The organism is Janthinobacterium sp. GMG1, from assembly GCF_034427795.1.
In the GTDB taxonomy this organism is placed as follows: domain Bacteria; phylum Pseudomonadota; class Gammaproteobacteria; order Burkholderiales; family Burkholderiaceae_D; genus Janthinobacterium.
In genome coordinates this window covers 515115-744019 of the sequence record NZ_JAXQNT010000001.1, presented here as the reverse complement: position 1 = coordinate 744019, position 228905 = coordinate 515115, and the positions used below count along the sequence as shown (strand labels likewise).

At 61.8% G+C, this 228905-nt stretch carries 213 protein-coding genes, 3 tRNA genes and 3 pseudogenes (2 of these 219 cut by a window edge); 98 read left to right on the top strand and 121 right to left on the bottom strand.

The features are described from left to right. The 9 genes from hemF to SJI03_RS03415 form a co-directional block, all read left to right on the top strand. On the top strand, positions 1–756 hold the 3' portion of the coding sequence (gene hemF, locus SJI03_RS03455) for an oxygen-dependent coproporphyrinogen oxidase (protein ID WP_099378125.1). 159 nt of this gene lie to the left of the window's left edge; only the last 756 of its 915 coding nucleotides appear in the window; the start codon falls outside the window, past its left edge; it ends in the stop codon at positions 754–756. A 20-nt stretch (positions 757–776) separates the two neighbouring features. Then, positions 777–1424 carry a nicotinate (nicotinamide) nucleotide adenylyltransferase gene (gene nadD / locus SJI03_RS03450; protein ID WP_322426260.1) on the top strand — a complete coding sequence of 216 codons (648 nt, stop codon included), beginning with the start codon at positions 777–779 and terminating at the stop codon, positions 1422–1424. Then, entirely contained in the window at positions 1425–2114 is a 690-nt protein-coding gene (rsfS, locus tag SJI03_RS03445; protein WP_322426259.1) for a ribosome silencing factor, read from the top strand. Positions 2115–2120: 6 nt separating this feature from the next. Next, the gene (gene rlmH, locus SJI03_RS03440; RefSeq protein WP_035821794.1) at positions 2121–2591 is read left to right on the top strand and encodes a 23S rRNA (pseudouridine(1915)-N(3))-methyltransferase RlmH; all 471 of its coding nucleotides are present in this window, start codon (positions 2121–2123) and stop codon (positions 2589–2591) included. 8 nt (positions 2592–2599) lie between these two features. Then, entirely contained in the window at positions 2600–3220 is a 621-nt protein-coding gene (locus tag SJI03_RS03435; protein ID WP_322426258.1) for a Maf family protein, read from the top strand. A gap of 43 nt (positions 3221–3263) precedes the next feature. Continuing rightward, entirely contained in the window at positions 3264–4727 is a 1464-nt protein-coding gene (gene rng / locus SJI03_RS03430) for a ribonuclease G (protein WP_034747098.1), read from the top strand. A gap of 19 nt (positions 4728–4746) precedes the next feature. Next, a complete protein-coding gene (locus tag SJI03_RS03425; protein ID WP_322426257.1) occupies positions 4747–5598 on the top strand; it encodes a retropepsin-like aspartic protease in 852 nt (283 codons plus the stop codon). 5 nt (positions 5599–5603) lie between these two features. After that, positions 5604–6389 (top strand): AraC family transcriptional regulator, encoded by a 786-nt coding sequence (locus SJI03_RS03420; RefSeq protein WP_322426256.1) that lies wholly within the window; start codon positions 5604–5606, stop codon positions 6387–6389. Between the two features lie 73 nt (positions 6390–6462). Continuing rightward, on the top strand, positions 6463–7089 hold the full coding sequence (locus SJI03_RS03415; RefSeq protein ID WP_322426255.1) for a LysE family translocator: 627 nt from the start codon (positions 6463–6465) through the stop codon (positions 7087–7089). On the opposite strand, the gene SJI03_RS03410 is transcribed toward SJI03_RS03415, so the two are convergent. Then, positions 7065–7604, bottom strand: a complete 540-nt coding sequence (locus SJI03_RS03410) for a hypothetical protein (protein ID WP_077408222.1) — start codon at positions 7602–7604, stop codon at positions 7065–7067. The genes SJI03_RS03415 and SJI03_RS03410 overlap by 25 nt on opposite strands. Positions 7605–7677: 73 nt before the next feature. Further along, entirely contained in the window at positions 7678–8703 is a 1026-nt protein-coding gene (locus tag SJI03_RS03405) for a LacI family DNA-binding transcriptional regulator (RefSeq protein ID WP_322426254.1), read from the bottom strand. A 206-nt stretch (positions 8704–8909) separates the two neighbouring features. Here SJI03_RS03405 and SJI03_RS03400 point away from each other — a divergent pair. The 4 genes and pseudogenes from SJI03_RS03400 to SJI03_RS03385 form a co-directional block, all read left to right on the top strand. Beyond that, positions 8910–10148 (top strand): annotated as a pseudogene (locus tag SJI03_RS03400) (malic enzyme-like NAD(P)-binding protein); the annotation flags it as partial. A gap of 251 nt (positions 10149–10399) precedes the next feature. Beyond that, positions 10400–11614: an O-antigen ligase family protein gene (locus tag SJI03_RS03395; protein ID WP_322426253.1), complete on the top strand. Its 1215-nt coding sequence runs from the start codon at positions 10400–10402 to the stop codon at positions 11612–11614. A gap of 50 nt (positions 11615–11664) precedes the next feature. After that, positions 11665–13398, top strand: a complete 1734-nt coding sequence (msbA, locus tag SJI03_RS03390; RefSeq protein ID WP_322426252.1) for a lipid A export permease/ATP-binding protein MsbA — start codon at positions 11665–11667, stop codon at positions 13396–13398. A 35-nt stretch (positions 13399–13433) separates the two neighbouring features. Beyond that, positions 13434–14534, top strand: coding sequence for a glycosyltransferase family 9 protein (locus SJI03_RS03385; RefSeq protein WP_322426251.1), 1101 nt, complete (start codon positions 13434–13436; stop codon positions 14532–14534). Positions 14535–14549: 15 nt separating this feature from the next. On the opposite strand, the gene SJI03_RS03380 is transcribed toward SJI03_RS03385, so the two are convergent. The 4 genes from SJI03_RS03380 to SJI03_RS03365 all read right to left on the bottom strand — a co-directional run bounded on the left by SJI03_RS03380 (position 14550) and on the right by SJI03_RS03365 (position 18933). Further along, positions 14550–15161 carry a response regulator transcription factor gene (locus SJI03_RS03380; protein ID WP_322426250.1) on the bottom strand — a complete coding sequence of 204 codons (612 nt, stop codon included), beginning with the start codon at positions 15159–15161 and terminating at the stop codon, positions 14550–14552. Continuing rightward, positions 15148–16743, bottom strand: coding sequence for an ATP-binding protein (locus SJI03_RS03375; RefSeq protein WP_099378198.1), 1596 nt, complete (start codon positions 16741–16743; stop codon positions 15148–15150). The genes SJI03_RS03380 and SJI03_RS03375 overlap by 14 nt, the downstream gene beginning before the upstream one ends. Positions 16744–16861: 118 nt before the next feature. Then, on the bottom strand, positions 16862–18250 hold the full coding sequence (locus SJI03_RS03370; RefSeq protein WP_099378141.1) for an ATP-binding protein: 1389 nt from the start codon (positions 18248–18250) through the stop codon (positions 16862–16864). Then, positions 18247–18933, bottom strand: a complete 687-nt coding sequence (locus SJI03_RS03365) for a response regulator (RefSeq protein ID WP_099378199.1) — start codon at positions 18931–18933, stop codon at positions 18247–18249. The genes SJI03_RS03370 and SJI03_RS03365 overlap by 4 nt, the downstream gene beginning before the upstream one ends. A gap of 157 nt (positions 18934–19090) precedes the next feature. Here SJI03_RS03365 and SJI03_RS03360 point away from each other — a divergent pair, with 157 nt between their 5' ends. The 4 genes from SJI03_RS03360 (at position 19091) to SJI03_RS03345 (ending at position 21972) form a co-directional block, all read left to right on the top strand. Further along, complete coding sequence (locus SJI03_RS03360) at positions 19091–19912, top strand: MipA/OmpV family protein (protein WP_322426249.1); 822 nt, start codon at positions 19091–19093, stop codon at positions 19910–19912. A gap of 103 nt (positions 19913–20015) precedes the next feature. Then, the gene (locus SJI03_RS03355; RefSeq protein WP_099378143.1) at positions 20016–20555 is read left to right on the top strand and encodes a universal stress protein; all 540 of its coding nucleotides are present in this window, start codon (positions 20016–20018) and stop codon (positions 20553–20555) included. A 54-nt stretch (positions 20556–20609) separates the two neighbouring features. Further along, positions 20610–21608, top strand: a complete 999-nt coding sequence (locus SJI03_RS03350) for a VirK/YbjX family protein (protein ID WP_322426248.1) — start codon at positions 20610–20612, stop codon at positions 21606–21608. Positions 21609–21741: 133 nt separating this feature from the next. Next, complete coding sequence (locus SJI03_RS03345) at positions 21742–21972, top strand: DUF6139 family protein (protein ID WP_099378145.1); 231 nt, start codon at positions 21742–21744, stop codon at positions 21970–21972. 63 nt (positions 21973–22035) lie between these two features. Here the strand turns inward: SJI03_RS03345 and dnaE are convergent, their stop codons facing one another. Further along, positions 22036–25575, bottom strand: a complete 3540-nt coding sequence (dnaE, locus tag SJI03_RS03340) for a DNA polymerase III subunit alpha (protein WP_322426432.1) — start codon at positions 25573–25575, stop codon at positions 22036–22038. A gap of 137 nt (positions 25576–25712) precedes the next feature. Here dnaE and SJI03_RS03335 point away from each other — a divergent pair, with 137 nt between their 5' ends. Further along, positions 25713–26612, top strand: a complete 900-nt coding sequence (locus tag SJI03_RS03335; RefSeq protein WP_322426247.1) for a sulfurtransferase — start codon at positions 25713–25715, stop codon at positions 26610–26612. A 40-nt stretch (positions 26613–26652) separates the two neighbouring features. Here the strand turns inward: SJI03_RS03335 and SJI03_RS03330 are convergent, their stop codons facing one another. The 21 genes from SJI03_RS03330 to rfbB form a co-directional block, all read right to left on the bottom strand. Beyond that, complete coding sequence (locus SJI03_RS03330; RefSeq protein WP_322426246.1) at positions 26653–28590, bottom strand: nucleoside-diphosphate sugar epimerase/dehydratase; 1938 nt, start codon at positions 28588–28590, stop codon at positions 26653–26655. Between the two features lie 104 nt (positions 28591–28694). Then, positions 28695–29255: a sugar transferase gene (locus tag SJI03_RS03325; RefSeq protein WP_322426245.1), complete on the bottom strand. Its 561-nt coding sequence runs from the start codon at positions 29253–29255 to the stop codon at positions 28695–28697. Beyond that, positions 29256–30212: an SDR family oxidoreductase gene (locus SJI03_RS03320; protein WP_322426244.1), complete on the bottom strand. Its 957-nt coding sequence runs from the start codon at positions 30210–30212 to the stop codon at positions 29256–29258. It abuts the gene before it with no gap. A gap of 23 nt (positions 30213–30235) precedes the next feature. Next, on the bottom strand, positions 30236–31312 hold the full coding sequence (locus SJI03_RS03315) for a DUF1972 domain-containing protein (protein WP_322426243.1): 1077 nt from the start codon (positions 31310–31312) through the stop codon (positions 30236–30238). 93 nt (positions 31313–31405) lie between these two features. Then, positions 31406–32512 carry a glycosyltransferase family 4 protein gene (locus tag SJI03_RS03310; protein ID WP_322426242.1) on the bottom strand — a complete coding sequence of 369 codons (1107 nt, stop codon included), beginning with the start codon at positions 32510–32512 and terminating at the stop codon, positions 31406–31408. Positions 32513–32514: 2 nt separating this feature from the next. Beyond that, complete coding sequence (locus SJI03_RS03305; protein WP_322426241.1) at positions 32515–33717, bottom strand: hypothetical protein; 1203 nt, start codon at positions 33715–33717, stop codon at positions 32515–32517. 3 nt (positions 33718–33720) lie between these two features. Then, positions 33721–35205 carry a hypothetical protein gene (locus tag SJI03_RS03300; protein ID WP_322426240.1) on the bottom strand — a complete coding sequence of 495 codons (1485 nt, stop codon included), beginning with the start codon at positions 35203–35205 and terminating at the stop codon, positions 33721–33723. Further along, complete coding sequence (locus tag SJI03_RS03295) at positions 35198–36079, bottom strand: phytanoyl-CoA dioxygenase family protein (RefSeq protein WP_322426239.1); 882 nt, start codon at positions 36077–36079, stop codon at positions 35198–35200. The genes SJI03_RS03300 and SJI03_RS03295 overlap by 8 nt, the downstream gene beginning before the upstream one ends. Next, positions 36067–36612, bottom strand: coding sequence for an acyltransferase (locus tag SJI03_RS03290; protein WP_322426238.1), 546 nt, complete (start codon positions 36610–36612; stop codon positions 36067–36069). The genes SJI03_RS03295 and SJI03_RS03290 overlap by 13 nt, the downstream gene beginning before the upstream one ends. Beyond that, positions 36609–37844, bottom strand: coding sequence for a hypothetical protein (locus tag SJI03_RS03285; RefSeq protein WP_322426237.1), 1236 nt, complete (start codon positions 37842–37844; stop codon positions 36609–36611). Before SJI03_RS03285 ends, SJI03_RS03290 begins: the two co-directional genes overlap by 4 nt. 177 nt (positions 37845–38021) lie before the next feature. Then, positions 38022–39080, bottom strand: a complete 1059-nt coding sequence (gene pseI, locus SJI03_RS03280; RefSeq protein WP_322426236.1) for a pseudaminic acid synthase — start codon at positions 39078–39080, stop codon at positions 38022–38024. After that, positions 39073–40617, bottom strand: coding sequence for a UDP-2,4-diacetamido-2,4,6-trideoxy-beta-L-altropyranose hydrolase (pseG, locus tag SJI03_RS03275; RefSeq protein ID WP_322426235.1), 1545 nt, complete (start codon positions 40615–40617; stop codon positions 39073–39075). The genes pseI and pseG overlap by 8 nt, the downstream gene beginning before the upstream one ends. After that, on the bottom strand, positions 40614–41903 hold the full coding sequence (locus SJI03_RS03270; RefSeq protein ID WP_322426234.1) for an aminotransferase class III-fold pyridoxal phosphate-dependent enzyme: 1290 nt from the start codon (positions 41901–41903) through the stop codon (positions 40614–40616). Before SJI03_RS03270 ends, pseG begins: the two co-directional genes overlap by 4 nt. A 1-nt stretch (position 41904) precedes the next feature. Continuing rightward, entirely contained in the window at positions 41905–42684 is a 780-nt protein-coding gene (locus tag SJI03_RS03265; protein ID WP_322426233.1) for a glycosyltransferase family protein, read from the bottom strand. Then, the gene (locus SJI03_RS03260; RefSeq protein WP_322426232.1) at positions 42684–43583 is read right to left on the bottom strand and encodes an aldo/keto reductase; all 900 of its coding nucleotides are present in this window, start codon (positions 43581–43583) and stop codon (positions 42684–42686) included. Before SJI03_RS03260 ends, SJI03_RS03265 begins: the two co-directional genes overlap by 1 nt. After that, positions 43580–44737, bottom strand: a complete 1158-nt coding sequence (gene pseC / locus SJI03_RS03255; RefSeq protein WP_322426431.1) for a UDP-4-amino-4,6-dideoxy-N-acetyl-beta-L-altrosamine transaminase — start codon at positions 44735–44737, stop codon at positions 43580–43582. Before pseC ends, SJI03_RS03260 begins: the two co-directional genes overlap by 4 nt. A gap of 9 nt (positions 44738–44746) precedes the next feature. Beyond that, positions 44747–45757 carry a UDP-N-acetylglucosamine 4,6-dehydratase (inverting) gene (pseB, locus tag SJI03_RS03250; protein ID WP_322426231.1) on the bottom strand — a complete coding sequence of 337 codons (1011 nt, stop codon included), beginning with the start codon at positions 45755–45757 and terminating at the stop codon, positions 44747–44749. Between the two features lie 520 nt (positions 45758–46277). Beyond that, positions 46278–47144, bottom strand: coding sequence for a dTDP-4-dehydrorhamnose reductase (gene rfbD / locus SJI03_RS03245; RefSeq protein ID WP_322426230.1), 867 nt, complete (start codon positions 47142–47144; stop codon positions 46278–46280). Continuing rightward, complete coding sequence (gene rfbC, locus SJI03_RS03240) at positions 47141–47686, bottom strand: dTDP-4-dehydrorhamnose 3,5-epimerase (RefSeq protein WP_322426229.1); 546 nt, start codon at positions 47684–47686, stop codon at positions 47141–47143. Before rfbC ends, rfbD begins: the two co-directional genes overlap by 4 nt. An 8-nt stretch (positions 47687–47694) precedes the next feature. Beyond that, positions 47695–48582 (bottom strand): glucose-1-phosphate thymidylyltransferase RfbA, encoded by an 888-nt coding sequence (gene rfbA / locus SJI03_RS03235; RefSeq protein ID WP_322426228.1) that lies wholly within the window; start codon positions 48580–48582, stop codon positions 47695–47697. Beyond that, on the bottom strand, positions 48579–49661 hold the full coding sequence (gene rfbB, locus SJI03_RS03230) for a dTDP-glucose 4,6-dehydratase (RefSeq protein ID WP_322426227.1): 1083 nt from the start codon (positions 49659–49661) through the stop codon (positions 48579–48581). Before rfbB ends, rfbA begins: the two co-directional genes overlap by 4 nt. 954 nt (positions 49662–50615) lie before the next feature. Here rfbB and SJI03_RS03225 point away from each other — a divergent pair. Both SJI03_RS03225 and SJI03_RS03220 read left to right on the top strand, forming a co-directional pair. Continuing rightward, positions 50616–51881 carry a lipopolysaccharide biosynthesis protein gene (locus SJI03_RS03225; protein ID WP_322426226.1) on the top strand — a complete coding sequence of 422 codons (1266 nt, stop codon included), beginning with the start codon at positions 50616–50618 and terminating at the stop codon, positions 51879–51881. A 321-nt stretch (positions 51882–52202) separates the two neighbouring features. Beyond that, positions 52203–53149, top strand: a pseudogene (locus tag SJI03_RS03220) (IS1595 family transposase). Between the two features lie 125 nt (positions 53150–53274). On the opposite strand, the gene SJI03_RS03215 reads toward SJI03_RS03220, so the two are convergent. Beyond that, positions 53275–54825, bottom strand: a complete 1551-nt coding sequence (locus SJI03_RS03215; RefSeq protein WP_322426225.1) for a DEAD/DEAH box helicase — start codon at positions 54823–54825, stop codon at positions 53275–53277. 321 nt (positions 54826–55146) lie between these two features. On the opposite strand from SJI03_RS03215, the gene SJI03_RS03210 reads away from it, so the two are divergent. Next, positions 55147–55407: an oxidoreductase-like domain-containing protein gene (locus tag SJI03_RS03210; protein ID WP_322426224.1), complete on the top strand. Its 261-nt coding sequence runs from the start codon at positions 55147–55149 to the stop codon at positions 55405–55407. Here SJI03_RS03210 and SJI03_RS03205 read toward each other — a convergent pair whose 3' ends face one another. Beyond that, positions 55408–57090, bottom strand: a complete 1683-nt coding sequence (locus tag SJI03_RS03205; protein WP_322426223.1) for a methyl-accepting chemotaxis protein — start codon at positions 57088–57090, stop codon at positions 55408–55410. A gap of 565 nt (positions 57091–57655) precedes the next feature. On the opposite strand from SJI03_RS03205, the gene SJI03_RS03200 reads away from it, so the two are divergent. After that, positions 57656–58375, top strand: coding sequence for a Crp/Fnr family transcriptional regulator (locus tag SJI03_RS03200; protein ID WP_322426430.1), 720 nt, complete (start codon positions 57656–57658; stop codon positions 58373–58375). A 175-nt stretch (positions 58376–58550) separates the two neighbouring features. After that, on the top strand, positions 58551–59213 hold the full coding sequence (locus tag SJI03_RS03195) for a hypothetical protein (protein WP_322426222.1): 663 nt from the start codon (positions 58551–58553) through the stop codon (positions 59211–59213). A 134-nt stretch (positions 59214–59347) separates the two neighbouring features. Here SJI03_RS03195 and SJI03_RS03190 read toward each other — a convergent pair whose 3' ends face one another. Beyond that, positions 59348–59728 carry a GFA family protein gene (locus SJI03_RS03190; RefSeq protein ID WP_322426221.1) on the bottom strand — a complete coding sequence of 127 codons (381 nt, stop codon included), beginning with the start codon at positions 59726–59728 and terminating at the stop codon, positions 59348–59350. Positions 59729–59861: 133 nt separating this feature from the next. Between SJI03_RS03190 and SJI03_RS03185 the strand changes: the two genes are divergently transcribed. Continuing rightward, complete coding sequence (locus SJI03_RS03185) at positions 59862–60353, top strand: DUF4265 domain-containing protein (RefSeq protein WP_322426220.1); 492 nt, start codon at positions 59862–59864, stop codon at positions 60351–60353. Positions 60354–60368: 15 nt separating this feature from the next. Here the strand turns inward: SJI03_RS03185 and SJI03_RS03180 are convergent. Together SJI03_RS03180 and SJI03_RS03175 are read right to left on the bottom strand one after the other, a co-directional pair. Continuing rightward, a pseudogene (locus SJI03_RS03180) lies at positions 60369–60833 on the bottom strand (DUF2947 family protein); the annotation flags it as partial. 56 nt (positions 60834–60889) lie between these two features. Then, positions 60890–61615, bottom strand: coding sequence for a pyridoxine 5'-phosphate synthase (locus tag SJI03_RS03175; RefSeq protein ID WP_322426219.1), 726 nt, complete (start codon positions 61613–61615; stop codon positions 60890–60892). A 123-nt stretch (positions 61616–61738) separates the two neighbouring features. Here SJI03_RS03175 and SJI03_RS03170 point away from each other — a divergent pair, with 123 nt between their 5' ends. Beyond that, entirely contained in the window at positions 61739–62452 is a 714-nt protein-coding gene (locus SJI03_RS03170; protein ID WP_322426218.1) for a YjjG family noncanonical pyrimidine nucleotidase, read from the top strand. Positions 62453–62548: 96 nt separating this feature from the next. Continuing rightward, entirely contained in the window at positions 62549–63025 is a 477-nt protein-coding gene (locus SJI03_RS03165; RefSeq protein ID WP_322426217.1) for a DUF2726 domain-containing protein, read from the top strand. A 15-nt stretch (positions 63026–63040) separates the two neighbouring features. On the opposite strand, the gene SJI03_RS03160 is transcribed toward SJI03_RS03165, so the two are convergent. Beyond that, entirely contained in the window at positions 63041–63376 is a 336-nt protein-coding gene (locus SJI03_RS03160) for an FKBP-type peptidyl-prolyl cis-trans isomerase (RefSeq protein ID WP_322426216.1), read from the bottom strand. Positions 63377–63710: 334 nt separating this feature from the next. On the opposite strand from SJI03_RS03160, the gene SJI03_RS03155 reads away from it, so the two are divergent. The 4 genes from SJI03_RS03155 (at position 63711) to SJI03_RS03140 (ending at position 66593) form a co-directional block, all read left to right on the top strand. Beyond that, positions 63711–65012 (top strand): MBL fold metallo-hydrolase, encoded by a 1302-nt coding sequence (locus SJI03_RS03155; protein WP_322426215.1) that lies wholly within the window; start codon positions 63711–63713, stop codon positions 65010–65012. Between the two features lie 357 nt (positions 65013–65369). Further along, positions 65370–65729, top strand: a complete 360-nt coding sequence (locus SJI03_RS03150) for a transposase (protein WP_322426214.1) — start codon at positions 65370–65372, stop codon at positions 65727–65729. Next, entirely contained in the window at positions 65726–66382 is a 657-nt protein-coding gene (locus tag SJI03_RS03145) for an IS3 family transposase (RefSeq protein WP_322426213.1), read from the top strand. The genes SJI03_RS03150 and SJI03_RS03145 overlap by 4 nt, the downstream gene beginning before the upstream one ends. Further along, positions 66372–66593: an integrase core domain-containing protein gene (locus SJI03_RS03140; RefSeq protein WP_322426212.1), complete on the top strand. Its 222-nt coding sequence runs from the start codon at positions 66372–66374 to the stop codon at positions 66591–66593. Before SJI03_RS03145 ends, SJI03_RS03140 begins: the two co-directional genes overlap by 11 nt. A gap of 283 nt (positions 66594–66876) precedes the next feature. Here the strand turns inward: SJI03_RS03140 and SJI03_RS03135 are convergent. The 7 genes from SJI03_RS03135 to ybiB all read right to left on the bottom strand — a co-directional run bounded on the left by SJI03_RS03135 (position 66877) and on the right by ybiB (position 75001). Beyond that, positions 66877–66955 (bottom strand) — tRNA-Ile (locus SJI03_RS03135). Positions 66956–67066: 111 nt separating this feature from the next. Further along, entirely contained in the window at positions 67067–69307 is a 2241-nt protein-coding gene (gene rpoD / locus SJI03_RS03130) for an RNA polymerase sigma factor RpoD (RefSeq protein ID WP_034779848.1), read from the bottom strand. A gap of 464 nt (positions 69308–69771) precedes the next feature. Beyond that, a complete protein-coding gene (gene dnaG, locus SJI03_RS03125; RefSeq protein ID WP_099376654.1) occupies positions 69772–71568 on the bottom strand; it encodes a DNA primase in 1797 nt (598 codons plus the stop codon). 130 nt (positions 71569–71698) lie between these two features. After that, positions 71699–72151 (bottom strand): GatB/YqeY domain-containing protein, encoded by a 453-nt coding sequence (locus tag SJI03_RS03120; RefSeq protein WP_058049818.1) that lies wholly within the window; start codon positions 72149–72151, stop codon positions 71699–71701. Between the two features lie 190 nt (positions 72152–72341). Next, on the bottom strand, positions 72342–72554 hold the full coding sequence (gene rpsU, locus SJI03_RS03115; protein WP_008451879.1) for a 30S ribosomal protein S21: 213 nt from the start codon (positions 72552–72554) through the stop codon (positions 72342–72344). Between the two features lie 183 nt (positions 72555–72737). Further along, positions 72738–73952: an NAD(P)/FAD-dependent oxidoreductase gene (locus SJI03_RS03110; RefSeq protein ID WP_322426211.1), complete on the bottom strand. Its 1215-nt coding sequence runs from the start codon at positions 73950–73952 to the stop codon at positions 72738–72740. A 56-nt stretch (positions 73953–74008) separates the two neighbouring features. After that, complete coding sequence (gene ybiB / locus SJI03_RS03105) at positions 74009–75001, bottom strand: DNA-binding protein YbiB (protein WP_322426210.1); 993 nt, start codon at positions 74999–75001, stop codon at positions 74009–74011. A 156-nt stretch (positions 75002–75157) separates the two neighbouring features. Here ybiB and SJI03_RS03100 point away from each other — a divergent pair, with 156 nt between their 5' ends. Further along, entirely contained in the window at positions 75158–75835 is a 678-nt protein-coding gene (locus tag SJI03_RS03100; RefSeq protein ID WP_322426209.1) for a hypothetical protein, read from the top strand. Positions 75836–75985: 150 nt separating this feature from the next. Continuing rightward, entirely contained in the window at positions 75986–77047 is a 1062-nt protein-coding gene (locus tag SJI03_RS03095) for a 3-deoxy-7-phosphoheptulonate synthase (RefSeq protein ID WP_099376650.1), read from the top strand. 76 nt (positions 77048–77123) lie between these two features. On the opposite strand, the gene SJI03_RS03090 is transcribed toward SJI03_RS03095, so the two are convergent. After that, on the bottom strand, positions 77124–77531 hold the full coding sequence (locus SJI03_RS03090) for a nitrite reductase (NAD(P)H) small subunit (RefSeq protein ID WP_158301084.1): 408 nt from the start codon (positions 77529–77531) through the stop codon (positions 77124–77126). Between the two features lie 209 nt (positions 77532–77740). Between SJI03_RS03090 and tsaD the strand changes: the two genes are divergently transcribed. Further along, positions 77741–78781: a tRNA (adenosine(37)-N6)-threonylcarbamoyltransferase complex transferase subunit TsaD gene (gene tsaD, locus SJI03_RS03085; protein ID WP_035821911.1), complete on the top strand. Its 1041-nt coding sequence runs from the start codon at positions 77741–77743 to the stop codon at positions 78779–78781. On the opposite strand, the gene eutC is transcribed toward tsaD, so the two are convergent. From eutC to ybaK, 21 genes are all read right to left on the bottom strand, one after another. After that, positions 78782–79555, bottom strand: coding sequence for an ethanolamine ammonia-lyase subunit EutC (gene eutC, locus SJI03_RS03080; RefSeq protein ID WP_322426208.1), 774 nt, complete (start codon positions 79553–79555; stop codon positions 78782–78784). It lies immediately after the preceding gene. Positions 79556–79563: 8 nt separating this feature from the next. Further along, positions 79564–80952, bottom strand: a complete 1389-nt coding sequence (locus tag SJI03_RS03075) for an ethanolamine ammonia-lyase subunit EutB (RefSeq protein ID WP_322426207.1) — start codon at positions 80950–80952, stop codon at positions 79564–79566. Positions 80953–80995: 43 nt separating this feature from the next. Further along, entirely contained in the window at positions 80996–82459 is a 1464-nt protein-coding gene (locus tag SJI03_RS03070) for a TIGR01777 family oxidoreductase (protein ID WP_322426206.1), read from the bottom strand. Next, entirely contained in the window at positions 82456–83097 is a 642-nt protein-coding gene (locus SJI03_RS03065; protein WP_199534221.1) for a DUF4166 domain-containing protein, read from the bottom strand. The genes SJI03_RS03070 and SJI03_RS03065 overlap by 4 nt, the downstream gene beginning before the upstream one ends. Then, on the bottom strand, positions 83094–83648 hold the full coding sequence (locus SJI03_RS03060) for a GbsR/MarR family transcriptional regulator (protein ID WP_046686150.1): 555 nt from the start codon (positions 83646–83648) through the stop codon (positions 83094–83096). The genes SJI03_RS03065 and SJI03_RS03060 overlap by 4 nt, the downstream gene beginning before the upstream one ends. Positions 83649–83715: 67 nt before the next feature. Further along, the gene (locus SJI03_RS03055) at positions 83716–84834 is read right to left on the bottom strand and encodes a fatty acid desaturase family protein (protein WP_233516009.1); all 1119 of its coding nucleotides are present in this window, start codon (positions 84832–84834) and stop codon (positions 83716–83718) included. Beyond that, entirely contained in the window at positions 84831–85946 is a 1116-nt protein-coding gene (locus SJI03_RS03050) for a sterol desaturase family protein (RefSeq protein WP_099376642.1), read from the bottom strand. The genes SJI03_RS03055 and SJI03_RS03050 overlap by 4 nt, the downstream gene beginning before the upstream one ends. Continuing rightward, positions 85943–86581, bottom strand: coding sequence for a phosphatase PAP2 family protein (locus SJI03_RS03045; protein WP_099376641.1), 639 nt, complete (start codon positions 86579–86581; stop codon positions 85943–85945). The genes SJI03_RS03050 and SJI03_RS03045 overlap by 4 nt, the downstream gene beginning before the upstream one ends. After that, a complete protein-coding gene (locus SJI03_RS03040; RefSeq protein WP_322426205.1) occupies positions 86578–87873 on the bottom strand; it encodes a F390 synthetase-related protein in 1296 nt (431 codons plus the stop codon). Before SJI03_RS03040 ends, SJI03_RS03045 begins: the two co-directional genes overlap by 4 nt. Continuing rightward, positions 87870–88700, bottom strand: a complete 831-nt coding sequence (locus tag SJI03_RS03035) for an MBL fold metallo-hydrolase (protein ID WP_322426204.1) — start codon at positions 88698–88700, stop codon at positions 87870–87872. Before SJI03_RS03035 ends, SJI03_RS03040 begins: the two co-directional genes overlap by 4 nt. Beyond that, entirely contained in the window at positions 88693–89730 is a 1038-nt protein-coding gene (locus SJI03_RS03030; protein WP_322426203.1) for an NAD-dependent epimerase/dehydratase family protein, read from the bottom strand. The genes SJI03_RS03035 and SJI03_RS03030 overlap by 8 nt, the downstream gene beginning before the upstream one ends. A gap of 10 nt (positions 89731–89740) precedes the next feature. Beyond that, a complete protein-coding gene (locus tag SJI03_RS03025; RefSeq protein ID WP_322426202.1) occupies positions 89741–90721 on the bottom strand; it encodes a 3-oxoacyl-[acyl-carrier-protein] synthase III C-terminal domain-containing protein in 981 nt (326 codons plus the stop codon). Between the two features lie 49 nt (positions 90722–90770). Then, positions 90771–91679 carry an ion transporter gene (locus SJI03_RS03020; RefSeq protein ID WP_322426201.1) on the bottom strand — a complete coding sequence of 303 codons (909 nt, stop codon included), beginning with the start codon at positions 91677–91679 and terminating at the stop codon, positions 90771–90773. 69 nt (positions 91680–91748) lie between these two features. Next, entirely contained in the window at positions 91749–93500 is a 1752-nt protein-coding gene (locus SJI03_RS03015) for a cation:proton antiporter (RefSeq protein WP_322426200.1), read from the bottom strand. A gap of 105 nt (positions 93501–93605) precedes the next feature. Next, positions 93606–94850, bottom strand: a complete 1245-nt coding sequence (locus tag SJI03_RS03010) for a metal-dependent hydrolase (protein ID WP_322426199.1) — start codon at positions 94848–94850, stop codon at positions 93606–93608. A gap of 53 nt (positions 94851–94903) precedes the next feature. Continuing rightward, a complete protein-coding gene (locus tag SJI03_RS03005) occupies positions 94904–96565 on the bottom strand; it encodes a GDYXXLXY domain-containing protein (protein ID WP_099376633.1) in 1662 nt (553 codons plus the stop codon). Further along, a complete protein-coding gene (locus SJI03_RS03000) occupies positions 96562–97521 on the bottom strand; it encodes a DUF2157 domain-containing protein (protein ID WP_322426198.1) in 960 nt (319 codons plus the stop codon). The genes SJI03_RS03005 and SJI03_RS03000 overlap by 4 nt, the downstream gene beginning before the upstream one ends. Before the next feature lie 37 nt (positions 97522–97558). Beyond that, positions 97559–97849 carry a DUF427 domain-containing protein gene (locus SJI03_RS02995; protein ID WP_322426197.1) on the bottom strand — a complete coding sequence of 97 codons (291 nt, stop codon included), beginning with the start codon at positions 97847–97849 and terminating at the stop codon, positions 97559–97561. A gap of 70 nt (positions 97850–97919) precedes the next feature. Further along, positions 97920–98591 (bottom strand): DsbA family oxidoreductase, encoded by a 672-nt coding sequence (locus tag SJI03_RS02990; RefSeq protein ID WP_099376630.1) that lies wholly within the window; start codon positions 98589–98591, stop codon positions 97920–97922. A gap of 90 nt (positions 98592–98681) precedes the next feature. Further along, positions 98682–99326: a glycerol-3-phosphate 1-O-acyltransferase PlsY gene (plsY, locus tag SJI03_RS02985; protein ID WP_233516007.1), complete on the bottom strand. Its 645-nt coding sequence runs from the start codon at positions 99324–99326 to the stop codon at positions 98682–98684. Positions 99327–99423: 97 nt separating this feature from the next. Further along, the gene (gene ybaK, locus SJI03_RS02980) at positions 99424–99915 is read right to left on the bottom strand and encodes a Cys-tRNA(Pro) deacylase (protein ID WP_322426196.1); all 492 of its coding nucleotides are present in this window, start codon (positions 99913–99915) and stop codon (positions 99424–99426) included. A gap of 37 nt (positions 99916–99952) precedes the next feature. Between ybaK and SJI03_RS02975 the strand changes: the two genes are divergently transcribed. Then, entirely contained in the window at positions 99953–100915 is a 963-nt protein-coding gene (locus SJI03_RS02975) for an endonuclease/exonuclease/phosphatase family protein (RefSeq protein WP_322426195.1), read from the top strand. An 8-nt stretch (positions 100916–100923) separates the two neighbouring features. On the opposite strand, the gene SJI03_RS02970 is transcribed toward SJI03_RS02975, so the two are convergent. Further along, positions 100924–103458, bottom strand: a complete 2535-nt coding sequence (locus SJI03_RS02970; protein ID WP_322426194.1) for an EAL and GGDEF domain-containing protein — start codon at positions 103456–103458, stop codon at positions 100924–100926. Positions 103459–103851: 393 nt separating this feature from the next. Here SJI03_RS02970 and SJI03_RS02965 point away from each other — a divergent pair, with 393 nt between their 5' ends. From SJI03_RS02965 to SJI03_RS02950, 4 genes are all read left to right on the top strand, one after another. Continuing rightward, positions 103852–105084, top strand: a complete 1233-nt coding sequence (locus tag SJI03_RS02965) for an efflux RND transporter periplasmic adaptor subunit (RefSeq protein WP_322426193.1) — start codon at positions 103852–103854, stop codon at positions 105082–105084. 3 nt (positions 105085–105087) lie between these two features. Further along, on the top strand, positions 105088–108207 hold the full coding sequence (locus tag SJI03_RS02960) for an efflux RND transporter permease subunit (RefSeq protein WP_322426192.1): 3120 nt from the start codon (positions 105088–105090) through the stop codon (positions 108205–108207). 361 nt (positions 108208–108568) lie between these two features. After that, positions 108569–109291, top strand: a complete 723-nt coding sequence (locus SJI03_RS02955; protein WP_416208699.1) for an MgtC/SapB family protein — start codon at positions 108569–108571, stop codon at positions 109289–109291. Then, on the top strand, positions 109291–109602 hold the full coding sequence (locus tag SJI03_RS02950) for a hypothetical protein (RefSeq protein ID WP_158301083.1): 312 nt from the start codon (positions 109291–109293) through the stop codon (positions 109600–109602). The genes SJI03_RS02955 and SJI03_RS02950 overlap by 1 nt, the downstream gene beginning before the upstream one ends. Here SJI03_RS02950 and SJI03_RS02945 read toward each other — a convergent pair. After that, positions 109594–110991: a sensor histidine kinase gene (locus SJI03_RS02945; RefSeq protein ID WP_322426191.1), complete on the bottom strand. Its 1398-nt coding sequence runs from the start codon at positions 110989–110991 to the stop codon at positions 109594–109596. The two genes, SJI03_RS02950 and SJI03_RS02945, sit on opposite strands and share 9 nt — an antisense overlap. Beyond that, a complete protein-coding gene (locus SJI03_RS02940) occupies positions 110984–111664 on the bottom strand; it encodes a response regulator transcription factor (RefSeq protein WP_322426190.1) in 681 nt (226 codons plus the stop codon). The genes SJI03_RS02945 and SJI03_RS02940 overlap by 8 nt, the downstream gene beginning before the upstream one ends. Positions 111665–111898: 234 nt before the next feature. Here SJI03_RS02940 and SJI03_RS02935 point away from each other — a divergent pair, with 234 nt between their 5' ends. From SJI03_RS02935 to SJI03_RS02925, 3 genes are read left to right on the top strand one after another with little or no spacing between them, the layout of a single operon-like run. Next, positions 111899–113032, top strand: coding sequence for an efflux RND transporter periplasmic adaptor subunit (locus SJI03_RS02935; RefSeq protein ID WP_322426189.1), 1134 nt, complete (start codon positions 111899–111901; stop codon positions 113030–113032). Next, complete coding sequence (locus tag SJI03_RS02930; RefSeq protein WP_322426188.1) at positions 113025–116129, top strand: CusA/CzcA family heavy metal efflux RND transporter; 3105 nt, start codon at positions 113025–113027, stop codon at positions 116127–116129. Before SJI03_RS02935 ends, SJI03_RS02930 begins: the two co-directional genes overlap by 8 nt. Next, a complete protein-coding gene (locus SJI03_RS02925) occupies positions 116116–117393 on the top strand; it encodes a TolC family protein (protein WP_322426187.1) in 1278 nt (425 codons plus the stop codon). The genes SJI03_RS02930 and SJI03_RS02925 overlap by 14 nt, the downstream gene beginning before the upstream one ends. A 76-nt stretch (positions 117394–117469) precedes the next feature. On the opposite strand, the gene SJI03_RS02920 is transcribed toward SJI03_RS02925, so the two are convergent. From SJI03_RS02920 to SJI03_RS02895, 6 genes are all read right to left on the bottom strand, one after another. Further along, the gene (locus SJI03_RS02920) at positions 117470–117682 is read right to left on the bottom strand and encodes a hypothetical protein (protein ID WP_099376618.1); all 213 of its coding nucleotides are present in this window, start codon (positions 117680–117682) and stop codon (positions 117470–117472) included. A gap of 80 nt (positions 117683–117762) precedes the next feature. Beyond that, positions 117763–118680, bottom strand: coding sequence for a site-specific tyrosine recombinase XerD (gene xerD, locus SJI03_RS02915; protein WP_416208698.1), 918 nt, complete (start codon positions 118678–118680; stop codon positions 117763–117765). Continuing rightward, positions 118677–119177 carry a methylated-DNA--[protein]-cysteine S-methyltransferase gene (locus tag SJI03_RS02910; RefSeq protein WP_322426186.1) on the bottom strand — a complete coding sequence of 167 codons (501 nt, stop codon included), beginning with the start codon at positions 119175–119177 and terminating at the stop codon, positions 118677–118679. Before SJI03_RS02910 ends, xerD begins: the two co-directional genes overlap by 4 nt. A gap of 425 nt (positions 119178–119602) precedes the next feature. Next, positions 119603–120883 carry a TRAP transporter large permease gene (locus SJI03_RS02905; protein ID WP_034746868.1) on the bottom strand — a complete coding sequence of 427 codons (1281 nt, stop codon included), beginning with the start codon at positions 120881–120883 and terminating at the stop codon, positions 119603–119605. Next, positions 120880–121452 (bottom strand): TRAP transporter small permease, encoded by a 573-nt coding sequence (locus SJI03_RS02900; protein WP_251351765.1) that lies wholly within the window; start codon positions 121450–121452, stop codon positions 120880–120882. Before SJI03_RS02900 ends, SJI03_RS02905 begins: the two co-directional genes overlap by 4 nt. Positions 121453–121568: 116 nt before the next feature. Next, a complete protein-coding gene (locus tag SJI03_RS02895) occupies positions 121569–122561 on the bottom strand; it encodes a TRAP transporter substrate-binding protein (protein WP_374106368.1) in 993 nt (330 codons plus the stop codon). Between the two features lie 135 nt (positions 122562–122696). Here SJI03_RS02895 and SJI03_RS02890 point away from each other — a divergent pair, with 135 nt between their 5' ends. Continuing rightward, positions 122697–124721 carry a PAS domain S-box protein gene (locus SJI03_RS02890; protein WP_322426185.1) on the top strand — a complete coding sequence of 675 codons (2025 nt, stop codon included), beginning with the start codon at positions 122697–122699 and terminating at the stop codon, positions 124719–124721. Between the two features lie 25 nt (positions 124722–124746). Then, entirely contained in the window at positions 124747–125331 is a 585-nt protein-coding gene (locus SJI03_RS02885; protein ID WP_034780029.1) for a response regulator transcription factor, read from the top strand. Positions 125332–125380: 49 nt separating this feature from the next. Here SJI03_RS02885 and SJI03_RS02880 read toward each other — a convergent pair whose 3' ends face one another. Then, positions 125381–126208, bottom strand: a complete 828-nt coding sequence (locus tag SJI03_RS02880; RefSeq protein ID WP_099376613.1) for a siderophore-interacting protein — start codon at positions 126206–126208, stop codon at positions 125381–125383. 22 nt (positions 126209–126230) lie between these two features. Then, positions 126231–126788, bottom strand: a complete 558-nt coding sequence (locus SJI03_RS02875) for a PadR family transcriptional regulator (protein WP_244517467.1) — start codon at positions 126786–126788, stop codon at positions 126231–126233. Between the two features lie 254 nt (positions 126789–127042). Between SJI03_RS02875 and SJI03_RS02870 the strand changes: the two genes are divergently transcribed. Further along, complete coding sequence (locus SJI03_RS02870; RefSeq protein ID WP_322426184.1) at positions 127043–127387, top strand: DUF3052 family protein; 345 nt, start codon at positions 127043–127045, stop codon at positions 127385–127387. Between the two features lie 7 nt (positions 127388–127394). Here the strand turns inward: SJI03_RS02870 and queG are convergent, their stop codons facing one another. After that, positions 127395–128486: a tRNA epoxyqueuosine(34) reductase QueG gene (gene queG, locus SJI03_RS02865; RefSeq protein WP_099376610.1), complete on the bottom strand. Its 1092-nt coding sequence runs from the start codon at positions 128484–128486 to the stop codon at positions 127395–127397. Between the two features lie 78 nt (positions 128487–128564). On the opposite strand from queG, the gene tsaE reads away from it, so the two are divergent. From tsaE to SJI03_RS02850, 3 genes are read left to right on the top strand one after another with little or no spacing between them, the layout of a single operon-like run. Continuing rightward, the gene (gene tsaE, locus SJI03_RS02860) at positions 128565–129053 is read left to right on the top strand and encodes a tRNA (adenosine(37)-N6)-threonylcarbamoyltransferase complex ATPase subunit type 1 TsaE (protein WP_034746843.1); all 489 of its coding nucleotides are present in this window, start codon (positions 128565–128567) and stop codon (positions 129051–129053) included. Beyond that, positions 129017–130417 (top strand): N-acetylmuramoyl-L-alanine amidase, encoded by a 1401-nt coding sequence (locus tag SJI03_RS02855; protein WP_099401537.1) that lies wholly within the window; start codon positions 129017–129019, stop codon positions 130415–130417. The genes tsaE and SJI03_RS02855 overlap by 37 nt, the downstream gene beginning before the upstream one ends. Positions 130418–130431: 14 nt before the next feature. Continuing rightward, positions 130432–131268, top strand: coding sequence for a D-hexose-6-phosphate mutarotase (locus SJI03_RS02850; RefSeq protein ID WP_322426183.1), 837 nt, complete (start codon positions 130432–130434; stop codon positions 131266–131268). Here SJI03_RS02850 and SJI03_RS02845 read toward each other — a convergent pair. Further along, positions 131265–132164, bottom strand: a complete 900-nt coding sequence (locus SJI03_RS02845) for a carbonic anhydrase (RefSeq protein WP_416208697.1) — start codon at positions 132162–132164, stop codon at positions 131265–131267. The two genes, SJI03_RS02850 and SJI03_RS02845, sit on opposite strands and share 4 nt — an antisense overlap. Between SJI03_RS02845 and SJI03_RS02840 the strand changes: the two genes are divergently transcribed. Further along, positions 132163–132354: a hypothetical protein gene (locus SJI03_RS02840; RefSeq protein WP_322426438.1), complete on the top strand. Its 192-nt coding sequence runs from the start codon at positions 132163–132165 to the stop codon at positions 132352–132354. The two genes, SJI03_RS02845 and SJI03_RS02840, sit on opposite strands and share 2 nt — an antisense overlap. Before the next feature lie 99 nt (positions 132355–132453). On the opposite strand, the gene SJI03_RS02835 is transcribed toward SJI03_RS02840, so the two are convergent. Next, on the bottom strand, positions 132454–133104 hold the full coding sequence (locus tag SJI03_RS02835) for a VTT domain-containing protein (RefSeq protein ID WP_071075583.1): 651 nt from the start codon (positions 133102–133104) through the stop codon (positions 132454–132456). 248 nt (positions 133105–133352) lie between these two features. Between SJI03_RS02835 and SJI03_RS02830 the strand changes: the two genes are divergently transcribed. From SJI03_RS02830 to SJI03_RS02790, 9 genes are all read left to right on the top strand, one after another. Next, complete coding sequence (locus tag SJI03_RS02830; RefSeq protein ID WP_322426182.1) at positions 133353–134291, top strand: peptidylprolyl isomerase; 939 nt, start codon at positions 133353–133355, stop codon at positions 134289–134291. 38 nt (positions 134292–134329) lie between these two features. Continuing rightward, positions 134330–136237 (top strand): DNA mismatch repair endonuclease MutL, encoded by a 1908-nt coding sequence (gene mutL / locus SJI03_RS02825; RefSeq protein ID WP_322426181.1) that lies wholly within the window; start codon positions 134330–134332, stop codon positions 136235–136237. Between the two features lie 118 nt (positions 136238–136355). Next, positions 136356–137315, top strand: coding sequence for a tRNA (adenosine(37)-N6)-dimethylallyltransferase MiaA (gene miaA / locus SJI03_RS02820; protein ID WP_322426180.1), 960 nt, complete (start codon positions 136356–136358; stop codon positions 137313–137315). Between the two features lie 91 nt (positions 137316–137406). Beyond that, positions 137407–137483, top strand: a tRNA-Met gene (locus SJI03_RS02815). 60 nt (positions 137484–137543) lie between these two features. Continuing rightward, positions 137544–137620: transfer RNA gene (locus tag SJI03_RS02810), tRNA-Met, on the top strand. Positions 137621–137802: 182 nt separating this feature from the next. Further along, positions 137803–138330, top strand: coding sequence for a sigma-70 family RNA polymerase sigma factor (locus SJI03_RS02805; protein ID WP_322426179.1), 528 nt, complete (start codon positions 137803–137805; stop codon positions 138328–138330). Further along, positions 138327–139331 (top strand): FecR family protein, encoded by a 1005-nt coding sequence (locus SJI03_RS02800; protein ID WP_322426178.1) that lies wholly within the window; start codon positions 138327–138329, stop codon positions 139329–139331. The genes SJI03_RS02805 and SJI03_RS02800 overlap by 4 nt, the downstream gene beginning before the upstream one ends. Before the next feature lie 73 nt (positions 139332–139404). Continuing rightward, entirely contained in the window at positions 139405–141888 is a 2484-nt protein-coding gene (locus SJI03_RS02795) for a TonB-dependent siderophore receptor (protein ID WP_322426177.1), read from the top strand. Positions 141889–141994: 106 nt separating this feature from the next. Next, on the top strand, positions 141995–143500 hold the full coding sequence (locus SJI03_RS02790) for a histidine-type phosphatase (RefSeq protein WP_322426176.1): 1506 nt from the start codon (positions 141995–141997) through the stop codon (positions 143498–143500). 59 nt (positions 143501–143559) lie between these two features. On the opposite strand, the gene SJI03_RS02785 is transcribed toward SJI03_RS02790, so the two are convergent. The 7 genes from SJI03_RS02785 to SJI03_RS02755 all read right to left on the bottom strand — a co-directional run bounded on the left by SJI03_RS02785 (position 143560) and on the right by SJI03_RS02755 (position 150506). Continuing rightward, the gene (locus SJI03_RS02785) at positions 143560–144846 is read right to left on the bottom strand and encodes an MFS transporter (protein WP_099376599.1); all 1287 of its coding nucleotides are present in this window, start codon (positions 144844–144846) and stop codon (positions 143560–143562) included. 518 nt (positions 144847–145364) lie between these two features. After that, positions 145365–145688: a thioredoxin family protein gene (locus tag SJI03_RS02780; protein ID WP_322426175.1), complete on the bottom strand. Its 324-nt coding sequence runs from the start codon at positions 145686–145688 to the stop codon at positions 145365–145367. Positions 145689–145706: 18 nt separating this feature from the next. Then, the gene (locus SJI03_RS02775) at positions 145707–146402 is read right to left on the bottom strand and encodes a fumarylacetoacetate hydrolase family protein (RefSeq protein WP_322426174.1); all 696 of its coding nucleotides are present in this window, start codon (positions 146400–146402) and stop codon (positions 145707–145709) included. Positions 146403–146477: 75 nt separating this feature from the next. After that, positions 146478–147773 carry an MFS family transporter gene (locus tag SJI03_RS02770; protein WP_035828173.1) on the bottom strand — a complete coding sequence of 432 codons (1296 nt, stop codon included), beginning with the start codon at positions 147771–147773 and terminating at the stop codon, positions 146478–146480. A gap of 153 nt (positions 147774–147926) precedes the next feature. Further along, entirely contained in the window at positions 147927–149129 is a 1203-nt protein-coding gene (gene pcaF, locus SJI03_RS02765; RefSeq protein ID WP_322426173.1) for a 3-oxoadipyl-CoA thiolase, read from the bottom strand. 26 nt (positions 149130–149155) lie between these two features. Continuing rightward, complete coding sequence (locus tag SJI03_RS02760) at positions 149156–149797, bottom strand: 3-oxoacid CoA-transferase subunit B (RefSeq protein ID WP_322426172.1); 642 nt, start codon at positions 149795–149797, stop codon at positions 149156–149158. A 10-nt stretch (positions 149798–149807) separates the two neighbouring features. After that, entirely contained in the window at positions 149808–150506 is a 699-nt protein-coding gene (locus SJI03_RS02755) for a 3-oxoacid CoA-transferase subunit A (protein ID WP_077408447.1), read from the bottom strand. A gap of 165 nt (positions 150507–150671) precedes the next feature. On the opposite strand from SJI03_RS02755, the gene SJI03_RS02750 reads away from it, so the two are divergent. Further along, a complete protein-coding gene (locus SJI03_RS02750) occupies positions 150672–151499 on the top strand; it encodes an IclR family transcriptional regulator domain-containing protein (RefSeq protein ID WP_322426171.1) in 828 nt (275 codons plus the stop codon). A gap of 17 nt (positions 151500–151516) precedes the next feature. Here the strand turns inward: SJI03_RS02750 and SJI03_RS02745 are convergent, their stop codons facing one another. The 4 genes from SJI03_RS02745 to SJI03_RS02730 are packed head-to-tail and all read right to left on the bottom strand — an operon-like array spanning position 151517 to position 153631. After that, positions 151517–152374, bottom strand: a complete 858-nt coding sequence (locus tag SJI03_RS02745; RefSeq protein WP_322426170.1) for a ChaN family lipoprotein — start codon at positions 152372–152374, stop codon at positions 151517–151519. A gap of 42 nt (positions 152375–152416) precedes the next feature. Further along, positions 152417–152848, bottom strand: a complete 432-nt coding sequence (locus SJI03_RS02740; protein WP_099376592.1) for a DUF6691 family protein — start codon at positions 152846–152848, stop codon at positions 152417–152419. Then, positions 152845–153270 (bottom strand): YeeE/YedE family protein, encoded by a 426-nt coding sequence (locus tag SJI03_RS02735; protein ID WP_099376591.1) that lies wholly within the window; start codon positions 153268–153270, stop codon positions 152845–152847. Before SJI03_RS02735 ends, SJI03_RS02740 begins: the two co-directional genes overlap by 4 nt. A 7-nt stretch (positions 153271–153277) precedes the next feature. After that, entirely contained in the window at positions 153278–153631 is a 354-nt protein-coding gene (locus tag SJI03_RS02730) for an ArsR/SmtB family transcription factor (RefSeq protein ID WP_099376590.1), read from the bottom strand. 331 nt (positions 153632–153962) lie between these two features. Between SJI03_RS02730 and SJI03_RS02725 the strand changes: the two genes are divergently transcribed. After that, complete coding sequence (locus SJI03_RS02725) at positions 153963–154367, top strand: hypothetical protein (protein ID WP_158301082.1); 405 nt, start codon at positions 153963–153965, stop codon at positions 154365–154367. An 82-nt stretch (positions 154368–154449) separates the two neighbouring features. Here the strand turns inward: SJI03_RS02725 and SJI03_RS02720 are convergent, their stop codons facing one another. Genes SJI03_RS02720 through SJI03_RS02705 form a run of 4 tightly spaced genes read right to left on the bottom strand, consistent with a single transcriptional unit; the run spans position 154450 to position 157207 of the window. Then, on the bottom strand, positions 154450–154629 hold the full coding sequence (locus tag SJI03_RS02720) for a hypothetical protein (RefSeq protein WP_099376588.1): 180 nt from the start codon (positions 154627–154629) through the stop codon (positions 154450–154452). Beyond that, on the bottom strand, positions 154626–155027 hold the full coding sequence (locus SJI03_RS02715; RefSeq protein WP_099376587.1) for a DUF3224 domain-containing protein: 402 nt from the start codon (positions 155025–155027) through the stop codon (positions 154626–154628). The genes SJI03_RS02720 and SJI03_RS02715 overlap by 4 nt, the downstream gene beginning before the upstream one ends. After that, positions 155027–155614, bottom strand: coding sequence for a DUF1697 domain-containing protein (locus tag SJI03_RS02710; RefSeq protein ID WP_322426169.1), 588 nt, complete (start codon positions 155612–155614; stop codon positions 155027–155029). Before SJI03_RS02710 ends, SJI03_RS02715 begins: the two co-directional genes overlap by 1 nt. A 15-nt stretch (positions 155615–155629) precedes the next feature. After that, positions 155630–157207, bottom strand: a complete 1578-nt coding sequence (locus SJI03_RS02705; protein WP_099376585.1) for a sensor histidine kinase — start codon at positions 157205–157207, stop codon at positions 155630–155632. A gap of 201 nt (positions 157208–157408) precedes the next feature. Here SJI03_RS02705 and SJI03_RS02700 point away from each other — a divergent pair, with 201 nt between their 5' ends. Then, positions 157409–157747, top strand: coding sequence for a hypothetical protein (locus SJI03_RS02700; protein ID WP_322426168.1), 339 nt, complete (start codon positions 157409–157411; stop codon positions 157745–157747). After that, positions 157744–158589, top strand: a complete 846-nt coding sequence (locus SJI03_RS02695; RefSeq protein WP_225242557.1) for an HDOD domain-containing protein — start codon at positions 157744–157746, stop codon at positions 158587–158589. Before SJI03_RS02700 ends, SJI03_RS02695 begins: the two co-directional genes overlap by 4 nt. A 155-nt stretch (positions 158590–158744) precedes the next feature. Here the strand turns inward: SJI03_RS02695 and SJI03_RS02690 are convergent, their stop codons facing one another. After that, complete coding sequence (locus SJI03_RS02690; RefSeq protein ID WP_034746769.1) at positions 158745–159071, bottom strand: hypothetical protein; 327 nt, start codon at positions 159069–159071, stop codon at positions 158745–158747. A gap of 640 nt (positions 159072–159711) precedes the next feature. Here SJI03_RS02690 and miaB point away from each other — a divergent pair. The 11 genes from miaB to SJI03_RS02635 all read left to right on the top strand — a co-directional run bounded on the left by miaB (position 159712) and on the right by SJI03_RS02635 (position 171134). Next, entirely contained in the window at positions 159712–161079 is a 1368-nt protein-coding gene (gene miaB / locus SJI03_RS02685) for a tRNA (N6-isopentenyl adenosine(37)-C2)-methylthiotransferase MiaB (RefSeq protein ID WP_322426167.1), read from the top strand. Continuing rightward, the gene (locus SJI03_RS02680) at positions 161076–162140 is read left to right on the top strand and encodes a PhoH family protein (protein WP_322426166.1); all 1065 of its coding nucleotides are present in this window, start codon (positions 161076–161078) and stop codon (positions 162138–162140) included. The genes miaB and SJI03_RS02680 overlap by 4 nt, the downstream gene beginning before the upstream one ends. Beyond that, the gene (gene ybeY, locus SJI03_RS02675; protein WP_322426165.1) at positions 162124–162588 is read left to right on the top strand and encodes an rRNA maturation RNase YbeY; all 465 of its coding nucleotides are present in this window, start codon (positions 162124–162126) and stop codon (positions 162586–162588) included. Before SJI03_RS02680 ends, ybeY begins: the two co-directional genes overlap by 17 nt. A 4-nt stretch (positions 162589–162592) precedes the next feature. Beyond that, positions 162593–163012, top strand: a complete 420-nt coding sequence (locus SJI03_RS02670) for a DUF4259 domain-containing protein (RefSeq protein WP_322426164.1) — start codon at positions 162593–162595, stop codon at positions 163010–163012. 117 nt (positions 163013–163129) lie between these two features. Beyond that, positions 163130–164008 carry an HlyC/CorC family transporter gene (locus SJI03_RS02665; protein WP_034746750.1) on the top strand — a complete coding sequence of 293 codons (879 nt, stop codon included), beginning with the start codon at positions 163130–163132 and terminating at the stop codon, positions 164006–164008. A 16-nt stretch (positions 164009–164024) separates the two neighbouring features. After that, on the top strand, positions 164025–165605 hold the full coding sequence (lnt, locus tag SJI03_RS02660) for an apolipoprotein N-acyltransferase (protein ID WP_322426163.1): 1581 nt from the start codon (positions 164025–164027) through the stop codon (positions 165603–165605). 145 nt (positions 165606–165750) lie between these two features. Then, positions 165751–166668, top strand: a complete 918-nt coding sequence (gene glyQ, locus SJI03_RS02655; protein ID WP_096237792.1) for a glycine--tRNA ligase subunit alpha — start codon at positions 165751–165753, stop codon at positions 166666–166668. 39 nt (positions 166669–166707) lie between these two features. Continuing rightward, positions 166708–168810, top strand: a complete 2103-nt coding sequence (gene glyS, locus SJI03_RS02650) for a glycine--tRNA ligase subunit beta (RefSeq protein ID WP_322426162.1) — start codon at positions 166708–166710, stop codon at positions 168808–168810. Continuing rightward, a complete protein-coding gene (gene gmhB / locus SJI03_RS02645) occupies positions 168810–169397 on the top strand; it encodes a D-glycero-beta-D-manno-heptose 1,7-bisphosphate 7-phosphatase (RefSeq protein ID WP_322426161.1) in 588 nt (195 codons plus the stop codon). The genes glyS and gmhB overlap by 1 nt, the downstream gene beginning before the upstream one ends. A 16-nt stretch (positions 169398–169413) precedes the next feature. Continuing rightward, positions 169414–170154 (top strand): lysophospholipid acyltransferase family protein, encoded by a 741-nt coding sequence (locus tag SJI03_RS02640; protein WP_034746739.1) that lies wholly within the window; start codon positions 169414–169416, stop codon positions 170152–170154. 44 nt (positions 170155–170198) lie between these two features. Further along, positions 170199–171134, top strand: a complete 936-nt coding sequence (locus SJI03_RS02635) for a M48 family metallopeptidase (protein WP_099376575.1) — start codon at positions 170199–170201, stop codon at positions 171132–171134. Here SJI03_RS02635 and waaA read toward each other — a convergent pair. The 4 genes from waaA to SJI03_RS02615 all read right to left on the bottom strand — a co-directional run bounded on the left by waaA (position 171131) and on the right by SJI03_RS02615 (position 175234). Further along, positions 171131–172408, bottom strand: a complete 1278-nt coding sequence (gene waaA, locus SJI03_RS02630) for a lipid IV(A) 3-deoxy-D-manno-octulosonic acid transferase (RefSeq protein WP_322426160.1) — start codon at positions 172406–172408, stop codon at positions 171131–171133. The genes SJI03_RS02635 and waaA overlap by 4 nt on opposite strands. 18 nt (positions 172409–172426) lie before the next feature. Next, positions 172427–173449: a lipopolysaccharide heptosyltransferase I gene (waaC, locus tag SJI03_RS02625; protein ID WP_322426159.1), complete on the bottom strand. Its 1023-nt coding sequence runs from the start codon at positions 173447–173449 to the stop codon at positions 172427–172429. Between the two features lie 4 nt (positions 173450–173453). Next, positions 173454–174836, bottom strand: a complete 1383-nt coding sequence (locus SJI03_RS02620; RefSeq protein ID WP_322426158.1) for a phosphomannomutase/phosphoglucomutase — start codon at positions 174834–174836, stop codon at positions 173454–173456. 89 nt (positions 174837–174925) lie between these two features. Then, entirely contained in the window at positions 174926–175234 is a 309-nt protein-coding gene (locus tag SJI03_RS02615) for an H-NS histone family protein (protein ID WP_322426157.1), read from the bottom strand. Positions 175235–175643: 409 nt separating this feature from the next. On the opposite strand from SJI03_RS02615, the gene SJI03_RS02610 reads away from it, so the two are divergent. From SJI03_RS02610 to SJI03_RS02580, 7 genes are all read left to right on the top strand, one after another. Continuing rightward, a complete protein-coding gene (locus SJI03_RS02610) occupies positions 175644–176483 on the top strand; it encodes a symmetrical bis(5'-nucleosyl)-tetraphosphatase (RefSeq protein ID WP_322426156.1) in 840 nt (279 codons plus the stop codon). Between the two features lie 93 nt (positions 176484–176576). Continuing rightward, positions 176577–177497, top strand: a complete 921-nt coding sequence (locus SJI03_RS02605; RefSeq protein ID WP_322426155.1) for an AraC family transcriptional regulator — start codon at positions 176577–176579, stop codon at positions 177495–177497. Positions 177498–177615: 118 nt separating this feature from the next. Then, positions 177616–178170 carry a carboxymuconolactone decarboxylase family protein gene (locus SJI03_RS02600; RefSeq protein ID WP_099376568.1) on the top strand — a complete coding sequence of 185 codons (555 nt, stop codon included), beginning with the start codon at positions 177616–177618 and terminating at the stop codon, positions 178168–178170. Between the two features lies 1 nt (position 178171). After that, positions 178172–179254: an acyl-CoA dehydrogenase family protein gene (locus SJI03_RS02595; RefSeq protein WP_322426154.1), complete on the top strand. Its 1083-nt coding sequence runs from the start codon at positions 178172–178174 to the stop codon at positions 179252–179254. Then, positions 179251–180045, top strand: a complete 795-nt coding sequence (locus SJI03_RS02590; protein ID WP_099376566.1) for an ABC transporter ATP-binding protein — start codon at positions 179251–179253, stop codon at positions 180043–180045. The genes SJI03_RS02595 and SJI03_RS02590 overlap by 4 nt, the downstream gene beginning before the upstream one ends. A 16-nt stretch (positions 180046–180061) precedes the next feature. After that, complete coding sequence (locus SJI03_RS02585) at positions 180062–181306, top strand: ABC transporter substrate-binding protein (protein WP_099376565.1); 1245 nt, start codon at positions 180062–180064, stop codon at positions 181304–181306. A 2-nt stretch (positions 181307–181308) separates the two neighbouring features. After that, positions 181309–182073, top strand: a complete 765-nt coding sequence (locus SJI03_RS02580) for an ABC transporter permease (RefSeq protein ID WP_034780216.1) — start codon at positions 181309–181311, stop codon at positions 182071–182073. Here SJI03_RS02580 and SJI03_RS02575 read toward each other — a convergent pair. The 6 genes from SJI03_RS02575 to SJI03_RS02550 all read right to left on the bottom strand — a co-directional run bounded on the left by SJI03_RS02575 (position 182070) and on the right by SJI03_RS02550 (position 186748). Further along, positions 182070–182816: a lysophospholipid acyltransferase family protein gene (locus tag SJI03_RS02575; RefSeq protein WP_322426153.1), complete on the bottom strand. Its 747-nt coding sequence runs from the start codon at positions 182814–182816 to the stop codon at positions 182070–182072. The two genes, SJI03_RS02580 and SJI03_RS02575, sit on opposite strands and share 4 nt — an antisense overlap. An 87-nt stretch (positions 182817–182903) precedes the next feature. Beyond that, on the bottom strand, positions 182904–184205 hold the full coding sequence (locus tag SJI03_RS02570; protein WP_322426152.1) for a dihydroorotase: 1302 nt from the start codon (positions 184203–184205) through the stop codon (positions 182904–182906). Positions 184206–184229: 24 nt separating this feature from the next. Further along, positions 184230–185195, bottom strand: a complete 966-nt coding sequence (locus SJI03_RS02565; RefSeq protein WP_034746695.1) for an aspartate carbamoyltransferase catalytic subunit — start codon at positions 185193–185195, stop codon at positions 184230–184232. After that, positions 185188–185712 carry a bifunctional pyr operon transcriptional regulator/uracil phosphoribosyltransferase PyrR gene (gene pyrR / locus SJI03_RS02560; protein ID WP_322426151.1) on the bottom strand — a complete coding sequence of 175 codons (525 nt, stop codon included), beginning with the start codon at positions 185710–185712 and terminating at the stop codon, positions 185188–185190. Before pyrR ends, SJI03_RS02565 begins: the two co-directional genes overlap by 8 nt. Before the next feature lie 38 nt (positions 185713–185750). Next, positions 185751–186149 (bottom strand): Holliday junction resolvase RuvX, encoded by a 399-nt coding sequence (gene ruvX, locus SJI03_RS02555; RefSeq protein WP_223278885.1) that lies wholly within the window; start codon positions 186147–186149, stop codon positions 185751–185753. Continuing rightward, positions 186146–186748: a YqgE/AlgH family protein gene (locus tag SJI03_RS02550; RefSeq protein ID WP_034746689.1), complete on the bottom strand. Its 603-nt coding sequence runs from the start codon at positions 186746–186748 to the stop codon at positions 186146–186148. The genes ruvX and SJI03_RS02550 overlap by 4 nt, the downstream gene beginning before the upstream one ends. Positions 186749–187134: 386 nt before the next feature. Here SJI03_RS02550 and SJI03_RS02545 point away from each other — a divergent pair, with 386 nt between their 5' ends. After that, complete coding sequence (locus SJI03_RS02545) at positions 187135–188598, top strand: deoxyribodipyrimidine photo-lyase (protein ID WP_322426150.1); 1464 nt, start codon at positions 187135–187137, stop codon at positions 188596–188598. Here SJI03_RS02545 and SJI03_RS02540 read toward each other — a convergent pair. From SJI03_RS02540 to SJI03_RS02510, 7 genes are all read right to left on the bottom strand, one after another. Further along, entirely contained in the window at positions 188591–189220 is a 630-nt protein-coding gene (locus tag SJI03_RS02540; protein ID WP_322426149.1) for a hypothetical protein, read from the bottom strand. The genes SJI03_RS02545 and SJI03_RS02540 overlap by 8 nt on opposite strands. Positions 189221–189249: 29 nt before the next feature. Continuing rightward, positions 189250–194571, bottom strand: a complete 5322-nt coding sequence (locus SJI03_RS02535) for an Hpt domain-containing protein (RefSeq protein WP_322426148.1) — start codon at positions 194569–194571, stop codon at positions 189250–189252. A 40-nt stretch (positions 194572–194611) separates the two neighbouring features. Beyond that, a complete protein-coding gene (locus SJI03_RS02530) occupies positions 194612–196849 on the bottom strand; it encodes a methyl-accepting chemotaxis protein (protein WP_322426147.1) in 2238 nt (745 codons plus the stop codon). Continuing rightward, positions 196849–197487, bottom strand: coding sequence for a chemotaxis protein CheW (locus tag SJI03_RS02525; RefSeq protein WP_322426146.1), 639 nt, complete (start codon positions 197485–197487; stop codon positions 196849–196851). The genes SJI03_RS02530 and SJI03_RS02525 overlap by 1 nt, the downstream gene beginning before the upstream one ends. A 2-nt stretch (positions 197488–197489) precedes the next feature. Beyond that, positions 197490–197855, bottom strand: coding sequence for a response regulator (locus SJI03_RS02520; RefSeq protein WP_099376556.1), 366 nt, complete (start codon positions 197853–197855; stop codon positions 197490–197492). Positions 197856–197891: 36 nt separating this feature from the next. After that, positions 197892–198314 carry a response regulator gene (locus SJI03_RS02515; protein ID WP_322426145.1) on the bottom strand — a complete coding sequence of 141 codons (423 nt, stop codon included), beginning with the start codon at positions 198312–198314 and terminating at the stop codon, positions 197892–197894. An 84-nt stretch (positions 198315–198398) separates the two neighbouring features. Beyond that, on the bottom strand, positions 198399–198551 hold the full coding sequence (locus SJI03_RS02510; protein ID WP_010401308.1) for a rubredoxin: 153 nt from the start codon (positions 198549–198551) through the stop codon (positions 198399–198401). Positions 198552–198647: 96 nt separating this feature from the next. Between SJI03_RS02510 and thiD the strand changes: the two genes are divergently transcribed. From thiD to SJI03_RS02465, 9 genes are all read left to right on the top strand, one after another. Next, positions 198648–199499, top strand: coding sequence for a bifunctional hydroxymethylpyrimidine kinase/phosphomethylpyrimidine kinase (gene thiD / locus SJI03_RS02505; protein ID WP_099376554.1), 852 nt, complete (start codon positions 198648–198650; stop codon positions 199497–199499). A 41-nt stretch (positions 199500–199540) separates the two neighbouring features. Next, entirely contained in the window at positions 199541–200830 is a 1290-nt protein-coding gene (hemL, locus tag SJI03_RS02500) for a glutamate-1-semialdehyde 2,1-aminomutase (protein WP_099376553.1), read from the top strand. 375 nt (positions 200831–201205) lie between these two features. Continuing rightward, positions 201206–202084: an AraC family transcriptional regulator gene (locus SJI03_RS02495; RefSeq protein ID WP_322426144.1), complete on the top strand. Its 879-nt coding sequence runs from the start codon at positions 201206–201208 to the stop codon at positions 202082–202084. Between the two features lie 86 nt (positions 202085–202170). Then, positions 202171–203088 carry an ABC transporter substrate-binding protein gene (locus SJI03_RS02490; protein WP_322426143.1) on the top strand — a complete coding sequence of 306 codons (918 nt, stop codon included), beginning with the start codon at positions 202171–202173 and terminating at the stop codon, positions 203086–203088. Between the two features lie 73 nt (positions 203089–203161). Then, positions 203162–204658: a sugar ABC transporter ATP-binding protein gene (locus SJI03_RS02485; protein WP_322426142.1), complete on the top strand. Its 1497-nt coding sequence runs from the start codon at positions 203162–203164 to the stop codon at positions 204656–204658. Continuing rightward, entirely contained in the window at positions 204636–205643 is a 1008-nt protein-coding gene (locus SJI03_RS02480) for an ABC transporter permease (RefSeq protein ID WP_099376549.1), read from the top strand. Before SJI03_RS02485 ends, SJI03_RS02480 begins: the two co-directional genes overlap by 23 nt. Positions 205644–205679: 36 nt before the next feature. After that, on the top strand, positions 205680–206771 hold the full coding sequence (locus SJI03_RS02475) for an alcohol dehydrogenase catalytic domain-containing protein (protein ID WP_099376548.1): 1092 nt from the start codon (positions 205680–205682) through the stop codon (positions 206769–206771). Positions 206772–206784: 13 nt separating this feature from the next. Continuing rightward, positions 206785–208335, top strand: coding sequence for an FGGY-family carbohydrate kinase (locus SJI03_RS02470; protein ID WP_322426141.1), 1551 nt, complete (start codon positions 206785–206787; stop codon positions 208333–208335). Positions 208336–208343: 8 nt separating this feature from the next. Then, complete coding sequence (locus SJI03_RS02465) at positions 208344–209075, top strand: SDR family oxidoreductase (RefSeq protein ID WP_322426140.1); 732 nt, start codon at positions 208344–208346, stop codon at positions 209073–209075. 11 nt (positions 209076–209086) lie between these two features. Here SJI03_RS02465 and SJI03_RS02460 read toward each other — a convergent pair whose 3' ends face one another. The 9 genes from SJI03_RS02460 to mpl all read right to left on the bottom strand — a co-directional run bounded on the left by SJI03_RS02460 (position 209087) and on the right by mpl (position 218500). Further along, complete coding sequence (locus tag SJI03_RS02460; RefSeq protein ID WP_099376545.1) at positions 209087–209815, bottom strand: HAD family hydrolase; 729 nt, start codon at positions 209813–209815, stop codon at positions 209087–209089. A gap of 293 nt (positions 209816–210108) precedes the next feature. Continuing rightward, a complete protein-coding gene (gene corA / locus SJI03_RS02455) occupies positions 210109–211074 on the bottom strand; it encodes a magnesium/cobalt transporter CorA (RefSeq protein ID WP_034746658.1) in 966 nt (321 codons plus the stop codon). A gap of 222 nt (positions 211075–211296) precedes the next feature. Continuing rightward, entirely contained in the window at positions 211297–212022 is a 726-nt protein-coding gene (mtgA, locus tag SJI03_RS02450; RefSeq protein WP_099376544.1) for a monofunctional biosynthetic peptidoglycan transglycosylase, read from the bottom strand. Then, on the bottom strand, positions 212019–212846 hold the full coding sequence (gene aroE / locus SJI03_RS02445; RefSeq protein ID WP_322426139.1) for a shikimate dehydrogenase: 828 nt from the start codon (positions 212844–212846) through the stop codon (positions 212019–212021). Before aroE ends, mtgA begins: the two co-directional genes overlap by 4 nt. A gap of 11 nt (positions 212847–212857) precedes the next feature. Then, a complete protein-coding gene (locus SJI03_RS02440; protein ID WP_322426138.1) occupies positions 212858–213715 on the bottom strand; it encodes a TonB family protein in 858 nt (285 codons plus the stop codon). 138 nt (positions 213716–213853) lie between these two features. Beyond that, entirely contained in the window at positions 213854–215929 is a 2076-nt protein-coding gene (locus SJI03_RS02435; RefSeq protein ID WP_099376542.1) for a ribonuclease catalytic domain-containing protein, read from the bottom strand. Positions 215930–215931: 2 nt separating this feature from the next. Next, positions 215932–216546 (bottom strand): chorismate--pyruvate lyase family protein, encoded by a 615-nt coding sequence (locus tag SJI03_RS02430; RefSeq protein WP_322426137.1) that lies wholly within the window; start codon positions 216544–216546, stop codon positions 215932–215934. Continuing rightward, positions 216543–217127 carry a YqiA/YcfP family alpha/beta fold hydrolase gene (locus tag SJI03_RS02425; protein WP_099376540.1) on the bottom strand — a complete coding sequence of 195 codons (585 nt, stop codon included), beginning with the start codon at positions 217125–217127 and terminating at the stop codon, positions 216543–216545. The genes SJI03_RS02430 and SJI03_RS02425 overlap by 4 nt, the downstream gene beginning before the upstream one ends. Further along, on the bottom strand, positions 217124–218500 hold the full coding sequence (gene mpl / locus SJI03_RS02420) for a UDP-N-acetylmuramate:L-alanyl-gamma-D-glutamyl-meso-diaminopimelate ligase (RefSeq protein ID WP_322426136.1): 1377 nt from the start codon (positions 218498–218500) through the stop codon (positions 217124–217126). Before mpl ends, SJI03_RS02425 begins: the two co-directional genes overlap by 4 nt. A gap of 115 nt (positions 218501–218615) precedes the next feature. On the opposite strand from mpl, the gene SJI03_RS02415 reads away from it, so the two are divergent. The 8 genes from SJI03_RS02415 (at position 218616) to SJI03_RS02380 (ending at position 225588) form a co-directional block, all read left to right on the top strand. Then, on the top strand, positions 218616–219266 hold the full coding sequence (locus tag SJI03_RS02415; RefSeq protein WP_322426135.1) for a hypothetical protein: 651 nt from the start codon (positions 218616–218618) through the stop codon (positions 219264–219266). A 19-nt stretch (positions 219267–219285) separates the two neighbouring features. Then, a complete protein-coding gene (locus SJI03_RS02410; RefSeq protein WP_322426134.1) occupies positions 219286–219840 on the top strand; it encodes a TlpA disulfide reductase family protein in 555 nt (184 codons plus the stop codon). An 82-nt stretch (positions 219841–219922) separates the two neighbouring features. After that, positions 219923–220360 carry a type II 3-dehydroquinate dehydratase gene (gene aroQ / locus SJI03_RS02405; protein WP_034746628.1) on the top strand — a complete coding sequence of 146 codons (438 nt, stop codon included), beginning with the start codon at positions 219923–219925 and terminating at the stop codon, positions 220358–220360. 90 nt (positions 220361–220450) lie between these two features. Continuing rightward, positions 220451–220915, top strand: a complete 465-nt coding sequence (accB, locus tag SJI03_RS02400) for an acetyl-CoA carboxylase biotin carboxyl carrier protein (protein ID WP_035822119.1) — start codon at positions 220451–220453, stop codon at positions 220913–220915. Positions 220916–221016: 101 nt separating this feature from the next. Next, entirely contained in the window at positions 221017–222432 is a 1416-nt protein-coding gene (gene accC / locus SJI03_RS02395; RefSeq protein WP_034746622.1) for an acetyl-CoA carboxylase biotin carboxylase subunit, read from the top strand. After that, entirely contained in the window at positions 222429–223373 is a 945-nt protein-coding gene (gene prmA / locus SJI03_RS02390; RefSeq protein ID WP_099376536.1) for a 50S ribosomal protein L11 methyltransferase, read from the top strand. The genes accC and prmA overlap by 4 nt, the downstream gene beginning before the upstream one ends. Positions 223374–223381: 8 nt before the next feature. Then, positions 223382–224638: a DUF3426 domain-containing protein gene (locus tag SJI03_RS02385; RefSeq protein ID WP_322426133.1), complete on the top strand. Its 1257-nt coding sequence runs from the start codon at positions 223382–223384 to the stop codon at positions 224636–224638. A gap of 11 nt (positions 224639–224649) precedes the next feature. After that, positions 224650–225588, top strand: coding sequence for a carbohydrate kinase family protein (locus SJI03_RS02380; RefSeq protein ID WP_322426132.1), 939 nt, complete (start codon positions 224650–224652; stop codon positions 225586–225588). A 49-nt stretch (positions 225589–225637) separates the two neighbouring features. On the opposite strand, the gene SJI03_RS02375 is transcribed toward SJI03_RS02380, so the two are convergent. Continuing rightward, on the bottom strand, positions 225638–226171 hold the full coding sequence (locus SJI03_RS02375) for a YggT family protein (protein ID WP_233515999.1): 534 nt from the start codon (positions 226169–226171) through the stop codon (positions 225638–225640). A 318-nt stretch (positions 226172–226489) separates the two neighbouring features. Between SJI03_RS02375 and SJI03_RS02370 the strand changes: the two genes are divergently transcribed. After that, positions 226490–227563, top strand: a complete 1074-nt coding sequence (locus SJI03_RS02370) for a hypothetical protein (RefSeq protein WP_322426131.1) — start codon at positions 226490–226492, stop codon at positions 227561–227563. 719 nt (positions 227564–228282) lie between these two features. On the opposite strand, the gene SJI03_RS02365 is transcribed toward SJI03_RS02370, so the two are convergent. Next, positions 228283–228905, bottom strand: partial view of a ribonucleotide-diphosphate reductase subunit beta gene (locus SJI03_RS02365; protein ID WP_034746600.1) — the 3' portion only. It continues 529 nt past the right edge of the window; only the last 623 of its 1152 coding nucleotides appear in the window; the start codon falls outside the window, past its right edge; the stop codon is at positions 228283–228285.

The following is a 228905-nucleotide window of genomic DNA, read 5'->3' as shown; positions in this document are numbered from 1 at the left end:
GGCAATGTGTTCGAGCGGGGCGGCGTGAATTTTTCGCATGTCACCGGCGCCGCATTGCCGCCATCGGCAGCGGCCGCGCGCCCTGAACTGGGTGGCAAGGCGTGGGAAGCGATGGGCGTGTCGCTGGTGCTGCATCCGCGTAATCCGTATGCGCCCACGGTGCACATGAATGTACGGTTCTTCACCACCGTGAATGCCGATGGCGCACCCGTATGGTGGTTCGGTGGCGGCATGGACCTGACGCCGTATTATGGCGACGCGGACGACGTGAAGCACTTTCACCAGGTGTGCCATGATGCGCTGGCGCCATTTGGCGAGGAGCTGCATCCGAAGTTCAAGCAGTGGTGCGACGATTATTTCTACCTGAAGCACCGGCGCGAAGCGCGCGGCGCCGGTGGCATTTTCTTCGACGATTTCAATGCCCTGGGCTTTGACGACAGCTTTGCGATGATGCGCAGCGCCGGCGACGCCTTCATCGACGCGTATGTACCGATCCTGGCGCGCCGCAAGGATACGCCCTACGGCGAACGCGAACGCGATTTCCAGTGCTACCGGCGCGGACGTTATGTCGAGTTCAACCTGGTGTTCGACCGCGGCACCCTGTTCGGCCTGCAGTCGGGCGGACGCACCGAGGCGATCCTGATGTCGATGCCGCCCGTGGTCAAGTGGCGCTACGACTGGCACCCGGAAGCCGGCAGTCCCGAAGCGGCGTTGTATACTGACTTCCTCGTGCATCGCGACTGGCTTCAGGCGTGAACCCAGGCAGCAGGGCATGCGTGGCGCTGCTGGGCGGCAGCTACGATCCGGTGCATATGGGCCATGTCGCGCTGGGCACGCATTTTTCCAGCCTGCTGCACGCCGATGAACTGCGCGTGATTCCGGCCGGCGCGCCCTGGCAAAAGGGCAATCTGGGCGCCACCGGCCAGCAGCGCGCCGAGATGGCCGGCCTGGCGTTTACGGGCCTGCCGCTGCCGGTCGTGATCGACCGCCAGGAAATCGAGCGCAGCGAACATGGCCAGGCCAGCTACACCATCGATACCTTGCGCCAGGTACGCGCCGAGCTGGGAGCGCGCGCTTCCATCGTTTTTCTGATGGGTGCCGACCAGCTGCAGCGGCTCGCGACATGGCGCGAATGGCAGCAATTATTTGAATACGCGCATATCTGCGTCGCGGCCCGCCCCGGCTTCGCGCTGAATGACACCGCAGTGCCGCAAGTGGTCGCCGACGAGTTTTCGCGCCGCCTGGGGTCACTGGAAAGCATCCGCAACACGCCGCACGGTCTGACTTATCTGGCACAGGACTTCGCGGTGGATATCTCCGCCACCGAAATACGTGCGGCATTACAACGGGGGAATCGGGCAAACTCGCTTGTTTCCCCGCTAGTGCTAGACTATATTGAACAACATAATTTATACAAAAGCTAAATGGACATCAAAAAACTGCAAACCCTCGTCGTTGACGCCCTTGAAGACGTCAAAGGCCAAGACATCGCCGTCTTCGAAACGAGTCACCTGACCAGCCTGTTCGACCGCATCGCGATCGTCTCCGGTACCTCGAACCGTCAAACCAAGGCGCTGGCCGCCTCGGTGCGCAACAAGGTCAAGGACGCCGGCGGCGACATCATCGGCATGGAAGGCGAGGACACCGGTGAATGGGTGCTGGTCGATCTGGGCGACATGATCGTGCACATCATGCAAGCACCTATCCGCGCCTACTACCGCCTGGAAGAAATCTGGGGCGACACCCCGATCAAACTGGGCGCCGCCAAGCGCGCGCCGAAAAAAGCGGCCGGCGACGAGCCGAAAAAGGTCAGCGGCCATCTGGCAGCGAGCAAGGCCAATGTGGAAGCTTCGCCCGTGATCGAGAAAAAGACACCGGCCAAGAAAGCCACGGCAGCCACCGCCGCCAAGAAAGCCCCGGTAAAGAAAGCCACCGCTTCCAAAGCCGTCGGCAAGACCGTGAAAGTCGCGCCAACCAAGACCGAAGCGGCTGCCGTCAAAGCACTGAAAGCGCTGCCAGAGAAAAAAGTGCGCGCCCCACGCGCGGCCAAGCCGGCAGCCGATGCTGCACCGGCAAAAACCGTGATCAAGCGTATCAAAAAAGTCGAAGCGTAAGCCTCGATGCAGCTCATCATCGCTGCGGTCGGCCATAAAATGCCGGCCTGGATAGAGACGGGCTTCGCGGAATACGCGAAGCGCATGCCGCCGGAATTGCGCATCGTGCTGAAAGAAATCAAGCCGGTGGAGCGTTCCGGCAGCAAGACCGCCGCCACGGCGATGGCGCTGGAACGCGAACGCATCGAAGCCGTCCTGCCCAAGGGCGTGCGCATCATCGCCCTCGACGAACGCGGCAAGGACCTGACCAGTGTCGGCCTGTCGCAGCAGTTGATGACGTGGCAGCAGGATGGCCGCGACACCGCCTTTCTGATCGGCGGCGCCGACGGTCTCGATCCGCAACTCAAGGCACGTGCCGAAGGCATGCTGCGCATTTCCAGCATGACCCTGCCGCACGGCGTGGTGCGCGTGATCCTCGCCGAGCAGCTGTACCGCGCCTGGTCGATCACGCAAAACCACCCCTATCACCGCGTCTGAACTCCCCCATGAAAACGGCTGATCACAAGATCTACCTCGCCTCCAAAAGTCCGCGCCGGCGCGAACTGCTGCGCCAGATCGGCGTCGATTTCGAATTGCTGCTGCTGCGCAGCGACGGCCCGCGCGGCGCCGACGTCACCGAGGAAGTCCTGCCCGGCGAATCGGCGCTCGACTATGTTGCCCGCGTATCGAATGAAAAGGCCGCTTTCGCCTGGGACCTGGTGCGCCGCCGCCACCTGACCCCGCGCCCCGTGCTGGCGGCCGACACCACCGTCACCATCGACGGCGTCATCCTCGGCAAACCGGCCGACCGCGCGGAAGCAGTGGCGATGCTGCAGCAGCTGTCTGGCCGCACGCACGAGGTGCTCACCTCGATCGCCGTGCACTACAAGGATTTCGCCGAGCAGCGCACGCAGGTGTCGCAAGTGCGCTTCGGCGTGCTCTCGCCCGCCTCGATCGCCGCCTACTGCGCCACGCCGGAACCGTACGACAAGGCCGGCGGCTACGGCATCCAGGGCAGCGCCGCGCTGTTCGTCGAGCACATCGAAGGCAGCCATTCCGGCATCATGGGCCTGCCCCTGTACGAGACGGCGCAATTGCTGCGTGAAGCAGGTTTGCCCCTGCCCTGATCCCGAGTATGATGTCATTCGTTGCCTCCACTCCCGCGCCTCCATGAACGAAGACATCCTGATCAATATCACGCCGCAAGAAACGCGCGTCGCCCTCATCCTGCAGGGCGCCGTGCAGGAATTGCACATCGAGCGCACGCTCACGCGCGGCCTGGCCGGCAATGTGTATTCCGGCAAGGTGGTGCGCGTATTGCCGGGCATGCAGTCGGCCTTCATCGACATCGGCCTGGAGCGCGCGGCCTTCCTCCACGTGGCCGACATCTGGGAAGCGCGCGGCCACGACGGCCAGAACGCGACACCGGCGCCCATCGAAAAAATCCTCTTTGACGGCCAGGTGCTGACGGTGCAGGTGATCAAGGACCCGATCGGCACGAAAGGCGCGCGCCTGTCGACGCAGATTTCCATCGCCGGGCGCATGCTGGTGTACCTGCCGCAGGACAAGCACATCGGCATCTCGCAGAAAATCGAAAAGGAAGCGGAGCGCGAGCAGTTGCGCGTGCGCCTGCAAAGCCTGCTGCCGCCCGACGAAAAGGGCGGCTACATCGTGCGCACCATGGCCGAGGACGCTTCCGACGCGGACCTGAAGGCGGACGTCGACTACCTGAGAAAAACCTGGAGCACCATCACGCACGGCGCGCGCACGCGTCCCGCCACCAGCCTGCTGCACCAGGACTTGAGCCTGGCGCAGCGCGTGCTGCGCGACTTCGTCGGCGATGAAACGGCCACCATCCAGGTCGACTCGCGCGAAAACTATGTGAAATTGCGCGAATTCGCGGAAATCTACACGCCCAGCGAGCTGACGCGCTTGCAGCACTACACGGGCGAGCGCCCGCTGTTCGACCTGTATGGCGTGGAAGAAGAGATCCTGCGCGCGCTGGGCCGCCGGGTCGACCTGAAATCGGGCGGTTACCTGATCGTCGACCAGACGGAAGCAATGACCACCATCGACGTCAACACGGGCGGCTTTGTGGGCGGGCGCAATTTCGCCGACACGATTTTCAAGACCAACCTGGAAGCGGCGCACGCCATCGCCCGCCAGCTGCGCCTGCGCAACCTGGGCGGCATCATCATCCTCGACTTCATCGACATGGACAACGCCGAGCACCGCAACGCCGTGCTGGCCGAACTGAAACGCACCTTGTCGCGCGACCGCACCAAGGTTTCGGTGAGCAATTTCTCGCCGCTGGGCCTGGTGGAAATGACGCGCAAGCGCACGCGCGAGTCGCTGGCCCACATCCTGTGCGAACCTTGCCCCGCCTGCGCCGGCAAGGGACAAGTCAAGACGTCGCGCACGATCTGCTATGAAATCCTGCGCGAACTGCTGCGCGAAGCAAAACAGTTCAACCCGCGCGAATTCCGCATCCTCGCCTCGCAGGAAGTCGTGGATCTGTTCCTGGAAGAAGAATCGCAGCACCTGGCCATGCTCGGTGACTTCATCGGCAAGAAAATCTCGCTGCAGGTGGAGAATGCCTACCACCAGGAGCAATACGACGTGATTTTGATGTAGTCCATTGCGCACGCTGACCATGAAAACAAACGCTGCCCTGTGCCTGTTGCTGCTGTGCGCATCGGCGGCCCTGGCCGCTGCCAACGCCACGCTCCCCGTCACCCTCGCCAAGGGTACGCCCGTGGTGCAACTGGACCTGAACGGCAAGACGCTGCCGTTCGTGCTCGACACGGGTGCAAGCACCAGCCTGCACCTGACGCCGGAGGTCGCGCAATCGCTACCGGGGCTGGCCTACACAGGCCGGCAACGCAAAAGCATCGACCTGGCTGGCAAGGTTCATGCATCGGACGAATTTCTCGTCCCCGCGCTGACCGTCAACGGCTTGCCATTCGCTGCCATGCAAGGCGTCATTCTGACGCCATGGGGCTTGTCGCTGGGCGAGCAAAAGGGCTTGCCGGCAAATATGTCCGTGCTGGGATTGAATTTTTTTGCTGGCAAGCGGGTCGTGTTCGACCTGCCAGCAGGCACCCTGCAGATCAGCGCCGGCGATGGCGCCGCGCCACCTGCCGGATGGCTGGCAGTGCCATATGAGCGCATCGATGAAGGTTTGCTGCTGCATCTGGCCGACGGCAAGAAAACCTATCGCCTGGTGCTCGACACGGCCGCCTCCATTTCCATTATAAAAAGTTCGGCAGCCGAAGCGTTTTCTCGCGTGGAAAAATGCGCTTTCAAGCTGGGGCCCGGGCTTCCCTGCCGCACGATCACACTGCCGCTGCCGGGAGGAAAAAGCATCTCGCCCCTGTTGATGGCGTTGCCGGATGAATTCAAGGCAGATGGCATATTGGGCACGGATTTCTTCAGGCAAATGCCTGTGCTGTTCGACCTGCAGCATCAAATGCTGTATTTGCGCCCGCCCGCGCCGGCTGCTTGACGCCTATGTACGCAAGCAATAACACCACTGCCTTCTGGCGCGATCCAGCCATGCCCCACGTGGAGAGCCGGCGCGCCTGCCACAGCCGGGCGTGCTACAAGCCGCACAGCCATCCCACGTTTTCCATCGGCGCCGTCGACGCTGGCGGCAGCATCTTTACGGGCAGCAAAGACGGCAAGGTCGCCCTCGGCAATGGCAGCCTGGTGCTGGTGCCGGCCGGCTGCGTGCATGCCTGCAATCCACTGCCTGACGCCCTGTGGAGCTACCAGATGCTGCATCTCGATGCGCAGTGGCTGCAAGCACACGCGCCGGGGCTCGATGGCGATACGGCGGCGGTGCTGCACTGCCCGCTGCTATACGCGCAGTTTTGCACCATGAATGCGCGGCTGTTTTCAACGGCCGGCGCGGCAGAGAAAAATGCGGCGCTGCTGGCGTTTCTGCGCGCCTGCGTCAGCGCCTATGCAGACCCGCTGCCGTCGGAACGCAAGCCGGTGCCGCAGCAACTGGCGCCCGTGCTCGAAACGCTGCAGGCGCAGCCCTCGGCCAGCCTGCGACAACTGGCGCAAGCGGCAGGCCTGAGTCCTTATCAATTGATCCGCGCCTTTCGCGCCGCCACGGGCCTGACGCCGCACGCCTACCAGTTGAATGCCCACGTCAACCGCGCGCGCAGTCGCTTGCAGGCGGGGACGGCGCTGGCCCAGCTGGCGCATGAGCTGGGCTTTGCCGACCAGAGCCATTTGCAACGCGTCTTCAAGGCGCATGCTGGCATCACGCCGGGACGCTATCGCTAGCCTGCAATTTTCTTCAATACGCGCCAGCGGCACCATTGCATACTCGCCTCCATATCGTTCAGGAGCGCAAGCCATGCAGGACTTTTTATTCATCGCCGCCGCCCACTTTCTTTCCCTGCTGTCGCCCGGCCCCGATTTTTTCCTGATCGCGCGCACCTCGCTGGCCCACGGTTGGCGCGGTGCCGCCGGCACGTGCATGGGCATTACCGCAGCCAATGCGGTGTTCATCGTGGCGGCGTTTGCAGGACTATCGGTGCTGCGGGCGGGCAGTACGGCATTCATGGTGGTGCGGCTGGCAGGATGCGCCTATCTGCTGTATCTGGGCTGGCTGTTCCTGCGCCACGCGGGCAAGAGCAGCCTGGAAGCCGCGTCCGCCACCGGCAAGGCGCGCTGGCGCGGCGGTGTCGCGATGGGGTTTGTCTCGGCCATCCTGAACCCCAAGAATGCGCTGTTCTACGTCAGCCTGGCCACCGTGCTGGCTGGCAGGCAAACGAGTCCCGCCGCGATGGCGGCGTATGGCGCGTGGATGGTGTTTGCCGTGCTGGCGTGGGATATGGCGGTGGCGCTGGCCATCGGCAGCAGCGCCCTGCGGCAGCGCTTTGCCCGCGCGCTGCCGTCACTGGAACGGCTATCGGGCGTGATGCTGATCGTGCTGGCGCTGGTGCTGCTGGCCGATCAGGCTGGCAGCGGATCCAGGTAAAACACGGCATACACTTTCAGGGGCGTCGTTTCCGTCGCTTTTTCCGAGCGCACCACGGAGCAGTCGTCGGCAGCCAGGCTGCGCCAGTTCTGGATGCCCGCCTTGGCGAACATCGCGTGCGCGGGGGCATTCGCGGCCAGGTCCAGCACCAGGCAGGCGTTGCGCGGACCGGCCCCGTAGTTGACGGCGCGGATCTCGATGCCGAAGGTCGTCATCCACGGCTCCCACAATCCCTTTTCCTTGCCGGCCGCCATGCGCTCGAGCATCTCGCCAAAGCTCAAGCCTTTCTTGACGGTGCTGCGCAGGGCCTCCAGCGACGGCGCCAGGCGGGGATCGGGCTGCTTGTTGCCGGCGCGAATTTCAGCGATCGCCTTCAGTTCCTTGATGATGGCCGCATCGCGTTCCGTGTAGTCGCGCATGCGCGCGTAAAACTCGGCGTCGAGGAAGGGATTGACGGTCAGCTTGGCGACGCCCTCTTCGCGGCGTTTCGGGGAAGGCGTGTTGGTTTTGGTCATGGCGATAGAGGGGCAAAATACGTTGAGGGGCGCCAGTGTACCACCTTGCAGCGGCGCGGCCCCAGGCGCGGCCTCAGCCCCGGGGAACGGCCGTCGATTCGCGCACCACCAGTTCAGGTTTCAGGCGCACGTCGAGCACCGGGGAATCGGGCGAGTCGATGGTTTGCAGGATCAGCCTGGCCGCTTCCGTGCCGATGCCGTGGTGGCGGATGCGGATGGTGGTCAGGGGTGGGCGGATCATGTCCATGTAGGGCATGTCGTTATGGCCCACCACGGAAATATCTTCGGGGCAGCTCATGCCCAGTTCGCGGATGGCGTCATAGCAGCCGAGGGCCACCAGGTCGCTGCCCGTCACCACGGCCGTCGTCCGCGGCGACTGGCGCAGCAGTTCCAGCAGGGCCGCCTTGCCGCATTCGCGCGAATAGCCGCTGCTTTCAAACACGAACGCTTGCGAGGGATCGAGTTCGCTGGCCTGGATGGCGGCCAGGAAGCCGAGGCGGCGCACGTGGCCCGTGGACAGGTTTTCCGGGCCGGCAATGTGCGCGATATGGCGGTGGCCCAGCGCCAGCAAGTGTTCCACGGCCAAACGCATGCCGACCACGTCGTCGCTGACGACGCAGGAAGCGACGCCCGTCTCGTCGCTGCGGTTGACGGTGACGACGGGCACGTTCTGGTCGATGCACATCTTGATGACGGGATCGTCGCGGCGCGCCGTAGCCAGGATCAGGCCGTCAACCTGCTGCCCCAGCAGGCGGTTGATGACGAACAGCTGCTCTTCCTCGTCGGCGCCCACATTGGCGACGATGGCCAGGTAGCCATGCTTGCGCAAGCCTTCCTCGATGCCCAGCAGGATAGGCGGGAACACCGCGTTGGTAATATCGGGCAAGACCACGCCGATGATGCGCGACTTGCGCGTGACGAGGGTGGAGGCGGCGCGATTCGGCCGGTAGCCGAGCCGAGCCGCTTCGGCCAGCACGCGCGCGGCCACCTCGACGCTGACCATTTGCCGCGTTGCCGGGTTCATCACGCGCGAGACGGTGGAAAAGTGCACGCCGCTGGCCCGCGCGACGTCGCTTAAGGTGGGGTTCTTGTTTGTCATGGGCTTCCCGGATCGCAATGTGGTGATTTTATCGTAAAAATTCCTCTTCCCGTCAAAAACCGAGCAAACGCTTGCATTGAAATAATACCGTCGCCCAAAGCGGTTTTGAGACTCTTAAGTACAATCCAGCCTTGACAGCGTGCAAACGCTTGCATAACATGGCCCGGATTGACCACTCGGGCCTGGTTGCCCTTCCCAGAATTCTTATGTCTACTTCGCACAGCAAGCACGCCGAACAGAACGGCGAAACTTTCAACCTGAAAGAAGCCGCCCTCGCCTATCACGCCGAACCTCGTGCAGGCAAGATTTCCGTCACGCCAACCAAACCGCTGGGCGACGCGCGCGCGCTGACCCTCGCGTACTCGCCAGGCGTGGCCTTCGCCTGCGAAGCGATCGTGGAAGATCCGCGCACAGCCGGCATCTACACCTCGCGCAGCAACCTGGTGGCCGTGATCACCAATGGCACCGCCGTGCTGGGCCTGGGCGATATCGGTCCGCTGGCCAGCAAACCGGTAATGGAAGGCAAGGCTTGCCTGTTCAAGCAATTTGCCGATGTCGATGTGTTCGACATCGAACTGGCCGAGAACGATCCCGACCTGTTTATCGACACCGTGGTGCGCATGGAGCCGACCTTCGGCGGCATCAACCTGGAAGACATCAAGGCGCCGGACTGCTTCTACATCGAACAGCAATTGCGCAAGCGCATGAACATTCCCGTCTTCCACGACGACCAGCACGGCACGGCCATTATCGTCGCGGCCGGCATCCTGAACGGCCTGGAACTGGTGGGCAAAGATATCGGTAACGTCAAAGTAGCCGTATCGGGCGCCGGCGCGGCGTCGATCGCCTGCCTGGACTTGCTCGTCTCACTGGGCCTGAACAAGTCGCTGCTGAAAGTATGCGACAGCCAGGGCGTGATCTACCCGGGCCGCGATGCCAGCATGGAAGAGAACAAGGCACGCTACGCGAATGACACCAGCGACCGCGACCTGGCCGACGCGATGGTTGGCGCCGACATCTTCATCGGTGTCTCGAAGGGCGGCGTGGTCAGCGCGCAGATGGTCGAATCGATGGCCGCCAAGCCTTTGATCTTCGCCCTGGCCAATCCGCATCCGGAAATCGCCCCGGAAAAAGTGCATGCCGTGCGCGACGACGCCATCGTGGCCACGGGTCGCTCGGACTATCCGAACCAGATCAACAACGTGCTGTGCTTCCCGTACATCTTCCGCGGCGCGCTCGACGTGGGCGCCACCACCATCAACGAGGAGATGAAGCTGGCCTGCGTGCGCGCCATCGCCGCGCTGGCCAAGGAACCATTGCCGGGCCATACCACCAGCGCGCTGACGCCGCTGCAACTGATTCCATCGCCGTTCGACGAGCGCCTGCGCAGCTGGGTCGCGCCAGCCGTGTCGCAAGCGGCCATCGCCACCGGCGTGGCCACCCGCGTGCCAGCCAACGCCTGAGACGCATGACCGGCCTGCCGGTCTTGGCAAAATAACAGCAAGTTACCATTGCTTACAAAAAAACCATGACTAAAAACCATGGTTTTTTTCATTTCCCCCTTGAGATCGCCCATACAGTTATCAAAGAGCAAATTCCATGGAACGTTTTTGTTGCCACCTTCGATTACAATGACGTCTACTTTATGTTGCTACAGTTGCCATAATGGCGACGACATGCGTTACCAAGGATTTTCATGCTCGGCCTGACTTCTGTTTGTGTTTTTCTTTTTTTTGCATTGGCGCTGGCTGTCAACAGCGGATACTCCCTTGGCGCGCTGGTGCTGCTGCTGGCCAGCAGCTGGCTGTTATGGAAACGCCCCCGCCTGCATCTGCAGCGCCGAGATTATCTGATGCTCGTTACGCTGCTGCTGTACTTCTTCATTTTTACCGCCAACATGCTTTATCACGCCGATCCAGCGCGCGAACTTGACATCCCGCTACGTGCACTGCTGGCCGCGCCAGTGATGCTGCTGCTGCTCGCGTATCCACCGAGGCCATCAGCATGGTGGAGTGGCGTAGCCATCGGCGCCATGACTGGAGCAGCACTGGCATTTTGGCAGTTAATCGTACTGCACCTCGAACGTCCACAAGCTGCAACCAGCAATGCAATTCACTACGGCAATGTCAGCATGCTGATGGGCATGCTGGCCCTGTGCGGGCTGGGCTGGGCACGAGAGCAGCGCCATCGTATGGTGTGGTCCATCTTTTTACTGGCCGGCGCTCTGGCCGGAGTCCTCGGCTCTATCGTCAGTGGCAGTCGCGGCGGTTGGCTGGCCTTGCCTGTCTGTGCAGGCATCATCGTGCTGCATCACGCAAAAACCTCTGGAAAACGGCATATTATCCGAGCGCTAGTCGTGCTCGTCGCGCTGGCCGCAGTGACATACGCAATGCCCGATTCCCAAATACGCAAGCGCGTGCATACCGCTGTTGAAGAGGCGCAAAATTTCCAGTATGGCGCTGATCTCAAATGGTCTTCCGTCGGGCAACGCCTTGAAATGTGGCGCACGGCTTTGCTGATCTCCCGCGACCATGTATTGGTCGGCGTTGGCCGCACTGGTTACCTGGAGGAAAAGCGCGTCTTGATGGCTGAAGGCAAGATGAGCAATATCATCAGCGAGTACACCAACGCCCACAACGACTACCTCGATGCCTTGGTCAAGCGCGGCATCGTCGGCGTAATGGCCTTGTTGGCACTCTTCCTCGTTCCGTTGTCCCTGTTTGCCCGCGCCCTACGCCACAGTGCCCCTGCAACCCAGCCATATGCGCTGGCAGGCGTGGTACTGTGCACCTGCTATATGATTTTTGGCCTGACGACAAGCTCGCTAACCTTGAATATCGGCATCATCATGCTGGTCTTCCCGATGGTGATACTGTGGGCCATGCTGCGTCAGCAGGAACGCATTGCCTGAGCTTGTTTTTCGCCTGACCGTTTTTGCTGTCCCTGCAAGGAACCATACCGATGCTCACGCCCGACCTGAAGCGCCTCACCGCACTGCACGCGCCCTATAAGAAACACCTGGCCCTGGCCTTGCTGGCGATGGTCGTCACGGCGGCCACGGAACCGCTGCTGCCGTATGCGCTCAAGCTACTGCTCGACAATGGTTTTGGCGGCAAGGTGAATTTTTCCTTCTGGCTGGTGCCACTGATCGTCATCGGCATCTTTGCCATGCGCGGCGTGTCCACCTTTGCCAGCAGCTACCTGATGAGCTATGTCTCCACACGCATCCTCAACGAGTTGCGTCGCAGGATGTTTGCCAGCATGCTGAACCTGCCCATCGACTTCTACAACACGCACACGGTGGGCAAAGTCATCAACTCCATCATGTTTGAAGTGCAGCAGATCATCGAAATGGTGACCAAGGTGTTTACCTCGATCGTGCGCTCCTCGCTGACCGTGCTGGGCCTGCTTGCATGGCTGCTGTATCTGAACTGGGCGCTGACCCTGGTCACCCTGGTGCTGCTGCCCGTGCTGACCATCGTCGTGCGCACCACGGGCAAGCGCCTGAAAAAACTCAACCGCGACTCGCTGGCCGTCAATGCCGAGCTGACCCAGGTCATCGAGGAAACCACGCGCGCCCAGCAAGTAATCAAGATCTTCGGCGGCCAGGACTACGAGAAATCGCGCTTCGAAGAGCGTGCCGAGCAATTGCGCCGCTACAGCATGCGCATGACCACGACCTTTTCCGCCACCGTACCCATCACCCAGGTAATCACGGCCGCCGCCGTGGCCCTGGTCATCGTGATGGCCCTGTTCCAGTCGGAGCAGGGCCAAATCACGGTCGGCGGCTTCGTCTCCTTCATCACGGCCATGCTCATGCTGCTGACACCGTTAAAACAGCTGGCCGAAGTCAACGGCCCCCTGCAGCGCGGCATGGCCGCCGCCGAGGAAGTCTTCCAGCTGATCGACAAGACGCCGGAACGCACGGGCGGCATGCCGCTCGCTGGCCGCTGCAGTGGCCGCATCGAATTCAGGGACGTGAGCTTTGCCTACCCAGGACATCAGGAGCCGGCCCTGCGGCATATCGATCTGAGCATCGCGCCAGGACAAACGATCGCCTTTGTCGGCATGTCCGGCGGCGGCAAATCGACCCTGGTCAGCCTGCTGCCCGGATTTTACTCGGCCAGCAGTGGCGAAATCTTGCTCGATGGGCAGAATATCGACGCCATCGCCCTGACCAGCCTGCGCAGCCAGATCGCCATGGTCAGCCAGCAGGTGGTGCTGTTCGACGATACCCTGGCCGCGAATATCGCATATGGCGATGCGGCACCGGACCGGCAGCGCATCGAAGCGGCTGCCGCGGCCGCCTTCCTGTCGGACGTCATCGACGGCTTGCCCGATGGCCTGGAAACGCGTTTGGGCGACAACGGCTCGCGCCTGTCCGGCGGCCAGCGCCAGCGCGTGGCCATCGCCCGCGCCATCTACAAGGATGCGCCCATCCTGATCCTCGATGAAGCGACCTCGGCACTGGATACGGAAGCGGAACGGGCCGTGCAAGCGGCGCTGGAACATCTGATGCAAGGTAAAACCACCCTCGTTATTGCGCATCGGCTATCAACAATTGAACGTGCGGACCGTATCGTGGTATTGTCACATGGGAAAATAATGGAAACCGGCAGTCACCAGCAATTATTGGATGCCAACGGCGCCTATGCCAATCTGCATCGCCTGCAATTTTCCCAGCAAGTGGCTTGACACCATCGAATGAATACCTGAAATCGTACTGATACATGACGCCTTTGATTCCCGCCGAACTTCTACAAAAGTCGGACAAAATTCTTTTCATCGCCCATCTGGCGCTGGGAGACTTTACCTACCTGCAAAACGGTTTCCGCGCCTTTGCCGCGGCCTATCCCCATATTCAGATCCACCTGTGGGTCGACGAAGTGCGCCGCACGTCCGACGCGAAACAATGGGAAAGCCTGCGCACCTATTCGCTGTATGACTGGGTAGAGCAGTCGGGCCTGTTCGCCAAGGTGTACCGCAAGACCTACAGCCCGGCGCTATACGAAGAGTCACTGCGCGAAGCCAAGGCGGAACACTATCCCATCGTCGTGTCACTGGCCCACGTACGGCCACAGCAGTACGCGGATCTTGCCCGCGCGATCAGCCCGAACGGGCTGGTGATCGGCACGCGCAAGCCGTTCAGCCCGCTACGCCCCTGGCATTACCTGGCCTATCGCAAAATCGATGCCGTGCTGGCCTCGTATGCGGGACAGGATGCCGGCGAGCACCATATCAGCAGCGTGTACGCGGACTGGTTCCATCAATTGACGGGACTCGACATTCCCGTGGCCGAACGCTATCCCTTCGTGCACATTCCCGAACAGGCGCTGCATCAAGCGCAGGCGCAGCTGGCCACCTGGGGCTTTGCCCCGCGCCAGGGTCCGCTCGTACTCCTGAACCCGTTTGCAAAGTCGCACAAGCGCGGCTGGCCGCTGGAACGCATCGCCGAGCTGATCGCGCGCATGCAGGCGATGCCGAAGTGGAAAAATGCCTGCTTCCTGATCAATGCCATGCCGCAGGAACTGGCCAAGGTGGATGCCGTCGTGCAGGCGCATGGCTTGCCGCGCACGCAAGCTTTCAGCGCCGTCGACAACTTTTTTCAACTGCCAGCCATGCTGGCGCAATGCGACCTGATCATTTCAGTGGAAACGTCGATCATGCACCTGGCGAACGCCGTGCATGTGCCCGTGGTGGCATTGATGCGCAAGAAGAATCCGGAATGGGCGCCGTTCGACAGCGCCAACAGCACCGTCATCACGGTGGCGCGGCGCAGCGACTGGGTCAAGGCGATTTCAAGCGATCAGGTATTGCAGACCATCGCCTAGACCACGCTGCAGCGGCTAGCCGCTGCCCAGCATGCTGATGCGCACCAGGTCGGCCACATTATCGACACCGAGCTTGTCCATCAGGCGCGCCTTGTGCACTTCCACCGTACGCACGGAAATGCCCAGTGCAGGGGCGATATCGCGGTTGTGCTGGCCCGTCACCACCAGTTGCATCACTTCCCGCTCGCGCGGCGTCAGAGCGCGCAGCAAGGCTAACCCCTCCACCTGGCGCAGCAATTGGCTGCGCGCATGCGCCTCGCGCGAAAACGCTTCCTCAATGGCGGCCAGCAGCTTGTCGTGGTCAAACGGTTTTTCCAGGAAATCGCTGGCCTGCGCCTTGAAGGCCTGGCGCGCCAGAGTGACGTCGCCATGTCCCGTGATAATAATGACGGGCAGCATGCATTTAAGCTCCAGCAAGCGGCGCTGCAGGCTCAGGCCATCCATGCCCGACATGCGGATATCGACCAGCAGGCAGCCGGCCCACTCTGGCCGCCAGCTGTGCAGGAAATCCTCGCCGCAGGAAAACAGGGCCGTGCGGTAACCGCGTATGCCCAGCAGCAAACCCAGCGCATCGCGCACGGCGGGATCGTCATCCACAATAAACACCGTCAAATTACTTGTCACCATACTCTCCTGTAGCGGCCGCACTGGCGCGCGCCAGGGGCAGGACAAAACGAAAAATGCCATGCTTGCCCACTTCGGCCCATAGCTGGCCGCCATGCGCTTCGACGATGCTGCGGCTGAGCACCAGCCCCAGCCCCAGGCCGCTGGCCTTGGTCGAGACGAACGGTTCGAACAGGCGTGCCGCCAGGCTGTTGGAAATGCCGGGCCCGCTATCTTCCACGGACAGCCGCAGCCGCCCGCCTTCGAGCCGCTCGGCCGAGACCGTGATGCGGCGCCGGCCGCGCGGCTGGCCCATCACCGCATCCTGCGCATTGGCCAGTAAATTACGCAACACCAGCTCGATTTGCAGGCGGTCGGCATTGACGGCCAGCGGCGACGGCGGCGCCAGCACCAGCTCGATGCCATGCTCATGGAACAGCGGCGTGAACTGGCGCGCCATGCCCTCGATCAAGGCGCCCGCCTCCACCGCTTCGAGCTGCATCGCGCCCGTGCGGAAAAAGTCGCGCAGGCGGCGCACCACGTCCGCGGCGCGTCCCGATTCCACGATCATGTGCCCCACTGCGCCCTGCAGCAAGGCGCCCGTCTCTCCCCGTTCCAGCAAGTATTCGCACGCTTTGCCATAGGTCGACAAGGCCGTCAGCGGCTGGTTCAGCTCATGCGCGAGCGCGGCCGCCATCTCGCCGGCGGCCGCCAGGCGCATCGTGTGTTTCAGTTCGTCGGCCACCTGGCGCATTTCATCGACGACGATGCCGATAAAAAATCCCACCAGCGCCAGCACGGCATCGAGCAGCTGCAATTCATAAAACTGGATATCGACCGCATGCGTCCATTTCACCAGGGTGATGATGCACAGTTGCAATACAAACACGGCCAGCACGGCGCCATGCAAGCCCTGGCGCGAGGCGGCCCAGATCACGGGGAGAAACAGGAAATAGAAATGCTTGTATTCGGAACGCACGATGGAACCGAAAAGGCTCCACAGCACGAAACTGGCGAGGGCCAGATACGCCAGGGTTTCCCAGCGCCACACGGCGGCATGCAGGCGCTCACGCCCCCGTTCGCTGAACAGCACCCAGATCAGCGGCATCGATACCAGCATGCCGACCATGTCGCCGATGCCGAAGCGCCAGACTGCCGTCCCCCATTCGCCGGCCGGGATGCGTCCCGTCAGCGACAGCAGGGAAATGTAGCCAAGCGCATTGAGCACGGTGCCAAGCAGCACGATGGCAACCCAGGCGCTCAGGCGGCGCCGGTTGTCGAAGATATCGCTGCTGCTGAAACTGCGGCGCAAGACTGCGCCCATACCGCCATAGCCGAGCACCAGCCACGCCGAACAGAGCAAGGTCAGGGGCAGGCCTGCCGGCATGCCGCGCACCAGCACCTCGCCGGCCACCAGGGCGATAAACCACGGCAGCGCCGCCTTGCGGCCGTGGATCAGCCAAAATACCAGGCCCAGCGCGGGATCCGGATTCCAGGGGGTAATGTTGAGCCCGTACATCGGATCGATATACGTGGCCCAGTCAAATAGCAGATACAGGCCGACAAAGGCGGGATACGGCAGGTAGCGGGACAGGAATGGGCGCATAACGGTGTTTTTTAACTGTCCCGCATTATGCATCGCAAGCCTGCGCCACGCCATGCCATCTTGCGTTATAAGCACATGAAATAATCTTCATGCAATGCCGCAAGGGGCGCCAGCGCAGTCAGGCCTCGGCCAGCGGCAAGCGCACCTCCACCAGCAAGCCCAGACCGCCATTGCCTCTGTGCAACTGAATCGTGCCGCCGTGCTGGCGCACGACGGACGCGACAATAGACAAGCCCAGGCCGCTACCCGGCTGCGCCTGCTGCGGCGCGCGGAAAAAACGGTCGAATACGCGCTCATACAGTGCCGGCGCGATGCCCGGTCCCTGATCGGCCACATGCAACACGGCCTGGCCCCGCTCCGCATGCAGCGACACCGTCACGCTGCTGCCGCGCGGGCTGTACTTGATGGCGTTCTCCACCAGGTTGTCGATCAGCGAGACCAGGCTCTCGCGCTGTCCGGCTACGCTGAGCGAGACGCTGGCTTGCAATTCGAGCTCGATATCGCCCGCCTGGGCCAGGCCGGACAGAGCCGCCAGTCGGTCTTGCAGCAAAGTATCGAGCGCCTGCCGCCGCGGCAACTCTCCCCCGCCCGCCTGCACTTCGCTGCGCGTGAGCTGCAGCAGCTGGCCTACCAGACGGGTGGCGCGGTTGCCGCTGTTCAAGATACCGTCCAGCAGCTCTTGCTGGCGTGCATCGTGCGCCTGCCCCTGCAAGGCTTCGACATTCACGCGCATGGCCGCCAGCGGCGTGCGCAGCTCATGCGTGGCGTCGGCGATGAAGCTGCGTTCGCGCGCCGCACTGGCATCGACCCGCTGCAGCAGGGCATTGATATTGTCGACCAGCGCCGCCAGTTCGCCATGCGGCGGCTTGAAGGCCAGCGGCCGCAAATCCTGCGGTCCGCGCGCCGCCACTTCCTGCGCCACCTTGCGCCATGGGCGCATGGCCAGGCGAATCGACAGCCAGGCCGGCACCAGCAGGAACGGCAGGCTGATCAGCAGCGGCAACAGGTAGTAGCCGCGTGAATTGATCGTGATGAAAAATTGCCAGGCGCCGCCCACCTCCAGCACCGTCACGCGCGTGGCCCCTTCGGACAGGCTGCGGCTGCGCCAGGCCTGGCCCTTGATATACACCACCTCCATCTGCTCGGGCCCGGCGCTGCGGATGCCGCTGGGCGCTGCGGGGGACTTGTAGACCAGCTTGCCTTCGCGCCAGACGAGGATACGCGGCGCCAGCTCCGGCACCTGCCCCATTTCAAATTCCTCGCGCAAGGCTTCGTCGATGGCGCGCAAGCTTTGTTCCTGGCGCTGCGGCTGCTCCGCCAGGTTATCGGCCACGCTGATAATGGCGTGCAAGACGCCGCGGCTCACAGTACTCGCTTCGCTCGTTCCCTCGAACAGCACATACGCCACGGCCAGGCTCCACAGCACGGTCAGCATCAGCATTTGCGCCATCATCAGGCGGCGCACCAGGGTGGGCCGGCGCAGCATGGCCCAGAAACGCCCCATCATGCGCCGGCACCGGGCGAAGTGGATGTCTCGCCCTGCTGGTCGATGACATAGCCGACACCGCGCACGGTACGGATATATCCCTCGCCGATCTTGCGGCGCAGGTTGCCCATATGCACATCCAGGGTATTGCTGGCATTCGCCAGCCCGCCGGGCAAGATATGCTCTTCCAGCACGCGGCGCGTGATGACGCGATTGGCGCGCATCAGCAAGGTCTTCAGCAGGGCATATTCACTGGCCGTCAACTCCACGGGCCGTCCATGCACGCTGACCCGGCGCGTGGGCACCTGCAGCAGCAGGCCGCGCAATTCGATGGTGTCGCCATCGAAGCCATAGCTGCGGCGTGCCAGGGCGCGCACGCGCGACAACAGCTCGGCCAGCACGAAGGGCTTCACCAGGTAATCGTCGGCGCCGCCGTCCAGGCCCCGCAAGCGCTGTTCCAGCGTATCGCGGGCGCTGAGGATCAGCACCGGCAGGCGCGCCGCGCGCAGCCGGGCCAGCAAATCAAGGCCATCGCCGTCGGGCAAGCCCAGGTCCAGCAACACCAGCTCACAACTGTCGTGCTCGATGCTGCGCGCCGCATCCTCCAGGCTGCGCACCCAGACCACTTGCATGCCCTGGTCGCGCAGGGCGATCCGCACGCCATTGCCCAGGTCCATATCGTCTTCAATCAGCAGTATCTTCATGGTGAGTATTAAACCACCGCAAGCTGAAGAATGGGTAAAGAAGCGCTCTTCATACAATCTTAATAAAAGGCTCATTTTTCCTTCATGGCAAGGATGGATACTGTCGGCAGTCAATCGAGCCACTCCGGCCTCGGTTCTCCACCTGACGGAAAACACCATGCACGCACCCACAACCCTGCTGACCGCGCTGGCACTCGCCAGCGGCATGATCCTCAACCCGCTGGCCGCCGCGGCGGCCGAACCCGCTGCGGAAAATGTCTTCACCATCGGCGGCGGCGTCGCTGCCGTGTCCAGCTATTCCGGTGCCGACAAGCTGTCGGCCTCACCCCTGATCATCCTTGATTACGCCATGGCCAATGGCTTGTTCATCAGCACCTCGCGCGGCCTCGGTTATGGCGGCCAGGCCGGGCCCTTCAGCTACAGCGCCGCGCTGGGCTACCGCGGCAAGCGCGAAGACCACAAGCGCACGGGCATCAACGGCTTCGGCGGCAGCGATTATCTGAAGGGCATGGGCGAAGTCAAGGGCAACGCCAGCGCCCTGCTCAGCGCGGGCTATTCGCCCTTGCCGGGCCTGTCACTGAGCGTGTCGAGCGACATTCCCCTGTCGAATCGCGAAAATGGCGCGAATGTGCATTTCGGCGCGACAGGCCAGATCTATGGCCGGGCCGACGCCAAGGGCGTGCAGCAGGACAGCGTGAGCATCGGCGGCCAGCTGGGCTGGGGCGAGCGCAAGTACGTGCAGACCATGTATGGCGTGACGGCCACCCAGGCTGCGAATACCTCGTTCAAGCAATACACGCCCAAGGGTGGTTTCTATGAAGCCCAGGCCACCGTCAACTGGGAGCACCGCTTCGATGCGCGCTGGGGCATCAATACCCTGGTCGGCGTCGAGAGCCGCCTGGGTGACGCGGCCAAGAGCCCCATCGTGCAGCGCAAGACCTCCCCGATCGGTGCCGTGTATGTCACCTACCGCTATTAAAACAAGCGCGGCATAAGGGGAACCCGTACGCTGTTTCGCCAATTTACAGGGCGCGGGGGCATGGATAAGATGAACTGGTTTTTCCACCACGGCCACTCCTTCCATGCATGCATCGCGCCTTGCCCCGCAACGCCACCGCGCCCCGGACAGCGCCGCGGGCGCCTGCGGCAAGCCGGGCCAGGATACCTTGCTGCTGCTCTTGCCCGTCAAGCGCGCCAGCGACATCATCTACGGTGCGCGCTACGCCAGGCGCCTGCAGGAATGGGGCATCCAGGTCAGCGTCAGCCTGCTGCACGTGACACCGGCGCCAGCGCGCCGGACAGATGGCTTGCCCCAGCACAGCGCCGGCGCATGCCATGCGCTGGACCTGGCCACGCAGCAGATGATGCACGAGGCGGGACTGTATCTGAGCCGCTCTCAACTCGCCTTCAGCACGCATATTTTTGCCGGCGAGCTGCTGTTTACGATCCTCGATACGGCCGAACTGCTCGGTTGCCACGAAATCGTCCTGCCAGCCCTGCGCCATAGTCCCTGGCAGCGCCGTTTTTCCGGTGCGCTGGCGCGCAAACTGGCGCGCGCCACGCGCAGCGCCACGGTATTGCTGGCCGACACCGACGGCATGAGCGGGCCGCCGCCGGCCTGAAGCGCAGCCAGCACCCTGCGCCAGGCCCATCCACATCCACATGAAAACTCTTTGATGACACAAGCTATTACCCTGCACGCGGGCCTGAGCAATATGCCACCAGGCATGTCCCGCGTACGCGAGCTGCTCAAGCTGCAATTGCGGGCACAGCTGCAGCGCAGGCAGACGCGCATCTGGCTGCAGTTGCTCAATTCCCACCCCGTGTTCCAGGACTTGCTGCAAGCCTACCCGCGCCTGATGCACAAGGTGTACCGCCCTTACCTGAGCACGAACCTGTCATGCCGCCAGCGCGTCGCCTTGCTGGTCGAGCACTATCATTTCATCCTGCAACAAGGCTGGGGCAAGTTGATGACGCAGGCGGCGCGCGCGCCCGTGCGGCTGGGTACCGTACCGGGAAAATCGGGCGCGCCCTACCACCTGCAGCTGTGTTCGCTACAACCGATGGACCGCGAAGGCGAGATGGTCCTGCAACTGGCGCATGGCGATGACGTGATCTACTCGGTCGCGTTTTCCTTTTTCGGTTCCCGCGTGCACGCCAGCATGGGCGTGGGCATCGGCTGCATCCAGGGTCCGCGCGGCGCGGAAGGCTTGCGCCGCGTACGCGAGGCAACCCGCGACCTGCATGGCATGCGCCCCAAGGCCCTGATGGTGCGCCTGGTGCGCCAGCTGGGACATGAACATGGCTGCCGCAATATGGTGCTTGTAGGCAACGCCAACCGCGCCGTCCACCATTCCGCAAAAAAGGGCCGGCTGTTCGCCGATTACAATTCCCTTTGGCAAGAACTTGGCGCGCAGGCACGCAAGGATGGCGATTTTGAGCTGCCATGCGAAAACCTGCCCCTGCCTGTCCTGGAAGACATACCCTCGAAAAAGCGCTCGGAAGCACGCAAACGCCACGAACTGACGCTGGCCATGATCAGCAGCCTGCGTAGCGGCCTCGATACCCATCGCAGCCCGGTGCAGGTCGCCACGGCAGGCGCTGCGAAAGCCGCCAACGAGGTACGGCAAGCGCTCGATCTGGATGACGACGACTACGCCTCCGCTGTCGCCTGAGTGCTCCGGCCACCGCGCGATGGCGCTCCTGCGGCACACGCTTCAACCCATGCGCGGCGCAATCCTGTTACGCTAGCACTATCGGCATGCCCTGCGGTGCGCCGGTTCCCCCAACGCTTACTAGGAGGCACTCATGCGCGTAGACATCTACCGCCGGGCCGAGCACGACGGCATTTTTTCCTATCTCGCCGTGCCGGAAGGAAAGCTCATTCCGGAAGAAGTTACCAATACTGACTGGCAGCTGGAAGTACGCGCCAGCGAAGTGGCCGACGATGCCGAGATCTTGCCCAGCTACCATATCGAACAGCCGCACCAGCAGATCGCCGCCAAAGGCTATGCGATCACAGGCCTGAAAGACATGTAAACGAAAAAAGCCAAACCAGCATGTCTGCGGTTTGGCTTTGTTGCCTGCGCCGGGCGGTGCCGGTCAGTATTCGACCGCCACTTCTTGCGCGCCCAGCATCTGCTCCAGCGCCATCTGCAATTCATCCGATGGCGCCACTTTCCATTCGTCGCCAAACTGCAGCACGCAGCTGACGCCTTGCGGGCTGACCTTGGCGGCGATCGGCAGTCCGTCCGCCGCCCGGTGCGGCATGATCACGTCGCTGATGCGTTTCATGTCCAGCGTCGTGGGCAAGGTCAAGCCCAGCTGGCGGCCATATTGCACGCGCGCGGAGATGATGTCAAAGGCGCTCTCGGCCGTGATGCGCAAGCCGCCCGAAAAACGGTCTTCCGACACCTTGCCCACGACGGCCAGGAATTCATCTTCCTTGAAGATTTTCCGGTTCGAGTCGAACAGTTCGCCGTACACCGTCACCTCCACCGTGCCGCTCTTGTCGTCCAGCGTGACGATGAGGATCTTGCCGCGCTGCGTCATCTGCGTGCGCAAGCCCGTGATGACGCCAGCCATCATGCGCGGTTCGCGCGACGGCGACAGTTCCGACAGTTTCGTGCGCGCAAAACGGCGCGCCTCGGGCGCATACGAATCGAACAGGTGGCCGGACAGGTAAAAGCCCAGCGCAATCTTTTCTTCCGTCAATCGCTGCTTGTCGCTCCACACGGGCACCTTGACGTACTCGGGCGGCGCCACCATGTCGCTGTCGTCGCCGCCAAACAGGCTCACCTGGTTGGCGGCCTTGGCCGCCTGGTCGGCGCATTCCATGGCGAAGGCCACGGACGCGAGCAGGATGGCGCGGTCGACCTTCAGGCAATCGAAGGCACCGCTGCGGATCAGGGATTCGATGGTGCGGCGGTTGATCTGCTTTTTATCCACGCGCTTGCAGAAATCGAACAGGCTCGTAAATGGCCCGCCCGCCTCGCGCGCGGCGATGATGGCTTCGATGGCGTTCTGGCCCGAGCCTTTCACGGCGCCCAGACCATAGCGGATCTGCGTGACTTTCTTGCCGCTCACGGACGGCGCCGCGCCGCTCGGCATGAAGCGGTAATCGGATTCATTGATATCCGGCGGCAACAAGGTCAGCTTGCAGATTTCCAGCGAGTCTTCCACCAGTATCTTGATTTTGTCCGTGTCGTCCATGGCCAGCGACAAGTTGGCGGCCATGAAGGCGGCCGTATGGTGCGCTTTCAGGTAAGCCGTGTGGTACGACAGCAAGGCGTAGGCGGCGGCATGCGATTTATTAAAACCGTAGCCGGCGAACTTTTCCATCAAGTCGAATATCTCGTCGGCCTTTTCCGCCGTCAAGCCATCTTTCGCCGCACCGGCACGGAAGATTTCGCGGTGCTCGGCCATCTCTTCGGCCTTCTTTTTACCCATGGCGCGGCGCAGCATGTCGGCGCCGCCCAGCGAGTAGCCGCCGACGATCTGCGCCATCTGCATCACCTGCTCCTGATACACCATGATGCCGTAGGTTTCGGACAGAATCGATTCCGTGCGCGGATCGGGATAATCGAAACGCTCACCGTGCTTGCGCTTGCAGAAGTCGGGAATCAGGTCCATCGGACCCGGACGATACAAGGCCACGAGCGCGATAATGTCTTCGAAGCGGTCGGGGCGCGCATCTTTCAGCATGCCCTGCATGCCGCGCGACTCGAGCTGGAACACGGCCACGGTCTTGGCCTTGGTCAGCAAGTCATACGATGGCTTATCGTTCAGCGGCAACGTTGCCAGATCGAAATTGGCTTGCGCCGGATCGAGCTGCTTGATGTAGCGCACGGCGCGGTCGAGAATCGTCAGGGTCGTCAGACCCAAAAAGTCGAACTTCACGAGGCCGACGGCTTCCACGTCATCCTTGTCGTACTGCGACACGACGCCCGAGTCACCGCCCTGCGTGTACAGCGGGCAGAAATCCGTCAGCTTGCCCGGGGCAATCAGGACGCCCCCCGCGTGCATGCCGATATTGCGCGTGATGCCTTCGACCTGCTGCGCCAGGTCCAGCAGCTGCTTGACCTCTTCCTCGTTTTCCAGGCGCTCCTTGAGCAGCGGTTCTTCCTCGATGGCATCGGCGATCGACACGGGTTTGCCCGGCTTGAACGGGATCAGCTTCGAGATGCCGTCGCAGAAGTTGTAGCCGAAGTCCATCACGCGGCCCACGTCGCGGATCGCGCCCTTGGCCGCCATGGTACCGAAGGTGGCGATCTGCGAGACCGCCTCCTTGCCATACAAATCCTTGACGTGCTGAATGACGCGGTCGCGCCCTTCCTGGCAAAAGTCAATATCGAAGTCGGGCATCGAGACGCGCTCGGGATTCAAAAAGCGCTCGAACAGCAGGTTGTACTGCAATGGATCGAGGTCGGTAATGAGCAGCGAATACGCCACCAGCGAACCCGCACCCGAACCGCGGCCCGGACCGACGGGCACGCCGTTTTCCTTGGCCCATTGGATAAACTCGGCCACGATCAGGAAGTAGCCGGGGAATTTCATGTTGCAAATCGTGTCCGTCTCGAATTTCAACCGCGACTCGTAGCGCGGACGCTCTTTCTCGCGGCGTTCGGCATCGGGATACAGCTGCAACAGGCGTTTTTCCAGGCCCGCCTGCGATTCGGCGACGAGGAACTGGTCGATCGTCATGCCGGGCGGGGTGGGGAAATTCGGCAACTGCGGCTTGCCCAGGGTCAGGGTCAAGTTGCAACGCTTGGCGATTTCCACGGAATTGGCCAGCGCGGCCGGCAAGTCGGCGAACAGTTCCGCCATGTCAGCCTGCGACAGGAAGCGCTGACTGTCGTTAAAGCGTTTCACGCGCTTGGCGTTGGCCAGCATTTCGCCTTCGGCGATACAGGTGCGGGCTTCGTGGGCAATAAATTCTTCAGGGGAAATGAATTGCACGGGATGCGTGGCCACCACGGGCAAACCCAGCTTGGCCGCCAGGGCCACCGCATGGCGTACCTGCGCCTCCTGGTTGGCCTGGCCGCCGCGCTGGATCTCGACATAGAAATGGCCGGGAAAAATCTCGGCCCAGCGCTGCGCATTGCGCTCGGCCAGGGCCAGGTTGCCATTCTCGATGGCCGTACCAACATCGCCGAAGTGCGCGCCGGACAGCACGATTAAGCCATTCGCGGCGCTTTCGCCCGGGTACAGGTCGTAGGTATTCGTCGCCAGCGCCTGCAGCCACTCGATGCGCAGCTCGGCGCGCCCCTTGTACTGGTTCGTCAGCCAGGCCGTCGACAGCAGTTCGCACAGTTGCAGATAGCCCATGCGGTTCTTCGCCAGCAACAGCAGGCGCGATGGTTTTTCGCGGTTGTCGTCATTCGTGATCCACACATCGACGCCGACGATGGGCTTGATGCCCTTGCCGCGCGCCTCCTTGTAGAACTTGACCATGCCAAACAGGTTCGACAGATCGGTGACGGCCAGCGCCACCTGCTTGTCCTTCGCCGCCGCCTTGACCACGTCGTCGATGCGCACCAGGCCATCGACGATCGAGTACTCCGAGTGCACGCGCAAGTGGACGAAGGCAGGACCGGGCTGCATCGCTTGCTGTGAACCTGCCGGAGCGCCGGCCTCTTGCATTACCATTTCCATCCTGTGTACCGTTTCGTGCAAAATTCAATGGGGTCTATTCTACCGCGTCGCGGGTGCGGACCGGGTATCCCGCCTGGCCTGTCGGGCTTATAATATCGGCTGTTCAGTCTAACCCGATCGCCATCATGCAAGCCATCACCCCAGCAACACCCGCCGTTTCCGCCGCCGTCAGCCCGCCCGCCGCCACGTTTGTCAATATTGCCGCGTATAAATTCATCACGCTAGCCGATACGGAAGCCATGCGTCCCTTGTATCAGGAGCAATGCCTGGCGCTGGACCTGAAGGGTACGATCCTGCTGACGCCGGAAGGCATCAACATGTTCCTGTCCGGCACGCGCGAGCATATCGATGCCTTTCTCGCCTGGGTGCGCAGCGACGAGCGTCTGGCCGACCTCGAGTGGAAAGAAAGCTTGTCGAACGAGCAATCGCACAAGCGCATGCTGGTCAAGCTGAAAAAAGAAATCATCACCATGCGCATGCCGCTGATCAAGCCGGAACTGGGCCGCGCCCCGTCCGTCGACGCGCACACGCTCAAGCGCTGGTTAGATGCCGGCGTCGACGATGCGGGCAAACCCGTGGTCATGATGGAAACGCGCAACGCCTTTGAAGTGGACGTGGGCACGTTCAACAACACGCTTGATTATCGCATCGACAAGTTTACGGAATTCCCGGCCGTGGCTGCCGCCCACAAGGATGAACTGGAAGGCAAGACCGTCGTCACCTTTTGCACGGGCGGCATCCGCTGTGAAAAAGCCGCCATCCACATGAAGGAAATCGGCTACGACAGCGTGTACCAGCTCGACGGCGGCATCCTGAAATATTTCGAGGAAGTGGGCGGCGAGCACTACACGGGCGACTGCTTCGTCTTCGATTACCGCACGGCGCTGAACCCGAAACTGGAACCGACGGAAACCGTGCAATGTTTCGTCTGCCGCGCCGTCGTCACGCCGCGTCAGCAGCTTGCGCCGGAATATGTGTATGAGATGTCGTGCCCGCATTGCTACGGCCGGGATAGCCAAGCTTGAATGGCGATGCAGGCTGCTGACACAGCCTGCAAAGCTTGAATTAATGCAACGAAGACTTGAGTCCGCTCTGGCTATCGCACGACGACTTATCATTGGCGCACCAGATCAAGTCTTCGATATCACATTGTGGCTCGTACTCCATCACGATGCGCAGCAATAGCGCGCGCACGGTGACATGATCAAATTGATCACAAGCGGCCCCCAACTCCAGCAACATGCCATCGAGTCTAGGCCATGGAATTTCGGCCTCCTGAGCACGCATAATCAATGGATGCTCGGTTCCTTCCACATTGTCCCCAATCAGAAGCTCCTCATACAATTTTTCGCCAGGCCGCAAGCCTACATGCTGGATTTCGATCGTTCCGTTTGGTGTTAACTCACTTTTAACGTCTAGACCGCTTAAATGGATCATGCGTTTGGCCAAGTCAACAATCTTCACCGGCGCGCCCATATCCAGAACAAAAACATCGCCGCCAGACCCCATGGCACCGGCTTGCAACACCAACTGCGCTGCCTCTGGAATCGTCATGAAATAGCGGGTAATCTCAGGATGGGTAATCGTAATGGGTCCCCCTGCAATAATCTGCTTGCGGAACAAGGGAACCACCGAGCCGGATGATCCCAATACGTTTCCAAAACGAACCATGCAGAAACGTGTCTTGTCCTGTTCGCGCGAAAACGCCTGAAGTATCAGTTCAGCCAGACGCTTGGTGGATCCCATGACATTTGTCGGTCGTACCGCCTTGTCCGTGGAAATCAGCACAAAGCGCTTAACGTTCGCGGCAATGGCCGCACGCGCCATGCTCAAGGTGCCAAACGCGTTGTTACGTATGCCTTCGATGGGATTATGTTCCACCAAAGGCACATGCTTGTAGGCGGCAGCGTGATACAGCGTTTCAACACCAAAAGTACGCAGAATTTTTTCACATTTCTCGGTATCGAGTACAGAACCGAGAAATGGCATCAGTTGCACTTGAATATTTCTCTGGCGCAATAATCCTTGTAGTTCCTGCTCGATAGAATAAAGCGCAAATTCCGACATTTCCAGCAATATCATTTGCGCCGGGCGCTGATTCAGAATCTGGCGGCACAGTTCAGAACCAATTGAGCCACCGGCTCCGGTGACCATAACAACTTTTCCTGTGATGCACATTGCCATGAGATCTTGATTTGGCTCAACGGCATCACGTCCAAGTAAATCTTCAATTTCCACCTCTCGCATATCCTGAATGCGTGCCGATCCATTGATCAGATTCTTAATCGGTGGCGCCACCAGCGTCTTCACCTTAAGCGGCTCGAGCTTGTCGAGAATGCGACGCTGCTGCGCCTTCGACAAGGACGGCATCGCCAATACAATTTTAGAAATCTCCTTGGATTCAATCAGATCGGCCAGTGCCGTTGACGGATACACGGTGATACCGGCAATCGTGGCACCTCTCAGTTCTTTCTTATCGTCAATAAACACGACAGGACGATACTCGCCAGCATGGCTCAGGGCTTGAGCCAGCTGATTGCCAGAGACTCCGGCGCCGTAAATGGCAACACGAACACTGTCCATTTTCCTGCTTGCATGCGAAAAATAGCCTCGTGCAATAAAACGGCTTGCAGCGACATACATAATGGCGCTAACCCAATAAATTCCAAATACTCCGCGAGAAAGACCAATCATACTGGTAGCAAACGCAGTCACTGCCAGCAGTATTGCCACCGACAGCGTGACGCCAAACAGCACCACATAAATGATCTTGTAGTCGATGAAGCGAATAACTGCCCGGTACAAACCCAGGCGAATAAATATCGGAATCGAAACTAATGGCGCCGCCATGATCAGCCACAGATACGGACGAATCACGTCAGGACCGGCACTATCGAAGCGCAGAAAAATGGCCGCGAGAAAAGTCAGAGGCAGAAAAATCAAGTCTGCCGTCACAGCGACGATTTGCTTGCGTCTGCGAGGAAATTCCAATAACAGCTTCATTAATACACCCAATAAGAGAACCACACTATTAATCCAGTACGCAATCCATGCGTATGTACTGCATTGAACTCAGGCCGCGCCGCGGCGAGAAGCACGGTCCGGCATCAATGTTTGATGCCGTCGCGCCGCAATACTTTAACTAAGGTCATTAAGATGATCCGCATATCGAAGAGCAGCGACTGTCTCTGCGCATATTCCACGTCCAGCTTAACCTTCTGCGGAATAGGCAACTCATCGCGTCCGTTAACCTGGGCCCAGCCTGTCAAGCCCGGGCGTAGGGCATCAACGCCGTACTGCGTACGTAGGGCAATCAGATCCTCCTGATTAAAAAGGGCTGGACGTGGGCCAACAACGCACATGTCCCCACACAGAATGCTCCACAATTGCGGCAACTCGTCGAGACTGGATTTGCGCAAGAAAGAACCCGGAGGAGTCAAGAACTGGGCCGCATCCGTCAGCAAATGGGTAGCCACCGCCGGTGTATCAACGCGCATGGTGCGAAACTTAGGCATCTTGAAAATACGGTTATGGCGCCCAACGCGATCTGACCAGTACAGGACCGGTCCACGCGAAGTCAGGCGGACAACAACTGCTACCAGCAGCAGGGGCACACAAAAAATCACAAAGGAAAATAAAACAAAACAAAGATCAAATAATCTTTTCATTTACGACCGATCAGCTAAAGATAAAAAATGCGCTACTGTCTTGCGGATGCCGTCTTCGACGCTTGCCGGCGGCACCCAGTCGAGCGTCGCGCGGGTATGCGCAATGTCCACTTGCAAGGAGCCAAGCAAGCGACTGGCGGCGGCAGATTTCCCCAACAAGCCAGCAGCCCCTGCCAGCAGTCCCACGGGCATCGAAAACAGAGACGGCCGCATCTTGCCCATTGCAAAGGACAGGGAACGCAACAATTCGGTAATACTCAAATCATGGTCGTCGGAGACCAGAAAAACCTCGCCCGGCGCACGCGGATGCCAGCAGCATACAGTCAGCAAATCAACCAGATTATCGAGGCCTACCATGCTGCGCCGATTATGTACGGCGCCCAGTGGCAAGGGAATCCCCCGCTTGAGCAACTTCATCAGATGCTGGAAATTTGCGCGGACACCGGGACCGTACACCAGCGGCGGACGCACAATAACCAATTCCAGGCCGGTTTCCTGCGCCAGCGCCTGCAAATCGCGTTCAGCTTCCATCTTGGAAACACCATAAGGATCCAATGGCGCAGGCTGGTCCTTGGAGGTAAATGGTGTGCCGTGGGTAGCCTCGCCGTTCACCTTGATACTGCTGACATAAATAAAGCGCCGTACTTCACTCTGTACAGCCTGACGGGCCAGGTTCAAGGTAGCGTCCACGTTCACGGAGCGAAATGCCGCCAGCGGGTCGCTCGATTGATCATCCATGACATGAACACGTGCGGCCAGATGAACCACAACGTCGCAACCAGTCAATGCCGCGGACCAATCAGTTTGCGCGGTCAACTCACCCACCTCTAAACGAGAAGGCAAAGTGGATGCCTGGCGCACAGTTCCCACATAAGACATATCCTGCGCATCCAGATGCGCGCACAATGCCGCGCCGACAAAACCGGTTGCACCCGTGACGAGTATTTTATCTGGCATTTGGTGTTCCACGAGCGAGAGCATCAAAACAACTGCGCATATTGGTTGGCGATGCGATCCCAGGTATAAAACTCCTCTGCCAGGGCTTTCATCTGCACACCGATGGCCTTGAGCTGCTCATCGGAGCTTGTTTCAAGTATCACTTTCAGCCCCGCGGCATCCTCAAAAGGCAGTCCCGCACCATGGGTCGTGAAGCGGTTGAAGTCGCAATCAAAATACGCAATTGGCAGTCCCAGATACATGGCCTCGACCAACGAGGGGTTAGTGCCCCCTGCGCTATGTCCATGAATGTAAATGTGACAATTTCCGCGAATCTGATTCAGTATCTCGGGATCATAAATAGGATCCAATAAATGCAGATGTGGAAGGTGTTCGTATTTCTTGCGTAAAGCTTCGCCGTAAGCACTGTTACGCCAGTTGCCTATCATGACCATGTCCATGCCGGAATACGTTGAAAAACACTCCAAAATAATATCAATATTATTTTCCGGTTCAATCCGACATACCTTGAACGCATAGCGCCGGGATGCAAAGGCGTACTTCTGTAGCACATCAACCTCAAGACTACGGTTCTGCGCATGATCAGCGCCGTATGCAATCAAAACTCCCGTGCGTCCATACTGGTTCTGTACATAGGCCTGGATGGCTTGATTATCCACAACCACGACATCAGCGGCCCGCACAGCGGCAGCCTCGGACTTTTTCAGGAACCATTTGGCAAATTTGCTCCATTTGGCACGACGCCACTCAAGGCCATCGATATTAACGATGACCTGCTTCTTGGTGATAAGCTTAATAAGAGGCAAAAATATACATCCGGAAACACCAAGAACGACAATCACGTCGGCAAAGCGGCTGGCCTTCAGCATAGAGACTACATCATAGGGAATACTCTGCACGCCATTGGCATCCAGATTGATATATTCAAGTTTTGCGCCGTTATAGCTGCTCGGCTTCTCATCATACTTCTTCGCGCTACAGTACACCGTAAATTCATACCGAGTGGCTAAATGGCTGGTCAAATGATCGACCAAGGTCTCCCAGCCACCATAACGTGCAGGAAGTCCGACGGAACCAACAATTGCGATTTTCTTCAACATAATAACAACCAATTTCTTATTATAAATCTGATGTAATTTTAAAAATTACAAGAAAAACAACCCATACTGCTATCCATTCTAAATGGCTGCGCCTCAGGCTGCACGCAGGTCCCTGATCAAAGCATTCATTTCAGCGATAAACTTTTCACGCATGAAATCCTTGGCACGCAAGCGTGCGGCCTCGGACATCCTGTAGCACAGCGCTGCATCGTCGGCCAAGCGCAAGACATGGGTATGCAGACTGTCAGTTTCACGCGAATCGACAAGAAACCCCTCGACCCCATCAGTGACGATCTCCGCTGGGCCTCCTACTGGAGGAACAATGACCGGAATGCCAAATGTAATAGCTTCCAGCACCGTCAAGCCGAAGGTTTCCTGCCAAAGATCAACTCGCGCAAGACTCAATACCAAGCTAGCCTGGGCGTAATATGCCGGCGTATCCAGCGTTCTGGGATGCACCGTCAATTGCGATGGGCAAGCTGCTGTCGAAAAGTATGCGTTGATTTCAGACTGATCGCCATTAATGACCAGATCAAAATGTATATCCTTCCGTGCAGACAGCGAGTTGACCAACGCAATTAATTCCACTATCCCCTTGTAATCACGCAGCGATGCGATCATCAATACATTGAAAATCCCCTGGCGACGCGGCTCGTAAACGGAGCTCCCGCCTTTCTTCTCAAAAGCATGATCCAGTGCATTATAGATACAACGACTTTCCACCCCAGGGATTGGCAACAATTGCATATGCGCCTTGGAGACATACATATTTAAGGTTGATGTCCACCTCACCAAACTCACCAGAAAATATCGGAGAGCGGCTGGCCGGATCGATATCTCGTGCACATGATAGATAACTATACGTCCTGTCAACTTCCCATATATAGCAGCACCAAATGGAAGCAAAGTATTTACATAAACAATGGCATCCCTGGCAATACTTCGATCGCGTAGAAGCTTAAAAAACAAACACAGCTGGCTAAAAAAATAAGTAAATAAAGTGACAAATTTATTATTCGAGCGAATATACCAGTATTTACCTCGTGAAATCTGGCAATCTGAGAGGAATCCATCAGTATCACCAGAAACATAAAGTTTCTCGTTTTGTCCCTCACCTTTCAGTGCCGAAATTGTGTCACGCAAAACCTTAGGACTACCAGAAAAATCGTTAAGCAAATGGCAAAAAACAATCTTTATCATCTTCATTTCTTCGAATCTTTTTTATAGGTGTCGAAAGACAGCAACATACAGGCCAAGCCGAAGAAAATGACATGGCTCCATTCAGTCAACCCTTGCAATATGATCCCTTTCGCCAACACAATCAACATGATCCAGCTGCCGGTCCACGCATATATGGCATGTGGGCTCTTACGCAATACCATCCACACGCGAACTTTCCTCACAATATATAGTGCAAAAAAGCATAGCCCAAGCAGCCCGAATTTCAGCACGATCGTCAGATAACTATTGTGCAGCAACGGTATCGTGTCATTGCCATCGAAATCCAGTACACCATCTGGCAACGAAATACGCGATCCCAAGCCATAACCCACGATCGCAGGCAAAGCAGCACCTTCGCTGAAATGATCAAATAAAGCCTGATTTTCGATGTATCGCCATCCAAGAGATGGGTCTGCATCCTCGGCATTGCTGGCCAAACGCTCCTGTACTACGTCCAGTTCGATGATCTTGGGCATCAGAACAGCAACAATAATGCCAAAAGCAATTAAACCCCGCATAACTCGAACATTGCTGAATAAATGCCGTCCTATCGTCAATAGCAACACCAGACCAATAAATAGATCAAGCAGTACATCGGTGCGCGATAGCGAAGCAATCGTTCCGGCGATGCAGAGAAATATGCGATAACCATAACGGGATGCCTGTTCTGATGTTTTCCGCAGCAAGGCAATATTAACGATCAAAAAATAAGGCAGCCAACCATGCGAAAGCGGTACATATGTCCCTCGCCAATGATAGGCATCCGCGCCATCGAGATATGCCAGAAGGGCAAACATGATAGTGATCACCGATATTGCCACGCCGATGTCCGACAAGGTCTGCATCAGAAGCTTGACATTTCCCCGTCCAACCCATAGGGGAATGACATAACGTCCTATCATAAAGGCAAATATCGCACCTACATCTCGAAAAATATCCCTAGCATCCTGATGCGTCTTTATCGCAAAAAAGATGGAAAAGGTCAGTACCAGAGAAATGGCGAAAAAATCGATGTTCAACTCTGGCGCCTTGATAAAGCGCGAATACCTACATTTCCAGGCAAGCATCAGGGATAAAGCACAAAATGCAAAGAAGTAGCCGCTATACATTGGCTCAATCATTTTTTGAGCAACGGTAATGATCAAAAATAATGCGACAACTGCCCAACTTCTGCTAGCTGGCATGAATCATCCCACCTTTTCGTTCGCGGCGAGCAGCGCATCCAGCTTGAGATGAACCAGCCGGGCCACACCACTTAATGCAGCGTCATTACCAAGGCTATTACGAAAGTCAAATGAACCAGGCGTACCGAATTCAACATACGCAGCAGTAGCGTCGATCAGGGCCTCTTTCTGAACGGGTTGGTAGCTAAGCAAGCGGCCCAGTGCCGGTTCCAGTTCGGAAAAATTGCATACACGCTGAACGTTCGGGAAATAGCTGTAAAACACCGTTCCCAACGCGATGACAGGCTTGTTCAAGACCGCCGCCTCGAATCCCACAGTACTCGTCAAGGTGATAACGCCACGGCTACGTCGCACGATTTCTTTGGTGGGGAGATGCGCTGCCAGCAGCCTTACATTCGGCAAAGCATTGAGCTGGCGATAGAATGACAGTGGTTGCAATGCTACCGCGGAAGGATGCTCCTTCACATACAGCATTACCCCCACTGGCAGACGAAATGCGATGGCCTTGATGGTATTCATCTCATCCACATAATCAGGCGCCAGCACCGAGGTGGAGGCTTCCGGATGAAAATGTAATGGATAGAGCAAATATGGCTCATCCTTGGTTGTAACTGAATATTCCTTCATCGCTCGTCCCAGTTTCAGACGACGAGATAATGAACGCTTAAAATAGGCAATAGAAAGTTTGACCGGATCACCATGCTGATAGGCTAATGCACAATCTTCACGATATTGGCGACTATAGCGCCAACCTCGCAAGAAATGCTGTATCTTGTCAATTTTGAAGTACTTTCCAAGCAAACCAATCTGATCGAGTCCATTTATCTTCATATAATCAGGAACACTATGATCGATATGTGCAACATATTGGGCCGCAATTTCTCTCGACTCATCCGACACGCCGCCAGTATGCCTACGCGCAAATAAATCTCCAATCGTAACATCGTCGGCCAATGCGCCAGTGCTGCTCAACTCAATACGTCCCGGTATTCTCGATGGGCTAAGGCTGAGAAATGGGACGCCAGCAGCTTGTGCCCATTCAAATGCAGCAATAGCGAAGCTATTGCTGACCGGCTCGTACAAAACCGCCGTAACTTCCTCTTCGATAAAAATCTCTGCAAAAAAGCGCGATAACATTTCGGGGATATCGCGGTACTGCACAGCACCATTGGCATTGAGCGGGGGTACAATGTCCATAGTCAGAAATCGATCGAAATCAGAATACAGCGATGCCCAGCTTTTCTGCGATTGCAATGTAGTTGCATCAAGCGGCAGCTTGCTCTTGAGGTAATCTGTAAAATACCACGCATCTTTCAAACTGCAGTTTTCTGCGTACAATACATCAGAAAGATGAGAATCCAGAGCAAAAACTACGCGATAGCCTTCAGCTATCAGTTTTGGCGCCAATTCTTCAAAATATGTGCGCGAATACGCTGCCGCATTGATCAGGCATAAAATGGTTTTCTTTTTCAAAATAGTATCAGTCATTTATTAATGATGTTGCCAGCTCTGGCTGAATATCCGCCGCCGGCGCTACAATCAACGGTGAGCGGAAAATAGATTCAGTTACGGAATAACGGAACTGTATCAACAAGCGCTTCCCTGATTTCGGCAGCTGCCCTTTGTGTATGCCAAAGGTATCTTCCATGAACGCATCACCAGCTTTTCCCGTCATAATACGTATCCGCTCCACTCCAAATGCTGCTTTAACCTCGGAGTCAGATAATCGACGATGCTCGGTCAAAGTATTTTGCACATGCGAGCCAGCCACAAAAACGTGAGGTCCATTTTCCTCGCCCACTTCGGTGGCATATAAGAAGAACTTCAGAAAACGAATAGAATCGTTGTCCCGATGAAAATTCTCTGCTTCTTCTGGCTCATCATTGCCAGATACCGACCACCATGCCTGAATACTATCCAGATATGGGCGGCAGCCAAAATAGGCAGTAACTAGATCAATTAAGCGTCGGTCGTAGGCAATTGCATGCAATTGCTCAATCTGCGCAGCACAGGGAATCTGCGCCACATGGGTTCCTTGCGGAATTTGATCATGGCGAAACTCCCCCAAATGCTCGCGCCAAGGGTCAAAGCAATTGAACTCGGACAACGCCGTGCGCAATTTGGCAATCTCGGCATCATTCATAAACCCCGGCATCATGCAGACGCCGTGTTTTTTTAACTCTGCAATTCCAATATCAGTATTGGCCGGTGCACCACGCGGGCGCAACCAGGTAATCATTTTCGCGAGACGGCCACGCGTTGCCGGACTGCGCACGCGTTCTTGTACTCTGTGCCAAGCACGTGTGATCAGCGTAGGCTGGACGCCTTTTTTTTCGATCGCTAACAGTTTCATGATTTCCATTCTTCGACTATTTCCAACTTCCGTTTTAACTCACGCGTCGCAGATCCCACAATGATGGCGCCAGCGGGAACGTCACGACTGATCACCGCACCAGCTCCGATGATGGCACCATCACCAATATTCACGCCACCCAATACCGTCACGTGCGCCGCCAGCCAAACACCGTTACCGATGGAAATCGGCTTGGCGATATGCGGATACGGCAAGGCAGCAGATAAATCCAGTGTGGCTGTTTCAATTGTCACGCCGCGCGATATCCGTACATAATTCCCCAGCACGACCGGCGCCATCGCTCCGATCTGACAATCGGCACCTATGATGACATTGCTACCGATGGTGATATTTTCGGGATATTTCAAATCTGTCCGAATATCGAGGCTCAAATTACCGGCGCCAGGAAAGAGCGTCGCGCTCTTAGCGAGTGAACAGGCCCGCAAAATCAATACGCCGGCGAGGCTACCTATCCTGTAAGACCATTTACCTAACCAAGATGTGGCTAGCCAAGCAATCAGTTTATTAATTATTTTTTTCACAATTCACCATTTTTACTAAGACGATTGAACCAGTATTTTCTCACCGCAGAAATCAGTATCGCTACAACCAGAGGTGAAACTACCGCTCCAGCAATTCCAAAAAGCTCGATGAAAATTAAATTCGCCAATATGGAAGCCAACAGGGCTCCGCCCATCATGATCAACAATATTCGGTCCTTATGTCCGGCATATAAAGCCAAATGAATCGGCTGAGTCCATACTATGAATCCCTGGCCCAGCAACAGAAATGGCAACATCCACAGCTTGTCGGTATATTCCTGCCGCGACAAGACCAAAATAAGTGGCCATGCGGTCAGACAAATAGCTGCAGATAGAGCAGTACAACAAATCAGCAATCGTTTCATCACGTGCCGCATGTATTCCTGCCTACCCTTGAGTTTTTGCCCGAATCGCATTAATAACTCCGGCAATGCAATATTTGTCACCACCGTTTGCGCGACGGAACCCAGCGTATTGCCCAAGGTCTGAAAAAATGAAAATACGCCAACCGCACTTGGTCCAAGCAACATTTGCAAAATAAACCGTTCCAAATTCCCCTGCAGAACGGTTGCGGCGGAAATGACGTAGTAGGCGCGTGCATTATATAAGCCACGAAAAAGATAGTTCTTTCGCGGCCGGCACTTACATACAATCAATTTCCTGAGTACCCATATACCCCAAATGACACCAGACAGGGAAAATATGGCCCACAAAAATAGAATGTCGCGGAGCACATGTTCGTTGGAATGCAAAAAAAAGAATGCAATTGGTTGCCAGGCCGCCGTACGCAGGAAACCGATAAATATCGAGTGCACGGGCTGCCTGTTCAATATCAGATAGCGCGATAGTTCCTGCATTATTGTTCCACTAAACAATAAAATACCCAGATACAGCAAACTCAAGGTATCTGTCGTGAAGTTCAATATATGTGCAGCGAACAAGCCCAACACTGTTGCCAATGGCGCGGTGAATGCCAGTAAACGACGATGAACGCGCATTAATACCTTGAGTCGCCGCTGACTCGCACTGCGCGCAAATCGCCTTGAGGTGAAAGTATGAAACTCCAATCCCGCCAGGTAAATAGCGACAGATTCCATGGCGACTGCCAGCCCATATAGCCCCATAATCGCCGGACTAGCGTAACGCAACAAGAGCAGCATGAAACCGAGACGTATTGCCAACCCACCGCCATGAATGGCCATGGAAAATATACCGGACCTGATTTCACTCATATTTCAAAATGCCATTTTTCATCACATTGCGCAACTTACTCGTAGTTTTTATATTCAGAACCCTCACTACCAGATAAAAATAGCGCGGAAAGAAAAATATGCAGGCAAGCCATCAGATATTACAGCCGGGGAGGAATTTCCCACCCGGGCCGCACTACTACCATAAATCACTAAACCTTACCCCAAGATAAGGTTCCAGTTAAGCGCCGTGCCAGCCTTTACATCCTGCTTGACGGGTTGTCCCATGACCAGCTCATAGTGCTTGGTCGGCAAGCCTAAGCCCGGGCGAATGGCACGCAAATTTTGCGGCGTCAGGATATCGCCCGCTTTCATGTCTTGAGCAATGTACAGGGAGCGGCGGAACATCAACGATTTTTTTTCTTTTTCGGTGACGCCATAGCTGATCTTGCCCAGTGCCTGCCAGGCGCGCTCTGTTTCAATGACCAGCGATTGCATTTCGTGCGGCTCCATGGAAAACGATGAGTCGACACCACCGTCGGCCCGGTTCAGCGTAAAGTGTTTTTCAATCACAGTGGCACCGAGTGCCACGCTGGCGATCGACACGCCTACTCCCATGGTATGGTCCGACAAGCCGGCTTCGCAATCAAACATCGCACGCAAATGCGGAATCGTCAGAATATTCGTATTTTCCGGCGTGGCAGGATACGTACTGGTGCATTTAAGCAAGATCAAGTCCTTGCAACCCGCTTCGCGCGCAGCCCGCACCGTTTCATCCAGTTCCGCGATGCTAGCCATGCCGGTCGAGATAATCAACGGTTTTCCTGTGGCGGCCACACGACGTATCAACGGCAAGTCGGTATTCTCAAACGAGGCGATCTTGTAGCAATCCATGTCCAGCGTTTCTAGGAAATCGACCGCCGTATCATCAAACGGAGTGCTGAACGGAATCATCCCCAACTCGCGGGCGCGATCAAAAATCGGCTTATGCCACTCCCACGGCGTATAGGCTTCACCATACAACTTGTACAGGGAGGTTCCTGCCCACAAACTATTCGGATCGCTGATGTGAAATTCACGCTCGTTCAAATCGAGCGTCATGGTATCTGGCGTATACGTCTGAATTTTAAGCGCATGCGCTCCCGTTCTTGCAGCCGCCTCGACGATTTCCAGTGCGCGTTCTAGCGACTGATTATGGTTACCGGACATTTCGGCAATCACGAAAGGAGGATGATTCTTGCCGATCAGGCGGTTACCAATTTTGATGGAATCAGTCATGTTGCAGCACCTTCTTAAAATAGGTAGTGGAGTTCCTGACATAATCAGCTGCCAGGAACAGACGGTGCGAAGGCTGGTTATCGCCCAGAACTTCCGCCCGTATTATTGTTATATCAGAACGCATATTGCGCAGCCATTGTTCTGCGCCAGCAAGCAGCTCCGTACCCTGCCCCCGTTTCTGCGTTCCTGGCACGAGATAAATCGATACTTCCGCACTGCTTTGCGCCAGGTCGAAACGAACCACGCCAACTGGCTGGCCGTCGCGCTGCTGGCCAATCAACAAAATGCGCTGCGGGTCGGCCAACAGGCCAGCCAGCCAGCGTTGATGATTCTCCAGCGGAATGGGCGCGCTGTTGCGCGACACCGCGCGGATCGACTCATCATTACGCCAACGCATCAAGTTGGCCGAATCAGTCTCACTGGCAGTACGCAAGACAATCGAGCACATACCTAGCTTGCGCGCCACGCGCGCTGCGCCACGACCATCAACCACGGCATGGCTCTGGTGCGACAGAAATTGCCGCAAGCCAGGATTATCAAGCAAGGAGATGTAATGATTCAGCAACCGCTCTTCCAGCTCAGGCCCAGGCCCAATTTCCGGCGCATACACCAGCCCTCCCAGCGCGGCATCCTCAACCAGCTGTCGTTGATTATCGGCGACACACAAGGTCAGAGCAGGCAAGCCCAGGCTGCAACGCTCCCAAGTCGCTGTCCCGCCGGCGCCAATGGCAAGGTCGGCCGCGGCCATCAATTCAGCCATGCGCGAGGTCTGTATATGGCAAGTAAAACCATGCTGCAAGCACACAGCTTCGATCGCCGCACGCGCCGGATGGCGCGTGCCGATCACCACATCGACCTGTATGTCCGGCCGGTTTGCCCGTGCCAGTGCAGCAATGGCCGGCATCGTGTAATTATCTGCATCGACACCGCCAAAGAATACCAGCACGCGACGTACCGCAGCACCCCGTGGTCCGCACTGCGCGCGCCAGTGGGCAAACTCATTCCTCAGCAAGGCATGACCCGGTCCCAGCAACGTCAGACAAGCCGACGACAGCAAGCCGTCATAACGTCGCTGCATATCATGATAATAGTTCTGATCGAGCAAAACATTGCAGTCATGCGCGCGATCAGCAAGGTCATCGATTACCATGATCTGGTGCGCAAACGCCCTGGCCGCCTGCTCCCAGCGCGCCTCGAGTGCGTAATGGTCGACAATGATCCAGTCCGCTGCGGGCCGTTCCGCCAGCAGTGTGCATACCTCCGCAAGCTCCTGCTCCAGTGGAACCCCCAGCCAGGCCAGATGCGGCGGCGAGACAGCAGCGTCCGTTGTCTCACCGCACACAGCAACTGCCAGGCTTAGCACCTCGAATTGCTGTGTACGTAGCCAATCAATATAGTTACCCGGAAGTTCCCGGCAAATGAAGGTGATCGCCGCCCCACGCAACCTGAGCTCTTCCGCCAAGGTCGCGCAGCGCATGACATGTCCGCTTCCCATGTGCAAGGAAGCATCCACGCGGATAACGATGGAACTATTCATCGCACCTTGAACAGTGGTTCCAACGGCTTGCAACGCAGCATACTTTCCAAGTTACCATCCTTGACGCCAGCAACCAGCATGGGCACTACTTCTTCATAGGCTGCGAACAGCTTTTCCAGATCGCTGTCGCTATGGCTGTAGTTGACGTTATGCGTACCGAAAGTCAAGATACCGCGCGCCAACATTTCTTGCATGAACAAGGTCTTGATGTGCCATTGCGTATAAGGAGCAGCATCCTTGATCAACACGAAACTCCAGCTTGGATGACCAGCAACACTCATGATGTGCTGCGCTGCGTTCGTCTCAATGATGGCATTGAGACGGTCGATAATTTTCTGGCCCTGCTCCTGTATCCTCGCCACAACCGGTTCGCGCTGCAATTTCTCCATCGTCGCCAGGGCTGCCGCCAGCGACAGCGTTTCGCCACCGAAGGTGAACGAGAAGAAAATTTCTTCCATCAGCTTCATCACATCGGCGCGGCCAGCCACGGCTGATACCGGATAGCCATTCGCCAAGCCCTTGCCGAACGTCGCCAGGTCAGGTGTGACGCCAAATAGCTCTTGCGCGCCACCATTGGCGTAGCGGAAGCCAGTGATGGTTTCATCGAAGATCAACAGGGCGCCGTGCTTGTGCGCGAGCTCCTTGACCCCTTGCAGGAAGCCTTCCTTTGGCTCATACACATTCATCGGTTCGAGGATCACGGCCGAAATCTGCTCGGGGAAATCGGCGAACAGCTTTTCCAGTGATGCCAGATCGTTATACGCAAACGTATGCGTCAACTCACGCGTGGCGACCGGTACACCGCGGTTACGCGCGGTCGAACCAATATACCAGTCTTGCCAGCCATGGTAGCCGCATACAGCCACATGCTCTCGATTGGTGTAGGCGCGCGCTACACGGATAGCGCCGGACGTGGCGTCCGAACCATTTTTACCGAAACGCACCATCTCGGCGCAAGGAACGATTTCGCAAATTTTTTCAGCGACCAGCATTTCAATCTGATGCGGTAGGCTGAAAATCACACCTTCATCCAGTTGTGCTTTTACCGCATTGGTCACGTCTTCGTCGTTATAGCCCAACGTGATCGAGGCCAGGCTGCTGATGAAATCGATGTACTCGTTGCCATCCACGTCCCATACATGGCTACCCTTGCCGCGTTGAATAAAATACGGCGAAACACCCAAGGGATATTGAGTTTTGCTCTTGCTGAAAGTCTGAGAGCCGAGCGGGATCGTTTTAAGGGCGCGTTCCAATAACTCTTCAGAGCGTTGATAGCGTGTAGACATATTAATTCTCTATGGTGTGGGTGGTAGTCGGTACAGCATCGGCGGCGAGCGATTTCAGCAATCCTTCGTTACGTCCATGCATGGTGTTCCAATTTGCTAATTCAGGGCGGCGCTCCAGCAGCGACAAGACGTCCTGCATGGAAAAGCACTTGTTTTCACAATACAGTGCTTCATAGATCATGGAGACCAATTCAAAATCTTTGGGCTCATCCACTGTCCAGCGCAAATGCGACAAATCCCTTGCGCTGCGGTAGACACCGACTTTGTAACGCTGGGCCTGCTGGTGGATAAATGGCGTGACATGCTCGCGCTGCGATGGCAGGCGCGCTTCGCGCCACGCATCATCCAGGCAAGGAGCGCGGAAAATCTCCACATCGAGTCCATCGGGATAAGTAGCCTCGACACAATTGCTGACATAATCGTAGTCACCGGCCAGATAAAAAGCGATGACTTCATCGATCAGAGCCGGATCGGTCAGTGGACAATCGGCCGTCAGGCGGACGATATGCTCAGGAGAAAACGTTTGCGCTGCCTGGTGAAAACGCTCCAGCACGTCATTTAGATCGCCCCGGAAACAAGCGATGTTATTTGCCAGACACAGTGCCTCAATGGCGTCATCCGAAGATTCGCGACTAGTCGCCACCAGCAAGTGATCGATCTGGCGTACGTCACGCAAACGCTCGATCTGGCGCAGCAGCATTGGCTCGCCCAACAAAGGCTTGAGCACCTTGCCTGGCAGCCGCGATGACGAAACACGGGCTTGTAATATTGCCAATATCATTACTTCCCCTTTGTCTGTTGCCACAAGGCCGGATTGACGAGCGCCTCATCGCTGATCGCAAAGGCGTCATAGCCCACATGCTCCCCGCTTGCGGCCACGTATCTGTCCGCCATGCATATTTCTTGCAGTTGTGCACTAGAATTGACGCCACAAACCACATGGTCGATCTCTTCCAGGCCGGTCACAAAACCCAGCGCAGCTTGCAGCGACGTCAACCCTTGCCGGGCGATAAAGCGGTGATAGGCAGCCAAGTGCTCACGCACGTCATCAAAATGGGCAGGCAGATCGCTGGGCGCCATCAACAGTAAACCTTGCAGGAAAACGGAACGGGCATGTATTTCAACACCGGCTTGTTTCAACTTGCGCAAATGGCCGCTATGCAACAGGCGCTGATCCAGCACATTGATAGGTAATTGAATCAAGTCGATCTGAAAGCGCGCCAACACGGCATCAATCTGCTGCCCTGTATACACGGACACCCCGATTTTGCTCACTAGGCCACGCGCCTTCAACTGCACCATACGCTCCATCAGCACTTCGCCACCAGGCAACAGCAAATCGTCAACCCGGTGTATCAGCAGGCCATACACGGCGGCGCGCTGCAGCTTCAGCAATGAAGCATGCAGACTCTCTTCCAGTTGCTGCGCGTCAGCAGTACCTAGCACGGCGCCGGCAAACTGCGGCGTCTTGGTCACGATGTCGAAAGACGCGCTTGGTGCCATGGTGCGTCCGAGTACAGTTTCGCTATCGCCATATAGCGCCGCAGTATCGATCAATTTCAATTTCAGCCCGGCCGCGGCGGTCAAAATGGCCGCAACTTCCGTTTCGCATACCTTGCCGGCCGCATTGGCAATACCATAATCGAGCCCGAACTGTACTGCGCCCAATCCAATTTTCATTTCAGCGCTTCCCGCAAGGCCTCAATCACGCGATCCTGCTGCTCTTCCGTAAAGGTGGCATACATCGGCAAGCTGATGGCTTGCGCATAATAATGTTCTGCCTCCGGGAAATCGCCAGGTTTAAAGCCTTTTTCCTGATAGTAAGGCTGAGTATGTACAGGAATATAGTGCAGGTTGACGCCGATTGAGTTGGCGCGCAACGCGTCAAAAATGGCGCGGTGGGACTGCGTCAGGCGCTCGGTCTGCAGGCGAATCACGTACAAGTGCAGGCCCGAATAGCCGTCCGCATGCTGCCATGGCGTAATAACCGGTAATTCTGCCAGCAATGCATCATAGCGACGCGCCATGGTATGACGGTATGCCACGAATTCATCAAGCCGTGCCATTTGGCTCAGACCAAGTGCCGCCTGCATATCGGTCATGCGGTAGTTATAACCGAGTGTGATCTGCTGGTAATACCACGCGCCATCAGGTGCATGCGTCATCTGTTCCGGGTCGCGCGTAATGCCGTGGCTACGCAATTGCTGCAAGCTAATCGCCAGTTGCGCATCCTGCGTCGTTGCCATACCACCTTCGGCGCTGGTGATAATTTTCACTGGATGAAAACTGAAAACGGTAATATCGCTATACTGACAATTGCCGATCGGTTCACCACGATATTTTCCGCCGATCGCATGCGAAGCGTCTTCAATAATCTTGAAGCCATATTCCTGGCCCAGGGCATGGATGGAGGCCATATCGCAAGGTTGACCTGTCAAGTGCACGGGGATGAGCACTTTAGGCAATCGGCCGGCAAGTTTCGCCTGCGCAAGCTTTTGCTTCAGTACCTCAATGCTCATATTGTAGGTATGGGCATCAATATCGACAAAATCGATATCGGCACCGCAATACAAAGCACAATTGGCGCTGGCAACAAAAGTGTTCGGACTGGTCCAGACCAGATCCCCCGGGCCGACGCCCAAAGCCAGGCACGCGATGTGCAAGGCGCTGGTCGCGCTATTGACAGCCACCGCGTAGGGGACACTGCAATACGCTGCTACCGATTGTTCAAACGCTGGCACTACCGGCCCCTGCGTCAGAAAGTCCGAGCGCAAGACATCGACCACAGCCTGGATGTCGGCCTCAGAGATATCTTGTCGGCCATAAGGAATCATTGTCATGTTTTACGCGGTATGAGTTGGGTCGACGTGAGTCTGGATCAGCTCGCGCAATTGTTCTTTGGTCAGGAAATCAGTATTGCTACCACTATCGTAAGAGAATCCCGGCGGAACCAGCTTTGCCCCCATCTTGTCACAATACTCTTGCGTCGAATACTTGGCGCTCATCGGCAAAATAGCGTAATAACGACCCATGTCGACGGTATTGAAACTGTCGCTAGAAGTAATCATCTCTTCATGGATCTTTTCGCCAGGGCGCACGCCGACAACCGGGAAGCTGCATTCAGGTCCAATTGCTTCGGCCACATCGGTGATGCGGTAGGAAGGAATCTTCGGCACCAGAACCTCACCGCCCCATGCATTTTCAAGCGACCACAGAACCATGTCGACGCCCTCTTGCAGGCTGATATTGAAACGGGTCATGGCCGTATCGGTAATCGGCAGGACGCCCGTCGCGCGGCGTTCGAGGAAGAAAGGAATCACGGAGCCGCGGCTACCCATGACGTTGCCGTAACGAACGACGCTGAAACGCAAATCGCGATTACCGACGATATTGTTAGCCGCAACGAACAGTTTGTCCGAGCACAGTTTGGTGGCGCCGTACAGATTGATCGGCGCAGCCGCCTTGTCCGTTGACAGGGCAACCACACGCTGCACCTTGGTATCCAGGCATGCCTCAATCAGATTTTGCGCACCCAGCACATTGGTCTTGATGCATTCGAACGGATTGTATTCCGCAGCTGGCACCTGTTTCAGCGCAGCAGCGTGGATCACAATATCGATACCTTCCAGCGCACGGCGCAGGCGGGCCTCATCGCGAATATCGCCAATGAAATAACGGATGCCTGCATATTTCTCATCCGAAAACTCATGCGCCATTTCAAACTGTTTCAATTCATCGCGCGAAAATACCACAAGGCGCTTGATCGTTGGATAGCGTTCCAGCACGGTTTTCACGAATGCTTTACCGAACGAACCGGTTCCACCGGTAATGAGGATAGACTTATCTGATAACATTTTTATATTTAAATTAAATTGAATGACAAAATTAAGACGGAGTACAGCCTCAGGATGCTTTGACAATATTAATCAATTGAAAATATCCATCTGCATATACCATGCTGTTTTTACGCAGCCATATTGCGAACGCCTCCGGGCAATCCGAAAAAGGACGTACCTTGCTGCGCATTCAATGCGGATATTGGAAACGCATCAAGAAACATAGCTAGTGAAGAGTGTGAAATATTTCCTCAAAAAATAGAGAAACGATGCTGAAACTTTATTTATTAGCAACTCTTAAATGTTGAATTATTTTTAAAACAAATGCTTCCTTAGCAACAAGAAATTGGCGAAATTAAAACTGCCAGGAAATATTTCTCATTGCTATCTTAAAAATTCCCACCACATTTTAACATTAGTGAGTTGTCTGAAATGCGGTTTTTCGCTAAAAAACACCTACTGGCACGCATTCCATGTTGACCCACAATCACATCGCCACACACTTTTCAATATGGAAAATGAATATGGCTTGTATCAATCAGGGCTCCATGCATAAGCGCAAAGCTGCCGTCCACTCAGGCAAATCGCAGAACACCTGCCGCAGGCGCTCACTCGATAACAAGGAAGAAGCGGGACGAGGAGCAGGCAAGGGATACTCACTCGTCGTGATCGACCTTACCTGTGGCGGTGATGCCAGAGCGGCATTTCGAAGGATTTCCTCAGTAAAACCAGCCCAGGTGGTGCTGCCTTGCGCACTCAGGTGATACACACCGCCATGACGGCGCCACCAGTCAGGCCGATCCGCTCCAATCCGCGCCACGATATGCGCCGTAACATCGGCAATCGTTCGGCACCAGGTCGGTGCACCATACTGATCACCAACGATGCGCAGCTCAGGACGCTCCTGCGCCAGGCGCAGCACAGTCAGCAGAAAATTCTTGCCGCGCATCCCATAAACCCAACTAGTACGCAAGATCAGATGATCGATACCTGCCGCCTGAATTGCTTGCTCTCCAGCCAACTTGCTACGTCCATAGACATTGATCGGCGCCGTTACATCCTCCTCCGAATAAGGGCCATTTTTTGCCCCATCGAACACATAGTCGGTCGAATAATGAATCATGGCCGCACCCAGCTTGCGAGCCTCCTCGGCCATCAACTCTGGCGCGCGGGCATTGACCAGCATGGCCAATTCAGGCTCACGCTCAGCCTGGTCTACCGCCGTATAGGCGGCCGGATTGACAATCAGGTCAGGTTTGACGGCACGGATAACATCACGCACCTGATCGAGGTTCGACAGATCCATTTGTGCACGGCCGGGAGCGACGATATCACCGAGACCCTGCAAGCTGCGGAGCAATTCATAACCGACTTGACCAGTACTACCTGTCAACAATATTTTCACGCGAATACCTCTGCATTGGCCAACAATACGCCCACTTGATCCTTGCTCGACAACAGTGGCTCCCCATCGAGCGGCCATTCAATGCCAATGGCAGGATCATTCCACTGGAGGCTGCGTTCAAATTGCGGCGCCCAGTAGTCGGTCGTTTTGTACAGGAACTCGGCCGAGTCGCTGGTTACGATGAAGCCGTGCGCAAAACCAGGCGGTATCCACAACTGTCGCTTATTTTCGGCGGACAACAGAACCCCTACCCAGTGACCGAAAGTCGCAGAACTTTTACGCAAGTCCACCGCAACATCAAATACCTCGCCAGCGACAACGCGCACCAGCTTACCTTGCGCCTGCTGGATTTGGTAATGCAGTCCACGCAATACATTTTTGGCGGATTTTGAGTGATTATCCTGAACAAAATGAGCATTAACTCCGGTTAATTCTTGGAATTTTTTCTGGTTAAAACTTTCGTAGAAAAAACCACGATCATCCCCGAACACCTTCGGCTCGATTATCATTACGTCGGCAATCGCCGTCTTCTGGATTTCCATAATAATAGTCAAAATACTTTTTCATTTAACAATCGCAACAAATACTGGCCATAGCTATTCTTTTTCAACGATTGCGCAAGCTTGTTTAATTGCTCCGCGTCAATATATCCACGATGGAAAGCAATTTCTTCTGGACAAGCCACTTTCAGGCCCTGCCGATTCTCAATCGTGGCAATAAATTGCCCAGCCTCCAGCAATGACTCATGCGTTCCGGTGTCGAGCCACGCCATGCCACGCCCCATATGTTCGACAGTTAACTCGCCACGCTGCAAATAAATCTGATTAACATCGGTAATTTCCAACTCACCGCGCGCCGATGGCTTGATCGATGCCGCGATGTCCGCAATCTGCTTGTCGTAAAAATACAGGCCTGTAACAGCATAATGAGACTTGGGCTGCAAGGGCTTTTCTTCGATACTGACGGCGCGCCGCTGCGCATCAAATTCAACCACGCCATAGCGTTCAGGGTCATGCACATGATACGCAAATACCGTAGCCCCCTCCGTACGGCTGGATGCGGCAAGCAGTTGCGACTCGAAATCGTGTCCGTAATAGATGTTATCGCCCAAAATCAGGGCGGATGGCGCATCGCCGATAAATTCCCGACCTATGATGAAGGCCTGCGCCAAGCCATCAGGCGAGGGTTGCACGGCGTAGCTCAGCTCCAGCCCCCACTGGTGTCCATCGCCCAACAACTCCTGGAAGCGGGGTGTGTCTTGTGGCGTCGAGATAATCAATATCTCGCGGATACCCGCCAGCATCAGGGTCGTCAACGGATAATAAATCATTGGCTTGTCATACACCGGCAATAACTGTTTCGATACAGCCATCGTCACTGGATACAAGCGAGTACCCGACCCACCCGCCAGGATAATTCCCTTACGCTGCAGACTCATGACGTTGGCTCCAAGACGGCGCGTTGCGTATAGTTCTGTTGGACCCAGTTCAAATAGGCACCTGACTGGATATTCTGCACCCAGTCCTGATGATCGAGATACCATTGCACCGTCTTGGCAATGCCACTTTCGAAGGTCTCTGCTGGCTTCCAGCCGAGTTCACGTTCAATCTTGCGCGCATCAATCGCATAGCGGCGGTCATGACCAGGACGATCCGCGACATAGGTAATCTGGCTACGGTAAGATGCTCCGTCCGGCTTTGGATCGAGCCGGTCAAGGATATCGCACAATGTATGCACGACACTGAGGTTGGTCATTTCGTTCCAGCCGCCGACATTGTAAGTTTCCCCGACGGCGCCCTGCTCCAGCACCCGACGTATGGCCGCGCAGTGATCACCGACATACAACCAGTCGCGCACCTGCTGACCGTCGCCATAGATAGGCAGGGCTTTGCCAGCACGGGCATTGGCGATCACTAGCGGGATCAATTTTTCAGGAAAGTGAAATGGCCCGTAGTTATTGGAACAATTCGTCGTCAGCGTAGGCAAGCCATAGGTGTGATGGTACGCGCGCACCAAATGGTCCGATGCCGCCTTGGTGGCAGAATAGGGACTGTTCGGTGCGTATGGCGTCGTTTCAGTAAACGGCGCGTCATCCGGCCCTAACGTGCCGTACACTTCGTCGGTGGAGACGTGCAAAAACCGAAAAGCAAGGCGCTCCGCATCTGGCAATGCCGCCCAATAGCCGCGCACGGCATCAAGCAAATTGAAGGTCCCGTTGACATTCGTCTCGACAAACGCAGCCGGCCCCAGAATGGAACGATCGACATGACTCTCCGCGGCAAAATGCAGCACGGCACGCGGTCGATACTGTGCCAACAAGGCAGCCACCAGGGCCGTGTCGCCGATGTCACCGTGGACAAAAATGTGTCGGGGATCACCATTCAATGACTGCAGATTTTGCAGATTGCCAGCATATGTCAATTTATCCAGATTAATCACAGGTTCATTGCTATGCGCCAACCAATCCACCACAAAATTGGAACCAATAAAACCGGCGCCGCCACTTACTAATATCATATTAATGCCCCTATATAACTCTGCACGCCAGAAGCAGCTATTTTAAACGAAGTAGCACACCCCAGACTGTGCGGCATGACTAAGAACACCTAACAAAACCTACTGCGCGTTGCGACTTACAGCCGCAAACATATCCGGCCGCAGCAGGCCTAATACATTCGTACAGCTCCGCTTCGCAGGCCGACGAGAACGCCGAGCCTCACACCCGCTCGCTACCGTTTTGTTAGGCGCTCACTACGCATCAGGCACATCAATCCAATCAACAAAAGCAGGAAGGCCGTTCGATACTTCACCTGACAACGGCGCCCAAGCATCAGCTTATCGGCGTCCGCCCCCTGGTGCCGATGACAGCATTTACCCTGCTATGCTTCGCACCTTACATGACAAACCACGATGGCGCCAACGTCAGGCCCGGCCTCGAAGTCCCTATTCGATACATGGAGGCAAGCAGGTACCTGAGTGAATATCTTTTGAATCGTTACACTTGCTAGCATAGAAACATAACACCTCAACCCGGCAGCAGCATCCCTTATGATATACGCCCGCCCCCCCTTGCGCAGCAAGGAAATAGCAAGCTTTTACACCTTGTCACAATTGCCCATGATGAATTACACCCAAACCCTTATAATGTTGTATGTTGCTCGCTGGGATTAGTGTGTGCGCCTGACTGGGCTCATCTTGAGAAAAATCTTTCTCATGCTTAATTTTTAGCTACAGCGTCTCTTCAATTTCCATCCCAGCCCAAGCGTAACTACCCAGCCATTACGAATCAATGATTTACGTAAATCACCCATTAAAAGCATCTCGCATCATCGGCAATTCCGCGCAGAACGCGATCATTGACGTATTAACACAGATATCCAATAATTGCAACCAATAGATTTTAAGTTTCTTCACAATAACAACAGGGGGCGCATAGTCACCCCGACAACTCTGTACAATTGAAAGCAACAAATGCCTATCGAAAAAAACGATATGAAAGAAGGAATTTTGGAAACACATGATGCGTTAGTCGCGGAAGATAAGGACAGCAAGGAACTCAATCTGACAGATCTGGCCGTCATGTTGTGGCGTGCGCGCGGATTGGTTGCCGGCATTACCATCCTGGCCATGGTGCTAACGCTCACGACCGCCATTTTGACAGGGAAATATAAGAGCGAAGGTTTTTTCCAGTTTGGCGGCGCAATTCCAATAATGCCGGTTGCGGATAAACTGGCCAAGGAACCGCCACCGGGAATCGCTCTGTCGAACTATAAGCGTTATGAAGCCGTATATAATAGCGCCGAAAAGTATTCCGATTTTTACGTACAAAATAAGCTTGCAGGAGACGTCAGCGCTGAATCGCTGCTACAGAAAATCAATTCACGAGAAGGCATCAGCAACCTGATCGAGCCAATTTTTCCGTTTACAAAGCTTGATGCCAAAAAACTTGGCATGGAATCTAATAAAGATGAAAGCAATAATGTCATTGGTTTGCGCATCAATTATGTAGCAACGACACCGGACATGGCGCGAAGTGCCGTATTACTATTAGGTCGCTATGTAATGGACGCCATCATATATCAGAATTATTCTGATATGTTGCGCTTCAAGGATATTGAAATTTCCACAAAAATCACAAAACTCGACAATGACATTATTGAACAAAATGAAAAGCTGGAAGAATTGGTACGTAAAAACCGGGAATTGAAATCTATCATCTCACGCTATCCCGTTTCCACCGAGCAAGGAGCACGTCAGGTCGTCTCGGTAACAGAGGAGACTGCCCGCTATCTTTCGCCAACCGCCCAATTAACAACCAATGAAGTTGAAGTCGCTGAAACGAAAGAGAAACTAATAAAAATCCGGCGTGATAAAACACAAACCGTCATATTAGGTGAGTATTTCGGTAAAACTAAAGATATGTTAAACGGTACCAAATCCGGTGAAAGTGTTCTGCGTGGCCTCGAACCTATCAAGATAGCCACTTTCAAGGACAAAGATCTGGACAATGAAGTGATCAAGGAGGTTTTCAACCGGATCACTATTGAAAATCAAACTGCGAGTAGCTTATATTTGCAAAAGAGCCGTTTCATTGCCGGCCCAGATTTGCCGCAACATCGTACAACGAGTCTGTTGATAGCTTTATTGACGGGCCTCGCCTTGGGATTCATATTGGCGGTAGGCGTTGTTGGCGGTCGCTTGTGGTGGAAAAACAACAGCCTGAAACTGCAAAAGTAAACCTGGCAGTGCGGACAGGCCATGAGCATCCATGCTCATGGCCTGTCCGCAATAACTCTTGGGCAAATCTGACGTATTCATACCCAACTGGAAATGATGTCGCACTCAACTATTGAGGACGTCTGCCTATTTCAAAAAGAGGAAAGCCAGGCAACGCGGCTAAGCCCTGGCCTACAGACGCAATCCGCACCAGCAAATCCAATCTTGCGTTCTCGCTAGATGACGTAAAAAAGGTTCTGTCATCGACAAATAGGAGAAATACCGGAATCTTCCGTTGGCCGTGCTGTCTGGCTCTGCATACTTACCACACGGAAGCAGATCATGCAGCCAGTCGAATGGATCAGCCTTATCGCGCAGTTTTGCGCAGTTGAACCGACGCCAGCGGCAGGCGTCCATGGCCCTGCTGCGTGGCAACGCGCCACATGACGCGACCGTCGCACTTATGGAAAGTGTGGTGCAGCCGCGATTGACCTGTGCCGCCTGCCGCTCGCCTCATCTGCACCGGCATGACTATGCGCACGGCCTGCAGCGCTACCGCTGCGTACCTTGCAGGCGTACCTCAATGCCTTGACAGGTAACCCCGCTGGCCCGTTTGCGCCACAAGGCGCTGTGGATCGCCTATGCTGATTGCCTGCTCGATTCCGCCTCGGTGCGCCAGGCCGCTCAGCAGCTGAGGTTGCACCGCAACACCACATTTCGCTGACGCCACCTCGTTCTCAGCGCAGCCAAAACGGAACGGATGCATGGCATTGCCGAGGCCGATAAACTGTGTGTGCCGGCATCAGAAAAGGGATCCAGGCAGATGACGCGTACGGACCGCCGCCGGGACGGCTATGCGCAGCGGTACGGTATTTCGAATAAGCAAGTCTGCATCTTGATGGCGCGTGACCGCACCGGCAAGACCCTTGATTGCGTCACGGACAAAGGGGGATGACAAGAGCACAGCTGCACCGCTGTTTGTTGTCCGTTATCAACCAAGATATTCTATTGGCAACCGATAGCCATGCCTCCTACCCGGCCTTTGCCAGAGAGGCGGGCATCAGCCACCAGGCCGTCAACTTGGGCACCGGCATCCACGTGCGGGGTGCCCCCCACGTGCAGAACGTCAACGCTTATCACAGCCGCTTGCGCGAATGGCTACTGCCCTTTCACGGCGTGGCGACGCGCTAACTGCCGAACTACCTGGGCTGGCACCACAGGCGCATCCTTCACCAGAAACGTTATTGAAAACAACGCTGGGCACACTCCCACATCTGACGGTGACATAACCTAAAGAACGGCAATATTCACAGAGCGTTGCCGGTTTTTTCTTTCAAAGTCGCCCAGCAAACTTGCCATCCCCTCCCCCTTTTTTTGCCCACGCATACGATACATCGCTCGGCACAGACGGATATTATTGCTTCAACAATCCACCCAGCAACGCCGCCACCTTCTGTTTCGGCTTGGCCGCGGCAGGCGCCATGCTGGCGGCAGCCGGGGCTGCTGCCTTGGCGGGCTCATATGGCTTCAGGAACCAGGGATCGGCCTTTTCGCGGCGGGCACCGGGACCAAAGGCGGGACGCGCACCGCGCTCGGCGGAGCGGCTGTCGCGGCTCTCGCCGGCATGGCGGCTCTCGGGGGCGCGCGCGGGACGCGCCTCGCCACCTTCGCTGCGGCGCGGCGGGCGGCGCTCGCTGTCATTGCTGCGGGCGGGAGCCGGGTTGAAGCCCGTCAATTCACCGCGCTTGATGCTTTGCTTGATGAGTTTCTCGATATCGGCCAGCAAGCGCTCATCTTTATCCGAGTAGATCGAAATGGCGTCGCCCGAGGCGCCGGCGCGGCCCGTGCGGCCGATGCGGTGCACATAGTCTTCCGCGTTGTACGGCAAGTCGAAGTTGATGACGCAAGGCAAGTCGGAAATATCCAGGCCGCGCGCCGCCACGTCGGTGGCCACCAGCACGTCGATCTCGCCTTTCTTGAACGACTCCAGCGCCGCCATGCGTTCCTGCTGGCTCTTGTCGCCGTGAATCGCCGTGGCGCTCATGCCTTCCTGTTCCAGCACGCGGGCCAGGCGCGAGGCGCCGATCTTGGTGTTCGAGAATACGATGACCTGCTTCAGGTCGCGCTGGCGCAACAGATGGGCGACTAGGGCATGCTTCTGGTCTTCCGTCACCTTGTAGACCACTTGCGTGACCTTGTCGGCCGTCTGGTTGCTGCGCGCCACTTCGATCGTCAGCGGATCGTTGAGGAAGGTGGCGGCCAGCTTCTTGATTTCTGGCGAGAACGTGGCCGAGAACATCAGATTCTGGCGTTGCTTAGGCAGCAAGTTGATGATGCGCTGCAAGTCAGGCAGGAAGCCCATGTCCAGCATGCGGTCGGCTTCATCCATGACCAGCATCTGCACCTGGCTCAGGCTGATGTTCTTTTGCTCGATATGGTCGAGCAAGCGGCCCGGTGTGGCGATGACGATTTCCACGCCACCACGCAGGATGACGGTTTGCGGCTTCATGTCCATGCCGCCAAAGACGACGGTCGAGCGCAGCGGCGTATGCTTGGCGTAAGCCTTGACGTTTTCGGCCACCTGCACCGCCAGTTCACGCGTCGGCGTCAGGATCAGTGCGCGCACCGGATGGCGTGCCGGCGACATGCTGCTGCTGGCATGCGCCATCAGCAACTGGATGATCGGCAAGGAAAAACCGGCCGTCTTGCCGGTGCCCGTTTGCGCGGCACCCATCACATCGCGGCCTTGCAGCACCACGGGAATCGCTTGTTCCTGGATCGGTGTCGGATGGGTGTAACCTTGGTCGGTCAGTGCGCGCTGGATTTCAGGCGCGAGGCCAAAGTCGGCAAACGTCAGGCTGGGGGCAGCGGGTGCGGCAGGTGCTGGTGCAGGCGCAGCGGCGACGGGCGCCGCTTCAGGGGCAATCGCCGGGCTAGGCGTAGGAGTCGATTCGGTTTCAGACATAAATTTTCTGGTGTGCCTCCGCACTGCGGAAGCCATGCTTTCTCAATAAACAACATTTCGGGGCGCAGGCAGCTCCGTCTTGCAAGCCATGGATCATTGTTCTTGCGGCACCTCCGTGCTCCGGGACATGCTGTAGGGCGTATGCGGGAGCGTCGAAGAGATGTGCTGCGATGGCGGCGGAGATCGCGCCGGCGGAACATCGCGCGCAGAAGATACAATATCAGTGCTGTAAACGATACCCTAATTCACCGCAACTGTACACGGAAACCGTGATTTTTGAGCAAAAAGCGTTCCAGCAACGGCGCACCGGGATGCCGTATCATGCGTGCTCCGATGCCAGCTCCGCCGTCCCCTGCCCTCACCATGCCCACCCCGCCCTTGCCCCACGATCCGCAACCGCAGCCGCCCAACAAACCGGGCAATGACGAGTGCTGCCACAGCGGCTGCACCTTTTGCGTGCTGGAAATGTACCAGGAAGACCTGGCCGCCTACGAAGACGCCCTGAGAGCCTGGCAGCAGCGCCAGCAAGCCGCTGCCGCGCCCGTCACCCAGGGCGTCAAGAAACCGCGCAAGCGCGCTTAATCAGAAGCTTTCCCACTCATCCACTGGCGCTGCGCGACGCGCCGTGCCGGCCAGTTGACGTGGCGCAGCTGCCGGCGTCACGGCTGCCGGCGCCTTGACCGCCTTGACAGGCGCACGCGGTGCGGCAGCGCTGGCCACATCGAGCTTGAAGATGCTGACCACTTCGCTCAGGCTGGCAGCCTGCTCTTGCATCGATTCGGCCGCCGCGGCCGCCTCTTCCACCAGGGCTGCATTTTGCTGCGTCACCTGGTCCATCTGGGCGATGGCCTGGTTAACTTGTTCGATACCGGCGCTCTGCTCGCTGCTGGCGGCCGTGATCTCGCTCATGATGTCCGTCACGCGGGTGATGCTGGCAACGATGTCATCCATCGTGCGGCCCGCCTGATTCACCAGTTTCGATCCCGCCTCGACTTTCTCGACCGAATCACCGATCAGGATCTTGATGTCCTTGGCCGCCGCGGCCGAACGTTGCGCCAGGTTGCGCACTTCCGTGGCCACCACGGCAAAGCCGCGTCCCTGTTCGCCTGCACGCGCGGCCTCGACGGCCGCATTCAGGGCCAGGATATTGGTCTGGAAGGCAATGCCGTCGATGACGGCGATGATGTCGACGATCTTGCGCGACGAGGCATTGATCGACGCCATCGTGCCCACCACCTCACCGACCACCTTGCCGCCCTCGATGGCGATGCTCGACGAGGTCAGCGCCATGGTGTTGGCCTGGCGCGCATTGTCCGCATTCTGCTTCACGGTCGACGTCAGCTCCTCCATTGACGAGGCCGTTTCTTCCAGCGAACTGGCCTGCTCTTCCGTGCGCGACGACAAGTCCTGGTTGCCGGCGGCAATCTGGCTCGACGCCGTGGCGATGGTATCGGTGCCGCTGCGCACCTGACCCACCAGCGTCTGCAGGCTGGCATTCATGTCTTTCAGGGCCTGCATCAATTGCCCCGTTTCGTCTTGCGATTGCACAACAATATGCGCCGTCAAATCGCCGGCCGCCACCTGGCGCGCCACGCCGACGGCCGCGATCAGCGGACGCGCCACGCTGCGCGCCACCCACAGCGCCAGCAGCATGCCAACGACGACGATGCCCACCACCAAGCCGATCAGGCTGGCGCGCGAGGCCGCATACGTTGCGTCGGCGCTGGCGCTCGAGCGCACGCCGCCATCCGTATTAATCGACACCAGTTTATCGAGGAGCACCATCATGTCCGCCATGACCTTGGCGGACGGCCCCACGGCCAGTGCGCGCGCCTCTTCTTTTTTCATGTCGCGCGACAGGCTCAGCATGGCTGCATGCAGGCGCATGAATTCATCGTTGAGCGCCAGGAAGCGCTCGAACACTTCCTTCTCGCCCGGTTCGGAAATCAGGCTGCGATACTTGTCGCCGTCTACCTTCAGCTTGGCCTGGGTTTCCGTCATGCGCGCTTCATTCTGCGCCATGTCGGCATTCTGCGCGGCCAGCATGTGCGCCAGTTCCCAGCGGCGGAAATCGCTGACGTCGCTGCGCATGGACATGGCCGCCAGCACGCTGGGCATCCAGTTGTCAGACAAGTCGGTCGACGCGGTATTGATGCGCGCCATGGAAAAGATCGCCGACACGCCCAGCGCGGCCGTCAACAGCAGCACGGCGCCAAACGACAAGATCAGCTTGGTGGCAATTTTCAGATCAAAAAACCATTTCATGCGTTGCTTTCCTTCATTAAACGGGTCAACGGGACAAGACAGCCACGCGCAGTCAAAGGTACGGCGCGGGCAGTGGGGCGACCAAGGAAGGCATCGCAGGCAGCAGCGGAAGGAAGCAGTGAGGGAGAGCAAGGGCAACGGCTCATCCCGACACACGAGTCAAATTTCCGCAATGCAACATTTTATCACCGTCGTAAGACGACACAGAGTGGTTTGATCAAGGCATTCAGCCAAAGTTCGCGGGTAGCGGGCAGCGTGGCGTATTTTTTTGTTCAAGCATGGCTGTTTCCACTGGGAAAAATGAAGGAACAGGCGTAGGAGTCGGATGACACGAGGCAATGTTCCTAGCCTACATAAGCGCGTCGGCTCATCCGATGCCCGTCCGCGGCCCCTGGTTCTATAGTGGATACAAGATTCAGCACAACGCTAGCAAGCCATAAAAGCAGCGCCATCCAACAAAATCAGAAGACGAGGCCCTACCATGTACAAAGCTTATAGCAACCTGACACCAGCCACGCATACCCACGCCGCCCAGCACAACTGGCAACCCGCTCCCGCCACGCCCATGATCAGCATCACGGGCGCGCAACAGAACGAATTGCTGCGCGCCTTGTCGCGCGCCGATCTGGAGCGCCTGTTTTGCCAACTGGAACTGGTCGCTTTGCCTGCCGGCAAGCACCTGTTCGATTGTGGCGGCAAGATTGAATACACGTACTTCCCCACCAACGCCATCGTCTCCCTGCTGTATGTGATGGAAGACGGCGCCACCACCGAGATCGCCGTGATCGGCCGCGAAGGCGTGGCCGGCGTGGTGCTGTACGAAGCCGAGCGCGCCACCTGCACGGCCATCGTGCAAACGGCCGGTTACGGCTACCGCCTGAAAACAGCCTTCCTGCGCGAAGTGTTCAGTGAAGGCGGCGCGCTGGCGCAATTACTGATGCGCTACACCAGCGCCATGTTTGCGCAAATGGCACAGAACGTGGTGGGCGGCCGCCATTGCAGCATCGAACAAAAGCTGTGCCGCTGGCTGCTTGACCGCCTCGACCGTTCGCTGTCGAACGAGCTGAAGGTGACGCAAGACACCATGGCCAACATGCTGGGCGTGCGCCGCGAAAGTGTCACCGTCACGGCCCGCAAGCTGCAGGACGAAGGCTTGATCCAGTACCGCCGCGGCACCGTCGAAGTGCTCGACCGCGAAGGCCTGGAAGCGGCCGCTGGCAATTGCTACAAGGCAGCGCGCGCCGGTTTCGAACAGTTCCGCAGCGGCATCAGCACACACAATTAAGCCACGTTGCAAGGTGGTGCGACAGAAAAGCAACACCTTGCACCACCATTTTCCACTTCGTCTTGCCTTGCAACAATCCAGCCTCTATCATTCCCGCTGAAATTACCCAATGGAAACTTTAGTTTCCATTGGTATATTTATCGCGTGATTAGACTAACGACTGGAGTCCGTAAGCATGAAACAGCATCACCTGATCGCCGCCTTGCTGGCTGGCATGTTCTGCGCAAGCCAAGCCCAGGCAGAAATGGCCATCGCCGCCGACCTGGGTACGACCGGCGTCGGCGCGCACCTGAGCGTGCCGCTGCAATCGAATCTGAATGCCCGTTTTGGCGTCGGCTTCCTGAATTACTCCTACGACTCCAGCACCGACGATGTCGACTACAAGCTGAAACTCAAACTGCGCACCTTCGACGCCCTGCTCGACTACTTCCCCATGGACGGCGCCTTCCGCGTGAGCGCCGGCGTCGTATACAACGGCAATAAAATCGATGCCAAAGGCAAGCCGAACAAAAGCGGCAGCTATACACTGAACGGCAACACCTATACGGCAGCCAGCGCTGGCCAGCTGGACGGCACCATCGATTTCCGCAAGGTCGCCCCCTACATCGGCATCGGCTGGGGCAACCCGGTGAAAGACGCCGGCTGGGGTATTTCCAGCGACATCGGCGTATTGTTCCAGGGATCGCCTAAAACCTCGCTGCGCAATACCGGCTGCGACCCGCTGGTGTGCGCCGCCCTGAAAACGGACGTGGCCGCTGAAAACGACAAACTGGCCGACAAGGTCAAGGATTTCAAGGCTTACCCAGTACTGCGCATCAGTGCCAGCTACCGCTTCTAAGCACGCCGCCTGACGCCAAGCCGTCAGGCAAGATATAAAGGCACGCCACGGCGTGCCTTTTTCATATCCTGGGCACCTGACAAGTACCGCAGGCCAGCGTAGCGGCATGCTGCCCTGCTGCAAGCCGGGCGCGGCTAGTCAGCTGCAATGGTGGCGGCCGGCCACCAGCCCGGCCTGGCATCTTCAAACGAGTGATATTCGGGCGCAAAGGCCGCCTGGGTGGGATCATCAAAACTGCCGACCAGCAAAGCCACCGTTGGCGCATCGTCGATGGCGCCGATGGAACTGCCACAAGCGGCGCAAAAGGCCCGGCTGGAATACTCGGAAGAGCGGTAAGTGGCCGGCACACCGGCCGTGCCCGTCCAGCGCACTTGATCGCGCGCAAATTCCACCCACGCCACCGTCGGCGCGCCAGTGTGCTGCTGGCAATTCCGACAGGAACAGCTGTGCGGATTGCCGCCCTCGCCTGTCACTTCAAAGCGCACCGCGCCACATAAACAGCCACCTGTTTGCACCACATTCTCCATTGCCGCTCCCCGTTTGCACTGTTGCGTGCCCTGCCAGCAGACACGTACCCGGTACAATATTGCCATAACCCCCAACCTGGCGCGACCCATAGCGCATCGCGCCGGCACTATGAAAGAATGAATGGAAGACATCAATTGCGAAGGCTTGCCGCATATCCGCGTACTGGCAGGCGAAAACACCGACGGCCCCGTGTATGAAACCCTGCCCGCGCGCCAGATCGACGAGCACGTCTACGAACTGCTGGCCTCGCCCGGCCTGACCCTGAACCTGGCGCGGGGCGACATCGTCAACATCGCCGACCCGCTGGCCCCCGCCGAAGTCTTAAAGCGCGGCGGCAACTTCTGCATCCAGATCTATGCCGACGATGTGTCGCAAGCAGCAGTGGACCAGCTCGAACGCGACGTGCAAAACCAGCTGGGCGGCACCCTGGATGGCCAGTACAAGGGCAACCTCACCTTCAGCGTGCCGGGACACCACGGCATCTACAACGTCAACGGCCCCTTCGACGCCTTCCGCGAAGCGACGGGCGTGGAATGGTACTTCGCCAATATCTACGTCAACCTCGATGACGACGATGATGAAACCTTGCTTAACTGGTGGGTGGATATGTAATCGCTGTTCGTGCACTCAGGTAGCGGACTGCAGCCCGTCCTCGCCACCCGCCAACTCCCCATGCGGCCGGCACCAGACGAACTTGCCTGTCACTGGCTGGTACAGCAAGGGACTCTCATCGGAAATGGCCAGCAAACAAGGCCAGCATGCGGCAAGCGCGGCCGGTGTCAGCGCATAGGCGCGCGCCCGGCTGGCCATGAAAAATACGGGCATTGCCCCGGCGGCATGAAAGTGGGAAGAGAGGAACGCGGCCACGCGGCCCTGCTGTGCGGGGTGTTCCCCGGAAACGGCATCGAACTCGGCCAGCCAGTCCGGCCCCGATACCGTCGGCTGCAAGCGATGCCCCTCACGCAACTGCATGGGATGCGTCTCGTCGGGCTGGGCCGACACATGGCGCGTCCACAGTTGCGCCGCCGCATCGGGCGTCAGCGCTTGCACCTGCGCCAGCGTCTGTGCCGTGACGGCAAAGTCGGCATCGAAGAACGGCCAGTCCGGCTCAGGCTACAGCGGCCGGCCAGCGTCGGCGCCCAAGGCTGCTACGATTGACATATCTCAAGATAGCTGCCGAGCACCTTGTCCATGCCCAGCTCAAGGCACTCAACCACCAGCGCATGGCCGATCGATACTTCCAGGATGCCGGGAATGTCCAGGAAGCGTGCCAGGTTGTGCAAATCGAGGTCATGCCCGGCATTCACGCCCAGGCCCAGCGCCTGCGCCCGCCGCGCCGCCTGCAGATAGGTATCAAACACGGCATCGGCCTGCGCGCCGCCATAACTCTCGGCAAACCGCTCCGTGTACAGTTCAACCCGCGCCGCCCCTACCTCGCGCGCCCATTCCAGCGCCGGGTAATCGGCATCGACAAACAGACTGACGCGGATGCCCAGGTCGTTCAATTCCGCAATGACGGGACGCAACAGCGTTGCGTGCTGTTCAATGTCCCAGCCGTGATCGGAAGTCAATTGCCCCGGCATGTCGGGCACCAGGGTGCATTGCGCGGGGCGCGCGCTTTTTACGACTTGCAGAAATTCCGCCGCCGGATAGCCCTCCACATTCAGCTCGCGTCCCCGCTCTGCACACAGGCGCTGCAACGGGGCAACATCATCGTAGCACGCATGGCGCTGGTCCGGACGCGGGTGCAAGGTGATGCCGGCGGCGCCCAAGTCGAGAAAGCGCGCGGAAAATGCCAGCAAATCGGGGAAGTTGCGGCCGCGCGAATTGCGCAGCAGGGCGATTTTATTGACGTTGACGGAAAGCTGGGTCATGGGAGGGTGAAGTGAAAGTGACGAGTCTGGCAGCGATTGTAGCGGATCGCCCGCGCAGGGCACGGCCAACCGAACTCATCGCTACGTGCTACGATGCAAGACAAGTTCCTTTCAATACATACCATGACCTACCAGCTATTCCTGTTTGACCTGGACGATACCCTGCTCGACTTCCGGGCGTCCGAAAAACGCTCCTTCCTGCACACCATGCACGAACTGGGCTTGCGCGACGGCATCGACGCGCTGTTTTCCCAATACCAGGCGATTAACGTCGACCTGTGGAGACGTTTCGAGACGGGTGACGTCACCAAGGATTTCCTGAAAGTGGAACGCTTCCGCAAGACGTTTGCACTGAACGGCATCGCCATCGATCCGGAACTGGCCAGCCGTCTGTATCTGGAATCGCTGCCGGACACGGTCGTGCTCATCGATGGCGCCAAACAAGTGTGCGAAACGCTGTCGCGCATCGGCGAAGTGGGCATCATCACCAACGGCGTCGAGTCCATCCAGAAGCGCCGCATCGCCGCCTCCGGCCTGAGCGACTACATCTCCTTCGTCGCCACTTCCGAAGCGTGCGGCCACGCCAAGCCGGACGTGCGCTTCTTCGAATATGCCGCCAACATGGCGCGCGCATTCAGCAAGGACACGACCATCATCATCGGCGACCGCCTGGACGCCGACATCCTCGGCGCTAACCGCTACGGCATAGCCAGCTGCTGGTTCAACCCGGACAGCATGGCCAATACCTCGGCCGCCATCCCCACCTGTGAAGTGGCCAGCTTGCATGACATCGTGCCGGCGCTGGACGTGATGCAGATGAACTTGAAACAGGCTTGATCTTCCACAAGCGCACCACCTGAAATACGCTGGCAGCGGCACGAAACATGCCGCTGTTCGCGTACCATCAAGACTCGTCCATTCTGATGCCAGCCCATGCCTCCCTTCATCGTCCTGCTCGCCATCGCGGCCTTGATCCTGTTCTTTGCCATGCTGGCCACGCGCCAGACGGCCAAGTCGCGCAGGCCGCTGCGCCTGCACAGAAAACCCGTGATGACGGCGCGCGAACAGCAGATGTACCACCTGCTGCAGACGGCATTACCGGAATGCACGGTGCTGGCGCAAGTAGCGTTTTCCGCACTGGTGACGGCGAAAGGATGGGCCAACAGAAACCGTTTCGACCGCAAGGTGGCCGATTTTGTTCTGTGCAGCCAGCAACTGAACGTCATCGCCGTGATCGAGCTCGACGACCGCAGCCACGCCGGCCGCGAACGCGAGGACAAGGAGCGCGACGCCATGCTCAAGCTGGCCGGCTATGTCACCTTGCGCTATGCCAACTTCCCCACGCAGCAGGCGTTGCGCGCCGACATCGAGCAACTGTTGCTGCAAAGAGGCGACGTCGTTCCAGCCTGATTGCACCATCGCGTATCAATCGCGCGTCAGCACTTCCAGCAACTCAATCTCGAAGATCAAATTGGAATGCGGCGGTATCAAACCCATTTGCCGCTCGCCATACGCCAACGCAGCCGGCACCCACAGCTTGCGCGTGCCACCCACCTGCATGCCGTGCAAACCCAGAATCCAGCCCTGGATGACCTTGTTATTGCTCAACACACAGCGAAAAGGCTCACCCCGCTTGTGCGACGAGTCAAACTCCGTGCCATCTTCCAGCCAGCCCCGGTAGTGGGCCGTGATCAGCGCGCCACGCACCGCCGCCTTGCCATCGCCCACGACGACATCTTCCATCTTCACTTCAGCCGTCATCTCGTTTCATCCATCATCAATCGCAATGCCGCGATTGTACGACAGCGCGAAAAAGCGCAGGCAGTTACCCGCAGGGGCCTTTTTCTATTACTGCCAAATTCTGATGGGTATCTTGTGAGTCGAACACAGTACCAACGGATCGGGAGAAAAAATATCCAAACAGTAGCCGATGTTTACGTGGCTTAACAAGCAGTTGCCAGAGGTGTGTGAGTAAGTGTGTAAGCAAAGAAGCCTTACAACAAAAAAAAAATTTTACCCTCGCCTGTTTTGCTTGTTACAAGCAAGTGTCGCACGTAAAATGACCGCCTACACATTAGCATAAGTGAGTACATCAATGGAAAAAGTAGTAAGCAAAGAAGCAATCAGCGTTCGATACATTTATTCAGCCTGCGTAATAACAACAACACCTGACTTATCCATTCTTCACGATCCCTGGTTTACAGAAGGCATTTACGATGGAAGCTGGTTTCACTTCCCAAAGATCGAAAATCCGCTTGAAAGTATTGGCGATGTAGATTTCATCTACGTATCGCATATACATCCTGACCACTACGACAGTGATTTTTTGAAAAAATATTTCGAAAAATATGGCGTAAAAAAGGTATTGATAGCAAATCACTTACCAAATCATCTCGCAGGAAAAATGCGAGCAGATGGGATAGAGCCGACAATATTGACGGAAAAACTGACAATAGGTAAAACCACCGTAGAAATCATTCCTCAGAAAACAGGAAGTATTTCTGATATTGATTCAGCGATAATCGTTAAATATCAGGCGACCAACGACAAAACACATTGCGTGGTAAATGCCAATGATATTATTTTTGACGAGGAAATGCGCAGCCAGTTGAAATCCGTAGCCAATGAAGTTGATATTTTGCTTTGCGGCTATACAGGTGCAGGCCCCTATCCCCAAACCTACTTTGACACGTCAAACGATAAGCTTTTGGCTGAAGCCAACAATAAAAAACTGGCTTTTTTTGAGCGATACAAAACTCTCGTAAAAACAATAGACGCCAAAGTCAACATTCCATTTGCCGGAAAATATATTTTGGGCGGAAAACTTGTTGGACTGAATGATTTCAGAGGTGTTGCCGATCCCGTTGAAGTCCTGGAGTTTGATGAAAAAGCTGTTGTGCTTGCCGATAACGGCGGTGAAATCGATACGGACAATCTCAATCCAAGCCGCATCAGGAAAGAAAAATACGATGAGCGTGAAAAAATAAAACGTATTCAAGAAATACAAACAATGCGAATGGATTACGAACGTCTGATTGCAAAAGAAGAAATAGAACAACTTCCACTGAAACGTCTGCTTTTTCCCGCAAGTCGCAACGCGGTAAGCAAGTCTGAATGCGATGAAAACTATTATTTTTGCATACGACTGCCTAACGAACAAGTTGCCGTAATAAACGCCAATAAAAATGAACCTAAATTTTTAACATTTTTTGATAAGTCCGCTGCACTGCCAACGCCACATAGTGAAATCATTATTGATCCAAGATATTTATTTGGTTTATTGACTAATGTTTATCATTGGAACAATGCTGAAGTCGGCTCTCAGTACGATACTCGCAGGGTACCAAACAGCTTAAACAGAAAAGCGCAAGCATTCCTGAACTACCTGGCCATCTAATCAAACCAGTTCAGCAGCCGCTTTAAGCATAGCAGGACGCAAGTCAATGTAGCGTTGTATAGCCGCCATATTGCTGTGTCCTGCCAATACCACAGCACACGCACTCCAACGCCACGTCCTGCGAAGTTTGCAAGCCCCCCGCTGTTAATTAGGAGAAGAGGGATCCAAGTCTGCCATTCAGACCAAGCCACTAGCACCCTAAATAGCCATGATGGCATCTCCTCCATCCATACAGAGCCTCCCCTTGAATAACCATGATGGCCCTGCCAGAGCCGGTGCGGCGGTGCGGGGTCAAGTTGAGCTAGTCCGGTTTTCATGGACATTCTAATAGGGGACAATGTGCCCTGGAGGATACTCATGAAGAAGAAGCAACTACCTTCGAAGCGGGAGATCATTCCCACTTCACCGGAATCAACACTGAAGTTGCGCGCCACATTCACAGATGCATTCAAGCGCGATGCGGTAGCACGGCTGCGCGCAGGCAATCAAAGCGCCACTGATTTGGCGGTAGAGCTAGGGCTGCGTCGCAACCAGCTCTATAAATGGGCGAAGAAGCTCGATGAGCAATCCTTGGAGGATACCTTGCGTTCGCCAGGCCGGCCACCGACTGGCAATCTGAGCGAAATCGAACAGTTACGACGTGACCTTGCCAGTGCCCAGGAGGAGCTGGCCATCTTAAAAAAGTTAGATGCGTACTTAACTCGCCTAAAGAAGTGAAGTACGCTGTCATTGATGCGCACCGCAGCGAGTTTTCAGTCAAGTCGCTATGTCGTGTGCTTGATACCAGCCGCAGCCTGTACTACGCCTTCAAAAAGGCTAGGCCAAGCTTACGCAGCCAGCAGGACTTGGCTTTGCGTGCCAAAATCGTCGCCATCAATACAGCGCATCGCTGGGCCCCTGGGGGGGTGAAGATGTGGCATTTGCTTAAGGCCGAAGGCATCCAATGTGGGAAGCATCGCGTGATCAGGCTGCGCAAACTGGAAGACATTCAAACGACCCGCATGAAACGCTTTCGCGTCATGCACGCGAAAGAGCGTGTGCAGCCCCCAGCGCCCGATCTGGTCAAGCGCGCCTTTCAGGTCGATGCCCCTAACAAAATTTGGGTGGGCGACATTACCTCCTTGCGTACGAGAGAAGGATGGATCCATCTGGCCATCGTACTCGATTTGTTTGCACGTTGGGTGGTCGGCTGGGCCATGAATTCCACCCAAGCGGCGGCACTGCCGATGGCGGCGTTGAACATGGCATTGGCTCAGCGGCAGCCCTGCTCAGGACTGATTTTCCACAGTGATCAAGGCACGGTTTATGGGTGCAATGATTACCGTGAATTACTGCAAAAAACACGGTGTGCTGGCGAGTATGAGCCGTAAAGGCAATTGCCATGATAATGCTGTCGCCGAAAGTTTCTTTTCCAATCTAAAGAACGAAGTGATGCATGATCGTCTGTTTGCATCCCGAGAAGAAGCGAGGGCGGTGGTCAATGACTATATCGGGATGTATTACAATCGCGGCAGGCTACATCAAACCTTGGGCTACCAAACGCCAGCGCAAGTGGAAGCACACTTTCGTGTGCTTAATTAACTGTCCTGAAAACCCGAACTACCTCAAGTCTGCCATTCAGACACAAGCTCAATCATATCCGCATTGAACAACGAAGATGGCCTGTGACGTACTCAAGCGAATACAAGATTAAACGGCAGACAAAGTATGCAATGCTTATTACGTGCTCCATACCGCTTTAAAAATGAAAATAGCGACAAAGCCAGCTAGCCTATCCGAACGACAAAATCTTGCGATGATTGTTTCGCGCATAAAAAAAGCCCCAGCAGTCACCCGCCGGGGCTCATTCTATTGCTGCAAATTCTGGTGGGCCTCCCGTGAGTCGAACACGGCACCAACGGATTATGAGTCCGCTGCTCTAACCAAGCATGAGCTAGAGGCCCAAGGGGGACTGCGGCGGGGCGGCGCTGTTGATGCCCGCCTCGCGCGGCCGTTTTGGAAACGGACACGCGAGGATAGGGGTATCACGGGCGCACGTCAAGCCCTATTGGCTTCTAGTTGCCTTCCAAGAAGCTTTTCAGCTTGTCGGAGCGCGATGGGTGGCGCAGCTTGCGCAGCGCCTTGGCTTCGATCTGGCGGATGCGCTCGCGCGTCACGTCAAATTGCTTGCCCACTTCTTCCAGCGTGTGGTCGGTGGACATCTCAATGCCGAAACGCATGCGCAGCACTTTCGCTTCGCGTGGTGTCAGGGAATCGAGCACGTCCTTGACCACGCCGCGCATGGACGCGTGCAGGGCCGCGTCGGCCGGTGCCAGGGTGTTGTTGTCCTCGATGAAGTCGCCCAGGTGGGAATCGTCGTCGTCGCCGATCGGCGTTTCCATCGAGATCGGTTCCTTGGCGATTTTCATGATCTTGCGGATCTTGTCCTCGGGCATTTCCATCTTGATCGCCAGGGTGGCCGGATCGGGTTCCGCGCCCGTTTCCTGCAGGATCTGGCGAGAGATGCGGTTCATCTTGTTGATCGTCTCGATCATGTGCACGGGAATGCGGATCGTGCGCGCCTGGTCGGCGATCGAGCGCGTGATGGCCTGGCGTATCCACCAGGTGGCATACGTCGAGAACTTGTAGCCGCGGCGGTACTCAAACTTGTCGACGGCCTTCATCAGGCCGATATTGCCTTCCTGGATCAAATCGAGGAATTGCAGGCCGCGGTTCGTGTATTTCTTGGCGATCGAAATGACCAGGCGCAAGTTGGCCTCCGTCATTTCACGCTTGGCCTTGCGCGCCTTCATTTCACCGGCCGCCATCTGGCGGTTGATGTTGCGCAAGTCCGGCAGCGGCAAGACGACCCTCGCCTGCAGGTCGATCAGGCGCTGCTGCAGTTCCTTGACGGTCGGAATGTTGCGGCCCAGGATGGCACTGTACGCGTGTCCTGCGTTGACTTCGCCATCGACCCAGTCGAGGTTGGTTTCATTGCCCGGGAAGACCTTGATGAAGTGGGCGCGCGGCATGCCGCAGCGGTTCACGGCCACGTCGAGGATCTGCTTCTCGATATGGCGCACTTCGTCGACCTGGCCGCGCAGGGTGTCGCACAGCTTTTCCACGACCTTGGCCGTGAAGCGGATGCCCAGCAACTCTTGCGAAATGGCTTCCTGCGCCTTGGCATAGGGTTTCGAGTTGTAGCCTTCTTTCTCGAAGGCGCGGCGCATCTTGTCGAATTGCTGCGAAATGATGGCGAATTTTTCCAGCGCCGTGCGTTTCAGGGTTTCCAGCTGTTCAGCCGAGAAACCGGCCGCACCGGAAGCGCTCGCCTCTTCCTCTTCTTCGACTTCCTCCTCTTCCGCTTCGCCTTCTTCCTCGTCTTCTTCGACGGGTGCGGCCACGACAGGGGCTGCGGCGACCGGCTCGTTTTCATCGACGAGGCCGTCGACGATTTCGTCGATCTTGATCTCTTCGTTGGCGATGCGGTCGGCGGCGGCGATGATCTCGGCGATCGTCACGGGACAGGCGGAAATGGCCTGGATCATGTCTTTCAAGCCATCTTCAATGCGCTTGGCAATCTCGATCTCGCCTTCGCGCGTCAGCAACTCGACCGAGCCCATTTCGCGCATGTACATGCGCACGGGATCGGTGGTGCGGCCGAAATCGGAGTCGACGGTCGACAATGCCGCCTCGGCTGCCGCTTCCGCCTCGTCATCGCTGGTGACGACGGCAACGTTATCGGACAGCAACAACGTTTCCGCATCGGGCGCGTGCTCGTAGACGGCGATACCCATGTCATTGAAGGTACCGATGATGCCTTCGATGGCTTCCGGATCGACGATGTTTTCGGGCAAGTGATCGTTGATTTCCGCGTAGGTCAGGAAACCGCGTTCCTTGCCGAACTTGATCAGTGTCTTGAGTTTCTGGCGCCGGCGCTCGAGTTCTTCCTCGCTCGCTTCCGTGTCGGACGAGAACGCATCCTTCAGCAGCGCGCGCTCTTTCGCCTTGCGGTCCTTGGCCTTGGCCTTGTCGACGGCCTTCAGTTCGGCCCGCTCGACGGCGTTCAGGGCGGCGACTTCATCATTTTCTGGCTGGAATTCTTTTGGCTTGCGGCCGCGGCGGCCTGGCACTTTTACCGACGGCAAGACATAACCGGACGTATCGATCGCCGCCAGGGTGGCAGCGTCGGTGGTCTGGCTGACCACGGGCGCGCTGGTGACGCGCGCTTCTGGCCGGTCGAGCGCCTTTTCGGCTTTCGTGGTAACTTTAGTGGGCTTTACAGCCGCTTTGGATTCGGGTTTCTTGATTGGCACAGGCGCTTTCGATTACACAACGACTTGCTTTACGGTGGATTAGGATAAAGTTTGCTGCCAGTTCCCTGTCTACCTGCGGGAACCACCATCTTCGAACCTGCCGACTACGCAAATTCGACACTGTTACGTTACTTACACCTCATCGGCCACGATCCGCGGGAAGCGCAGCAATTCCTGTCCACCGGCTGTTGCCAGCCGTCTCGGCAAAAATTCCTGCATCGACCGCGTTGGGAGCGAGAGCCTGGCGCGGCTTGCCAGCGTCTGCGAGCCTTGCCCGCAACGCCGAAAACGCCAGTTGGCCCTGGCTGCCGACACGATCCACCGCGCCGATCAAGAGCCTAACTTACTGAAAACAAATACTATTTACGAAACAGAACTAGCTTGCCAAAGCACACAATACTTAGCATTTAATTATAGCACGCGAAAAATGTTTTTCCAGTGCGCGCCATACCCTCAAGACAAGGTTAGCGATTCACTAACTCGGCATCGCGTTCGCGTTCCAGCGCCCCCTGCTCCTGCATGATTTCGCGGTAGCGTACACCAATTTTCTCGGATGGCAAACCCGACGCAAACAATTGCTGCAATTCCGCCTTCAAGGCATTCAATTTGATCTCGCGGATGGTGCTCACCAGCCAAGACAATTCGCTGTCGTAATCGGATTCCGTGCCGGCCGCTATCTCGCCGATGATCTCGTCGTATTCGCTGCCCAGCTCCTTCAACTGCTGCGCCAGCGCGGCAAAACTGCCGTGCTCGCCCAAGGCCTGGCCCACGGCCACCAGCTGCCCCAGGCTGTGCGCGGCATCCGGCCCCAGGTGCTGGAAGGCGGCCAAGGCGGCCTCGTCGATGCGCATCGTCAGCGGCGGATGCGCCACCAGCATGCGCATGATCTTCAATTCCAGACCGACAGGCACGGGGCGGCCTGATTTCGGCGGCGCGCGGCGCGCCACGGCAACCGGTTTCGCCAGCTCGAACAGGGCTTCGATCTCGGCCGGCGTGGACTGCGTCAGCTGGGCCAGCCCGCGCACGATCTGCAGGCGCAAAGACGACGGCGCCATCAGTTGCAGCAGCGGCTTGGCGTCGAACTGCACGCGGGCGCGCCCTTCCGGTTCCGACAGATCATGCTCGCCCGACACTTCCTTCAGCAAGAACTGCGACAGCGGCATGGCTTCATGCACTTGCTGTTCAAACCCTTCGGCGCCGAATTCGCGGATATAGCTATCCGGATCGTGTTCCGACGGCAGGAACAGGAATTTGATGGTTTTATTGTCCGACACGTGGGCCAGGCTCGCTTCCAGCGCGCGGCGGGCGGCGCGGCGGCCGGCCTTGTCGCCGTCGAAGCTGAAAATCACGTTATCCGTCTGGCGCAGCAGTTTTTGCACGTGGGTGGGCGTGCACGCCGTGCCCAAGGTGGCTACTGCTTGCGGGAAACCCATTTGCGCCAAGGCAACCACATCCATATAGCCTTCCGTCACCAGCACGTAGCCGGCGTCACGGATAGCCTGGCGCGCCTCGAACAGCCCATATAGTTCGAATCCCTTGGAAAACAAGGGGGTTTCCGGCGAGTTCAGGTATTTCGGTTCGCCATGGTCGAGCACGCGGCCACCAAAGGCGATCACTTGCCCCTTGGTATTGCGAATCGGGAACATGATGCGTTCGCGGAAACGGTCGTAGCGCTTACGGTTATTGCCCTCTTCATCGACCTTGTCGATCACGAGGCCAGCTTCGGCCAGGGCCACCACGTCGTAATCGGGGAAGACGGAACGCAGATTGTCCCAGCCGCCGGGCGCGAAACCCATGCCGAAGCGAGCGGCCACTTCGCCCGTCAAGCCCCGGTTCTTCAGGTAGGCGATGGCTTCCGGCGCGTGGCGCAATTGCCCACGGTAATAATCGCAGGCCTGCGTCATGGCGTCGGACAAGGCCATGCTTTGCGCCTGGATCTGCGCGCGCTGGGCCGGCGGGATCTTGTCGTCCGCTTCCGGCACGACCATGCCCACGTTCTGCGCCAGGTCCTTGACGGCGTCGACAAAACCCATGCCCGAGTACTCGATCAGGAAGCCGATCGAGGTGCCATGCGCGCCACAGCCGAAGCAGTGATAGAACTGCTTGGTGGGGCTGACGGTAAAGCTGGGCGATTTTTCACTGTGGAACGGGCACAAGCCCATGAAATTGGCGCCACCTTTTTTCAGTTGCACATAGCGGCCCACGACATCGACGATATCGACGCGGTTGAGCAAATCGGAAATGAAGGATTGAGGTATCACTGGCTAGGGCGGGTCTTGTTATAGGTCAGACTATACTACCGCACGTGGCCTGAGGTTGAGCCAGGTCAACGTGTGGGCTGTTAACAGGCTGCCAGCGCGACGGCGGGCAGCCCTTGCTACTATTGTATGCTTACGCTGCCGGCGTCAAGGCTTTCTTGACCAGAGCGGACACCACCGTCATGTCGGCGCGGCCAGCCAGCTTCGGCTTGACGATGGCCATGACCTTGCCCATGTCTTGCGGACCGGCGGCGCCCGAGGCGGCCACGGCGGCAGCCACTTCGGCCGCCACTTCTTCGTCCGATAGGCCGGCAGGCATATAGCCCGCCAGGTGCACCAGTTCGGCTTTTTCGATGTCGGCCAGGTCGGCACGGCCACCGGCTTCGAACTGGGTGATCGAATCCTTGCGCTGCTTGATCATCTTTTCCACGATGGCCGTCACGTGGGCATCCGTCAATTCGATGCGCTCGTCGACTTCCTTGCGCTTGATTTCCGCCAGCAACAGGCGAATCGTGCCCAGCTTGCCCGCTTCCTTGGCGCGCATGGCATTTTTCATGTCTTCGGTAATTTGTTCTTTCAAGCTCATGGCAATCCTCGTTGGTCAGTAGGTGGGTGCTCGTGCGCGGCTAGCATCAGCGGGCCACAAAAGCGAAAACCCGCTGCGGCGAACCGGAGCGGGTATGCGACTCATCTGAAGTATCACTCCAGGCGAATCAAAACAAAACCCGTGGCGAACAATGCGCCGAACTACCCGGGTTGGTTCTGACTGAACAGTCTTAGAATAATTTTTTCGGCAGTTGTTGGCTGCGGATGCGTTTGTAATGACGCTTTACAGCAGCTGCCAGCTTGCGCTTGCGCTCAGCTGTTGGCTTTTCGTAGAATTCGCGTGCGCGCAATTCGGTCAGCAGACCCGTTTTTTCGATGGTGCGTTTGAAGCGACGCATTGCGACTTCGAACGGCTCGTTTTCTTTAAGGCGAATAGTGGTCATGTAAAATTCAAACCGTTGAGGTGGTGTATAGGAAGAGATAGATAGTAGCAGCTTTTATTCGGAAAGGGAAGCCCCTCCCCCACTTGCGTGCGGCATGCAGCCTGCGGTCGCTGCCGGAATGTGGCGTAAACCACGCACCGGGACCGGCGCACCGGGCGCCAGAACCCCATCCTACAGACTTGCTTACTGCAAGGCAATACCTGCCGCCACGCCGGAAGCCCAGGCCCACTGGAAGTTGTAGCCGCCCAGCCAGCCCGTCACGTCGACCGCTTCACCGATGAAATACAGGCCAGGTACCTTGTTGGCCATCATGGTCTGCTGCGACAGTTCGCGCGTGTCGATGCCGCCGCGCGTCACTTCGGCCTTGCGGTAGCCTTCGGAACCGTTCGGCACGATGGACCAGGCATTGATGGCTAGCCCCAGCTTGCGCAGCTGCGCGTCCGGCATATCGGCGATGCGCGCGTCCGGCGCCAGGCCGTTGACGGCCAGCAGGCAGTCGGCCAGGCGCTGCGGCAGCCATTGCGCGACGATATTGCCCAGCTGCTTCTTCAGGGTGCCCTTGCCTTCAATCAAGGTCTGCGCCACGTCCACTTCCGGCAGCAGATTGATGACGATGGGTTCGCCCGGCAGCCAGTAGCTGGAAATCTGCAAAATTGCCGGACCCGACAGGCCGCGATGCGTGAACAGCAAATCTTCGCGGAAACGCGCGCCCGTTGCCTTGCGGCCTTTCAGGCTGCCCGTTTCCACATCCACTTCCAGCGCGATGCCGGACAATTCCGCGAACGGCGCCCAGCTGGTCGCATCGAACGTCAGCGGCACCAGGGCCGGACGCGGTTCGACCATCGTCAAGTCGAATTGTTTGGCGATGCGGTAGGCAAAATCCGTGGCGCCGATCTTCGGGATCGACAGGCCGCCCGTGGCGATGACGATGCTGGCCGTCTCGATGTCGCCGCTATCGGTCTGCAGCACGAAGCCACCGTCATCTTGCTGGACAACATTGTCGATCTTGCACGGCATGCGCCAGTGCACGCCCCCAGCGGCGCACTCGTCCTTGAGCATCTCGATGATCTGCTCGGCCGATTCATTGCAGAATTGCTGGCCCTTGTGCTTCTCGTGGTAGCCGATCCGGTATTTTTTCACCAGCGCGAGGAAATCCTGCGGCGTGTAGCGCGACAGTGCACTCTTGCAGAAATGCGGGTTTTCCGAGAGAAAATTTTGCGGGGTGGCGTTAATATTGGTGAAATTACACCGCCCACCACCCGAGATGCGGATCTTTTCGGCCAGCTTGGCCGCGTGATCGATCAACACCACGCGCTTGCCTTGCTGGGCGGCAACAGCCGCACACATCATGCCGGCCGCGCCCGCGCCGATCACTGCCACATCAAATTGTTTTGCCATAAGAATTCCGGTCACCGCTGATTACAAAGACGCCATTGTAAACTGCGGCGACGCGGCTAGCGCGGCCGTGCTGCAATCTGCCGCGATGCCATCAGGCATTGCGCCACCTGTTCGGCGATCGATGGCGGCACGGGCACCTCGCCGCGCAGCACGGCGGCGATCCAGGCGGCCGTGGTGGTGGCATCGCGCTCGGTCGGCAAATGCGGCAACTCTTCGACAAGCAACTGCTTTTCCACCAGCACCGTGCGTTCGCTCCCGTGGAACCAGTCGATCTGCTGCGCCTTGTTGGCGTTGGCCACCGTTTCGCCTTCCGTGCCGCGCATCAGGAAAGCGTCGCCGCGCCCTGCCGGAGATGCCGTCAGGAAATATTCACCAAGCATTTCCAGATATTCCGGATGCGTATACGACACCAGGCGCAGGGCGGGACCGGCGAACGGCTGCATGATTTTCACCAGGGTATGCGTGGAATTGCGCACGCCCAACACGCGCCGCAACGACAGCATGTGCGCCAGGCGCGGCGCCAGCGCTTCGATAGGCAGGAAGGCCGCTTGCCCGCGCGCCATGGCGGCTTCGGCTTGCGCATGGTCGAGCGAAGCGGGCACACCCAGCGCGGCCAGCACTTCGGCCGTCGTGATACGGCCCGGATCGCTGCTCACGCCATGCACGAGCACGGGTGCCCCGGCGCGCGCCAGCAGCAGCGCCAGCAAGGCCGTCAGGTTGGCCATCTTGCGGGCGCCGTTGTAGCTGGGAATGATGATCGGGGCAAATTCGCCGGCCGGCGCGGCCAGCGGGCTGAACGATGCTTCGGCGGCGTCGAGGAAGCCGGCGATTTCGTCGACCGATTCGCCCTTGATGCGCATCGACAACAAAATACCGCCCAGTTCCAAGTCCGACACGCGGCCCTCGAGCATGGCGCGGTACAGGGCGCGGGCATCATCACGCGTCATGCTGCGCGCGCCGTTCTTGCCGCGTCCTATTTCTTTGATGAAACGTGCTGCGGGGAATGGCTCACCGGCCACATCGGTATGGGGGATGGATACAGTCGTCATGGCGCCAGCTTACACGGAATTTTCCCCTTGCAGAGAGGCTGGCGGATGCCATAGGCGCCGATGCAACAGTCTTTCCAGCTATTTTCACGAATTTTCTGCGCGCCTGCATCCAGAGGCGCCACCGCTGCGTATAAGACTGCACAGGGGGAACTCATCATGGAACACGCGGTCAAACAGGAAACTGCCTTCGTCGGCATCGAAACGAGCAAGCTGCAGCTGAAAGCCGTGCTGCTTTCGGGCGGCGAAATGCTGTGCAAGGTGCTGGAAAACGACGTGGCCGGCTACCGCTGGCTGCGCAGCTGGCTGCAAAGGAACGACGTGCCCGTCATGGGCTTGCGCGTCTGCATGCGCCTCGATATGCCGTACAGCGAAGCGCCAGCCCGCATGCTGGCCGAGATGGGCATGCTGGTCTGCGACGCCCAGCCCGCGCAGCTGGAAGACTATCTGCGTGGCCATGGCTTGCCCGGAGACGCGGCGCACAGCGCCGTGGTGCTGGCCAACTACTGCCAGCACAGGCGCCCCGCACGGTGGACGCCGCCTTCGCCCGCCTACGTGGAACTGCGCCTGTGGCTGCGCCGCCTGCACGCCATGCAAGGCGTGCGCCAGCAGGAATCGGCGCGCCTCGATGCGCACTTGCGGGCTGGCCAGCAGGCGCTGCACGCCCTGCTGGGCCGGCAAATCGCCTGCCTGGACGCACAGATACGCCAGCACGAAAGCGCCATCCTCGCGCACGTGCGGCGCCATCCCGGCCTCCCCCGGCCGCCCGAGCTGGCTGGCAACGACCAGCGCATCGCCCGCTACGGCGTTGGCGCCAGCCTGGGCGGCGGTCATTGAGCGTCCGGCAGCAAGGGGCCGGTGGCGCGCCGGCACTGCCATAAAAACAACTGATGCATTCCCGTTTTGGCCCCATCCCCGCCGCCAGGCCGCATTTCCGCTACACTATTGCCTCTTAAAGAACGCAATAGCGAAAGCCGAGCCAGAATCATGAATACGCCAGACATCGAAAATATCAACGTCACCTCCTTCGCGCCCATGCCGACACCGGCCGAACTGCACGCCAAGCTGCCCCTGTCGGAAAGCGCCTTCGACACCGTCAGCCGCGGCCGCGAAGCGCTGCGCAACATCATCGACCGCAAGGACCAGCGCCTGTTCGTCGTCGTCGGTCCGTGCTCGATCCACGACCCCGTCGCCGGCCTCGATTACGCGCGCCGCCTGAAAGCGCTGCAAGAGGAAGTCAAGGACACGATGCTGCTGGTGATGCGCGTGTATTTCGAAAAACCGCGTACCACCACGGGCTGGAAGGGCTATATCAACGACCCGTACATGGACGACTCGTTCAAGGTCAACGAAGGCATGGAAAAGGCGCGCCAGTTCCTGCTCGACGTGTGCGAACTGGGCCTGCCCACCGCCACCGAAGCGCTGGACCCGATCTCGCCGCAGTACCTGGGCGACCTGATCGCCTGGACCGCCATCGGCGCACGCACGACGGAATCGCAGACGCACCGCGAAATGTCGTCGGGCCTGTCGACGCCAGTCGGCTTCAAGAACGGCACCGATGGCGACATCAGCATCGCCGTCAACGCCATCCTGTCGTCGGCGCACCCGCACTCTTTCCTGGGCATCAACGGCGAAGGCAACGTCGCCATCGTGCGCACGCGCGGCAACGCGTATGGCCACGTCGTGCTGCGCGGCGGCGACGGCCGCCCGAACTACGATTCGGTCTCGATCGCCATCGCCGAACAGGCGCTGGCCAAGGCCAAGCTGCCCGCCAACCTTGTGGTCGACTGCTCGCACGCGAACAGCTACAAGAAGCCGGAACTGCAGCCGCTGGTGATGGCCGACGTGGTCAACCAGATCCGCCAGGGCAACCGCTCGCTGGTGGGCGTGATGATCGAATCGAACATCGTCAGCGGCAACCAGAAGATCCCGCAAGACCTGTCGCAACTGACCTACGGCTGCTCCGTCACCGACGGCTGCATCGACTGGGACACGACGGCCACCATGCTGCGCGACGCACATGCGCACCTGCTGAACCGCCCAAAGTAAACAGCTGGAGTCAGACCCCCTCTTGCGTTGGCGCTGAACCTGGCGTTAGCGGCATTGAGGGTCTGACCCCAAACACCTATGCCATCTGCACATGCGGCAGCACGGCGTACGATCCCGCCAGTGCCTGTTCCGCCTTGCTGGCCGGGATATTGAGTTCATTGACGTCCAGGTAGATGCGCCCGTCCAGGATGCGCACGGCGTACGTGCGCGCCATGCCCTGCACGGGCGCCACCAGACGGCCCGAATCGAGCTCGATGATCCAGCTGTTCTTCGGCCCCATCAGGTTTTTCTCCATCAGCACCCCTTGCGCCAGCGGGCCGCCCAGGCAAGGCACCGTGTCGAGCAGCGCATACACCGTATCGTCCGTCGCGCGGAATAGCGCCACGCCCGGCAAGTCCTGCCACGCCAGTCCCCGCTGCACCATGCGCGCGCCCGCCAGCGGCATATCCTTCAGGCGGCAAATCATTTTCCATTGTTCCGACATCGCTAGCTCCCTTGAGAAAGGCACACGCCTGTCTAAGCAAGAGCGGTGCCAGTGCCGATGCAGGCGAAAAATGACCGACATCCGGGAAAAACGGCACCGCGGCGCACTGCGCAAGTGCACACTGCCGCCGAAATGGTGCGCCGGCCGCACGGTGGACTGGCCGGCTTTCCTTTACAATGGCGGATTACTCCTCCCTATTTAGCACCTTCATGATTGTTCTTGGCGTCGAATCCTCCTGTGACGAAACCGGCCTGGCCTTGTACGACACGCAACGCGGCCTGCTGTCGCACGCCCTCTATTCGCAAGTCGCCATGCACGAACAATATGGCGGCGTGGTGCCGGAACTGGCGTCGCGCGACCATATCCGCCGCGCCATCCCGCTGCTGGAAGAAACGCTGACCAAGGCCGGCATCACCCTGCCCGAAATCGACGCCATCGCCTACACGCAGGGTCCCGGCCTGGCCGGCGCGCTGCTGGTCGGTTCCTCGGTCGCCTGCAGCCTGGGCTTGGCCATCAACAAGCCGGTGCTGGGCATCCATCACCTGGAAGGCCATCTGCTGTCGCCATTGCTGGCGTCCGAGCCGCCGGAATTCCCCTTCATCGCCCTGCTGGTGTCGGGCGGCCATACGCAGCTGATGCGCGTCGATGGCGTGGGCCAGTACACGATGCTGGGCGAAACGCTTGATGATGCGGCCGGCGAAGCGTTCGACAAGTCGGCCAAGCTGCTGGGACTCGGTTATCCTGGCGGCCCCGCCATTTCGCGCCTGGCCGAATTCGGCGACCCGCTCGCGTATAAACTGCCACGCCCGATGCTGCACTCGAAGGATTTCAATTTCAGTTTCTCCGGTTTGAAAACGGCCGTGCTGACGGTGGTCAAGAACCATGAAGAAAAAGTCATCGCGAACATCTGCGAACAGGACAAGGCGAATATCGCGCGCGGCTTCGTCGACGCCATCGTCGACGTGCTGACGGCCAAATGCGTGGCTGCCCTCAAGCACACGGGCTTGAAACGCCTGGTGATCGCCGGCGGCGTGGGCGCCAACGCGCAACTGCGCGCCTCGCTCAACGCGGCCGCCGCCAAGAAGCGTTTTAAAGTGTATTACCCGGAGCTGGAATTCTGTACCGATAACGGCGCCATGATCGCCTTTGCCGGCGCCATGCGCCTGCAGATCAATCCCGACGCCGCCAAGCACGATTACTCGTTCAATGTGCGCCCGCGCTGGCCGCTGGACGAAATCCGCGAAGTCTGATCATTCCAGCAGGAAGTTGCGCGTGCCCGCCAGGGCCGCGCCCTCTTCCACCGTTTCATCCTTCAATGCCACGCCCGACAACTGCCGGCTGAACGCCTGCGACAGCAGGTAGTGCAGCCGGTATGCCGCCTGCGCATACGCCAGCCCCTCGGGGCGCACATTCGAAATGCAGTTGCGGCGCTCGTCCAGCAGCCCCACCTTGGGCGCCCACGTCAGGTACAGGCCCAGGCTGTCCGGGGAACTGAGGCCCGGCCGCTCGCCGATCAGCACCAGCACGGCCTTCGCCTGCAGCAATTGCCCCACCTCGTCACCGATGGCCACCCGTCCCTGCGCCACGATGTGCAGCGGCGACAGCGTCCACGCTTCCCGCGCCAGTCGCTCGCGCAAGGCGGCCAGGAACGGCGCCGCGTGGCGTTGTATCGCCAGCGCCGACAGGCCATCGGCCGCCACCAGCGCCAGGTCGACTCCCTTGCTACCTCCGGCCAGCCGTGCGCGTGAAGCATCGTCCAGCCGGCGCCCAAGGTCGGGCCGTTGCAGATACTCGGCGCGCGTGGCGGCCTCGCTGTGCAGCGGCACGCAGCCTTGCCCCTGCGCGGCCAAGGCGCGCGCCAGGACCTCGCCATCGAGTTCCAGGTGCACGGCGTCGCGCGCCTGCGCGTGGGCCAGCTGGAACGCCAGCTGCGCCTTGGTCGGCACGCTGACGCCGCACCGTCCCAACGCAATGCGCGCTGCCGTATGCGCGCGCAGCGCCTGCCAAGGGTTGGTTTCGTCCATGCGTCCTCCTAGTCGTCCAGGCGCAGCAGGGCCGCCTGGAAGGCCGGCGCCAGCGCTTCGTTCAAGCGGCCCTGCGCATCCGTGATCCGCATGCGCGCCAGCCAGGCTGCGAATTCGGGCGCCGGGCGCAGGCCCAGCACGCGGCGCGCATACAGCGCGTCGTGGAACGAGGTGCTCTGGTAGCCGAGCATGATGTCGTCCGCGCCCGGCACGCCCATGATGAAATTGCAGCCGGCCACGCCCAGCATGGTCAGCAAGGCATCCATGTCGTCCTGGTCCGCTTCCGCATGGTTGGTGTAGCACACGTCGCAGCCCATGGGCAGCCCAAGCAGCTTGGCGCAGAAATGGTCTTCCAGCCCCGCGCGCATGATCTGCTTGCCGTCATACAGGTACTCGGGGCCGATGAAACCGACGACGGAATTGACCAGCAGCGGTTGATACGCGCGCGCCACCGCATACGCGCGCGCCTCGCACGTCTGCTGGTCCATGCCGTGGTGGGCGCCGGCCGACAGCGCGCTGCCCTGGCCCGTCTCGAAATACATGACGTTGTTGCCCACCGTGCCGCGCCCCAGCGACAGCGCCGCCGCCTGGCCCTCAGCCAGCAGCGCCAGGTCGATGCCGAAGCTGCGGTTGGCCGCCTGCGTGCCCGCCACCGACTGGAACACCAGGTCGACGGGCGCGCCGCGGCGTATCGCCTCGATGGTATTGGTGATGTGCGTGAGCACGCATGACTGGGTGGGAATCTGATATTGATCAATGACGGCGTCGAGCAGGTGCAGCAGCGAGACCACCTGCGCCACATTGTCGGTGGCCGGATTGATGCCGATCACGGCGTCGCCGCTGCCCAGCAGCAGGCCATCGAGGATGGAGGCGGCAATCCCCGTGGCGTCGTCCGTCGGATGATTCGGCTGCAGTCGCGTGGACAGACGGCTCGCCAGGCCCTGGGTATTGCGAAAGGCCGTGACGACCTGGCACTTGCGGGCCACCAGCACCAGATCCTGCAGGCGCATGATTTTTGAGACGGCGGCCGCCATTTCCGGCGTGATGCCGGCGGCGACGCGCGCCAGCGTTTGCGTATCCGTTGCGTCATCGAGCAGCCAGTCGCGAAAGTCGCCCACGCACAGGTGGGCGATGGGGGAAAACGCGGCGCGATCATGGCTATCGATGATCAGGCGCGTGACTTCATCGTCTTCGTATGGTACCAGCGCCTCGTTGAGGAACAATGACAGCGGTACGTCGGCCAGCGCCAGCTGCGCCGCCACCCGCTCGCGCGCGTTCGATGCCGCCATACCGGCCAGCACATCGCCCGAACGGGGCGGCGTGGCCTTCGCCAGCAGCTCTTTCAGGCTGGCGAACTGGTAAACATGGCTGTCTATCGTATGGCTGAAGCGGGGCATAGATTGTGCTCCAAGGCATCCCAATGGCCCATTCTACGCCAGGCTACAGGCTGCGCAGCGCTCCTTCCAGCTGCGGATAGCGGAAGACAAAGCCGTCGGCCAGCAAACGGCGCGGCGCGACCCTTTGGCCTTCCACCAGCAAGTCCGCCTGCTCGCCCAGCAAGGCGCGCATGAGGAAGGCCGGCGTGGGCATGACGCTGGGGCGGTGCAGCACGGCGCCCGCCACCTGGGCGAAGCGACGCTGCGCGATGGCTTCCGGCGCGCAGAAGTTATACGCGCCGCCCACTGCCTGTGCTTCGCTGCGGCGCGCCAGGTGGGCGATGCCGCGGATCACGTCGCGCACATGCACCCACGTGACCCACTGCTTGCCGCTGCCCAGCGGGCCGCCCACGCCGAAGCGTATCGGCAGCAGCATCTGCGGCAGCGAACCCTGGTGGCCGAAGACGAGGCCAAAGCGCATGCAGCCCACCTGCACGCCAAATTGCTCCGCCTGGCGCGCGGCCGCTTCCCACTCCTGGCACAGCTGCGACATGAAGATAGGCTGCGGCGCGCTGTCTTCAGCCAATTGCGTCGGATCGCCCTGCGGCTGCACGCCGTAGTAACCGATGGCCGATGCCGACAGCAGCACCCGTGGCTTGTGCTGCGCGCGGGCGATCCACGCCACCAGGTCCTGCGTCAGCGCCACTCTGCTGCGGCGCAGGGCCGCCTTGCGCGCGTCCGTCCAGCGCTTGCCGACGATGCGCGCACCGGCCAGGTTGACCACCATGTCGATGCGCTGCGCATCCGCCAATTCGTCGAACGACTGGATGCAGCGCACCTGGCCATTAAAGGTCCACGCGGCCTGTTTCGGCTGGCGCGTCAGCACCGTCACCGCATGGCCGTCGGCCAGCAAGGCGCTGACTAACTGCTGGCCGATGAAACCCGTGGCACCCGTCACCAGCACGGACTGCGGCGCGGCGGCAAAGCGCAGGTGCTCCTCTTGCTCTGCCGTCTCCTGCACCTTGCGCCGTCCCAGCTGCCACACGGCATACGCGTCGCGCAGGCCGGACAAGCCCACGCCCACGCCGCACAGGGCGAGGAAGACGCTGAGCCAGCCATACGGCTGCCACACGAGGGCCATCGGCAAGCTGGCCCACTGGCTGCTGTTCAGGGCCAACAGGGCGATGAAGGCGCCCGCGTTAATCGCCAGCACCGTATGCGTGACCCGCTCCGTGGCGGGCAGGAGGCGGGTTTGATCTTCCACAACAAAATCCCACAGGGTCAGCACGATTTCCACGCCAAACACAATCACCAGCACCCAGGCCCAGGCGCCATGCCACTCCCAGGCTGCCAGGCCGACGAACAGCAGGCTGTAGATCAGGGCGCGCGTGGCATGGATCGTCAATTCGAGGCGCGCCGACGCCTTTTGCGGCAGCGCCTCCGTGATTTCATGGTGGTAGATGGTATCGAAGGCGCCCAGGCAGCCTTGCGCCGCCATCAGTTGCAGGGCCAGCAAATGCGTATTCATGGTGTCTCCTTGATTTCCGGCGCGGCCGATTCGCGGAACACGCCCGCCTGGGTGAACGTGGTGCCGAACAGGACGTGGCGAATCTCGATGCGGATATTGAACTGCTGCGGCGTCTCATTGCGGTGGCACAGATAGGTCTTGCCGGGCGTGAGTACGCCGGGCAGCGGCATGCGCCAGCCAAAAAGATCCCAAAAATAGCCATCGCTGGTGAAGTACAGATTGCCATCCTCCACGTGCAGCACCAGCTTCATGCCCAGGCCCATGCCCACGTATTCGAGCACTTCGCCCTTCGCGCTTTCCGCCATGTAGGAGGTGAAGCGGATCGGCGCGCGGCCATGCAGGCGGTAGGTGCGCTGCTTGAAGATGAAGGGGCAGCCGGGGCGCGAATAGACTTCGATATCGACGGGGAAATCCGCGTCGTCATACGGGATCAGGGCGCCATCGATGAAGGGGCGCGTCAGCCAGCCGAGGAACTTCCCCAAGCGCGAGCTGGTAAGTTCACGCAGTTCGCCCCGGTAGTACAAAGGCTGGCCCGGCGCGGGATTTTTCTCGAAGCGGCGGCGGATGTCCGGGTGCAGGGTCAGCCACTGCTTGCCCATCACCTTCCTGAACAGCTCTCCTTCGGACGGGCCGTTCATGATTTTGCGCGCTTGCCAGGCTTGTCTTCCGGGCTGAGGAACTTGGCCACCTTGCCGCCCATCGACAACATGCGCTGCAGGGTCGCCGGCGGCAGGTTTTTGTAGTCGCTGTAGGTGGAGCTGAGCATTTCCAAAAACGCCAGCACTTCGCCCATGCGCTCGAGCGTCGCCGGTGGAATGGCCGCATCGTGTTCGCCCTCGATCGCGCATTCACGCAGCACCGTCAGCGTGGGATCGATCTCGCGCCGCTTGCGCTCTTCCATGATGACGCGGAAGATTTCCCACACATCCTGCAGGGCGACGAAGTGGTCGCGCCGGTCCCCCATCACGTGCGTGATGCGCGCCAGGCCCCAGCTTTGCAATTCCTTCAGGCTGTTGCTGACATTCGAGCGGGCCACGTTCAGGCTGGCCGCGATGTCTTCCGCCGTCAGCGGTTCATTCGCCAGGAACAGCAGCGCGTGGATTTGCGCCACCGTGCGGTTGACGCCCCAGCGCGTGCCCATCTCGCCCCAGTGCAAAATATATTTCTGCGTGGTCGGACTCAGTTCCATGATTTTCTCTTATTTCTGTCGTTACAGAAATGTAAGACGGAACGGAAACCGAGTCAAGCGCGATTCGTCAAGACTGTGCGGGCGGGCGGCCCATGGCGCGCAGGAATTGCTGCTGCGAAGCGTGCAGCTGGCCGTAACCGAGTTCGCGGTACACGAGACCGTGGCATGGCGCCAGTTCGGCCAGGATGCGCGCCAGCGCCGGGTAGTGGCGGTGATTCCAGGTGGGGAACAGGTGGTGCGTCAGGTGCAGATTCAAGCCGCCGAGCCAGTAACCGAGCCAGCGCAGGCGGCGCGGCTGCGGCGTCCAGTCGCAAGACGTGTAAAACGTGTGCTGATACCAGTCGTGCGGCAGCGTACCGTCCGCGCCAGGCTGGAAAAACTCGACTTCGGCCCAGTGCGTGCCCAGGATCAGCGCCACCAGCGCGCACGAGGCGATCATCTGGCCCACAAAATACGCACCCAGCACCACGCCCCAGCCGATGCCGTGCTGCTGCAGCACCCACATGGGCAGCGCCAGCACCAGCGCCACATGGCCCAGCTTCCAGCCCAGGAACGACAGCCAGCCGCGCCAGCCCTGCAAACGGCTGTGCGCGGCCACGGGCGTCTTGCCGAAGCGGTCCAGCCAGTCGCCATACCAGTTCAGATACGGCAGCGACAGCGCCGCCACCACGGGCCAATACAGGTACTGGTAGCGGTATTGCGGCGACCAGCGTTGAAAAGGCGTCTGGCGCAGGAAGGGGTTCGGTTCCGTGTCGAGGTCATAGCCTTCCACGTTGGCATACGTGTGATGGAAATGCACGTGGCGGATGGTCCAGAAATCCGTATCCACGCCCACGGGCAAACCCACCAGGCGGATCAGCACGCGGTTCCAGGCTCCCTGGCGGAAGATGGCGCTGTGGGCCGCATCGTGCAGGGTATTCATGGCCAGCGCCATGGCCGCGACCAGGCAAGCCACATAGCTGGCGACAAACGGCCAGGTGCTGCCAGCGTTCAAGGCCAGCGCATACAGCCCCACCGTCAGGGCGGCCAGGAAGGCGGTTTTCGCATGCAGGCGCCAGTCGCCGAAGCGGTGCCGTCCTTCGCTGGCGAGGTAGGCGTCGGCGCGTGCGCGCAATTCGCGGCGGAAGGCGGAATCGCGTGCGGGCCGGAAGCGCAGCGGCGGCAACGAAGGTACAGGCTGCGTCACGCGCGCGTCCCCGCTGCCGCCGGCCACCACAGGCGGCGCGCGCCGTCGAGGCCATGCGCCAGCAGTGCGGTCAAAAACACCATCCCCCACGCATCGCGCGCGCCATACCAGCCCAGATACAGGGCAGGCATGGCCAGCGCGATGGCCACCCAGGCGATGGCGCCCCAGCGCCGCGCATCGGACAAGCCGCCCAGCGCCAGGGTGCCACCGAAGATCAGCGCGAACAGGATGACTTGCTGCGCGCCCGCCAGTACCGCTTCGTGGTTGACGTAATGGATCACCAGGCCAAACAGGATCACGCCGCCGATGCCGATGAACAGCTCGGGCACCTCGAAAGTGCCGCGCGACTGCCAGTGGGGAAAGCGCGCGCGCAGCCAGGTAAATAGTTTGCCGTTGCTGGCCAACAGCGGGTTGTGCGTTGGCGTCATGCCCTTCACGCCATAGCGCATTTCCACGCCCTCGAGTTCGGGCTGAAAGCTGCCGAAGAGTTTGTCCCAGATCAACAAGGTACCGCCGAAATTGCGGTTGATATAGCGCTTGTCCGTGCCGTGGTGCACGCGGTGATGCGACGGCGTCACCATGAAGCTATCGAGGATGCCGGATTTTTTGACCAATGCATTGTGGTTGTAGAGCTGCACCGTGTAATGCAGGGACGAGACGACAAGGAAGATTTCCAGCGGCACGCCCAGCACGGCCAGGATGGCGATGAAGGGGAAATTCGTCAGCGACGAATACCAGGAATTGCGCACGCCCAGCGACAGGTTGAAATGCTCGCCCTGGTGGTGCACCACATGCACGGCCCACAGCAAGGGGATTTTATGGTGCAGCCGGTGCATCCAGTAAAAGCACAGGTCCCAGGCAAAAAAAGCGAACACCCATTGCGCCACCACGGGCCACTGATCGACGAGGTGCAGGTTCACATGGCGCAGCAGCAGGGCAAACGCGGCCACTTCCACGCCGCGAAATACCCACATCAGGATATGGCCGGAATTGAGGTTGAAGATCACGTCCTTCCACGGCACGGGTGTCTTGCGCACCCATTTCAGGATCAGCAGTTCGGCCAGCACGAAGGCCAGCATGATCAGGAACGACAGGGCAAATGGATTCATCATGGTGCGGTTTTGATGGAAACGGCGCGGCGGGCAGCCAAGGATACCTGCATTTTCGCCAGCATGCCGCCGGCGATGCCGACAGCCAGGCCGGCGGCCAGGTCGATGCTCACGTGCCGGCGCAGCGCGATGATGGCGTAGCAGATGGCCACGCCCAGCACCACGGCCAGCGTGGAGCGCAGCAGCTGGCGTTTGTCGCACAAGGCCCACACGCACAGCAAGGTCAGGGCGCCATGCAGCGACGGCAGGCAGTTTTGCGTGGAGTCCGCCGCCTGCAGCATGCGCAGCGCCTGCGTGCTCCAGGCGCTGCCGTCGCCCACGGGCGGGTAGGCGAGCGTGGTCGGATACAGCAGGAAGACCACGCCGCACATGACGGCGGAAAGCGCCATGGCGCGCGCCAGCCAGCGCACGCGGGCCGCATCGGCCGCCAGGTAGGCGTAGGGGATCAGGATAAAGAACGACAGGTATAGCCAGATGGCGGCATCCGTGTAGGGAATGGCGCGATCCAGCGCCGTTTCCGGCAGCAGTACCCCCTGTCCTTGCAGCAAGTCGCTGGAAAAATACACGAGGCCGACGCTGCCCCAGCCGGCCAGCAAATGCAGCAGGCGGCCGCGTACGGTCATGGAAGAAGGGTTCATGCGGTGGCAAGGCGCCGGATGCGGCGCCGTTTCATGGTGGGGTCAAAGGGAGGCAGTTCGGCGCTCGTCGTCCAGGCCAGGCCATCGACGGCCACGCCCAGGCCCTGCAGCACCATTGCCAGGTGCGCGCGCAGGGCGGCCAGGCCGGCATCGTCCAGGGCCGCATGCAGCTGCAAGGCCGCTTCGCCCGCTTGCGCCAGGCGGTAGTCGGCGTCCGGCGGCAAGGCTTGCGCGAAGGCCCGCGTCAGCACATCGGCAAACACGGCGACGGGGGCGCCGCCGCGCGCGGAGGGAAGCAGCAGCATGTCGTCGCAGCGCCCTTCGATGCCGTCGATGGCGCGCGTGGCGCGGCCACACGGGCATGGCGTGGCGCGCGCGATCAGGATGTCGTCCAGGCGGTAGCGCACGATGGGCTGCGTAATGCGCGTGAAGTCCGTAATCACGGGCACGAAGCGACGTTGTTCAGCGTCGAGCCACTGCGGCTCGATGTGCACGTATTCCTCGTTCAAATGCAGCACGCCGTGTTCGCAGCTGCTGGCAAGGAAACCCTCGGTGGCCTGGTAGATTTCATGCACGGCGCCAAACGCCTGCACGATCAGCGCCCGGTCCTGGGCTTCCAGCACTTCGGCCACCGAGATGACTTTTTTCGGCGCCAGCGCCAGGCTGCCATCGATGACGCGCAAGGCCAGCTGGCGCAGCACTTGCGCGGGTGCGACGATCACGGAAGGTTGATACTGCGCCAGTTGCGCGCACAAGGCGTCGAAGGGCTGGAACAGATCGTAAAACGCAAAGGTCAGCCACGGCGAACGCACGGCCGTGTACAGATTGCTGTTCGCGCGCAGGAACAGCGCGACCCGCTCGCCGGAAAACAGGCCGTCGGGCAGCGCCTTGGCCAGCATCACGCCCGCCCATTGGGCCTTTTCGCGCGGGCTGACGGTAAACACGGCGCGCCGCGACGAGGTGCCCGACGACAGCCCCACGGTGATGTCGCCGACGGCCGGCGTGAAGTCGCGGCTATGCTCGGCCGCCATGGCCGCGTCCATCGCCTGCGCCAACGTGATTCCTGCCGTGTTCATGGCGTCGAAATGCTCGAGCATCAGCGCCTTGTTCATCGTCGGCCACTGCGCCAGGGGCAGCTTGCGGTATGGGGCGAAGTAAGCGCTGCGCTGGCACAGGGTATCGATGAAACGGGCCAGCTGCTGTTGCTGGTAGGCGTCGAGCTGCGCGCGGCTTGTGAAGCGCAGGCGGCGCGTGCGCCAGTACGACAGCAAGAGCCAGACAAGACGCTTCACGGGCGGCCCGCCACAGGCAAATAATCGACAGTATCTTCATGCGTGATGCGGATCTGCGCATTGCCGGACTGGTGCAACTGGTGCAGGCGGTTCAGGGTGGCGTAGTACGGCGCGCGCTTGTGCTGGATGATGAAAGACAGTTCCGACGGGCCGCGCAGCTGCTGGAAACTTTCCGGCACCCAGGCCGCGTCGGACGCCAGCAGGGTCCAGCCGCCATCCTGCAGCACGAAGGCGCCCAGATGGCCGACGGCGTGGCCGGGCAAGTCGACGATGTAGATCTCGCCCGTGCCGCTGACGTCGCGCCCGTGCGTGAATGGCAGCAGGGCCGCAGGCAAGGCCGTCTCGGGCACGCTGTCGACAAAGCTCAATCGATCCGCAATATCGTTCGGCAGCAGTTCGGGCACGAAGGCCTGGCGCACGGCGGCCACGCCGGACAATCCCCGCACGGCGTCCCAACCCGTTTTGGAAGCCATCAGCCGCGCGCCGGGAAAGTCGCGCAGACCGGCGATATGGTCGGCGTGGAAGTGCGACAGCAGCAAGGTATGGATGTCGCCGGGCGACACGCCATGCGCGCGCAGCTGGCCCTGCAGGGACTCATTCTCATCGAAGAAAATCGGCGTCACCCACGCGTACATCCGGTACACGCCCTTCGACGTGGCGGCGCGGAAGTGTTCGGCGTAGCCGGTGTCCCACAGGTACAGGCCCGCGCGCGTCTCGATCAGGTAGGCGCGCGAGGGGAAGCAGCGGCTGGCCAGCCCGCTGCCTTTCAAGACCATGCACGAAGGATGGGTGCAGTGGCCGACGCGAAACGCGGTGATGCTAGCCATTGCGCTCCTTGCCCACCTTGTGCGCCGCCGCTTCCTGGCGCATCCACTGCGCCGTCAGCGCGATGCCTTCCTGCAGGCTGACGATGGGACGGTAGCCGAGCACCTTGCGCGCCTTGGCATTATCGAGCGTCATGTCGAAACTGAGCGCGCCGATGCTGTAGGGCGTCAGCGATGGTTCGCGGCGGGTAAAGCGCGAGGCGAACTGCATCAGGCGCGCCACCACCGCCAGCACGCGATACGGCACACTGACGATTTCGAACGGCTGCTGCAGATGCTCGCAGAACAGGGTGCGCAAGATGTCGCACAGGCGCGCCGGTTCGCCATTCGTGATGTTGAAGGCGGCGCCGGACGCGATGGTCTTGTGCACGGTGGCCAGCCACATCGCATGCACGACATTGTCGACATAGGTGATGTCGATGGTGGCCGCGCCGCCGTTGGGCAGGGGCAGCTTGCCACCGCGCTGTTCCAGCACCCGCGCCAGGCGCGGAATCAGGACCTGGTCATGCGGGCCGAAGATGGCGCGCGGGCGCAGGATCACGCACGTCATGCCGCGATGGCGGTCGACGCAATCCTGCACCAGTTTTTCCGCCATCGCCTTGCTGCGCGCATACGCGTTGACGAAGGCGTCGGGACGGAAGGTTTCCGGCACGTCGAGGTGGTTGCGGTAATCGAAATAGATGGCTGGCGTGGAGATGTGCACGAAGCGCGCCACGTGCAGGCTGGCAGCCGCGCGCAGCAGCTGCGCCGTGGCCGTGACGTTGGCGGCGATGAAGTCGCGCTCCGCGCCCCAGGGCGACGACAGCGCGGCGCAGTGCCAGACGGTGTCCATGCCGCGCACCAGCTCATCGACCTGGCGCGGCGATGCCTGTGCCAGATCAAGCGCCACGAATTGCGCGCCCATGCGTTCCAGTTCGCGGCCCACGGCGGCGTTGCGGCCGGTGGCGCGCACTTCCACGCCCTGCGCCAGCAGGGTGCGCACGGCATTGCGCCCCAAGCCGCCCGTCGCTCCCGTGACCAGTATCCGCCTCATCACACCACCTTCACAGGTCAAGTATCATGCCGCCGATGGTCAGGCCAGCGGCCGTGCCCATCATCAGCAAACGCTGGCCTGCCACGGCCCGCCCCGTCATCACCGCCTCGTGCAGGGCGGTGGGCAGGGACGCGGCCACCTGGTTGCCGTGCGTTTCAAAGATCTTGATGATTTTAGCATCGGGAACGTCGAGGATGCGCGCCGCATGCGCGAGTCCCAGCGGACTGGCCTGATGCGGCACGACCACGTCGACTTTTTCCAGTCCCGCGCCCGATTCCTGCATTAGTTCCGCGAGGAAATCCGGCATCACCTTGACGGCCAGGCGGAACACGGCCTTGCCATCCATGCGGAACAGATAATCGCCCGGTTCGCAGCCGTTGCGCGGGTTGCGCTCGGTGCCGCCGCCGCGGATTTCGCAGTAACGCCGCCCTTCCGGATACGTGCCCATCTTGTAGGCGCGGATGCCGGCGCTGCCGTCGCCCTGCTCGACGATGACGGCGGCGGCGCCGTCGCCAAAGATCATCGATGCTTCCGGCTCGCTCCAGTCGACGCCGCGCGAGGCGAGGTCGGACGAGACGATGGCGATGCGCCGGTAGGCGCCGCCGGCCAGCATGGACGCGGCCACGCGGAAGGCGGCCATGAAACTGAGACAACTGGCGTTGACGTCAAAGCTTTGCGTGCCTGGCGGCAAGCCCGCATGTTCGGCCACGAAGCAGGCCGTGTTCGGCAACGCCTGCTCGGGCACGCCGTTGGCGCAGATCAACAAATCGATGTCGGCCGGACGCAGGCTCGCATTCTTCAGCGCGTCGAGCAGGGCGGCGGCGCCCAGCTGGCTTTGCGATTCATCGGGCGCGGCGACAAAGCGCGACAGCACGCCGCTCTTGCGCAGGGTATAGCCGGCCGGATGGCCCAATGTCAGGTCCAGGCTGGCGGAGGTAACGCTGTGCGACGGCACGGCTTTGCCCGTCGAGATCAGGCGAACTGGAATCATGTTGGCCTTAAAAAAGTAAAGTAAATACGGTTGATGAAGGATCTATGCGCTAATCGCGTGCCAATGGCGGCAATGCAACGCCGCAGCTCTTGCAAAAACTGGCATCATCATCGAGCCCTTCTTTCAGGCACGTGGGGCAGGTACGCGTGGTGACCAGCTTGGAACTGCGCTGCACCGTCATTTCCGCGCTGATAATGCCGGTAGGCACTGCCAGGATGCCCCAGCCGAGCAGCATCATCAGCGATGCGATGGTGCGCCCGATGTCGGTCTTCGGCGTGATATCGCCGAAACCGACCGTGGTCATGGTGCTGATGGCCCAGTATATCGACGTGGGAATACTGCTGTAACCGTTCTCCGGCCCTTCCACCACGTACATCACAGTACCCAACAGAAAGACCACCATCATGACAAAAGACAAGAAAATGAGGATCTTGCGCCGGCTGGCGAGCAAGGCACGCCCCAGCACCGTGTATTCATGCACATACGACGTGAGCTTGAGGATACGGAACATGCGCAGCAGGCGCAAAATGCGCACGTCGATCAGCACGTGGGCGCCCGGCAGCAGCAAGCCGATGTAGGTCGGCACGATGGCCAGCAAGTCGATGATGCCGAAAAAACTCTTGGCGTAGCGCACCGGATGCTGCAGGCACGCCAGGCGGGCGAAATATTCGACGGTAAATAAAATGGTGAAAAACCATTCCAGCGCCGTCAGCCAGGTGCCATAGCGCTCGGCCACGGAAGCGACACTGCTGAGCACGACCACCGTCACGCTGATCAGGATGGCGGCGATCAGCAGCAAATCGAAGGCGCGGCCCGTGCGCGTTTCCGCCTCGAAAATGACGGTGTACACCTGCTCGCGCCAGCCCCGCTCGGGCTTGCCATATTTTTGCTGCGTTTCCTGCGCCGCCAGTTGCTGCGGCGTCAAGGGCGCCGCGCCGCTCTTCGTCGCGGCTTTCATGTGGGTAGTGTGCTCATATACTATTATTGTATAGATAATTTACAAAGCACGGCGACACGCACGATTGCACTACAACAGCTTCTTCGCCAGCAACACGGCATTGCGCCGGTCGCGCTCGGCTTGCACGATGTCCGTCGTGCGCGCTTCCGACAGGCCCACCGTGTGCAGCACGGTGGCCGTCAGCTGCAGCGCCGATTCCAGCGCCTCGGGCACGACGAGGGTGGCGCCCGCCTGTATCAGGGCCACGGCATGCGCCTCGTCGCGCGCCCGCGCATACACGGGCAACTGCGGATATTCGCGGCGGATCGATTTGACGGCATGCAGCACGGAGGCCGCATGGTCCATGGTCAGCACCACGGCGGCGGCCCGGTCGGCATTGACCTTTTGCAACAATTCCGCACGCGACGCATCGCCGAAATACACGGGGAAACCGCGCGGATGCAGGGTCGTCACCAGGCGCGCATCGTTTTCGATGGCCACATACGCGATATCCTGCTCCGTCAGCACCTTGGCCAGCAACTGCCCCACCCGGCCGAATCCGGCAATGATGACGGTGCTGCCCTGCGGCGGCGGCGCGCCGTGCGCCAGGTCGGCCAGCTGATGGTGGTGGCGCCGTTCCCACCAGTTGCCGAACGCGCGCGCCGCCTTGGCCAGCGCCGGCGTGGCAAACAGGCTCAGGCCCACCACCAGCATGACGAACTGCGCCACCTGCGGGCCGATCAGCTTGGTACCGAGCGCATACGCGACAACGATGAAGGCGAACTCGCCGCCCTGCCCCAGCAGCACGCCCGTTTCCACGGCGCGCCCCCAGTGAAAGCCGCCGAGGCGGAAAATCACGCTGATGACGAGGGTTTTCAAGGCAAACAGGCTCAGCACGGCCAGGGGAATCAAGACCGGCGACTTGAGGATTTCGCGCACGTCGATCTGCATGCCCACCGACATGAAGAACAGGCCCATCAACAAGCCCTTGAAGGGCTCGATCGTCACTTCCACTTCATGGCGAAATTCCGTTTCCGCCAGCAGCAAGCCGGCCAGCAAGGCGCCCAGCGCCATCGACAGGCCCGCCAGGTACGTCAGCCCCGCGATGCCCAGAGTGCTGAGCAGGGTCAATGCCATGAAGACGTCGGGCTGGCGTTTCTTGACGAAAAACTGGAACAGCGGACGAATCACGCGGCGCCCCAGCAGATAGATCAGCAGGATGGCGCCGGCCGACTTCACGGCCGCAAAGCTGAGCAGATATGCCAGGTCGTCGCTGCGCCCGCTGGCGAACACGTCGATCAGGATGAACAGCGGCACCACCATCAAATCCTGGAACATCAGGATGGAAAAGCCCGCCTGGCCGGCCGGCGTCTGCAAGGAGCGCTGGTCCGTGAGCAATTGCATCACCACGGCCGTGGACGACAGCGACAGCACCAGACCCAGCACGATGGACGCTTCCAGCGACAGACCGAAGTAATACGCGACGCCGCCGATCAGGCAGGCGCTGACGGCCACCTGCCCCACGCCCGCGCCGAATACCCAGCGCCGCAGCGCCCACAGCCGTTCCGTCGACAGTTCCAGGCCGATCATGAACATCAAAAACATCACGCCCAGCTCGGCCAGGCCGCTCACCTGCTCGGCACGCACGAACGAGAAATACGTCAGCCACGTGAAGTCGCCGGCCCACAGGCCGAAGCCGAACGGGCCGAACAGGGCGCCCACGGCCAGGAAGCCGAGCACCTGGTTGACTTTCAGGCGTTGCAATAGCGGAATAAAAATCCCGGCCAGGGCGAGAAACAGCAGGGTTTCCCGCAGATAAGGTAAGGCGTGTTGCTCTTCCAAGATAATCCTAACTAAATATCATTCTTGCTGAATTGACAGTGTCGCATGCGCGGCCATGGCAAAGCAGGCGCACATGCAATATTTTTCCACAAGGCAACAAATCCGCTACGGACGCACGGCTGGCGGCGGCGCCAGCATGTCCGCGCGGGGACGATCCCAGCCCGGCACATAGGCCGGACACGGCCGGTTGCGGAACTGCTGCAATTCGACGGTTGTGAAATTGGGCAGCATGCCGGGGTTGAAACGCACGTCAGTCAGCTTGTCCGCATTCAATCTGGGCATGCGGGCAAAGCGGAACCAGGCGTCGACATAGCAATTGTCTTCCTGCAAGGCGCGCAAGGCGGCCAAGCTGCCTGCCGCCTGGGCTGAGACGGCAATGCCGGGCGCCAGTTGCCGGCCCTGCTTGCTGGTTTCTGCCAGCCCCGCCGGACAGGCGCCGGGCGCCAGCGATGCGGGCAGCAGGCTCAGGGTGCCGCGCCGCAAGGTGTACACGTCCGTCTTGCTGTCGAGCGAGACATAGATCCAGCACAGGGGGTTGCTGGGAAACGCCGTCATCGCCACGTCCCATACGCGCGTGCCGGGATCCACGCGCTGCACGGCCGCCTCGATGCGCGCACGGCCGAGGGCCGACGCCACGCCCTGCGTGCCGATGAAGGTGGCGGCCAGCGCGAAGGCCAGCAGCAGCGGCCCGCGCCCCCGCTCGGCGGCCCGCCCTTGCAGCACGGCCAGGATCACGCCCAGCCCCAGCAGCACGGCCAGCGAGACGGGCGCCAGATAGGTTTTATAGGTGAAGAAACACAGGGCCGCCGCCAGTCCCGCCAGCAGCACGCTTTTGACGATGCCGTAATGTAAGGACATGATCACGGGCACGCCCAGCAGCACCCAGAACATCGGCTCGACGATGAAGACCATGTCGCCATACAGCCAGCGGCTGTCAAATGGATAAAACGGGTGCAAGCCATAGGAATTGAGGAAATCCATGCCCATGTGCAAGCAGAATCCCAGCAGCAGACAGGCCGCCAGGCCGATGCGGGTGGGCACGCTGCTTTTCAGCAAGCGGCGCGCGCCGGGCCACAACAGCCACAGCAGCGCCAGCAACAGCAGCGCCTGCGGCAAGGCCAGCAGCAAGGTGTGCGTGTGACCACGGTGGTGCAACATGTAGCCGAAGGGGCGCGGCAACAGTTTTGTCAGCACCAGATCCAGGTCGGGCGCGTTGCTGGCAAACCAGGCAGTAAACAGAAACAGCGCGCGCCGGGTGCGCTGTGCGGGTGCCTGCGGCTCGGGCGGCAGGCTGCGGTGTACCAGTTCGCCGACCCCGAGGCCGATGACCGAATGCGTAATATTATCCATCGGGCAATTTTACAGGATGCCCGCCCCGGCGCGCTCTTGCGTTGCTACTTGCGCTACAGCTTCTCCAGCTCCGGACCGCGCATGCCCACCAGCAAGGCGCGGCCGTCGGGCAGCACGCGGAACTCGCCATAGCGGGCCTTTTCCCAGCGCGCCGCCTCGCCTTCCTTGAAGAACCAGGCATCGCTGACCAGCACCCAGTTACCATCCTTCGGCGTCAGTTCGAGCAGGAATTCGCCGGGCGCCAGCGCCTCCTTGGTGTACGGGCGCAGCAGTTCCGCCACGCCGCGTGCATCGCGCGTCGCCACCACGAGGGGCCGGCCGGGCGCCCGCTCCACGCTGGCCAGGGTGGACAGCACGCCCAGGTTGACGAAATTGAGGCGCATGTAGTCGCCCTGCATCAGCGAACGGGGATCGACCGGTTCCAGCGCCACGAAGATCGCTTGTCCTTTGGCAATCAGCTGCTCTTTTTGCCAGATGCCGCCATTGGCGACCAGCAACACCAGCAGCAAGCCGCCCAGCACGCCCAGGCGCGCGGCGCGGCGCTCCAGGACCACATCCGCCGGCTTGCTTTCCACCAGGTGCAACACGGCGCCGCGCATGGCCAGCCACGACAGGGCGCACAGCACGGCACCGGCCACGGCCAGCAGCGCCGCCTTGCTGGCCAGCGGCCAGGCCAGCTGGTAATAAAAGCTGCCGAGTATCCACGCCGCCGCCAGCGCGGCCGCCACGGCCACGCGCGAACGCCCGCTCGTCAGGCAATACGCAAGGATCAGCAGCACGGGACCGAGCGCCGGCATGAACCACGCCAGCACGATCAGCACCAGCGCCACGCCGATAGCGGGCAACTGGCGCAATGCCGGCCAGCGCCATCCCGTCCAGGCGGCGGCCGCCGTGGCCAGCACGAGCGAGACCCCATTCAAGGCCTGCGCATACCAGGCAATACCCTGATGCCGCGTCACTTCGCGCGCCACGTCGCCGGCAAACCCACCGCCCAAGGCGCCACCGAGCATGAAGGTCATGCCGGACCAGAAGACCAGCCCCAGCAAGATTGCCAGGACCCATCCCGTCGACAGCGACTCCAGGAAGGCGGCGACAGGCGCGCCGCGCCCGTCGTTGAACGCTTGCTTCTGCAGCCAGTGGGCGGCCAGCCAGCATGCCAGAGCCAGCATCCAGGCCAGATACAGTTGCGTGGGATCGTTCTCGAAAATCCAGTCGCGCGTGCTATCGATGATGCCCAGTCCCAGCAAGCCGCAGGCGACCAGTCCCAGCAACACGCGCAGCCAGTCGCGCGGCAAGGCGGCGGCCACCACCAGGCATGCCATGCACAGCAGCAGCGATGCCGTCTGCGTGGAATAGTCGCGGTACAGGGCATAACCGAGCAAGCCGCCGCCCACCAGCAGGCAGGGCACGGCCAGTTGCTCGACAAACAGCGCCACGCCGCGCGTGCGTATCAGCAGCACGGCCACCACCAGCACGATGGCGGCCACGACATACGCACCGGGACCGTGGCGCACGACGCTTTCCAGACCCGCGCCCAGCGCAATCATCAGGGGAATGGCGGCCAGCCAGGCGCCGAAAGCCGTCATCAGCACCAGCGGCCACGGCCGCACATCCTGCACGGGACGGGGGGCGTTCGGCGGCAACAGGCCCGCGCGCGTGGCGTCGTCGATCAGGGTGGCGAGCGCATCGGCTCGTTGACTATGAATAGTGTTCATGCCGCCTCCTGGCGCGTGCGCCACAGTATGCCTTGCACGGTCAATGCCAGCAGCACGGCGGCCAGCAATCCCAGCACGGTCAGCGCGCCGACGCCATCGCCATGGCCATTGAACAGCACATGCGTCAGCCCCCCAACCAGCAAGGTGTTCAGGCCCAGTGCGACGGCGCTCAGGCCGAACACGTCAAAAAACTTGCGCATGGCCAGCAGGACGCCGGCGACGGCCAGCAAGCCCAGTCCGGCCCAGTACGGCGATGCGATATCGTTGCCGAACAGGGCGCTGACGGCCGTGCCCGTGATAAGGATAGTGGCCAGCACCAGGCCCAGGCGCAGGGCCCAGCTGCCCGCGCCCGTCCAGCGCGCCAGCAGGGGCGAGACAAACGCACAGGCAAGCAGCACGGCCAGCCAGCCGCTGACGAAAATGCCCAGGTCGGCCGAATCGATGCGCCAGCTATGGCGCGCCTGCGCCTGCATCCACAGGGTGGCGGCCGTCGCCAGTATCAGCATCCACGGCGTCCACAGCACGTCGCTGCGCGCGACAAAACACAGGGGCAAGGCCAGCACGGCCCACAGGGCGAACAGTTGCCACGGATCGGCGCCCGTCTGGTACGTCTGGCCGAAATACGCAAACAGGCCGCCGATGGTCAGCAAAGCCAGCAGCAGCAAAGGGACGCGCGCCCTGGGTACGGCAAACGCGCCCAGGCAGGCGGCGGCCAGCATGCCTTGCAGCAGGGCAAAGCGGCCCATGCGACCCAGGTCTTCCCAGTTGGCGGCGACCCAGCAGATCAAGCCCATGCCCAGCAGCGCAGCGCCCAGCACGGCCACGCCGCGCGGCAGCCAGTAGGCCAGGCGCGCCGGTTCGCGCTGGAAACCGGCCACTTCCTGCAACTGCCGGGTTTGTTGGGCATCGAGCGCATGGTCCGAGGCGAGTTGGTACACGGCGAGGCGTAAATCCATCGTCTGCTTTCTTTGTCAGGAAATTGGGGGAGTCAGGTCAGCGCTCGACGCTCACGCCGCGCCAGAAGGCGACGTGGCCGGCAATTTTCCTGGCGGCGTCCTTGGGCTCAGGGTAATACCATGCCGCGTTGGCATTGACGGCGCCATCGACAACGACGTCGTAATAGCTGGCAGTGCCCTTCCAAGGGCAGATGCTCGTATGGCTGCTGGGACGCAGGTAGTCCTGCGTCACCTTTGACAAAGGAAAATATACATTGTTTTCAACGACTTGCACCTGCGCATCGGTCGCTTGCGCGATGACGGCGCCATTCCAGCTGGCTGTTGGCATTTGACTATCCTCCTTCTGCGCCGAGTGTAGCGCAAAAAGTCCGCCATGGCGCGCGCCATTGGCGCCTGGCTCAAGCGCCGGCGATGATCTGGCGCAAGGCTTGCTCGAACACTTCCGGTGGTTGGCCGCCGGAAATCAGGTGGCGCTCGTTGATGATGACGGCGGGCACCGAATTGATGCCATTCTGCTGGTAGAACTGTTCCTGCGCGCGCACCTCGTCCGCATAGGCGTTCGAGGCCAGCACGGCGGCCGCTTTGACGGCGTCCAGACCCACCTTGCCGGCCACGGCCAGCAGCACTTCGTGCGAAGACGGATCCTGTCCCTGCGTGAAGTAGGCATCGAACAGCGCCATCTTGAGTTCTTTCTGGCGCCCTTCCAGAGCGGCCCAGTGCAGCAGACGGTGCGCGTCAAACGTGTTGTAGATGCGGCCGCGCTTGTCCATGGCAAAGGTAAAGCCCAGCTGCTCGCCGCGCGCGCGGATGGCTTCGCGCGACTGCGCCATCTGTTCCGGGGTGGAGCCGTATTTGCGGGCGATGTGTTCGCCGATATCCTCGCCTTCGGGCGGCATGTTGGCGTTCAGTTCGAAGGGCTGGAAGTGAATATCGGCCTGGACGGTGTCTTGCAGCTTGTCCAGCGCCTGCTCCAGCGATTTCAGGCCGACCACGCACCAGGGGCAGGAAACGTCGGAGACGAAATCGATACGGACGGGGACGGGTGTGGCGGAGGTGGTGGAAACAGTCATGGTGGACAGCCTTTGCGCGAGTCGGGGGCGGCCGCACCGCGCGGCGCCGCAAGCACAGCATATGCGTGCGGCGCGCGGGAAATCAAGCGCTTACTTCTTCTTGCCAGCGGCCTTGGCCGCATCCTTCTTGCCGCCGATCTTGCTTTCCTTGCCAGAGAGCAAGTTCGCGATGTTCTGGCTATGGCGGTAAGCCAGCAGCACGCTCATGACAATCACAGACAGCAAGATGGGATCGACGCCGAACAGCAAGCCATAGTAAAACGGCGCGAACAGGGCCGCCACCAGGGCTGCCAGCGAGGAGTAGCGAAACGCGTAGGCAATGATCAGCCAGGTAGCCAGGGTCGCCAGGCCCAGCCAGGGATTGATGCCCAGCAGCACACCGAGGGCCGTGGCCACGCCCTTGCCGCCGACGAAGCGGAAGAACACGGGCCACAAATGGCCAAGGAAAACGGCGATGGCCACCAGGGCCACGGCCGTGTCGCCCACACCGAGCGCGGTGGAAAAATGGTCGGCCAGGAACACGGCCAGCCAGCCCTTGGCGCCATCGCCCAGCAGGGTCATGATGGCGGCGCCCTTGTTGCCGCTGCGCAGCACGTTGGTGGCGCCCGGATTTTTCGAGCCATAGGTGCGCGGATCGGCAATGCCGTAGACCTTGCTCATCACCACGGCAAACGATATCGAGCCGAGCAAGTAAGCGGCCACTGTCATTGCCACGGTTGTGATTACTGGATTCATTTCTTCCCTTTATTGTGTTTATTGCACCAGCATCGAGGCTGGCGCAGCAGAATATACACCAGCGCCCAGTCAACGGACAGGGCGGCATCCAGTTTTCTTAATCCTGCAGGGCGCACTGCACCGGCTTGGCTTGCAACAAATCAACAAGCACCTGCGGCGCCAGCGAGACGAGGAAACCGCGCCGCCCGCCATTGATGTAGATACGCGGCAAGTCCAGGATCGATTGCTCGACGTACACGGGCATGGCCTTCTTCGTGCCGAACGGCGAGGTGCCACCGATCATGTAGCCGGAATGGCGCTGCGCCACTTCGGGCTTGCACGGCTCGACGGACTTGCAGCCGATGCCACGCGCCAAATTCTTGGTCGACACCTTGCAATCGCCATGCATGAGCACGATCATCGGCTTGGCCGCCTCGTCCTGCATCACCAGGGTCTTGATCACCGCATGTTCTGGCACGTTCAGCTCGCGCGCCGAAACGCTGGTGCCGCCGTGCTCTTCGTACGGATACGGGTGTTCATCGAAGGAAACTTGATGCTTGCGCAGCAACTGCGTCGCCTGGGTTTCGGAAATATGCTCTTTTTTAGCCATGCGTGATACGCTGATCGTTCAGTGAGGAGTGCTAATTATGCAGGAAGAAATCCGCTTTGCCACATTCAATGTCTGCAATCTGGCCCCCGCCGGGGCGAAATTGTATGACAACCTGGAACCGTTGAGCCCGGCGCAATACGAAGCCAAGGCGGAATGGACGGCGCGGCAAATCGACCTGCTCGACGCCGACGTGATCGGTTTCCAGGAAATTTTCTCGCAAGCGGCCCTGCGCGACGTGCTGTCGCGCACGCGCCATTACCGCGCAGCCAACCTGGCCGGCTACGATGCGATCGATGCCGCCGGACGCATGCTGCCCACGGTGGCGCTCGTCTCACGCCTGCCGCTGGCCGGCGCCGGTGTTGCCTGGGCGGATTTCCCCACCGGCGTGAGCGTGCCTGCCGAGGACAATCCCTGCCGCTTCGCCCGCGCACCGCTGCATGTCCAGGTTATCTTGCCTGGCGGACAACTCATCGACGTGGTCGTGGTGCATTTGAAATCGCGCCGGCCCGACTACCGCCATGGCGACGGCAACGATGCGGCCAGCTACGCGCTGGCCAACCTGCGCTCGCTGCAGCGGCGCGGCGCGGAAGCCGTGGCCCTGCGCATGCTGGCAAGCGAACTGGGGCACAGCGGCCGTCCCCGCATCGTGCTGGGCGACTTCAACGACATCGCCAATGCCGTCACCACGGCCATCGTCATGGGCGCGGGCGCGCCGTGCGAACCAGGCATGGAAATGCGCGCGCGCCTGTACGACGCCAACGCCATCCAGCAACGCCAGGACGCCCTGCGCCACGTGGGCTACACGAATATCCACGACAGTGCCTACATGACGATCGACCACATCCTCGTGTCCGAGCATTTTCATCACGCCTCGCCGCGCGCCATCGGCGTGCTGCAGGAAGTGACTTATCTCAACGACCATTTGCTGCTGTGCTTGCCATATGCGTCCGACCATGGCCAGGTGCTGGCGCGCATCAGGCTGCTGGGAAACATTAACTAACTCAGTCACTAATGCAGCAACTTCGCCAGCGCGCTGCCCTCCACTTGCGCGCTGGCATAGCGCCCCTGGTATTGCTGGCAGCCCTGTCCCCGCAGATACGCCAACTGCTGCGCCGTTTCCACGCCTTCGGCGATCACCGTCAATTGCAGCTCGCGCGCCATGGCGATGATGGTGGCGGCCACGGCCGTGTCGGATTCGCCGACCGCGCCGTCCGCGGCCGCGGGCAGGAACGATGGGTCGATCTTGAGTTTATCCACCGGGTAATGGCGCAGATTGGCCAGGCGCGAATAGCCGGTGCCGAAGTCGTCGATGGCCAGCCTGGCGCCCAGCGCGCGCAGTTGCGCCAGCACGCCGGCCAGGCGCGCGCCCCCCTTCATCAGCAAGGATTCCGTCACTTCCAGTTCCAGGCAGGCGGCGGGCAAACCCGACACGGCCAGCGCCTCTTGTACGCTGAGCAATAAATTATTGTGCAGACATTGCGCCGGCGACAGGTTCACGGCCACGCGCCAGGCATGGCCCGCATCGTGCCAGGCGCGCGCGCGCAGGCAGGCGTGGCGCAGCACCCAATTGCCAATCGACACCATCAAGCCGCATTCCTCGGCCACGGCGATGAAGCGCTCGGGCGGCAGCACGCCCAGTTGCGGGTGGCGCCAGCGCAACAGCGCTTCGGCGCCGAGTATCTGCCCGCTGGCGACATCGAGCGCGGGCTGGAATTCCAGCACGAATTCATCCTTGCCCAGCGCTTCGCGCAAGCCCTGCTCCAGGCTGGCCCGCTCGACGATTTGCGCATTCATCTCCGCATTGAAAAACTGGAAATTGTTGCGCCCGCTTTCCTTCGCGTGGTACATGGCGATGTCGGCGTTGTGCACGAGGCTGTCGATGTTGTCGCCATCGCTGGGAAAGATGGCCACGCCGATCGAGGTGGACACATGCAATTCGTATTCGCCCAATTGATAGGGCTGCGTGACGGCATGCAGCAGGCTGAACGCCACATGGGCCACCTGGTCGATGCCGCCCACCTCGGCCAGGATGATGACGAATTCGTCGCCGCCATGGCGGCTGACCGTGTCGACGCCGCGCACGCAGCGCACCAGGCGCCGCGCCACCTCCTTGAGCAGCAAATCGCCCACGTGGTGGCCCATGCTGTCGTTGATGTGCTTGAAATGGTCGAGGTCCAGGTACAGGATGGCCAGCATGCTCAGCTTGCGCCGCGCGGCCGCCAGGGCCAGCGACAGGCGGTCCAGCAGCAGCACCCGGTTCGGCAGGTCCGTGAGGAAATCGTGTTCGGCCAGGTGGCGCGTGTGCTCCTCGTTTTTCTTGCGCTCGCTGATATCGCTGAGGATGGCCAGGTAATTGCTCAATTGCCCCTGCGGGTCGCGGATGGCCGTTAGCGACAGCCAGGCCGGGTAGCGCCCGCCCGCCTTGCGCTGGCCGACGATATCGCCTTGCCAATAACCGTTGGCCTCGACCTCGTCCCATACGTGGTCGAAAAACGCCGGCGCGTCCGGCTCCACGCCGTGCTGGACGAAGGGTTTGCCCAGCATGTCGTCCAGGCTGTAGCCGCTGATCTCGCTATACGCGGGATTCATGCTGACGACCCGCTGCTGCGGGTCCAGCACGACGATGGCTTCGCGCGCATGCTCGACCACCTGTGCCGACAGGTACAGAGCCCGCTCGGCCAGTTTGCGCGAGGAAATATCACGGATCACGGCATAAAACAGATAGGTATGGTCGAGCGTGACGGAAGTGAGCAGCACTTCGCCCCAGAACAGTTCGCCCGTGCACGTCTGATAGCGCCAGTCATAGCGGCAGTTGCCGTCCGCGTGGGCTTGCGCCGCCAGCTGCGTGCCGTGCAACGAAGACAATGCGCCATCGGGCTGGCGCAAGGGCGAAAAGTCGCTGAGGCGGCGTCCCAGCAGCCGTTGTCGGTCTTCGCATTGAAACAGAGCAATAGCGGCGGGATTCGCGTCGGCGATATGCTCGTCGCGCAGCAGCAGGATGGCATCGGCGGATTTCTCGTACAACTGGCGGAAATTGTCGCCCATCAGCAACAAGGCGCCCTGCGCGGCGCCATCCTGGCCGCTGGCCGTGATGTCGACATCGATGCAGACCACTTGCCGCACTCTTCCGGACTGTATGACAGGAAACACGGTGGAACAGATGCAGCGCGGTGCGGCCCCGTCGGCACCCAGCTTCCACAGGCGCGTGCTGCGCGCCTTGCCGCTGTCCCACACGGCCGCCAATTCGCCGGCAAGCTCCTCGGCCACAGTGGCGGCATCCGGCAGCGCGGCGGCCACCCTGGCCCACGGCTGGCCCAGCGCCAGCTCGGCCGTCACGCCATACAGGCGCGCCGCACCAAGGCTCCAGTAGCGCACGATGCCATCGCGGTCGATGCCGCGCACGGCCAAGCCCGGTGCCTGCTCGACGGCGGCAACGATGATGGACAGCAAGTCCAGCGCCTTGACGGCCGCTCCCGCCTGCGGTTCGGCAGCAGCCAGCAAACGGCCCGGCGACGGGGCGGCTCCGGCAATCCGATCAGACATCAGCCCCCCGTGGCGCGGCCGCACGGCAACCGGCAGGCGTATGGCCTGTCCGGTAGCGCAACCATCCCACCCATTCTTGCGCGCCGGCGAATCGGCTTCTTGAGGATGCGCAAGCATCGTGACGTGCACGGCCTCGATGCCGGCACTGTCTTCGGTCGCCGTTTTTTGCATTCCAGCCCCGATTTTGTGCAATCTGTCGCACGGCGATGGCGGCCGGACTTGAATCTTCCTAAAGTGGCAACATGCGCATCGCCGTGAACGGCCGCAGCGGCAGGCGTGTTGTCTGCGGCCGCCACGGTGATGCGCTACCCGAATTCCCCCGGCCAGAGACAGGCCGGGTCCGCACCGAGACCTGGCGCCGAACCCCTGCGCCGCTCCTGACCAAGAATACCTATGAAAAACGAGACCCTGCCCCCCGCCTCCCCCCTTGCAGCCACGCGCCGCCGGCGCTGGCGCACCCCCGTGCTGATCCTGGTCGTGCTGGGCCTGGCTGGCGGCGGCTGGATGGTGATGCAATCGAAGCAGCAAGCCGCCAAGGCTGCCGAACTGCAAGCGAGCAAGAAGAAGGAGCAGGCCAAGACGCCTGTGCACGAACTGGCGCAGGGCGACGTGGCCGCCATCGCCGCGCGCGCGCTGTCCATCAGCCTGCCCCTGTCCGGTTCGCTGGCGCCCGTGACCCAGGCCACCATCAAGGCCAAGGTTTCCGGCGTGATCGAGGCAACCACCTTGCAGGAAGGCCAGCAAGTGGCCAATGGGCAAATCCTCGTGCGCCTGGACGCGGCCGACCTGCGCGCCCGCCTGACGCAGCAGCAAGCCATGCTCGACGAAGCGCAGGCGCGATTGTCGATGGCCGGCAAGAATGAAGCGAACAGCCAGGCCTTGCTCAAGCAAAAATACATTTCGCAAACGGCATACGACACGACGCAGAACTCCGTCGACCTGGCGCGCGCCAACGTCAAGTCCGCCGCCGCGATGGTCGACATCGCCCGCATCGCGCTGGCCGACACGGTGATCCGCGCGCCGATGGCCGGCATCGTCAGCAAGCGCCACCTGCAGGCTGGCGAAAAAGTCTCGCCCGACATGCCCGTCTACACTATCGTCAACCTGGCGCAGCTGACCCTGGAAGCGCCCGTGCCCAGCGCGGAAATCCCCCGCATCAAGCTGGGCCAGGACGTGCACTTCAAGGTCGACGGCTTCGGCGCGCGCGACTTCGCCGGCAAGGTCACGCGCATCAACCCCACCACCGAGAGCGGCTCGCGCGCCATGCTCGTCTACATCGCCGTCGACAATGGCGATGGCGCGCTGCGCGGCGGCATGTTCGCCAAGGGCAGCATCGTCACCGAGCGATCAAGCGTGGCGCCGCTGGTGCCCCTGACGGCCGTGCGCAATGAAAAGCAGGGGCCCGTCGTGTATGCGCTGGTGAACAACAAGGTCGTCGCCCAGCCCGTCACCCTGGGCTTGCGCAACGAGGATGAAGGCTATGCGGAAGTCACATCGGGCCTGGTGCCGGGCGCGAAAGTCATCATCGCCAGGCTCGATGGCGTCAAGCCGGGCCACAGCGTGACCTTCGCCGCACAGCCAGGCGTGCCCGCCGCGCCGGCAGCCGTGCTGGCACGGAAGGATTAAGCCATGTGGATGACCAAAGTCAGTATTCAAAACCCCGTCTTCGCCACCATGGTCATGGTGGCGCTGGTGGTGCTGGGCATCTTCTCCTACCGGGGTCTGGGCGTGGAAAGCATGCCCAGCGTGCAGTTCCCGTTCGCCGCCATTGAAGTGAACTACCCGGGCGCCTCGCCCGAAGCCGTGGAAAACGACATCACGCGCCCCATCGAGGACGCCGTCAACACCGTCAGCGGCATCAAGACCATCCGCGCCAACTCGTGGGAAGGACGGGCTGGCGTCTACCTGGAATTCGAGCTGTCGACGAATATGGACAAGGCCATGCAGGACTTGCGCGACAAGGTGGACCTGGTGCGCCCCCGCTTCCCTAAGGAAGCCAAGGACCCGTTCATCGCGCGCGCCGAGGGCGACAACGAACGCCCCATCGCCACCATCGTGCTGACCTCCACCGGACATGACCTGCGCTCGCTGTCGACCATGACGGAGCAAATCATCAGCAAGCGCTTCCAGGGCGTGGCCGGCGTGGGGCAAGTCAAGCTGCGCGGCCTGCGCGCGCGCCAGATCCTCATCAGCATGAAGCCGATCGAACTCAATGCCCAGGGCATCGGCGTCGATGAAGTGATTCGCGCCATCCAGGCCACGAACACCAATTTGCCGGCCGGCTCGATCAGCCATGGCGCGGCCGAACAACTGGTGCGCGTGGAAGGCAAGATCAAGGATGCGCGCGAATTCGGCAAGATCATCGTCGCGCGCCGCGCCATCGGCCCCGTCTACCTGGACCAGGTGGCCACCGTCGTCGACGGCGAGCAGGAAGAACTGTCGATCTCGCGCATGAACGGCCAGCAAGCCGTGACGATGGAAATCACCAAAGTGCAGGACGCCAACGTGGTCGAAGTGGGCACCGGCATCCTGAAAGTGGCGGCGGACCTGCAAAAGACCCTGCCGCCCGATATTAAGCTGCGCGTGCTGGATGACGAATCGGAACGCGTGCAAAGCCAGCTCAATAACGTCAAGCGCACCATCATCGAAGGCGCCGTGCTGACCATGGTGATCGTCTTCCTGTTCCTGCACTCGTGGCGCTCGACCATCATCACGGGACTGACACTGCCGATCTCCGTGCTGGCCAGCTTCATCGCCATGAAGGCCTTCGGCTTTACCCTGAACTTTTTGACCCTGATGGCGCTGTCACTGTGCATTGGCCTGTTGATCGATGACGCCATCGTCGTGCGCGAAAACATCGTGCGCCACCTGGGCATGGGCAAGAACCACTACAAGGCGGCCAACGACGGCACCAATGAAATCGGCCTGGCCGTGATGGCCACCACGTTCGCCATCGTCGCCGTGTTCGTGCCCGTCGCCTTCATGGACGGCATCATCGGCCGCTTCTTCCTGCAATTCGGCATCACCGTGGCCGTCGCCGTGCTCGTCTCGCTGTTCGTCAGCTTCACGCTCGACCCCATGCTGTCGTCCGTCTGGCGCGACCCCGTCAAGGACCGCTTCAAGTACGCGCCGTGGCTGGGCCGCTTCATGGCCTGGATCGAGACAGGCATCGACCGCCTGCACGTCTGGTACGGCAAGGTGTTGAAGGTGGCCCTGCGCTGGCGCAAGACGACCCTGGCTACCGCCCTGGCCCTGTTCGCGGGCAGCCTGATGCTCGTGCCCATGATCGGCGGCGAGATGTTCCCGGAAACGGACCAGGGCTGGGTCAACCTGCGCTTCAAGACGCCCGTCGGCTCCAGCCTCGAATACACGGATTCTAAGGTGCGCCAGATCGAAACGGCGCTGAAGGAATTTCCCGAAATCGACAGCCTGGTGGCCAATATCGGCACGCCCGATGGACGCAACGCGGCCGAGGTGAACCTGAAGCTGACGGACATCAAGACGCACAAGCGCCGCTCGCAGCAAGAACTGGAAAAGCTGATCCGCGAACGCCTGGCGCCGATTGCCGGCATCACCCTGTCCGTCGGACAGCGCCCCATCTTCATCGCCATCCTGGGCACGGATGAAGGCAAGCTCGATGCGGTGGCACATACCCTGATGGACAAGATGCGCAACATCAAGGGCCTGGCCGACATGGAATACAGCCAGGAAGGCGCCAATCCATCGACCACCGTGAAGATCAATAATGAACTGGCCAGCGACCTGGGTCTGTCGGTGCAGCAGATCGGCAATGCCCTGCGGCCGTTCGTGGCGGGCGACACGGTCAGCCACTGGCTGGCGTCCGACGGACAAAACTACGACGTCAACGTGCAGTTGCCCAAGTCGGGCCGTCAGAAAGTGGCCGACCTGGCCGACCTGTCGCTGGCGTCGAGCAAACTCGATGCGAACGGCAAGCCCGTCATGATTCCGTTGCGCCAGGTGGTCGACTTCGTGCCGTCATCGAGCCCGCAAGTGCTGAAACGCCAGGCCTTGCAGCGCCGGGTCGCCATCTATGCGGGCACGCAGGGCCGCCCTGCCGGCGACGTCGACGCCGACGTGCAGAAAGCCATCAAGTCCATCGACCTGCCGCCGGGCGTGCGCTTCGACGTGGCCGGCAATGCGCAGCAGATGGCCGAAACCATGGGCGGCGCCATGATGGCGCTGGGGATCGCCGTGATCTTCATCTACCTGGTGCTGGCATCGCAATTCGGCAGCTTCCTGCAGCCGATCGCCATCATGGTGTCCCTGCCGCTGTCGCTGATCGGCGTGCTGGCCGCCCTGCTGATTACGGGCAGTACGCTGAACATCTTCTCCGTGATCGGCTTCATCATGCTCATGGGCCTGGTCACCAAGAATGCGATCTTGCTGGTCGACTTCACCAACCAGCGCCAGCGCGAAGGGCTGGGCCAGTTCGAGGCGCTGATGGAAGCGGGGCAAGTGCGCTTGCGCCCCATCCTGATGACGACCCTGGCGATGGTCTTCGGCATGCTGCCGATGGCCATCGGCATGGGCGACGGCGGCGAATCGCAGGCGCCGATGGGCCGCGCCGTCATCGGCGGCGTGATCACCTCGACGCTATTGACACTGGTGGTGGTGCCCGTCGCCTACACCTATTTAGATAGCCTGGGCAAGCGCGCCGCGCGCTTCTTTGGCGGCGGCGAGCATGCGCACGCCGAATCCGCAGACGACGGCAAGGCACACGCCCACTGAACTACCGGTCGCCTTCACCGTCCCCGCATTGGCGGGGACGACGCGGCGGCTACCTGAAGAGAGCTTCAGTTGACCAAAACTGCCCCACTGGCTAGACTGTCCCCGTTATCAATGATATGGAGTGACTCGTGGGTGCTTGTTCCAGTGACAGTAGTCGATTGACCATCGGCGATCGGCCTTAGGCAAGACGCGCGCATTCCGCCCGCCCTGCCCATGGCAAGGTGTGGTTTTACCAGCGACAGTACTCTCTCGTCGCCACTTCCCTCCTCATCGTTCCACCGTTATCGTCTGCTGCCCCCTTTTCGGGGCGAATTGTCTTCGCCCTTGCACTCGCCTGTTCCTCCCCAGCAGGGAGAAACTGATGGTGGTATTTGACTTTGCGCTGCGCGTTGCCGCAGCCTTGACCCTGGGCGCCATGATCGGCGCCGAACGCCAGCTGCGCCAGCGCATGGCGGGCCTGCGCACCAACGCGCTGGTGTCCGTTGGCGCCTCGCTGTTCGTGATGGTTTCCGTGCTTGAAGGCGATAGCGCCGGCCATATGCGCATCGCCGCGCAGGTGGTGTCGGGCATTGGATTCCTTGGCGCCGGCGTCATCATGCGCGAAGGCATGACGGTGCGGGGCTTGAACACGGCCGCCACCCTGTGGTGCTCGGCCGCCATCGGCATCCTGTGCGGCCTGGGCTTCGCGCTGGAAGCGGCCATCGGCACGGGTTTCGTGCTGATCGCCAACCTGGTGCTGCGCCACCTGGCGCAACGCATCAACGCGCACGGCAGCGAAGCGGGCATAGAGACGGAAAGCATCTACCGCGTCACGGCCGTGTGCGAGGCGGAGCAGGAAGTCCAGGTGCGCAACCTCATGCTGCGCATGATCAGCGGCATGCCGGCGCTGATGCTGCAATCCTTGCACAGCGAAGACGCGGCGCAGGCCGGACGCATCGAAGTGCGGGCCGACTTGCTCACGCCCCTGTCCAGCCTGGGATTGCTGGAGCAGATCGTCAGCCAGGTCAGCCTGGAAGGCAGCGTCTCGGCCGTGCGCTGGGCGCTGGTTAACAACGCGGAATTTGTCGCCGAACGGGGAGTCTGATGATGAAAAAATTCTTTCACTGGTTTGCCAGGCAAGCGCCTGTCGTGGCCACCTACCGCCTGACCGTCACCTGCCCTGCCGCGCAAGCCGACCACGTGGTGCGCCTGCTGCTGGCCGAATTGAAAGGCGCGGGCCTGGCCCCGTCGCAAATGCTGCGCAGCTGGGACGAAGCCCGGCAAGTGGTGCAGCTGATCGCCACGGTGCTGTGCCAGGCCGTGCAGCGCGCCGTGCTGGTGCGCTTCGTCAACCGCGCGGGCGCCTGGCCGCAAGTACGGCAAGTGCGCTGGGAAGGCGTCGCGCCGTCAATCTGAGGCCGGCAGGCGCATGAGGAACAGGGCGCCGCCTTGCGGGCGGTTCTGCGCCTCGATGCTGCCGCCATACGCATGCACGATGGCTTGCGACAGGGCCAGTCCCAGGCCAAAGCCGGGCGCCTCGCCCGCCCGCGCCTGGGCGCCCCGGTAAAAGCGTTCGAACAGATGCGGCAAGTCTTCCACGCCGATGCCCGGTCCTGCATCCGCCACGCCGACGATCGCCTGTTCGCCCTCGCGCGCCACGTGCACAGTGATGATGCTGTCGGGCGGCGAAAACTTCACGGCGTTATCGAGCAAGTTGGCCAGCACCAGATCCACGGGGCCGGCCGCCACCCGCGCCTGCACGGGCACACTGCCATCGAAGACAATGCGGATGCCGCGCTGCACCGCCGCCTTTTCCAGGCGCTGCGCGGCCGCCTGCACGAGCGGATTGAGTGCGATGGTTTCCACGGCATTGCGCTCCTGGCCCACGTCCAGGCGCGTGAGCATCAGCAATTCTTCCACCAGGGTCGTCAGGCGCTGCACTTCATCGAGGCAGGACGCCAGCGCGTCGACATACTCGGGCGACTCGCGCGGGCGGCGCAGGGTGATTTCAATTTCCGTGCGCAGGCGCGACAGGGGCGAGCGCAATTCGTGCGAGGCGTCGGCCGTGAAGCGGCGCTGCGCATCGTAGCCGTGTTCCAGGCGGTCCAGCATAGCGTTCAGGGTATCGACCAGGCGGCCGATTTCGTCCTGCGTGCCGGGATGGGGCAGGCGCTGGTGCAGGCTGGCTTCGCCGATCGAATGCGCCTGGTCCACCACGTCGTCGATGGCGCCCAGCACGCGGCGCGTGAGCATTTCGCCGGCCAACCCCACGGCCGCCAGCAAGGCCAGCGCCATGGCGCCAAACAGCACGGTGGCCGCAGCCAGCACGTGATTGGTGTCGTCGAGCGAACCGGCCACCTGCACCGCCAGGCCCGCGCCGGACGTGGGCACGGGAATCGACACCATGCGCAGCGGCTCTTCGCCGAACTTGGGCAGCGTCTCGAAAACAGTCTCGCCGGCCGCCAGGCGCGCCAGCAGGGCGGTCGGCGCCGGCAGCTGCGCCGCCTCCAGGTTGCGGCTGCGCGCCAGCACGCGGCCTTCGCCATCGATGATCTGCACCAGGCGGTCCAGGCGCGTCAATGAGGGCTGCGCCAGGCCCGGCGCCACCTCGTGCACCTGCACGGGCTGGCGCGGCGCGGCCGGCAGCATGGCCATTTCCGTCTCGGCCAGCGCCAGCAGGGCCGCATCGAGCTGGCCATGCACGGCGCGCGACAGGCCCCAGTAGCCGGCCAGCGCCGTGCAGGCGACGATGGCGAGGATGACGGCCAGGTGCACCAGCAGCAGGCGCTTGCGAAAGCTAGCCACCGTTGTTTTCCGCCAGGCGAAAGCCGCGTCCGCGCACCGTATGGATCAAGGGCGGCAAGCCCGGCGCATCCACTTTCCCCCGCAGGTTGCGCACGTGGACGTCGATCAGGTTATCGATGCCGATCAGGTCCGCCTGCCATATCTGCTCGGCCAGACGCACGCGGCTGACCACTTCGCCCGCCTGGCGCAGCAGGATCAATAAAATTGCGTACTCCTTGGGCGTCAGCACCAGCGGCATGCCGGCCCGCGTGGCCTGGTGGCTGACGGGGTCGAGCGTCAGGTCGGCCAGCGCCAGCACCAGCGGGCGGCTGATGTCGGAGCGGCGCAGCAAGGCGCGGATGCGCGCCAGCAGTTCCTCGAATTCAAACGGTTTGGTCAGGTAATCGTCGGCGCCCGTGTTCAGGCCCGCCACCCGGTCGGCCGTGGCGTCGCGCGCAGTGAGCATCAGCACGGGCGTCTGGATGCCACGCGCGCGCAAGTCGCGGCAAAAGTCGATGCCCTGCTTGCCCGGCAACATCCAGTCCAGCACGATGGCGTCATAGTCGACGGAGTAGCTTTCATCCTCGCCCTCTTCCGCGCTGTGCGCCACGTCGACGACAAAGCCTTCTTCCTGCAAGCCCCGCGCCAGCAGGCGCGCCGCCTTGCGGTCGTCTTCCACCAGGAGGATTCTCATGCCTGCCTTTCGCGTCGCGCCTTGTTTTTCATGCTGGCATTTTACCGCGCTCCACCGCGTGCACACCGAACCTGAAGAATGATTCAGGCGTTCTTGGGCGCTTCTTCAGGAGCACATTGCTATGCTTTCCCGGCGCTGTAGTGACGCTGCCTGCGCCACTGCGTCCCTCTCATTGCCCGCCTGGGCACGGCATCCACGCATGCCCCATCACCATCAATAACAAGGAAACACGGGATGAACACGACCACCCGCAACGCCCTGGGCGCCAGCTGCGCCCTCGCTCTCGCCTGCTCGGCCCTGGCCGGCTGCGCCAAGCCGACGGCGGCAGCCGCGCCGCCCGCCCAGTCGATGCACCTGGACGATGGCAGCATCGCCGTCGACAAGATGTCGCCGCTGCGCCAGCGCCTGCAGATCGCCGCCGTGCAGGAACAGGAGATCGCCACGCAGACGGAGGCGCCGGGCAGCATCGAAGCCATGCCGGAAAAACTGGTGAAGATCACGCCGCCGCTGGCCGGGCGCATCACGCGCTTGCAGCGCGCCCTTGGCGACAGCGTGAAAGCGGGCGACCCGCTGTTCACACTCGATTCGGCGGAGCTAAGCGCCGCCTACGCGGACGACAGCAAGGCCAGATCCGCCCTGCTGCAGGCGCGCCAGGAGCTGGAACGCCAGAAAACCCTGTTCGACGCGGAGATCGCCGCGCGCAAGGAATACGAAGCGGCGCAGGCGGCCTTTGCGCAGGCCGGCAGCGATGCGCAGGCCAGCGCCGACAAGCTGGCCCAGTACGGTGCCGGCGCGCGCGACACACGCGGCACCCGCCGTGACTATGTCTTGCGTTCGCCGATCGCTGGCACCGTGATCGCCATGGAAGGCGCCCAGGGCGGCTACTGGAACGATATCAACGCGCCCGTCATGACGGTGGCCGACCTGTCCACCGTATGGCTGTCGGCCAACGTGGCCGAGCGGGACCTGGCGCAGGTGGCCGTGGGCCAAGCGACCCGCATCACCGTCGACGCCTGGCCCGGCAAGGCTTTCGAAGGCAAGGTCGCGTATGTGGGCGCCGTGCTCGATCCCGAGACGCGCACGGTGAAGGTGCGCGTAGCCATCGACAACCGCGCCGGCGCCTTCAAGCCGGGCATGTTCGCCCACGCGGGATTCGCCGGCGCTTCCCGCCGCGCCCTCCTCGTGCCCGCGTCAGCCCTGCTGCAAAGCGGGCCATCGACGCGCGTGATGGTCGAGCGCAGCGCGCTGGTATTCGCGCCACGCGCGGTGCAGGTGGGCGCCAGCCATGGCGAGCAGGTGGAAATCGTCTCTGGCCTGAAGGCCGGCGAACGCATCGTCGTCAAGGAAGGAGTGCTGCTCAATGATTGACCGTGTCATCGCCACCTGCTGCCAGCGGCGCGGCATCGTCTGGCTCGTGCTGCTGTTTGTCGCCGCCTACGGCGTCTATTGCTGGAAGCAGCTGCCCATCGAAGCCTATCCCGACATCGCCGACGTCACCTCGCAGATCGTCACGCAGGTGCCGGGCCTGGGCGCAGAGGAAATCGAGCAGCAGATCACCATTCCGCTCGAACGCGCCCTGCTGGGCACGCCCGGCATGCACGTGCTGCGCACGCGCAGCCTGTTCGCCCTGTCCTTGATCACGGTGGTGTTCGAGGATGGCAGCGACGGCTACTTCACGCGCGAGCGGCTGCAGGAACGCCTGGCCAGCGTGAACTTGCCCTACGACGCCAAGCCGGGCCTCGATCCCTATACCTCGCCCACGGGCGAGATCTACCGCTACACGCTGGAATCAAAAACACGCTCCCTGCGCGAGCTGTCCGAACTGCAGTTCTGGACCGTGATTCCGCGCCTGCAGCAGGTGCGCGGCGTGGCCGACGTGAGCAATTTCGGCGGCCTGACGACGCAGTTCATGCTGGAACTCGATCCCGCAAAACTGGACAGCTACGGCTTCTCGCTGGCGCAGGTCAAGGACGCCATCAACGCCAACAACATCAGCGGCGGCGGCAGCGTCATCGACCGCGGCCAGCAATCGTACGTGGTGCGCGGCGTGGGCTTGCTGCATACCCTCGACGACATGGGCAACGTCGTCGTCAGCAGCAAGGATGGCGTGCCCGTGCTGGTGAAGGACCTGGGCAGGCTCGCTTACGGCAACGTGGAGCGGCGCGGCATCCTCGGCAAGGACGACAACCCCGACACCATTGAAGGCATCACGCTGCTGCTGAAGGATTTCAACCCATCAGAAGCGCTGGCGGGCATCCATGCGGCCGTGGACGATTTAAATGCCAAGCTGCTGCCGAAGGATGTGAAAGTGGTGCCCTACCTGGACCGCAGCTCGCTGATCGACGCCACCCTGCACACGGTCGGATTTACCCTGGGCGAAGGTATGCTGCTGGTCGCCCTGGTGCTGCTGCTGTATCTGGGCAGCCCGCGCGCGGCCGCCATCGTCGCGCTGACGATTCCGCTGGCCCTGCTGATCGCCTTCATCTTCATGCACCATTTTAAGATTCCCGCCAACCTGCTGTCGCTGGGGGCGATCGACTTCGGCATCCTCGTCGACGGTTCCGTAGTGGTGCTGGAAAACATGCTGCGCCGCCGCGAACGGGAACAGGAGCGGCCCCTGACCCTGCAGGACGCCATCGACGCCACCCTGCAGGTGGCGCGCCCCATCATGTTCGGCATGGCCGTCATCATCGCCGCCTACCTGCCCCTGTTCGCCTTCCAGCGCATCGAATACAAGCTGTTCTCGCCGATGGCGTATGCGGTCGGCGCGGCGCTCGTGGGCGCGCTGGTGGTGGCCTTGGTGCTGATTCCGGGCCTGGCCTGGCTAGCCTTGCGCAAGCCGCGCCGCACCTTCCATAACCGCGCGCTGGACAAGCTGGCGGGCGCGTACGGCCGCTTCCTCGATCGCATGGTGGGCAAGAAGCGCTGGGTGGCGATGGTGTGCGCAGGATCGCTCGCAGCGCTTGCCATCCTGGGCGGCAGTATCGGGCGCGACTTCCTGCCCTACCTCGATGAAGGCTCCTTGTGGCTGCAGGTGCAGATGCCACCCGGGATCACCCTGGACAAGGCGTCCGGGATGGCCAGCGAATTGCGCCGCGCCGCGCTGGAATTTCCGGAAGTGTCGACCATCGTCACACAGACGGGGCGCAACGACGACGGCACCGATTACTGGACGCCGTCGCACATCGAGGCGAGCGTGGGACTGCATCCGTACAAAAGCTGGAAGTCCGGCATGAGCAAGCAGCAGCTGATCGCCAAAATGAACGCGCGCTTCGCGCGCATGCCCGGTTTTACCGTGGCCTTCATGCAGCCGATGATCGACGGCGTGCAGGATAAATTGTCGGGCGCGCACAGCGACCTGACGGTGAAAATCTTCGGCAACGACCTCGATGAAGTGCGCGCCATCGCCGGCAAGGTCGCCAATGTCCTCAAGACTGTCCACGGCGCCTCCGACGTAGCCGTGGACGTCGAGCCGCCCCTACCCAACCTGAAGGTGGAACTGGACCGCGCCAAGGCAGCCCGCTACGGCATCAATGCGGCCGACGTGGCTGACCTGATTGCCACCGGCATCGGCGGCGCCCCCATCGGCCAGGTGTATGTGGGCGAAAAAAGCTACGACATCGCCGTGCGCTTCCCGCCCGCCACGCGCTCCAGCCCGGACGCCATCGCCAGCCTGAAGCTCAACGCCGCCAACGGCGCGAGGATTCCGCTGGCGCAGGTGGCCACCATCAGCACCACCTCGGGCGAAAGCGTGATCGTGCGCGAAATGGGACGGCGCCACATCATCGTGCGCCTGAATGCCCGCGGGCGCGACCTGGCCGGCTTTCTGGCCGAAGCGCGCCCGCTGGTGGCGCAAGCCGTGGCCAACGAGTACCAGCGCATCAGCGTCGAATGGGGCGGCCAGTTTGAAAACCTGCAGCGCGCGCAAAGCCGTTTGGCCCTGATCCTGCCGATGACCCTGGGCGCCATGTTCCTGCTGCTGTTTGGCCAGTTCCGCAACCTGCGCCAGCCCGCACTGGTCTTGCTGGCTGTGCCGCTGGCCATGCTGGGCGGCCTGGCCGCGCTGCACCTGCGCGGCATGACCTTGAACGTGTCGAGCGCCGTCGGTTTCATCGCCCTGTTCGGCGTGGCCGTCCTGAATGCCGTACTGATGCTGGCGCAGATCAACCGCCTGCGCAGCGACGAGGGAAAAAACTTGCGCGACGCCGTGCTGGAAGGCGCGCGCGACCGCATGCGCCCCGTGCTGATGACAGCCACCGTGGCCGCCCTGGGGCTGACACCGGCCATGCTGGCGACGGGCCTGGGCAGCGACGTGCAGCGTCCGCTGGCGACCGTCGTGGTGGGCGGCCTGGTGACGGCGACCGCACTGACCTTGCTGCTGTTGCCAGCCCTGTATTACCTGATCGAGGCGCACCTGCAAAAACGCCAGACGCACACCAAAGGAGAGACCCATGACACGTTTTAATGTATTGCTGGCGGCCTGGCTGATCGCGCCCGGCGCCCTTGCCACTCCGTTGAGCTTTGACACCTACCTGTCCGCAGTGGAAAGCCACAGCCTGGAACTGCAATCGCAGCAAGAAGGCATCGTTGCGGCCAGGGCCGGCGTCGGCATCGCTGGCTTGCGTCCCGATCCCGAGTTTACCCTGGGCGCCACGCGCGAAACCGTGCGCAGCGTCGAACACCGTCCCGTTACGTGGAATCCGGCCATCAGCATGGCCATCGAGACGGGCGGCAAGCGCGCCGCGCGCATCAAGGCGGCGCACAGCAATGTCGCGCTGGCCGAGGAAACGGTGGCCGGCTTCAAGAGCGAACTGTATGGCACGGCCGCCGCCGCGTTCACGGAAGCGTGCCGCACGCGCGAAGTCGTCGCGCGCAAGGAGCAGACCATGGCGGCCCTGTCGACAGTGGTGGAAGCGAACGAAGTGCGGCGCAAGGCGGGCGACGTGGGCGGCATCGAGCTGCTGCAGTCGCGCGTGGAACGCGACCAGTTCCAGGCCGAGCTGGCGCAGGCGCGCAGCGAGGCGGACAGCGCCATGTTGAATTTGTCGCCGCCCTTGGGGCGCCAGTTCGAGATTCTGTTTCCGGACGCGCAACTGGCGTGCGACCTCGCCGCGTATGCCGACCAGGATGCCAGGGTGCTGGTGCCGCAGGCGCTCAACGCGCGCAGCGACGTGCGCATCGCTCGCGCCACCCTGGACAATCTGCGCGATGGCGCGGCGCTGGTGCGCGCCAACCGCGCCGTCGACCCGACCGTCACCGTGGGCCTGGCCGCCGCGCGCGGCTACCATGACGGCATCGATGCCAGCGGCAATCCCGTCGATGGCGCGTCCCGCTCCCGCGCGCTGTCCATCTCGCTGGCCATCCCCATTCCCCTGTCGCGGCGCGACAAGGGCGACGTGGTGCAGGCGGAATCAAGTGTGACGCAGGCGATGCTGGCCCTGCGCCAGGCGGAACTGACGGCAGAGACGCAGGTGCGCACGGCGCAGCGGCAGCTGCGTGCGGCGCAGGACAGGCTGGCACGCTACCGCGATGGCGTGCTGGTCGATGCGCAAAAGGTGGTCGATGGCATGCGCCTGTCTTACGTCAAAGGCAATGCCTCGCTGCTGGAATGGCTGACGGCGCAGCGTTCGGCCGATGAAGCGTACCAGGGCTATGTGCAGGCGCGCGCCGATGCGGCCATCGCCAGCACACAGCTGCAACAGGCGCTTGGCCAGCGGCCGCGCTTGTAGCGGAAGGGAAGAGAGAACGGGTAGAACGAGGAGATGCCGGCGCGGCCATGCCGCACCGGTCGTCAGGAACGGGGAATTACTGGGGCTGGACGGGTGCGTCGCCTTCGGCGGCCGGATCTGCGTCATCGGCGTCGTCGGCGTCGTCCGCTTCCGGCTCATCGCCCTCGCTGCCATCGGCCGGCTTCGGATTATTCTTCGCTTCCAGCTTGCGTCTGGCTTTTTCCTCGGCTTTCTTCTTCTTTTCCAGCTCTTTTTGCCGTTTTTCGTATTGGAAATTTGTCTTGGCCATTTACTACCTCTTTAGTTTTTTATTGTTACAGATAAGCACATAGGGCACATTATGACGCAGTTGGAGCAAATACAAAATTTTTAGCCGCGCGGATGATGCTGCGCATGCAGCAGTTTCAGCCGTTCGCGGGCCACATGCGTGTAAATCTGCGTGGTGGAAATATCGGAGTGCCCCAGTAACAATTGCACAACACGCAAGTCCGCGCCATGGTTCAGCAAATGCGTGGCGAACGCATGGCGCAAGGTGTGCGGCGACAGCGGCGCCGTGATGCCCGCGTTCAGTGCGTGTTTCTTGATGATGACCCAGAACATTTGCCGCGTCATGGCGCCACCGCGCCGCGTGACGAACAATGCATCGTCCATCTGACCGTCGAGGATGACGCCGCGCGCTTCTTTCAGATAACGCTCTATCCACAGCCGCGCCTGTTCGCCGAACGGCACCAGGCGCGTCTTGCTGCCCTTGCCCGTGATGCGCAGCACGCCATCGTTGAGGCTCAGCTCGACGGATTTCAAGTCCACCAGTTCCGACACGCGCAAGCCGCTCGCATACATGAGTTCCAGCATCGTGCGCTCGCGCAAGCCCAGCGGCGTGCTCACGTCGGGCGCCGCCAGCAAGGCTTCCACCTGCGCTTCGCTCAGGGTATGCACGAAGCGCGCCGGCTGCTTGGCCGAGACCATCTTCAGGCACGGGTCGGCGGCGATATGCTTGTGCCGCAAGGCCAGCTGGTAAAAGCGCTTGAGCACGGACAGGCGCCGGTTCGACGAGGTCGCCTTGCTCTCGTCGTGGCGGGCCGCGAAATATGCCTCGATATCGGCCGTGGACACGTCGTACAGGCCTTCGCGCCCGGGCCGCGCCACTTCCAGCCAGCGCGCAAACAGCCGCATGTCGCGCCGGTAGGCATCGAGCGAGTTTTTCGACAAGCCGTCTTCCAGCCACAGGCTGTCGCAGAATTCGTCGATCAGGGTAGCGTTGTCGGGCGCCAGCAGGCTGTTCATCATAGGTAAGCCGCCACGCCTTCGTGCGCCAGCAGCCAGCGCTTGACGCCCAGGTGGAAGCCCGTCGCATCGTCGTGGTGGGCAAAGCCGCCCAGGCCGCCAGCGGCCGTCACGCGGTGGCAGGGTATGACCACGGGAAACCAGTTGGCGCCGCAAGCCTGGCCCACGGCGCGCGGGGCCGAGCCGATCAGGCGCGCCACGTCTCCATAGGTGCGCACCTGGCCGCGCGCAATGCCGCGAATCGCCGCCCACACCCGTTGCTGATAGGCGCTACCCGAGGCGGCCAGCGGCAAGTCGAAGACATAATCGGGATCGCGGAAATACCGGGCCAGTTGCTGGCAGGCCCGCTCGGAGACGGCATCCTGCGCGTCTTTTTCCGCGAAGTGCGGCGGCAGATACACCAGCTCGCATACCTGGCCATCGTGCGCGCGCACGCCCATGGCGCCGAACGGCGCGGCCACGATGGCGCTGAACAGTTCACTGCCCTGTTGTTTTTTCATCTGCTGATCATTGTTCAAGTGTGGCATATATGCAACCTGCCGGCGCGGGAAACCGCACCACGGGAATTATGCACCGTCTTTGGGCGTGCCGGCGGACGTTTCCCGCGCACGAAAAAAAAGCGCACCAGTCGGTGCGCTTCAAATATTGCTTCACGTTCCCGGTCGTTTGGGTCCGCCGGTGCCGGCTTGTGGCCGCAGACAGCTATGACTCAACAACTTCTGTGAAACGTGTGTCTCCTCAATATATCCCCGGTATCAATACCGTTTTTATAGACCACTCCCCCACTAACCTTGTTGCCAATTCTGTATTTCAGCCTTGCTACCGGGGCGCATATGCATATACGTGTTTCCCCTTAAGGCTGCCCATCATAGCGCATTTATTCGGCCGGATCGACTTTTTTTGCACCATGACGGGGACAACTGTTTTAGTTGTAAATTAAATTTGGCAGCCACAGCGAGATTTGTGGTACGTAGGTAATCAGGCCCAGGAAGGCCAGCATCGTCAGCAGCCACGGCATCACGGCCACGGTCAGCTCCGAGATGCCCATCTTCGTAATGCCGGACGCCACGTACAGGTTCAGGCCCACGGGCGGATGGCACATGCCGACCTCCATATTGACCACGATCAAGATGCCGAAGTGCACAGGGTCAATGCCCAGCTTCATGGCGACGGGGAACAGGATCGGCGCCATGATCAGCACGATGGACGACGGCTCCATGACGTTACCAGCCAACAACAGCAGCACGTTGACCACCAGCAAGAAACTGATCACGCCCAGGCCCTTGCCCGTAATCCACTCGGCCATCGCTTGCGGAATGTTTTCACTGGTCATCAGGAACGAGAACAGCACGGCATTGGTGATGATGTACAACAGCATCGCCGACATGGCGGCCGAATCGAGCAAGACCTTGCCCACTTGCTTGATCTTCAAGTCCTTGTAGACGAAGACGGCGATGATGAAGGCGTACACGGCAGCCATGGCGGCCGCTTCCGTCGGCGTGAAGGCACCCGAATAGATGCCGCCCATGACGATGACGATCAAGAGCAAGCCCCAGGCGCTCTTCTTGAACGTGACGAAGCGCTCGCCCCAGCTGGCCTTTTTCATGCGCGGATAATTGTGCTTGCGCGCCAAAAACCACGTGGTCAGGCCCAGCAGCATGGCCAGCATCATGCCGGGAATCACGCCCGCCATGAACAGTTTACCAACGGACGTGTTCGTGCTGACGGAATACATCACCATCACGATCGATGGCGGTATCAAAATGCCCAGCGCGCCCGAGGTGGTGATGACGCCGGCGCCGAAACCGCGCGGATAGCCCTGCTTGACCATGGCCGGCAGGATGATGGAACCGATCGCCACCACGGTGGCGGGGCTGGAACCGGAGACGGCCGCAAACAGCGCGCACGCCATCACGCCGGCCAGCGCCAGGCCGCCGTGCCAGTGCCCCACCATGGAGCTGGCGAAGTTGATCATGCGCCGCGCCACCCCGCCATGCGTGAGGAAGTTGCCCGCCAAAATGAAGAACGGGATGGCCATGATCTCGAATTTCTCGATGCCCGTGAAAATCTTCAGGGCCACCGATTCGATGGGCACGCTGGTCATGGTAAACAGGAACGTCAGTACCGTCAGGCCCAGCGAAATGGAGATCGGCATGCCGGTCAGCATCAACGCCAGCAGCAATACAAAAATGATCAGCGCGTTCATGCCTTGGCTCCTTTTTCTTCAGCCGTCAATTCGTCTTCCAGCCCCTCGACGTGCGAATGGTCGTGTTTCGGCAAGGCACCCGTCTTGATGAAATGCACCATCACCTGCAGGAAGCGGAAGCACATCAGGTAGGAACCGAGCGGCACGGCCAGGTAGACCAGCCACATCGGCACTTCCATGTCGGCCGAAGTCTGGTCCGTGTGGCCGATCGACCACACGAAGCTGGCGCCCAAAGTACCGACGATGCCCGTAAACAGGGCGCCGGCACCGAGGCCGAAGACGATGAAACGGTCGCGCCAGCGCGGGTTCATGCGGTTGATCAAGACATCGACGCCCACGTGGATGCCCGTGCGCACGCCGTACGCGGCGCCGAACTTGGCCATCCAGACGAACATGTAGATGCACAGTTCCTGGGCCCAGCTGGTATTGATTTGTATCAGGAAGTCTTGCACGACCGGTATCGGCAAGCCGGCCAGGTAGCGGTGCACGACCGCGACGAAGATGATGAAGGTGGCCGCGCCCATCAGGGTCGCGATCAGCCACTCTTCCAGGTGATCCAGAAATTTCATGGTGGACTTTCAAAGAATGCGGGTACGCTGGCACCCGCGCAGGACGCGCAGGTGCCGTTGCTGCAGAAAGACAGGGATGCCCCTGATAGCCGCGCCGGGTGGCGCGGCCAGCGCTATTACTTCGCGCTTTCCTTGTTGATGGCCGAGATCAGATCCTTGCCGATGCGCGCTTCCATGGTCTTCTGCACGGGCGCCAGCGCCTTGCGCCACTCGGCCTGTTCCTGCACCGTCAAGGTGTAGATCTGCGTCTTGCCCGCTTTCTTGATGGCGTCGAGGGCCTGATCGTTGTCGCGCTGGGCGATGGCTTTTTCAAACGTGGTCGCCTCGCGCATGGCTTTTTCCAGCTGGCCGCGGATATCGGGCGGCAAGCCATCCCAGAATTTCTTGTTGACGATGACGGCATAGCCCAGGTAGCCGTGGTTCGACACGGTCACGTGCTTTTGCACTTCATGCATCTTTTGCGTGTACATATTCGATGGCGGATTTTCCGTGCCGTCGACCACGCCCGTCTGCAGCGCCTGATACACTTCCGAGAAGGCCAGCACCTGCGGATTGGCGCCCAGCGCGCGCATTTGCGCGTCGAGTACCTTCGACGACTGGATGCGCATTTTCAGGCCCTTGAAGTCGGCCGGGCTGTGCAGCGGCTTGTTGGCCGACATCACCTTGAAGCCATTGTCCCAGTAAGCCAGGCCCGTGATACCCTTGGGTTCCAGTTTTTTCAGCAGGCTCTTGCCGATTTCGCCTTCGGTGACGTTGTACAGCGCCGTCTTGGTGGGGAAGATGTAGGGCAGGTCGAAGGCTTCGAATTCCTTCACGCCCAGCGGGCCGAACTTGGCCAGCGACGGTGCCAGCATCTGCACGGCACCCAGCTGCAGGGCTTCGAGTTCTTCCTTGTCCTTGTACAGCTGGCTGTTCGGGTACAGTTCGACCTTGACCTTGCCATTCGTGGCTTTTTCGGCCAGCTGCTTGAAACGTTCGGCGGCCTGGCCTTTCGGCGTGTCGGTGGCCACGACGTGGCTGAACTTGATAACGATGGGGGCTTGCGCGTAAGCGTGCACGCCGGCGGTGGCGCCTATGGCCGCGCACAGCGCGACGAACATGGTTTTCATCTGCATTTTTGTCTCCTGAGTGGTTTTTGAAAAACTTTATTATTTGTCTACTTGGATATTGTGCCAAAGAAACTGCCTTCGCTATTGTGGTTAACCACAATAGCCGGCTCCCGATAAGCCGCTACCCTGCCAGCCATGCCGACTCCCCCCACCCTTGCACGCCGCTTCAAGCTATCGAGCCCGATGCGCTGGCTGCTGCCCGTCATCCTGCTGCTGCTGTTCCTGTCCATCCTGTTCTGGCTGCCCTGGCAGGCGCGTCAGATGGAAAGCAACGAGCGCCAGGAGCAGCTGATCGCCGATACGCTGTGGGTGGAGCAGACCATCCGCTTCCAGCTGGCGCGCAACGAGGAAAGCCTGTTCAACCTGGGCGTGGACATCGCCAGCAGCTCCCTGTCGGCGGAAAAAGTGCACGAACGGCTGCAGCAGATGTTGCGCAATGGCCGTGAATTGCAGCGCGTGCTGTGGCTCGACACCAGCGGCAAGGTGCTGGCCACCAGCGACAACAGCCTGCCGCATGCCCTGTCGTTTTCGCCCGCCTCGCTGACGGCGGCCGACAATGCGCGCCGTTTGCACCGGGGCCAGTACGCCCAGCCTTCGCAGCAGAGCGGCTTTCCCGACGCGCCGCCGGGCGCCATGCTGATGGATTACCACCAGCCCCTGTTCGATGGCCAGCGCTACGTGGGCAGCCTGGTGGCCACCTACCAGATCAGCAGCCTGCTCGATGAAATGGTGCCGTGGTGGTTTGCGCAGGATAACCAGATTTCGCTGATCGACCGCGACGACAAGGTGCTGGCGCGGCGCGCCGCCGCCGGTCCCGGCCACGGCGTGTACACGCACAAGCGTGCGCTCGACGTGCCCGGCGCCACCATCACCCTGTTTACCGACAGCGTGAAAAGCCAGCCCAAGCTGCTGCCCAATTTGCTGGTCGGCTCCGTCATCGCCCTGTCGCTGGGGCTGCTGTGGAGCTTGCTGGCCCTGTGGCGCCACATTTCGCGCCGCCTGGTGGCCGAAGGCGCGCTGCGCCAGCAGATGCTGTTTCGCACGGCGATGGAAAACTCGCTGGTGACGGGCATGCGCGCGCGCGACCTGGAAGGCAGAGTCACCTACGTGAATCCCGCGTTTTGCCAGATCGTCGGCTATCCGCCCGAGGAAATCCTGGGCCGTTTGCCGCCCATGCCCTACTGGGTGCCCGAGGCGCTGGAGGAATACCAGCAGCGCTTCGTCAAGGCCCTGGCCGGCAATCCCACGCCGCAGTTCGAAACCTATTTCCAGCGTCCGGACGGCACGCGCGTGGCCGTGCTGATCTTCGAGGCGCCCTTGGTGGACAAGAATGGCCAGCAAACGGGCTGGATGGGTTCCGTGCTCGATATCTCGGACCGCAAGCGGGTCGAGGAACTGAATCGCCAGCAGCAGGAAAAACTGCAAACGAGTTCGCGCCTGGCCACCATGGGCGAGCTGGCGTCGATGCTGGCGCACGAACTGAATCAGCCGCTGGCGGCCATTTCCAGCTACACCACGGGCGCCTTGAATTTGATCCGCCGCGCCATCGACAGCGGTGTCCCCGTCGAGCCGAATACATTGAAGCCGGCGCTGGAACAGGCCAGCGCGCAGGCGCAGCGGGCCGGCCAGATCATCCGCAGCGTGCACGATTTCGTGCGCAAGAGCGAGCCGCAGCGCCAGGATATCGCCATCCGCACCCTGATCGACGGCATCCGCGCACTGATCGACCTGCAGGCGCGCAAATACTATGTCACCATCCAGGAAGAGCTGCCGCCGGACCTGCCGCTGCTGCGCGCCGACCCCGTGATGATCGAGCAAGTGCTGCTGAACCTGACGCGCAACGCCATCGAGGCCATGCAGGACGCGGCGCCGGGACGGCGTATCATGCGCCTGCGGGCCAGCCACGACGCGCAGCAAGGCATGGTGACGGTGGACGTGATCGATCATGGACATGGCATCCCGCAGGATGTGGCCGAGCGGCTGTTTTCGCCGTTTTTCTCGACCAAGTCCGAAGGCATGGGCATGGGCCTGAACATCTGCCGCACCGCCATCGAATTTCACGGCGGCGCGCTGACCTTCGGCGCCAACCCCGCAGGCGGTACGATCTTTACATTCAGCGTACCGGCCGCGCCGCGCGCCGCACCAAGCAATAACGAATAACGCATAACGACAATCCGGAGACACCATGCTGCACATCATTGACGACGAAGAGGTCGTACGCGACTCCCTGTCCTGGCTGGCCGCCTCGCGCAGCATCGAGGCGCGCAACTACGCCAGCGCCCAGCAATTCCTCGATAGCCTCGATGGCAGCTTCGACGCCGCCGGCGACTGCGTGCTGCTCGACGTGCGCATGCCCGACATGAACGGCATCGCCCTGTTTGACCAGTTGGTCAAGCGCGACCTGACGGCGCGCCTGCCCGTGATCTTCCTCACCGGCCACGGCGACGTGCCGATGGCCGTCGACAGCCTGAAACGGGGCGCCTTCGATTTCTTTGAAAAGCCGTTCAACGACAACGACCTGATGGACCGCGTGCAGCAAGGCCTGGCCAACTCGCGCCAGGCGGGCGAACTGGCCGCCGTGCATGCGCGCCTGGCCACCCTGTCGACGCGCGAACGCGAAGTGCTGGACCTGATTTTGGCGGGCAAGATGAACAAGGTGGTGGCCGACAAGCTGGGCATCAGCATGCGCACCGTGGAAGTCCACCGCGCGCATATCTTCGACAAGATGCAGGTCAAGACGGCGGTGGAGCTGGCGGGGTTGTTGAAGTAAATGCAGTAGGTCGGCTTAGCGCAACGCGCGTAAGCCGACACCACCACCATCACTCATCGTGATGCTCATGATGCTCGGCCGCCCCATGCTTCCAGTAGCTGGCCACATGCAGATGCTGCTTCGGCACCCCGGCGTCAATAAAGTGCCCACGCAAGCCCTGCACCTGCGCATGCTCGCACGCCACCCATACATAGCCGTCGCCATCCTGCGGCAAGGCCACTTGCGCCAGAGCTTCCAGCAGCAGCGATCCCCTGCGGCCATTGCGCGCCACCCAGCGCACGTCCAGCTGCGCCGCACACTCGAGCGCAATCTGTTCGCCATCTTCGACGATCTCGATCACGGCCATCGCGCGCGCCGTGGCCGGCAACTGCTCCAGGCGGCGGGCGATGGCCGGCAAGGCCGTCTGGTCGCCCACCAGCACATACCAGTCGAAATCGAGCGGCACCAGCATCGAGCCGCGCGGTCCACCCACGCCCAGGGTCTGGCCAGGCGCGGCTTGCGCCGCCCAGCTGGCCGCAGGGCCGTCGCCATGCAGCACGAAGTCGATTTCCAGCTCGCGCCGCGCGGCGTCGTAGCGGCGCGGCGTGTAATTGCGGGCAATCGGGCGCGCGCCTTCCGCATACTGGATGGGATTCGGGCCATTGCCCAGCACGGGAAACACGGGCGTAGCCTGCCCCCGGGCGGGGAAGAACAGTTTCACGTGGTCGTCGTGCGCCGGCGAGACAAAGCCGTCCAGGTCGTCGCCGGCCAGGGTGATGCGGCGCATGTGCGGCGTGATCTGCTCGGTGCGCACGACGGTGAGCACGCGCAGTTTCAAGTCATGCCGCACGCGCTCGATGGCATGCGGACGTGGTGTTGCTGGTGATGCAGTAGTCATGGCTTATCCTTGTAAAGTGGGCTCAGTGGCCGTCGACGATGGCGTTCGCCGCCTGTTCCAGCACGGCGGATACGCGCTCGGCTTCCGCGTCGCTCCAGCTGGTCTTGTTCAGCAACAGCGCATGCTTGAGCGTGTGCATGGCCTGGCGCACGCGCTCGGGCAAGGCGTTGCGCGCCTGGACGCGGGCAAACATGTCGAGGCGGGCCAGGATGCCGTCCACCTGGGCGCGGTTCTCGTCGAGATACGCACGCCCCAGGTCCGTGATCGTGTAGAGCTTCTTGCCGCTGGCGCTTTCGGAGGACGTGACATGGTCCTGCTCTTCCAGCAAGGTCAGGGTCGGATACACGGCGCCCGGACTGGGGGCGTAGGCGCCGCCGCAACGCTCTTCGATGGCCTTGATGATTTCATAGCCGTGACGGGGACTGATTTCGATCAGCGCCAGCACGATCAGCGGCAAGTCGCCACGGCCGAAGACGCGCTCGGCCCGTTCGCCGCGCCCTCGTCCACCTGGGCCACCGGGGCCGCCATGGCCCATGCCATCACCGCGTTCGTCGAAGCCGCGCGGGCCGCGGCCGTGCATGGAGTATTCGTGGCGGTATTCGCCATGGTGGTGGTGATGCTGGCCGCAATGGCCGTGATGATGGTGATGGCCATGCTGGCCGTGTTCTGTGTGGTGTGAGTTTCTCATGTTTTCTCTTTAAAGATATATCGTTAGTAGGTATCGCCATTTTATAACGATATATCGATAAGTCAAGCAGAAATTTGTTATGCTCGTCTTTTCACCATCCACACGCCGATGCCATGCCTGACAAATCTGCCTTTGAGAAAATGTATGTGAAAAATGCCAGCTCCCTGGCCGTGCTCAATGACGGCGGCGAACATGGAGAATTGCTGGCGCAGTTGCCGGCGGAGCGGCGGGTGCGGGAAGGTGAAAATGCCGACTGGATCCTGCTGTACGCACGCAGCCGCGCGGAACTGGAACAGTTCCTGCCGATGGCGCAGGCGCGCCTGGCGCCCGGCGGCGCCGTCTGGGTGGCATACCGCAAGGGCGGAATCAAAGCGGGCAGCGACATCCACCGCGACGATATCCGCGACTTTGCGCACACCGTAGGCCTCGACAGCGTGGCCATGGTCGCCATCGATAGTGAGTGGTCGGCACTGCGCCTGAAGCAGGCTTAAAAAGGGTCTAGGCGATGCCGTGCAAGGCCAGCGCCCATTCGACGTGTTCACGCACGATGGCCGATGGATGCTCGCGGCGCGACAGCAGGGCCGCGACGATGTCGGCCTGGCCCCGGGCCTTGGCGGCCGCGTTGCCCATGCCGACGGCCAGGTTGCGCAGCCAGCGTTCGTGGCCGATGCGGCGGATCGCGCTGCCTTCCATGCGGCGGTTGAATTCTTCTTCCGTCCAGGCGAACAGCTCCACCATGCCGGCGCTGCCCAGGCTGTGGCGCTCGTCGAAATCGGGCACGACGGCGCGCTGGGCGAACTTGTTCCACGGGCAGACAGTCTGGCAATCGTCGCAGCCGTACACCTTGTTGCCGATCAGAGGGCGCATCTCGACGGGAATGGCGCCCTTCAATTCGATCGTCAGGTAAGAGATGCAGCGGCGCGCGTCAAGCTTGTACGGCCCCAGGATGGCTTGCGTCGGACACACCGTGATGCACGCCGAGCACTGGCCGCAGCGCGGGGTCTCCGGCGGGTCGACGGGCAACGGCACGTCGATGAGGATCTCGCCGAGGAAAAAGAAGGAACCGCCCTGGCGGTTGATCAGCAAGGTGTGCTTGCCGCGCCAGCCCAGCCCCCCCTTTTGCGCCAGCTCGACTTCCATCACGGGCGCCGAATCGCTGAAGACGCGGTAGCCGAAGTCGCCGATTTCGCCCTTGATGCGCTCGGCCAGCTGCTGCAGGCGCGAACGCATGACCTTGTGATAGTCGCGGCCCCGCGCATACACGGAGATCACGGCCGCGGCAGGGTCGGCATCGCGCGCCGCCTCGTGCGCGCGCCAGTCGGGCCCCAGCGCCGGCGGCAGATAATTCATGCGCGCGCTGATGGCGCGCACCGTGCCCGGCACCAGTTCGGCCGGGCGCGCGCGCTTCATGCCGTGGCTGGCCATGTAATCCATTTCGCCGTGGTACCCTGCATCGAGCCAGGCTTGCAAGGGCGCTTCCATGTGCGACAGGTCCACGTCGGCGATGCGCACCTCGGCAAAACCCAGCTCGCGCCCCCATTCTTTGATGGTGCGCGCCAGGACGGCGAGATCGGTGATGGTGGCGGACATAGGGGACTTTACGGAAAACGGCAGGCGCGCGGGCGGTTACAATGACAGCAGCCTCCATTTTATGCGATACCGAAGATCATGACCGAACACTTCAAAGCCCACCTCCACGACGAAGCCGGCACCGCCGCGCTGGGCGCCGCGCTGGCGCGCGCGCTGGCGCCGGGCCTGGCGATCTACCTGCACGGCGACCTGGGCGCCGGCAAGACGGCCCTCACGCGCGCCCTGTTGCACGCGGCCGGCCATGCTGGCCACGTGAAAAGCCCCACCTATACGCTGTCCGAACCGTACACGGTGCAACTCGATGGCCAGCGCGTCAACGTCATCCACTTCGACCTGTACCGCATGGGCAGTGCCGAGGAATTCCTCGACGCCGGCTTTCGCGAAGACTTCGACGGCCGCAATATCTGCATCGTCGAATGGCCGGAGAAAGCCGAACCGGTGCTGCCGCCGGCCGACCTGAATATTTATTTGAACGTTGCGGGTACAGGACGTGATGTAGAATTGCAAGCGTCTTCTGAATTGGGTCTGTCATGCCTTCACCGTCTCAAATTCGCCCCGAACCTTTGATCTCCTCGCCCATCACCCGGCGCACGGTCCTCAAGGCCGGCGGCACCCTGCTGTTGTCCGTGTTCGCGCCCATGTCGGCGATGGCGGCGCAAATTCTCGCCGTGCGCGTCTGGCCGGCCGAGGACTACACCCGCGTCACCCTGGAAAACGACAGCATCCTCAAGGCGACCCACTTCATCGTCAAGGACCCGGAACGCCTGGTGGTCGACATCGAAGGCCTGGAACTCAATCCCACGCTCAAGGGCCTGGTGGCGAAAATTCAGTCGAACGACCCGTATATCAAGCAGGTGCGCGTGGGCCAGAACCGGCCCAATGTCGTGCGCCTGGTGTTCGACCTGAAAGAGGAAGTCACGCCGCAGCTGTTTACCCTGCCGCCGGCCGGCTCCTACAACCACCGTTTGATCTTCGACCTGTATCCCGTGCGCGAGCCGGATTTGATCGCGCAGATGATCGAAAAGGGCGACTGGTCGAGCGACCCCGCCAAGCCGCCCATGGCCGGCACGCATACGCCGCCGCCCGCGCTGCCCCTGCCCGAGAGCGGCAAGCCGCCCGTGGCCGCCGTGGCGCCGCCGGCAGCGCCCATCGTGCCGCCCGTTCCCGACGTGCGTCCGGAACAGCGCCCCGAAGCGCGCCCGCTGCCGGGCCAGAAAGTGGTGCGCATGATTACCATCGCGCTCGATCCCGGCCACGGCGGCGAAGACCCTGGCGCCATGGGCAGCCGGGGCAGCCGCGAAAAAGACGTGGTGCTGGCCATTGCCAAGCGCCTCAAGACCAAGCTGGAACTGCAGCCGAACATGCGCGTCATGCTCACGCGCGACGCCGATTTCTTCGTCCCGCTGGGCATGCGCGTGGAAAAGGCGCGCAAGGTGCAGGCCGACCTGTTCGTCTCGATCCACGCCGACGCCTTCATCCAGCCGACGGCGCGCGGCTCGTCCGTCTTCGTGCTGTCCGAAAAGGGCGCCACCTCGACGGCTGCACGCTGGCTGGCCAACAAGGAAAACCAGGCCGACCTGATCGGCGGCGTGAACGTGAAGAACCACGACAAGCAGCTGGCCAGCGTGCTGCTCGACCTGTCGACGACGGCGCAGATCAATGACAGCATGAAGCTGGGCAAGGCCGTGCTGCGCGAAATCGGCGGCATCAACCGCCTGCACAAGGGTTCCGTCGAACAGGCCGGCTTCGCCGTGCTCAAAGCGCCGGACATCCCTTCCATCCTGATCGAGACGGCCTTCATCTCGAATCCGGAGGAAGAAGCCAAGCTGACCGACAACGGCTACCAGGACCAGATGGCCGACGCCATCGTCACGGGCATCAAGAATTACTTTGCGAAGAATCCGCCGCTGGCGAAAAGCCGCCTGACCTGACATGAAAGCCTAGCATGAGCGAGAGTATCTTTGGCGAGCTGCCGGCCGTGACCATCCGCGCCGCCGATGGCGCGCAAGCGACCGTCACCCTGTACGGCGGCCACCTGGTCTCGTGGCAGACCAGCGATGGCCAGGAGCGCCTGTTCTGCAGCCGAGATTCCGCGCTCGACGGCAGCCGCGCCATCCGGGGCGGCGTGCCCGTGATCTTTCCCCAGTTCGGCGCGCGCGGCACGGGCATGCGCCACGGCTTTGCGCGCGTGGCGACCTGGCAGCTGGAATCGAGCGGTGAGGCTGATGGTGCCGCATGGGCGCAATTTGTCCTGACCCAGGCTGACTTGCCGGAAGCGATCGCCGCCAGCTGGGCATACAACTTCACCCTGCGCCTGCGCGTTGCCGTCACGGCCCAATCACTGGAGCTGCACCTGTCCGTGCACAACACGGGCGAGCAGGCGTTTCCATTCTCGGCCGCCCTGCACAGTTATTTTGCGATTGATCAATTGAGCGAAGCGCGCATTGGCGGCTTGCAGCGCGTGCGCTACTCGGACGAGACGCCGCAAGACGCCTTGCAGGCGGAAGAAGTACTGCAATTTTCGGACAAACTGGACCGCATCTACTACCAGCTGCCGGGCGCCTTGAGCCTGCAGTCTGGCAGCCATACGCTGCGCCTGGAGCAGCAGGGCTTTACGGACGCCGTCGTGTGGAACCCGGGCGCACAAGACGCGGCCGCCCTGCCCGACCTGGCCGACGACGAGCAGCCGCGCTTCATCTGCATCGAGCCTGCCCTGATCCAGCCCGACCTGCTGGCCGCCGGCGCCGAATGGACCGGCCGCCAGCGCCTCGCATTCGTTTAATTGGACTCTTTGATGATGCGGCCGTTCGTAGGCTGAATCGGGCGCGCATTCAAGGGATACAAGCGGCTGAACAGCGCCATCTGCGCCGGCGAGGCTTGCACCGGCTGCTTCATCACCATCCACAGCACGCCTTCGCTGCAAGGCGGCTCCGTCATCGATCCCATGTAGGTGTAGTAATCGCGCCGCGTCGGCAGCATCTCGGCCGGGTCGAGCAGGATGGTCGGCTGCATGGTCTCGAATTTTTCCAGCGGCAGATTGTTCCACACGGTCTGGATGGTCGCCTGCGGCGCCCCCCGCTCCAGCAGCAGCGCCAGCACGGCTTGCCGGCCTTCCGCGTCGCGGTGCACCAGGTGCACCACCATCTCGAACGCCTTGCCATTGATGCGCTCTTCGGAAGGGCGGTGGAAATGGAATTGCTGCAGCTCGAACATGCGGTTCTGCACCGTGATGTAATTGCCGCCGCTCACGCCCACCTGCACCGTGTGGCCATTGTCAACCACGTTGAACGACGACGGATGGTAGTCAAAGCTGATCTGCTCGAGCTCCACCTTCATGCCGTCGCGGATATCGATCGGCGACTGGCGGCTGCCATTGCCGCACTTGGCCCAGTCGACATTGATCTTGCTCCAGTGGGCCGGGCCGCTGTCGCCTTCGTACGACCAGTGCGTGCCGCGCGGCACGGGCGGCGGTGGCGGCGGCGCGGCCTTCACCACGGCGGCGCGCTTGGCGCGGGCGGCGGCGCGGGCCGCCTGGGTGGCACGCATTTCCGCCAGGCGCGCGGCAATGCGTTCGGACAGGTCGACTTCGGCCGCTTCTTCCTTTTCGCGCGCCGTGGGCGCAACGACGACAGGCGCCTTGGCCTCCTTGCCCTTCACCGATTCGGTCAGGGTTTTCATGGCGGCCGCGCGCGCCGACGCCGACATCGGCGCGGATGCGGTGGCGCTCGCCGGGACGGGGGCATCTTTGGCGCTTGCCATGGCCGTCATCGCGGCAAGGCTGCAAGCAAACAGGGCGCTCAAATGTCGCATGGAAATCCAGAAAGTGAGAATACCCTCTGGTTTACGGCTGGAAAGCAACAAAACTTGAATCAACGCGGGAGTAAAACAGAAACGAGGCAGGGAAAAACGAGATCCGGGGCCGGCTGCGGACTGTGCCGCAGCGCGCTTGCCCCGTATCCATGCGGCCTTACGCCGACTTGCCGACCATGCGCTTGTAGAGTTTCCACATGCCGCCCAGTACCACCGGCACGACGGCGGCGCCGACACCGATCAGCACGATCAAGGTCAGGTGGTCGCGGATCCACGGGATATTGCCGAAGAAGTAGCCCGCCGTCACCAGACCGACCACCCACAGCAGGGCGCCCGTCACGTTGTACATCTGGAAGCGCGCATGCGTCATGTCGGAAATGCCGGCCACGAACGGCGCGAAGGTGCGCACCACGGGCACGAAGCGGGCCAGGATGATGGTCTTGCCGCCGTGCTTTTCAAAGAATTCATGCGTGCGGCGCATGGCATCCTTGTTGATCCAGCGGTAATCGTGGGTAAACACCCTTTGCCCGATGGCCTCGCCTATCCAGTAATTGAGCGTGTTGCCCGTAACGGCGGCCGTCACCAGCAAGGCTATCAGCAAGCCCAGGTGCATTTGTCCCGTCGCACAAAACGCGCCGGCGATAAACAGCAAGGTATCCCCAGGGAAGAAAAACAGCACCACGAGGCCTGTCTCGCAAAAAATAATGGCGAACAGCACCGCATACACGAGGGTGCCGTACTGCTCGATCAAGAGACCCAGCGTCTTGTCGACATGCACGATCATGTCGAGGAATTGCACAAAATCCATATATTTTTCCCTAAAGGTAGCGGCGGAATCATACACCACCCGACCGGCGCAACGGCAGTCCCCGGGCTGATATTTCGTGATTAATTCGGCAGCGCCCTTGGCTGTGTGGCATTTTAAGTAAAGGTTAAGGAAACGCCTTATCGGCAGGCAACTGTCAGGATTGCCACATGCAATGTTTTTCCAACGAAATATTGGCATTCCGGTATACACTTTCTGCACGGCGCAACCCGCGTCGACCAGGAGAAAACATGTATCGACACCCACTGAGCGGCCTGACCATGGCCACCGTACTGGGCCTTGCACATCTGACCGCCCACGCGGCGCCCGTCCAGATCAAGGCGCCCGCCGAACTGCCCGCCAAGGCGACCTTGGCCGACGTGATCAAGGCTTCGAAACCGTCCGACTGGCGTGCGCTGGATCCGGACAACACCCTGTACCTGGACATTCCCGCCGGCCGCGTGGTGATCGAACTGGCGCCGGACTTCGCGCCGAAACACGTGGCCAACATCAAGGCCCTGGTGGCCGAGCAGTATTACGACGGCCTGGCCATCACCCGTGCGCAGGACAACTGGGTGGCACAGTGGGGCGATCCGAACGAGAAAAATCCAAAACCGATCCAGCATGCGCAGCGCACCCTGCCCGGCGAATTTACGGTACCCTTGAAAAACGTCAAGAGCTTCACACGCCTGCCGGACGTCGACGGCTATGCGCCGCAAGTGGGCCATTCGAACGGCTTCCCGTCCGCGCGCGATCCGAAAACCGGCACGGCCTGGCTCACGCATTGCTATGCCACCGTGGGCGTGGGGCGCGACAGCGCCAGTGACAGCGGCGGCGGCACGGAACTGTACGCCGTCATCGGCCAGTCGCCGCGCCACCTGGACCGCGACATCACGGTCGTCGGCAGGGTCGTCTCCGGCATGCCATTGCTGTCCACCCTGCCACGCGGCACGGGCCCCATGGGTTTTTATGACAGCCCCGAGAAAAACGTGCCGATCAAGGCCATCCGCCTGGCCGCCAGCGTACCGGCCGGGCAACGCAGCAACCTGGAAGTGATGCGCACCGACAGCGCCGCCTATCAGGCCGTGCTGGAAGCCCAGCGCCACCGCGGCGGCCCATGGAGCAAGGTCACGGCCGGCCATGTCGACCTGTGCAATGCGCCGATACCGGTGCGGGAGGTGGCGAAGTAGCCGATGCCCGGCAATTCGCAAACCGTTATAATCAGGGCATGAACGCTCCCATCACGCCCCACCGCCCGATCCAGGCCCTGCCTGACCAGTTGATTTCGCAAATCGCCGCCGGCGAGGTGGTCGAGCGGCCATCGGCCGTCGTCAAAGAGCTGCTGGAAAACGCGCTCGACTCGGGCGCCACGCAGATCACCGTGCGGTTGGAAGAAGGGGGCGTGAAACGCATCGCCATTACCGATAACGGGCGCGGCATCGACAAGGACCAGCTGCCGCTGGCCCTGGCGCGCCACGCCACCTCGAAGATCGCTTCGCTGCACGACCTGGAAAACGTGGGCACCCTGGGTTTTCGCGGCGAGGCGCTGGCCTCGATCGCTTCGGTGGCCGCCGTCACCGTGACCTCGCGCACGGCGGACGCGGCGCATGCGTGGGAAATCGTCGGCTCGCACAATGGCAGCGTCTCGCCCTCGTCGGGCGCGCACGGCACCACGGTCGACGTGCAAGACCTGTATTTCAACACGCCCGCGCGGCGCAAATTCCTCAAATCGGAGCAGACGGAATACGGCCATTGCGCCGAAGTCGTGCGCCGCATCGCGCTGGCGCGGCCGGACGTGTCGTTCTCGCTGTCGCACAATGGCCGCACCATCGACCAGTGGAATATCAGCGAACTGGCCAAGCGCAGCGCCCACATCCTAGGCAATGACTTCGCCGAAGCGCGCCTGGCGCTGGACGAATCGGCCGGCACCTTGCGCATCCACGGCTTTGCCGGCTTGCCGACAGCATCCAAGGCGCGCGCCGATGGCCAGTTCTTTTATGTCAACGGGCGCTTCGTGCGCGACAAACTGCTGGTGCACGCCGTGCGCATGGCCTACCAGGACGTGCTGCACGGCGACCGTTTTCCCTCGTACGTGCTGGCGCTCGACCTCGACCCGGCGCTGGTCGACGTCAACGTGCACCCGTCGAAGATCGAAGTACGCTTCCGCGACAGCCGCTCCGTGCACCAGTTTGTCTTCCACGCGGTGCAGCGCGCGCTGGCGCAGACGTCGGCCACGGCATTCGGCAGCGTGCCGGCGCCCCTGCCGGCCGCCTCCACCCTGAGCGGCGATACCGCTGGCGCGGGTTTGGGTGGCCCCGGCATCTGGCGCCGCGAGCAGACGCAGACGTCGTTCGGCGCGCAATTCACGAATACCTTCGCGCCCGCCTCGCCCGGCGCGGCCCGCCCCTTCTTTGCCGATGCACCAGGCGTGGGGCAAGACACAGCGGCCTACGGCGCCCTGTTCGGCGGCGCTGCTGCATCCTCGCCGATCACGCAGGTGGAACCGTATATCGCTTCGCCCGAAGCGATGGCGCGCGAAGAGTATCCGCTGGGCTTTGCCCTGGCCCAGCTGCACGGCATCTACATCCTGGCGCAAAACACCAAGGGTCTGGTGCTGGTCGACATGCACGCGGCGCACGAGCGCATCCTGTACGAGCAACTGAAAAACGCACTGCAGGCGCAGGTCTCGGGCCAGGACATGCAGGTGCAGTCCTTGCTGATCCCCGTGACGTTCTACGCGGACGCCATCGAAGTGTCGACGGCGAATGAAAACCAGGACACGTTAAAAGCGCTGGGTTTTGACATCGCCGCCCTGTCGCCCACGACGCTGGCCGTGCGCAGCGTGCCGACCCTGCTGAAAAACGCCGATGCGCAAACCCTGGCGCGCGACGTGCTCCGCGACGTGCGCGAATACGGCGGCTCGCGCGTGCTGATCGAGCGCCAGAACGAATTGCTGGGCACTCTGGCCTGCCACACGGCCGTGCGCGCCAACCGGATATTATCGGTGCAGGAAATGAACGCCCTGCTGCGCCAGATGGAAAGCACGGAACGCGCCGATCAGTGCAACCATGGCCGGCCCACGTGGGTGCAGGTCGAGATCAACGCACTCGATAAACTGTTCCTGCGCGGCCAATAAAATTCCGGGGTCAGACCCGCCGGGGGGATACGCCCCAATGGGACGTATCCCGATCTCGAAGAGACTGACCCCAGCCTTTGCCTTGGGGTCCCCATCGCAAGCACATCAAAAAAGCACCATGACAAACACCCCACACCTCCCCCTGGCCGTCGCCATCATGGGCCCCACGGCCAGCGGCAAGACGGCCAGTGCGCTGGCCATCGCGCAAGCCATCCCATCCGAGATCATTTCCGTCGATTCCGCCCTCGTTTACCGGGGCATGGATATCGGCACGGCCAAACCGTCAAAGGAAGAACTGGCCCAGGTGCCGCATCATTTGATCGACATCATCGACCCGCTCGACGCCTATTCCGTGGCGCAGTTCCGCAACGACACCCTGCGCCTGGTGAGCGAGATCTCCGCGCGCGGCAAGCTGCCGCTGCTGGTCGGCGGCACCATGCTGTATTTTAAAGGCCTGGCCGATGGCCTCGACGATTTGCCCGGCGCCGATCCCGTGCTGCGCGCCCAGCTGGAAGAAGACGCGGCCGCCATCGGCTGGCCCGCCATGCATGCGCGCCTGGCCGAACAGGATCCCGTCACGGCCGCGCGCCTGGCGCCACAGGATGCGCAGCGCATCGGCCGCGCGCTGGAAATCATCGCCCTGTCCGGCCAGCCCATGTCGGCCCTGCTGGACCGGCGCGAAAAGACGGTGCTGCCATTCCAGTTGCAATCGTTCGCGCTGGAACCGTCGGATCGCGCCGTGCTGCACGCGCGCATCGCCACGCGCTTCGACCTCATGCTGAAAAACGATGCCCTGCTCGATGAAGTGGATGGGTTGCGCCGGCGCGGCGACCTGCACCCGGGTTTGCCCTCGATGCGCTGCGTGGGTTACCGCCAGGCCTGGGACTATCTCGATGGCCGCATCGACCGCGCCGCCCTGCGCGAGACGGGCATCATCGCCACGCGCCAGCTGGCCAAACGGCAGCTGACCTGGCTGCGCTCCATGCCGGAACGCATCGTCATCGATTGCCTGGGCGCTGATCCGGCCTCGTCCATGCTGGCGCAGATCCAGCCCTTGCTGATGCCGTTACAAAAATAATCATGCCGGCGCCGGCGCGTGAAAAAACCGCACATTTTTTTGCGCCGGCATTGACAAGGAAATGGGAAGACTGGATAATGCTCGGCTGTTGGGTGATATAGCTCAGTTGGTTAGAGCACAGCATTCATAATGCTGGGGTCGGTGGTTCAAGTCCACCTATCACCACCAAAGAACATCGATCAGGTTTTTTACTGGTCAAAACCAGCATCCGGTCTGACCGGTCTGTTTGGTGATATAGCTCAGTTGGTTAGAGCACAGCATTCATAATGCTGGGGTCGGTGGTTCAAGTCCACCTATCACCACCAAGAATTAGCAGTATGAAGAACCCGCCCCTGCACCGTGCAGCGGCGGGTTTTTTCATTTCCGGCACCGCCGCGCGTGCGGCCTGCGCGCAACACCTGCCCCCTCCACATGCAATCGGGGATTGTGGCGAGCCGTCACTGGCGCTTACAATGAGAATAATTCTCATTTATGTTATTCATCACCCATGTCCACCAGCCAGCCCAGCCTGCAACAGCAAGTGCAGTCGCTCTACAGCGAGCATCACGGCTGGCTGGTCGGCTGGCTGCGCAAAAAACTCAGCTGCCCGCATGGCGCGGCCGACGTGGCGCAAGATACCTTCGTGCGCATCATCGCTTCGCGCGACGCCCTGTTCGGCATGCGCGAACCGCGCGCCTACCTGTCGACGACGGCGAAGCGCCTGCTGCTTGACCGCGCGCGCCGCCAGATACTCGAACGCAGCTACCTGGCGGAACTTGCCCTGCTGGCCGACAGCCTGCCCGGCGCGCCCTCGCCCGACGAGATACTGATGGCCGTGCAGGCGCTCGAACAGATCGCCACGGCGCTGGCAGGCTTGTCCGCCAAGGTGCGCGACGCCTTTCTGTTGCACTACCTGGAAGAGCAATCGCAGGCCGCCGTCGCCGCGCAGCTGAACGTTTCCACGCGTATGGTGCAAAAATACCTGGTGCAAGCCTTGCTGGCCTGCCGCCACGCCTGCCCGGCCATGGCCGCATGAATAGCCCCCGCACGGATATCGCCGCTGAACAGGCTGCCCGCTGGATCGTGCAGCTCAGCGCCGACGACCCGGCCGAACGCGACACCGCGCAGGCCGGCTTTGCCGCATGGAAGGCGGCCGACCCGCTGCACGCGAGCGCGGCCGCCGGCATGGAAAACCTGCTGCGTCAATTGAACACCGTGCGCGAGCCGGCCGGCGGCGACCATAGGCCCGCGCGCGCCGCCCTGGCCGCCATCGCCCCAAAGCGTCCCCGCCAGCGTCTGCGCCAGCTGGCCGCGGCCAGCGCCGTGGCCGTGCTCGCGCTGACCGGGGCGCTGGTCATCAGCGAGCGCCCCGCCTACCTGCTGGCCGACCTGCGCAGCCCCACGGGACAATGGCAGACGCACACCCTGGCCGATGGCAGCCGCCTGACCCTGGGCAGCAACAGCGCCGTCAACGTGCATTTCAATGGGGGCGAGCGGCATGTGGAACTGGTGCGCGGCGATATCCTCGTCGACGTGGCCAAGGATGCGCAGCGCCCCTTCATCGTCGACAGCGGCCATGCGGCGATCCGCGCGCTGGGCACGCGTTTCAGCGTGCGCAGGGAAGACGGCGCCACCATCCTCAGCATGCTGGAATCCAGGGTGCTGGCGCAGGTGCCGCAACATCCGGCCATCGTGGTGCAGGCGGGCCAGCGCACGCGCATCACGGACGATGGCGTGGGCCCCATCACGGCCATCGATGCGGCCAGCGTGCAGGACGCGTGGCGTGCACACCGGCTGGTGGTCGACGACTTGCCGCTGGCCGAGGTGCTCGACGAGCTGGCGCGCCACCGCCCCGGCCAGCTGCATTACGACCGCGCGCAGATCGCCGGCATCCGCGTGGCCGCCGTGCTGCCGCTGGACGACACGGACAAGGCGCTGCAGCTACTCATCGACAATTTCCCCCAGCTGCGCATCCGCATGTTGACGCGCTACCTGGTGATGGTGGACGCACCAAACACTGGAACCGCAAAAAAATAATGTGCCACGCAGGTTCGTGTTGGCGCATCTCGTGCGTCAAGGCAGCTGAGATCATTCAAAAAAGGCTGTCACCATGTACGCTCCTGCCGTTCCCGTTTCGTCCCCGAATCCCTTGCGCACGCGTTTGCGTCCGCTGGCCCTGGCGGCCATGCTGCTCGCTGGCGCAGGCCTGCATGCCCAGGCAATCGCCCAGGCCGTGCCGGCTGTCGCCAGCTACGCCATCCCCGCCGGCCCGCTGGCTGGCGCCCTGAACCGCTATGCGCAGCAGGCGGGCGTGTCCATCGTCATCGACGCCTCCAAGGTACAGGGTTTGACCAGCGCCGGTCTGCAAGGCAGCTACGCCATCGATGACGGTTTCGCCGTGCTGCTGCGCGGTAGCGGCTATGCGATCGGCAAGACGCCCACCGGCTATGTTCTGGTGGCCGCGCCTGCAGTCGCCGCTCCCACGGCGGCGGCCAGTAGCGCCTCGGCGGCCGAACGCACCATGCCCTCGATTACCATCGTCGGCCAGGCCGAGCAAGGCGCCACCACGGAAGGCAGCGGCTCCTACACGGCGCGCAAGCTCACCATCGGCAAGGGCGAGCAAGCGATGAAGGACATCCCGCAATCGGTCAGCGTGCTGACGCGCCAGCGCCTGGACGACCAAGGCATCACGGACTTGCGCGAAGCCGTCAATAACGTCACCGGCGTGGTGGGCGTGCATGGCGTGGGGCCGGGCGTGGTGATCACGGCACGCGGCTTCCAGATCGATCAATGGCAGTACGATGGCGTACCGATCGACCGCAATACCTATGCGCTGGGTAACTGGGGCCAGGAAAACATGGTCATCTACGATCGACTGGAAGTGCTGCGCGGCGCCTCGGGCATGCTCGTTGGCACGGGCAGCCCCGGCGGCTCCGTCAGCCTGGTGCGCAAGCGCCCGGGTGCCACGCGCAGTGTCAGCATGACGGCGCGCGCGGGATCCTGGGACCATTATGGCGCGCAGCTCGACGTCAGCAGCCCCCTGACTGCGGACGGCAGCCTGCGCGGACGCGTCATTGTCGATGAAGACGATACCCACTCCTTCATCGACCAGGTGTGGAGCAAGAACCGCACCCTGTACGCGGCGCTCGACTATGACCTGGGTTCGGCCACCACCCTGGGCCTGGCCATCAGCAACGTCAATGACCACGGCCGCCCCACCTTCATCGGCCTGCCCCGCTACGTGGACGGCAGCGCACTGAATCTGCCCCGCTCCACCTTCACGGGCGCCGACTGGAACCGCAGCGAAGCCCGGCAGACCAACGTGTATCTCGACCTGGAGCACCACTTCAACAGCCAGTGGAGCCTGAAGGCATCGGCCGTGAACATGAAGGAAAACACCGGCTCCGTGCACCAGCGCCTGGCTTCCGCCATCCAGCCCGACGGCAGCGGCGCGAGCTATGGCGACTTTGGCATGGATTTCGACAACCGCAAGCGCGGCATCGATACCTACGTACGCGGCAAATTCGACGGCCTGGGCATGGCGCAGGAAGTGCTCGTGGGCGCCAGCTATGTCACGCTGGCGTCGGACGACCGCTACGCGCGCGCCTGGGAATCCGGGGCGAACGTCTTCAACATCAAGCACCACCGCCCATGGCAAGATATCGACAGCATCGCCGCGCGCCCAATGGGCGTGACCAGCAACAGCACCTACGAAATACGCCAGAAAGGCCTGTATGGCAGCTGGAATGGCCAGTTGACGGGCAAGCTGAAAGCCGTGCTGGGCGGACGCTTCAGCTGGTATGACTTCCTGTATGCGACGCCCGCAGGTTCCGAAGAACAACTCAACGCCACCGCCAAGTTCACGCCATCGGCGGGACTGATCTACGCGCTCGATCCGCAATGGTCGGCTTACGCCAGCTATGCCGACATCTTCACGCCGCAAAGCATCCGCGACGTGCAAGGCAAGGTCCTCAAGCCCATCACGGGCAGCAACTACGAGGCGGGCATCAAGGGGGAACTGATGGATGGCAAGGTCAACACCTCGCTGGCCGTATTCCGCTATGACCACAAGAACCGCTCCGTCACCGACTATGCTGCCGACCTCGCGTGCGACGGGCAGTACTGCTCGCGCGCCTCGGGCAAGGTGCGCAGCCAGGGCATGGAAGCGGAAGTATCGGGCGAAGTGGCACGCGGCTTGCAGCTGTCGGCCGGTTACGCCTATACGACGACAACCTATCTGAACGACCCGGACCAGCAGGGCAAGGTCTTTTCCACCTGGACGCCGAAACACATGCTGCGTGTCTGGTCTTCCTATACCCTGCCCGGCGCCTGGGACAAGTTCAGCGTAGGCGCTGGCGCCAACCTGCAAAGCCATACGCTCGATACCGCGTACACATTCAAGGTTGCCGGCTTCTCGATCTGGAACGCGCGCCTGGCCTGGCAAGCCACGCCGCAGGTGGCCCTGTCGGTCAACGTCAACAATGTGCTCGACAAGCGCTACATCATCCCGGCCTACAACACCACCGGGTCGAACAACTACTATGGCGACCCGCGCAACGTGCAGTTCACCTTGAAGTACACGCCGAAGTGGTAGGCTGACACGCTGCGGTGACAGCACAGGCGGGCGGGCATTCAGCCGTGCCCGCCTTTTTTTCGTTCAGTGCTAGGCTTGCATTCAAGAAACCATCCGCAAAAAAAACATGTCCCAACAGCTTACCCTGTCCAGCATTGCGCTGGCCCTGGCCCTGCACGCCAGTTCCGCCCTCGCCTTCGACGGCCATTACCAGACCAAGACACCGTACGCGCCGCAGCAGGATCCGGCCACCTATGCCGCGCCGCCGGCCGGCTTCCAGCCGATTTTCACGCAGCTGGTGGCGCGCCACGGTGCGCGCGGATTGACGAGCATGAAGGGCGACGCGGCCCTGTACGCGATGTGGCAGCAGGCGGCCGCGCAGGATGCCCTGACGCCCCTGGGCCGTGAACTGGGTCCAGACATCCTGGTCCTGATGCGGGCGAACGCCTTGCTCGGCTATGGCGTGGCCGGCATCGAATCACCCGGCTACGGCAACCTGTCGCAAACGGGCATCAAGGAACAGCGGCAACTGGCCGCGCGCATGCTGGCGCGCCTGCCCACCCTGTTTGCGCAAATCGGGCAAGATGCCGCGACGGCGCCGCGCCAGCTCGTCACCATCCATTCCGGCGTGGACCGCGCACGCGACAGTGCGCGCTTTTTCACGCAATCGCTGCTCGAACACGCGCCCGCGGTACAGCCGATATTACAAGCGGATGGCGTCAACCGCTTCCTGCTGTACGCGCACAAGCTGGCGCCGCAGACGGACCGGGTCACCGATCCGGCCCATCCTTATTACGCCACCTATGCCGCCAGCCAGGCTTACCAGTACTATGAAAGAACGAAACAGCTGCACGCGCTGATGGATGCGCCCGCCCGGCTGCCGGCAGCGGCGATGCACGCGCGCCATGTGCTGGAACGGCTGTTCACACCAGCCTTCCTGGCGCAGTTGAACGGTGGCACCAGCTATGCCGATACGGGCAGCTATACATTCACCAGCGCGGATGGCAAACTCACGCGCACCATGACGGGCAGCGGCAAGACCGTCATCCGCAGCCTGAATGCGGCCGCCACGCAACTGTATGCGCTGTACGCGATCGCCGCCGGCATGCGCCACGAGGTGCCGGTCGATTTCAGCCGCTACATGCCCGCCGAGGATGCGCATTACTACGCCTATATCGCCGACCACGAGGATTTTTACCAGAAGGGACCGGCCACCACGGAAAGCGCCGGCGTGACCTGGCGCTTCGCGCTGGCCTTGCGCGACGACTTTTTCAAGGAAGTCGATGCGCTGGCCGCAGGTGACCTGCGCCACGCGGCCAAGCTGCGCTTCACGCATGCCGAGATGATCATCCCGCTGGCATCGGCCATGGGCTTGCAGCAGCCGCTGCCGGCTTCGGCCAGTTACAGTTATGTCGAGAATCCCTGGCGCGGCCAGACCGTCGCGCCGCTGGCGGCCAACATGCAGTGGGACGTGTACCGCAACGGCGACGGTCAGCTCATCGTGCGCCTGCTGTACAACGAAAAGGAAACGCCGTTCCAGCCATCGTGCGACAGTGCCCGCATCGCGCCGGGCAGCGTCTTCTATGATTACACGGGGCTCAAAGCCTGCTACGGCCACGTGGCGGCGAAATAACGGCGCAAAAAAAAGCCGCCAGCTCAGCTGACGGCTTTCGTACGGCTAGAGGAAAGCAGTTACTGCCAGGCTTCCTTGCCCTCGCGTGGCTTGCCCACCATCAGCAGCGCACCCAGGGTCAGCACGGCCGCCAGCGACAGGTAGTAGCCCACGTATTGCAAGCCGTAGTTGGTAGCCAGCCAGGTGGCGATGTACGGCGCCAGCGAGGCACCCAGAATGCCGGCCAGGTTGAACGTCAGCGAAGCGCCCGTGTAGCGCACTTCGGGCGGGAACAGCTCGGACAACATCGTGCCCAACGGTCCGTAGGTCATGCCCATCAGGCCCAGGCCAACGGCCATGAAGACCGTCACTTCCCACGTCACGCCGGAGCCGAACATGGGCGCGAGCACCAGGCCGAAGATGGCGATGGCAACGGAAACCCAGATCAGGGTGGCGCGGCGGCCGCGGCGGTCGGCCAGCACGGCCGAGAATGGAATCGTCAGGGCAAAGAACAGCACGGCAAACAGCTGCACGACGAGGAATTCCTTGCGCGTGAAGCCCAGCTTGGTCGTACCCCAGCTCAGCGCGAACACCGTCATCAGGTAGAACAGCACGAAGGTGGCCAGGGCGATGATGGTGCCCAGGAACAGCATGCGGCCATGCTGGCGGAACACGGTGGCGACGGGCAGTTTGACGACCTCGTTCTTGTCGATGACTTTCTGGAAGTCCGGCGTTTCCGTGATCTTCAGGCGCACGTACAGGCCGACGATGACCAGCAGCGCGCTGGCCAGGAACGGGATGCGCCAGCCGTAGCTGAAGAATTGCTCATCGGTCATGGTTTCGCTCAGCAGCAGGAAGATGCCGCCCGACAGGAAGAAGCCGATCGGCGCGCCCAGCTGCGGGAACATGCCGTACCAGGCGCGTTTGCCGGGTGGCGCGTTTTCCGTGGCCAGCAGCACCGCGCCGCCCCACTCGCCGCCCAGACCCAGGCCCTGGCCGAAACGGCACAGCGCCAGCAGCAGCGGCGCCAGGGTGCCGATGGCGGCATACGTCGGCAGCAAGCCGATGATGACGGTCGAGATACCCATGGTCAGCAAGGCTGCCACGAGAGTCGCCTTGCGGCCGATGCGGTCGCCGAAGTGGCCGAACACGGCCGAACCGATGGGGCGGGCGAAGAAGGCGATGGCGAACGTGGCCAGCGACTGCAGCACGGCGGCCGACGGGTCGCCGGCGGGGAAGAACAGTTTCGGGAACACCAGCACGGCGGCGGTGGCGTAGATATAAAAGTCAAAGAACTCGATGGTGGTGCCGATCAGGCTGGCGAACAGCACCGTGCCGGGGGAATTTTTCTTGGGGGGGGTGCTCATTTACTGCGCTCCTTGGGGAGGGTGTCTAAAGGCCATTCTCTGGATGTTTTTTCAGGCAGCAGCACAGCACGGTGTCTAGGCGCGCGGTTCACATATCATAGCTGTGCGCGGGCGTAATTGCTGCGAATTTGCTATTAAATTCGCAAACAAATTCCATGCCGCAACACGCCGTTGTTAACGGCAGACAACGGTGTACCAACGCGCGCTATCGCGCCGTGATCAGTGCTGATTTAGAGAAACAACGGTCGTGCGCCATCCGGTTACCCGGGGCACGGCAGGAAAGGCGTCAGGGGATGGGCGACGTGTATCAGGCCCGGCGTATCGCCAGGCATTCCGTACCAGACCCGCGCGTCGGCATCGCGGCATCGGTCATTTGTGGTGAATCCTTGCCTGCGGCCCCTCCGGGTGGAGCGGGCCGGCGATCATCGCGCTGCATCACGAAGGATGCGGTTGATCTTGCTGTAAGCGGCTTATGATACGCGCAGTGGTGCAGTGCGGCAAGAAATGATGGAAATCACCTAGGCCTCGATCAGGGCGAACGCCTTGCCGATTTCCGCGCTGTCGATCGGGCGCACGAGGCGCGCCACTTCCTGGCCATCCTTGAGGAAAATCAAGGTCGGCCACAGCTTCACCCGGAACGCGCGCCCCAGGGCGCGGCCGGGGCCGTCTTCCACGCGCAGGTGTGGTACCGCAGGGTGCTGCGCAAAGGCGGCGGCCAGCGGCGCCTGGGTGGCGCGGCAATGGCCGCACCAGCCCGTGCCAAATTCCAGCAGGGCCGGCCCCGTCAAGGCGTCGATCTCGGCCCGCGTGGGTTGTGCTACGGAATACGTGTCGTGCATCATGCCAGTCTCCCAGACAGCTTAGACCACTTTTACGCGCAAGGTCTCCAGGCCGTCGATGACCCCCACCAGCTCGTCGCCGCGCTGCACGGCCGCCACGCCGGCCGGCGTGCCCGTGTAGATCAGATCGCCCGGCTGCAAAGTAAAGTAGGTCGACAGGTCGGCGATGGTTTCCGCCACGTTCCAGATCAGCATGTCGATGCTGCTGGCCTGGCGCAGCTCGCCGTTCACGTGCAGGGTAATGGCGGCGCTGCCAATATTCCCCGCCTGCGCGGCCGGGGTGATGGGACCGATGGGCGCCGAATGCTCGAAGGCCTTGCCCGTGTCCCACGGACGGCCCAGTTTTTTCGCTGCGCCCTGCACGTCGCGTCGCGTCATGTCCAGGCCCACGGCATAGCCCCACACGTGGCTCAACGCCTCTTCGGCGCCGATGTCGCTGCCGCCCTTGCCGATGGCCACCACCAGCTCCATCTCGTGCTGGAAATCCTGCGTCTGCGCCGGATATGGCAGTTCGCCCGTCGTGCCGGCAGGCACGGGCAGCACGGCGTCGTTTGGTTTCATGAAGAAAAACGGCGCCTCGCGGCCCGTGTGGCCCATTTCCTTGGCGTGGTCGACATAGTTGCGGCCCACGCAATAGATGCGGTGGACAGGGAACGTATCAACGCTGCCGGTGACGGGAACGCTGGGCTGGATGGCTGCGGGAATGACATACGACATGAAAACTCCTGATCGGCACGATAAAAAGACGGTGATGAAAAAGGGACACCGCAGTGCCCCCATTTTACGACAACGTTACTTCAACAGCCCCGAGCGGCTCGGGTCCGGCATGCGGATGGCGACGATGAAGGAAATCAGGCACATGACGGTCACGTACCAATAGAAATATTCTTCCACGTGCCAGGCCTTGAACTGCAGCGCCACGTATTCGGCCGAACCGCCGAACATGGCGTTGGCGACCGCATACGACAGGCCCACGCCCAGCGCGCGCACTTCGACGGGGAACATTTCGGCCTTGATCAAGCCGCTGATCGACGTGTAGAAACTGATCACGGCCAGCGCGATGATGATCAGGCCAAACGCCGCGTACGGGCTGGTGACGTCCTTCAAGGCATGCATGATTGGCAACACGCACAGGGTAGCCAGGCCGCCAAAGAACAGCATCGACGTGCGGCGGCCGATGCGGTCGGACAGGGCGCCGAACACCGGTTGCAAAATCATGTACACCAGCAAGGCGCAGGTCATGACGGCGCTGGCCGTCTTGGTATCCATGCCGGCCGTATTGACCAGGTATTTCTGCATGTAGGTGGTAAACGTGTAGAACACGAGTGAGCCGCCGGCAGTAAAGCCCAGTACCGTGATGAAGGCGCGCTTGTGTTTGAGCAAGCCGCGCAGGCTGCCCGCATCCTTGTCCTTGCGCTCGCTGGCGGTGGTCGTTTCCGTCAGGGATTTACGCAGGTTCAGCGACACGAGGGCCGCCAGGGCGCCAAACACGAACGGGATGCGCCAGCCCCAGGCACGCAGCTCTTCCAAGGTCAAGAGTTGCTGCAAGACCACCAGCACCAGCAAGGCCAGCAACTGGCCGCCGATCAGGGTCACGTACTGGAACGAGGCAAAGAAACCGCGCTTGCCCGATTCCGACACTTCGCTCATATAGGTGGCGCTGGTGCCGTATTCGCCGCCCACGGACAGGCCCTGGAACAGACGCGCCACCAGCAGCAGGAACGGGGCGAAGGCACCGATGGTTTCATACGTGGGCAGCACGGCGATCATCAGGGAACCGCCGCACATCATCAGCACGGAAATCATCATCGACTGGCGGCGGCCGTATTTGTCGGCGATGCGGCCAAACAACCAGCCGCCCACCGGACGCATGAGGAAGCCGGCGGCGAAAATGCCGGCCGTCTGCAGCAGCTGCGTCGTCGGGTTACCGGAAGGGAAGAAAGCGTGCGAGAAATACAGCGCGCAGAACGAGTAAATGTAGAAGTCGAACCATTCGACCAGGTTACCGGAGGAAGCGCCAATGATGGCCTTGATGCGCTGCTGGGAAGTCAGCTGCGCAACGTCATGCGGAGTATCGTGGGATGTCATATCAGTCTTCTTGTTCGTGTGAAAAAGCCAACGCCAGCCCGGTTGCCCGGGCTGGTTTTGCATCATACGCCCTTGATCCGGGTCAAAAAGCCGCCCGGCATACGCGTTAATACGTATCGCCAGCAGTTTTTTTTCGCCTGCGGGCGCGTGGAATCAGACCCGTTCCAGCACCAGCGCGATGCCCTGCCCCACGCCGATGCACATGGTGCACAGCGCATAACGCCCGCCCGTGCGGTGCAGCTGGTTGACGGCCGTCATGGCCAGGCGCGCGCCCGAGGCGCCCAGCGGGTGGCCCAGGGCGATCGCGCCGCCGTTCGGGTTGACGCGCGGATCGTCGTCGGGCAAGCCCAGCTGGCGCAGCACGGCCAGGCCTTGCGCGGCAAACGCTTCGTTCAGTTCGATGACGTCGAAGTCGGCCAGGCTCAAGCCCGTCATGGCCAGCACTTTCAGGGTGGCGGGCGCGGGGCCGATACCCATGATGCGGGGCGCCACGCCGGCAGTCGCCATGGCCACGACACGGGCGCGGGGCGTCAGGCCAAAGCGGGCCGCGTTCGCCTCGTCGGCCAGCAGCAGGGCAGCCGCGCCATCGTTGACGCCGGAGGCGTTGCCGGCAGTAATCGTGCCGTCCGCGCGCACGACAGGCTTGAGTTTCGTCAAGGTTTCCAGGGAGGTGGCGCGCGGGTGCTCGTCGCGGCTGACAACGACGGGGTCGCCCTTCTTTTGCGCGATGCTGACAGGACAGATTTCACTGTCGAACACGCCCGCCTGCTGCGCCGCCAGGGCCTTGACCTGGCTGGCCAGCGCGAACGCGTCCTGGTCCGCACGGCTGATGCCAAAGTCGGACGCCACGTTTTCCGCCGTTTCCGGCATCGAATCGACGCCGTACCGGGCCTTCATCAAGGGGTTGATGAAACGCCAGCCGATGGTCGTGTCTTCCATTTTCATGCTGCGCGAAAAGGCGCTGTCGGCCTTGCCCATGACGAATGGCGCGCGGCTCATGCTTTCCACGCCGCCGGCGATCAGCAAGCCCGCTTCGCCGCTCTTGATGAAACGGGCCGCGCTGCCGATGGCGTCCAGGCCCGAGCCGCACAGGCGGTTCAGGGTGGCGCCCGGCACGCTGTCGGGCAAGCCGGCCAGCAGGGCCGCCATGCGCGCCACGTTGCGGTTGTCCTCGCCCGCCTGGTTGGCGCAGCCGTACAGCACGTCTGTAACAAAAGTCCAGTCCACCTCGGGATTGCGCGCCATCAAGGCACGGATGGGCACGGCGCCCAGGTCGTCGGCGCGCACGCCGGACAGGCCGCCGCCGTAGCGGCCAAACGGCGTACGCTGCGCGTCGCAAATGTATGCGTGAGTCATGTTCTCTCCTCCAAGAAAGTGTTGAATTAACGTCCGTCCGTCAGCGGCACGGCCGTCAACGCTTGCAACTGTTCAAAACTCAAGCCGTCCACCAGTTCGACCACCGTGGCGCCGGCGGGGCCCAGGTCAAGCACGGCCAGGTCGCTGTAGATGCGGCTGACGCAAGCAATGCCCGTGAGCGGGTAGCTGCACGCCTGCACCAGCTTGCTTTCACCCGTCTTGGTCAGCAATTCCATCATGACCCAGGTTTTTTTCGCGCCGATGGCCAGGTCCATGGCCCCGCCCACGGCGGGAATGGCGTCCGGCGCGCCCGTGTGCCAGTTGGCCAGGTCGCCCGTGGCGGACACTTGAAACGCGCCCAGCACGCAAATGTCCAGGTGGCCGCCGCGCATCATGGCGAAGCTGTCGGCATGGTGGAAATAGCTGCCGCCGGGCAGCAGGGTGACGGGCTGCTTGCCTGCATTGATCAGGTCATAGTCTTCCTCGCCCGGCGCGGGCGCGGGGCCCATGCCGATGACGCCGTTTTCGCTGTGCAGGATGATGTCGGCGCCAGCCGGCAAGTGGTTCGCCACCAGGGTCGGCAAGCCGATGCCCAGGTTGACGACACTGCCTTCATGGATGTCGGCCGCCACGCGGGCCGCCATTTGATCTCGATTCCATTTATTCACTTGATACTCCTCAGGCAGCTTTGAAGCCGGCGGGGCCGGTGGCCGTGCGCGGCACTTGCACGAGGCGCTGCACGAACAGGCCCGGCGTGATGACATGTTCAGGATCGATGCTGCCCAGCTCGGCAACTTCATGCACGGAGGCAATGCTGACCTTGGCGGCCATGGCCATGATGGGACCGAAGTTGCGCGCCGTCTTGCGGTAAGTCAGGTTGCCCCAGCGGTCGCCCTGCTCCGCCTTGATCAGCGCGAAATCGGCGTGGATCGGTGACTCGAACACATACATGCGGCCATCGATCTCGCGCGTTTCCTTGCCCTTGGCCAAGTCCGTGCCATAGCCCGTGGGCGTGAAAAAGCCGCCGATGCCGGCGCCGGCGGCGCGGATGCGCTCGGCCAGATTGCCCTGCGGCACCAGTTCCAGCTCCAGCTTGCCCGCGCGGTACAAGGCATCGAAGACGTGGGAATCGGCCTGGCGCGGGAAGGAGCAGATGATCTTGCGCACTTGCCCGTTTTTCAGCAGGGCGGCCAGGCCGGTGTCGCCATTGCCCGCATTGTTGTTGACGATGACGAGGTCGCGCGCGCCCTGGGCGATCAAGCCGTCGATCAGCTCGGCCGGCTGGCCCGCGCCGCCGAAGCCGCCAATCATGACGGTGGCGCCATCGTGGATATCGGCCAGCGCATCAAGCACGCTGGACCGCAGTTTGTCGATCATTGCTGTCTCCTCCAAATCAAACCCATCAGCCATTTGTTCGCACAACGAACAAATATTCGTATTTAGAACTTATTCGTGAGAATATGCCTGATCGGGGCGCTTGTCAATTTGCCGTTTTCGCCAGCGCCATGGCTATAATTGCCACCTTGATCAATTGGAATTGCCATGACCGCACGCAGCAGCACCTCCCTCTCCGCCGAAGACACCGTCGATGCCGATGGCGCACCGCGCCCAGGCGACAGCTATGTGCAATCGTTCGCGCGGGGCCTGGCCGTGCTGCGCAGCTTTGGCGCGGATGCGCCGCAACAGACCCTGAGTGAAGTGGCGGAACGGGCGCAGCTGACGCGCGCGGGCGCGCGGCGCATCCTGCACACCTTGTTGCATCTTGGCTACGTGGAAGCGGATGGGCGGCTGTTCCGTTTGACGCCCAAGGTGCTCGACCTCGGTTACGCCTACCTGTCATCCCTGCCCGTGTGGACGCAGGCGCAGCCGCTGCTGGAAGAATTGATGCAGACCTTGCGCCAGTCGTGCTCAGCCACCGTGCTCGACGGCGACGACATCGTGTATGTGGTGCGCCTGTCCGCGCACCGCACCATGTCGATCAACCTGGGCATTGGCAGCAGGCTGCCCGCCTATTGCACCTCGATGGGACGGGTTTTACTGTCGGGCCTGGCGCCCGACGTGCTGCGCGAACGGCTGTCGAAGATGGCGCTGCTGAAAATCACGCCGGCGACCAAGGTCGATATCGACGTCTTGATGGAAGAGATTGCACAAGTGCGACGCCAGGGCTGGTGCCTGGTGCAGGAAGAACTGGAACAGGGCTTGATCGCCCTGGCCGCGCCCGTGTTCGACCGGGCCGGCAAGGTGGTGGCGGCGATCAACGTCAGCGGCCAGACGGCGGGGCCGTCCGTGGCGCATCTGCTGGAACACAGTCTGCCGAAACTGCTCGATACGGCCAGCCGGGTCAGCGCCCTGGTGCGGGTGCAGCAGTAGCGTTTATTGCTTGAACCTTATTTCTTGAATTTGGCGCACGGGTCCGGGCGCGGTTGCGCCGGCATCGTTTGCGTCAGGTCAAACGTGCCCTTGAAACCGGTGCTACCCTGCTCCAGGTAGCCGATGCTGCGCAGGTTCAGTTGCGGGTCGGCCAGTTTCAGCCAGCGGGGCACGCCGATATCCTTGCGCACATGCTCGTTGCCGGCGATCAGCACCACGTCGCGCGGCGCCTGGTCGCGGATCAGCTTGGCCATCCAGATATCGCGCGCCACCTGGGCGTTGACGACGCCTTTGATCATCATGTCGGGCAGCATGTTGCAACGGGCCGCCTGGACTTCCTTTTGTTGCCCGTCGAGGATATCGGCCGGCACGGGCGCGGCCAGGTAGGTGGCCACCATGGCGGGCGGCATCGACCACTGGATGCCGTCGCGTACGATGCGCGAGGCATCGGCGGGCGACAGATTGCCGGCGACCAGGGTCAGCTGGTAGCTGATGACGAGGTCCAGCACGGGGCGGTACAAGCTCCAGTCCCAGCGCGGCTGTTCCATCACGCGGATGATGCAATCGGGGTCGGCGCAATCGCGCGCGGCGCGCGTCAGCAAGGCCTGGTTTTCGCGGTCGAACTGTTCCATGACAATCACGGGACGCCAGCCGGTCGCCAGGCGGCGGCGCAATTCCTCCACGCGTAGGCGCTGGCCTTGCGCATTGTCATGGACTTCGCCCAGCAGCAGCACTTGCGGATTGGGCAAGGTGTCAGCCACGGGCACAGGAGCGGGCGGAGCGTCTTTCTTCAGCAAGCTGCCGCAGGCGGCCAGCGCCAGCACGCTGCACAGCAGGGCGGCGCGCGCGCCGGCGCGGAAAATCACGGTTGTCATGTAAGCGGAATCCAAAGTGGCGATGCGCCAGATTGTACCGTCTCAGGCCGGCGCGGGCAGCTTGCGGCGCTCCAGCACTTCAAACAGGGCCATGCCGGCCAGCATCGCGCTCACAAACAGCCACGCCTTCGGCTGGCCCGCCAGCAGGGACACGAGGGCGGGGCCGGGACAGAAACCGGCGATGCCCCAGCCCGCGCCAAAGGCCAGGCTGCCCAGCAGCAAGCGCCGGTCGATGCGCCGCGATGCCGGCAATTGCATGGTTTCACCCAGCAGCGACCTGGTGCGCCGCCGCGCCAGCCAGAAGGCCGGCAGGGCCACGCCGATGGCGCCGCCCATCACCAGCGCCAGCGACGGGTCCCAGGCGCCCGCCAAGTCGAGGAAACCAAGCACCTTGGCCGGGTTGCTCATGCCGGAGACGATCAGGCCCAAGCCAAAGACGAGGCCGCTCAACAGGGAAAGGAGTAGTCTACTCATAGGTGGCGCAACAGATAGACGGTGAAGAAACCGGCCGCCATGAAGGCACACGTGGCCGCCAGCGAACGGGGCGACAGGCGCGACAGGCCGCATACGCCGTGGCCGCTGGTGCAGCCGGCGCCGTAGCGCACGCCCACACCCACCAGCAGGCCCGCGACGATCAGGGCGGGCGTACCCGCGTCGATCTGCACGGGCGGCAAGGCATGCCACAGCTGATACAGCAGGGGCGTGCCGACCAGGCCGGCAAGAAAGGCGATGCGCCAGCCCAGGTCGCCACTGCGCGGGCGCAGCATCCCGGCGACAATGCCGCTGATGCCGGCGATGCGGCCATTGAACAGCATCAGCAAGGCAGCGGCCAGGCCGATCAGCATGCCGCCGGCCAGCGAGGCCCATGGCGTGAAGTGCTGCCAGGCTATGCTCATGGCAGTATCAATCCGCTTCGTCGTTGAAGGTGGCGCGCGGGGCGCAAAATTGCGCGTACAGCACTTGCAGCACGGCCAGCACGGGCGCGCTGGCGACGCGGTAATAGATCTGCTTGCCGTCGCGCCGCGTGGCCACCAGCATCTCTTCGCGCAGTACGCCCAGCTGCTGCGACAGGGTCGGCTGGCCGATGCCCACTTTCTGTTCCAGGTCGCTGACGCAATGCTCGCCCTGCGATAGCTGGCACAGCAGCATCAAACGGTCGGCATTGCCCATGGCCTTGAGCAGCGAGCTGGCCTTGTAGGCCGAGCCACGCATGGCGTCGAGGTTGTATTCGGCGTGTTGTGTTGCAACTGTCTCCATCTTGCCCTCCCACAGGCGGTCATATTGATCATCATGCGATAAACAATATACTAATCAATATACTGTTTTCCTGCTGGCGATTCGCACAAAAAAACAACAGTGTTTTTCGACGATAGCGTGCTCATGCCAAGTGTGCGGCAGCGATAGCCTTCGCGCTATCAAAATGATAAATATTCGTAATTTAAAGCAAATATACGTAGCAAAATTGACACGATTTGTGCTGTAATAAGGCCTCATCAGAAAAATCGTGATACGCCCCCGTACAGGCGCATTGTCCGTCCAGGCGCAGGCCGGTTTCGGCCGCACCGCACGGTGAACCAGGGAGTCAAAGATGAAGATACTTCAGCCGCTAGGCATGGCCATGCTGGCGCTGTCGGCATGTGCCGGCAATGTGGCGGCCAGCGCCAGTCCCCCGCCCACAGCACGCGCGCATGTCGTGAGCGACGAAAGTCTCGGTTTCACTAATACTGCGAACAATCCCGGCTGGGATACACAGGACTTGCCGTATGCGCGCCTGCTGGCGCAGGGCACGACGCTCAATGCCACCCCGCGCTGGCGCAGCGCCGGTGCGCGCCAGGGCGCACTGCCGCCGCCCACGGCCGCCATCCCTGCGGTACAGCAGGCGAACGTGCCGCCGCCCGTGCCGGAAGCGAGCATGGTCTCGATGTTGTTGGTGGGACTGGGCTTGCTGGCCTTTAGCATGCACGGTGAAAAACAGGAAAAATTCGATAGCTGACCCCAATTCGGCGGCCGATGCTGCCTCAGTAAAAAAATTCCGCCTTGCGCGGAATTTTTTTGGCCACGTCATTCGTCAGGTCTCACTTGTCCAGCAAGCGGCACACCCGTTCGATATTACCCACAGGAATGCCTGATTTCAGGGCGCGCGCGATGCAGGCCGCCTTGTCCGTGCCCGAGGCGGAAATGAGCACGAAGGCCGTGCCCAGAGCACTGACGGCAACCAGCAAGATCAGCACGCCCTTGACGATATCCCAGTTCATGGCGCTTCAGCGATCTCGTACGTGAAATCATAATAATGCTTGCCGCCCTCGATGCGGATGGCCAGGCTGCCCGACAGTCCTTGCAACTGCTCCGTCCCCGTATCGGGCACCACCGTCACCGACAAGGCGGGCGCGCCGCGCGTCATCGTGCCGCTATGCTGCAAATAAAAACTGCCATGACGCCCGTCCAGGCTGCCTTCCACCCGCTCCAGCGCCACATAGCCTGCCGAGCCGGCCACGCTGGCGCGCACGCTGAGCATCTCGCCCTGTGCGCTGGCGTCGAGGGCGCCGTGGTAGCGCTTGTCGAGCGACAAGCGTCCCAGCCCCGATTGCGCGGCCGTATCCGACAAGGTTTCCGGCGTGATGGTGACATTGAATTCGCCTGTAATGGTAGGCATCAGTGCTCCTTTGCAAATAAAGAGGTAGCGGCCGCCTCCGGCCCGTTCAGCAGCGCATGTAATTTTTGCATGGTGGCCCAGTTGCGCGAGGTGACGCCATCGCCCAGCAGCACGCCCAGCGCCGCCACCACCTTGCTGGCCAACACGCCATCGGGACACCAGGCATACGCGGCCCATTGGCCCAGCGCCAGCACTTCCGGCTGCCACGGCCGCTGCAGCAAGGGCGCCAGGCGCTGCATGTCGGCCGGATTGTTCAGCACCAAGGTCAGCAGACGCGCCGCGTCGGCCGCCGGCGCCAGCGTGTTTTGTTCGATCAGTTCGGCAAACTGGCTGGCCGACAGCACCGTCACCCTGGCCGCCACACCGAGCTTCAGCACCAGCGCTTCCTCGATGCGGGCAGCGGCGTCGGCCGGCGCGACCTTGCCGCCGTCATACACGACATTGCCGCTGTTGAGCACGGTGCGCACCTGCGCAAAACCCAGGTCGCCCAGCAGCTTGCGCAAGTCGGCCATGGCCACGCGCTTGGCGCGGCCCACATTGATCCCGCGCAAAAGCGCCACTTGCTGACTGTTTTCCATCTGTGCCATATCTTGCCTCCTTGCCTATGCCTGGCCGGCAGGAACGCTGGCGGCGCCTTCCGGCAATGGCGTCACCTTGGGCAGGCGCAGCAGGAACGTCGCGCCCTGCCCCAAGGTGCTGCTGACCGTGATGGTGCCGCCAAACTGCTTGGCAATCAAGTTGAATACGATATTCAAGCCCAGGCCCGTGCCGCCCTGTCCGCGCCGCGTGGTGACAAACGGGTCAAACACGCGGTCGAGCATATCGGGCGCGATGCCGCGGCCATTGTCGCGCACCTGCATGGCGATCCAGTCGTTGTCGCCGTGCACGCCAATATGGATATGGCCGTCCGTGTCCGCATCAAAGGCGTGCTCGACGCAGTTCAGGACGAGGTTGGTCAGCACCTGCGCCAGCGCGCCCGGATAGCTGTCGAGCATGATGCCGGGCGGGCAATCGATATCGATGCGGATGCGCGTCTTTTTCAGGGTCGGCTGCAGGCTCGAGATTACCTCGCCGATATAGTCGCGCAATTCAAATAAACGGCGCGCCTCGCTGACCTGGTCGACGGCGATCTGCTTGAAGCTGTGGATCAGGTGCGCGGCGCGGTAGGCATTGTTCATGATCAGGCGCGCGCTCTCGCCGGCCGTTTCCAAGTAGCGCACGATATCGGTCTTTTTCACGCTGCCGCCGGCCACCGCCGCGCTGATCTCATCGGTGGCTTCCTTCAGCACCGAGGCGCTGGTCAGCGCGATGCCGACCGGGGTGTTGATTTCATGCGCCACGCCGGCCACCAGGCTGCCCAGCGAGGCCAGGCGTTCCGACTGCAGCAACGATTCCTGCGCGCGGCGCAGCTCGTCCATGGCCTGCGCCGTTGCCTGCTGCGAGCGGCGCGCCATGTCTTCCGCCTCGCGACTGCCCTCGATGATGGACTTGAGCTTGCGCTGCACCGCATTGAAGCCGCGGATCACGTCGCCCAGCTCGTCGCGCCGGTTTTCCGGCAGCTCTTCGACCTCGTCGCTGCCGCGCGTCGCCAGGTCGAACAAGCCGTCGCGCAACTGTTTCAAGGGTCCGAAGACGATGCGCAGGCTCAGCGCCAGGGCGCCCACCAAAATGATGTCAAGTAGCAACACTTCCAGCACCTTGCGCCGCACTTCGCCGCGCAGGGCCGCATCGATCTGGGCGCGGCTGAAATTGACGATGACCTTGCCGACGATCACCGGCTTGCCGCCCGTGGCTGCGGCCACGGCGTCGCGGAACACCAGCGGCGCCTCGACGGGCGTGCCGCCCATGGCCACGTCGGCGGTCAACGGCACCAGGGTGCCGGCCGCGTCGCGCACTTCGCCGGCGAACAGACCGACGGAGGCGTCGTAGACGCGGATACCGACCAGTTCCGGCGGCAGCATTTCGGCCGCGACGATGCTGTCGACCTTGGATTTGTCGAGGTCCCACAGGGCGGAAGGCAAGCTGGTCTGCAAGCGCGTCAGCACGCCGCTGCGCAGGCGCGCGCTGCCCGATTCGAGTTCCTTGCTCAAGGTATATTGGGTATAGCTACCCGAAATGCCCAGCACCAGGGTGACGATCACGACAAAAAGCAGGGTCAGCCGGACTTGGATACTCACCATCGATCAATACTCCCCGGGCCAGGCCGCCGGCCCGCGGCGCGGGCGCACAGACGTCAGCGGACAACAGCCTGAATCAAATGTACGGTATGACATGCTTATTGGCAAGATTTACAGCAATGCCGTTTTCCACCAGGCCTTGATACAGGTTGAGACATTGCGTCATGGCAATGGTAATATCCCGCAATCATCTAAGGAGTCGTCATGGCGGTCATGCATCAACATCTACCCCTGGAACAAGTTCGTCCTGGCATGGTCTTGTCGGATGTCTTGCTCGATGCGCATGGACAAGTGCTGTTGCCGCAAGGCGCGGTATTGACGGAAAACATGCTGGCCCTGATGCCCCGACACAATATCGACATGCTGCCGATCCAGGCGCCGCCCCCCTCGCCCGAGGAAATCGCCGCGCAACAGGCTGCCGACAGCGAACGGCTCGATTACCTGTTCCGCAAGCACGACCCGGATAATCCCGAAGACGCGGCCACCACCTTGCTGCGCGCCTATGTCACGGCTTACCGTCTGGGCACGGGAGAGGCCGCATGAGCACCCAGCTGACGCTCGACGACATCGTCGCCCACCTCGATGATTTACCCTCGCTGCCCGCCGTCGTGATGGAACTGCTCAACAGCATCGACCAGGAAGACGTGGATATTTCCGTGCTGGCCAAAAAAGTGTCGTACGACCAGGCGCTGACGGCAAAAACCCTGCGCCTGGCCAACTCGTCCCAATATGGCTTGCAAGTGAAGGCCACCACCATCCAGCAGGCGATCACGTACCTGGGCTTCCAGACCACGCGCAGCCTCATCACGTCGGCCGCCATCACGGGCTGCTTCCCGGAAGGACGCTGCCCCGGCTTCGACGACAAGGCCTTCTGGCGCCATTCGGTGGCGACGGCCGCCTGCGCCAAGGTGCTGGCGCGGCAGATCCGCTTCAACCAGGATTACGCCTTCACGGCCGGCTTGCTGCACAACATCGGCCGCCTGGTGCTGGTCAGCAGTTTTCCCGCGCACTATGCGCAAGTCATCGCGCACCAGGCAGCGCACGATTGCAGCCTGCTCGAAGCGGAACAAACCGTGCTGGGCGTGGACCACGTGCAGGCTGGCGTGGCGCTGGCCGAGCACTGGAACTTTTCCGACACGATGCGCCTGGCGCTGGGCAACTACCTGCAGCCGGAAACGCCGGGGGCAGGCTTCCTCGCGTCGCTGATCCACGTGGCCAATGCCGTCGTCTGCGCGCTGGACCTGGCGCAGGCGGGCGACGACATGGTGCCGCGCGTCTCGCCGGTGGCCTGGGATGCGCTGGGCCTGGGCGAAGACACGTATCTGCAACTGTTCCGCGAAACGGAGCTGCGCTACGACGAAATCACCTCTGCACTGCTGAGCTAAACACTGCCGCAAACGCAAACGGCTCTCGCTGCGAGGCGAAAGCCGTTAGGGGTACTGCAATACGTTCATGTTGCCCAGTCCATGCTGCCCGGTCCACGCCAGCCTGTTGCCGCCAGCAGCTACGCAAGCGGCACAGTCAGCGCGCAACCGCCACATCAGTGCGCGTAATTCGATTCTTGCGCATCGCCGCGGTCTTCCGCTTTTGGACGGCCCTGGGCGTCGGACAGACGATACTTGGTGCGGCGGTCGCCCATCAAGTCGCGCAGGTCACGGATGCTCATGCCCGTCACTTCGTGCATGCGGATCAGCAGCGAGGCGCCGACCGGCAAGCGGTGGTGGCGGATCTTGCTGATGACAGGTGGCGCCACCTCGAGCAGACGCGACAGGGCTGCATCGTTTTTCAGCTGCATCTTGCTCAGCAGAATGTCCAGCAGGTGGTTCGGGTTGTAACTCTCTTGCGATGCTAATGCATGATGTGCCATGATTTTTCCTCGTCTGGTGAATGTAGAAAATAATGCCGATACGAACTTAAGGCTGGCTTAGAGTGTTCAAATAAACGTCCTCCATCGAATTCAACCCTCCCTCCTTATCGCACTGCCTGCCAGGACTCGCACTGCCACGCCCAGCCAACGTACGCAACTTGCCGCGTGAGTAAAAACACGTGCAATTCACTGAAATGAATTGCATATAAGACAATATACTAGCCCAAACACGCGGCATCTGCGCCTCGCGCAAACTTCCTGATTGTTAAATATCAATCAAGCTGCTGGTTGGCTTGGCAACGATGCTATTTCAACACATTAGGATGCCAGCGGGCGCACACAAGGCTTTGCAGCAACTTGTTACAAATCAATGGTGTCGCACGGCAATAAATGCTTTTAGGCATCACGACCCAGGGCGGCATATACAGGCGGCAACCTTGTCGGCAAGGTAAGCACAACATGGCCCGCCCCGGCGATTTACGCTAAACTATGGCCTGAACTTGCAGTGAGCCTGCCACCGGGCAGCCAGAGGCGCCCGGCCGGTCATCCACCGCGCCCCACCCTGAGCGGCCCCCTGCGCTGCAGCATCCTGCCCAACCATCTTGTTTGCCGCCACACTTACCGATAAGCGCCCGACGCCATGCAGAAAAAAGTATTCATTAAAACCTTCGGCTGCCAGATGAACGAGTACGACTCGGACAAGATGGCCGACGTGCTGGGCGCCTCCGATGGCCTGGTGCGCACCGACACGCCGGAAGACGCCGATGTGATCCTGCTCAACACCTGCTCAGTGCGCGAAAAGGCGCAGGAAAAAGTGTTTTCCGACCTGGGCCGTCTGCGCGAGCTGAAACTGGCCAAGCCGCACCTGCTGATCGGCGTGGGCGGCTGCGTGGCGTCGCAGGAAGGCGACGCCATCGTCAAGCGCGCGCCGTATGTCGACATGGTCTTCGGCCCGCAGACCCTGCACCGCCTGCCGCAGATGATCGAACTGCGCCGCTCCAGCGGCGCCTCGCAGGTGGACATCAGCTTTCCGGAGATTGAAAAGTTCGATCACATGCCGCCAGCCAAGGTGGAAGGCGCTTCGGCGTTCGTTTCCATCATGGAAGGCTGCAGCAAATATTGCAGCTACTGCGTCGTGCCCTACACGCGCGGCGAGGAAGTGTCGCGCCGCTTCGAGGACGTGCTGACGGAAGTGGCGGGCCTGGCCGCCCAGGGCGTCAAGGAAATCACCCTGCTGGGGCAAAACGTGAACGCCTACCGCGGTGCGATGGAAGGCGGAGAGATCGCCGACTTCGCCCTGCTGCTCGAATACGTGGCCGATATCCCCGGCATCGAACGCATGCGCTTCGTCACCAGCCACCCGAAGGAATTCACGCAGCGCCTGATCGACGCCTACGCGAAGATCCCGCAACTGGTCGACCATTTATATCTGCCGGCGCAGCACGGTTCCGACAAGATCCTCGGCGCCATGAAGCGCGGCTACACGGGCCTCGAATACAAGTCCATCATCCGCCGCATCCGCGCCGTGCGCCCGAACATGGCCATTTCGTCGGACTTCATCGTCGGTTTCCCTGGAGAAACCCAGGCCGACTTCGACGCCATGATGAAGCTGATCGCCGACGTGGGCTTCGACAACAGCTATAGCTTCATCTTCAGCAAGCGCCCCGGCACGCCGGCCGCCAGCCTGGAAGACGACACGCCGCATGAAGTCAAGCTGGCCCGGCTGCAACAATTGCAGGCGGCCATCGACGCCAACACGCGCAAGTACAGCCTGGCCATGGTGGGCACGGTGCAAACCATCCTCGTCGAAGGCCGTTCGAAGAAGGACACCGATGACAGTGAACTGCAAGGCCGCACGGAGAACAACCGCGTGGTCAATTTCGACGCCGGCCCCGACGGTTTGCAATTGATCGGCCAGCTGGTCGACGTGCGCATCACCGAAAGCCATTCCTACACCCTGCGCGGCGAACTCGTCGCCAGCGCACCCGCATTGAAAAGAGCCAGTTGAAAACCAAAGCCCCGATACAGCCGCATTACTTCATCCCCGAGCCGCTCGACAACACGCGCCTGGCGCATCTGTGCGGCCCCCTCGATGAAAACCTGCGCCAGATTTCCGCCGCTCTCGACGTAACGATCTTCCGCCGCGGCGAGAAGTTCATCGTCGGCGGCAGCAATGCCGCGCGCGCCGTGGAAATCCTCGAACAGTTCTACGCCATCGCCAACAAGGTCGTGCCGCTGGAAGAAGTGCAGCTGGCCCTGGTGGAACAGCGCGCGGGCCTGTCCGCCGCCTCGGAACACCACGCCAACGCGCCCGCCAGTACCTTCGTCGAGCCGGACATCGCCAGCCCCGTGCTGAAAACGCGACGCTCCGACTTGCGCGGACGCACGCCGCACCAGATCGCCTACCTGCGCGACATCCTCGAACACGACATCAGCTTTGGCGTCGGCCCGGCCGGCACGGGTAAAACCTACCTGGCCGTCGCCTGCGCCGTCGATGCGCTCGAAAGGGACGCCGTCAAGCGCATCATTTTGACGCGCCCCGCCGTCGAAGCGGGCGAGCGCCTGGGCTTCCTGCCGGGCGACCTGGCGCAAAAGGTCGACCCGTACCTGCGTCCCCTCTACGATGCGCTGTATGATTTGCTGGGCTTTGACCGCACGCAAAAACTGTTTGAAAAACAGGTGATCGAGATCGCCCCGCTGGCCTACATGCGCGGGCGCACCCTGAACCACGCGTTCGTCATCCTCGATGAGGCACAAAACACCACCGTCGAACAGATGAAGATGTTCTTGACGCGCATCGGCTTTGGCAGCAAGGCCGTGGTGACGGGCGACGTCACGCAAGTCGACCTGCACAAGAGCCAGACGAGCGGCCTGATCGACGCCGTGCACGTCTTGAAAGACGTGCGCGGCATCGGCTTCACGCAATTTAACAGCACCGACGTGGTGCGCCATCCGCTCGTCGCGCGCATCGTCGACGCCTATGAAACGGCGCAGGCGGCCAGTGCCGACGCCGCCCAGTTACTTCCCTTATTGAAACCAGCTGCTGCCAAAAATGTCCGAAAAAAATAAACTGTCCTTGTCCGTGCAATACCCGGATACCCGCCTGGAAACCCTGATCACGCGCTCGAAAGTGCGCCGCTGGGTCAAGGCGGCCCTGTTCGCGCCGGCCGAATTCACCATCCGCTTCGTCGACGCGGAAGAAGGCCGCAGCCTGAACCGCGACTACCGCGAAAAGGATTACGCCACCAACGTGCTGACGTTCGCCTACAACGAAGGCGAAGAATTGCATGACGACGAGCCGACGCGCGCCGACATCATCCTGTGCACGGACGTGCTGGAAAAGGAAGCGGCGGAACAAAAGAAGAGCGTGGAAGAGCACACGGCCCATTTGATCGTGCATGGCGTGCTGCATGCGCAGGGCTACGACCACATGGATGACGAGGAAGCCACCGAGATGGAGGGCCTGGAAACGGACATCCTCGCAAAGCTCGGCATCACCGACCCGTACAAGGAATAAGCGCATGGGAACCTGGGCACTTGACGCCTTCGGCAACGACTACGCCATGGATTGGGCGCAGGACTTGCACGAATATAAAACCCTGGAACTGGTCGAGACGACGCTCGACAACGTCATCGACAGCCAGGAAGCGGCACTCGAAGCACCGTTCGCCGCCGAAGCGCTGGCCGCGCTGGACGTGATCGCGCGCCTGCAAGGCAAGCCGGGCGAGGATGACCCGGCCACCGCGGAAGTGGACGAATGGGTGGCCGCCTGCAAGAAGAAAGTCACGCCGCCGCTGCTGGAAAAAGCGCGCCTGGCCTTCGAGCGCATCATGGCGGAGTCGTCGGAACTGCGCCAGCTGTGGCAGGACAGCGAGCATTTCGCCGACTGGCAGGCCGACGTGGCGGCCCTGCGCGCCCGTGTGCTGGGCCCGGACGCCTGAAACGTCGGGCAACGGCGCACTTCAACGTATTAAATTTGCATCAAAAGCGGGGAAATCCGGTATTCCCCCACTTTTGGTGTATCCTATATCCCTTCGCAACAACGGCTCACGCCTCCTATGCCCGAGCACCCTAGTGGCGTCAGAACTGACGTCAAGCCCCACCGGTCACTGTTTGAACGCCTGACCGCACTCATTTCCCCCGAGCCAGAGAACCGTGCAGAATTGCTCGAAGTTCTACACGATGCGCATGAACGCAAGCTGATCGACGCCGACGCCCTGTCGATGATCGAAGGCGTGTTCCAGGTATCGGATCTCTGTGCGCGCGACATCATGATTCCCCGTTCGCAAATGGATGTCATCGACATCAGCAAGCCGATCGAGGAATGGATGCCGGAAGTCCTGTCGACCGCCCACTCGCGCTTCCCCGCGATCGAAGGCGAGCGCGACAAGGTCATCGGCATCCTGCTGGCGAAAGACTTGCTGCGTTATTACGCAGAAGAAACTTTCGACGTCCGCGACATGCTGCGCCCCGCCATCTTCATCCCCGAATCGAAACGCCTGAATGTGCTGCTGCGCGATTTCCGCGCCAACCACAATCACATGGCCATCGTCGTCGATGAATACAGCGGCGTCGCCGGCCTGATCACCATCGAAGACGTGCTGGAACAGATCGTCGGTGACATCGAGGACGAATACGACTTCGACGAAGCCGAGGACAATATCCTCTCGCTCAAGGAAGGCCAGTTCGGCCCCCGCTGGCGCGTCAAGGCGCTGACCGAGATCGAACAGTTCAACGAGGAAGTGGGCAGCCACCTGGTCGACGACGACGTCGACACCATCGGCGGCCTCGTGTCGAAGTACCTGGGCCGCATGGCGCACAAGGGCGATATTTTCGACCTGGGCAACTTGCGCTTCGAGGTGCTGCGCGCCGATGCGCGCCAGGTGCACGTGCTGCTCGTCGAGCGCCTGCCCAACGTGCCGGAACTGGAACTCTGACATGCGCGTGCTGTAAATGCGTTTCAGACGCGTCGATCCCAACGCCCCCGCCAAACCGCCCCGCAGCACGTGGGCGCGCATGCTGACTGCTGCCGTCGCCGGCGCCGTCGCGGTGCTGGCGTTCGCCCCTTTCGGCTACTGGCCCCTGCAAATCCTCAGCCTGGGCGTGCTGTTCTACCAGGTGCTGCGGTCGTCCAGCGTCAAGGGCGGCGCGCTGATCGGCTGGGCCTATGGCTTCGGCTGGTGCGCGGCCGGCACGCACTGGCTGTACATTTCCATGCACCGTTATGGCGACATGGCCGCGCCGATCGCGGTGATAGCCGTGGCCCTGCTGGCACTCCTGATGGCCATTTACGTGGCCCTGGCCATGGGCGCTGCCGCCTGGCTGCGCCAGCGCTGGGTGCTGTCCCTGCCCGCCATGACCCTGCTGGTTCTGCCCGCTACCTGGACGCTGTTCGAATGGACGCGCGGCTGGCTGTTTACAGGTTTCCCGTGGCTGGCCACCGGTTACGCCCACAATGCCAGCCCGCTGGCCGGCTTTGCCCCCGTCGTCGGCGCGTATGGCCTGGGCTGGCTGGCGGCGCTGTCCGCCGGCGCTCTGCTGCTGCTCACACACCGCACGCGCTGGTTTGCGCTGGGCGGCGTCATCGCCCTGTACGCGGCCGGCATCGGCTTGCAGTACGTGGCGTGGACGCACCCGGTCGGGCGCCCGATCACGGTGCGCCTGTTGCAGGGCAACGTGCCGCAACAGCAGAAATTCGATCCCGGCTTCGTGCTGGGCGCCCTGCAGATGTACCAGAGCGCCATCACCAGCGCGCCGGCCGACCTGATCGCCACGCCGGAAACGGCCGTCACCGTGCTGCCGCACCAACTGCCACCCGGCTATCTGGACAATCTGGCGACGTATTCACAGCAGACGGGCAGCACGATTCTGGTCGGCATGCCCGTACTCGACGAGCAGCAGCGCTTCTACAATGCGGCACTGGGGATCACACCCAACGGCACGCCGGGACCGTATTACCAGTACCGCAAGCACCATCTGGTGCCGTTCGGCGAATTCGTGCCGCCTGGCCTGCACTGGTTCGTTGCCATGATGGCCATCCCGCTGGGCGACATGGGCCGCGGCGCCGAGGTGCAAGCGCCCTTGCCCGTGCGCGACCAGCTGGTGCTGCCGAATATCTGCTATGAAGACTTGTTTGGCGAGGAAATCGCCGCCCAGCTGGCCAGCGCCCACCGCCATGGCAAGCAGTCGGCGTCCGTACTGCTGAATATTTCGAACCTGGCCTGGTTTGGCGATTCGATCGCCATCCCGCAGCATCTGCAGATTTCGCAGATGCGCAGCCTGGAAACGGGCCGCCCCATGCTGCGCTCGACGAACACGGGCGCCACGGCCGTCATCGACGGCAAGGGCGTGGTGCAAAGCCTGCTGCCGCCGGAACAGCAAGCCACCTTGGCGGCCAAGGTGCAAGGCATGGGCGGCATGACGCCATACATTCTCTACGGCAATAAACTGGTGCTGGCCCTGGCCGCGCTGGCCCTGTTGGCGGCCTTCCTGCTGTCGCGCGCCGCCCGTCGTGGCCGCGCCGCGCAGCAATAAGCGGCCGATATTGCCCGAAGAGTCACAGTGGGTCCGTAAAAACCGCTAAAATTAGCAAAACCCCGGCCCGGACGCTAGCCCAACAGCGTCCGGGCTTCAAGCAAACCTTAACAGCGCGCAGTCTCCCGCGCGGCGAACTCATACGATGCTCACATTTCAACAAATTATCCTGACCTTGCAAACCTATTGGGACAAGCAAGGTTGCGCCCTGCTCCAGCCTTACGACATGGAAGTCGGCGCCGGTACCTTCCACACCGGCACCTTCCTGCGCGCGATCGGCCCGGAACCGTGGCGCGCCGCGTATGTGCAGCCGTCGCGCCGCCCGAAAGATGGCCGCTATGGCGAAAACCCGAACCGCATGCAGCACTACTACCAGTACCAGGTGGTCTTGAAGCCGGCGCCGGAAAACATCCTCGACCTGTATCTGGGTTCCTTGGCCGCGCTGGGCCTGGACTTGCAGCAGAATGACGTGCGCTTCGTCGAAGACGACTGGGAAAGCCCGACCCTGGGCGCCTGGGGCCTGGGCTGGGAAGTCTGGCTGAACGGCATGGAAGTGACCCAATTTACCTACTTCCAGCAAGTGGGCGGCCTCGATTGCAAGCCCGTGCTGGGCGAAATCACCTACGGCATCGAACGCCTGGCCATGTATCTGCAAGGCGTGGAAAACGTGTATGACCTGGTGTGGACCGAGTGGGAAGAAAACGGGATTACCAAGAAGCTGACCTACGGCGACGTCTTCCACCAGAACGAGGTGGAGCAATCGACCTACAACTTCGAGCACGCGAATACGGACCTGCTGTTCGAACAGTTCGGCAACTACGAAGCGGAAGCGAAGCGCCTGATTGAGCTGCAACTGACCCTGCCCGCCTACGAGAAAATCATGAAGGCCTCGCACAGTTTCAATATGCTGGACGCACGTGGCGCCATCTCGGTGACGGAACGCGCCGCCTATATCGGCCGCGTGCGCACCCTGTCGCGCCTGGTGGCGCAAGCGTATTACGACTCGCGCGAGCGCCTCGGCTTCCCGATGCTGCCCGCCGCAGACCAACCCGCCGCCGCTTGATCGCCTAGCTCATACACCGCCGTACCAGACAAGAACACCATGAACCAAACACTGCTCATCGAACTGCTGACCGAAGAACTGCCGCCGAAAGCGCTGGCCAAACTGGGCGCCGCCTTCACAGCCGGCATCGTCAACGGCCTGAAGGCGCGCGACTTCCTGGAAGCCGACAGCGTCGCCACCAGCTATGCCTCGCCGCGCCGCCTGGCCGTCTCCATCACCAACGTGCGCGAAGTCTCGCCCGACAAATCGATCCGTGAAAAAGTCTTGCCCGTCTCCGTGGCGCTGGACGCGAACGGCAACGGCACGCCGCCGCTGGCCAAGAAACTGGCCGCGCTGGGCTTCCCCGACCTGACGGTGGCCGAGCTGGAACGCGCCGCCGACGGCAAGGCCGAAAGCTTCTTCTACACCTACACGGCGCCGGGCAGCCAGCTCGCCACCGGCGCGCAGGCAGCATTGACCGAGTCGGCCGCCAAGCTGCCGATTCCAAAGCTGATGAGCTATCAGCGCCCGGACGGCAGCACCGTGCAATTCGTGCGTCCTGCCCACAGCCTGATCGCCCTGCATGGCATCAATATCCTGCCATTGACCCTGCTGGGCTTGAGCGCCGGCCGCACCACCCTGGGCCACCGCTTCCTCACCGACGGCGAACCGATCACCATCGCGCACGCGGAAAACTATGCGCCGTCCCTGATCCTCAACGCCAGCGTCATCGCCAGCAACGAGGAACGCAAGGAACGCATCCGCGCCCAGTTGCTGGACAAGGCGGGCGCCGACCAGGTCTTGATGCCCGAAGCGCTGCTCGATGAAGTGACCGCCCTGGTCGAATGGCCGGTCGTGTATGAATGCCACTTCGAGGAAGAATTCCTGGCCGTGCCGCAGGAATGCCTGATCCTCACCATGCAGACCAACCAGAAATATTTCGCGCTGACGGACAGCGAAGGCAAGCTGCGTTCGCGCTTCCTGATCGTCTCGAACATCGAGACGGACACGCCCGAGCACATCATCGGCGGCAACGAGCGCGTCGTGCGCCCGCGCCTGTCCGACGCCAAGTTCTTCTTCGAGCAAGACAAGAAGAAAACGCTGGCATCGCGCCTGCCGCTGCTGGCCAACGTCGTCTACCACAACAAGCTGGGCACGCAGGCTGCGCGCACAGAGCGCGTCAAGTCGCTGGCCGGCGCCATCGCCGCCAAGCTGCAATATGACGTCGCCCTGGCCGAACGGGGCGCCCTGCTGGCCAAGGCCGACCTGCTGACCGACATGGTGGGCGAATTCCCCGAACTGCAAGGCATCATGGGCACCTACTACGCGCGCCATGACGGCGAGCCCGAAGAAGTGGCGCTGGCCGCCTCCGAACACTACCAGCCGCGCTTTGCCGGCGACAGCCTGCCAGCCACCGCCACCGGCACCGCCGTGGCCCTGGCCGACAAGCTCGAAACCCTGGTCGGCATCTGGGCCATCGGCCTGGCGCCGACGGGCGACAAGGATCCGTTCGCGCTGCGCCGCCATGCGCTGGGCGTGCTACGCATGCTGCTGGAAAAACGTTTGCCTTTGTCGATCCAGGGCTTGCTGGCGGATGCCGCTGCGCAGTTCGCAGCCGTACCAGGCTTCAAGGATCCGGTCGCGGATGTCACCACCTTCATGCTGGATCGCCTGCGCGGCATCCTGCGCGAACGCGGTTTCTCGCCGAATGAAATCGAAGCCGTCGTGGCGCAAAACCCGGACCGCCTGGATGACATCGTGCAACGCCTGGAAGCCGTGCAGGCGTTTGCCGCCCTGCCGGAAAGCGCCTCGCTGGCAGCCGCCAACAAGCGCATCACGAACATCCTGAAAAAGAACGAGGAAGCCGTGAGCCAGGTCGCCGCCGGCGGCGTCAACGTGGCGCTGCTGCAGGACGAAGCGGAGAAAAAACTCGCCGCCGCCGTCTCGCGCGTGCAGCCGGAAGTCGACGCGGCCTTTGCCAAGGGCGACTTCACCAGCACCCTGCAAACGCTGGCGCAGCTGCGCGACGATGTCGATGGCTTCTTCAATGACGTGATGGTGATGGCCGAGGATGTCGCCCTGCGCAACAACCGCCTGGCCTTGCTGTCGTCCTTGCACGGCATGATGAACCGCGTGGCCGACATTTCCAAGCTGGCGGCATAATGGGCACGCCGGCGCTGAAACTGATTATTCTCGACCGCGACGGTGTCATTAATCATGACTCGCCGGACTTCATCAAGTCGCCTGCCGAATGGCTGCCGATACCCGGTTCGCTCGAAGCGATCGCCCGCCTGAACCAGGCTGGCTATCGCGTGGTCATCGCCTCGAACCAGTCTGGCATCGCGCGCGAGTACTTCGACATGACGGTCTTGAACGCGATCCATCAGAAGATGCATACCTTGGCGCAGCAGGTGGGCGCCGATATCGACGCCATCTTCTTTTGCCCGCACGCGGGCGCGGACAATTGCGACTGCCGCAAGCCGAAACCGGGCATGTTTCATGAAATTTCGCAGCGCTACAACACCAGCCTGAAAGGCGTGCCCACGGTCGGCGATTCGCTGCGCGACCTGCAGGCCGGTTTCATCAGCGGTTGCGTGCCCTACCTGGTGTTGACGGGCAAGGGCGAAAAGACCAACGAAACGGGTGGCCTGCCGCCTGGCACCCAGGTCTTCCCCGACCTGGCCGCCGTCGTCAGCCACCTGCTCAAGGCGCCCGCAGCATCGGCGCCCGCCGTGGCATTCAGCATCTAATCTTCGGAGAACCGCATTGCGTAATATTTCCCTGTTCCTGCGATCCCTGCTGTTCATGATCATCATGATCGTGGCCACCATCGTCTGGGCCTGCGTGTGCTTTTTCGCCGCGCCATTGAGCTACAACAAGCGCTATTGGGTCACCTCGCGCTGGAACGTGTTTATCCTGTGGTGTGCCAAGGTCATTTGCGGCATCCGCTACGAAGTCAAGGGCGCCGAGAACTTCCCCGATGCGCCGGCCATCGTGCTGTCGAAGCACCAGTCGGCCTGGGAAACCATCTTCTTGCTGCCAAGCTTGCCACGCCCGCTCGTGTATGTGTTCAAGAAGGAGATTTTGTACATCCCGTTCTTCGGCTGGGCCATGGCGCTGCTGCGCATGATCCCCATCGACCGCAAGCAGGGCAAGCATGCGTTCAAGAGCGTCGTGGCCCATGGCAAGCGCCGCCTGGCCGATGGCCAATGGATTATCATGTTCCCTGAAGGGACCCGCATTCCCGTCGGCCAGGCGGGCAAGTACAAGAGCGGCGGCACGCGTCTGGCGATTGCCACGGGTGCCGTGGTGGTGCCGATTGCGCACAATTCAGGCGAGTGCTGGCCCAAGCAGTCATTCCTCAAACGCCCGGGACTGATCACCGTCTCGATAGGCAAACCGATTTCGCCGGAAGGGCAAACCCCGGACAGCATGATGCAACAGGTGGAAAATTGGATAGAATCAGAAATGCGCGTCATTTCGCCTCACGCCTACAACGCTGGCTAGACGGCATCAGCGCGGTCATCCAGGAGCCGACACTGCGCCAGCAGATGAAGACCATCAAGGTCGGCGACCAGCAACTGGATTTGTTCGCGCATGACGTCTCGACCAGCACGCCCCCGGCGGTGCGCCCCACGGCACCGCCAGCGCCGCCCGTGGAGGCGAAGCCTGTAGTTCCCCTGGCGCCGCCACCGGCGCCTGCCACGCCTCCCGCACGCCCTGTCCTTCCCTCCCCGCCACGCACCGCCGATGGCCCGCCGCTGCGCCAGCTGCAGCTGGGCAGCCACCTCGTCGAATTCGCCCTGCGCCGTTCCACGCGCCGTTCCATCGGCTTCATGATCGACGATAACGGCTTGCGCGTGACGGCACCCAAGCGTGTCACCCTGGCCGAAATCGACAACGCCATCCGCGCCAAGCAAGGCTGGATCGTCTCGAAACTGCTGGAACGGGGCGAGCGCAAGGTGCAGCGCCAGCAGCGCCCGCCCGTGGCCTGGGTCGACGGCGCCGTGCTGCCCTACCTCGGCGGCGACATCACCTTAAGATTGCACCAGGCGCCGCGCCACCGCGCCAGCTTCCAGCGCGAGACGAATGAGCTGCACGTATGGGTCACGCCCACGGGCAGCGAGCAGCAATTGAAGGAAAAAGTGAAGGGCTGGTTCCAGCATGAAGCGCGCCAGCTGTTCGAGGCGCGCCTGGACGTGTATGCGGACAAGCTGGGCGTAAGCTATGACTCGCTGTCGCTGTCGTCGGCCGGCACGCGCTGGGGCAGCTGCACCATCGAGCGCAAGATCCGCCTGAACTGGCGCCTGATCCACTTCGCCCTGCCGCTGATCGACTACGTGGTGGCGCATGAACTGTCGCACCTGCTGGAAATGAACCACAGCCCCCGCTTCTGGGCCACCGTGGAATCGATTTATCCCGATTACGATGGCGCCAAGCAGGCACTCAGAAAACGCTCGCAGGAGCTGCCAGTCCTGTTCAATTAAGCTGGCAGCAAAGGCCGGATGGCCGCGACGGTCCGCGGCGTGGCGCCCCGGTGCTGGTTCGCAAACGCCAGCGCTTTTTCTCCCATTGACGATAGACGCGCAGGATCTTGCAGCAGCGCCGATGCCTGCGCCATCAGCGCATCGGCATCCGCCACCAGCGCGGCGCCGCCTGCGGCAATCGCCTGCTCGGTGACCAGCGCGAAATTGAAGGTGTGCGGGCCGATCAGCACGGGCTTGCCCAGGGCTGCCGGCTCGATCAGGTTTTGCCCGCCCAGCGGCAGCAGGCTGCCGCCGACGAAAGCGCAATCGCAGGCTGCGTAATACGCAAACATCTCGCCCATCGAATCGCCCAGCAACACCTGCGTGCCCGCAGAAACGGTATCGTCCTGCGCCAGGCCGGACCTGCGCTGCACGGCCAGGCCCTGCGCCACGACCAGTTTTTCCACCTCGTCGAAACGCTGCGGATGGCGCGGCACGACCAGCAGCAGCGCATTCGCAGGCAAGCTGGCACGGGTATAGGTATCGAGAATCAGCTGCTCTTCCCCTTCGCGCGTGCTGGCGCATAGCAGCACGGGACGCTGGCCGATGGCGCCGCGCAGCCAGGCGCCCGTCGCCAGGGCCGCCTCGGGCACGACGACGTCGAACTTGATGCTGCCCGTGACAACGACTTCCTGCACACCCAGCTGGCGCACGCGATCGGCGTCGTCCTGCGTCTGCGCCGCCACCAGGGTGATGCCGCGCGCCGCATCGGCAATCAGCTTGCCCAGGCGCTGCGCCTTGCCCAGCGAGCGCTGCGACAGGCGCGCATTGGCCAGCACCACGGGCACTTTGTAGCGATTGCATTGGTGGATCAGGTTCGGCCACACTTCCGTCTCCATCAGGATGCAGATGCGCGGCGCGAAATGGCGGATGAAACGGGCCGGCATGGCGCCCGTGTCATATGGCAGGTAGCTTTGCACGAGGCGCGCGCCGTGTTTGGCGAACAGGGACTTGCCCGTGGCGCGTCCCGTCGGTGTCATGTGCGTGAGGACGATGCGGCACGCCGGCCATGCGGCCAGCAGCGCATCGATCAGCGGCTCGGCCGCGCGCGTCTCACCGACGGAGACGGCGTGCAGCCAGATGGTGTCAGGAAGCGGTGTGGCCCGGCGGCCGTAAAAGCCCAGGCGCTCGCCCCAGTGCTGGCGATAGCCGGGTTCCTGGCGTCCGCGCAGCCACAGCCGCGCCAGCACCAGGGGCAAGGCCAGCCACCAGGCAAGGGTATAAAGAAGTCGCATGTTTGTTTAATGTTGAAGTCAGGCGGGAGGATAGTCGGCCAGCAGGCGCTGCGCTGCGGCCAGCACGTCCGGCACGCCGGGCGGCGCGCCCTTGTCGCCCAGGTTGATGATTTTCGGCGACCAGTTGCCTTCCGTTTTCCACAGCGGCGAATCGGCATAGATTTCCACCGTCGGACGCACGAAGGCGGCGGCGATATGCGTCAGGCCCGTGTCGACGCCGACCACCAGCGCCGCGTGGCGCGCCAGCAGGGTGGCGTCGCCCATCGACAGCTTCGGCAGCACGCGCGCATTCGGCAAGCCGGCCGCCACTTGTTCGGCTTCCGCCTTTTCCTTGGGCGAACCCCAGGGCAGCAGAATCGGCATCGGTGCCAGCGCCTGGCCCAGGGCGATCCAGTTTTCCGGCGCCCATTTCTTGGCGTCGCGCGCCGTGCCGTGGAAATACACGCAGTAAGGCGCCTCGCCCATCCAGTCCGGGCGCGGCTCGCTGCCGGATACTTCCGGCAAGCCGAAATCGGCCGGCGTGTCGACCGTGTAACCGAGTGCCGCGCCCGCCACCAGGCGGCCGCGCGCCACCGCATGCGTGCGCGGATCGAGCGGAATGCTTTTCGTGTGGAACAGGCGCGAGATGCCTTCATAGCCGGAACCTTCGCTGCCATTGGCCAGGCCGACTTTCTGTCCGCCCGGTGCCAGGCGCGCCGCGCCCATGATGATGCCCGTCTTCAGCAAGCCCTGGGTATCGAACACATAATCGTACTGCGTCTGGCGCAGGCTGCGGAAGAAGGCGGCGATTTCCGCGCGCGTCTCTTTCTTGCCCAGGCTCTTGCGCCAGCGCCGCAGCGCGAACGGGAAAATGGTAGCCACGCGCGGATTCAGGCGCACCAGGCTCGTGTAGCCCTCCTCGACCACCCAGTCGATGGTCGCGTTCGGGAAATGGCGGGCGATGTCCGCCACCATCGGCAGGTTATGCAGCACGTCGCCCAGCGAAGACACCCGCACCAGCAGGATTTTCAAGGGCGCCTGTGCGCCAGGTTGAGCCGCCATGCTGTCAGAACGGCAGCACGGCGTCTGGCTTGGCGGCCAGGATCACGCTCTTGAACTGTCCCTGGATGCGCGCCAGGGCTTCCGGCGTTTCCGCTTCGAAGCGCATGACGATCACCGGCGTCGTGTTCGACGAGCGGGCCAGGCCGAAGCCGTCCGCGTATTCCACGCGCAGGCCGTCGATGGTGATGATCTGTTCATTGCCGGGGAAGACGGCGTCGCGGCGCAGCATGTCCATCAGCGCGACGTTCTCGCCTTCCTTCAGTTCCAGGTGCAATTCCGGCGTGCTGTCGGACTGCGGCAGGGAGTTCAGCAGGCTTGACGGATCGGCTTCGCGCGTGAGGATTTCCAGCAGGCGCGCGGCCGAATACAGGCCGTCGTCGAAACCGTACCAGCGGTCCTTGAAGAAGATATGGCCGCTCATTTCGCCGCCCAGCGGCGCACCCGTTTCACGCAGCTTGGCTTTCACCAGCGAGTGGCCCGTCTTGTACATCAGCGGCACGCCGCCATGCTTGGTGATGTACGGCGCCAGGTGGCGCGTGCATTTCACGTCGTACAAAATCTGCGCGCCAGGGTGGCGGGTCAGCACGTCGGCGGCGAACAGCATCATCTGGCGGTCAGGGTAGATGATCTGGCCATCCTTGGTGACCACGCCCAGGCGGTCGCCGTCGCCGTCGAAGGCGATGCCGATTTCGGCATCCGTCTCGGCCAGGCAGCGGATCAGGTCTTGCAGGTTTTCCGGATGCGCCGGGTCCGGGTGGTGGTTCGGGAAATTGCCATCGACTTCGCAAAACAGTTCGATGACGTCGCAACCCATGCCGCGGAACAGGTCGCCCGCGAATGCGCCGGCCACGCCATTGCCGCAGTCGACGGCGATCTTGATCGGACGCGCCAGCTTGACGTCGCCCAGGATGCGCTGCAGGTAGGCGGCGCGGATATCATGCGTGGCATAACTACCCGGCGTGGCGCTGGCGCTACCGTCATGCGCGACGATGCTGTGATACAGGGCCTGGATCGCTTCGCCGTGGATCGCTTCACCGGCCAGCACCATCTTGAAGCCGTTGTAGTCGGGTGGATTGTGGCTGCCCGTGACCATGATGCCCGAGCGCGTGTCGAGCACATTCGTGCCGAAGTACACCATCGGCGTGGCCACCACGCCCAGGTCGATCACATCGACGCCTGCCGCTTGCAAGCCTTGCGCCAGCGCCGCCGTCAATTCCGGTCCCGACAGGCGACCATCGCGGCCGATCACGACTCGCTGCTCGCCCTTGGCCAGGGCAGCCTGGCCAAATGCCTGACCGATCTTGTGGGCCACGCTGGCATCGAGGGTTTTAGCGATGATGCCGCGAATATCGTAGGCCTTGAAGATCGTTCTGGACAATGGAAGCATGGTGTGGGCGGTATAAGAGGGTCAATAGGGTGCCTGGCGAGGTGCAGCGCGGGGCTGACAGCTTGCTACTGCGCCAAGAGTATACCGAATTATACGCGCAGCAGATCGATCGACTTGCCCGATTCCACCCACTGCCTGACCCACAGCGGCTGGCGGCCACGGCCTGTCCATTGCTCGGCTGCATTGTCAGGATGGCGGTAACGCACGGCGACTTTGCCCGTGCGCGGGTGCAAACCGTCGAGTATCAGCTGTTTCAGCGGAATGCCCGCCTGCTGCGCGATGGCCATGATCTGTTCGCGCGCCTTGTTCAAGTCTTCACGTTCGCGGCCGCTCAATTCCTGCTTGACATTATCTTCCAGTTTGCGCAATTCCAGCATCGTCAGCGTCGACAGATCCATTGGTACATCCTTTATATTAATTTAAATAATAAAATCACGTGGAATATACTACATTGCATAAATACCTGCGCACCATTGCATAATCCATCGCCAATTGAATCACGACTCCCGATTTATTTGGCGGCCCAACATTAAGATTAAATGAAGAATATGCAGGAAGCGTGCGTGGAGGTAAATAAACATGGATAAAATGGCATTCCGGCATGCCTGAGCGGCGTGCCGCAAGATAATGACCGATATATGACAGTGGAAAGTTCCGCCCAATTAAATCCCCCTGCGGCCATAATCGGCGCCCTTATTTTCTTCCGCCGGCCAGACTCGCAATCGGGAAATTGCCGGCAATGCAGCCGACGCCAATGGGCCGGCATGCTTATAATGCAGGCGCATAGTTCACTTCACCCCGGCACATATGAAAACTTACTTTATCGGCGATCTGCAAGGCTGCCATGCACAAACCGTCGAACTGATCGAACGGATCCAGGCGGCAGCGGATGGCCCGTACCGCCTGCTGTTCGCGGGCGACCTGATCAACCGCGGCCCGGCCTCGCTGGCCACCCTGCGCCACGTGCACGCGCTGGCGCAGCAGGGCCTGGCCGACAGCGTCCTGGGCAACCATGACTTGCACCTGCTGGCCGTGGCCAACGGCATCCGCCCCGAGCATGCGTCCGATACGCTGGCCGAGATCCTCGACGCGCCCGACCGCGACGAGTTGATCAACTGGCTGCGCCGGCGACCATTGGCGCTGGAACACGATGGCCACGTTCTCGTGCACGCGGGCTTGCTGCCGCAATGGAGCGCGACCCAGGCCCTGTCCCTGAGCGGGGAAGTGTCCGCCATGCTGCGCAGCGACGAGTGGGCGGCCTTCCTGCGCACCATGTACGGCAACGAGCCGGCCGCCTGGCGCGACGACCTGCAGGGCGCCGACCGGCTGCGCTGCATCGTCAACGCCATGACGCGGCTGCGTTTTTGCACGCCGGACGGCGTGATGGACTTCAAGATGAAGGAGAGCGGCAGCCCGCCACCGGGCTCCGGCCTGCTGCCGTGGTTCGACGTGCCGGGACGGCGCAGCGCCGGCGACACCATCGTCTTCGGCCACTGGTCGGCGCTGGGACTGCAGTTGCGGGAACACCTGATCGGCCTCGATAGCGGCTGCGTCTGGGGTGGAAAACTGTCGGCCGTGTGCCTGGAAGACCGCTCCTTGCTGCAAGTCGATTGCCCCGCCTTCCAGCAGCACAGCGGCAAGCGCTAAATGGCAAGCATGGCGCGCATATGCTTAGTCGAAATCGGTCGTTGGCCTTGCCGCGCGCAGCCCGTATGATGCAGCTTTTGCCTTTGCTATCCCATGCATCCTGATACCGACAGACTGGCGCGCTGGCTGCTCGGCAGCCTGGAACTCGACACCGCCGTCCTGCATGTGGGCCAGTACTGCGGCCGCTGGCGCGCTTCCACGGCGGGCCGGGAACTGGGCAGCTTTCACCTGGTGCTCGATGGCCACTGCTATTTGCACCTCGATGGGGCGGCGCCGATTGCGCTCGGCCCGCGCGACGGCGTCTTCCTGCTGCGCGACTTGCCGCACTTCCTCAGCCCCCACAGCGACCCGCTGCAGGCGGTGAGCGCGCAAGCGATGCTGCCGCTGCAAGCGTCCACGGACCAGCCGGCGACGGCGCTGGCCTGTGGCTTCTTTCAATTTAGCGGCGCCCTCTCCGCGTTGATCGTCGACTCCTTCCCGCCGTACCTGCTGATACGCGGCGACGCGCCCGCCTTCAGCGCCGCTGCCGCCCTGTTCGACCTGATCCTGGCGGAAGCGGGCGGCGATCCGGAGCAGCCGTCACCCCTCATCGCGCGCCTGGTCGAACTGCTGTTCTTTTACCTGATCCGCCATGTGGCGCAGGGCGAGCAGGTGGCGGCCGGCTTGCTGTCGCTGCTGCACCAGCCCGCGTTTTCGCCGCTGCTCGAACGCATGCTCGACGCGCCCGCCGACGACTGGTCGATCGAGAACATGGCCAAGGCCGCGTGCATGTCGCGCGCCAGCTTCTGCAAGCATTTTGCCAGCGCCAGCGGCCACTCGCCGGCCCAGTTCCTGCTCCTGCTGCGCATGAAGATCGCCGCGCGGCGCCTGCACGATGGCGTCTCCGTCGAACGCGCGGCCGAACTGGTGGGCTACCGCTCGCACGCCGCCTTTACGCGCGCCTTCAAACGGGTCACGGGCGAGCAGCCGGGCGCCTACCGGCGCGACCAGCGCCAGCGCCAACTGGCCAGCTGAAATCAAGGATCACGCAATCGCAGACGAACGAGCACAAAAGGACGACGCTGACGTCTGTTGCGTGCACGGCATGGCCGATATAATGGCCGGGTGACTTACCAACTTAGCAAGGTACCCCATGTCCCGTCTGACGCTGCACACTCTCGATACCGCCCCGGCCGATAGCCGCCCCTTCGTGGAAAAGGCCATCGCCAACAATGGCTTCCTGCCCAACCTGATCGGCGTGCTGGCCAATGCCCCGCTGGCCCTGGAAACCTATCTGACCGTCTCCGGCATCAATGCGCGCGCCAGCCTGACGTTAATGGAACGCGAAGTGGTGCAAATCACGGCCGCGCGCATCCATGGCTGCGATTTCTGCATCGCCGGCCATAGCGCCATCTCGCTGAAAAAAGCGGGCCAGACGCCGGACACGGTGCGCGCCCTGCAGCACGGCCAGCCGACGAACGACGCCAAGCTCGACGCCGTCGCCGCCTTCGCCACGGCCGTCATCGCCACGCGCGGCGCCGTCAGCGACGCCGAGTATCAAACCTTCCTGGCCGCCGGCTACAACGAACAGCAGGCGCTGGAAGTCGTGCTGGGCATCAGCCTGGCGACCCTGTGCAATTTCTCCAACAGCCTGGCCGGCACGCCCGTCAATCCGCAATTGACGCCCTACCTGCCTGGCGCCGTCTGACATGCGCCAACTCAATCACTGGCTGCACATGCATGCCGACCAGCTCGACCAATCGTCGGAACTGGCTGAAACCGTCCTGCCGGCACTCGCTGGCGACCAGCTGCTGGCCATCGGCGTGCCGCAGGAACACGGCGGCGCGGGCGGCGACGTGCGCGACGCCATCGACGCCATCGCCAAAGTCGCCGAGCAATCGGTGACTGCGGCCTTTGTTTTCTGGGGCCAGCGCTGCTTCATCGAATTCCTGCTGCAAAGCGGGAACCGCGCGCTGGCCGAGCGCCGCTTGCCAGGCCTGCTGGCAGGCACGCAGGCAGGCGCCAGCGGCCTGTCGAACGCCATGAAATTCTTGTCCGGCATCGAACAGCTGCAAATCACGGGCGCGCGCCATGATGACGGCTTGCTCGTCGACGGCGGCCTGGCCTGGGTGACGAACTTGCGCAAGGCGGGCTTCGTCGCGGCCGCCGCCGTGGCGCCGGACGACGGCGCGCCACCCGTCATCGTCGCCTTCGACAGCGGCACGGCAGGCGTCAAGCGCAGCGACGACCTGGACCTGATCGCCCTGCGCGGCAGCAATACGGCTTCCGTCAAGCTGGCGCAGGTGCACATCCCCGCCGCGGACATCATCAGCGACAACGCGCCGGCCTGGCTGCCGCAGGTACGCCCCTCGTTCCTCGGCATGCAGTGCGGCCTGTCGATCGGCCTGGCGCGCGCCAGCCTGGCCAAAGCGGCGCAAATTTCCGCCGGCTCGCGCAACCAGCTCACGCCGCGCATCGAAGCGCTGCAAGCGACCCTGGAAAGCGCCGTCGCGACCCTGCTGGCCGGCGTGCACGATGGCCGCTTCCAGACGCAGGCACCAGCCATGTTCCGCCTGCGCATACAACTGGCGGACGTGCTGCAGCAGGCGCTGATGCTGGAACTGCAAGCGATGGGCGGGCGCGCCTACCTGAACGCCGAGCAGCAGGGCTTTGCCCGCCGCTGGCGCGAATCGTCGTTCATCCCCATCGTCACCCCCAGCCTGACGCAATTGCAGGCGGCCTTGCAGCTGTTCGACAGCCAGCAGGCGGCCAAGGCGGGAGCATCGGCATGAGCGTTGCTGATTGGGCCTTGCAGGCGCAGGATCTGAGCTATGCCTATGCGGGCAACGCGCCCGTGTTCCAGCACGTCTCGCTGGGCGTGCGCAAGCGCGAAATCGTCTGCCTGCTGGGCGGCAGCGGCTGCGGCAAATCGAGCCTGCTGCGCGTGCTGGCCGGCTTGCAGCAGCCGTCCACGGGCGAGATCCAGTTCCTCGACGCGCCCATGCGCGAACCGGACCCGCGCAGCGCCCTCGTGTTCCAGCAAGCGAGCCTCCTGCCCTGGCTGAACGTCACGGGCAACGCCGGCTTCGGCCTGGACTTCAAGCACCAGCCGCAGCTCACGCGCGCAGCGCACGAGGCGCGCGTGGCGCAAGCCATCGAAGCGGTCGGCTTGAAGGGCCGCGAAAAACTGTACCCATCCGCCCTTTCGGGCGGCATGGCGCAGCGCGTGGCCCTGGCCCGCGCGCTGGCGCGCGAACCGGAACTGCTGTTCGCCGACGAACCGTTTTCCGCCCTCGACGCCATCACGCGCGCCGAGATGCAATCCTTGCTGGTGGACGTGGTGCACCGCTGGCATACGGCCGTGCTGCTCGTCACGCACGATATCGATGAAGCCATCCTCGTGGCCGACCGCATCTTGCTGATGGGCGGCAAGCCGGGCAACATCGTGCGCGAATGGCCCGTCGCCATCGACCAGCCACGCATCGGCCACAGCGCCGAAGTGATCGCCCTCAAGATGGACATCCTCGACGCCCTGCAGGCGCTGCAAAAGCAGGATCAAACGCCTGCCTTCGCCCCCCTATAACCAATCGGAGCACTTCATGTCCTTCCCAGAAAATAACAACCCCCTGCACATCTGCGCCTCGTCCGATTGCGACTGCGGCCTGACGCGACGCGACTTCCTGCGCATGTCGGCCCTGGCCACGGCCAGCGTCGCCTCACCCCTGCTGTTCGCCGGCGACGCCATGGCCCAGCAAGGCCCGAAAGGCGACGACCAGCCCGTGAAAATCGGCTATCTGCCGATCACCGACGCCACCCCGCTGCTCGTCGCCCACGCGCGCAAGCTGTTCGAAGCGGAAGGCTTGCAGGCCGAAACGCCACGGCTGTTCCGCAGCTGGGCACAGATCATCGAAGCGTTCGTCGCCGGCCAGGTCAACGTCATCCACCTGCTGTCGCCCGCCACCTTGTGGGTGCGCTACGGCGCCAAGTTCCCCGCGAAAGTCGTCGCCTGGAACCACGTCAACGGCTCCGCGCTGACGGTGGCCAACGAGATCAACAAGGTCTCCGACCTGGGCGGACGCACGGTCGCGATTCCCTTCTGGTACTCGATCCACAATATCCTGCTGCAGCAGATTCTGTCCTCGAACGGCTTGACCCCGGTCACGCGCGCGCGCAACGCGGCCATCAAGCCGAATGAAGTCAACCTGATCGTGCTGGCGCCGGCCGAAATGGTCTCGGCCCTGGCCAGCAAGTCGATTGCCGGCTACATCGTGGCCGAGCCGTTCAATGCGGCGGCGGAAAACGCCGGCATCGGCAAGATCCTGCGCTTCTCGGGCGACGTGTGGAAAAACCATGCGTGCTGCGTCACGTTCCTGTCCGAGCGCGACATCAACACGCGTCCCGAATGGGCACAGAAAGTCACCAATGCCATCGTCAAGGCGCAGCTGTGGACGCGCTCGAACCAGGTCGATACGGCCAAGCTGCTGTCGAACGTGGGCGAGCACCGCTACACGCCGCATCCACTGCAGGTGCTGACCAAGGTGCTGGCCACCACCGATTACGCCGGCTATGAAAAGCAGGGCCTGATCGTGCACAAGAACTGGCAGCAGCGCCGCATCGACTTCCAGCCGTATCCATTTGCTTCGTACACGGAAGAACTGGTGCGCGCCATCGGCCGCACCAAGGTCGAGGGCGACACGCGCTTCCTGGCCAACCTCGATCCGAAGTTCGCCGCGCGCGACCTGGTCGATGACCGCTTCGTGCGCAAGGCCATCACGGCAGTCGGCGGCCCGGCCGCATTCGGCTTGCCGGCCAACCTGCTGCGCAGCGAAACCGTGGCGGTCTGACGATGGCAAGCAAGTTGTTCACGAAGTTCGGCCTGCCCCTGGTGGGGCTGGCCTGTGCCTTGCTATTGTGGTCCATGGGCGTGACGGCGCTGGAGAAATCCACGCCCATCGCCACCGCCTTTGCGCCGCTGCCTACGGCGCTGGCGTTCCAGGAGATGGTCGGCGGCTCGGATATCTGGCTGCACGTGGTATTGAGCCTGCAGCGGGTGGCGGTCGGCCTGGGACTGGCGATCGTCATCGGCGTACCGCTGGGCGTGCTGGTGGCCATGTCGAAAAGCTTTTCCGGCGCCGCCATGCCGCTATTCCAGCTGCTGCGCATGATTTCGCCGCTGTCGTGGATGCCGATCGCCGTGATGGTGCTCGGTGTCGGCGACGCGCCCGTGTACTTCCTGCTGGCGTTTGCGGCCGTCTGGCCGATTTTGCTCAATACGGCGGCCGGCGTGGCGCGGCTCGATCCGAACTGGCTGCTGCTGGCCCGCAGCCTGTCGGCCACGCGCAGCGAAATCGTCTTCAAGGTGATTTTGCCGGGCATCACGGCCGATATCCTGACGGGCGTGCGCCTGGCCATCGGCATCATCTGGATCGTGCTGGTGCCGGCGGAAATGCTGGGCGTGTCAGCGGGCCTCGGCTACTTCATCCTCGACACGCGCGACCGGCTCGCGTATTCGGAACTGATGGCCGCCATCGTGCTGATCGGCATACTCGGTTTCATCCTCGACTACCTGGCCCGCGCCGCGCATGCGCGCTGGCTGCATGTGAAGAATTAAGCTACCTTCTCCAGCGGCAGCGCAGCGGCGATAGTCGCCTGCGTTGCCGCTGCCAGTTCGCGGCGGTGCGCATCGAGCGTCGCCACCGGCGCCAGACAGGTCAGGCGCGCCGTGATGTGCGGGCCGCTCAGGATCGCCACCATGCTTTGCGCAAAGCTCATGTCGCCGATGAAGTCGACGGCGTGGTGCAAGGCCCCCTTGTCATCCACATACACGAGCGCGAACGGCTGCACCGGCACTTGCGCGTCGATGGCCGCCTCAAACAGGTTGGCGTGAAACGGCAGGATCTGTCCTTGCGCGGCGGTCGTGCCTTCGGGGAAGAACGCGATGCGTTCGCCCGCCGTCAACTTATCCACCAGGCCCTGGAAAATCAGGCGCAAATCGCGCTTGCTGCCGCGCGAAATGAAGATGGTGCCGGCGCGTCCCGCCAGCCAGCCCAGGATCGGCCAGGCACGGATTTCCGCCTTGGCGACGAAACGGCAGGGGTGGACGGCGTTGATGACGAAAATATCGAGCCACGAAACGTGGTTCGCCACCACCATCGCATGGTCGAGCGCCGGCACGCTGTCTGCCGGCTGCGCCACGTGCACGCCGCAGATGTCGAGCAGCTGTGTCGACCAGCGGCGGATGCGCCGGTTGCGCCCCTCCAGGTCAAGCCAGGGAAAGAGCACGGCGCTCTTGGCCATGCCGCAGCCCAGGTGAATGGCGATGCGCGCGAGGCGGTAGGTAAGCAGAAGTTTCAAATCACACCAACAAATAAACCAGAACCGAAATCCGGGAGCAGACAAGGGGTGCCGGGGCAGCGTGCCCCCGGTCCATGGATCTGATTTTTAACGCTGAAACGCCACCTGTCCGGCAACGATGGTCGCCTTGACGATGCCGCTCAACTCATAGCCGAGGAAAGGCGTGTGCTTGCCCTGGCTGGCCAGCGATGCCGACGACACGGTCCAGCGCGCGGCGGCATCGAAGACGCAGATGTCAGCCGCTTCACCCACGGCCAGGCTGCCGGCCGGGATGCCGGCGACACGGGCCGCGTCGGACGTAACCTTGGCCACGGCGCGCGCCAGCGGACGCTCGCCCGCTTGCGGCTGCGCCAGCGCATAGTCGTCGGCCCATTTCAGGGCCAGCGACAGCAGCAATTCCAGGCCCGTGGCGCCGGGCGACGCTTCGCCGAACGGCAGCAGTTTTTCATCATCATCGACAGGCGTATGGTCCGAGCACATGGCGTCCACCGTGCCGTCAAACAGGCCGGCACGGATCGCATCGCGGTCGCGCTGGCTGCGGAACGGCGGCGTCACGCGTGCGTTCGGATCGAAGAAGCCGATGTCGGCGTCCGTCAGGTGCACATGGTGCACGCCCACGTCGCAGGTGACGGGGAGACCTTCGGCTTTGGCAGCGCGGATCAGTTCCAGGCCGGCCGCCGACGAAATGCGGCACAGGTGCACGCGCGCGCGGCTGGCGCGCATCAATTCGAAAATCGTGTGCAGGGCGATGGTTTCGGACATCACGGGCACGCCGGACAAGCCCAGGCGCGAGGCCAGCGGGCCGCTGTGGGCGATGCCGCCGCGGCCGATATGCGGGTCTTGCGGACGCAGCCAGACGGTGTAGCCGAAGGTATTCGCGTACTGCATGGCGCGCAGCAGCACGGTGGTGTCTTCGATCGGCTCTTCCGCCTGCGCGAAGCCGATGCAGCCCGCTTCCGTCAGTTCCGCCATTTCCGTCAGCGACTTGCCCTTCAAACCCATGGTCAGTGCGCCCAGCGGGTGCACGTGGGCCTTGTTCTGCGTCTTGGCGCGGTATTTCAGCATTTCCACCAGGCCCGGCTCATCCAGCACGGGGTCGGTGTCGGGCGGGCAGACCAGGCTCGTGACGCCGCCTTGCAGCGCCGCCTGCAATTCCGATTCCAGCGTCGCCTTATATTCGTAGCCCGGCTCGCGCAGGCGCGCGGACAGGTCGACCAGGCCGGGGGAAACCACCAGGCCGGCCGCGTCAAACGTGGTGTCGGCCTTGAAGCCGGCCGGGGCGCTGCCCACGGCCAGCACCTTGCCGTCGGCGATAAACAGGTCTTGCAAGCCATCGATGCCGTTGGCAGGGTCGATCAGGTGGCCATTCTTGATATGTAGTGTCGTCATGCTCGCTTACTCGTCCTTGGGCTATCAGCCCTGATTACCAGCCAAAATACTCATCACCGCCATGCGCACGGCGATACCGAAGGTCACCTGCGGCAGGATCACCGCCTGCGGACCGTCGGCCACGGCCGAATCGATTTCCACGCCGCGGTTCATCGGGCCAGGATGCATGACGATGGCGTCCGGTTTCGCCAGCGCCAGGCGCTCGGGCGTCAAGCCATAGCTCTTGAAATATTCCTGCGCCGACGGCAGCAGCGCGCCGCTCATGCGTTCATTTTGCAGGCGCAGCATGATGATCACGTCGACGCCTTTCAAGCCTTCATCCATGTTGGTGAAGGTGCGCACGCCCATCTGCTCCAGGCCGCCCGGCAGCAGGGTGTGCGGGCCGATGGCGCGCACTTCCGGCACGCCCAGGGTGGTCAGCGCATGGATGTCGGAACGGGCCACGCGGCTGTGCAGGATGTCGCCCACGATGGCCACCGTCAAATTGGTGAAATCCTTCTTGTAGTGGCGGATCGTGTACATGTCGAGCAAGCCCTGGGTCGGGTGCGCATGGCGTCCGTCGCCCGCGTTGACGACGTGGACGTGCGGCTGCTTGGTGTCAATCAGGTGCTTGGCGATCAGGTAGGGCGCGCCCGACTGCGCGTGGCGCACGACGAACATGTCGGCATGCATGGCCGACAGATTGTCGATGGTGTCGAGCAGGGACTCGCCCTTGCTGGCCGACGAGGCCTGGATGTTCAGGTTGATGACGTCGGCCGACAGCCTTTTTGACGCGATTTCGAAGGTGGTGCGGGTGCGCGTGGAGTTTTCAAAGAACAGGTTGAAAACGCTCTTGCCGCGCATCAGCGGCACCTTTTTCACGTCGCGGTCGGAAATGCCGACGAACGAGGAAGCCGTGTCGAGAATGTGGTTGACGATAGACTTCGGCAAGCCTTCAATCGTCAGCAGATGTTGCAGTTCGCCGTGTTTATTCAGTTGCGGATTAAGCATGGTGGGTATCTATGGTGAGCGTGAATTTTCCATCGTCGGCTTGCTTCAGGACCAGGGCCTGGCCCGGCGGCACGGCTGTGAAGGCGGCCACGAAATCGGCGGCCACCGGCAGCTGGCGTTCGCCGCGGTCGACCAGGGCGGCCAGCATGATCTTCGCCGGGCGGCCATAGTCGAACAATTCGTTGATGGCCGCGCGCGTGGTGCGGCCCGTGTACAGCACGTCATCGACCAGCAGGATGGTGGCGCCGGCCACGTCAAAGCTGATTTGCGTCGGCTTGACGTCCGCATGCAGGCCCTTCTGGGCGAAGTCGTCGCGGTAGAACGAGACATCGAGCACGCCCAGGCGGTCGAGCAGGTCCAGGTCGCGCGCCAGGCGTTCGGCCAGCCAGGCGCCGCCTGAATGGATGCCGACGATGGCCACGTTGGGGATGCCCGCCAGGCCGCTCTGCACCTGTTGCAGCAAGACCGCGTACAGGGCCTCGGCGTCGAGTTGGGAAGGATTCGTAGGATGCGGCATAGAGTTCTTGATCATTCAGGAATGGGTCTAAGGTCGGATTAATAATTCGCGTCGAAATACTGTTGCAGGATGATGGCGGCGGCGCGGTCGTCGATGACTTCACCGCGCTTGGCGGCGATGACGGCCGAGGAATAGCGCTCGTCGACCAGTTCCACGGGCAGGTTGAAGCGGCCGTGCACCTGGTTGGCGAAACGGCGGCAGCGCGCGCTCATCTCGTGTTCGGTGCCATCGGGATGGCTGGGCAAGCCCACCACGATGCGGCTCGCGCCCCACTCCTTGATCAGGCTATCGATGGCGGCAAACTTCGGTTCGTTCGCCGTGGCCGTGATCACGCTGAGCGGCTTGGCCTGGCAAATCATGGTATTGCCGATGGCCACGCCGATGCGTTTCAAGCCGAAATCGAAGGCGAGGATGGTGTCGATGGCGTCTCCGCTCATGCGTGGCCAGCCTCGCTCGCCAGCATGAGGGGATCGATGCCGAGCAACTTGATGGCCGCCACGTAGCGCTGCTCTATGGGGAAATCGAACAGGATGTCGGCCGAGGCGCCTACCGTCAGCCAGCCATTGCGGCCGATTTCGTCTTCCAGCTGGCCCGGACTCCAGCCCGAATAGCCGATCGAGACCAGCATGCGCTCGGGACCATCGCCCTTGGCGACGGCTTCAAGCACGTCGATCGAGGTGGTAAACGCCACTTCATCGGTCACCGTCAGCGACGAGGAGTAGCGCGCGCCCGGCGTATGCAGCACGAAGCCGCGGTCGTCCTGTACGGGGCCGCCGAACATGATCGGTTCGTTGATGATGGGCGTGTCGCTGCCGGCCGCCAGTTTCAGGTCGATGCGGTCGAACAGCACTTCCATGGTCATGTCGGTGGGTTTGTTGATGACGACACCCAGGACGCCGTTTTCATTATGTTCACACACGTACACGACCGTGCCGCCGAAGATCGGATCTTGCATGGCCGGCATCGCAATCAGGAAATGGTTGGCCAGATTCAGGGTGGAGGAACCGGTCGCGGCCGGCTCTCCCACACCCTGCATCAGACGATGTCCTGGTAGAGTCTGGTCGATTTTACTCTTTTTCATACGCGATGCTCTCTCTGTGGGCTTGCTGGCAAGTCTCGCTTACCCCGCTATCGTACGCCTGGCGCATCCTGCCGCGAACGTTGGGCGGCGAGAACCGTGTTGCCAGGCGCTATTCTTGTTATGTTATAAATTAATGATCCATTCGCTTTGCCTGCAGGCGCATTTCCATGCCAATTGTAAAATTGATTGCAAAATCGCTGTCGCACATAAAGCACCATGAACATACCCGGTAGTTTACACTGAATTGCCGCCGCAGCGACGCCAAAGGCGCGACGCGAGCGGCCATAAAGCCCAGTTGGCGGCAAAAAATGGCCTATCTTTGACCCTGAACACGCGAAATAATGACAATCAAGACTTCCCTGGTGTGGTTCCGGCGCGATCTGCGCGCGTTTGACCATGCTGCACTGCATCACGCCCTGCGCCAGAGCCAGGCCGTGCATTGCGTCTTCGTCTACGACACGGCCATCCTGGCCGCCCTGCCGCGCCGCGACCTGCGCGTCGACTTCATCCATGCCAGCGTGGCCGAGCTGGCCGCCGAGCTGCGCCAGCTCGGTGGCGACCTGATCGTGCTGCACGCGGACGCGGCCGAGGCCATCCCGCGCCTGGCCGCCGAATTGAACGCCGACGCCGTCTTTGCCAACCACGACTACGAGCCGCAAGCGATCGCGCGCGACGCCACGGTAGCCGCCGCGCTCACGCGCGACGCGCGCCTGTGGTTCAGCTTCAAGGACCAGGTGATCTTTGAAAAGGACGAGGTGCTGACGCTTTCCGCCAAGCCGTATACCGTCTACACGCCGTATAAAAATGCCTGGCTGAAGAAAATGCGCGCCGAACCCGGTTGCCTGGCGCCGTTCGCTATCGAGCCGCATGCGGCCAGCCTGGCACCGCCGCGCGCCGGCACGCCAGCGCCGTTGCCTACCTTGGGCGAACTGGGTTTCGAGGCCAGCAACCTGGCCGAACTGGCCATTCCCACCGGCATGTCGGGCGCCAGTCAACTGTTCGAGGATTTTCTGCCGCGCGTGGCCCGCTATGACGTGGCGCGCGATTTCCCCGCCCTGAAGGGACCGTCGTATCTGTCCATGCATCTGCGCTTCGGCACCGTGTCGCTGCGCTACCTGGTGCGCACCATCGTCGACCTGATGGACCGGGGCGGCGGCGGCGATGGCGCGCCCGTGTGGCTGGCGGAACTGATCTGGCGCGATTTTTACGCCATGATTTTGTACCAGAACCCGCATGTGGAAGGCGGCGCCTTCAAACCCGCCTACGACGCCATCGCCTGGGAAACGGGACCCGAGGCCGATGCCGCGTTTGCCGCCTGGTGCGAAGGGCGTACCGGCTATCCGCTGGTGGACGCGGCGATGGCGCAGCTGAACCAGACGGGCTATATGCACAATCGCCTGCGCATGGTCACGGCCTGCTTTTTGATCAAGGATCTGGGCATCGACTGGCGCCGCGGCGAAGCCTATTTCGCGCTGCACCTGAATGACTTCGACCTGGCCTCGAACAACGGCGGCTGGCAATGGGCTTCGTCGTCCGGCTGCGATGCGCAACCCTACTTCCGCATCTTCAACCCCATCACGCAGTCGGAAAAATTCGATGCCAGCGGGCGCTTCATCCGCCGCTACCTGCCGCAACTGAAGGCGCTGGGCGACAAGGAAATCCACGCCCCCTGGCTGGTGCCGCGCATGCTGCTCGAACAAAAAAACATCGTGCTGGGGCGCGATTATCCGGAACCGCTGGTGCAGCACGACGAGGCGCGCAAGGAGACCCTGGAGCGTTATGCAGTGGTCAAAGTGGTCACGTAAGGCCGCCGGCTTCCTGTGTGGTGAACGGCGTCCACACCGACCGCCAGGCGCCGTGCGGAAGTTTCGCCTGCATGGAAAGGGACAGTCCGCCCGTTCCCAACGGCTCACCTGGCTGCCATTGCTGGTTTTCTAAACTCAGTGCCCGCGCCCTTCCCACGTCGATATTGATCATTTCCCTGGTGTCATAGCCGACTTCCAATATGGGGTGCAACACCTTGCCCATGCCTGAAAAATACAGGGTATCGACATGGACATCGGGCTTATCAAAACGTTCATACTGCCTCGTCGCGGCGGATTTGAACCCCTTGCCCATGGCGATGCCGATGGTGGCCGGACCATCGCACCCCAGCAGCGCGGCGAGTGCCCAATAGTCATGATCGGCAGTGAGCAGCCTGGCCAGGCAGCGTTCTATCCATGCCGGCTCATCGGCCCTGAACGCATTCCAGTAGGGCTTCAGCGAGTTCTGCAGGTAGCCCACTTCGTGCAGCGCCCCGACAAGGTTGATTTGCCTGTCCATGGAGTCAATATCCTGCACCAGATGGGCTGCGGCCGCGGCGACCGCATGCTCGCCTTTGGCCATGGCTTTGTCTTCGAGTTTTTTCAGTTTGGCGTGAAGGCTCATAGTTTTCCTGGTTTGGCGATGCACGCCTGTTATGGTTGCCGAGGTGTTTCGGCACCAGCCTCCGTTTGCAAGCGCTGCACTTCCGCCAGCAATTCCTCTTCCTGGAACGGCTTGCCGAAATACGCATTCACGCCCAGTTCCAGCGCATGCTGGCGGTGCTTGTCGGCGCTGCGCGAGGTGATCATGATGACGGGGATGGCGCGCGTCTTGTCGTCGCTGCGCACATTGCGCGTCAAATCAAAACCATCCATGCGCGGCATTTCCACGTCGACCAGCAGCAGGGCCGGCATGGCAGCCGGTTCCAGCGCATGCAGCTGTTCCAGCGCATCGACGCCATCCTTGGCCAGCAGCACCTGGTAGCCTTCGCGCTCGAACAGGCGCTGCATCACACGGCGCACCGTCAGCGAATCGTCGACCACCATCACCCGCACGGCAGGCACGGCCAGCGCGCTGGAAGCGGCATGCTGCTCGCTGCTGGCCAGCGCATACTGCGACAGCAGTTCCGGATGATGCTCGAGGTGCTGCGCCAGCGCCACCGGGTTCAGGATCAGCACGATGTCGCCCGTGCCCAGTACCGTGGCGCCGGCGATGCCGGGCATGCGCGCCAGCTGCGGGCCCACGTGCTTGACCACGACTTCGCGGTTGCCCACCACGTCATCGACCTGCAAGGCCAGCCTGTCATTGCCATTTCGCAGCAGGAGCACGGGCGCATAGCGCTGCGTGGCCTGCGCCGACGGCGTCTCGCCCAGCATGGCCGACAGGTGGTGCAGCGCCAGCGACTGCCCGTGCGACTCGATGCGCCCGGCCGCCCGCACCTGCTCCAGCTGTTCGCCTTTCAGGTGCAGCACCTGCTCCACCAGCACCGATGGCAAGGCATACGTCTTGCCGCTGGCCGCCAGCAGCACCACCTGGGTGACGGCCAGGGTCAGCGGCAGGTGGATGGTGAAGCGCATGCCCAGGCCGGCCTGCGTCAGCGTTTCCACGCGCCCGCCCAGGGCCAGCGCTTCGGAGCGCACGATGTCCATGCCAAAACCGCGCCCGGCCAATTCCGTCAGGCTGTCGGCGGTGGAAAAGCCAGGCGTGAAAATCAGCTCGGCCGCCTGTGCGTCGGTCAATGGTGCATCCGTCGCCACCAGACCGGCGCCGTGCGCCTTGGCGCGGATGCGTTCCAGGTCCAGCCCTGCGCCATCGTCGGAAAAGGCGATCGCCACTTCATTGCCCTGCTGGCTGACCTGCACCAGCAGTTCGCCCGTCTCGCTCTTGCCGGCTGCCAGGCGCGCGTCGCGCGGCTCGACGCCGTGCACGATGGCGTTGCGCAGCAGGTGCTCGAATGGCGCCGCCATGCGTTCCAGTACGCTGCGGTCGATTTCCACGCCACCGCCGCGGATGTCGAGGTTGACGCGCTTGTCGACTTCCTTGGCGCTTTGCCGCGCCACGCGGAACAGCCGTTCGGCGATGCTGGCAAACGGCACCATGCGGATCTGCATCAGGTCGCGCTGCAGCTCGCGCGTCAGCCGCGCCTGCAGCACCAGGTCGTCCGTCACCGCGTCGACGCTGTGGCTGAGGTTTTCATGGAACGAGGCCACGTCGTTGACGCTTTCGGCCATCATGCGCGTCAGTTCCTGCAGGCGCGTAAAGCGGTCGAATTCGAGCGGATCGAAATCGCGCTCGCTGCCGACGGCCATGCGCGAGGCGATCTGCGATTCGGCCTGCATTTCCACTTCGCGCAGCTGGCGCCGCAAGCGCGCCAGGTTGTCGGAAAACTCGGACAGCGAAGCGCCCAGCACGCCCACTTCATTTTCCATTTTGGAGCGCGTGATCGACACTTCGCCGGCCTGGTTCACCAGGCGGTCGAGGATATCGGCGCGCACACGCACCAGTGCCGCCTTCGGTTCGGCGGCCGGCGTGTCTTCCATGCCCGGCAAGGGCAGCAAGGGTTGCTGCAGCTGTTCGAACAGGTGCAGCGCATGGTCGTAATGGGCCAGCAATTCCTCGAAGGCCTGCGGCGTGGCGGTGCCCGCGTGCAGCATGTTTTCGATATGCGTCTCGATTTCATGCGCATGCTGGCCCAGGCGCATGGCGCCGGCCATGCGCGCGCTGCCCTTGACCGTATGCAGGGTGCGCAACAGCATCTGCGCCTGGCCGCTGTCGTGCGGCTGCTGCTGCCAGCTGCGCAGCGCCTCGCCGATCTGCGGCAGCAGGTCGGCCCCCTCTTCCAGGAAGACGGACAACAGATCGAGGTCGAGTTCATCGCTGATGCCGGCGCTGGCCGCCAGCAGCGCGGCTGCATCGGCCGGCATGATGGCGGGCGCCGGCGCTTCCGGCGCCGCGTGCTCCAATGGCGGCGCGTGTTCGAAACCGGCGTCGAACAGGTCATCGCTTACGCCGCTATCCTGCACCGGCGCCGGCACAGGTACTTCGGCAGCAGCAGGCTGCAGCGCGTCGGCGACGATGCTTGCATATGTCGATTCGAACAGGGTCTCGAGCTGCGGCACAGGAACCTCGGCCACCACGTCGGGTAGCGCTTCCGCAGGCTGCGCCGGCGCGCCGACGATGCTGGCGTAAGCGGCTGCAAACAGGGCGTCGAGCCGCTCTTCCTGGCTCTCGCCAGGCGGCGTCGTCAGGGCGCGCCACAGGGTATTGAGTGCTTCGATCATGTCCGGCTGCGTGGGCGCCAGGTCGCCCAGCGCGAACGCCTGCAGCATTTGTCCGATGCGCTGCGTGGCCTGTTCCAGCACGTCGTGCTGCTCGGCGCGCAGGCCGGCCAGCGGCGGCACCACCGTTTCAATCACCGTTTCCAGCGCGTGCGCCAGGTCGCGCAGGGACTGGAAGCCGACCGTGCCCGACGTCCCCGCCAGGGTATGCACGGCTTGCAGCGCTTCCGCGCTGACGGCACGCTGTTCATGGCGCCATTCGCCGAAGTCGCGCGTGAGCACGCGCAGCAATTCATCCGTCTCGGCCAGGTAGATGTTGTACAAGGGAAGGCTGATGCGCAGTTCGCCCACGTGCTTGAGGTGATCGTCCGGCGCTTCGTGGAGCGCGGGTGCCGTGGCCAAGGGAAGTCCGATCACATTGCCATTGCTGGCCACGGGTGCGGCCGATGCCGAGCGAGGCTTGCGCAGTTCGAACGGTCCGCCTTCGCGCACGCGCTCGGCCGCCGCCAGCAGCATGCCGGCTTCACGCTCGCGTCCTGCGCCGCCTTCCAGTTCCGCCACCCATTCACTGAGCTGGTACCAACCGTAATTGAGCAGGGTAAACAGATCGTCGCTGACGGGGCGCGCCTCGGCCAGCCATGTATTCATGACGCGCTCGATGGCGCCGGCCGCTTCGGCAAACTGCGCCAGGCCGATCATGCGGCTGCTGCCTTTCAGGGTATGGAACGAACGGCGCAGCATGGCCAGGTGGTCGCCGCTGGCGGCTTGCTCGCGCGGCAGGGCCAGGGTGGTGTCGATAAAGGCCAGCACTTCGCGCGCTTCGGCCATGAAAATGTCGAGCATCTCCGCATCGACATCGGTCGCGGCCGACGCGGTATCCATGCCGGCCGGCGCAGCGGGCGCCAGGGCCTGGTCGAGCAAGGGCACGGGCACGGCGCCGGCGGCGGCGACTTTTTCAAATGGCAGGGCGCGGAAGGTGCCGGCGGCGGCATCGAAATGGAAACGCCCGCTGGCCGCCTGCGCGTTGCGGCCCAGCATATCGACAAAAAAGCCCAGTGCGCTGACATTTTGCGCGATCTCGTCGAGCGCCCCGGCGCGCCCATCCGCATTGGCTTCCGCCTTGGCGTCGCCACCGGCCAGCTGCCGCACGGCCGCATCGACGTGCAGCACGGCGGCGCGCGCGTCTTCCTGTCCCAACCCGGCCAGCTGCTGCTGCAACTGTTCCAGGACGGGCGCGACGCGGTCGAGGGTTCCCGTCCCCGTCCCCGCTGCATCCGCGTAATACGCGTTGAGCACCTTTTCCACCTGGCGCAGGCCCGTCTTCATTTCCTCGGCCAGCGTGGCCACCGTCTGGCCCTGTTCGATCTGACGCGACAGCTCCCCCGCCGTGACGGGCGGCGGCGCTTCGCCAGCCAGCAGCGCCTGCAGGCGCGCGGCGATGGTTTCCGCATTGCCGGCGAAATCGTCTGGCAGGCGGCGCAGCTGCTCCAGGCCCGTGTCGGCAAACAGCAGCGCCATGCCGATTTCATTTTCCAGGGCCGCACTGCGTCCGCTGGCCACGGCTTGCCGCGCCACGGCCGCGCATTCGCGCAGCAGGCTGGCCAGGGCCGGCTGTTTCAGGGACTCCACATGTGTCGCCACCTGTTGCAGCGACGCTTCAAACTCCGTACCCAGGGCAGGATCGAGGTCGGCTTGCGCCAGGCGATTCCAGCAGGCGCGCGCCTGCGCCAGGGCCGTGCGGGCGCCTTGCAAGGCATCCTGGTCGACCTGGCCGTAGCGCCGCGTTTCCACGTCGGCGGGCACCTGCCCCTCCAGCGCGAAAGCGGCACGCAGCTGGCGCGCCTCAGATGTGGGCTCGTGTGCCGCAGCGATGAAAAACAGGGCGTCGCGCAGCATCGCTTCGGGCAGGCTGGCCGTGCCCTGCGCCAGGCGGCGCAATTGCAGGTTGATCAGGCCGAACAACTGTTTGACGTTAAGCGTGCCCATGCCTTCGCCGCTGGCCTCCAGCCCGGAAAACGCCTGCATGGCGAACCAGAAGGTGCGCGCAGGCGCTTCCTGCTGCGCATCGGCCACCAGGGTCAAGGTGGCGTGCAAGTCGCCCGCATGCTGGCGCCGCGTTGCGTCATCCTGCGCCTTCAGGAAGGGCAACAAAGACTTTTCGAAGCGCCCGCGCCAGGCCGGATAGTCAGCCGCCGGCGGCGCGTCGGCCAGCGCGATGGCATGCCCTTCCAGCGTCGACGCGGGCGGGAAAAACAGGTCGGCCGGGTGGATGCGCCCGGCGCCCAGCATGGTTTGCAGATCGCGGTAATAGGGAAACAAACGCGTCGGCTGCGGCGGCGTGCCGGCCACCAGGTCTTCCAGGTATTCGGTCAGGGCCTGATACAGTTCGGCGACAACTTGCGCATGGTCCAGCGTGTATTCGAGGCTGCCGTCGCGAAAACGCGCCAGCGCCTGTTCCGCGCCGTCCGTCAGCAAGCTGGCGCCGGCCACGTCCACCATCACCAGTGCGCCATGCGCCTGGTGCAGATGCGAGCGCGCATGCTGCAGGGCCGTGGCGCGTTCCTCGCGCTCGCGGCCACCCGCCTCGAACAGGGCTGTTTTCGAGCGGCCCAGCGCTTCGCGGATTTCCACCATCACCCACGACAAAGGTTCGCTGTCGAACGGCTTGGACTGCTGCGGACTATCTGGTGTGCTCATGCATGCCTCGGTAAGGAAATCGCCTGGACTGGCGCGGCGTTCAGGCGGCGACGCGGAAGCGCGACACCGAATTTTTCAGTTCCTGCGCCAGCATCGACAATTTATGGATCGACTGCGCCGTTTGCTGCGTGCCATCCTGCGTCTGCTCCGTCACGCTCAGGATATGCTGGATATTCAAGGCCACGCCGCTGGCCGAACCGGCCTGCGTGCCGGTGGCGAACGAGATGCCCTGGATCAGTTCAGCCAGGTGTTTCGACACCTGGCTGATGTCGTTCAAGGCCGCGCCGGCAGCGTCGGACAGGCGTGCGCCCTCGACCACGCCCTGCGTGGACGTTTCCATCGCCCGCGTCGCATCCTGGGTATCGGCCTGGATGGTGCGCACCAGCGCGCCGATCTGCTTGGCGGCGGCGGCCGAGCGTTCGGCCAGGCGCTGCACTTCCTCGGCGACGACCGAGAAGCCGCGCCCCGCCTCGCCGGCCGAGGCGGCCTGGATGGCGGCGTTCAGCGCCAGCACGTTGGTCTGCTCGGTGATGTCGGAAATAAGCTCGGTGATCTCGCCGATTTCCTGCGACGATTCGCCCAGGCGCTTGATGCGCTTGGACGTATCCTGGATCTGCTCGCGGATTTCATGCATGCCCTTGATGGCGTTTTCCACCGCCGTCGAACCCTGCTGCGCGGCCGCCACCGACTGGCGTGCCACGTCGGCCGAGACGCTGGCCGACTTCGACACGTCGGTAATCGCATTGGCCATCTTGACCACGGTGGCGCTGACGCCCTGGATTTCGCGCGACTGCTGCTGCGACGCGATCAGCAGCTTGCTGGAAATGCTTTGCGCCTGCGTCGAGGCCCGGTTGACCTGTTCCGCCGTCGCCGTCACTCGTCCCACCAGGCCGCGCAATTCCTCGACCGTGTAGTTGACGGAATCGGCGATGGCGCCCGTGATGTCTTCCGATACGGTGGCCTGCACCGTCAGGTCGCCGTCGGCGACCTTCTGCAATTCATTCATCAGGCGCAGGATGGCCGCCTGGTTCTGCTCATTCCTGGCCTTCGCCTCTTCCTCTTTTCCCTGCGACTGGAGGCGCAGGATTTCCGCTTCCTGGCGCCGCCGCTCGGCATCGCGCGTGCGGTTGACGGAGTCCTGCAGCAGCACCCTGCCGATGCCGGCCGCCGCGATCAGGGTCAGCAACACGCCGCCGACCATCATCCAGAAGGCGATGCCGAGGGTTTCCTGGTTCACGTGGTACATCTTCTGCAGCAAGGTCAAACGCTGGCGCAGATCTTCGTTCTCGTTGAAGATCAGCTGTTCCGCGCTTTTCGCCGAACTGAATTTATCGAGCCGGTCGAGTATCGACGAGACCAGCTTCTGGTAAGTGTCGAAACTGGCTTTCAGCGCCACCAGCCGGTCGCGCAGTTCGGCGTCGCGCGTGGGCGCCAGTTGCAGCGACACGCTGCCATTGAGCAAGCCTTCGACGGCGGTGCGGAAATACGTCGTGTCGCGCCCCAGCGAAAACGCCGTTTCCGAGCTGATGCTGCCAGACGACAGGAACTCGCTGGCGCTGCGGCTCATGCGCTGGCTCAGCATCATCAAGCGGCCGATGACGGCCAGGTCGCGCGCATTGCCGCCACGCTGCACCTTCAGGGCTGCGATTTCCTCGGTCTGCGCCAGCAGCGCCGGCGACAGCGCGTTCAATTGCTGCAAGGTCTTGTCAAATTCGCCCAGTTCCAGTTTCAGGCGCAAGATGGTACTGGCCGCACGGTCGCTGCTGGCCCACTTCTTGCGCGCGTCAGCCACCGCCGCCAGCAGGGCGGAACGCGACTCGCCGATATCGCGGCCGTGATACGTCCCGCCGCGCAGCATCAGTCGAAAATCCTGATTCAGTTCATTGCGGCTTTCCTCGAGCTGGCGGAAGGCTTCCGGATTGCCTTGCACGGCGTTCGGCGCGGCCTTGCCGATGCGCTGCGAATGCATCAGCGCATCGCTGGCCAGCTGCGTCTGTGCCGAGGCGATATTGCCGCTGCGCGTGTTCAGCCCGACGAACAGCAGGCTGGCGGCCAGGCTCAGGGCCATCACCGTCGACAGGATGCTCAATTGTTTTTGCAGCGGAAAGTGGCCGATCAGTGGCAGCTTCCAGTCCCCGGCAGGCGCGCTGGCCAGCGACTTGCGCCGTCCCAGCGCGTCGCGCAGGCGCAGCGGCAGGTCGGCCGCCGATGCCGGCGCGTCCGGCGCATGCTGCGCTTCGGGCATGCCGGCCGCCAGAATGGGAGAATGGGCGCCCATCAGCAAAGATCCTTGTGTTCGGGGAAGCCGCCAAAGCCGGCATCGAGGAAGCGTGCCGATTGCGCCAGCTGCGCCAGGTCCAGGCGCCGCCACTCTTGCCCTTCGCTGTCGCGCAGCGCCTGCGCGGCCCACGATGGCAGCACACCCGGCGCCGCATCGTGAACGGGCACCGATTGCATGGCGCGCAACTGGCGCAAACCGAGCACGCGTTCGACCAGCAAGGCGCAATTGAGGCCCAGGCGGGGAGAAAACGTGATGATGCGGCAGTGATTGCCCGGCGCGCAAGCCGGTTCGCCCATGTAGCGGGCCAGGTCGACGACACCCGTCAGGCGGCCGCGCATGGCCGCCAGGCCCAGGTACCAGTCCTGCGCCAGCGGCACGCCCTGGATCTGCACACCGGCGGCGATGACGATTTCACCGAGCTGCGTCAGGTCGAGCAGGCAGGGCCGGCCACCGAGCATCACGCCCAGTTCCTTGCGCGCGGCCAGCGCGCCACTGCGCGCGGCCTGTATCCGCTCGATCAATTGCAGCTGATACTGGCGCAAGCGGCCCTGCCGCGCGCCCGTCTCGAAGGATGGCATGGCGGCGGCAGGCGAAAAGGCCGCAGTGGACACGCCGTGACCTGGCATCGTGTGCATGCTCAGGAAATCGCGGCGATCTTGGCCAGAAGATCGGCTTCGACCACCGGCTTGACCAGGTAATCGCGCGCGCCCTGGCGCAAGCCCCAGATGCGGTCCGTTTCCTGGCTCTTGCTGGAGCAGATAATCACCGGCACGTCCTGCAGTTCGGGATCGCGCGCGATCGCCCGCGTGATCTGGAAGCCATTCGCACCGGGCATCACCACGTCCATCAGGATCAGGTCGGGCCTGGCCTGCTTCAGTTGCGCCAGCGCGTCGGCGCCGTCCTGCGCCGTGAGGACGGCGTAACCGGCACGCACCAGGATCTCGCTCAGGTAATAGCGTTCTGTCGGCGAGTCATCGACGATCAGAATTGTGTGTATGGCCATCTGCTTCCTTGCTGCGTTGTCAATCAATAAAACCACTTAGTCAAAATGCCCGGCCAGGTGCCGCCGCACGGCCTCCAGCAGCGCCTCGCGCGCCAGCGGCTTGGCCAGGCAGGCGCTGGCGCCCGCCATGGCGCCGCGCGCGCGGTCGAACAAGCCTTCCTTCGACGACAGCATCAGCACCGGCGTGGCGTGGAAAGCCGCGCTGGCCTTGATCAGCGCACAGGTGCGGTAGCCGTCCAGGCGCGGCATCACGATGTCGCACACGATCAGCGCTGGCTGGCAGTCGGCGATCTTGGCCAGGGCCGCAAAGCCGTTTTCCGCCACCACCACGCGATAACCGGCCTCGCCGAGGATCTTCGCGGCCGCGCTGCGTATCGTCGCGCTGTCGTCGATGACGAGGATCGTGGCGCTGGCAGCCACGGCATCGGACGGCGCCGCGGGCAAAAAAGGACGCGTCATGTGATTATTCGACAATCTTTCATACGATAGCACAGGCAGCCGCGATACCTGCGTGCGGCAGCGGCATCCCGTGGAACTGATTGATTACAGCGCCACCATCTCGAAATCATCCTTGCGCGCACCGCATTCAGGGCAAGTCCAGTTCATCGGAACATCGGCCCAACGCGTGCCGGGAGCGATGTCTTCGTCGGGCAGACCGGCCGCTTCATCATAAACCCAGCCGCAAATAAGACACATCCACGTTTGGAATTGCTGCGTTGTTTCGTTGCTACTCACGTTCTGCCACCCTTCAATCAAGTAAAATGCTGAATTAGGTATCTTAATCTACCCGCCGTGCAAAACCAAACTTCTCCCCTCATATTAAGCTTCGGCGTGTCCGATCCGGTCGGCGCGATCGGCATCCAGGCCGATCTGGCCACCTTTTCAGCCTTCGGCTGCCATGGCCTGTCCGTCACCACGGGCCTGCTGATCAGCGATACGGCGCGCGTGGAAGACGTGCAGGCGGTCGACCCGGACTGGGTTTCCGACCAGGCGCGCGTGCTGCTGGAAGACATGTCCGTGGCCGCCATCAAGATCGGCGCGCTGGGCAGCGTGGAAAACGTCACGGCCATCGCCGAAATCGTCTCCGACTATCCGAACGTGCCGCTGATCCTCGATCCCTTCATTTCGGCGCTGCCGGAACAGGGCATGGACGACGAAGACATCCTCACGGCCGTGCGCCAGTTGCTGATCCCGCAAACGACCCTGCTGGTGCTCTCGCCGGTGGAGCTGGAACGCCTGGCCGAGACCTGGCGCGACGCCGACCCGGACGACACATTACAAAACGACGTCGACTACCTGGTGGCGCTGGGCTGCGAATACGTGCTCGTCACCGGCATGCCGGCCGACGCCAGCAAGTCCGGCACGGCCGAAGGAAAGCTGCGCGCCAATACCCTGTTCGGCGAAGACGGCGTGGTGCGCCACGACGAATGGCAGCACCTGCCCGGTATCTTCAACGGCGCCGGCAGCACCCTGTCGGCCGCGGCCACCGCCCTGCTGGCCCTGGCGGAAAACGAAGACGATGTGCCGCAGATAGTCGTGGCGGCGCAGGAATTCACGGCCGGCGCGCTGGCCCACGCGCAGCGCCACGGCATGGGCAAGCTGGTGCCGAACCGGCTGTTCCGGCGCCTGGCGGGCGCACAGTAATCACGACACAGACAACGATCCACTTTCAAGGCACGATTATCATGACGACGACTTCACAGAACGACATCCTGTTTGCCCGCGCACAAAAAACCACGCCAGGCGGCGTCAATTCGCCCGTGCGCGCCTTCCGCTCCGTGGGCGGCACGCCGCGCTTCATCACGCGCGCCGAAGGCCCGTACTTCTGGGACGCGGACGGCAAGCGCTATATCGACTACATCGGTTCCTGGGGTCCGGCCATCGTCGGCCATGCCCACCCGGAAGTGGTGAAAGCGGTGCAGGATGCGGCCGCGCTGGGCCTGTCGTTCGGCGCGCCGACGGAAGGCGAAGTGCTGATGGCAGAGGAAATCACGCGCCTGGTGCCGTCGATCGAACAGGTGCGCCTGGTGTCGTCGGGCACGGAAGCGACCATGAGCGCCCTGCGCCTGGCGCGCGGCGCCACGGGGCGCGACAAGATCGTCAAGTTCGAAGGCTGCTACCACGGCCACGCCGATTCGCTGCTGGTGAAAGCGGGCAGCGGCCTGCTCACCTTCGGCAACCCGACGTCGGCCGGCGTGCCGGAAGATTTCGTGAAGCACACCCTGGTGCTCGACTACAACAATGTGGAACAGCTGAAAGACGCCTTCGACAGCTTCGGCGCGGAAATCGCCTGCGTGATCGTCGAACCGGTGGCCGGCAACATGAACCTGGTCAAAGCCACGCCGGCATTCCTGCAGGCGATGCGCGAACTGTGCACGCAGCACGGTGCCCTGCTCATTTTCGATGAAGTCATGTGCGGCTTGCGCGTGGCCTTGGGCGGCGCGCAGGCGCTGTACGGCATCAAGCCCGATCTCACGGCGTTGGGCAAGGTGATCGGCGGCGGCATGCCGGTGGCGGCCTTCGGCGGCAGCGCGGCGCTGATGCACCACATGGCGCCGCTGGGCGCCGTCTACCAGGCCGGCACCTTGTCGGGCAACCCGGTCGCCGTGGCGGCCGGCATGGCGACACTGAAACTGATTCAGCAGCCCGGCTTCTACGAGCAGCTGGGCGCCACGGCCAAGCGCCTGGCCGAAGGCCTGACCGCCGCCGCCAGGGAAGCGGGTGTGGTTTTCTGCGCCGACTACATCGGCGGCATGTTCGGCATTTATTTCAGCGCCACGCCACCGACCAGCTACGCGGAAATGATGGCGGGCGACCGCAGCAAGTTCAACGCCTTCTTCCACGCCATGCTGGACGAAGGCGTGTACTTCGCGCCAGCCGCCTTCGAGGCGGGCTTCGTCTCGGCGCAGCACGACGATGCCGTCATCGACGCCACCATCGCTGCCGCGCGCAAGGTGTTTGCCACGCTGGCCTAAGCTGCATCATTAAGCTGCACCTGTCTGCCTGACCACGCAGCGGCCCGCCTGGCCGCTGCGCGCCTCCCCGCCCTGCCATCCCCCTGCCGCGTTATTGCTCATAATCATTTGACGCAATGCACAAAATTTGACCCTGGGCCGCCTCCGGCCATGCAAATGCAAAAAAAGTATCGGTTTCAGCACATGTAATCGGTAGCCCTGCCGCGCTCGCCTGCATAGAATGGGGACATAAACCAATAACCCGCCCAGCCGGCAACATGGCTGGAGCGCACGGTAACCCAGCAGGAGACACGCCATGACACGCATCCGCCTTGCCGCCACGCCCCGTTCCCGCCGTGCTGTTCCCCGCCTCGCCTGACCCGCGCGGAGCCCGCCATGCATCCCGATCTCGAAGTCGTCTGCGTGCCCGCCGATGAATCGTTTACAGCCTGGTCGCACGGCTACCCCTACCGTACCGTGCGCTGGCACTTTCATCCCGAATATGAAATCCAGCTGATCACCGACACCAGCGGCAAGTACTTCGTCGGCGACTATATCGGCGATTTCGAGCCGGGCAACCTGGTCATGTCCGGCCCCAACCTGCCGCATAACTGGGTCAGCGAACTGCCCGATAACCAGCCGGTGCCGCAGCGTTGCCTGATCCTGCAATTCACGGCCGAATTCATGGCCAAGGCCATCGCCGCCTTCCCGGAATTGCAGCCAGTCACCACCCTGCTGGCCGAATCGCGCAGCGGCCTGTTGTTTACGCCGGAGGCAGGCGCCGCCGCGCTGCCCCTGATGCAAGCCTTGCTGGAAGCGCGCGGCTGCCGCCGGGTCATGCTGTTCCTGTCGCTGCTGGAACTGCTGCTGCACGACAGCGAGCGCCGCAAACTGTCCAGCCCCAGCTACCTGCCCGATCCGCACAGCTATATGGCGTCGAAGATCAACCTGGCGCTGGCCTATATCGGCAAGAACCTGTCGACCGACCTGCGCGAATCGGAACTGGCCGAACTGATCGGACAAAACGTCAGCTCCTTCTCGCGCTCGTTCAGCAAGCACACGGGAATTTCCTTTGTGCAATACGTGAACTTGCTGCGCATCAAACTGTCCTGCGAAATGCTCAGCAACAGCGCCTTGAGCATCACGGACATCTGCTACCAGGTCGGCTTTAACAATCTGTCCAATTTCAACCGCCAGTTCCTCGCGCACAAGGGCATTTCCCCGTCGAAATTCCGCCGCTACGACGGCCTCAAAACGGCGGCGCCAGGCACTTGAGTTCGCTTCTTCCCGCTTCATGCCCCGGCAGCAGGCAAGGCAAGGCTGCCACGACACCCAAAATCCATACTAAAAACCAGGAGACGATGATGTTGAAAAGAAAATTGCTTGCCCTGTCCACGACCGCCCTGTGCGCCGCCAGCCTGTCCGTGAGCGCCAGCGCCGCGCCGCTGAAGATCGGCATGTCCTTCCAGGAACTGAATAATCCGTATTTCATCACCATGAAAAAGGCGCTGGAAGAGGCGGCCGCCAGCATCGGCGCCACGGTGGTGATCACCGATGCGCGCCATGATGTGGCAAAGCAGACGAGCGACGTGGAAGACATGATCCAGAAAAAGATCGACATCCTGCTGCTCAACCCCACCGATTCGGTCGGCATCCAGTCGGCCGTCAAGGCGGCCAAGGCGGCTGGCGTGATCGTCATCGCCGTCGATGCGAATGCCAACGGCCCCGTCGATTCTTTTGTCGGCTCGAAAAATTTCAATGCGGGCCAGCTGGCCTGCACCTACCTGGCCAAGAGTTTGGACGGCAAGGGCGACGTGGCGATCCTCGACGGCATCCCCGTCGTGCCCATCCTGGAACGGGTGCGCGGCTGCAAGGATGCGCTGGCAGCCTTTCCTGGCATCAAGATCGTCAGCACCCAGAACGGCAAGCAGGAACGCGACCAGGCCTTGACGGTCACGGAAAACATCCTGCAGGCGCAGCCCAAACTGAAAGGCATTTTCAGCGTCAACGATGGCGGCGCCATGGGCGCGCTGTCAGCCATCGAGGCGAGCGGCAAGGACGTGAAACTGACCAGCGTCGACGGCGCGCCGGAAGCCATCAAGGCGATGCTCAAGCCCAATTCCAGGTTCATCGCCACGGCCGCCCAGTACCCGCGCGACCAGGTGCGCCTGGCGCTGGCCATCGCCATGGCAAAGAAATGGGGCGCCAACGTGCCGGCGCAGGTGCCGGTCGACGTCAAGCTGGTGGACAAGGCCGGCGCCAAGTCCTTCAGCTGGTAAGCGTCGCAGCCACCGTGCTTGCCCACTCCCGCGGCCTGGCTGCGGGAGCTTCACCGTTATTCCGGATCCCATCATGCAGACGATCTTGCAGCTACAAAACATCACCAAGGGTTTCCCCGGCGTGAAGGCCTTGAACGACATTAACCTGAGCATCCGCCAGGGCGAAATCCACGCCTTGCTCGGTGAAAATGGCGCCGGCAAGTCGACACTGATGAAAATTCTCAGCGGCATCTACCGGCCCGATGCGGGCAGCATCGTGGTCGATGGCCAGCCCTGCTATTTTCACAGCTACAACGATGCCATCGCCGCCGGCATCGCCATCATCTTCCAGGAGTTTTCCCTGGTTCCCTACCTGAATGCGGTGGAAAACATCTTCCTGGGACGCGAGCGGACGAATGCCCTGGGCCTGCTGTCGAAAAAAGCCATGCGGCAGGAAGCGGCAGCCATCTTCGCGCGCCTGAACATCGAGATCGACCTGTCGGCCGAGGTCAGCCAGCTCAGCATTGCCCAGCAGCAATTCGTGGAAATCGGCAAGGCCCTCTCGCTCAATGCCCGCATCCTGATTCTCGACGAACCGACGGCCACCCTGACGCCCAGCGAAGCAGGGCACCTGTTCGCCATCATGCGCGAACTGCGCCAGCAAGGCGTGGCGATGATCTTCATTTCGCATCACATGGAAGAGATCTTCGACGTGTGCGATCGCATCACCGTCCTGCGCGATGGCCAATACGTGGGCATGACGGACGTGGCCGCCACCGATATCGGCCAGTTGGTGGAGATGATGGTGGGGCGCAAGCTGGAAGCCAACTTCCCAGCCAAGCCGGCGCCTCCCGCCTCGCCCGCCATCGTGCTCGAGGCCCGCGACGTGCGCCTGTCCAGGGATGGCCCCGTCAACAGCTTCGAGCTGCGGCAGGGCGAAATCCTCGGCTTTGCAGGCCTCGTCGGCTCCGGCCGCACGGAACTGGCGCTGGCCGTGATGGGCGCCCATCCGGCCTGGCACAAGGACATCCGCATCCACGGCAAACGCGCCAGCCTGCGCGATCCGGCCGATGCCTTGCGGCACGGCATAGGCCTGTTGCCGGAAAGCCGCAAGACCGAAGGACTGATCCTCGATTTCGACATCAGGGAAAACATGTCCATCAATAACCTGGGGAAATACACGGGTGCGGGCCTGATACGCCGCCCGGCCGAGCTGGCCGCCACGCGGGCCATGATGGCCAAGGTGGGCGTCAAGGCGCCCGGTCCCGGCACGCGCGTGGGCACCCTGAGCGGCGGCAACCAGCAGAAAGTGGTGATCGCCCGATGGCTCAACCATCACTGCAAGATCCTCATCTTTGACGAGCCCACGCGCGGTATCGACGTGGGCGCCAAGGCGGAGATCTACCGCCTGATGCGCGCCCTCACCAGCGATGGCTATTCCATCATTCTGATTTCATCGGAACTGCCGGAAATCACCGGCATGTGCGACCGGGTCGCCGTGTTCAAGCAGGGCGCCATCGTGGCCATGCTGGAAGGCACGTCCATTCACTCCAGCGAGGTAATGCGCCATGCAACAGCCGGTCAACACTGAACCCCTCGCGGCGCCACGCCGCGCCGCCCCTCCCCTGTCAGCCAGGCGGCTGTGGGCCATGCTGAAACAGTCGCCCGCCTTCCTGCCGCTGCTGGGCCTGCTGCTGGTATCGGCCGCGATGGCGGCCACCACCGACCATTTCTTTTCCAGCGATAACCTGGTCAATATCGCCCGGCAAGTGTCGATCAACGCCATCATCGCCGTCGGCATGACGTGCGCCATCCTCAGCGGCGGCATCGACCTGTCCGTCGGCTCCGTCATGGCGCTGACGGGTACCTTGACGGCGGGCCTGATGGTGGCGGGCCTGCCGCCCGGGCTGGCCATCGCGGCCGGCCTGGCCGTGGGCATCGCCTTTGGCGTGGGCAATGGTTTCTTTGTCGCCTACGCCAGGATGCCGCCAATTATCGTCACCCTGGCCACCATGGGCATCGCGCGCGGGCTGGCCCTGCTGTACACGGGCGGCTACCCGATCAACGACTTGCCGGACTGGTTCGAATTCTTTGGCCGCGGCACGGTGCTGGGGGTGCAGACGCCGATCCTGGCCATGCTGCTGGTCTTCCTCGTCGCCTATGTGCTGCTCGACCATACGCCGCTGGGCCGCTATATCTACGCCATCGGCGGCAACGAGGAAGCGACGCGCCTGAGCGGCGTGCGCGTGGCGCGCTACAAGCTGCTGGTATATGCCATCAGCGGCGGCACGGCCGCCATCGCGGGCCTGGTGCTGACGTCGCGCCTGATGAGCGGCCAGCCGAACGCCGGCATCGGCTTCGAACTGGACGCCATCGCCGCCGTCGTCATGGGCGGCACGGCCATCACGGGCGGACGCGGTTCCATCGTCGGCACGCTGATCGGCGCCGTCATGCTCGGCGTGCTGAATAACGGCCTGAACATGATGGGCGTCTCGCCCTACCTGCAAAACATCATCAAGGGCGTGATCATCCTGCTCGCCATTTACATCAGCCGCAACAGCAGCAAGCGCGCCTGACCACCGCCTGACCATCTTTATCACCTGGAGCCTCCCATGAAGTACACCGAAGTCGAGATGCAAGCCGTCGTTTGCCACGGTCCGAAAGATTACCGCCTGCAAAAGATCACCCGCCCCAAGCCGCGCCTGAACGAGTTGCTGATCCGCATCGCCGCCTGCGGCATCTGCGCCAGCGACTGTAAATGCCACTCGGGCGCCGCCATGTTCTGGGGCGGCGACGGCCAGCCGTCGTGGGTCAAGCCGCCCGTGATCCCCGGCCACGAATTCTTCGGCTACGTGGTCGAGGCGGGAGAGCACGGCGAGGAACACTTCGGCGTGAAGGTGGGCGACCGCATCATTGCCGAGCAGATCGTGCCTTGTGGCAAGTGCCGTTTTTGCAAATCGGGCAAATATTGGATGTGCGAAGTGCACAACATCTTCGGCTTCCAGCGCGAAGTGGCCGATGGCGGCATGGCCGAATACATGCGCATTCCGCCCACGGCCCTCGTGCATAAAATTCCCGAGAGCATTTCGCTGGAAGACGCCGCCATCATCGAGCCGATGGCGTGCGCCATCCATACGGTCAACCGCGCCGAAGTGCAGCTCGACGACGTGGTGGTGATCGCCGGGGCCGGGCCGCTGGGCCTGATGATGGCGCAGATCGCCGCCCTGAAGACGCCCAAAAAACTGGTGGTGATCGACATGGTGCCGGAGCGCCTGGCGCTGGCGCGCGAATATGGCGCCCACGTCACCATCAATCCCGCCACCGACGACGCGCTGGCCATCATCCACGGCTTGACGGACGGCTACGGCTGCGATGTGTATATCGAGACGACGGGCGTGCCGGCCGGCGTGACGCAGGGCTTGAACCTGATCCGCAAGCTGGGCCGCTTCGTCGAATTCAGCGTGTTCGGCAAGGAAACCAGCGCCGACTGGTCCATCATCGGCGACCGCAAGGAACTCGACGTGCGCGGCGCCCACCTGGGACCGTATTGCTACCCGGTCGCCATCGACCTGCTGGAACGGGGCCTGGTCACCTCGAAAGGCATCGTCACGCACGACTTTCCGCTGGAAGACTGGGAACAGGCGTTCGCACTGGCCAACTCGCTCGATTCCATCAAGGTCTTGCTGAAACCGGCACAACATTAACGGGGAAACCGGCATGGATTACGTCATCGGTGTCGATATCGGCACGCAAAGCACCAAGGCCCTGCTCGTCACCAGCGGCGGCACCCTCGTGGCCCAGCATGCGCACGGCTACCATGTCGACACGCCCCGGCCCCTGTGGGCCGAGCAATGGCCGGCCGTGTGGTACGACGCCGTGGTGGCGTGCGTGCGGCAAGTGCTGCATGCCAGCGGCGTGCCGGCCGCGAGCGTCAAGGCCCTCTGCGTGAGCAGCCTGTATGGCGGTTCCGGCATTCCCGTCGATGCCGCCATGCAGCCGCTGCACCCGTGCCTGATCTGGATGGATCGGCGCGCCACCGACGAGGTGGAATGGGTCAATCAGCACGTCGACCTGGAACGCCTGTACGCGACGACCGGCAACGGCGTCGACAGCTATTACGGCTATACCAAGATGCTGTGGCTCAAGCGCCACCGTCCCGAAGTGTGGGACCGCACGCGCTACTTCCTGCCGCCGAACAGCTACATCAACTATCTGCTGACGGGGGAAGTGGCCGTCGACCATAGTTCGGCCGGCAATATCGGCGGCGTGTACGACCTGGCCGCGCGCAGCTGGTCGGCCCCTATGCTGGAGGAACTCGGCATCCCCGCGCGCATGATGCCGGAGCGCCTGGTCGACTCGTCCGACGTGGTGGGCACGCTGCTGCCGCTGGCGGCCCAGCAGTTGGGCTTGCTGGAAGGCACGCCCGTCATCGCCGGCGGCGTCGATGCGGCCGTGGCCACCTTCGCCGCCGGCGCCAGCCGCGCGGGCCAGCATGTGGCGATGATCGGCACCAGCATGTGCTGGGGCTATATCCACCAGCAAGTCGATGCGCGCCACGGCCTGATCAGCATGCCGCACGTGTTCAACAGCCAGTCCGACCTGTATGTGTTTGGCGGCGCCATCACGGCCGGCGCGTCCGTCAGCTGGTTCCGCGACGAGTTTTGCCAGGCCGACGTGGAGGCGGCCAGACGGCTGGGCCATGCCGATGCGCACCAGTTGATGGAAGAGCAGGCGCAAGCGGTACCGCCCGGCGCGGAAGGCGTGCTGTTCCTGCCCTATCTGATGGGGGAGCGCAGCCCCATCTGGGATGCCAGGGCCAGCGGCGCCTTCCTGGGCCTGAGCCTGTACCACAGCCGCGCCCATCTGTACCGCGCCGTGCTCGAAGGCGTGAGCTTTGCCCTGAAACACAATATCGAGGCGGGCGCCAAAGGTACCGGCACGGTGACGCTCGACGACAAGCTGATCGTCGTCGGCGGCGCCGCGCACTCGCCCCTGTGGATGCAGATCATTGCCGACATCACGGGCTATCCCGTCTACACCATCGCGGAAAACGTCGAGGCGGCGCTGGGCGCAGCCTTGCTGGCGGCGCTCGGTACCGGCCTCGTCACCAAGGAAGCGGCCCAGCGGGGCTGGGTCACCCTGGTGCCGCGCAGCAAGCCACAAGCGGAGGCCAGCGAGATGTACCGCCGCACCTTTGCCCTGTACCGCGATGCCTATCCCGCCTTGCGGCCCCTGATGCACCGTATCAATAACGACAACCAGACCTGAGGAATACCATGCTATTCGATTTCCGCCACAAGAAATTCATCGTCACGGGTGCTTCCAGCGGCATCGGCCTCGTCACGGCGCGCATGCTCAGCGCGGCCGGCGCGCGCGTCATTGCCATCGGACAAAACGCCGAACGGCTGGCCGAACTGGCCGACGAAACCGGTTGCGAGCCGCTGCAGCTCGACATCAGCGACAGCGACGCCATGGCTGCTGCGCTGGCGCCGCTGCGCAACATCGATGGCCTCGTCAATTGCTCCGGCATCTCGCAGCTGGGCCCCAGCCTGGAAGTCGATGCGGCCAGCTTTGACCGCGTGATGGTGGTCAATGCGCGCAGCGCGGCCATGATGGCGCGCCATGTGGCGCAGGGCATGCTACGCGAAGGACACAAGGGCAGCATCGTGAACGTTTCGAGCCAGGCGGCGCTGGTAGCGCTCGAACATCATCTGGCGTATTGCGCTTCGAAGGCGGCCATGGATGCGATCACCCGCAGCCTGTGTCTGGAACTGGGGCCGCACGGCATCCGCGTCAACAGCGTCAATCCCACCGTGACCCTGACGCCGATGGCGGAACGGGACTGGAGCGACCCGGTAAAAAGCGCTCCCATGCTGGCGGCCATTCCGTTGCGCCGTTTCGCCACCCCGGAAGAGGTAGCTAGCCCCATTTTGTTCCTGCTCAGCGACGCCGCCGCCATGATCAGCGGCGTCAGCCTGCCGATCGATGGCGGCTATACCTGCCGCTAAATCACTTGCAATTAAGCAACTTGCGGCTCGGTGGCCGGCTGCAGCAGGGCCGCGACCAGCGCCGGCAGGCTGGCCATGTCGCTGAACACGACATGCGCGCCAGCCGCCTTCAGGCGCGCTTCCTGGCCGGCGGCAATATGCCCGCCGCCGATAAAGCCCAAGACCGTCATGCCCGCCGCCACGGCAGCCGTCACGCCCGTGACGCTGTCTTCCAGCACCAGGCACTGGCCCGGTGACACGCCGAAAGCGGCCGCCGCTGCCAGGTACAGGCCCGGATGCGGCTTGGCATGGCCCACCAGGTCCGGCGTGAATACACGCTGATCGAACAACGGCGCCATGCTAGTCCGCTCGAGCGCCGACAGCACGCGCGCGCTGACGCTGTTCGAGGCCACGGCCTTGGGCAGGGGAATGGCGGCCAGCGCTTGCGCCACGCCGGGCACGGCGCGCAATTGCGCGTCGCAAGCCGCATCGACCGCGTTGCCGATGGCCATGATGTCATCGGCCGGCAATTGCGGCAAGCCCAGCTCCTTGTAGATATCCTGCATCAGCGGCACCAGGCGCTGACCCAGGCGCGGCTCGATCAAACCTTGCAGGGTGATGCCCTCAGGCAGGTTCTGCAGGCGCGGCCCCAGCAATTCCAGCAGCGCTTGCAGGGCCACGGCTTCGCTGTCGATCAGCACGCCATCGCAGTCGCTGATCAGGTGGGTGAAGCGCGGTGGGGTAGTGGCGGTATCAGGCATGGACTCTCCAGAAGGCAACAGTGACGGGAAATGCGGCGGCCAGCCAGCCAAGGCTGGCATCGCAACGATCATAGGTGGAACAGGCGGACGCTACCACGCAGAAAACGTCTGAATGACGATACTTTTCTGCCACAGGCAGCCAGCGGGGGAAAGAATCGGGCGCCAGGCAGGCGGCGACGAACAAATACCAATTCAATACCACGCAATACCAGTGATTATCGCTGATTTTTGAAATTGCTGCGTTCGTCTTGAAACCGGGACGCGGAAGCGCCCCGGCGATGCTGCGCTGCGGCTTATTTCAGCCAGCCACGGTGGCGGAAATACAGGAAGGGCGCGATGGCGCTGGTGATCATCAAGCCCCAGGCCCATGGATAGCCGAACGACCATTCCAGTTCCGGCATCAACTTGAAGTTCATGCCGTACACGCTGGCGATCAGGGTCGGCGGCAGGAAGGCCACGCTGGCCACCGAGAAGATCTTGATGATCTTGTTCTGGTTGATGTTAATGAAACCGACGGTGGCATCCATCAGGAAGTTAATCTTATCAAACAGGAAAGACGTATGGCCGTCCAGCGATTCGATGTCGCGCAAAATCTGCCGCGCTTCCTCGAACTGCTCCGAATTCAATAAGCGGCCGCGCATCAGGAAACTCACGGCGCGGCGCGTATCCATCATGTTGCGACGGATACGGCCATTCAAATCTTCCTCGTGGGCAATGGCATTCAGTGCTTCGGCCGCGTGCGCATCGGTAAATTCCTTTTGCAATACGCGCGTGCTGACTTCTTCCAGGTTCTGGTAGATGCCTTCGAGCACGTCAGCCGAATATTCGGCATCGGTGGCGTACAGGTCGAGCAGCACGTCCATGTAGTCGGCAATCGAACCTGGCCGCGAGCGGGCGCGCATGCGCACCAGGCGGAACACGGGCAGGTCGTCCGTATGCATGGAAAACAAAATCTTGCGGGCAAGAATGAAGGCTACCGTAATGACGCGCGAGGGACCGTCGTCCTCTTCACGCAGGAAGTCCGTGCGCAGGTGCAAGTCGCCGTTTTCCGCTTCGTAATAGCGGGCAGACGCTTCAATATCCTTGACTTCGTCTTCGCCCGGCAGGGTGACGTTGTAGATGGCCTTGACCCAGGCCCGTTCATCATCGGTGGGGTCGGTCAGGTCGACCCACACCGGTTCGGCATTTTCGAGGTCTGCGCGGCTGTCGATCGGCACCTGGTTGAGCCGGCCATTCTGTAATACAAAGACATTGATCATGCGCGCTCTCAGCCGGATGTGGGGTTATCGTAATGTGCTGGCGCTGGCGCCAAAAATGAAAACAGCGCAAGTGTACCCGCAAAGGCCTTTTCACGACCACCCCCGGCACCGCTTTTTCACGGAAAAAGTGCGGCGTTGCACCAACCGGGGCCGATTAAGATGCTGCACCGCAATAGTGCTAATCAAGCAGCTTTGATTTTATGCAAAGAAAGCCCGCTGCCCTCAAGGCAGCTCCGCCGCCCCCATGCGGCGCAGGATGACACTGGTACGCCGGTTCAGGTAGCCCGTATCACGGTGACGGTCATAAAAGCGGGGATTCGGCAGCATCACGGCCAGTTTCGCCGCCTGTCCGGCGCTCAGGCCCGCTGCGCTGACCCGGTAATAGTGCCGCCCCGCCGCTTCGGCGCCAAAGATGCCCGTGCCAAACTCCACCACGTTCAGATAAATCTCGAAAATGCGCTGCTTTTCCATCAGGTTTTCCAGCATGTACGTGATGATCAGTTCCTGGCCCTTGCGCACATAGCTGCGCGAACCGGACAGGAACAGATTCTTCGCCAGCTGCTGCGTGATGGTGGAGCCGCCCGCCACGACCTTCTGCTTCTTGCTGTTTTTTTCATATGCCTTTTGCAAGGCTTCCCAGTCCACGCCTTCGTGCTCGGAAAAATTCGCGTCTTCCGAGGCGATGATGGCCCGTTTCAGATTGTTCGAGATGCGGTTGTACGGCACCCACGTCTGCTTGATGGTGGCGTTGGGATTCTTGTCCTGCAAGACAGACAACTGTTCGCGCATGAACGCCGTGCTGGACGGGTTATGATCGACCCACCACCAGATTTGCAGGAAGAAATACAGTTGCACGACGATAAAGGCCAGCACGGGCACGATGAACAGCCACTTGATCCAGCCGTAGCGGCTGGCGCCCTTGCGCGCGCCCTTCTTGCCGCCGCTCACAGGGCACCGCGCAATTGCGCCAGCAAATCCTGCGTCTGCGGCCGCACGCCGCGCCACACGTAAAACGCTTCGGCCGCCTGCTCCACCAGCATGCCCAGGCCGTCGCGCACCTGCGCGCCATGCTGCGCGGCAAAGTCCATGAAGACGGTGGGCTGGGCGCCATACATCATGTCCAGCGCCAGCGTGTGATCGCCGAAGATACCCGGCGGCACGGGCGGCAAATCGCCCGCCAGGCTGGCCGAGGTGGCATTGATGACGATATCAAAAACGCCCTCGGGCTGCGTGTAGCCGCCGGCGCGCAGCTGAGCAGCGTGACTCGCCGCATCCGCAAACTGCGCCACCAGCGCCTCGGCCGTGGCCACGGTACGGTTGGCAATGAAGATTTCCTGCGGTCCCTGTTCCAGCAAGGGCAGCACGACACCGCGCGCCGCGCCGCCCGCGCCCAGCAGCAGGACGCGCTTGCCGGCGACGCTCACGCCCGCGTTGCGCACGATGTCCGCCACCAGGCCCGCGCCATCGGTATTGTCGCCAAGAATGGTGTCGCCATCGAAACGCAGGGTATTGACGGCGCCGGCGGCCCTAGCCCGCGGCGTCAGCTCGGTGGCCAGCGCGCACGCATCGAGTTTGAAGGGCACCGTCACGTTCGCGCCCTTGCCGCCCTCGGCGGCAAACGTACGGGCCGCCAGGGCAAAGCCGTCCAGCGGGGCCAGCCGGCGATCATAGACCATGGCCTGGCCTGTCTGCAGGGCAAAGGCGGCGTGGATCAGGGGGGACTTGCTGTGGGCGATGGGATTGCCGAAGACACAATATTGATCAGGATTCATTTCTTGCTTGTTCAATTGCTGCCGCCAGTCAGGTTAGCTTCCATTTTTTCTTCGCGCGTAAATTTGAAGCGGGTGATGACGACCCACAGGTCATCCTTGTCACTCGACAACATGTTCGGTGGGAAACGGCCAAACGGCGCCGCGCGGCGCACGATGGCCAGGGCCGCCGCATCCAGTGCCGGATTGCCCGAGCTTTTCTCCACGCGGGCGCCGCCCTCTTTCTGGTAAATCGTGCCGTCCTGGAAGATGGGGATGTAGACGACCAGCTCGCCATACATCTTGCGGCCATTCTTTTGCGGGAAATTCAGGGTGCCGATTTCCTCGATGCGCTTTTGCAGGGTCTTGTAATACATGGCGTAGCCGACTTCCTGCGTGCTGGGCGTAATGAAAGTCTTGCGCGGACGTTTATTTTGGTCTTCCACGGTCTGGCTGATCTCGGCCGCCATACGCGCGATGGCCTTGCTGCTTTCCATCAAGTCTGAGCCGCTGGCCAGGGGATTGGGCTTGTCTTTTTCAGTGACGGGCGCGGCGCTGTAAGGCGTCGGCTTGGCCGCCTGCGTCAGCAATTCCTGCTGTCTTTGTTCCAGTTCGGCAATGCGCCGGGCGCTGGCCTTGACGCTGTCGCCCTCTTCCACCTTGCGCATGTCGGGCAAGGGCGACTTGGCGCGGCCCTTGTCGGCCTGTCCACCACCGTCGAGGTTAGCTTGCGCCAGGGCCTCGGCCTTCAGCGGCTTGTTGGCATGCTTGGCATTGACCAGTATCACTTCCAGGCCGGGATCCGTGGCGACGGCCCGCTGCGGGGCCGGGGCGACAAAATGCATCGCCAGCAAGGCGCCGTGCGCCAGCAGCGATACCGCCACGGCTATCATCAGAAAACGATTCTCTCGGAAAGACTTCACGCGCAACCCAGTTCGCAACAAGCACACCATACAAGATGGCTGAATTCTACGTCAAAGGGCGGTGCCGGCAACAGTTTTCAGCACCTCCTTGATGGCGTGACGACGGCCTTACTTGACCTCGGGTTCGCTGACCACGTCTTCGCTGGCCAGCTCCGCCACTTCCGCCTCGGCGTCGCCGACCTGGTTTGCCGCTTCCGGCGCCATGTCACCCTCTTCCGCGCCTTCGTCGCCCGACTCTTCCTCATAGTCCAGCTCGGCATCGGCCGCAGCGTCCGGCACGGCGGCGATTTCCAGCAGGCGCGCTTCAATGCTCAGGTCAACTTCATCCCAGCGCAGCAAGTCCAGTTTCACCTGGGCGCCGCGCGCCACCGATGGCATGCCCGGCAGCTTGATGACCAGCGGAATGTCGACCAGGCGCAAAATCTCGTCTTTCAGCACGACGGCATCGACCTGGCGCGCGTTTTCCTGGTGCAGCCAGCGCAAGCACCAGTAGCGTTCCATGTTCGACTGGAAATCGCCATACGCGGCATATGCAGCATCGAAGGCCGAGACGATGGCGAACAAATTCGCGTCGCGCGGCTTGAACGGGGCCACCAGCGGCGCCGTCACGCCATGCTCGGCGCAGGCGATGATTTGCCACTGATTGACCAGATCGGTATAGCGGCGCAAGGGCGAGGTGCTCCACGCGTATTGATCCACGCCCAGGCCCTGGTGCGGCGCCGCATGGGTAACCATGCGCACCTGCATCTTTGCCGCCCAGCTATTGCCACTGCCGCCGCCCTGGCTGCGGTAAATGCCCGGCACGCCATGGTCGTGCAGCATCTTGCCCCACGTGCTGTTTGCAAAAATCATCAGTTCGGCGACGATCTTGTCGAGCGGAGCGCCACGCTTGCGGCGCGCCACGGTGACGATGTCATTTTCCACATAGAAATTGAAATCGACACGGTTATTCTGTTCCGGCTTCAGGCCAAACGCTTCGCGTTTCTTCATGCGGCCCTGTTCCAGCTGCTGCGCCCATTGCCACAGCACGGCAAAATCGGCCTTGTGAGGATACTCGCCTTCACCGCTGGCCAGGGTTTCCTCGTTGACCAGGTCGTCGAGCTGGTTATGGCGCAAATTGCTGGCGATCGGCACCAGCTCGGCGCGCGTCTGCGTGCTGACCACCGCCCAGTCCGCTTTCGGGTCGAGGGTCGCGTACAGCGACAGGGCCGGGCACGTCGTGCCTTCCGCGAGCGTGAAAGCATTCACGATTTCGTCCGGCAGCATGGTGATCTTGTCGCCCGGCATGTAGACGGTCGACATGCGCTGGCGCGCCATCTTGTCGATCACGTCTTCCGGACGGATGCCCAGGCCCGGCGCGGCGATGTGGATGCCCACTTTCACGGTGCCATCGGGCAAGGGCTGCACGGAGAAGGCATCGTCGATCTCGGTGGTGGTCACGTCGTCGATCGAGAAGGCGGCCACGTCGGCCAGCGGCAGCTTGGCCGTCACGGCGGGCACGGGCACGTTCGGGAAACCGGCGCCTTTCGGGAAATTCTCGAAGAGGAATTTCGACAAGTGCAAGTCTTTCGGTGAAGCAATACCGCCGACAGCCAGCATCAAACGCGGCGGCGTCGTGTGCAATTCCGTGCACGCCGCTTCCAGCGCCTTGTATTCGATCGTGTTCTTGTCGGGCTTGAACAGCAGTTGCAGCACCATGGGCTGCATCGAGGCGGGCAAGCGGTTCTGTTTCAGCTCTTCCACATAGGCGGCTTGCACCAGCGCCTGCTGCTTTTTCTTTTCAATGCCGGCCAATGCCGCCTTCAGCGACGCTTCCGGCGCCGCCTTGTAGCGGCCACGGCCCTTCTTGTAGAAATACACGGGTGCCGAATGCAGGGCCAGGATCAGGCCGGCCGCTTCCGGTGGCAACGGGGCGTGGCCGAAATATTCGGCGCCCAGCTCGGCAAAGCCGAACTCGTCTTCGCCCGCCACTTCCCACAGGAAATCGAGATCGATCTCGGCAGCAACCGCCTTGGCTTGCTCCAGCAGCTCGGCCGGGGCCGGCTTTTCATACTGCAGCAGCACATCCTTGACCTTGACTTTGGTGCGCTTGCCGCTGGCCATTTCGACCTGGTACGCTTCACCCGCTTGCGACAGGACCGTGCCGACCTTGAAATCGCCGGATTCTTCAAAAAATAGATTCATTGTTATGCTTTGTTTATTAATGTGTCGGTTGCAACAGTGCGAGTGACGGACGTCAACTCCAGCACCGCCGGCAAAAATACTTCGGTTACCAGCAGCAATCCCTGGTGACGCTGATACAGGCAGCGGCGGGCAAAAAACAGCGCCTGCTCGTCGGCGCGCCGCCCCTCCCCTGCCAGCGCCGCCTGCGCCCGCTGCACCAGCGGGTGCCCGGCACGCAAGCGGGCAAATTCCAGTTCCCCGCGCCGTACCATGCGGTCGCCAAACAAGGTCGTGCCCAGCGAACGCTCGCCCAGCGCGGAAAACAAGGGCCAGTCCGTGGCCGTCGCCTGCATGGGCACGACGGTATGGCCAAACACGGCCGGTTTGTTATCGCAGCGCAACAGCACTTCGCGTTCCCACACCCGGCCTGCGCGGTGCAAACCGATGATGGCAGACTCATCGCTCAAACAGCGCGATGTTTCCTGATGCAAACATTGCACGCGAAACGCGCTGCTATGCGCTTTCAGCTTGGCCGTCAGCGAGCCGCCACCCGTGAGCCAGTGACGCAAGGCCGGCGGCGCATTGACGGCATTCACGTGCGCATGCCATTGCGCCTGCCGCAGCGAACCCGGCCTCACTTGGCCGCGTCCGCATCGATGCCGCAAAAGGCCAGCACGGGCGCCAGGTAGTCGGCAAATTCGCTGATGCCATGGTCGCTGCCATCGATGACCAACTGCCGCGCCCCCTGATAATGCGCCACCATGTCGCGGTAGTCGAGCACTTCATCGCCCGTGGCGGCAATCAGGAAATAGCGTTGCGGCTCAGTAATTTTCTCTACGGAAAACGCGCGCAGCTCATCGATGTATTCACGCTTGAACTCGAATGGCTTGTCCGAATGGAACTCGGTCGTCACGCCCACATGCTGTTCCAGGTCGATCAAGGGCACGATGGCGGGGTTGAGCAATACGGCGCGGCAACCGAGCTGCTCGGCCAGCCAGGTGGCGTAATAGCCGCCCAGCGAGGAGCCGATAATCGTCAGCTCGGTCGGCGCCACATCCTTGACCAATGACAAGGCCAACTCAATGGCCAGCTTGGGCGAGGCCGGCAATTGCGGGCACAGCCACTGTGCTTCGCGGCCCAGCGCCTGCATCTGCGCGGCCAGCAAGCGCGACTTCATCGACAGGGGCGACGAGCGAAATCCATGCAGGTACAGAATCATCGGCCCAGCGCCTCCAGCAACTTCTGGTGCACGCCGCCAAAGCCGCCGTTGCTCATGACCACGATCTGGTCGCCGGGACGGGCGCTTGCCGCCACGGCCGCCACCAGGGTATCGATGTCTTCATAAGCGCTGGCAATCTTGCCCAGCGGCGCCAGCGCGTCGCCCAGGCTCCAGCCCAGCGCGGCATGGCTGCCGAAACCGAAGACCAGGTCCGCATCCTTGAGGCTGCCCGGCAACGCATCTTTCATGGCGCCCAGCTTCATGGTGTTTGAACGCGGTTCCAGCACGGCCAGGATGCGGCCGGTGTTACCTATCTTCTGGCGCAGGCCGCCCACGGTGGTGGCAATGGCCGTCGGGTGATGCGCGAAATCGTCGTACACGGTCATGCCGTTGACCACGCCACGCACTTCCATGCGGCGCTTGACGCTCTCGAACGTGGCCAGCGAAGCGCACGCCTGGCCAATCGGCACCCCCACGTGACGCGCGGCGGCGATGGCTGCCAGCGCATTGCTGCGGTTGTGCTTGCCCGTCAGGGCCCACGCCACATGGCCTTCCTGCTTGCCATTGAAGAACACGTCGAAGCTGCCATCGGCCTGCTCTTGCAGTTGCCAATTAGCATCTTGACCAAAACTTTCTTTTTCGCTCCAGCAACCGCGCGCCAGCACGCGCTGCAATGACGCTTCGTCGCCGTTGAACACGAGGCGGCCAATGCCGGGCACCGTGCGCACCAGGTGATGGAATTGCGTCTCGATCGCGTGCAGATCGGGGAAGATGTCGGCGTGATCATATTCCAGGTTATTCATGATGGCCGTCTTCGCGTGGTAATGCACGAACTTGCTGCGCTTGTCGAAGAAGGCCGTGTCGTACTCATCGGCTTCGATGACGAAGAAGTCCGACTCGGCGCTCTTGCCGTCAATCTTGCCGCTGAGGCGGGCGGAAATGCCAAAGTTCATCGGCACGCCACCGATCAGGAAGCCCGGCGCGTAGCCCGCGTCTTCGAGGATCCAGGCCAGCATGGCCGATGTTGTCGTCTTGCCATGCGTGCCAGCCACGGCCAGTACCCACTTGTTGCGCAAGATGTGTTCGCCGATCCACTGCGGGCCGGATACATACGGCAGGCTGCGGTTGAGGATTTCTTCCACCAGCGGGTTGCCGCGCGAGACCACATTGCCAATCACATACAAATCCGGGTTCAGTTTGGTTTGTTCCGGATCAAAGCCCTGGATCAGTTCGATTCCCTGCGATTCCAGCTGGGTGCTCATCGGCGGATATACGTTGGCATCGCAACCGGTGACTTTATGGCCGGCTTCCTTGGCCAGGACAGCCAGGCCGCCCATGAAGGTACCGCAAATGCCGAGAATATGAATATGCATGTGATCAGTGCGAAAGGTGCACGCTTAAGTAAGTAAGACGGTGAGATAAAAAACAGCAAGTGCAGGATTTTACCTGACGCCATGACTTTTTCCGCTTCGGAGTATCATCTCGCTCATGACAAACGATGCATTTGACGATAGCGCGCAGTTGCGCCTGGAAATCGCTGCCGCTGCCGCGCGCCTCGTGGCGCAGGATGGCGCCGACTATGGCAGCGCCAAGCGCAAGGCGGCGCGGCAAGTCCTCGGCGACGCACCGAACCGGCCCACGAATCGGCCCAATATACTGCCTGACAACGAGATGATCGAAGAACAGGTGCGGCAATACAATGCCCTGTTCCTGGCCGACAGCCAGCCGGCGCGATTGTTCCAGCTGCGCACGATTGCGCTGCAGGTGATGGAAGCCTTGCAACAATTTCATCCCCTGCTCAGCGGCCCCGTGCTGAACGGCACGGCCGGCCCCCATGACGAGATCTATTTGCAACTGTTTGCCGAGAGCGCCAAGGAAATCCACATCTTCCTGCTGAATAAAAATGTCGTGCTCGACATGTCGGAAAGCCCGCATTTCAAGGGAGCGCGTTATGATGCGGTCGAGACAGCCAGTTTCTTGTGGAAAAACGAAGGCGTGCACGTGGCCATGTATGAGCTCGACGATATGCGCGGCGCGCTGAAAGCCAAGGCGGACGGCAAGGTGCTGCGCACCGATATCGCCGGGCTGCGCAGCCTGCTGGCCGCCAGCCTCGCCGATGGCGTGCCGGCTGCCGACTAACATTGATATAGATAAAGTTATGACAAAAAAGAATTGGATCGCCTGCGCCATCGTGGCGCTGATGTTTGGCGGCATGGGTGCTTACGTCGGTTTGAGCAAGGAAAAAGCGAAGGAAGCGGGACCGCAGACGACTGCCATCGCGCCAGGCGCGACGGGTCCCGTCAACGAGCTGTATGCGCTGTCCCTGCCGGACGCGGCCGGTGCCACGCAGGCGTTGTCGCAATGGAAAGGCAAGAATGTGCTGGTCAATTTCTGGGCACCATGGTGCCCTCCTTGCGTGGAAGAAATGCCGGAGTTATCCGAAGTGCAAGCTCACTACGGGTCGAAAAACCTGCAGGTGATCGGCATCGGTATCGATTCGGCCAGCAATATTGCCACTTTTGCCAGCAAGGTCAAGATCGCCTATCCCGTGTATGTGTCCGGCATGAGCGGTACCGACCTGTCGCGTCATTTTGGCAATGCCACGGGCGGTTTGCCCTTTACGGTGCTGATCGGCGCCGATGGCGAAGTCAAAAAGACCTATCTGGGCCGCTTGAAATTTGATCAGTTGCGCGCCGATCTGGATAAATTGTAAATTCGGAGCGTGCTTTTTTCTCTTGCCAATGCGTATCTTTGGCGGCAAAATGCGGAACTTTCGCTAAAACGGTCTTCCATACATGGCAAAAAACCTCCTTCTGCTCAACGGTCCCAACCTGAATTTGCTGGGAACGCGCGAGCCTGAGGTCTACGGCGCCAGCACCTTGGCCGATATCGAGCAGGCAGCAATGGCGCAAGCCATGGCGGCCGGTGCCGACCTGGTTTGCTTTCAAAGCAACCATGAAGGCGCGCTGATCGACCGCATCCATGCCGCGCGAGCGGAAGGGATCGATGCCATTGTCATCAATCCGGGCGGCCTGACCCATACCAGCGTTGCCTTGCGCGATGCGCTGGCCGGGGTCGCCATCCCGTTCGTGGAAGTCCATATCTCGAATATTTATCAACGCGAAACGTTTCGACATCACTCATTTCTCAGCGCGATCGCGCAGGGGACGATCTGCGGCCTGGGTATCGATGGATATCGGTTTGCCATCGACTTTGCGCTTAAAAAACGTTAATCTACGCGATCTGCACGCATTTAGCGCGGCGATAGGTTCTGGACATCACCGCATCACTCATAAAACAAACTACATTCCTAGGGGTTTTACATGGATCTACGAAAACTCAAGACCTTGATCGACCTGGTCGCCGAATCGGATATCGCAGAGCTGGAAGTTACCGAAGGCGAAAGCAAGGTTCGCATCGTCAAATCGTCGGCCATGCCGCAAAACCAGATGGTCATGATGCAGCCGCAAGGCATGCAAGCCCAATACCAGCCAGCCGCGCCAGCCGCCGCCCCCGCTGCGGCAGCTGCCGTCGTGGTCGCCGCCGAGCCAACGGGCTATGTGGTCAAGTCGCCGATGGTCGGTACCTTCTACCGCTCCTCCGCTCCTGGCACCGCCGCCTATGTTGAAGTGGGCTCGACTGTCAAGGAAGGTGATACCCTGTGCATCATCGAAGCGATGAAGCTCCTGAATGAAATCGACTCCGATAAAGCCGGTGTCGTGACCCAGATTCTGGTCGAAAACGGCCAACCGGTCGAATTCGGTCAACCCTTGTTTGTGATCGGCTAAAACCCAGTCCACACGGCCGGCAACGGCCGTTTGCAGTTTTAGCCCCTCACACTTGTTGTTTCGCCGGCTCGCCGGCTCTCACAGACATACGCGAACCTACCATGTTTGAAAAAATCCTGATTGCCAACCGTGGTGAAATTGCCCTCCGTATTCAGCGCGCCTGCCGCGAAATGGGCATTAAAACGGTTGTAGTCCACTCCGAAGCCGACAAGGACGCAAAATACGTCAAGCTGGCCGACGAATCCGTTTGTATTGGCCCGGCACAGTCGTCCCTGAGCTACCTGAACATGCCCGCCATCATCAGCGCCGCTGAAGTGACGGATGCGCAAGCGATTCACCCAGGCTATGGCTTCCTGTCGGAAAATGCCGACTTTGCCGAACGCGTCGAGAAATCGGGCTTCGTCTTCATCGGCCCCCGCTCCGAATCGATCCGTTTGATGGGCGACAAAGTGTCGGCCAAGCAAACCATGATCAAGGCTGGCGTACCGTGCGTACCCGGCTCGGAAGGCGCGTTGCCGGACGATCCGAAAGCGATCGTGCAAATTGCCCGCAAGATCGGCTACCCGGTCATCATCAAGGCCGCCGGTGGCGGTGGCGGACGCGGCATGCGCGTGGTGCACACGGAAGCGGCCCTGATCAACGCCGTGGCGATGACCAAGACGGAAGCCGGCACGGCTTTCGGCAACCCTGAAGTGTATATGGAGAAGTACCTGGAAAATCCGCGCCACGTGGAAATCCAGATCCTCGCCGACGAACACAAGAACGCCGTCTGGCTTGGCGAGCGCGACTGCTCCATGCAGCGCCGCCACCAGAAAGTGATCGAAGAAGCACCAGCGCCGGGCATCCCGCGCAAACTGATCGAGAAAATTGGCGACCGTTGCGCCGAAGCTTGCCGCAAGATCGGCTATCGCGGCGCCGGCACGTTTGAATTCCTGTACGAAAACGGTGAGTTCTATTTCATTGAAATGAATACCCGCGTGCAAGTGGAACATCCCGTCACCGAGATGATCACCGGCATCGACATCGTGCAAGAGCAGATCCGCATCGCCGCCGGCGAAAAACTGCGTTTCCGCCAGCGCGACGTCTTGCTGTCGGGCCACGCCATCGAGTGCCGCATCAACGCCGAAGATCCATTCAAGTTCACGCCATCGCCAGGCAAGATCGTGTCGTGGCATGCACCAGGCGGCCCTGGCATCCGCGTCGATTCGCACGCTTACGCCGGCTACTACGTGCCGCCGCACTACGACTCGATGATCGGCAAAGTGATCGCTTACGGCGCCACGCGCGAGCAAGCGATCCGCCGCATGCAGATCGCCCTGTCCGAAATGGTGGTCGAAGGCATCAACACGAATATCGCCCTGCACCGCGAACTGATGATCGACGCGCGCTTCATCGAAGGCGGCACCAACATTCACTATCTGGAACAGAAACTGGCCGACATGCCGGACCTGGGCAAGAACCTGAATGGCGGCAGCCCCAGCATCGCCAAGAAATCCGAAATCAAGGCGGGCGCATGAGCTGGACGGAAATCGTCATCGAAATCGCCCGTGACAACGCCGAGGCCATGTCCGACGCGTTGATGGAAGCGGGCGCCCTGTCGGTGTCGGTGGAAGACGCCGATGAAGGCACGGATGCCGAACAGCCCCTGTTTGGCGAGCCCGGCATGGAACCGAAGGAAGCGGCATGGGAACGCAGCCGCGTGGTGGCGCTGACGGACGTCGACGCCGACCAGGCCGCCATCGTGGCCGCCGCCGCCCAAGCGGTCGGCATGGCGGAAGTTCCCGCCTTTACCATGCGCCCCGTGGAAGAGCAGGACTGGGTGCGCCTGACCCAGTCGCAATTCGCGCCGATTCACATCGGCAAGAATATCTGGGTCGTACCCAGCTGGCACGAGGCACCGGATCCTGACGGCCTGATCCTGGAGCTGGACCCAGGCCTGGCCTTCGGTACGGGCAGCCACCCGACCACGCGTTTGTGCATGGAATGGCTGGAAGCCAACCCCGCTCCAGGCAAGACCGTGCTCGACTACGGTTGCGGCTCCGGCATCCTGGCCATGGTGGCCAAGAAACTCGGTGCGCAAACGGTGGCCGGCGTCGACATCGACCCGCAGGCGATCGAATCGGCGCGCGACAATGCCGAACGCAACCAGTGCGACATCGAATATTTCTTGCCAGACACGTTTGCCACCTCGGCACACGCCACGGCCAAGTTTGACATCGTCGTCGCCAACATCCTGTCGAGCCCATTGAAGCTGATGGCGCCGATGCTGTCGGGCCGTGTCGCCGACGGCGGCGCCCTGATCCTGTCCGGCGTGCTGGCACGCCAGGCGGAAGAAGTGGCCGCTGCCTATGCACCATTCATCCAGCTGGGTGTGTGGGCCGAGCAAGACGGCTGGGTGGCCCTGCATGGCCGCCTGGGCACCACGCAAGCGCCTGCGCCCCGCGCGGAAGGTGCATAAGCACAGCAATGGCCCTCGCCACCAAATGCCCCCATTGCAACACGATATTTCGGGTCGCTGCTGACCAGTTGAAGTTACGTGGGGGCATCGTGCGCTGTGGCACGTGCAGGGAAGTGTTTGACGGCAATGCCGCGCTGGTCGATCCAGCCGCGGCATCGCCGTTTTTAACCTCCGCCCCCGGCATTGCCGCCCCGCTGCCGACCGATTACCCGCTTGACGCCAGCCTGCCGTCCGCCACGGACGACGAACCCATTTATTCCCTCGACTTCGACACCTCGTTCGACCCGTTCGGCATCCTGCCGGAAACGGCACAGCTCAAGGACGATGAAGACTATGGCGAGCACATCGAGCTGGACCTCGACGTGGCCCTGCCCGAAGAGGTACCGGCCGCCGCACCGCTCGACATACCGCTCGACATACCTGAACCTGAAGCAACACCGGTAGAAGCACCGGCAGCACTGCCCGAACCACCGTTACCCCGGCCGATGGCGCCCTTCAAGCGCCGCCAGGTCGATGAGGCGCCCGCCTTCGCCACGTATTTGCGCGACAGCCGCCGCGAACCGAATCTGGAAGCTGGCGCCGCACCGGTGCTGCCTGCGGCCGAAAAGATCAGTCTGGACAAGCCCGTGCCCGCGCGCCAGGAACCCACGCTGGCCGACCATTCCTTCACGCCGTTGCCCGCCGCTCCCGTTGCGCCGGAGGCGGCAGAGCAGCAGCAAGACCCCGTCCAGCCGCCAGCCGACGACGAACCGGCCTTTGTGACCCTGGGCCGGCGCCGCGAACAGAGCGGCAAGGCCTTGCGCGTCGCCATGGCCCTCGGCTCGACAGCACTGCTTTTGCTGCTATTCCTGCAAGTAATGACCACCTTCCGCAATCCGCTGGCGGCGCAATTTCCGCAGTGGAAGCCAACCCTGGTCGCGCTGTGCAAGCTCAGTGGCTGCCAGGTCGACTTGCCGGCACAGATCGAGGCGCTGGCCATCGAGCAAGGCGAGTTGCAGACCTTGAAGGATCAAACCTTCTCGTACGTCTCGCTGCTGCGCAACCAGGGCCGCAGCGTGCAAGCCTGGCCCAGCATCGAACTGATACTCAACGACGCCAACGACAAGCCGGTCTTGCGCCGCGTGATCGCGCCGCGCGACTACCTGCCGGCCACGATCGACGTGAGTGCGGGGTTTGCGCCGCGCTCGGAACAAACCATCAAACTGTATTTTGCATTAGACCAGCTCACGGCGTCTGGCTACCATATCGCCATCTTTTACCCTTAACAGACACTATCATGACCAAAACATCGCTGATCTGCGGCTCGCTTGCCACCGACACCATCATGCAATTCCCTGGCCGCTTCGGCGAATCCCTGCTGGCCGACCAGTTGCACAAGGTGAACGTCTCCTTCCTCGTGCCCACCATGCGCACGGAGTTCGGCGGCTGCTCGGGCAACATCGCCTACAGCCTGAAAATGCTGGGCGGCGACCCGCGCATCGTCGGCGTCATGGGGCAAGATAGCGCCGCCTACCTGGAGCGCCTGCAAAAGCTGGGCATTTCCACCGCCAACATCCTGATCAAGGCCGACAGCTACAACGCGCAGTGCTTCGTCACGGCCGACGCGGACAATAACCAGATCAATGCCTTCCACCCGGGCGCCATGGCGTTTGCGCATGAAAACCCGATCGCCAATGCGGGTCCGGCCAAGGTCGCCATCATTTCGCCCGATGGCGACCAGGGCATGCTCAAGCACGCCGCCGACCTGGCCGAGCTGGGCATCCCCTTCATGTTCGATCCGGGCCAGCAGTTGCCACGTTTCAATGGCGAACAGTTGATCGACTTCATCAACAAAGCCACGTATGTGTCGGCCAACGATTATGAGATGGAAATGTTGATGGAACGCACGGGCTTGACCCTGCCGGACATCGCCAGCCGCCTGGAAGCGCTGATCGTCACGCGCGGCGAAAAAGGATCGGAAATCTATACGGACGGCAAGCGCATCGACATTCCTGTCGTGACCGCCAAGGAAGTGCTGGACCCGACCGGTTGCGGCGACGCCTACCGTGCCGGCTTGCTGTTCGGCATCACCAACGACCTGGGCTGGGAAACCAGCGGCCGCCTGGCCAGCCTGCTGGGCGCCATCAAGATCGCCACCCAGGGCGCGCAAAACCATGTGTTTACGCCAGAGAGCATCGCCGACCAGTTTGAAGCGGCGTTTGGTTACCGCTATTAATATGTAACCCGGTCGGCTTGCGCCCAAGCGCCAAGCCGACCTTCTCGCTTTACCTCAGTACAATAATCATCCCCACCAGCACTTGCGCAATCTGCAGCAAGATCAAAGCCACCAGCAAAGACAGGTCCAGGCTGCCGACCAGCGGCACGACCTTGCGTATCGGACGCAGCAGCGGCTCGTTCAGGGCCCGTACAAACGGCGCCAGCGGCGCATGCGGGTTGACCCAGCTGAAGATGGCTTCGATGATCAGCAAGGCCATAAAACCGTAGAGTATCCATTGCAGGAAGCGTTGCAGCGACTTGAGCAGCACCACTTCGACGGGATGGCCGGCAATAAACAGCACCGAGCTGGCCAGCAGCACGATCAGGAAGGCGCCGATCAGGCTGGCCCAGTCATACCCGCCCACGCCCGGCACCACGCGTCGCAGGGGGCGCACCAGCCAGTCGGACAATTGAAACGTGAATTGCGCCACCGACGAGGGCGGTCGCACGCGCACCGCCTGCATCCAGAAGCGCAGCAGCAACACGCCGCCCAGCAAGGTAGCGATGGTATCAACGATCAATGTAAGGATAACGATCAGCACGACTAATTCTCCAAAAAAAAACCGCTGTGTGATTGAGTCACACAGCGGCGTGTTGCCTCATCCAGGCACCCGTATCGCAGGAATTACGATGGGCGGGTGCTGGTTGGGAATGGCCAGGCTGCAGCCGGTGCCAACACGGTTTTTGCTACAGGTGCGATAGGCGCCGACGGCTTGGCGACAGGAGCTGCCTTCTTCGGTGCGGCCTTTTTAGGCGCGGCCTTCTTGGCGGCTGACTTGGCTGCCACGACGGCTGGTGCCGCTGGAGCTGCTGCCGGCGCTGCTGCTGGTGCGGCTGCCACAACTGGCGCTGCGGCTGGCTTGGCGGCAGGTTTCGCTGCTGCTTTCGCTGCCGGCTTCGCTGCTACCTTGGTAGCTGGCTTGGCTGCAACTTTTGCTGCCGGCTTCGCTGCTACTTTGGCCGCTGGCTTGGCTGCAGGTTTTGCTGCAGGTTTTGCTGCAACCTTGGCGGCAGGTTTCGCTGCTGGCTTCGCTGCTACCTTGGCCGCTGGCTTGGCTGCCGCTTTTGCTGCCGGCTTCGCTGCTACCTTGACCGCTGGCTTGGCTGCCGCTTTTGCTGCCGGCTTCGCTGCTGCCTTGGCCGCTGGCTTGGCTGCCGCTTTTGCTGCTGGCTTCGCTGCTACCTTGGCGGCAGGCTTCGCTGCAGCCTTAGTTGCTGGCTTGGCTGCTGCCTTGGCGGCCGGCTTTGCTGCTGCCTTGGCGACGACTTTTTTCGCTGCTGGCTTGGCTGCCGCTTTGGCGGCCGGTTTCGCTGCTGCCTTGGCTGCAGGTTTCGCTGCGGCTTTTTTCACTGCTGGCTTGGCTGCCGCTTTGGCTGCTGGCTTCGCTGCTGCTTTTGCTGCTGGCTTGGCTGCTGCTTTTGCTGCTGGCTTCGCTGCTGCCTTGGCGACGACTTTTTTCGCTGCTGGCTTGGCTGCTGCCTTCGTTGCAGGTTTCGCTGCCGCTTTTTTCACTGCTGGCTTGGCTGCTGCCTTGGCCGCTGGTTTTGCTGCGGCTTTTGCTGCTGGCTTCGCTGCTGCCTTGGCGACGACTTTTTTCGCTGCTGGCTTGGCTGCTGCCTTGGCTGCAGGTTTCGCTGCCGCTTTTTTCACTGCCGGCTTGGCTGCCGGTTTTGCTGCTGCCTTGGCCGCTGGTTTCGCTGCGGCTTTCGCTACTGGCTTGGCAGCCACTTTTGCTGCAGGCTTGACTGCGGCTTTGGCGGCTGGTTTTGCGGCTGGTTTCGCTGCTGGTTTCGCTGCAACTTTGGCAGCTGGTTTAGCGGCAACCGTCTTCGCTGCGGCTGCCGGCTTCTTCGCGGCAGGAGCAGCCTTGGCGGCTGGTTTCTTTACTTCTGATTTCTTAGCGGCTGTTGCCATTTGTCTCTCCTTCATCTGAGATGAGAAATTTAAGCTACAAGATTTAAACCCGTCCGACCCACCACAGGGATAGGCCAGGCGAATTATTCATCGGCACAAACGGTCGTTTGCGCTAATGAATTCGGCACCAGCTGAACTGCTGCAACTCCTCACGTTTGCAGCACTTCAGCCATCGTCGGTGCCACCCTGCTTTATCTCGCAGCTGGTGGCAAAGTCTGAATTCGGTCATTCGTTTTCGATGCCGTGCGTTTTTTCGCTCCTCGCATCGCGCTCGCCACAACACCCATGCGTCAAATAAAAAACCGCCATGCCTGAAAAAATTCGGGCACGGCGGCAGACGAAAACGGTGTGGTTTTGTGCATATCCGTGTAAATCTGTATCCCTGTTTTGCGAGGTTTTTTCGCTACCGCGCTGGTTAAAAAACCCCGCATTCTAACGCTCGCATTTGCAATCTCATAAAGTACACGAAAACCTTGTCAATGCGCAACCGGCACGACACGTTTTCGCCCGCTTTTTTGCACGTTACGCGTGCTATCGCACAATCGCGTGGCAAATGCCGCCGCCAGCGTCTCCGGAAATGATTTTTTGAGCCCGCGATGCGGCCAGTTGCGGCAGCCGAAAATCCTGGCGCAAGCCGCGTCGCATGGCCCGATGATGGACGCATTTTGCCGCCGCCATGCACGCGAAAAAAAAGCGCCGTCACGATGACGGCGCTTTTTGGCGTTGACTGAAAAAGGCTTATTCCCAGTTCAGCGCACCACCTGTCTGGTACTCGGTCACGCGCGTCTCGAAGAAGTTACGCTCCTTCTTCATGTCGATCATTTCGCTCATCCACGGGAATGGATTTTCTTCCTGGGCGAACAGCGGCTCGATGCCGATCTGCTGCGCGCGGCGGTTGGCGATGAAGCGCAGGTAACCCTTGAACATCGGCGCGTTCAAACCCAGCACGCCGCGCGGCATGGTGTCTTCCGCGTATGCGTATTCCAGTTCCACGGCCTGCATGAACAACACTTTAATCTCTTCGCGGAATTCGGCCGTCCACAGCTGCGGGTTTTCCATCTTGATCGTGTTGATCAAGTCGATGCCGAAGTTGCAGTGCATCGATTCGTCGCGCAGGATGTACTGGTACTGCTCGGCAGCGCCCATCATCTTGTTCTGGCGGCCCAGCGCCAGGATCTGCGTGAAGCCCACGTAGAAGAACAGGCCTTCCATCAGGCAGGCAAAGACGATCAGGGATTTCAACAGCTTCTGGTCGTTTTCCACCGTGCCGGTGACGAACGCAGGGTCGGTCAGGGTGTTGATGAACGGGATCAGGAATTCATCCTTGTCGCGGATCGACTTGACTTCGTTGTAGGCGTTGA

Bases quoted from the DNA above. Each gene is read 5' to 3' on its own strand.
- rsfS (WP_322426259.1), top strand. From the start codon at position 1,425: ATGGACATCAAAAAACTGCAAACCCTCGTCGTTGACGCCCTTGAAGAC.
- rlmH (WP_035821794.1), top strand. From the start codon at position 2,121: ATGCAGCTCATCATCGCTGCGGTCGGCCATAAAATGCCGGCCTGGATA.
- SJI03_RS03435 (WP_322426258.1), top strand. From the start codon at position 2,600: ATGAAAACGGCTGATCACAAGATCTACCTCGCCTCCAAAAGTCCGCGC.
- rng (WP_034747098.1), top strand. From the start codon at position 3,264: ATGAACGAAGACATCCTGATCAATATCACGCCGCAAGAAACGCGCGTC.
- SJI03_RS03425 (WP_322426257.1), top strand. From the start codon at position 4,747: ATGAAAACAAACGCTGCCCTGTGCCTGTTGCTGCTGTGCGCATCGGCG.
- SJI03_RS03420 (WP_322426256.1), top strand. From the start codon at position 5,604: ATGTACGCAAGCAATAACACCACTGCCTTCTGGCGCGATCCAGCCATG.
- SJI03_RS03415 (WP_322426255.1), top strand. From the start codon at position 6,463: ATGCAGGACTTTTTATTCATCGCCGCCGCCCACTTTCTTTCCCTGCTG.
- SJI03_RS03410 (WP_077408222.1), bottom strand. From the start codon at position 7,604: ATGACCAAAACCAACACGCCTTCCCCGAAACGCCGCGAAGAGGGCGTC.
- SJI03_RS03405 (WP_322426254.1), bottom strand. From the start codon at position 8,703: ATGACAAACAAGAACCCCACCTTAAGCGACGTCGCGCGGGCCAGCGGC.
- SJI03_RS03395 (WP_322426253.1), top strand. From the start codon at position 10,400: ATGCTCGGCCTGACTTCTGTTTGTGTTTTTCTTTTTTTTGCATTGGCG.
- msbA (WP_322426252.1), top strand. From the start codon at position 11,665: ATGCTCACGCCCGACCTGAAGCGCCTCACCGCACTGCACGCGCCCTAT.
- SJI03_RS03385 (WP_322426251.1), top strand. From the start codon at position 13,434: ATGACGCCTTTGATTCCCGCCGAACTTCTACAAAAGTCGGACAAAATT.
- SJI03_RS03380 (WP_322426250.1), bottom strand. From the start codon at position 15,161: ATGGTGACAAGTAATTTGACGGTGTTTATTGTGGATGACGATCCCGCC.
- SJI03_RS03375 (WP_099378198.1), bottom strand. From the start codon at position 16,743: ATGCGCCCATTCCTGTCCCGCTACCTGCCGTATCCCGCCTTTGTCGGC.
- SJI03_RS03370 (WP_099378141.1), bottom strand. From the start codon at position 18,250: ATGATGGGGCGTTTCTGGGCCATGCTGCGCCGGCCCACCCTGGTGCGC.
- SJI03_RS03365 (WP_099378199.1), bottom strand. From the start codon at position 18,933: ATGAAGATACTGCTGATTGAAGACGATATGGACCTGGGCAATGGCGTG.
- SJI03_RS03360 (WP_322426249.1), top strand. From the start codon at position 19,091: ATGCACGCACCCACAACCCTGCTGACCGCGCTGGCACTCGCCAGCGGC.
- SJI03_RS03355 (WP_099378143.1), top strand. From the start codon at position 20,016: ATGCATGCATCGCGCCTTGCCCCGCAACGCCACCGCGCCCCGGACAGC.
- SJI03_RS03350 (WP_322426248.1), top strand. From the start codon at position 20,610: ATGACACAAGCTATTACCCTGCACGCGGGCCTGAGCAATATGCCACCA.
- SJI03_RS03345 (WP_099378145.1), top strand. From the start codon at position 21,742: ATGCGCGTAGACATCTACCGCCGGGCCGAGCACGACGGCATTTTTTCC.
- dnaE (WP_322426432.1), bottom strand. From the start codon at position 25,575: ATGCAAGAGGCCGGCGCTCCGGCAGGTTCACAGCAAGCGATGCAGCCC.
- SJI03_RS03335 (WP_322426247.1), top strand. From the start codon at position 25,713: ATGCAAGCCATCACCCCAGCAACACCCGCCGTTTCCGCCGCCGTCAGC.
- SJI03_RS03330 (WP_322426246.1), bottom strand. From the start codon at position 28,590: ATGAAGCTGTTATTGGAATTTCCTCGCAGACGCAAGCAAATCGTCGCT.
- SJI03_RS03325 (WP_322426245.1), bottom strand. From the start codon at position 29,255: ATGAAAAGATTATTTGATCTTTGTTTTGTTTTATTTTCCTTTGTGATT.
- SJI03_RS03320 (WP_322426244.1), bottom strand. From the start codon at position 30,212: ATGCCAGATAAAATACTCGTCACGGGTGCAACCGGTTTTGTCGGCGCG.
- SJI03_RS03315 (WP_322426243.1), bottom strand. From the start codon at position 31,312: ATGTTGAAGAAAATCGCAATTGTTGGTTCCGTCGGACTTCCTGCACGT.
- SJI03_RS03310 (WP_322426242.1), bottom strand. From the start codon at position 32,512: ATGATAAAGATTGTTTTTTGCCATTTGCTTAACGATTTTTCTGGTAGT.
- SJI03_RS03305 (WP_322426241.1), bottom strand. From the start codon at position 33,717: ATGCCAGCTAGCAGAAGTTGGGCAGTTGTCGCATTATTTTTGATCATT.
- SJI03_RS03300 (WP_322426240.1), bottom strand. From the start codon at position 35,205: ATGACTGATACTATTTTGAAAAAGAAAACCATTTTATGCCTGATCAAT.
- SJI03_RS03295 (WP_322426239.1), bottom strand. From the start codon at position 36,079: ATGGAAATCATGAAACTGTTAGCGATCGAAAAAAAAGGCGTCCAGCCT.
- SJI03_RS03285 (WP_322426237.1), bottom strand. From the start codon at position 37,844: ATGAGTGAAATCAGGTCCGGTATATTTTCCATGGCCATTCATGGCGGT.
- pseI (WP_322426236.1), bottom strand. From the start codon at position 39,080: ATGACTGATTCCATCAAAATTGGTAACCGCCTGATCGGCAAGAATCAT.
- pseG (WP_322426235.1), bottom strand. From the start codon at position 40,617: ATGAATAGTTCCATCGTTATCCGCGTGGATGCTTCCTTGCACATGGGA.
- SJI03_RS03270 (WP_322426234.1), bottom strand. From the start codon at position 41,903: ATGTCTACACGCTATCAACGCTCTGAAGAGTTATTGGAACGCGCCCTT.
- SJI03_RS03265 (WP_322426233.1), bottom strand. From the start codon at position 42,684: ATGATATTGGCAATATTACAAGCCCGTGTTTCGTCATCGCGGCTGCCA.
- SJI03_RS03260 (WP_322426232.1), bottom strand. From the start codon at position 43,583: ATGAAAATTGGATTGGGCGCAGTACAGTTCGGGCTCGATTATGGTATT.
- pseC (WP_322426431.1), bottom strand. From the start codon at position 44,737: ATGATTCCTTATGGCCGACAAGATATCTCTGAGGCCGACATCCAGGCT.
- pseB (WP_322426231.1), bottom strand. From the start codon at position 45,757: ATGTTATCAGATAAGTCTATCCTCATTACCGGTGGAACCGGTTCGTTC.
- rfbC (WP_322426229.1), bottom strand. From the start codon at position 47,686: ATGGAAATCCAGAAGACGGCGATTGCCGACGTAATGATAATCGAGCCG.
- rfbA (WP_322426228.1), bottom strand. From the start codon at position 48,582: ATGAGTCTGCAGCGTAAGGGAATTATCCTGGCGGGTGGGTCGGGTACT.
- rfbB (WP_322426227.1), bottom strand. From the start codon at position 49,661: ATGATATTAGTAAGTGGCGGCGCCGGTTTTATTGGTTCCAATTTTGTG.
- SJI03_RS03225 (WP_322426226.1), top strand. From the start codon at position 50,616: ATGCCTATCGAAAAAAACGATATGAAAGAAGGAATTTTGGAAACACAT.
- SJI03_RS03215 (WP_322426225.1), bottom strand. From the start codon at position 54,825: ATGTCTGAAACCGAATCGACTCCTACGCCTAGCCCGGCGATTGCCCCT.
- SJI03_RS03210 (WP_322426224.1), top strand. From the start codon at position 55,147: ATGCGTGCTCCGATGCCAGCTCCGCCGTCCCCTGCCCTCACCATGCCC.
- SJI03_RS03205 (WP_322426223.1), bottom strand. From the start codon at position 57,090: ATGAAATGGTTTTTTGATCTGAAAATTGCCACCAAGCTGATCTTGTCG.
- SJI03_RS03200 (WP_322426430.1), top strand. From the start codon at position 57,656: ATGATCAGCATCACGGGCGCGCAACAGAACGAATTGCTGCGCGCCTTG.
- SJI03_RS03195 (WP_322426222.1), top strand. From the start codon at position 58,551: ATGAAACAGCATCACCTGATCGCCGCCTTGCTGGCTGGCATGTTCTGC.
- SJI03_RS03185 (WP_322426220.1), top strand. From the start codon at position 59,862: ATGGAAGACATCAATTGCGAAGGCTTGCCGCATATCCGCGTACTGGCA.
- SJI03_RS03175 (WP_322426219.1), bottom strand. From the start codon at position 61,615: ATGACCCAGCTTTCCGTCAACGTCAATAAAATCGCCCTGCTGCGCAAT.
- SJI03_RS03170 (WP_322426218.1), top strand. From the start codon at position 61,739: ATGACCTACCAGCTATTCCTGTTTGACCTGGACGATACCCTGCTCGAC.
- SJI03_RS03165 (WP_322426217.1), top strand. From the start codon at position 62,549: ATGCCTCCCTTCATCGTCCTGCTCGCCATCGCGGCCTTGATCCTGTTC.
- SJI03_RS03160 (WP_322426216.1), bottom strand. From the start codon at position 63,376: ATGACGGCTGAAGTGAAGATGGAAGATGTCGTCGTGGGCGATGGCAAG.
- SJI03_RS03155 (WP_322426215.1), top strand. From the start codon at position 63,711: ATGGAAAAAGTAGTAAGCAAAGAAGCAATCAGCGTTCGATACATTTAT.
- SJI03_RS03150 (WP_322426214.1), top strand. From the start codon at position 65,370: ATGAAGAAGAAGCAACTACCTTCGAAGCGGGAGATCATTCCCACTTCA.
- SJI03_RS03140 (WP_322426212.1), top strand. From the start codon at position 66,372: ATGAGCCGTAAAGGCAATTGCCATGATAATGCTGTCGCCGAAAGTTTC.
- SJI03_RS03120 (WP_058049818.1), bottom strand. From the start codon at position 72,151: ATGAGCTTGAAAGAACAAATTACCGAAGACATGAAAAATGCCATGCGC.
- rpsU (WP_008451879.1), bottom strand. From the start codon at position 72,554: ATGACCACTATTCGCCTTAAAGAAAACGAGCCGTTCGAAGTCGCAATG.
- SJI03_RS03110 (WP_322426211.1), bottom strand. From the start codon at position 73,952: ATGGCAAAACAATTTGATGTGGCAGTGATCGGCGCGGGCGCGGCCGGC.
- ybiB (WP_322426210.1), bottom strand. From the start codon at position 75,001: ATGACGACTGTATCCATCCCCCATACCGATGTGGCCGGTGAGCCATTC.
- SJI03_RS03100 (WP_322426209.1), top strand. From the start codon at position 75,158: ATGGAACACGCGGTCAAACAGGAAACTGCCTTCGTCGGCATCGAAACG.
- SJI03_RS03095 (WP_099376650.1), top strand. From the start codon at position 75,986: ATGAATACGCCAGACATCGAAAATATCAACGTCACCTCCTTCGCGCCC.
- SJI03_RS03090 (WP_158301084.1), bottom strand. From the start codon at position 77,531: ATGTCGGAACAATGGAAAATGATTTGCCGCCTGAAGGATATGCCGCTG.
- tsaD (WP_035821911.1), top strand. From the start codon at position 77,741: ATGATTGTTCTTGGCGTCGAATCCTCCTGTGACGAAACCGGCCTGGCC.
- eutC (WP_322426208.1), bottom strand. From the start codon at position 79,555: ATGGACGAAACCAACCCTTGGCAGGCGCTGCGCGCGCATACGGCAGCG.
- SJI03_RS03075 (WP_322426207.1), bottom strand. From the start codon at position 80,952: ATGCCCCGCTTCAGCCATACGATAGACAGCCATGTTTACCAGTTCGCC.
- SJI03_RS03070 (WP_322426206.1), bottom strand. From the start codon at position 82,459: ATGAATACGCATTTGCTGGCCCTGCAACTGATGGCGGCGCAAGGCTGC.
- SJI03_RS03065 (WP_199534221.1), bottom strand. From the start codon at position 83,097: ATGAACGGCCCGTCCGAAGGAGAGCTGTTCAGGAAGGTGATGGGCAAG.
- SJI03_RS03060 (WP_046686150.1), bottom strand. From the start codon at position 83,648: ATGGAACTGAGTCCGACCACGCAGAAATATATTTTGCACTGGGGCGAG.
- SJI03_RS03050 (WP_099376642.1), bottom strand. From the start codon at position 85,946: ATGATGAATCCATTTGCCCTGTCGTTCCTGATCATGCTGGCCTTCGTG.
- SJI03_RS03045 (WP_099376641.1), bottom strand. From the start codon at position 86,581: ATGAACCCTTCTTCCATGACCGTACGCGGCCGCCTGCTGCATTTGCTG.
- SJI03_RS03035 (WP_322426204.1), bottom strand. From the start codon at position 88,700: ATGGCTAGCATCACCGCGTTTCGCGTCGGCCACTGCACCCATCCTTCG.
- SJI03_RS03030 (WP_322426203.1), bottom strand. From the start codon at position 89,730: ATGAGGCGGATACTGGTCACGGGAGCGACGGGCGGCTTGGGGCGCAAT.
- SJI03_RS03025 (WP_322426202.1), bottom strand. From the start codon at position 90,721: ATGATTCCAGTTCGCCTGATCTCGACGGGCAAAGCCGTGCCGTCGCAC.
- SJI03_RS03020 (WP_322426201.1), bottom strand. From the start codon at position 91,679: ATGAAAGCCGCGACGAAGAGCGGCGCGGCGCCCTTGACGCCGCAGCAA.
- SJI03_RS03010 (WP_322426199.1), bottom strand. From the start codon at position 94,850: ATGGATAATATTACGCATTCGGTCATCGGCCTCGGGGTCGGCGAACTG.
- SJI03_RS03005 (WP_099376633.1), bottom strand. From the start codon at position 96,565: ATGAACACTATTCATAGTCAACGAGCCGATGCGCTCGCCACCCTGATC.
- SJI03_RS03000 (WP_322426198.1), bottom strand. From the start codon at position 97,521: ATGGATTTACGCCTCGCCGTGTACCAACTCGCCTCGGACCATGCGCTC.
- SJI03_RS02995 (WP_322426197.1), bottom strand. From the start codon at position 97,849: ATGCCAACAGCCAGCTGGAATGGCGCCGTCATCGCGCAAGCGACCGAT.
- SJI03_RS02990 (WP_099376630.1), bottom strand. From the start codon at position 98,591: ATGACTGTTTCCACCACCTCCGCCACACCCGTCCCCGTCCGTATCGAT.
- plsY (WP_233516007.1), bottom strand. From the start codon at position 99,326: ATGAATCCAGTAATCACAACCGTGGCAATGACAGTGGCCGCTTACTTG.
- ybaK (WP_322426196.1), bottom strand. From the start codon at position 99,915: ATGGCTAAAAAAGAGCATATTTCCGAAACCCAGGCGACGCAGTTGCTG.
- SJI03_RS02975 (WP_322426195.1), top strand. From the start codon at position 99,953: ATGCAGGAAGAAATCCGCTTTGCCACATTCAATGTCTGCAATCTGGCC.
- SJI03_RS02970 (WP_322426194.1), bottom strand. From the start codon at position 103,458: ATGTCTGATCGGATTGCCGGAGCCGCCCCGTCGCCGGGCCGTTTGCTG.
- SJI03_RS02965 (WP_322426193.1), top strand. From the start codon at position 103,852: ATGAAAAACGAGACCCTGCCCCCCGCCTCCCCCCTTGCAGCCACGCGC.
- SJI03_RS02960 (WP_322426192.1), top strand. From the start codon at position 105,088: ATGTGGATGACCAAAGTCAGTATTCAAAACCCCGTCTTCGCCACCATG.
- SJI03_RS02955 (WP_416208699.1), top strand. From the start codon at position 108,569: ATGGTGGTATTTGACTTTGCGCTGCGCGTTGCCGCAGCCTTGACCCTG.
- SJI03_RS02950 (WP_158301083.1), top strand. From the start codon at position 109,291: ATGATGAAAAAATTCTTTCACTGGTTTGCCAGGCAAGCGCCTGTCGTG.
- SJI03_RS02940 (WP_322426190.1), bottom strand. From the start codon at position 111,664: ATGAGAATCCTCCTGGTGGAAGACGACCGCAAGGCGGCGCGCCTGCTG.
- SJI03_RS02935 (WP_322426189.1), top strand. From the start codon at position 111,899: ATGAACACGACCACCCGCAACGCCCTGGGCGCCAGCTGCGCCCTCGCT.
- SJI03_RS02930 (WP_322426188.1), top strand. From the start codon at position 113,025: ATGATTGACCGTGTCATCGCCACCTGCTGCCAGCGGCGCGGCATCGTC.
- SJI03_RS02925 (WP_322426187.1), top strand. From the start codon at position 116,116: ATGACACGTTTTAATGTATTGCTGGCGGCCTGGCTGATCGCGCCCGGC.
- SJI03_RS02920 (WP_099376618.1), bottom strand. From the start codon at position 117,682: ATGGCCAAGACAAATTTCCAATACGAAAAACGGCAAAAAGAGCTGGAA.
- xerD (WP_416208698.1), bottom strand. From the start codon at position 118,680: ATGATGAACAGCCTGCTGGCGCCCGACAACGCTACCCTGATCGACGAA.
- SJI03_RS02910 (WP_322426186.1), bottom strand. From the start codon at position 119,177: ATGAAAAAACAACAGGGCAGTGAACTGTTCAGCGCCATCGTGGCCGCG.
- SJI03_RS02905 (WP_034746868.1), bottom strand. From the start codon at position 120,883: ATGAACGCGCTGATCATTTTTGTATTGCTGCTGGCGTTGATGCTGACC.
- SJI03_RS02900 (WP_251351765.1), bottom strand. From the start codon at position 121,452: ATGAAATTTCTGGATCACCTGGAAGAGTGGCTGATCGCGACCCTGATG.
- SJI03_RS02895 (WP_374106368.1), bottom strand. From the start codon at position 122,561: ATGAAAACCATGTTCGTCGCGCTGTGCGCGGCCATAGGCGCCACCGCC.
- SJI03_RS02890 (WP_322426185.1), top strand. From the start codon at position 122,697: ATGCCGACTCCCCCCACCCTTGCACGCCGCTTCAAGCTATCGAGCCCG.
- SJI03_RS02885 (WP_034780029.1), top strand. From the start codon at position 124,747: ATGCTGCACATCATTGACGACGAAGAGGTCGTACGCGACTCCCTGTCC.
- SJI03_RS02880 (WP_099376613.1), bottom strand. From the start codon at position 126,208: ATGACTACTGCATCACCAGCAACACCACGTCCGCATGCCATCGAGCGC.
- SJI03_RS02875 (WP_244517467.1), bottom strand. From the start codon at position 126,788: ATGCACGGCCGCGGCCCGCGCGGCTTCGACGAACGCGGTGATGGCATG.
- queG (WP_099376610.1), bottom strand. From the start codon at position 128,486: ATGTCCGCCACCATCACCGATCTCGCCGTCCTGGCGCGCACCATCAAA.
- tsaE (WP_034746843.1), top strand. From the start codon at position 128,565: ATGACCGAACACTTCAAAGCCCACCTCCACGACGAAGCCGGCACCGCC.
- SJI03_RS02855 (WP_099401537.1), top strand. From the start codon at position 129,017: ATGCCTTCACCGTCTCAAATTCGCCCCGAACCTTTGATCTCCTCGCCC.
- SJI03_RS02850 (WP_322426183.1), top strand. From the start codon at position 130,432: ATGAGCGAGAGTATCTTTGGCGAGCTGCCGGCCGTGACCATCCGCGCC.
- SJI03_RS02840 (WP_322426438.1), top strand. From the start codon at position 132,163: ATGGCGGCCGCGCGCGCCGACGCCGACATCGGCGCGGATGCGGTGGCG.
- SJI03_RS02845 (WP_416208697.1), bottom strand. From the start codon at position 132,164: ATGAAAACCCTGACCGAATCGGTGAAGGGCAAGGAGGCCAAGGCGCCT.
- SJI03_RS02835 (WP_071075583.1), bottom strand. From the start codon at position 133,104: ATGGATTTTGTGCAATTCCTCGACATGATCGTGCATGTCGACAAGACG.
- SJI03_RS02830 (WP_322426182.1), top strand. From the start codon at position 133,353: ATGTATCGACACCCACTGAGCGGCCTGACCATGGCCACCGTACTGGGC.
- mutL (WP_322426181.1), top strand. From the start codon at position 134,330: ATGAACGCTCCCATCACGCCCCACCGCCCGATCCAGGCCCTGCCTGAC.
- miaA (WP_322426180.1), top strand. From the start codon at position 136,356: ATGACAAACACCCCACACCTCCCCCTGGCCGTCGCCATCATGGGCCCC.
- SJI03_RS02805 (WP_322426179.1), top strand. From the start codon at position 137,803: ATGTCCACCAGCCAGCCCAGCCTGCAACAGCAAGTGCAGTCGCTCTAC.
- SJI03_RS02800 (WP_322426178.1), top strand. From the start codon at position 138,327: ATGAATAGCCCCCGCACGGATATCGCCGCTGAACAGGCTGCCCGCTGG.
- SJI03_RS02795 (WP_322426177.1), top strand. From the start codon at position 139,405: ATGTACGCTCCTGCCGTTCCCGTTTCGTCCCCGAATCCCTTGCGCACG.
- SJI03_RS02790 (WP_322426176.1), top strand. From the start codon at position 141,995: ATGTCCCAACAGCTTACCCTGTCCAGCATTGCGCTGGCCCTGGCCCTG.
- SJI03_RS02785 (WP_099376599.1), bottom strand. From the start codon at position 144,846: ATGAGCACCCCCCCCAAGAAAAATTCCCCCGGCACGGTGCTGTTCGCC.
- SJI03_RS02780 (WP_322426175.1), bottom strand. From the start codon at position 145,688: ATGATGCACGACACGTATTCCGTAGCACAACCCACGCGGGCCGAGATC.
- SJI03_RS02775 (WP_322426174.1), bottom strand. From the start codon at position 146,402: ATGTCGTATGTCATTCCCGCAGCCATCCAGCCCAGCGTTCCCGTCACC.
- SJI03_RS02770 (WP_035828173.1), bottom strand. From the start codon at position 147,773: ATGACATCCCACGATACTCCGCATGACGTTGCGCAGCTGACTTCCCAG.
- pcaF (WP_322426173.1), bottom strand. From the start codon at position 149,129: ATGACTCACGCATACATTTGCGACGCGCAGCGTACGCCGTTTGGCCGC.
- SJI03_RS02755 (WP_077408447.1), bottom strand. From the start codon at position 150,506: ATGATCGACAAACTGCGGTCCAGCGTGCTTGATGCGCTGGCCGATATC.
- SJI03_RS02750 (WP_322426171.1), top strand. From the start codon at position 150,672: ATGACCGCACGCAGCAGCACCTCCCTCTCCGCCGAAGACACCGTCGAT.
- SJI03_RS02745 (WP_322426170.1), bottom strand. From the start codon at position 152,374: ATGACAACCGTGATTTTCCGCGCCGGCGCGCGCGCCGCCCTGCTGTGC.
- SJI03_RS02740 (WP_099376592.1), bottom strand. From the start codon at position 152,848: ATGAGTAGACTACTCCTTTCCCTGTTGAGCGGCCTCGTCTTTGGCTTG.
- SJI03_RS02735 (WP_099376591.1), bottom strand. From the start codon at position 153,270: ATGAGCATAGCCTGGCAGCACTTCACGCCATGGGCCTCGCTGGCCGGC.
- SJI03_RS02730 (WP_099376590.1), bottom strand. From the start codon at position 153,631: ATGGAGACAGTTGCAACACAACACGCCGAATACAACCTCGACGCCATG.
- SJI03_RS02725 (WP_158301082.1), top strand. From the start codon at position 153,963: ATGAAGATACTTCAGCCGCTAGGCATGGCCATGCTGGCGCTGTCGGCA.
- SJI03_RS02720 (WP_099376588.1), bottom strand. From the start codon at position 154,629: ATGAACTGGGATATCGTCAAGGGCGTGCTGATCTTGCTGGTTGCCGTC.
- SJI03_RS02715 (WP_099376587.1), bottom strand. From the start codon at position 155,027: ATGCCTACCATTACAGGCGAATTCAATGTCACCATCACGCCGGAAACC.
- SJI03_RS02710 (WP_322426169.1), bottom strand. From the start codon at position 155,614: ATGGCACAGATGGAAAACAGTCAGCAAGTGGCGCTTTTGCGCGGGATC.
- SJI03_RS02705 (WP_099376585.1), bottom strand. From the start codon at position 157,207: ATGGTGAGTATCCAAGTCCGGCTGACCCTGCTTTTTGTCGTGATCGTC.
- SJI03_RS02700 (WP_322426168.1), top strand. From the start codon at position 157,409: ATGGCGGTCATGCATCAACATCTACCCCTGGAACAAGTTCGTCCTGGC.
- SJI03_RS02695 (WP_225242557.1), top strand. From the start codon at position 157,744: ATGAGCACCCAGCTGACGCTCGACGACATCGTCGCCCACCTCGATGAT.
- SJI03_RS02690 (WP_034746769.1), bottom strand. From the start codon at position 159,071: ATGGCACATCATGCATTAGCATCGCAAGAGAGTTACAACCCGAACCAC.
- miaB (WP_322426167.1), top strand. From the start codon at position 159,712: ATGCAGAAAAAAGTATTCATTAAAACCTTCGGCTGCCAGATGAACGAG.
- ybeY (WP_322426165.1), top strand. From the start codon at position 162,124: ATGTCCGAAAAAAATAAACTGTCCTTGTCCGTGCAATACCCGGATACC.
- SJI03_RS02670 (WP_322426164.1), top strand. From the start codon at position 162,593: ATGGGAACCTGGGCACTTGACGCCTTCGGCAACGACTACGCCATGGAT.
- SJI03_RS02665 (WP_034746750.1), top strand. From the start codon at position 163,130: ATGCCCGAGCACCCTAGTGGCGTCAGAACTGACGTCAAGCCCCACCGG.
- lnt (WP_322426163.1), top strand. From the start codon at position 164,025: ATGCGTTTCAGACGCGTCGATCCCAACGCCCCCGCCAAACCGCCCCGC.
- glyQ (WP_096237792.1), top strand. From the start codon at position 165,751: ATGCTCACATTTCAACAAATTATCCTGACCTTGCAAACCTATTGGGAC.
- glyS (WP_322426162.1), top strand. From the start codon at position 166,708: ATGAACCAAACACTGCTCATCGAACTGCTGACCGAAGAACTGCCGCCG.
- gmhB (WP_322426161.1), top strand. From the start codon at position 168,810: ATGGGCACGCCGGCGCTGAAACTGATTATTCTCGACCGCGACGGTGTC.
- SJI03_RS02635 (WP_099376575.1), top strand. From the start codon at position 170,199: ATGAAGACCATCAAGGTCGGCGACCAGCAACTGGATTTGTTCGCGCAT.
- waaA (WP_322426160.1), bottom strand. From the start codon at position 172,408: ATGCGACTTCTTTATACCCTTGCCTGGTGGCTGGCCTTGCCCCTGGTG.
- waaC (WP_322426159.1), bottom strand. From the start codon at position 173,449: ATGGCGGCTCAACCTGGCGCACAGGCGCCCTTGAAAATCCTGCTGGTG.
- SJI03_RS02620 (WP_322426158.1), bottom strand. From the start codon at position 174,836: ATGCTTCCATTGTCCAGAACGATCTTCAAGGCCTACGATATTCGCGGC.
- SJI03_RS02615 (WP_322426157.1), bottom strand. From the start codon at position 175,234: ATGGATCTGTCGACGCTGACGATGCTGGAATTGCGCAAACTGGAAGAT.
- SJI03_RS02610 (WP_322426156.1), top strand. From the start codon at position 175,644: ATGAAAACTTACTTTATCGGCGATCTGCAAGGCTGCCATGCACAAACC.
- SJI03_RS02605 (WP_322426155.1), top strand. From the start codon at position 176,577: ATGCATCCTGATACCGACAGACTGGCGCGCTGGCTGCTCGGCAGCCTG.
- SJI03_RS02600 (WP_099376568.1), top strand. From the start codon at position 177,616: ATGTCCCGTCTGACGCTGCACACTCTCGATACCGCCCCGGCCGATAGC.
- SJI03_RS02595 (WP_322426154.1), top strand. From the start codon at position 178,172: ATGCGCCAACTCAATCACTGGCTGCACATGCATGCCGACCAGCTCGAC.
- SJI03_RS02590 (WP_099376566.1), top strand. From the start codon at position 179,251: ATGAGCGTTGCTGATTGGGCCTTGCAGGCGCAGGATCTGAGCTATGCC.
- SJI03_RS02585 (WP_099376565.1), top strand. From the start codon at position 180,062: ATGTCCTTCCCAGAAAATAACAACCCCCTGCACATCTGCGCCTCGTCC.
- SJI03_RS02580 (WP_034780216.1), top strand. From the start codon at position 181,309: ATGGCAAGCAAGTTGTTCACGAAGTTCGGCCTGCCCCTGGTGGGGCTG.
- SJI03_RS02570 (WP_322426152.1), bottom strand. From the start codon at position 184,205: ATGACGACACTACATATCAAGAATGGCCACCTGATCGACCCTGCCAAC.
- SJI03_RS02565 (WP_034746695.1), bottom strand. From the start codon at position 185,195: ATGCTTAATCCGCAACTGAATAAACACGGCGAACTGCAACATCTGCTG.
- pyrR (WP_322426151.1), bottom strand. From the start codon at position 185,712: ATGCCGCATCCTACGAATCCTTCCCAACTCGACGCCGAGGCCCTGTAC.
- ruvX (WP_223278885.1), bottom strand. From the start codon at position 186,149: ATGAGCGGAGACGCCATCGACACCATCCTCGCCTTCGATTTCGGCTTG.
- SJI03_RS02550 (WP_034746689.1), bottom strand. From the start codon at position 186,748: ATGCAGGGTGTGGGAGAGCCGGCCGCGACCGGTTCCTCCACCCTGAAT.
- SJI03_RS02545 (WP_322426150.1), top strand. From the start codon at position 187,135: ATGACAATCAAGACTTCCCTGGTGTGGTTCCGGCGCGATCTGCGCGCG.
- SJI03_RS02540 (WP_322426149.1), bottom strand. From the start codon at position 189,220: ATGAGCCTTCACGCCAAACTGAAAAAACTCGAAGACAAAGCCATGGCC.
- SJI03_RS02535 (WP_322426148.1), bottom strand. From the start codon at position 194,571: ATGAGCACACCAGATAGTCCGCAGCAGTCCAAGCCGTTCGACAGCGAA.
- SJI03_RS02530 (WP_322426147.1), bottom strand. From the start codon at position 196,849: ATGGGCGCCCATTCTCCCATTCTGGCGGCCGGCATGCCCGAAGCGCAG.
- SJI03_RS02525 (WP_322426146.1), bottom strand. From the start codon at position 197,487: ATGCACACGATGCCAGGTCACGGCGTGTCCACTGCGGCCTTTTCGCCT.
- SJI03_RS02520 (WP_099376556.1), bottom strand. From the start codon at position 197,855: ATGGCCATACACACAATTCTGATCGTCGATGACTCGCCGACAGAACGC.
- SJI03_RS02515 (WP_322426145.1), bottom strand. From the start codon at position 198,314: ATGACGCGTCCTTTTTTGCCCGCGGCGCCGTCCGATGCCGTGGCTGCC.
- SJI03_RS02510 (WP_010401308.1), bottom strand. From the start codon at position 198,551: ATGTGTCTTATTTGCGGCTGGGTTTATGATGAAGCGGCCGGTCTGCCC.
- hemL (WP_099376553.1), top strand. From the start codon at position 199,541: ATGACGACGACTTCACAGAACGACATCCTGTTTGCCCGCGCACAAAAA.
- SJI03_RS02495 (WP_322426144.1), top strand. From the start codon at position 201,206: ATGCATCCCGATCTCGAAGTCGTCTGCGTGCCCGCCGATGAATCGTTT.
- SJI03_RS02490 (WP_322426143.1), top strand. From the start codon at position 202,171: ATGATGTTGAAAAGAAAATTGCTTGCCCTGTCCACGACCGCCCTGTGC.
- SJI03_RS02485 (WP_322426142.1), top strand. From the start codon at position 203,162: ATGCAGACGATCTTGCAGCTACAAAACATCACCAAGGGTTTCCCCGGC.
- SJI03_RS02480 (WP_099376549.1), top strand. From the start codon at position 204,636: ATGCAACAGCCGGTCAACACTGAACCCCTCGCGGCGCCACGCCGCGCC.
- SJI03_RS02475 (WP_099376548.1), top strand. From the start codon at position 205,680: ATGAAGTACACCGAAGTCGAGATGCAAGCCGTCGTTTGCCACGGTCCG.
- SJI03_RS02470 (WP_322426141.1), top strand. From the start codon at position 206,785: ATGGATTACGTCATCGGTGTCGATATCGGCACGCAAAGCACCAAGGCC.
- SJI03_RS02465 (WP_322426140.1), top strand. From the start codon at position 208,344: ATGCTATTCGATTTCCGCCACAAGAAATTCATCGTCACGGGTGCTTCC.
- SJI03_RS02460 (WP_099376545.1), bottom strand. From the start codon at position 209,815: ATGCCTGATACCGCCACTACCCCACCGCGCTTCACCCACCTGATCAGC.
- corA (WP_034746658.1), bottom strand. From the start codon at position 211,074: ATGATCAATGTCTTTGTATTACAGAATGGCCGGCTCAACCAGGTGCCG.
- aroE (WP_322426139.1), bottom strand. From the start codon at position 212,846: ATGAATCCTGATCAATATTGTGTCTTCGGCAATCCCATCGCCCACAGC.
- SJI03_RS02440 (WP_322426138.1), bottom strand. From the start codon at position 213,715: ATGATAGCCGTGGCGGTATCGCTGCTGGCGCACGGCGCCTTGCTGGCG.
- SJI03_RS02435 (WP_099376542.1), bottom strand. From the start codon at position 215,929: ATGAATCTATTTTTTGAAGAATCCGGCGATTTCAAGGTCGGCACGGTC.
- SJI03_RS02425 (WP_099376540.1), bottom strand. From the start codon at position 217,127: ATGATTCTGTACCTGCATGGATTTCGCTCGTCGCCCCTGTCGATGAAG.
- mpl (WP_322426136.1), bottom strand. From the start codon at position 218,500: ATGCATATTCATATTCTCGGCATTTGCGGTACCTTCATGGGCGGCCTG.
- SJI03_RS02415 (WP_322426135.1), top strand. From the start codon at position 218,616: ATGACAAACGATGCATTTGACGATAGCGCGCAGTTGCGCCTGGAAATC.
- SJI03_RS02410 (WP_322426134.1), top strand. From the start codon at position 219,286: ATGACAAAAAAGAATTGGATCGCCTGCGCCATCGTGGCGCTGATGTTT.
- aroQ (WP_034746628.1), top strand. From the start codon at position 219,923: ATGGCAAAAAACCTCCTTCTGCTCAACGGTCCCAACCTGAATTTGCTG.
- accB (WP_035822119.1), top strand. From the start codon at position 220,451: ATGGATCTACGAAAACTCAAGACCTTGATCGACCTGGTCGCCGAATCG.
- accC (WP_034746622.1), top strand. From the start codon at position 221,017: ATGTTTGAAAAAATCCTGATTGCCAACCGTGGTGAAATTGCCCTCCGT.
- prmA (WP_099376536.1), top strand. From the start codon at position 222,429: ATGAGCTGGACGGAAATCGTCATCGAAATCGCCCGTGACAACGCCGAG.
- SJI03_RS02385 (WP_322426133.1), top strand. From the start codon at position 223,382: ATGGCCCTCGCCACCAAATGCCCCCATTGCAACACGATATTTCGGGTC.
- SJI03_RS02380 (WP_322426132.1), top strand. From the start codon at position 224,650: ATGACCAAAACATCGCTGATCTGCGGCTCGCTTGCCACCGACACCATC.